Below are 223,324 nucleotides of genomic sequence, written 5' to 3' on the forward strand. Positions count from 1 at the left end.
TCACCGACGGGACCGGTTCGACGTGGGTGTCCGGGCGCGACGAGGAGACGGCCTGGATCCAGGTCGACCTCGGCGCGGAGACGGTGGTCGACGAGGTCGTGGCCGACTGGAGCGCGGACTTCGCGCACGTCTACCGCGTCCAGGTGTCCGACGACGGCGAGGAGTTCCGGACCGTGGCGACCGCTGGCGCGCTCGGCGGCGGACCGATCCGCACGCGGTTCGAGGAGACCTCGGGCCGGTACGTGCGGCTCGCACTGGACGAGCGCGCCTCGCAGCGGGGAGCCTACGGGCTCAGGGCCTTCGAGGTCAGGGACGTGACCCCTGTGGACCTGGAGTCGCGGATCGTGGCGACCGTGTTCCCGAGCGACGACGTGGTCGTGGCCGACCTCGACGTCACCGACTTCGGCGCCGACCCCACGGGCGCGGCCGATTCGACCGCCGCGATCCAGGAGGCCCTGGCCACCTGCCGCGACGCGGGCGGCGGCACCGTGTGGGCCCCGGCCGGGACCTACCGGGTGAGCGACACCCTCGAGGTGTTCGCGTACTGCACGCTCCGCGGCGACCACCGCGACCTCGACGAGCAGCCGCTCGGCGACCCGGACGCCCCCGAAGGGCTCGGGACCGTCCTGGAGGCGCACCTGCCCTCCGGCGAGGACGGCCCGGCGCTGCTGCGCGTCGGCGGATCGGCCGGCGTCGTCGGCCTGACCGCGTACTACCCGGAGCAGGACGCCGCCGACCCGGTGCCGTACGGGTGGACCGTCGAGATCCCCGGCCTCGCGTGGATCGGCAACGAGAACTACATGCTCGGCACGGTCGAGGACGTCACGCTTCTCAACTCCTACCGCGGCATCGGGATCTCCACAACCCGCAACGACCGGGGCGAGGGCCCCGGGGCGCAGGGCCACGAACTCGCGAACGTGCGCAACGTGTCCGGCACCGTCCTGTTCGAGGGCGCGGCCGGGTTCAACGGCGCCGATGTGGGCGTGTGGGAGGACGTGCGCTTCGACAACGGCTACTGGGCCGGGGCGGGCGAGGCGTACGGCGCGCCCGACCGCGAGGTCCTGGACGCGTGGACCCGCGCGCACGGCACCGGGTTCGTGCTCGCCGACCTCGAATGGGACCAGTTCACGGGGCTGCACGCCGCCGACTACGCGGTGGGCATCAAGGCGGTCAAGGGCCCGCGGGCGTCGTTCACCGGCGTCTTCGTGGACGCCGAGATCGTCGACACCGACATCGCGGTCCTCGTGGAGGACTCCGACGCGCGCTGGGGCTCCTCGTTCGCGTCGAGCGTCCTCGAAGGCTCCGAGGCGGCGGTGCGGAACGCCTCCAACGGGTACGTCAACCTCACCGACACCGAAGTGGACGGTGCGGTCGAGGGCACCGTGCGCGTGCTCGAAGGCCCGGACGAGGTGCCGGCGCTGACCGACACGCGGATCGCGCCGCGGCCCGCCGGGCTCCTCTTCGACGTCACCGCCTCGCCGTACGACGTGCCGCGCACGCCGAAGGAGTTCTCGGACTTCGACGCGACCGCCGGCATCCAAGCGGCGCTCGACGACGCGGGCGAGGCCGGCGGCGGGGTCGTGTACCTGCCCGCGGGCTGGTACACCGTGCGCGGGCACCTCTCGGTCCCCGCGGGCGTGGAGCTGCGCGGCGCCTCGGCGGTGCCGAACCGGACGTCGCTGGTGGAGTCCTCGGGCACGGTCCTCGTCGCTTACGAAGGGCGCCAGGACGACACCGGCGAGGAGTCGGTGGAGGCGGCGCTCGACGCCCCCGCCGTCGTGACGCTCGCGGGCGAGGACGCGGGCGTGCGGGGCCTGCGGGTCCTGTTCCCGGAGAACAACCCCGCCGAAGGGGCTGTGCCGTACCCGTTCGCGGTCCGGGGCGACGCCCCGGGCGTGTACGTGGTGAACGTCGGCCTCGACAACGCGTGGAACGCCGTCGACCTCACCGAGGACGCGGACGGGTTCCTGGTGCGCCGGGTGCTCGGCATCTTCCTCTCCGAGGGCGTGCGCGTCGGCGCGGCGTCGGACGGGGTCGTGGACGGCGTGCTGTCCAACGGCAACGTCATGACCCGCAACGCGTACGGGCTGCCGGGCTGGGTCGAGGAGTCGAACCTCTTCGCGCAGGTCATCGACGGCGTCAGCCGCCAGCGCGAAGTGCTCGTGCGGGCGGTCGGGTCGCAGGACCTGGAGGTGCGCAACACGTTCGCCTACGGCTCGCACGACGGGATCGTGGCGGGCGACGGCGCGACGGTGACGGCGTTCAACCTCGGCACCGACAACCTCGGGCCGGGCGGGTACACCGTGGACGCCGATGAGGACAGCGCGGTCACCGTCGTCAACCTCATGCGCTACAACGGGACCACCAGCCGGGGCCCGGTCGTCATCGTCAACCCGATGGCGATCAACATGGCGACGGCGGCGCTGACCGCGGCACCCGAGGGCGACGGGACCGTCCGGATCGACGGGAACGAGGTCGCGCCGGGGCGCTACGAGACCGGGAGCGCCGTCACCGCGGTCGCCGAGGCGGCCCCGGGCGCGCGGTTCACCGAGTGGCGCAACGGTTCCGGTGAGGCGGTCTCGACCGACGCCGCGTACGCGTTCGCGCTCGGAGGGGACACGGCGCTGGTCGCGGTGTTCGCGCCCGCGCCCGAGACGCTGCTGGAGGCGGTGGCGGTGACCCGCTGCTCGGGCCGGAAGGCCCACCTCGTGGTCCAGCTCTACAACGCCGGGGACGAGCCGCTGTCGGTGCGGGCGTCGACGCCGTTCGGGCAGCGCCGGTTCGGCGAGGTCGATCCCGGTGACAGCGCGCGCCGGCAGATCCCGACGCGCCTGGCGCGGGTCGCGGCGGGCGAGGTCGAGCTGACGGTGACCGGCGCCGACGGCGCGACCGGGGTGGTGACCGTGCACTACGACGCGGTGAACTGCCGCTGACCTTCCTCGTGCGCGGCCGGGCCCCGGTCCGGCCGCGCACGGGGGACCGATCCCCTTCGCACGACCGATCCCCTTGGCAACACAGTGCGCCGCACGGCCTGCGGGCCGTGCCGGCCGCACCCGACGAGAGGACCTCAACGATGAGCATTTCCCGACGTTCCTTCCTCGGCCTCACCGCGGCCGCCGCCGCGGCGGCCACCGTGCTCCCGGGCGCGACGGCCGCGGCGGCGAGCCCGCCCGGCGACGTGGTCGGCAAGGTCACGGCCGGCTACCAGGGCTGGTTCGCGTGCCGCGGGGACGGCGCGCCGATCGACCTGTGGTGGCACTGGGCCCGCCAGGCCGACCGCGCGCCGTCGATCACCAACTCGGCCATCAAGTCCTGGCCCGACCACCGCGAATACGCGCGGACCTACGGCACCGACTTCCCGCCGCTGGGGGACGGGCGCCTCGCGCACCTGTTCTCCTCCCACGACCGGCAGACCGTCGACGTCCACATGGGATGGATGAAGCAGCACGGCATCCACACCGCCGCGCTCCAGCGGTTCAACCCGTTCGGGGCCGAGGGACCGACCCGGGACGCGATCACGGGCCACGTGCGCGCCGCCGCGGAGCAGGCCGGGACGAAGTTCTACATCATGTACGACGTGAGCGACTGGCTCCAGATGCGGCAGCAGATCACGCAGGACTGGACCGCGAAGATGAAGGCCCACACCGCTTCCGGCGCGTACGCGCGCCAAAACGGGAAGCCGGTGGTGGGCATCTGGGGCTTCGGGTTCAACGACGCGCAGCGGCCGTTCAGCCCGCAGGAGTGCCAGGAGGTCGTGGACTGGTTCAAGGGCCAGGGCTGCTACGTCATGGGCGGCGTGCCCACCTGGTGGCGCGACGGCGTGGACGACTCGCGGCCGGGCTTCGCCGGGGTCTACCGGTCCTTCGACATGATCTCGCCGTGGCTGGTCGGGCGCATCGGCACCGCCGCGCAGGCCGACGACTTCCACAACCGCGCCACGGTCCCCGACCTCGCGGAGTGCACGCGGCTGGGGATCGACTACCAGCCGTGCACGCTGCCCGGCGACCTCCAGCTGGGGCAGCGGGTGCACGGCGACTTCATGTGGCGCCAGTTCTACAACCACGCCCGCGCAGGCGTGACCAGCACGTACATCTCGATGTTCGACGAGTACAACGAGGGGAACCAGATCGCCAAGACCGCCGAGTCGGCGGCGCACGTGCCCACCGGATCGGGCATTCGCGCACTCGACGAGGACGGCGTGGCCTGCTCCTCGGACTACTACCTGCGGCTGACGAACGACGGCGGCCGGATGCTCCGCGGCGAGCGCCCGGTGACCTCGGTGCGTCCGACGCCGACGCGCTGACCAGGCGGGCCGCGCCGCGCCCGCGGTGCGGCCCGCTCACCGGGGCGTCCCGCGCCGGGCCCGATTGGGACGCCGAGCGGAGGGAACCCTCCCCGCTGGAACCCGGCGCCGGGACGGTCCGGCGCGGAGCGGAGGAGGGGACACGATGACGAGCACACCGAGCGATCCGGGCACCGGGCGGCCCCCGGTGGTCGACCGGGCGACGTGGGAGGCGGCCCGGGAGGCGCTGCTGGTGCGGGAGAAGGCCCACACGCACGAGGGGGACGCCATCGCCGCGGCGCGGCGGGCGCTGCCGATGGTCGAGTGCGACGCGGGCGCCGAGGTGGTCGGACCCGAAGGGCCCGTGCCGTTCCTGAGCCTGTTCCAGGGCCGCGACGAGCTCATCGTCTACAAGCACATGTGGGCCGACGGCGCGGCGCACCGGGACCAGTGCGACGGGTGCACCAACGTCGCGTGGAACCACCCGGACTCCGTGTACCTCAACGCGCGCGGCGTCTCCTACGCCGTGGTCACCACGGGCGAGTGGGACGAGGTGGCCGCGTTCCGGGCGTTCATGGGCTACACCGAGCCGTGGTACTCGGTGCGGGGCCTGGAGGAGCCGATCGGCGGCGAGATGTCGACCCACTCGGTCTTCCTGCGCGACGGCGACCGGGCGTTCCTCACCTACAGCACCACGGGGCGCGGCAACGAGTACGCGAACGCCAACTTCGGCCTCCTCGACCTCACGCCGTACGGGCGCGGCGAGCAGTGGGAGGACAAGCCCGCGGGCTGGCCCGAGGGACGGGAGTCGTTCTGGTACTGGCGCACCGACGCTGCCGGGAAGCCGTCCACCGGGGCCGACAGCCGCCCGACGCCGCAGTGGAAGCGGCCCGGGGTGAGCGAGTAGGGACCCGGCCGAACCGGTCGAAAAATATTTGAGACTTCAAGTAATTGCGTCCGGATCGCCCGTCTTGTAGCGTGATGTGCACGGGCCTCAGCGGGCGACCGGCACCGCCCTGACGGGGAGGCCGGTTCGGTGCCGCGACACGGAGGTCCCTCGTGATGAGATCGGTCTCGCGCTTCCTCAAGTACACGCTCGCCGCGGCGGCGGGCCTCGCACTGAGCCTGGCGCTCAGCACCTCCGCCGCACCGGCCGCGCCCGCGGCACCCGGCCACGCCCCGCCCCCGGCCGCGGCGACCTGGGACCTCGGCGGCGGCGAGCAGCGGCTCTGCATCCCCGCCGGTGAGCCCTGGACCAGCTACTTCGTCGGCTTCATCGCCGGCTCCTGGAGCACGCCGCTCACCGCGGAGGTCGACGGGTTCCCCGCGGGCACCGAGACCAGCATGACCACGACCGTGCCGCCGGGCGACAACGGCGACAGCTACATCGGGACGGTGTGGATCGGGGTCAGACTGCCCCCGCTGGCCTTCGGCGAGTACCCGGCCGAGCTCACGGTCACCGACGGCACCTCGACGCAGACCATGCGGATCCTGATCAAGGCGCAGGAGGCGTGGGGCTGCTGATCCCTGGAGCCCGAAGGCCGCGGCGGCAGGCTCAGCCGACCCACAGGAGCAGCACGGCGAGGCTCGCGGCGGCGCCCGCGAAGCAGGCCGCCGCGGCCTTCGGACTCGGACCGGCGGTGCCCGAGGTGCGCCCGCTCAGCATCGACTGGAGCTGCTCGCGCAGTTCGTCGTTGAACGCCAGGCCGGCGGCGAGGATGAGCACCGCGGGCAGCGCGTAGACCAGGGTGTAGCCGACGAGGACGAGCACCGCGGCCGGTGCCGCCGCGTCGGCGTTGAGGAGCCGTTCGACCGCCAGGACCATCGGGAACGCGTTGGGCAGGTCGCCGATCGTCGCGAGCACGCCGAACGGCAGTGCGCTCCAGGCGTTCACCCACTGCGGCAGCGTGTAGCCCCTGCGTTCGCGGGGCCGGAGCCGGCGCACGCCCATGACGGCCAGTGCGACCGCGAGGGCGGCGAACAGCCCGCGGCGCAGCCACAGCGCGAACCCGTCGAGGGCCGACTCCGCGAAGGACAGTCCGAAGTAGAACATCAGGGCGAAGGCCAGGAACGACACGGCCGCACCGAGCATGAACGCCCAGCCGGTCGGCGCGGGGCGCTTGGCGCCCAGCAGGATCACGATGACGATCCAGATCGTCGCGGCGTTGACCGAGTCGAGCAGCGCCAGGCCCGTCAGACCCCACAGCAGTCCGCCCGTCACGAGGCGTCGAGGGCCGCGACGGCGCCGGGGTCGCCGGCGACCTCGACGCGCGCGGCTTCGCGGCGGCCGCTGAGGTAGAGCAGCAGCTCGACCGGGGGCCCGGTGAGGACAGCGCCGCCATCGGCGCCGAAGCGGCGCGTCGGCCCGCCGGGGACGCGCAGTTCGAGGCCGTGGGGCCGGATCTTGCGGGCGGCCTGCCAGCCGGAGAGGCGGACCGTCCTCCAGGCGAGCGCGTCGAGGTCGGGGCGGCCGGTACGGGGCTCCATGCCGTTCGCGCGGCGCACGTCCTCGTGGTGGATCAGGAACTCGGCGCCGTTCAGGAGGGTCCGGAGCCCGGGGATCCGCCACGGCACGGCCGGGGCCCCGGCGCGCAGGCGGCCGATGAGGGCGGGCAGGCCCTTGGCCTTCTCCCCCGCCAGCCGCTCGTCGTCCCAGCGCGAGAAGTGCTCGCGCAGGACGAGGTGCGCGGCGAGGTCGAGGGTCGTCCAGCCCTCGCACAGCGTCGGCGCGTCCGGCCCGGTCTCGGCGAGCAGCCCGCACAGCTCCAGGCGCTCGCGCTCGTCGACCGGCAGTTCCCTGGCGCCCATACGCTGTTCCTCTCCGAAGCCGTCCGCCGGACTCTACTCCCACGGCGTTCCGGACGCGAAGCGATCACCGGAGGCATCGCGCCGTGCCGATGTGCGGCGACCGGCGGGCACCGGACGCGCGGATGCGGGACCATAGGACGCGCGGCGGCATCATCGGACACCGCCGCCCGACCCTGACGGACCTCTCTTGAAGCGAACTCTGCCCTTGAAGCGAACGCTGCGCACCGCACTCGCGGTCCTCGCCGTCCTGGCCGTCGTCGCCGTCCTCGGCGCCCTGGCATGGTGGCGGCTGGCCCCGCTCGCCGACGCGCCGACCGGCACCTTCACCGCCCCCGAGGCGTACCCGCCCGCCGCGCCCGCGCCGGTGCTGTCCGCGGCCGGCGCCGACGCGCCCGTGCCGGACCTCCAGGCGGTGCTGGCCGCGGCGCTGGCCGACGAGCGGTTCGACGGCACCACCACGGCCTCGTTCGTCGACCTGGCCACCGGCGACGTGCTGTTCGAGCAGGGCGGCGCGACCCCGCTCGCCCCGGCCTCATCGATGAAGGTGGTCACCGCGGTCGCGGCCCTGGAGCACCTGGGCCCCGCGTACCGCATCCCGACGACGGTGGTCGCGGGCCCGACCGAGGACAGCGTCGTGCTCGTGGCCGGCGGCGACGTGACGCTGACGGTGGACGGCGAGGGCTACTACGACCCGCAGGCGCGCGGCGCGAGCCTGCGGGAGCTGGCGGACCTGGTGCTCGCCTCGCGCGGCGGGGTCGCGCCGGCCACGGTCTACCTGGACACCAGCGTCTTCGGCGACGACGAGAAGGCCGACGGCGTGCCGAACGGGGACCTCGTGGCGATGACCGCGCCGATGGCGCCGATCATGCTCGACGGCGGCCGCATCGACAACACCGTCAAGTACTCCGGGCGACACCCCGACCCGGCCATGGTGGCCGCCGAGGCGTTCGCCGGCCTGGTCGGCGCGGGCGCGGTGGCCGAGGGCACCGCCGAGGCGGGCGCGGCGGAACTGGGCGTGGTGTACTCCGCTCCCGTTGCGGCCCTGGTCGACTCGTTCGTGCTCACCTCCGACAACCTGCTCACCGACGCGGTGGCGCTCCAGACCGCGCTGCGGGTCGAGGGCGCGATGACGTGGGCGGCCATGGCGACGGTGCACCTCGCGACCCTCGAAGGGCTCGGCGTCGACAACACCGGGCTGGTGTTCCACGACGGCTCGGGCCTGTCACCGACCGACCGCATGACCGCGCAGGCGTTCACGCAGCTCCTGGTCGCCGCGGCGGGCTCGGCGTCCTCGGCGCTGTTCCAGTCCCTGCCGGTGGCCGGGTACTCGGGGACGCTCACCGACCGGTTCGAGGACGCCGACGACGCGTGGGGCACGGTCCGCGCGAAGACCGGCACGCTCACCGGCGTCAGCTCGCTGACCGGGACGCTGACCACGGTCGAGGGCAGGCAGCTCGTCTTCTCGATCATGAGCAACGGCCACACCGTCGGCACGGACCGCCTGGAGGAGGCCCTGGACGCCACCGCGACGGCCGTGGCCGCCTGCGGCTGCTGACCGCCGGGCTCAGACGTCCGTTCGACGACCTCGACGTGTCATCCGGTGCGCCGCAGGGCGACCGCCGCGGTGAGGCCGCCGATGCCGGCGCCCACGACGACCGCGCGCCGGGAGTTGGAGCTGACCATGGTCCGATCCTTCCGTTAGATACCCTCACTCATGTTAGAGCATGTAACGAACACTAGATGGTCTATCATCATCGGGTCGAGGGTGGGAGGCAGTGATGGAGCGGACGGGCAGCGACCGGCGGCGACGCCAGCACGAGGCGACGCGGGACGAGATCCGCCGGACCGCGCGGGCCCTCCTCATCGAGGCCGGGCCGCAGGCGATGAGCGTCAGCGCCGTCGCGCGCCGCATGGGGCTGAGCGGCCCGGCGATCTACCGGTACTACGCCGGGCACGACGAGCTGGTCGGCGCCGTGATCGCCGAGCTGTTCGCCGAGCTGGGCGCCGCGATCGAGCAGGCCCGCGACGACGGCCCCGCGTCACCCGCGGAACGGCTGCCCGCCATGGCGAGGGGCCTGCGCGCGTGGGCGACCAGCCGCCCCGTCGAGTTCCGGCTGCTGTTCGCCGCGCCGATCGCCGAGGCCAACCGCGCCCCCGAGTCCGAGCGGCAGCGCGCCGGCGAGCACTTCGACGAGCTCTTCCTGCGCGAGGCCGAGGCGCTGTGGGCCGAGCGGCCCTTCCCCGTGCCCGACCTGCGCGAGGCCGACCCCGGCCTGCGCGCGCAGGTGCTCGCGTACACCGAGCGGAAGGGCACCTCGCTGCCGCCCGCGGCCGTGCAGGTGTTCCTGACCTGCTGGACGCGGCTGTACGGCCTGCTCGTGATGGAGGCGCTGGACCAGCTCGCCTTCGCGTACACCGACCCCGAACCGGTCTACGAGGCGTGCATCGCGGAGGTCGCCGCCCTGCTCGGCATCGCGGCTGGCGCTGCACCGGCGGGAGATGTCGGCCGCCGCTCCTAGGATGACGGCATGACGGTTCTCATCACACCGAAGCGGTTCCACGAGGCCGAGGGCGTCGACGACTGGCGGGTCCTGTGGTCGGTGGCGTTCGCGCTCTACCGCACCGGCGACTTCGCCACCGGCGTGCGCCTGGTCGCCGAGATCGGCCGCCTCGCCGAGGAGGCCGGGCACCACCCCGACGTCAACCTCCGCGGCGCGGTGGTGGAGGTCCGCCTGGTCACCAGGGAGCACTGGTCCCTGACCGAGGCGGACCTGCTCCTGGCCCAGCGGATCTCCGCGACCGCGAAGGGACTCGGCGTCGCGGCCGATCCGGGTGCGACCCGCACCTGGGAGTTCGCGCTCGACGCCCTCGACGTCGACCGGGTCCGGGCGTTCTGGTGCGCCGTGCTCGGCTACGAGATGGTCGGCGACTCCGACATCGCCGACCCGGACGGGTTGTACCCGCCGGTCTTCGTGCAGCAGATGGACGTCATGCGGACCGGGCGCAACCGCATCCACATCGACGTCGGCGTGCCGCACGAGCAGGCCGAGGCGCGGGTCGCGGCGGCGCTCGCCGCGGGCGGCACGCTCGTGTCGGACCGCAACGCCCCCATGCACTGGACGCTCGCCGACCCCGAGGGCAACGAGGTCGACCTGGCCACCTGGGTCGGACGCGACTGAGGTCCTAGCCGCGGACGCCGGGGACGATGCCGGTCCGCCCCTGCCATGCGCCGTGCTCCGAGAGCGGGCGGAACCGCATGGTGGTGAACTCGTGGTGGAAGTCGCGGCGCTCGCGCTCGGCCATCGCCTCGTGGTGGACGTGCGCGTCGGCGCCCCGGCCGAAGACCATGCCGGTCATCGCGCGGGAGCTGGTCCAGACCGAGAACGTGGCGACCGTGCGGACCGGCCGCATCGCCGCCAGCGCGAGCGTCGTCTCCGGGTGGTCCCGGACCTGGCGCTCGACCGGCCTGCCCCAGTGGAGGAACCGCGGCAGCTCCGGCAGGCGCATGCGCGCGAGGGTCACCGCCACGACGGGCTCGGCGGGGTCGGTGCGGCCGGTCTCGGCCGGGAGGTGGTCGAGTTCGCGCACGCTCCCCCAGCGGCGCAGGAACGCCAGGCGCACATGCCAGCCGGCGGCGAGGGTGCGGCCGAACCGGTCCTCGGCGAGGAACGCCTCCAGTGCCGCCTCGTCCTCCCACTCGGCGAACACGGCGAGCCGCCGCAGCAGCATCCGGCGCGGCGACACCACGGGCGCGCCGAGCTCCATCCCGGCCAGCACCTCCATGTGCCGCAGCCCCGGCGCCGCGGGCGGGCGCCGCAGCGCGCCGACCGCCTGGGGCAGCGGCGGCCGGGCGAGGTGGAAGGAGTGGATGCTCATGTCTGCGATCCAACCCGAGAACGCCGCGAACCGCCAGCGGCCGGGGCGGCGGTCCGGTCGCTCGCGGCCTCTTCCACGGGCGGTTCGGGGCGGCCGGGAGGATCGATCACGAATCGAGAAGCGCGGTTCAGCAGGGAAAACTAGGCTCGGATCCAACAGAGGACGATGCTGAAGGAGCCCGTGATGACCGCCAAGAAGACCACCGTGAAGAGCACCGCCGCCAAGAGCGGCAGCGTCGGTTTCTCCGAGGACGAGCGCTCGGCGATGAAGGAGCACGCCGCGGAGCTGAAGACGGAGCAGCGGCGCGGGAAGCGGGCGACCAAGGCCGACGGCGAGGCCGACGTGCTCGCCAAGATCGCCGAGATGGAGGGGAACGACCGCGTCCTCGCCGAGGCGCTGCACAAGATCGTCACCGAGCACGCGCCGGGCCTGACCCCGAAGACCTGGTACGGGATGCCCGCGTACGCCCGGAACGGCAAGGTCGTGTGCTTCTTCCAGAGCGCGCAGAAGTTCAAGGCCCGCTACGCGACCCTCGGTTTCAACGACGAGGCGGCCCTCGACGACGGCGACCTCTGGCCGACCGCGTTCGCGCTGACCGAGATGACCTCCGCGGTGGAGGAGAAGATCGCGGCGCTGGTGGCGAAGGCCGCGGGTTAGCCGCCTCCCGCACGTACCGACGCCGAACGGCCCCGCCTGATGCGGGGCCGTTCGGCGTCGTCCGTGGGCCCGCCCGCGCGGTCCCGACGCTCCGGACCCCCGCGGGCGGTCCTGGCCGGATCCCGCCGGTGGGCCGCCGGTGTCCCGCCTTGTCCGGGGGCACGGGCGCGGTGAGACTTGCCGGGACCATCAGCCCAGGCAGAAGGACTCCACATGACCGCAATCGATCGCCGCCGGTTCCACAAGACGCTCCTCGCCGTCCCGGCCGCCGCGCTGCTCGGCACCGGGCTCGGCTCGCTCGCACCCGCCGCGGCCTCGGCGGCCCCCGCCGACTGGAACGCGCACCTGCTGGCGGGCATGGCGAACGGCGGCCTGATGCACCGGACGCGGCTCGGGAGCGGCACCTGGGACCCGAGCTGGAGCGGGCTCGACACCGACGGCACGCTGTACTACGTCGCCGCCTCGGGCGTGTCCACGGACCTCCATGTGGTCGCCTCGATCAACGGCCAGGCGCCGCGGCACCGCTTCCGCAGCGCCGCCGACGGCACGTGGACGCCGTTCGAGACGATCCCCTCGACCGGGGGCACGACCGGCCTCGCCCAGGTCGCGGCGACCTCGCTCGACGGGCGGCTCCACGTCTTCACCGCCGCGAACGGGGCCGTGCGCCACACCTCGCGGGGCGCCGACGGCACCTGGGACGCCGCGTGGGTGCGGCTGCGCACGTTCGCGAGCGTCACGCACCTGGCCGCCACCCGGGTGGGGTCCACCCTGCACGTGGCCGCGGTGGTCGACGGCGCGATCTTCCTGAACATCCGCGCGGCGGACGGGACCTGGGGCTCGTGGGCCAACGTCGAGACCGGCGCCGGGCAGATCGGCGACGTCAGCCGGGTCGCGCTGGCGGGGACCGGGGCGCAGCTCCAGGTCGTCGCCCGGTCCGCCGGTTACGCGCTTTACCACGCGATCCGCAAGGGGGACGGCACCTGGCAGAAGTTCGCCAAGCCGTCCGCGCTGAGCGGCCTCCAGCCCATCGCGATCAGCGCCGCCAACGTGGGCGGGGAGATGCAGCTCGGGATGATCGACCTGACCGACGCCGGGCAGGTCGTCAAGCACACGATCCGCCGCACCGACGGCACCTGGCAGAAGGTCGGCACGGTCTCGTCCGCCGGGATGTCGGCGCAGCCGGGCGAGCTGGCGCTGGCCGGGACGCCGATCGCGTAGAGGACCGGACCGGGGCCCGCGGCGTGCGCCGCGGGCCCCGGTGCCGTCTCAGTGAGCGTCCGCCGCGCGGGCGCGGGGCGGGGTCAGGAGCCCGGCGACGACCGCGCCGACCGCGGCGGCGACCGCCGCCACCGCGAATCCGTCGGTGAACCCGTCGAGGGTGTCGCCGACGATGCTCGCGGCCGCGACGCTGGAGACGACCGCGGCGCCGATCGAGGCGCCGAACTCGTGGAAGGTGCTCACGATCCCCGAGGCGACGCCCGCCTCGTGCGGGGCGACCTGGCCGAGCGCGGTGGCGGAGGCGACCACGAACAGCGCCCCCGTTCCGGCCCCGGCGACGGCCACGCCCGCGGTCACCGCGGCCGGGTGCGTCCACAGTGCCGGGACGGTGAGCCCGGCGGCGGCCACGAGCAGGCCGGTGACGGCGAGCGGCCGGCCGCCGGTCTTGGCGAGGAGCCTCCCTGTGGCGTTGGCGCCCAGCATGGTCGCGACCGCGACCGGCAGGAACAGCAGGCCGGTGCGCAGGGCCCCGTACTCCAGCGTGTGCTGGAAGTAGAAGGTGCCCAAGAAGAACCCGGCGATCATGAGCGCCGTCGCCATGAGGATCAGGAACGTGCCGGTCGCCACCGGGCGGCGCACCAGCAGCGCGAGGTCCATGAGCGGGGACTTCGCGGTCCGCTGCCACAGGGCGAACAGGCCGTAGCCGACCAGCGCGGCGAGCACGAGCCCGCCTGTCGCGGCCGTGAACCAGCCGCGGTCGCCCGCGCCGATGAGCGCGTAGATGAGCACCGCCGAAGAGGCGGTGACCAGCAGGGCGCCGAGCACGTCGAGGCGGGCGCGGGCGGCGGCCGGGACCGGGCGCGGGAGCATGACCGCGAGCGCGACGGCGAGGACGGCGCCGATCGGGACGTTGATGTAGAACACCCAGGACCAGCCGGGTCCGGCGGTGAGCAGGCCGCCCAGGAGCAGGCCGAGGGCCGCGCCCCCGCCGCCGAGCGCGGACCACACGCCGAGGGCCTTGTGGCGTTCGGGGCCGTCGAAGAGGGTGACGACCAGCGACAGGGCCGCCGGCGACATGAGCGCGGCGCCGACGCCCTGGGCGATGCGCCCGCCCAGGAGCATCCCGGTGGAGTCGGCGAGGCCGGTCGCGAGCGACGCGGCGGTGAACAGGAGCAGGCCCGCCAGGACGACGCGCTTGGCGCCGGCGAGGTCGGCGATCCGGCCGCCGAGGAGCATGAGCCCGCCGAAGGCCAGGGTGTACGCGCTCACCGCCCAGGTGAGCGCTTCGCGGCTGAGGCCGAGTTCGGTGTCGATGTGCGGCAGCGCGATCGCCACGACGGTGACGTCCACGATGAGCATGAGCTGGGCCGCGCCGAGGAGTCCGAGCAGGCGCCAGCGCTGGGGGTGCGGCGGGTTGGGCGCCGCGGGGGTCGCGTGGGTTTCCTGGTTGGTCATGACCACCCTCCGGTGATAAGTCGTATGTTGGAGTACGAGTTATAACCGAGAGCTTAACTCGTATATTCCCGTACGAGATAAACTGGGGGCATGGTTTCGCAGACCCGACCGCGCCGGCGCGCCGACGCCGAGCGCAGCATCGCCCGCATCGTCGCCGCCGCACGCGCGCGCCTGACCGAGGACCCCGACGCCACCATCGACGCGATCGCCGCCGAGGCCGGCGTCGGGCGCATGACCCTCTACGGGCACTTCAAGACCCGCGCCGACCTCGTGGAGGCCGCGCTGTCGGCGGCGCTGGAGGCGGGCGAGGCGGTCCTCGCGGGCGTCGACCTGGAGGGCGATCCGCAGGAGGCGCTGGACCGGCTGCTGGCGTCGAGCTGGTCGCTGGTCGCCGAGTCCGCGGCGCTCCTCGAAGCGGCCCAAGGGGTCCTGCCGTCCGGGCGGCTGCGCGAACTCCACGCCGACCCGGCCAAGCGCGTCGAGGACCTGCTGCGCCGCGGCCAGCGCGAGGGCGTCTTCCGCACCGACCTGCCGCTCCCGTGGCTGGTGAGCGTCATCCAGTACGTCCTGCACGGCGCCGCCGAGCAGCTGCGGGCCGGGAACCTCACCGAGGCGAACGTCGCCGAGACCGCGGTCGCCACCGTGAACGCGGTCCTGCGCCCGCCCGCCTAGACGCTGCGGCGGCCCGGTTCCAGGGCTTTCCAACCGCGCCTTCCGGCGGGCGCGGGTTCGCGGGAGTATCGCGGCACCTTGCGAACCACGAGAGGAGGCAGCCGTGCGCGACCGCGAATACCGCCGGGAAGACGACTGGCAGTAAGCACACCGAGGATGCCCGGCTCTCGAACACGTGGCACCCGAGGCCGGAGCCGGGACCCGCGCCGGGTCCCGGCTCCGGCCGTCCCCGCGTGCGGCGCCCCGCGGTGTCCCCGGTGCGCAGATCCAACGGATTCCAACCGGCCCTTCCGATTCGGGCCCGGTGCGGGTGCAATGGCCCTCGTCCGCGGCGTTCCGTCCGCGGTGAACCGGAGGAGCCGCATGTCCGAGCGGACGGCAAGATTCCGCGACGTGGTCGCCATCGGCGAGTTCAGGGTCCTGTGGCTCGCCCAGGTCCAGTCCCGCATGGGCGACCAGTTCGCGCGGGTCGCGCTCGCCCTGCTGGTGTTCGCGCGCACCGACTCGGCCGCGATCACCGCGCTCGTGTACGCGATGACGCTCATCCCGCCGCTCATCACGGCGCCGCTCCTGGCCGGGATCGCCGACCGGTACCCGCGCCGCACCGTCATGGTCGCCACCGAGGTCATCAGGGCCGCGCTCAGCGCCCTCATGATCATCCCGACGCTGCCGCTGCCGGTCCTCGCGGTCCTGGTCCTGCTCGTCACCTGCCCGCACCCGCTGTTCTCCGCGGCCCGCACCGCGACCACCCCGCGGGTCCTGCCCGGGCCGCTGTTCCCGGTGGGGCAGGGGATCATGAGCGCCTCCGACGGCATCGCGCAGATCCTCGGCTTCACGCTCGGCGGGGCGCTCGTCGCCGCCACCGGCAGTCCGCACCTCGCGATCGCCGTCAACACGCTGACCTTCACGCTCTCCGCGATCGTGCTCCGGGTCGGCCTGCGGCCGCACCTGCCGGACGCGGCCTCGGCCGGCACCGGTTCCAGGAGCGGCTTCGCGCTCGCGGGCATCCGGTACGTCACCGCCGACCGGCGCCTCCTCGGCCTGGCCGGGATGACCTGGCTGTTCGGGTGCTTCGTCGTCCCCGAGGCCCTGGCCGTGCCCTACGCGGCGCAGATCGGCGCCGGGAACGCGGCCGTCGGCTGGCTCATGGCCGCCGACGTCGTCGGCGCCGCGGTCGGGATGATCCTCGTCGCGCGCCTCGGCCCGACCCTGCGCCGCAACCTCACGATCCCGCTCGCCGCGGCCACGGGCGTGCCGCTCGTGCTCACCCTCGCCGGGCCGGGCCTGCCGGTGACCCTCGTGCTCTGGACGCTCTCGGGACTCTTCGGGTCCTACATGGTCCTCGCCCAGGTCGCGTTCACCGAGCGCATCCCGGACGGCATGCGCGCCAGAGCGATCGGCTTCGCCGCCGCGGGGCTCCAGACCGCGCAGGGCCTCGGCATGGCCCTCGCCGGGCTCCTCGCCGAGGCCGTCACCCCCTCGGTCGCGATCGCCCTGTCCGGCGCCGTCGGATCGGTCGCCGCCGTCGCCGTCGGCCTCCACGCGCGCCTCGGCCGCGCCCCTGAACCACCACCGGCGGACGCGTCTGAGGCCCTGCCTCGAGACGCGGCCGCCGCCGGCACGAGCACCGGAAGGAGGGAACGACATGCGCGATCGCGAGTACCGGGGTAACAAGGACTGGCGCCAGGCTCCGTCCGAATGGTAAAATCCCGGCCCGCCGCGGCCCGGTGGCCGCGGCGGCTTCACCACGGAGGCACCCATGGCTTCACCGGCGTCCCCGCCGCCGCTCACCGAGCGGCTGGCCGCGCTCCTGACCGACCACATGGCCCGCACCGGCGAGGCCGCCGCCGACACCGCGCGCCGCCTCGGCGTCGCCGAGGAGGTCGTACGGCGCTGGATCGCCCAGGCCGGCGGCGACCCCGACGCCGCCGAGTTCGCGCACCTCGACACCGCCGCGAAGCTCGGCGCCTGGCTGCGCGCCCGCATCGCCGACACCGGGCGCACCGTCCGCGACCTCGCGGACGCCACCGAGTCCGTCAGCACCTCCACGGTCTACAACTGGCTCAAAGGCGACCACCTGCCCCCGCCGCCGGTCGGCGACGAACCCGACCGCTTCGACCTGTTCCTCAGCCACCCCGCCCTCGACCTCGACCTGCGCCAGCGGGTCCGCCTCGACGAGGTCCGGCGCCGCCTCACCGGGACCTCCCTGCGCCCCGCCGCCGACCCGGGCGCCGACTGGCCCGCCCGCGCCCTGCCCGCCGGGAACCGCACCTTCACCGGCCGCACCGAGGAGCGGCGGCGCCTCGACCGCCTCCTCGCCCGGCACGCCCGCGGCGACACCGCGGTCGTCGCCGCCCTCACCGGCATGGGCGGCACCGGGAAGACCGCCCTCGCCGTGCACTGGGCGCGGACGCGGGAGGTCCGCGCGACCTTCACCGACGGGTGCCTCTACCTCGACCTGAACGGGTACGCCGAGACCCCGCCGCTCAGCGTGGACACCGCGCTGCGCAAGCTCCTCCAGCAGTTCGGCGCCGACCCCGCGACGCTCCCCGCCGACACCGACGCGCTCGCCGCCCGCTACCGGGAGACCGTCGCCGGGCGCCGCCTCCTGCTCGTGCTCGACAACGCCCACGCCGAACCGCAGGTGCGCCCGCTCCTGCCCGCCGGACCCGGATGCCTCACCCTCGTCACCAGCCGCAACCGGCTCCAGGGGCTCGACGTCACCGGCGGCCCCGTCACCCACGTGCCGCTCGACGTCCTCACCACCCGCGAGTCGGGCTCCCTGCTGCGCAAGCTCATCGGAGCCCTCATCGCCAAGTCGACCGCCGACGCCGACATCGACGCCCTCGCCGACGCCTGCGGGCACCTGCCGCTCGCGCTCCAGATCGCCGCGGCCAACTACCTCACCCGCGCCCGCCCCGAGCAGGTCTCCCTCCGCGAGTACGCCGCGGCGCTCACCGACCGGCGCATGGACGCGCTCGCGGTGGGCCCCACCGATCCCGCCCTCGCCGTGACGGCCGTCCTCGACGCCTCCTACCGGCACCTCTCGGCGGGCGCCCGCCGCACCTACCGGCTCCTCGGGCTCCACCCCGGACCCGACTGGACCACCGCGGCCGCCGCGTCCCTCACCGCCCGGGACCGGGACGCGACGGCCGCGCTCCTGGCCGAACTCGCCGAGGCGAACCTGGTGTCCGAGCACGAGGGGCGGTGGTCCTTCCACGACCTCGTCCGCGACCACGCCGCGCTCACCGCCCGCCGCGCCGACGCCGACGGGGTGCGCGCCGAGGCCGTCGCACGGCTCCTCGACCACTACCTCCACAGCGCGTTCGCCGCCGACCGGGCGCTCGCGCCCGCCCGCGACCCGATCGTCCTCGCGCCCGCGGCCGAGGGGACCGCGCCCGAGCGGCCCGGCACCTCCCAGGAGGCGGTGGCGTGGTTCGGCGCCGAGCAGCGGGTGCTCCACCACGTGTGCGCACGCGCCGATGCCGACGGGCACGACGCCCGCACCTGGGCCCTGGCGTGGAGCCTGTCGAACCTCCTCGACCACAGCGGCGCGTGGACCGAGATGGCCGCGGTGTGGCACAGCGGGCTCGCGGCGGCCCGCAGGCTCGGCGACGACGCGGGCACCGCGATCGCGCTGCGCACCCTCGCCTACTCCCACTTGCAGCTCGAACAGCACGACACCGCCCAGCGCCACCTGGAGCAGGCCCTCGCCGTCTTCGAACGCCTCGGCGACCACACCGGGCTCGCGCACACCTGCATCATGCTCAGCCACGTCAGCGAGAGCCAGCGGCTCCCCGAGACGAGCCTCGACCTGCTCCGGCACGCCCTGGAGCACTACCGGGCCGCGGGCAGCCTCGACGGCGAGGCGCGCGCCCTCAGCGGCATCGGCTGGACCCTCGTCCTCCTCGGCCGCTACGAGGAGGCGATCCCCGACTGCGAACGGGCCCTCGCCCTGCACCTCCAGTGCGGCAACCGGTCCGGCAGCGCCGGCCCGCTCGACAGCCTCGGCTACCTCCACCACCGGCTCGGGCACTACGACGCGGCCGTCGACTACCTGGGCCGGGCCCTCGCCGTCCACCGCGAGCACGCCAACCTCCGCCCCCAGGCCACCGTCCTCGTCCACCTCGGCGAGGCCCACGAGGCGGCCGGCCGGCCCGGGGCCGCCCGGGACGCCTGGACGCGGGCGCTCCAGATCTACGACGACCTGGACCACCCCGAGGCCGGGCGCGTGCGGGACCGGCTCGCCGCGTTGCCGCAAGACGGCGCCGCAGGCCCGGCGCCCGGCCTACCCTCGGAGTGAACCCGGCCCGCGGAGCGTTCCAACCGATTCCAACGGCGCCTTTCCACGGCGGCGCGGAGCGGGTGCAATGGCGGGGTTCACAGGAGCACTTGGAGGTGCAGTTATGGAGACGTCCGCTTATCTGGACGGCGTGGTCGGGCAGACCCGCGAGTTCGCCGACCTGGTCGACGGGAAGGACGCGGCGGCGCCCGTGCCGACCTGTCCGAAGTGGAACCTGTTCGACCTGGTCGACCACGTCGGCTCGGTGCAGCGCATGGTGACGATGCTCGTCGACGACCGGATGTCGGAACCGAGCGACGCGTTCGCCCGCTACGTCCCGGCCCCGTCCGACTCGACGCTGTGGCGCGACTGGCTCAACGAGGGCGCGGCCGAGGCGCAGCGGGCCTTCAGGTCCGTCAGCGACGACACCCCCGTGTGGGACCCCTCCGGCGCCGCCGCGGGCGTGCCGTTCTGGTCGCGCCGCCTCTTCGGCGAGATCTGCGTCCACGGCGCGGACGGCGCCGCGGCGCTCGGCACCGACTACCGGCTGCGGCCCGACTACGCGGCCGAGGCGATCGAGGACTGGCTGGACACCTTGACGTCCGAGGGCTACTGGGAGAACCGGCCGGACTTCGCCGACGGCATGCGCGGCGACGGCCAGACCCTGCACTTCCACGCGGACGACGCGGACGGGGAGTGGCTGGCCCGCCGCGAGCAGGACCGGGTCGCGCTGGAGCGCACGCACGGCGAGGCCGACCTCACGATGAGCGGCCCGGCCTCCGACCTGCTCCTCGTCATCAGCCGGCGCCGCCCGCTCGCGGCCGCCCCGTCACTGGAGATCGCAGGGGACCGGGCGCTGCTCGACCGCTGGATCGAGCACATGGACTGGGTCACCGACTGACCGCGGCGATGATCCTTCCCCCTCCCCCGCAGCGCGAACGGAACCTGTGGCTGATCGGCGGCGCGGTGGTCGCGTCGCTCGCGGTCGCGATGACCGCGACGCTGCTGGTCCTCGCCGAACTGCGCGGCACCGGGGGCGGCGCGGACCTCGCGGACGCGGGCTGCCACGACTTCGACCTCGCCGCGTACGAGCGGCTGTTCGGGACCGGTCCCGATGACGGCGGCCCCGGCAGCGGCGGCGACCTCGCGTGCGACTGGAGCCACGACGGCGCGATCGGCGGCGGCGTCGTGGTCGACTCATGGACCGATGCCGATGCGGCGGAGGCGTACTGGAGCGAGGAGCGGTCCTGGTGGGCGGCCAACGCCGACGGGGGCGCGACCGAGGTGGCGGGCTTCGGCGACGCCGCGTTCCACTTCGTGCAGGGCGCCGCCGACGAGCCGCAGAAGCGCCAGCTCATGGTCCTCGACGGCGGCGCCACCGTCTCGGTGTTCTGCTGGATCGATCCGAGCGCGCAGTCCACTGCGGACGCCGACGCCTACCTGGAGGATCTGGCGGCCCAGGCGGCCGCGCTCATCGGCTAGGGCACGGCCCCGTCGGATGCGGAATCCTCTGTGGACTCCCGCTTCCGGCGGGGCCGCTCGGCCCTGAGCACGATCGCCACGGCGAGCAGTACGACGGCCCCGCCCGCGACGATGGGCACCGTCACGGCCTCGCTCAGTACCAGCCAGCCCAGGAAGACCGCGACCACCGGGTTGACGTAGGCGTACGTGGCCACCAGCGACACGGGCGCGGAGTGGAGCAGCCAGACGTACGCGGAGAAGGCGACGACCGAGCCGAAGATCACCAGGTAGGCCCACGCGATCCAAGACGCGGCCGAGTACGACGCCGGGGCGATCCGCTCCCCCGCGCACAGCCCCGCGGCGATGAGGGCCGCGCCGCCGATGAGCATCTCGTACACCGTGGTGACGAACGGGTCGCGCGGCAGCCGCAGGCGCGGCTGGGACCAGGACCCGAACGCCCAGGAGACGGAGGAGAACGCGACCAGCGCCACCGTCCAGAAGGGGAAGTCGCCGCTCACGCCGTTGAAGGCGAGCAGCGCGGCGAGGCCCGCGAACCCGACGACCGCGCCGAGGACGGCCGACCGCACGGGCCGCTCCCCCGACACGCGCCGGTAGAGCAGCACCCACAGCGGGACGGCCGCGACGAGCAGCGCCGTCAGACCCGAAGGGGCGCCGCCACTCTCGGCGACGGTGACCATGCCCTGCCCCAGGACCGGCAGCAGCAGCGCGAGGAGCGCGCAGGAGCGCAGTTCGGCGAGGCCGATCCGCAGCCGCCGCCGGCCGCCGCGCAGGGCCAGGACGAGCCCGAGCAGGAGCCCCGCGACCAGGAACCGGCCGCCCGCGGCGGCGAGCGGCGGCATGTCGGCGACCATGACCCCGATGCCGAGGTAGGTCGAGCCCCACACGAGGTAGACGGTGCCGAGCGCGAGCCCGACGAGGAGCAGCCGCGGGGGCCGCTCGGCGCGCGCCGCCCCGGGGAGCGCGGGCGCGCCGCCGTCCAGGTCGGTAACCACCGTTGTCCCCCAGTGCGACCGGGGCGTGCTGCTGGACTCATGCCCACGACGCTAGCCCGCGGATCGCGCGGCGCAAAGCGGTATTCCGCGGGGGCGCCGCGCGGTGCGCCCCGGGGCGCGGGTGTCGGACCCGGCGGGCAGGATGCCCGTATGCGACCACAGGATGCACCCTTCCGTCCCCACTGGTGGGCCACCGGCATGTCGGAGCTCGGCGTGGAGGCACGGCCCGACGTCGGCACGTACGGCCGGTACGAGTTCGCGGACCTGCCGCCGGTCCCCTTCGCGCTGGACGGCGACCTCTCGTGGCTCGAACCCCTTCCCTCCCAGGAGGAGTGGCCGATCACGGGCAACGCCGCCGCCGAGTTCGGCGCGCTGCAGGCCGCGTGCGGGCGCACCGGCACGCCGCTCCCGGCGGCGTTCGCGAAGTTCATGGCCGACGAAGCGCTGCAAGGGAAGGTGCGGTCGAGCACCGGGTGCTTCATCGACCTCGACCGGGCCCCGGTCCGGGTCGAGGGCGGCGGGCGCTTCGTGCGGTTCCTCGCCGACCAGCAGGGCTGCCTGTTCTGGTACCTCTACGTCACCGAGGACGGCGCCGACCACGCCGTGGTCTGCTCGCCCGAGTACTTCGACTCGGAGGAGCACGACGTGGCCAGGGACCTCGGCGAGGTCAGCTTCAGCGCCGAGTCGTTCGAGGCGTTCCTGTGCCGGTACTGGCTGGAGAACGAGATCTGGTTCGCCTCGGTCGGCGACGGCGAGATGCCCGACGTCGGGGCCGAGTACCTGGAGCGGTACCGGGAGCCCGACGGCGCTTGAGGTTCAGGCCGGGAGCGGTCCGCCGGTCTCCAGGAGCGTCTGCAGGCTCGACAGGAGCGCGGGCCGGCTCCGTCCGCGGCTCACTCCGCCGCGCCCGCCCCGTCCTCGGACCACTGGCGGTCCAGGTCCGCGAACGCCTCCTCGGACAGGTCGAACGTGCTCAGCAGGAGCATCGGCGTCCCGGCGGTGCCCGGACCCGGGAGGCCGGTGACGACCAGCAGGCCCTCGCCCCACGCGTCGACCGTGACGCCGAGCTGGTGCGCGGAGCGGAACCAGACCTCCCCGGCGAGGTCGCGGCCTTCGGCGGACGCGGTGTAGCGGGAGCCGGGCGCGAGTTCGGCGACCGCCTTGAGCCCCAGGCGGTCGAGCACGTCGGCGCGGTCGTGGCCGGTGAAGAGGAGCGTGCGGCGCCGCGCGCCGGACGCGCGCTCGACGGCGAACCGGAGCTGGTGCAGGAACGTGGTCCAGCCCTCGGTGATCTCGTCGTAGTACACGTCCCAGGCCGGGTCGCCCGACAAGGGCGCGCGGGTGAGGACGACCCGGGCGCCGTCGCCGTCCGCCTCGACGGCGAAGCGGTCGCCGCCGTTGGCGGTCAGCGTGCGCTTCTCGGCGTCCTCCTCGATGTCGCCGAAGTAGATCGAGTCGATCTCGGCGTCGAGTTCGGGCGCGTCCCAGCCGTGCCACTGGCGGACGCGGGTCCGGTCGCGCAGCGCGCGCCACACCTCGTCGGCGGGCGCCGCCACGGTGACCTGGATCTGCGGCGTCGGGTCGTCATGCATCGGGTGACTCCTGTTCGGTCGGAACGGTTGCAGGGGCGGGATGGCCGCCGGCGACCACCCGGTACGGGCGGCCGCCGGGGGTGTCGAACTCGTCCGCGGCCTCGCGCAGGGCCGCGGCGAGCCGGTCGGTGAACCGGTGCACGTCGGCGGCGCTCGCGAAGCGCAGGTCGGCCTCGATCGTGAACGTGAGCAGGCGCTTCCCCTGCTCGTCGGCCTTGGCCTGCATGCGGGCGACGTCGCGCACGGTGGCGGCGGCGGTCCCGACGAGGTGGTCGGCCGCGAAGCGGTCCTGGAGGTGCGCGATGGGATCGGTGCCGTCGTCCGCGGGGCGCAGCAGCGTCGGGTCGACGATGAACGCGCCCGGGATGGCGCGCAGGACGCGCTCGGTGAAGCCGCGGCGGCGGCGCTCCTCGACCAGCTCCACGAGCCCGGCCGCCTCCATGGCCCGCAGGTGGTAGTTCACGCGCTGGCGCGGCAGGTCGAGCGCGGCGGCGAGCTGGGTGGCCGACGCGGGTTCCCTCAGGCGGTGCAGCAGGTCGCGGCGCATGGGGGTCAGCGCGGCGAGGACCCGGTCGGGGTCGTCGACGAACGTGATGGCGCTGCTCATGGCCACAGTATGCATTTGACAGTTTCATTTGTCAAATGGGGCGCGACCGCTCGCGGAGTCGAGTGGAAACGCTCGGCGAGCGGTCGCCCGAGCGCGGTCGCGCACGGGCGTCAGGAGGCGCCGGCGGACAGGTCCCGGCGGAGTTCTTCGAGCGTCGACTTCAGGAGGCGGGAGACGTGCATCTGCGAGAGGCCGACCTCCTCGCCGATCTGGGCCTGGGTCTTCTCCCCGAAGAAGCGCAGCGCCAGGATGCGCTGCTCGCGCTCGGGGAGCCGGCGCAGGAGCGGGACCAGGGCCTCGTGGTCGTCGACCAGGCGCAGGGCCAGGTCCTCGTCGCCGATGGACTCGGCCAGCGTGCCGCGGGAGTCGGCGCGGACCGGCTCGTCCAGGGAGACCGACCGGTACGCCTGCCGGGCCTGCTGCCCCTCGCCCACTTCGGCTTCGGAGACGCCCAGGTGCTCGGCGAGCTCGGGATCGGTGGGCGGTCGCCCGAGCGAGTGCGAGAGCTCGGCGCTCGCGTTGTTGATGGCGATGCGCAGCTCCTGGAGGCGCCGCGGGACGCGCATGGGCCACGAGGTGTCGCGGAAGTGGCGCCGCACCTCGCCCATCACGGTGGGGACGGCGAACGCCAGGAAGTCCTTTCCCAGCGACGGGTCGAAGCGGTCGATCGCGTGGATGAGGCCCACGGACGCGACCTGGATCAGGTCGTCCTTCGCGATCCCCTTGCCGGCGTAGCGGAACGCGATGTGCTCGGCCAGGGGGAGGTGCCCGCAGATGAGCTCCTCGCGGAGCGTCCGACGCTGCGGGTCGTCGTCGTCGAGGGCGGCCATCCGCTCGAACAGGGGACGGAACTGCCGGTAGTCGTCGCGGCCGCGGGTGGATCTCTTCAGATTCGGGTCGTGCTCGGGTGCCATGGTGGGCCACCGCCTTGCGGTCTTCTGGTGCGTCAGACCCGCAGCGGGGCGGGTCTCGGATCGACCAGGCGGACCCGGGCTGCGACCGGCACGGCCCCTGCGATGGGAAGAGCCCCGGGCGGTTTGAGGACCGCCGTACCCGGCATCGGCGTGGAGGGCCCGAACCGTATTCGCTTCTGCTCTGGACCGGACCCCTCAAGGGACGGTCCGCACAGCGCACGAGCGGCTCCATCGATGTTCCGAGCCTAGCCCGAATCGGGAGCACTGTCGCCAAGGTGACCATTAGGGATTTTTCTAAACCCCCGTAACGTGCCGTTCTCGGACGGCCCGGCCCCCGCGGAGGGGACCTGGGGCGGTGCGGCCGTCAGCCCGGGGTCCTGCCGGTGGCGAGCGCGATCCGGTTCCAGGTGTCGGCGGCCAGGACCACCCCGATGAGCTGCGCGAGCGCGACGTCGTCGAAGCGGTCGGCGGCGCGGCGGTAGACCTCGTCGGGGACGCGACCGCCGGCCCGCGAAGTCGACGCGGGGCGGCGGTGTCGGTCATGGGGCTAGCCTAGGGGCGAGGCGACCCATCGAAGGAGTGCGTTTCCATGTCGGATTCCCGGGTCAATTCCGCGATCCGCGCCGAGGGCGACGCCCCGCGGTCGGGTACGGACCTGCTGCTCGCGCTCGCGCCCGAGGGGCCGCGGCGCGCGGCCGTGGCGGCGGCCCTGCGGGAGGCGGTGCGCAGCGGGCGGCTCGCGCCCGGGACGCTGCTGCCGCCGTACCGGACGCTCGCCGCGGACCTGGGGGTCGCGCGCAACACCGTCGCCGACGCGTACGCGGAGCTGGTGGCCGAGGGCTGGCTGACGGCCCGGCAGGGCTCGGGGACGCGGGTCGCCGAACGGGCGGCGGCGAAGCCGAGGCGCGTCCCCAAGAAGTCCCCGGCCGGAGCGGGCGTGGTCCACGACCTGCGCCAGGGGCAGCCCGACGCGACCTCGTTCCCGCGCGCGGCCTGGGCGAGCGCGGTCCGCCGCGCGCTCAACGCGGCGCCGCACGACGCGTTCGGCCCGCCCGACCCGCACGGGCGCCCCGAGCTGCGCCGGGCCCTCGCCGAGTACCTGGCGCGCGTGCGCGGGGTGGCGGCCTCGCCGGACCAGATCGTCGTCTGCGCCGGGTTCGCCCACGGGCTGCGGCTGCTGTTCGGCGGCGGCGTCCTGCCGGGCCCGCTCGCGGTCGAGCCGTACAGCCTGCCGTTCCACCGCGGGCTCCTCGCCGGCGCCGGCGTCCGCACGGTCCCGATCGGGCTCGACTCCGAGGGGGCGAGGACCGATCAGCTCGCGTCCCTTCCGGAGACGACCTCCCGGCACGGGGCACGGGCGGTGCTCCTCACCCCGGCCCACCAGTTCCCCACGGGCGGGCCGCTCCACGCCGAGCGCCGCGCCGCCGCCGTCGACTGGGCGCGGGGCCGCGGCGGCGTGGTGGTCGAGGACGACTACGACGGCGAGTTCCGATACGACCGCGAGCCGATCGGCGCCGTGCAGGGCCTCGACCCCGACCACGTTGTCTACATCGGGTCGGTGAGCAAGAGCCTGTCCCCCGCGGTCCGCCTGGGCTGGATGGTCCTCCCGCCGCACCTGGTCGACGCCGTCCTGGCCGCGAAGGGCCTGCGCGAGGCGTGGACCGGGGTCACCGACCAGCTCGCGCTCGCGGCGTTCATCGAGTCGGGGCACTACGACCGGCACGTGCGCCGCATGCGCCAGCGCTACCGGGAGCGCCGGAACCTCCTCGTCGCGGCGCTGGCCGAGCACGCGCCGCACGTGGAGGCGACGGGCGTCGCGGCGGGGCTGCACGCGGTGCTGCGCCTGCCCGAGGGCACGGAAGCGTCGACGGTGCAGGCGGCCGGGCGGCTGGGGGTGGCCCTCGACGGGCTCGCGGCGTTCCGCCACCCCGGGAGCCCTGAGCCGCAACGGGACGGGCTGGTCGTCGGCTACGCGGCGCCGCCCGAGCACCGGTACCGTCCGGCGGTCGAGGCCCTGTGCCGGGCGCTGCCGCCGCGGTAGCGGTCAGCGCTCGGTGAGCGCCTGGGTCCAGACGGGGCTCGCGAAGTAGTGGTTGTCGTACTGCTGCGAGCTGTCGCGGATGTCCTGGACCGTGGCCTCGCCGCGGTGGACGCGCTCCAGGAGGCGGTAGTAGTCGAAGCGGTGCAGGCCCGGGGTGAAGACGACGAGCATCTCGGCCTCGGTGCCGGGGGCCGGTGCGAAGGCGTGCGGGACGGTCGGCGGCACGGTGAGGAAGTCGCCCTTGCCGAGCCGCACGATCTCCTCGCCCACGAGGATGCGCATCTCGCCGTCGAGGACCAGGAACATCTCGGTGGCCTTGGTGTGGAAGTGCGCGGGGGCGCCCGGGGAGCCCTTGCTGAAGGTGGCCTTGTTGGCGGTGAGGGCGCCGCCGGTGGCGCCCGCGTCGGCGAGGAGGGTGATGAGGCTCGTGGGGCCGTCCTGGAGCGTCTCGGCGTCCGCGGCGCGGACGAGGACGGGGGCGGGCTGGTTCGCGGTGGTGCTCATTGCTGCTCCAAGTGGTGTCGCCTGGGGCTTCACCAGGCGTTTCCGGTTGACCTCGACGAATCTACCGCCGCGAAAGACCCGTCATCTGGTTCATTCGACGGCCTGCAGCATGGGTCAATTCGCGACCGGTGCCGGTGCCGGGGCGTGCGCCCGGGAGGCGATCGCGCGGGTGGCGAGGGTCGAGGCGAGGAGCAGGGCGCCGAGGGCGGGCCAGGCCCAGTAGGGGTGGGCGAGGACCGTGACGGCGAGGAGGGCCGGCCCGGCGGCGTGGGCGAGGGAGTCGCCGAGGGCGAAGGCCGCCTGGTACTCGCCTTGGGCGTCGTCGGGCGCGAGTTCGAAACTGAGGCAGAAGTCGGAGGCGGCGTGGAACATCTCGGCGGCCGAGTGGATCACGGTCCACAGCAGCAGGATGCCCACGGCCGCAAGAGGTCCGGCGGCGGCCGAGGCGGTGAGGACGAGGCAGCCGAGGGCGAGGAGGACCCCGGCGGTGCGGGCGGCGTCGCCCGCCTCGGGGACGGAGCGGACGCGGGCGCCGACGCGCACCTGGAGGCCGATCACGATGAGCGTGTTGACGATGAGGACCAGTGACGCCGTCCACAGGGGAGCTTCGGTCTGGGCGACCCAGAGCGGGATGGCGAAGGCGAGCACGTGGTACTGGAGCGAGGTGACGCCGGTGGTGGCCGTGATGAGCAGGTAGGTGCGGTCGCGCAGGACCCGGCGGCCGGCGCGTTCGGGCGCGGGTCCGGGTGCGGTGCCCGGCAGGGGGACCGAGGCCATGAGGAGGGCGGCGGTCGCGAGGAGGAGCGCGGTGGCGGCGATCATGGCCCGGTACGCGGCCGGGGTGTCGACCAGGAGCACCACGCCCGCGGCGAGGGAGCCCATGCTGATGCCGGTGTTCCCGGCGGCGCGCATGTAGGAGCGGATGAGGACGCGGTCGGTGCCGCCGCCGAGGCCCAGGCCGTGGACGACGAGGCCGGTGACGCCCTGGAGCGCCTTGTCGGCGACCAGGTAGACGGCCATCACCGCGAGGTACGCCGCGAAGCCGTCGACGAACGCGAACGCGAGCATCGCGGCGGCGGCGACGCCGAGCACGGCCATGTAGGAGGGCTTGCCGCCCAGGCGGTCGGCGGCGCGGCCGGTGGGGATCATGAGGAGCATCGCCACCGCGGCCCCGGCGGTGATGCCCAGGCCGACCTGGGCCGCACCGAGGTCGAGGACGCGCGTGAAGTAGAGGGCGCCCGCGACCATGAACAGGCCCGCCCCGGCGGATTTGCAGAGAGTGGCGATCGCGAAGCGCCGCACCGGTCCCGCGGGCGGGACGAGTTCGGCGAGCCAGGCCCGCGCGGCCGCGGCGGGGTCAGCCATCGCCGTCCGTCTCGATCACGATGGCCGCCAGTGCGTCGCGCGCGCACCGGTCGGCGGCCTCGGGGTCCTCGGCCGCGGCGACGACGTACCCGACTCGGTCCAGTGAGGACGTGACGGGACAGACCCGGGAGCCGAGGGCCAGGTCGACGCGGACCTCCTGTACGCCCGGCAGGTACCGGGCGGTCTCGACGCCGCTGATGCGGCGCACCGTCCCCGGCGCGGGGTCGAGGTAGCGGATGACGGCGGTGCGGGTCGGCGGGGGCGGGTCGGCGGCGACCGGGAGGCCGGTGCGGGCGCGCACGGCGGCGTCGAGGAGGTCGTGGCCGGTGCTGATCTGGACGAGGTCGGTGATGTGGTCGCCGCCGTGGCGGGTGTGGGTCTCGATGATCCGGGGGCCCTCGGCGGTGAGGATGACCTCGGTGTGGGTGAGGCCGTGCTCGACGCCGACGAGGGCGAGGAGGTCGTTCACGCAGTCGGTGATCGCGGCGCGCTCGGCGTCGCCGAGCACGGCGGGGAAGCGGTGGCCCATCTCGACGGGGCCGTCCGGGTGGAGGAACTTCTCGGTGACGCCCACGACGGTGTGCTTGCCGTGCACGGCGATGCCCTCGACGGAGAACTCGGGGCCGTCGAGGAAGCGCTCGGCGAGGAGCGGGAAGGGCGGCAGGTCGGGACGGTCGGCGGGCGCGTGGCGGCGGCGGAGGCGGACCACGCCGATGCTGCCGCCGCCCGCGATCGGCTTGACGATGACCGCGTCGCCGTGGCGGGCCTGGAAGGCGTCGATGTCGTCCCAGTCGCGGACGGTGCCGTGGACGACGGCGAACCGGGGGTCGCCGTCCAGGAGCCGCCGCATGAGGCTCTTGTCTACTGTGGTCTTGACAGTGTCGGTGCTGTTGTCCTCCAGTCCGAGGCGGGCGTTGATCTCGGCGACCGGGAGCAGTCCGGGCTCGGTGTAGGAGAGGACCCGCAGGCCACCGGGGTCGCCGGAGAAGGCGCCGAGGATCGCGCAGGTGCGGTCGAGGTCGGCGTAGTCGCCGACGACGACGTGGTCGGCCGCCGCGACGACCTCGGGCGTGAGCAGTTCGGGCCGTTCGAAGACCACCGTGCGGCAGCCGAGGGCGCGGGCGCGCTCGACCAGGTTGAGCTTGCCGCCCAGGAGCGCGACCGTGGGAGGCCCGGCCGGTCGCGGGACGGCGGGCGCGGGGGTCTTGGGGCGCACGAGGTCGGCGTAGCGGTCCATGAGGAGCGCCGTCGTCTCGCCGACCGCGAACGCGGTGCCGTCGATGGACCGCACGGGCTGGACCTCGTACGCGGTGCCGGTGAGGAACGCCTCGTCAGCGAACGCGATCTCGTCGGGCGCGATGCGCCGCTCGACCACCGCGATCCCCTCGCGCGCGGCGAGTTCGATGACGGCGGCGCGGGTGATGCCCGCGAGCATCGTCCCCGGCTCGGGGGTGTGGAGCTCGTCCCCGAAGCGCAGGAACACGTTCGCGCCCGTCGCGTCGGCGACGTCGCCGCGCCAGTCGAGGAGGAGTGCGTCGTCGCACCCGCGCGCCTCGGCTTCGCCGCGGGCGAGCGTCCCGGCGCTGTACAGGGCGCTGCTCTTGGCGGTCACGGGGAACGCCGAGGGGTGCGGCCGGCGCCAGGAGGCCACGGTGAGCGCGATGCCGCGGCGCTTGGCGTCGCCGTCGAACACCGCGGGCCACTCCCACGGCGCGATCGCCGCGTGGACGGTGTTGCCCGCGCCCGAGACGCTGATCTGACCGCTGCCGCGCCAGACCACCGGGCGCACGTAGCCGTCGCCGATCCCGTTGGCGGCCAGCACTTCGACGGTGGCGGCGTCGATCTCGGCGTCGCTGAACGGGAGGGTCATGCCCATCGCGGCCGCGGAGGCGCGGAGCCGTTCGGTGTGGGCGCGGAGGCGGAAGACCGTGCCGCCGTAGGCGCGCTCGCCCTCGAACACCGCGCCGCCGTAGTGGAGGCCGTGGCTGAGCACGTGGAGGCGGGCCGAGCGCCACGGGACGAGCCGCCCGTCCAGCCAGATCAGGCCGTCGCGGTCCGCGAAGCTCACCGGTCCTCCCGCGCGTACGAGATCCGGACCATGCCGGGCAGCTGCTCGTGGAACGCCATGGCGTCCTTGACCTCCGCGTGCCGCGAGAGCACGAACGCCGGGTAGCCCGAGAAGTCCGGGTACGGGCGCACCCGGTCGCCGGGGTGGAGCATCTGCACCACGTGGTCGACATCGGGGTGGGCGGCGACCGCGTCGAGCCCGTCGATGGCGGTGATCACGCCCTGCCCGCCGCACGGGACGATGTAGTTCCCCGCCGCGCCGCGCGGCGTGATCGGCCCGAGGTGGCTGTGCGGCACCGCGCCCACGGCGGTGCGGAGCGCGTCGGCCACGAGGTCCACGCCCGCGGTGGCCCGCGTCAGGTAGGAGGAGACGCCCGAGCCGCCGATGCGCGCGCCGGTCTCCAGCACGTACGGGCGCCCGTCCACCAGCCGCAGCTCCGTGTGGCTCGGCCCGTCGGTCACCCCGATCGCCGCCAGCGCGGCCGTGACCTCGCGTTCGATCGCCGCGACGGTGTCGGCCGGGAGGTCGGCGGGCGCCTGGTAGCAGCCCTCCTCGAAGTACGGGCCCTGCGGCTCGCCCTTGTAGCCGATGGTGCAGATCCGGGTCTCGCCCCGGTGGCCCATGGCCTCGACGGCGTACTCGGGGCCGGTCAGGAACTCCTCGACCACCACCGCCTCGATGCCGCCGAGCTGGCGGCGGGTGAGGTCCCAGGCCGCGACGACCGCCAGCTCCAAGTGCGCCGGATCGTCCACCTTAGAGACCGCGATGCTGGAGAACCCGTTCGCGGGCTTGACGACCACGGGGAACCGGAGGTCGAGCGCCGCACTCCACTGGCGCGGGGAGGCGACGGTGGTGAACCGGGGCGAGTGCAGGCCCGCCGCCGCCCAGGCCCGCCGCATGGCCCCCTTGTCGCGCACGGTCCGGGCCACCTCCACGGGCAGGCCCGGCAGGCCCAGGGCCGCGGCGGCGCGGGCGGTGAACGGCACGGCCGCCTCGAAGAACGTCGCGATCCCCTGGAACGGCCGGCGCGCGAAGGCCCGGCGCAGGCGCCCGATCGCGACCTCCGGGTCGTCCAGGTCGAGGTCAAGGACGTCGACCACCGGCGCGGGCAGGTCCGTCAGGTCCTCGCCGGGGCGCGGGACGATGACGAGGTCGAAGCCCGCTTCGGCGGCGCTGTCGAACACCCACGGCATGCCCAGGCGCGGGTGGACCAGGACGACGCGCGGCCGGGCCGGGGTCACCACGCGCCGATCCCGAAGCGCAGCGGCGGCAGTGCCGCCAGCGCGGGCTGCGCGCGCAGGAGCACGCGCTGGTCGCCGGTGAACCGGTACCGGTCCTTCCCTTCGCCTTCGGCGAGGTGGCGGCGCACGAGGGCCTTGGCTCGGACCCGGTACTCCTCCTCAGTGGAGACTTCCTGCTCCAGTGCCTCGATCACGGCGACGTAGTCGCGCAGTGCGGCGATGGCGGCGGCGCGGTCGAGGCGCAGGAGGCCGTCGGCGCCCCCGGTGATCGCGCCGGCCTCGCGGAACCACGAGTAGAGGAACACGCCGGTGCCGGAGTCGAAGAGCCGCACGGCGTCCGGTTCGAGCGGGTACCGGAAGATCCGCTCCAGCAGGATCATGTCGATCACCGCCTCTGCGTGGGCGATGTCCTCGTCGGCGCACGCGACGACGGTCTTGGCGTCCACTTTGATCTCTTCGAGGACGCCGACGAACCAGTTCATCTTCAAGGAGATGTGCTCGTCGAACGGCCAGGGCCCCTGGTAGTGCGCGGAGTCGTGGAGGTAGCCCCAGACCGAGCGGGCCTGGTAGCAGTCGTAGGGGCTCATGCCGCTGGACGCGCGCGGGATCGAGTCCGGCTCCAGGACGGCCTCGGCGCCGGGGAGCGCGTAGGTCTCGTGGATGCGGCGGAACTTGCTGAACAGGAACATCGCGTACGGCTGCACCGGGGGCTTGGCGGGCGCGGCCACGTTCTCGGGGAAGAACACCAGGCAGTTGCCCTCGGTGATCCCCGCGCTCCCGGAGAGGACCCGCACGCACTGGCTGTTGTTCTTGGGGTGCGGGTGGTCGCGCTGGAGCTCGGGGAAGCAGTCGGGCTCCTCGCGGCGGCCGTACCAGGCTTCGAGGCGCTGGCCCACGTCGACGCCGTTGGTGTTGCGCAGGGGCGCGACGAAGAGGAAGTCGGCGCCGTCGTCTGGCGCGGCGAGGGCGTCGCGGGTGCGGGTGAAGTCGGGGACGGCGGCGAGGCCGGCGGCGAGCCAGTCGCGCACGTCGGCGTCGAGGGCGGCGGCCTGGGCGTCGAAGCCGTGCTCGGTGTACCAGGCGGCGGCGAGGTCGCGGATGCCGGTGAGGGCCTTCTCGTCCGCGGGGCCGGGATCGGTGACGGCGCCGTCGGCCTGCTGGCGCAGGCGGAACCGGTCGACGTCGGCGATGAGCGCCGCGTGGAGCCGGTGCGCCCGCCGGAGCTGCTCGCTCTCGGCGTCGGGGGTGATCGGCATGGGGTTCCTTAAGGGGCGCTGAGCAGGTGGACGGTGAAGATCATCGGGACCGGGCCGAAGTCGGTGACGACGCGGAGCCGGTGCCGCTCGGCGGCGACGATGGTGGTCACGCAGCCGTCGACCAGGCCGTTCGCGCAGTCGATGGCGGCCTGGGCGTTGCTGGTGACGAGGGTGCGGTCGCGGTCGGCGACGAGCTGCGCGGGCGCGGGGTGGGTGGCGACGGTGCGCGGCTGGCCGGCGCCGCGGGCGGCCAGGACCATGTTGTGGGTCGGCATGAGGAAGCTGTCGACCATGCGCAGGCGGTGGAGATTGCTGAAGACGAGGGTGTGGAGCTCGGGGTAGACGGCGCAGGCGACGATCGCCTGGGTGCCGTCGACCACAGGGTCGACCATGGCGTCCTCAATGGAGGCGTGGAGGACGACGTCGACGTCCGGTCCGGAGCGCTCGGCGTAGTCGCGGGCGGCGGCTTCGAGATTGGTGCCCGCGGGGCCGAGGGTGTGCAGACGGCGCAGGCGAAGGCGCCAGTCGGGGAGGTTCACGCAGCGGGTCCTTCTGGGGAGAGGTGGTGTTGCCGGCGTGCATGCATGGCGCGGAGGGGCCGGGGCTCGCCGTTGAGCACCGGAGAAGGGCCCGCGGCGCGTGCGCTGCGGGTTCAGGTGGTGGCGGCCGCGGCGGGGGTTTCGTCGCCGGGGCCGGCGGCGCTCCGCGCCCGGGGTGGGAGGGCGGGGTCGCGCCGGTGCGCCCGCGGTACGGGGCGCCGACCGAGAGTGATGCTACTCAACCGCTTCCACTATCGATAGTGCTGTCCCAAATAGAGAGATACGCGCGGCTCGCTGCGTTCGCACCGACAATTCACTGAATGTGCATTGTGATCACGAGATGGGCTTTTGTGGCCGGAGGGTCGATTGCGCATCGCGGTGGGATTGCACGGCACGCTCCGCACCGACCGGCGGCGACATGCGCGTCTCCCACTTCACCGGCCTGCACGGCATTCAGGTCCTCATCGGAACCGGTCACACCAGTTGCGGCAGGACCCGCTCCCCGAACACGTCGATGAAGCGCTCCTGGTCGGTGCCGACCTGGTGCACGTAGGCGCGGGAGAAGCCGAGGTCGGCGTACGACGCCAGCGCGGCGGCGTGGCGGCCGAGGTCGGCGGAGACGATGACGCCCGGTTCGAGGGCCCCGGCCGGGACGTGGGCGCATGCCGCGTCGAACTGCTCGGGCAGCTCCAGCTCCTGGTTCAGCCCGGCGGGCAGGGCGACGAACCGCCACTGGTCGAGCGCCTGGTTGCGGGCGCGGTCCTCGTCGGCGTCCCAGGAGACGTGGACCTGGAGGTGCAGCGGCTTGCCCTCGCCGCCGCCCTCGCGGAAGGCGTCGACCACCTTGCGGAGCTGCTCCTCCGGGGCGTTGACGGTGATGAGCCCGTCGGCCCAGGCGGCCACCTCGCGGGCGGTGCCGGGCGTGAGCGCGGCGGCGAACAGGGGCGGCGGCGTGGACGGGCGGGTGTAGAGCCGGGCGGCGCGGACGGTGACGCGGCCGTCGTGGTCGACGGTCTCGCCGTCGAGGAGGCGGCGGATGACGTCGGCGCTCTCGGCAAGGCGCGCATTGCGTTCGGGCTTGCGGGGCCACAGGGCGCCGGTGACGTGCTCGTTCAGGGCCTGGCCGCTGCCGAGGCAGGGTGTGAACCGCCCGGGATAGAGTTCGTCCACTGTGGCGATCGCCTGGGCGGTGATCGCGGGGTGGTACCGGTTCCCGGGCGCGGTGACGATGCCGAAGGGAACGGTCGTGGCGGCCATGGCGGCGCCGAGCCAGGTCCAGGCGAACCCGGACTCGTCCTGGCCGGTGCTCCAGGGCGCGAAGTGGTCCGAAGAGAGCACGGCCGCGAAGCCGGCGGCCTCGGCGGCGGAGGCGGCCGCGACGAGGCGCGAGGGCGGGAACTGCTCGTGCGAGGCGTGGTATCCGATCTCCACTGAGGACTCCTGTTCAGATCGTCTGGGGGCCGGCCGCAGTGCGGCCGGGTGGCCGCGGGCGGTGCGTTCGCGGGCCGTTCGCTCGCAGGCCGAATGCGTGAAGGCTGCTGCGTTGCAGGTCGATCCTTTAAGGACCGGTCATCTGATGGCCGATCACTTGAAAACGTTGGCCCGGGGCCGCAGCCACCGGTAGCCGTGGCCGGCGAGCCTGAAGACCGGCGGGTCGTCCTCGTCCGGCGGGTACTCGCCGTCGGTGAGGACGTCGACGAGGTCGGCCGCGTCGTCGTCGGGGATGCGGACCTCCACGTCGTCGCCGGAGAGGTTGACGAGGGTGACGACGTCGCCGTCCTCCTCGTCGGAGTGCCGGAGCGCGACCACCGAGGGGGCGCCGGTGTCGAGGACCCGGTGGGTGCCGAAGCCGATCTCGGTGAGGCCCAAGCGGGTCCGGACCAGGTCGCCGACGCGGGAGAGGAGTCCGTCGGGGCTGCGGTGCTGGTCGTAGACGTTGACCTCCTCGTAGCCGAACGGCCCGTCCTTGACGGGTTCGGCCACCAGCTTGTCCTTCGGTGCGGAGGAGAACCCGCCGTTCTCCTCGGAGGTCCACTGCATGGGGATGCGCACGCTCAGGCGCTCGCGGCGCGACAGGTCGTCGCCCATGCCGATCTCGTCGCCGTACTGGAGCACGGGCGTGCCGGGCAGGGAGAGCAGGAGCGCGTGGGCGGCGGCGAGGCGGCGGGGGTCGCCGCCGAGCATCGGGGCGATGCGGCGGCGGATGCCGCGGTCGTAGGCGCGCATGTCCTCGTCGGGTGCGAAGAGCGACATGACCTCGTCGCGCTCGGACTCGCTGAGGCGTTCGAGGTCGAGTTCGTCGTGGTTGCGCAGCCAGTTCGCGAACTGGCTGCGGCGCGGCGGCTGCGGAAGCTCGCCGAGGGCCCGGTGGACCGGCTCGGCCTCGCCGCGCGCCAGCGCGAGGAACACGTGGTTGTTGAGCCAGAAGTTGAGGAGCATGGTCAGGCCCTCGCCGTCGAGGAAGTAGTCGTCGTACTCCTCCAGCGGGACGTCGACCTCGCCGACCAGGACGGCCTCGGGGTGGCGCAGGGCCGTGAACTCGCGCATCTCGCGCAGGAGGTCGGTACCGGCCTGGAACTCCGCGGCGTCGGCGGCGCCGTGGACCATGTAGGGGACGGCGTCGACCCGGAACCCGGAGACGCCGAGGCGGAGCCAGAACGCCATGACGCGCCGGATCTCCGCGCGCACTTCGGGGTTGGCGAGGTTGAGGTCGGGCTCGTGGGCGTAGAAGACGTGGCGGTAGTACTGCCCGGCCTCCTCGTCCCAGGTCCAGATGGAGTCCTCGACGGTGGGGAAGACGGGCTTCAGGCCGTCGTCGCGCGGCTCGTCGGACCAGATGTAGTAGTCGCGGTAGGGCGAGTCGGGGTCGGACCTGGCCTTCTGGAACCACGGGTGGCGGTCGGAGGTGTGCTGGACGACGAGGTCGAAGAGGACGCGGATGCCGGACTCCTCGGCCTCCTCCAGCAGCTCGACGACGTCGGGCAGGGTACCGAGGCGCGGGTCGACCGAGAGGTGGTCGGTGAGGTCGTAGCCGCCGTCCTTGAACGGGGAGGGGTAGAACGGCAGGAGCCACACGCAGGTGGCGCCGAGGCCGCGCAGGTGGTCGAGCCGCTTGGTGATGCCGCGGATGTCGCCCCACCCGTCTCCGTCGGAGTCGCGGAACATGGCCGGGTCCATGGCGTAGATGACGGCGTTGCGGTACCAGAGCGGCTGCATGGCCCTCCCTTTGCGGGTCGTCCGAAGTAGTCCCGGTGGGTGCCCGTGGGGCCGGGGCGCGAAACGCGGGCGGGGCACGGTGGGCGGAACGCGGTCCGGGTTGGGGCCGCCGCGGGACGCGGTCCGGGGTGGGGGCGCCGCGGAACGCGGGGCGCCCGACCCGTCTCCAGGGCGGGCCGGGCGCATGTCCGGTCGCGGGCGGGGTATCCCCGGGGCCGAACGAGGGAGGAACCATGTCCGAGATCTCAGGCGCCTTCGGCGCCGAAGGCGTGCAGCCGCCGACGCCCGGACCGGGCGATCCGGTCCCGAAGCCGCCGGACCCGCTCCAGCCGGTGCCGGGCGATCCGGGCGGGCCGGACCCCACCGACCCCGACCCCACCGAGCCCGACCCGAACGACCCGAACCCGGGTCCGCCGGGTCCGCCGGACCCGAACGACCCGGTCCGGCCCCTGCCGGACGAACCGACCCCGCCGCAGCCCTGGTAGCGGCAGCGCATGAGCAGTGCAGGCCGGGCCCGGGAGCCGAGGCTCCCGGGCCCGGCCGTTTCCGAAGCCGGCACCGGGCGGGAACGCGTTGCGGCAGTATGGGAACCGGCACCCGTGCGAAAGGCGGAGGCGGAGGCGGAGGCGGTCGCGAGCTACCCGCGCGTGTAGTAAGCGGCACCCCCGAGGCCGATAGTGCCTCGCGGGAGCTGAAGGGGAGCTGAAGCGAAGTCGGGAGTTACCCACGCGTGTAGTACGCAGCGCCCCCGAGGCCGATAGTGCCTGGCGGGAGCTGAAGGAGAGCTGAAGGGGCTGGTCGCGGCGGCGGTCTGGTCGGAGTGCGAGATCGGTCGCGGCGGCGGTCGGATTGGTGGGGGCGGTCGGATGGCGGTTGAGAGCGTCGATGCGGTGGTCATCGGGGCGGGGCCGAACGGGCTCGTGGCGGCGAACCTGCTCGCGCAGGAGGGTTGGGACGTGCTCGTCCTCGAAGCCGCGAGCGAGCCCGGCGGGGCCGTGCGCACCGCCGAGATCGCCGCGCCCGGGTTCCGGTCGGACCGGTGCAGCGCGTTCTACCCGCTCGGCGCCGCCTCCCCCGTCATCCGCGGCCTGGGGCTCGAAGCGCACGGGCTGCGCTGGCGCCGCGCCCCCGACGTGCTCGCGCACCTCCTGCCCGGCGGCCGGGCGGCGGTCCTGTCGCAGGACCTCGACCGCACCGCCGCCTCCCTCGACGCCTTCGCCGCGGGCGACGGCGACGCCTGGCGCGCCGAGTTCGCGACCTGGCGGCGCCTGCGCGAACCGCTCCTGGAGGCCCTGCTGCGGCCCTTCCCGCCCGTGCGCGCCGGGGCGCGGCTCGTGGGCGCGCTCGGTCCCGGCGACGCCCTGCGCTTCGTGCGCACCGCCGCGATGAGCGCCCGCCGCCTCACGGATGAGCGCTTCACCGGCGAAGGCGCCCGCGTCCTGCTCTCGGGGAACGCCGCGCACAGCGGCCTCGGCCCCGACGAGTCCGCCAGCGCCCTCTTCGGGTGGCTGCTGTCGATGATCGGCCAGGACACCGGGTTCCCCGTGCCCGAAGGCGGCGCCGCGAGCCTCACCACGGCGCTCGTCGCCCGCCTCGCGTCGCACGGCGGGCGCCTCCACTGCGACCGGCCCGCGGCGGCAGTCCTGCACGCGCGCGGCGTCGCCGTCGGCGTCCGGGACGGCGGGGGCGGACTGATCCGGGCCCGGCGGGCGGTGCTCGCCGACGTGAGTGCGCCGCACCTGTACCGCGACCTGGTCGGCACCGAGCACCTGCCGGCGCGCTTCGCGGCCGACCTCGACGCGTTCGAGTGGGACCCGGCGACGCTCAAGGTGGACTGGGCGCTCAGCGGCCCGGTGCCGTGGCGGGCCGAGGGCGCCGCCGGGGCCGGGACGGTACATCTCGGGGCGGACCTCGCGGGACTGTCCGCGCACGGCGCCGACCTCGCGGCCGGGCGCGATCCCGAGAAGTACTTTCTGCTGGCGGGCCAGATGACCACGACGGACCCGACGCGGTCCCCGGCCGGCACCGAGACGCTGTGGGCGTACACGCGGCTGCCGCGCGGGCTCGACTGGAGCCGGGACGCGCTCATGCGTCGCGTCGACGTGGTCGAGCGGACGATCGAGGAGCACGCGCCCGGGTTCGGCGACCTGGTGGTGGGCCGCGCGGTCTCGGGCCCGCCCGAGCTCGAGGCGCTCGACCGCAACCTGGCCGAGGGCGCTATCAACGGGGGCACGGCCGCGATCCACCAGCAGCTCGTCTTCCGCCCGGCGGTCGGGCTCGGCCGCGCCGACACCGTCCTGGACCGGCTCTACCTGGCCGGGGCCTCGGCGCATCCGGGCGGGGCCGTGCACGGGGCGCCGGGCGCGAACGCGGCCCGCGCGGCCCTCGCACGGAACGGGATGGCCGGGGCTTGGTACCGTGCGGCGGTCGACCGGCTCCACCATTGGCTGTACGACGAGACCGGAAGCGGTGCAACGTGAACGATGCAGAAGATCGCGAAGTGGCGGGGCGTGGTCCGGAGCGGGGCGTGACCGTGCGGGTCGCGGCCCCGGTGGAGGACGTGTTCGCCGTCCTGGCCGACGGCTGGGGCTACGCGTCCTGGGTGGTGGGCGCCTCGCGCATCCGCAAGGCCGACGAGGACTGGCCCGCCGTGGGCGCGCGCATCCACCACAGCCTCGGCCCGTGGCCGCTGCTCATCCAGGACGTCACGACCGTGGTCGCGGCCGATCCGCCGCGACGGCTGGTCCTGGACGCGCGCATGTGGCCGCTGGGGTCGGCGCGCGTCCGCTTCGACCTGGTCGCGGCCGGGGACCGCACCGACATCACGATGCGCGAGGTCGCCACGGGCGGGCCGCTCGCGCTCCTGCCGGTCGCGGCCCAGTGCAGGCTGATCGCGCCGCGCAACCGCGAGTCCCTGGACCGGCTCGCGCACCTCGCGGGCCACCGCGACGAGCGGCCCGCCGGGTAGGGGTCGGGCGCTCTCCTCGTCTTCGAGGCCGACGGCGCGGCGCAGTTCCTCGCGGGTCTCGTCGCGGTCGTGCGAGCCGTCCCGCCGCGAACATGCCGCCGCCCGGAGGCCGGCCGCCCGAGAAGCCGGGCGGCCGGCGGGTGCGGTTCAGGCGGGCGGGCCGAACCAGCGGGCGAGGTGCGCGTCGAGGCCGCGCTGGTCGTCGCCGGTCCAGGCGACGTGACCGTCCGGGCGCAGCAGCAGGGCGGGGACGTCGAGGGCCGCGGCGGGATCGGCGAGGAGGTCGACCCGGTCGGACCAGGCGCCGGTGCCGAGGCGTCCGGTGCGGTCGAGGAGGAAGCCGCGGCCCCGGTGGAGGCGGTCGTAGAGGCGGCCGCCGCCCGCGCCGAGGTCGGGGAGGCGGCGCCCGAGCAGGTCCGGACCGTCGCCGAGGTCGTACCTGATGTCGATCGCGGTGATCCGCTCGATGAGGCGGCGGTTCACCTCCTCGATGTCCATGAGCTCGGTGAGCAGGCGCCGCACAGCCTGCGGGCCGGGCTCGGGCGCCGCCAGCGCGGTCTGGGCGCGCGTGTTGTCGAGGACCCGTGCGGCGACCGGGCGGCGCTCGGTCTCGTACGTGTCGAGGAGCGCGTCGGGCGCGTGCCCGCGGACCTGCGCGGCGAGTTTCCAGCCCAGGTTGACCGCGTCCTGGACGCCGAGGTTGAGGCCCTGGCCCCCGGCCGGCGGGTGGATGTGGGCGGCGTCCCCGGCGAGCAGGACCCGGCCGACCCGGTAGTCCTCGGCGAGGCGGGTGGCGTCGCCGAAGCGGGAGAGCCAGCGCGGGGAGTGCGCGCCGAAGTCGGTGCCGGCGACGACGCGCAGGCGCCGCTTGAAGTCGTCCAGTGTGGGTGGTTTCGCGCGTTCGGCGGTCCCGGCGGCGGGGACGACGACGCGGTAGGTCCCGGTGCCGACGGGCCCGAACGCGAAGGACCGGTGCGTGCGCTGGACCTCGGCGGCCCGGGCGGCGATCTCCTCGGGCGGCAGGTCGGACCGCAGCTCCCCCATGAGGGTGTCGTGCCGCGAGGGCTCGCCGGGGAAGGCGACGCCGAGCCGCTTGCGGACGGTGCTGCGGGCGCCGTCGCATCCGGCGAGGTAGCGGGCGCGGAGCCGTTCGCCGTCCGCGAGGTCGACGGTGACGCCGTCCTCGTCCTGGGCGAGGTCGGCGACGGCGGCGCCGCGGCGGATCTCGGCGCCGAGCCGGGCCGCGTGGGCTTCGAGGTGGGCGACGATCACGGGCTGCGGGAGGCCGAGGAGGTAGGCGTGGGAGGAGTCGACCTCGGGCGCGGGGGCCGGGATGCCCGCGAAGAACCCGGCGGCCGGGCGGCGCCGCCCTTGCGCGAGGAGGGGGTCGAGGAGGCCGCGCATGGCGAGGATCTCCAGGCTGCGGATGTGGAGGCCGACGATGCGGGCGAGCGACACGGGTTCGGTCTCGCGTTCGACGACGAGTACGCGGACGTCGTGGAGGCGCAGTTCGGCGGCGAGCATCGCGCCGGCCGGGCCGCAGCCGGCGATGATGACGTCGTGGGTGTCCATCGGTGGTGCCTTTCGGGAGTGCCTGTTCCGGCGCTCCCGGCGACGCCTAGACCGTCCGCCCGGCCGTGACGCGGAGGGGAGCACCCATCGGTTCGCGGTTCATGGGTCTCACCTCCTCGGACGTGTCACGGTCCCGTGCACGGTACAAGGGCGGGCCGCGGTCCGTCCACCCGGTTTCCGGGGCGAGGACGGATCTGTGACCGGGTCTGGTGCAGTGGGGCGGTCATCGCGCGGCCCCGCCGCGTCCGCACTTCGCCCCGGAGACGCCATGCAGCCCTTGTCCCCCGCCGATCCCGACCGCATCGGCCCGTTCCGGGTCCTCGCCGAACTGGGGCGGGGCGCGATGGGGCGGGTGCTGCTCGGGGCGGGCGCCGACGGGCGCCTGGTCGCGGTCAAGACGATCCGGGAGTGGCTGCTCGGGGACGAGGAGTTCCGGGCCCGGTTCCGCGAGGAGGTGCGCAAGTCGCGGCAGGTGTCGGGGGCGTACACGGCGGCGGTGGTCGACGCCGGGCCCGACGCGCCGGTGCCGTGGCTCGCCTCGGAGTTCCTGCGCGGCCCGACCCTGGAGGTCGCGGTCAGGGACGCCGGGCCGCTGCCGGAGGCGGCGGTCGTCCGGCTCGCGGCGGGGTTGGCCGCGGCGCTCGCGTCGGTCCACGCGGCCGGGGTGATCCACCGGGACCTGAAGCCGGGCAACGTGATCCTGGAGGCGAGCGGGCCGCGCGTGATCGACTTCGGGATCGCCCGCGCGGCCGAGGGCTCCGACCTGACCCGTACGGGCGCGCTCATCGGCACGCCGGGGTTCATGTCGCCCGAGCAGACCCGCTCGCTGCCGCTGACGGCCGCCTCGGACGTGTTCTCTCTGGGGTCGGTGCTGGTGCTGGCCGCCACGGGGGCCGGGCCGTTCGCGGGCGCCTCGACGCTGGACACGATGAACAACGTGGTGCGTGCGGAGCCGGACCTGTCGGGGGTGCCCAAGCGCGTGCGGGCGATCGCGGAGCGGTGCCTGGCCCTCGAACCGGCGGACCGGCCGACGCCGGCGGCCCTGTCGGCGCTCATCAGGCCGGTCCCGCCGACCTCCCGGCCGTGGCCGGACGCGGTGGCGGCCCTGGCCGCCGCGCAGGAGCGCGAGATCGCGCACCACCTGGGCGACCTGGGCGAGGACCCCACGCGGATCGACTTCGGTCCGACGATGGTCACGGACCCGAACCGGCCCACGTGGGTCCGGGAGGCGAAGGCCGGAACGGCGGAGCCGCCGCACTCCAGCCCGCCGCCCTCCTCTCCACCGCATGTCAGCGCACCGTATTCCGCTCCGCCGCTTGCGACTCCGCGCCATTCCACCGCGCCCCATGTCACCGTGCCCCATGTCACCGCGCCGCCTTTCACTGCGCCCCATGTCACCGCGCCGCCTCCGACCCCGCCGCCAGTCCCGCCCGCGGCGGCCGGGGCGACCCCGGCCCGCCTGGGTGCCGGGGCCGCCGCGCTGCTGGTCTGCGCGGCGGTCGCGGGCATCGCCTGGTACGTGAACCGCGAGGACGACGCCGACGGCCTCCTCGACCAGCGGGACCGGTACGTGGAGCAGTGCCGCGACGACGGGTACGGCGAGGACGAGTGCGAGGAGTCCTGGCCGAACGACCCGTCCTCCACCTGGACCGGGACGCTCTACTCCGAGGACGACGACGGTTTCGAGCCCGAATGGACGGAGGAGACCACCGACGACGACCAGCCGACCTCGTACGACGTCTACGTGGAGGACTGCCAGGACGACGGCCACACGCGATCCGAGTGCGAGACCTCCTGGATCAACGACTCCTCCTACACCTGGACCGGCGAGCTGTTCGACTCCGAACCGTCCGAGAAGGAGGTCTACATCGAGGAGTGCACCGCGGACGGCTACTCCACCGAGGACTGCGAGTCGTCCTGGTACTCGGACCCCTCCTACACGTGGACGGGAGAAATCTTCTAGCCTCCGAGGGACCCCTTCTCGACCGTTACGTCCGGAAAGGACCCCCATGCCGCAGTACCGCGTCAATGCCACCACTTCCGCCCCGTTGTTCACCGTCTGGGCCCTGCTCGCCGACGGCCGCTCGTGGCCCCGCTGGGCCTCGGGGCTCGATGAACTCGTCGAGCACCGGTCGAGCGGCCTCGGCCCGGACGGCCGCGACGGCGTCGGCGCCGTCCGGGCCTTCCGCTCGGGCCGCGCCGTCACCGGCGAGCGGCTCACCGAGCTGGTCCCGCAGCAGCGCATGGCCTACGAGGACGCCTTCAACCTCGCCATGAAGGACTACCGCGCCGTCGTCGAACTCGAGTCCACCCCCGAGGGCGGCACCCGCATCGACTGGCACGGCACCTGGAACGCCAAGCCCGGGATCGGCTGGCTCACGCCGCTGTTCCTGCCCCGCATCATGCAGCGCATGGCGGACGACCTCGCCGCCCACGCCGCGCGGGCGGGCGGCGCGTGAAGTCCGGGCGAAGCCCCGCGCGGACCGGCGCGCGACTCGGATACTGGTAGGCGCCATGGGAGCACGGAGAAAGGACGCCGACGTGGAGATCGCCATCACCGGGGCCACCGGACAACTGGGGTCGCGCGTGGCCCGGATGCTCGCCGAGCGCGGCGTGCCGCAGCGGCTGGTCGTGCGCGACCCCTCGCGCGCGCCGCAGCTGCCGGGGGCGGAGGTCGCGGTCGCGTCCTTCGAGGACGAGGCGGCGCTGCGCGAGGCGCTGTCGGGGGTGCGGACCCTGTTCATGGTGTCCGCGCACGAGAGCGAGGACCGGATGCCCGAGCACCGCGGGGCCGTGCGCGCCGCGGTCGCGGCCGGGGTCGAGCGGGTCGTGTACACCTCGTTCATGGGCGCGTCCCCGCTGGCGACGTTCACGTTCGCGCGCGAGCACTCGCTCACCGAGCAGCTCATCGCCGCGTCGGGGCTGCGGCTCACCGCGCTGCGCAACTCGCTGTACGCGGACATGCTGCCGCTGTTCGTGCAGGACGGCGTCATCCGCGGCCCGGCCGGGGACGGGCGGGTCGCCTGGGTGGCGCGCCGCGACGTGGCCCGCCTCGCCGTGGAGGCCCTGCTCGACGCCCGGCACGCCGACCGGATCTGGGACGTGTCCGGGCCCGAACCGCTCGACCTGCACGAGTCGGCCCGGATCCTCGCCCGCGTCACCGGCCGCGAGGTCCGCTACGAGCCCGAGACCGACGAGGAGGCCGCCGCCTCCCGCGCCGGGGCCGAGCCGTGGCAGATCGCCGGCTGGGCCGGGTCCTACAAGGCCGTCGCCACCGGCGAGACCTCGGTGACCAGCCACACCATCGAGCACGTGACCGGCACGGCCCCTTGGGGTCTGGAGGAGTTCCTGCGCGGCGAGCCGGAGTCCTGGCGCCACCTCGCGCCCTGAACCGCGCCCGCGACGGGCCCGGCCGGGTGTTCCGGCCGGGCCCGGTCCGCTTCAGCAGCAGCGCGCACCGGGGTGCGCGTCGCCGCGGTCGGTGCGCCGCCGCTCGAACTCGCGCCTCGGCAGGGCCGGGACGCCGGGATGGGCGAGCCGGTGCCGTTCGAGATAGCGGTCGTAGGCGGTCTCGCCGGTGAGCTCCCGCAGGTACCACCGGACGAGACCGAGGAGGCGGCGCACGGTCACCGCCCGTCGCCCGGCGCGTCGGCCCCGTCCGAGGGCGTGCCGGAGGCGGGCCCGGCCGCGGCGCCTACGAGGAGCTTCGACTCCACATAGGGCGCCTCGGTCGAGGGCAGCGGTTCGGGCGACCGCACCGCGCGCCAGCAGATCACGGCCGCGTTCAGGATGATGATGACGACCAGCAGCGCGAAGAACGCTGCGAGCACGCCGTCCACGGTGGAGTTCACGACCACGGTCCGCATCTGGTCAAGGTCCTTGGCCGGGGCCAGCACCTCCCCCGCGTCCAGGGCGTCGGCGTACCGCTCGCGCTGGGCGAAGAACCCGATCCGCGGGTCCTCGGAGAACACCTTCTGCCAGCTCGCGGTGAGCGTCACGAGCGCCGTCCAGGCGAGCGGCACCGCCGTCACCCACGCCCATTTCAGCCGCCCGCTCTTGACGAGCACGGTGGTGGCGACGGTGAGCGCGATGGCCGCCAGGAGCTGGTTCGCGATGCCGAACAGGGGGAAGAGCTGGTTGATGCCGCCGAGCGGGTCGTTCACGCCCGCGTAGAGGAAGTAGCCCCACGCGCCCACCACGACCGCGCTGGTGGCCCAGATGCCGGGCTTCCAGCCGACGCGGCCGAGCGGCTTCCAGACGTTCCCGAGCGTGTCCTGGAGCATGAAGCGGCCCACGCGGGTGCCGGCGTCCACGGTGGTGAGGATGAACAGCGCCTCGAACATGATCGCGAAGTGGTACCAGAACGCCTTGAGCCCCTCGCCGCCGAAGACCGAGGACAGGATCTCCGACATGCCGACCGCGAGCGTCGGTGCGCCGCCGGTGCGGGCGACCAGGCTCTCCTCGCCGACCGCGTCGGCCGCGGCCTGGAGGTCCTGCGGGGAGATGGTGAACCCGAGGTTCGCCACCGCCGTCGAGGCGGACTCCACCGTGGTGCCGAGGACGCCCGCGGGGGCGTTCATCGCGTAGTACAGGCCCGGGTCGAGGATGCACGCGGCGATGAGGGCCATGATGGCGACGAACGACTCCATGAGCATGGCGCCGTAGCCGATCATCCGGACCTGCGACTCCTTCTGGATCATCTTCGGCGTGGTGCCGGAGGCGATGAGCGCGTGGAAGCCCGAGAGCGCGCCGCACGCGATCGTGATGAACACGAACGGAAACAGCGAGCCCGAGAAGACCGGGCCGAGCCCGTTCGTCGCGAAGTCGGTGACGGCCTCGGTCTGGAGGGTCGGGGCCACGATGAGCACCCCGACGGCGAGGAGCCCGATGGTGCCGATCTTCATGAACGTGGACAGGTAGTCGCGGGGCGCCAGGAGCATCCACACCGGCAGCACCGCGGCCACGAACCCGTAGACCACCAGGCAGAACACGAGGGCCTGCGGGCTGAGGGTGAACGCGTCGGCCCAGGACGACGCCTGGACCCAGCCGCCGGCGACGATCGCGAGGATGAGCAGCGCGACGCCGATGAGGCTCGTCTCCAGCACCCTGCCCGGCCGCAGCGTGCGGAGGTAGAAGCCCATGAGCAGCGCGATCGGGATGGTCATCGCGATCGAGAACGTGCCCCACGGGGAGGCGGCCAGCGCGTTGACGACGACGAGCGCGAGCACCGCGAGGAGGATGATCATGATCGAGAAGACGCCGATGAGGGCGGCGGCGCCGCCGATCGGGCCGATCTCGTCGCGGGCGAGCTGCCCGAGGCTCTTGCCGTTGCGGCGCATGGAGATGAAGAGGACGACCATGTCCTGGACGGCCCCGGCGAAGATGACGCCGAGGATGATCCACATGGTGCCGGGCAGGTAGCCCATCTGGGCGGCCAGGACGGGGCCGACCAGGGGGCCGGCGCCGGCGATGGCGGCGAAGTGGTGGCCGAGGAGGACCCGGCGGTCGGTGGGCTGGTAGTCCACGCCGTCGTCGAGGCGTTCGGCGGGCGTGGCGCGGGTGTCGTCGACGCGCAGGACCTTGCGGGCGATGAAGCGGGCGTAGAAGCGGTAGCCGATGGCGTAGGAGCCGAGGGCCGCGACGACGAGCCAGAACGCGGAGATCTCCTCGCCGCGGACCAGGGCGATCATGCCCCAGGCGACGGCTCCGGCGATCGAGACCGCCGTCCATATGAGGATCGATCTCCAGTTCGGCCTGGCTCGGGTGGGGCTTTCGGGGGTGGTCATGTCGTCCTCCGAGTCTCGGTCGCGGGGACCGGAAGGGTAGGGGGCAGCGGCCGCGACGGATCGCCGAATCCGTCATGGTCGTAGATGTCTCGATGTCTTATGTCAGTGTTCGCAGGTGGAGTCGCGCTGGTGGAAGTCGGGCTGGTGGAGTCGCGCCGGGTGCCGCCCGACGCCTGTCTTGGTTTACCAGTATTTCGTACGAATTTCCAGTCCCGCACGGTTTCGGGCTTCCGGCGGGGCTTTCAGGGGGTACGTGCGGGGCGGGGGCGCGCGGCGGCGCCCGGGGGCCGGCGGGTGTGCGCCGGTCCCCGGGCGCCGCCGGCCGGTCAGCGGTACCAGCCGTAGAAGCAGTTGGTGGGCCCGTTGTCGTAGTAGGCGTAGACGGTGCGCCAGGTGTTGTACGGCGAGTTGCCGGCGTTGATGTTGTTCATGCCGGGCCGGGCGCAGAAGTGGTCGTCGTCGCCGAAGACGTGCTCGACGGTGAGCATGACGTTGGTGGTGCCGCAGTGGTTGTAGTCCTGGGTGCCGTCGCCCTGCCAGCCGCAGGGCGCGGCCTGGGCCGGGGCGGCGAGCGCCAGGGTCCCGGCGGCGGCGAGCGCGCCGGCCGCGAGCAGCCGGGCGGCGGTCCTGATCGTCCTCATCGGATATCGCTCCTCAGTGGTCGTAGATGAACAGTGGTCGGTGTTGCACAGTGGTCGGTGATGATCAGTGGTCGGTGATGAACGCAGGCAGGTTAACATCGGTCATTTCAGACATATCGCCGAACGGCGGGACACTGCGATTGGCCGGGGCGCCCTATGGTGAAGGTCCGCCCACTCGAAGGAGCCCGCCCATGGGTCCGTTCATCGCCGCCGTCGTCGTCCTCATGCTGATCGTCGGCCTCGTCTTCCTCCTCGGCCGCGGCGGCGGCGCGAAGCGCCGCACCGGCTCGGCCGCGTACTCCGGCGATTCCGCCTCCTACTACGGCGGTTCGTCCGACAGCGGCGGCTGGGGAAGCGGCAGCGACTGCGACCCGAGCGATTCGGGCGGCGGCGGGGGCGATTCCGGTGGTGGCGGGGGCTGTGACTAGCCCTCGCGGCCTTCACCGCGAGTGACCGCGACGGCGCGCAACGCGCTGGCACGATCCGGGGATGCCCGAATTGCGCGCGGGTCTTAGTGTTCTCTTCGACAGCACCGAACACTTCTCTACGACTCGAGGTTGGAGCACGATGAGCGAATACGACGCCCCCGCGGCCGACGACACCTTCGCCGCCGACGACTACGAGGCCGACGCGACCGACACCTACGGCGCGGACGACTCGGCCAGCTACACCGAGGACACCTACACCGACGACGACGTGTACTCGGCGGTCGCCGACACCGACGTCGACGGCGACGGCGTCAACGAGTCGGTGTCCTACGACTACGACGGCGACGGCTTCTCCGAGACCGTCGAGTCGGACCTGAACGCCGACGGCTGGATCGACCAGGTCGTCACCGACGCCGACGGCGACGGGATCGCCGAGGAGGCCATCCTCGACACCGACGGGGACACCTACCTCGACACGATCCTCACCGACGCCAACGAGGACGGCATCGCCGACACCGTCGAGGCGGACACCGACGGCGACGGCTTCATCGACGAGGTGTCCGTGGACACCAACTTCGACGGCGTCATCGACGACACGCAGACGTACTAGCCGCGGCGACGCGGTGCGCCGACCCTCCGGCCCGCCGCGTCGTCCACCCGCCCCAGGGCGACGCAGGAGAGGCCCGCACCGACCGGTGCGGGCCTCCTGTCGTTCCCGGCGGCACCCCGTTCATTTGACAGCATGTTGTCAACATGGTAGTGTACTGTCATACCCGAACGAAGGAGCAGGACATGGTCCAGCGAGTGCACACGGCGGTCTACGACACCCTCGCCGACTGGGAGGTCGGGCACGCGACCGCGCACATCAACAACGGCGAGTGGCAGATCGAACCCGGAAGGTACGAAGTGGTCACCGTCGGGGCGAGCCTCGCGCCCGTGACCACCATGGGCGGCATGCGGATCACGCCCGACATCGCGCTCGGCGACCTCTCCCCCGCCGACAGCGCGATGCTCATCCTCCCCGGCGCCGGCACCTGGCTCACCGGCGACAACGCGCCGTTCGCCAAGGCGGCCAGGGCGTTCCTCGACGCGGGCGTGCCCGTCGCGGCCATCTGCGGGGCCACCGGCGGCCTCGCCGCCGAAGGGCTCCTCGACGACCGCCGCCACACCAGCAACGCCCGCGAGTTCACCGAGGCGTTCGGCTCCAAGGGCGGCGACCTCTACACCGACGCCCCGGCCGTCACCGACCGCGGGCTCATCACCGCCTCCGGGACGGCCCCGGTCGCGTTCGCCCGCGAGGTGTTCGCCGCGCTCGGGCTGTACACGCCCGAAGTCCTCGAATCCTGGTTCAAGCTCTACGGACTCGGCGACCCCGCCGGGTACTTCGAGCTCGCCGGCGCCGGCGCGTGAGCGGCCGGCAGGAGCTGCTGTCGGGCATGGCGCTCACCGTCTTCAAGCTCAACGGCCGCTTCCTCGACGTCGCCGACGCGCTCGCGACCCCGGTGGGGCTGACGGCCGCGCACTGGCAGGTCCTCGGCGCGGTCCTGGAGGCGCCGCTCTCGGTGGCCGGCATCGCCCGCGAGATGGGCATCACCCGCCAGAGCGTGCAGCGCATCGCGGACCTGCTGGCCGCCAAGGGGATGGCGGAGTACCGGCCCAACCCCGCGCACCGCCGCGCGAAGCTGGTGGCACCCACGCCCCAGGGCCTCGACGCGGTGCGCCGCATCGACCCCGCGCACGCCGCCTACGCCGACCGGCTCTGCGACGCGCTCGGCGACGACCGTGCGGGCGAGGTCCTGGCCGCACTGCGCGACCTCTCGGCCGCGCTCGACGCCATCGAGGCCGAGGACGCCCGGGACGGTTAGCAGGAGGCGGTCAGGGTGGTCTGGGCCTTGCGCACGGCCTGGCGGATCTCGGCGGCGAGGCCGTGGCGCCCGTCCTCGCCGAAGAGGTCCGTGCGCATGAAGGTGAGGCCCCGGACCCGCCCGAACCGGTCCACTGTGGCCCGGCACAGCCGGTCGGCCGAGTACGCCTCGATCCGGTAGGAGTCGCCGCCGCCGCGGCCCGAGCCGATCTCGGGGAACGAGTCGTGGCGGCCGATCTCCTTGGCGCGCGCCCACCGCTGCTTCTCGGCCGACACCCACGCCCGGATCACCGCGTTCGCGATCGCTTTGCCGCCGATGCGCTCCACGCCCCGGTGCAGCTCGATCCCCCGCAGCGTCCCGTCGAGCCGGATCGTCAGCGACGCGGCGTACATCGCGTCGGACCCGGTGAACTCCAGGCCCTCGTCGTGGTCGCCCCCGCCCCCCGAGGACACCAGCCGGCGCGACGCCGACGCCACGATCCGCTCCGCGCGCGAGCGGAACCCCGGGTGCAGCTTCGCGATCTCGCGGATCACGAGGTGCTGCGCGGTCAGGAACTGGCGCGGGTGCATCCCGCCCCCGCGCCCGCCCTCGCCGCGCAGGACCCGGCTCACGCCGCCCGCGTACTGCGGGTGGCGGGCCGCCACGGTGTCGATGAAGTCGAACACCTCGTCGTCGGAGGGCTCCTTGCCGAAGTGGTGCTTGAAGGCGAGGTCGTACACGCGGCTCACCGTGTCGCAGTAAGCGAGTCGCTCGTGCTCGTGGAGTTCGCGGTAGGCGGTGCGGGCGTCGCGGGCACCGGTCTGGATGTACGAGGCGAGCGCCTCCGGTCCAGGCGCGGGTCGGGGCATCGGGGTCCTTGTTCGTGAAAGCGGGCGGTGCGGCGGCCGCGGACGGGAGGAATGCGCCGAGTGTACGAAACCGCGCCCACGCCCGGACGCCGCCGTCATCAACCGATCGGCTATTCCGCGGTACGGAGGTCGGTGCGCCGGAAGCGGCCCGCGGGTCGATGCCGCCAGGCCCGCTCTCGATGAGGCTTGAGGCATGGCAATCATCGAAGTCACCGGCCTCCGCAAGTCCTACGGCGGACGCACCGTCCTCGACGGGATCTCCCTCGGTGTCGAGGCGGGCGAGGTGTTCGGCATCCTCGGCCCCAACGGCGCTGGCAAGACCACCACCGTCGAATGCGTCGAGGGCCTGCGCCGCCCCGACGCCGGCACCGTCAGCGTCCTCGGACTCGACCCCCACCGCGACACCCGCGCCGTCCGCGAGGCCATCGGCGTCCAGCTCCAGCAGACCCAGCTCCCCGACAACCTCAAGGTGTGGGAGGCCCTCGACCTCTACGCCTCCTTCTACTCCCGGCCCCGGGACTGGCGCGCCCTCATGGAGGAGTGGGGCCTCGCCGAACTGCGCAACGCCAGGTTCGGCAAGCTCTCCGGCGGCCAGAAGCAGCGCCTGTTCATCGCGCTCGCCCTCGTCGGGAACCCGCAGGTCGCGTTCCTCGACGAGCTCACCACCGGCCTCGACCCGCAGGCGCGGCGCTCCACCTGGGAGCTCGTCAAGCGCGTCCGCGACAGCGGCGTCACCACGGTCCTGGTGAGCCACTACATGGACGAGGTCGAGGAGCTGTGCGACCGGGTCGCCGTCATCGACCGCGGCACCGTGGTCGCCCTCGACACCCCCGCCGGGCTCGTCGACCGGAACGCCGGACCGCAGCGGATGCGGTTCACACTCCCCCGCGGCGCCGCCGACCCCGCCGCGATCGTCGCCGCCGTCCCCGGCGTCACCGGCGTCACCACCGAACCCGGACGCGACGGCGACCGCGTCACCGTGACCGGCACCGGCGACTTCGCCACCGCCGTCACCGGCGCCCTCGCCCGCAACCACGTCCTCGTCACCGACCTGCGCATCGACCAGCGCTCCCTCGAAGACGCCTTCATCGCCCTCACCGGCCGCCCCCTCGACCGCTAACCACCCCAAAGGAACCAGTGCCATGACCGCCTTCGCGAAACTCGCCGCCGTCGAGACCAAGCTCCTCGTGCGCGAACCCGGCTCCCTCGTCAGCGTCCTCATCCCCCTGTTCTTCCTCGTCGTCTTCGGCGCCTCCGCCGACGCGACGGACACGGTCCTGCTGCCCATGGGCATGGCCATCGCCGTCGCCCTCATCGGCCTCTACCTGCTGCCCACCACCCTCGCCTCCTACCGCGAGCGCGGCATCCTGCGCCGCATGTCGACCACGCCGGTGCGGCCCGGGAACCTCCTCACCGTGCAGATGATCCTCCAGCTGGTCCTCCTCGCGGCCGCGACCGCGCTCCAGCTCGCCGTCGCCGGCGGCGTGCTCGGCCTGTCGCTGCCGGCCGGGTTCGCCCCCGTCGCCCTCGTCTTCGCCCTCGGCACCGCCGCGATGTTCGCCATCGGCCTGCTCATCGCCGCCCTCGCCCCGACCGGCCGGGCCGCCAACGGGATCGGCGTCCTGCTCTACTTCCCCATGGCCTACCTCGCCGGACTGATCCAGCCCGCGCGCCAGATGCCTGCTAGCCTGGCGCGGATCGGCGAGTACACCCCGCTCGGCGCGTTCCGCACCGCTCTCGGCCAGGCGTGGACGGGCCAGGCCCCCGAGCCCCTGCCCCTCGTCCTGCTCGCCGCCTACACCGTGCTCATCAGCGCCGTCGCGGCGCGCGCCTTCCGCTGGGAGTAGCCATGACGGACACCGGACGCCTCGACCGCTGGGAACGGCGGCTCGAGGCGCAGGTGCGCCTGGCCCCGTACGTGCTGCTGGTCCTCGCGACGGCCCTGTACTGGTTCGCCGAGGCCGCCGGCCCGGGCGAGCGGGCCGCCGTCCTCGGCCTCGCCGCCGCCGCGGCGGCCTGGGTGCGGTTCGCCGCCGGGCGCCTCCCCGGCGGGGTCTACATCGCCGTCCTGGTCGCGCTCATCGCCGCGCTCGGGACCGCCGCGGTCTGGTTCACCGCGTTCTTCGGGTTCACCGGGTTCCTCCACTCGTGGCGGTTCCTCAAGGGCCGCTGGCGGTTCGCGGGTGTCGCGGCCACGGCCGCGGTCAGCGTGCCGAGCTACCTCGGGATGCCGGGCAGCGCGGTGGAGGTCCTGGTGTGCCTGCTGTTCACCGCCGCGATCACCGCGCTGGTCGGCCTGTTCAGCTTCGTCGGCGACGTGACCACCGAGCGCAGCGCCGAGCGCAAGCGCACCGTCGACCGGCTCGAAGCCGCGCTCGCCGAGAACGCCGGGCTCCACGCGCAACTGCTCGTCCAGGCCCGCGAGGCCGGGATCATGGACGAGCGCCAGCGCATCGCCGCGGAGATCCACGACACGCTCGCGCAGGGGTTCACCGGGGTCATCGCGCAGCTCGAAGCGGTGAAGGACCCCGCGGACTGGGCCGAGCGGTCGGGCAAGGCGATGCGGCTGGCCCGCGAGGGCCTGGCCGAGGCGCGGCGGACCGTCCACGCGGTGGTACCCGCGCAGCTGGAGGCCGCGGGCCTGCACGAGGCCCTGGAGGCGGTCGCCGAGGCGTGGGCGCAGCTGCACGGCGTCCCGGTCGAGTGCGCGGCCACCGGCGCGGTGCGCCCGCTGCACCCCGAGGTCGAGGCGGTGCTGCTGCGGGTGGCGCAGGAGTCGCTGGCGAACGCCGCGAAGTACGCCGGGGCCGCGCGGGTCGCGGTGACGCTGTCCTACATCGACGAGGTGGTGGCGCTCGACGTGCTCGACGACGGCGCCGGGTTCGACCCCGCGCGGGTCGCCGAGGCCGGCGGGTTCGGCCTCACCTCGATGCGCCGCCGGGTCGAGCGCCTGGGCGGCGAGTTCGTGATCGAATCGGCCCCGGGCGAGGGGACGGCCGTCTCGGCGACCCTGCCCGCCCTCTCCCGCGAAGGGACCCCCGCATGAGCGGCACCATCCGACTCCTCATCGCCGACGACCACCCGATCGTCCGCGACGGCTTCCGGGGCGTGTTCGCCTCCGAACCCGGCTTCGCGGTGCTCGGCGAGGCCGGGAACGGCGCCGAGGCGGTGGCGATGGCGAAGGCCCTGGGGCCGGACGTGGTCCTGATGGACCTGCGGATGCCGGTCATGGGCGGGGTCGAGGCGATCCGGGAGCTGGCGCGGGCGGGGGTGCCCGCGCGGGTGCTGGTGCTGACGACGTACGACACCGAGGGCGACGTGCGCCCGGCGATCGAGGCGGGGGCGACGGGCTACCTGCTCAAGGACACCGGCCGCGAGGACCTGGTGCGGGCGGTGCGGGCCGCGGCGCGCGGCGAGGCGGTGCTGGCCCCGGCGGTGGCGACGCGGCTGATGAGCCAGGTGCGGACCCCGCAGGAGGCGTTGAGCGACAGGGAGGTCGAGATCCTGAAGCTGGTGGCGGACGGGGCCACGAACCGGGAGGCGGCCAAGCGGCTGTTCCTGAGCGAGGCGACGGTGAAGACCCACCTGCTGCACATCTACGCGAAGCTCGGCGTGAACGACCGGGCCGCCGCGGTGGCGGCGGGGTTCCGGCGGGGCATCCTCAGTGTTGAAGGACGCTGAGCCGAAACGCGTCGAGCCGAGGGGTTGAGCGCCGGCCGGTTCAGCGTGCGGTGAGTGCGGCTGCCACGGCGTCGGTGAGTTCGGCGGCGAGGCGCCCGTCCGGGTCCAGGTCGGGGTCGAAGACGGTGAGCTCGAAGCCGACGCAGCGCTCGGAGGCGAGGAGCGGGGCGAGGAGGTCGCCGAGTTCGGCGTAGGAGAGGCCGCCGGGGTTCGGGGAGTCGACGGCGGGCATGACGGCCGCGTCGAGCACGTCGGCGTCCATGTGGACCCAGAAGCCGTCGAGGTCCGGGCGCTCCAGGCGGTCGAGGGCCGCGGCGGCGGTCGCGGTCGCACCGGCGGCGCGCAGGCGCGCGAGCGGGTGCACGTCGGCGCCGAGGGATTCGAGCTCGGCGGTGTACTCGTCGTCGTCGCGGATGCCGAGGACCACGGCGTCCCCGATCCCGAGGTAGGGCCGCAGGCCGTCGAGGTCGGTGGCGAGCGACTGGCCGTACCCGGTCGCCAGCGCCAGGTCCTCGCCCGCGGCGGCGCCGACGCCCGGGGAGTTCTCGGGGTGGCGGAAGTCGGAGTGGCCGTCGAGGAACGCGATGCCGTAGCGGCCGCGGCGGCGCAGGGCGAGGGCGGCGCCGAGGACGATGGAGCAGTCGCCGCCGAGGACCACGGGGAACCGGTCGGCGTCGAGGAGCGCGCCGACCCGGTCGGCGAGGCGGGCGGTGTAGGCGGCGATGGCGTCGGCGTTGAAGAGGCCGTCGCCGAGCTTCCAGTCGCCGCGGTCGTAGCGCGGCGGGACGGCGCATCCGGCGTCCTCGGCGCCGATGCGGGCGAGGAGGCCCTGGTCGCGGACGGCGCCGGCGAGCTTGTAGCAGCCGGGGACGAGGCCGGGTCCGGGCGGGCGGAGGCCGAGGTTGGAGGGGGCGTCGAGGACGGCGAGGCTGCGCATGCGGAGGACGGTACACCCCCGCGCCCGGCCGTCGGGCCGGGCGCGGGGGGCCGGGGGTCAGGCCAGTGCGGCGGTGAGGCTCGCGTCGCCGGGCGCGTCGAGGGTGAACTCGGCGCGGCGGCCGTCGCAGGTGACGCGGTAGTCGCCGAGGAAGCCGTTGAAGCGCAGGCGCCCTTCGGCGTCGGTGGCGAGGGTGGTGGGCGGGGTGCCCCATTCGGTGTTGACGAGGTGGTGGAGGCGGTCGTAGGAGGGCTTGGGGGTGCCGTCGGCGCGGACGAGCCCGCCGGGGGCGCCCAGCCACATGCCGGCGTCGTTCATGCCCCAGTAGGTGGCGGCCTCGACGGCGGGGTGGGCGAGCAGGGTCCGGTAGTGGCGTTCGATCTCGTCGGCCTGGCGCGCTTCGCCTTCGGGGGTCGAGGGCCAGGAGTCGACCTGGTAGTCGTTGAGGTCGACGATCTCGGGCGGCATGATCTCGCCGGACAGGAGCGTGGTCTCGGTGAAGTGGATCGGGAGGCCGTAGCGGGAGAAGCGGTCGAGGATCGCCTCGGTCTTCTCCTCGCCCCAGTAGCCCTGGTGCATGTGGCTCTGGAGGCCGAGCGCGTCGATCTTGATGCCGGCTTCGAGGACGCCTTCGATGAGGCATTCGTAGGCGGCGGACATGTCGAAGTCGTTGAGCAGCAGGGTGGCGTTCGGGTTGGCCTCGCGGGCGGCGTCGAAGACGAGGCGCACCATGGGGATGCGGCCGATGTCGCGGCACAGGCGGGTGATGCCGTTGTCGTACTTGTCGAAGATCGGCATGATGACGACCTCGTTGATGACGTCCCACATGTCGATGACCCCGGCGAAGTCCTGGGACTCGCGGCGGATGCGGTCGACCTGGGCGCGCGCGATCTCCTCGTTGTCGAGGTCGAGGAGCCAGTCGGCGGTGACGGTGTGCCAGGCGAGCGGGTGGCCCTTGACGGGGTGGCCGCGGTCGGCGAACCAGCGGGCGGCCTTGAGGGTGCGCTCGGTGTCGGGCTTCCCGCGCTCGTGCTCGAAGCGGCCCCAGTAGAACGGGAGGGTCGCGAAGTTGAAGACGCCCTCCCAGAGGTCGGCGTTGCGGGCGGCGGCCGCGGGGTCGGCGGCGGTGCCGTTGGCGTGGTCGATGAGGTCGAAACCGATGCAGCCGAAGAGGAAGCGGTGCCGCGTCTGCTCCAGGACGACCTCGCGTCCGGCGACGGGCTCGCCGTCGAGGGTGAGGTCGACGACGGCGTCGGCGGTGCGGTGCCGCTGGATCCGGCCGGAAGTTTCAGTCATATCGGGTCTACTTTCCATGGAAGTTCCATGGACATTCCAGCAGCCGGATGCGCTCAGGTCAAGAGCGGCGGCGGGAGAGATCGCGTGACAGGTGGGACCGGACGAGACCGTGCCTGGAGAGGCGCCGCAGGTCGGCGGGGTTGTCGTACATGAGCTGCACGTGGAAGTAGTTGACGTGCTCCAGGGCCGCGAAGAGCGCGAACCCGAGGCCGGGGAAGGACCCCGCGCCGGGGTCGGCGACCGCGGACCAGCCGGTGAAGAGCACCGCTGCGGCGAGCACGACGGGATTGGCGCGCAGCGCGAACGCGAACAGCGGCGTCCACGGCAGGTCGGCCGCGCCGGTGTCGATCTGGCGGCGCTTCGCCGTCCAGTAGGCCGCGCCTTCGAGCAGGAGCAGCGCGAACGCCGCGAACCCGGCGAGGTTCGCCGGGTTCGCGGGCAGTCCGAGCAGGCCGAACCAGATGAACGCCTGGAGGGGGATGTTGAGCAGTTCGAGCGAGGCGAGCGACCGCAGCCGCGCCCTCACCCGTTCACGATGTCGGGGAGGCACCCCGACACCATGCCGCATCGCTACCAGGCGTACGCCTCGGGGGCCGCGCCGCCGGGGCCGGGGAACAGCTCGTCGAGCCGCTTCAGGTCGTCCTCGGTGAGGTCGACGTCGAGCGCGGCGACGGCGTCCTCCAGCTGGGACACGACGCGGGGGCCGATGATCGGGCCGGTGACGCCGGGCTGGCGCAGGACCCACGCGAGGCCCAGGACCGCCGGGGCGATGCCCTTCTCGGCCGCCAGCGCCTCGTAGCCCTCCAGGGCCGGCCGGTGCTCCTCGATGCGCTCGGCCATCTGGGGGCTCGCGCGGCGGCCGGTCTCGGCCGCCTTGCCGAGGACGCCGCCGAGGAGCCCGCCCGCGAGCGGGGACCAGGGGATGACGCCGAGGCCGTACTGCTGCGAGGCCGGGACGACCTCGAGTTCGATGTTGCGGTTGACGAGGCTGTAGATGGACTGCTCGGAGACGAGGCCGTAGCTGCCGCGCTTGGCGGCCTGCTCGTTCGCCCGCGCGATCATCCAGCCCGCGAAGTTCGACGAGCCGGAGTAGACCACTTTCCCTTGGGCCACCAGGACGTCGACGGCCTCCCAGATCTCCTCCCACGGGACGGTGCGGTCGACGTGGTGGAACTGGTAGAGGTCGATGCGGTCGGTCTGGAGCCGCCGCAGGGACGCCTCGACCTGCGCGCGGATGCTGTAGGCGGACAGGCCGCGGTCGTTGGTGCGGTCGCTCATCGCGCCGTAGACCTTGGTGGCGAGGACGACCTGGTCGCGCGCCTCGGGGCGGGCGGCGAACCAGCGGCCGATGATCTCCTCGGTCCAGCCCTTGCGGTCGCGGCCGTAGACGTTGGCGGTGTCGAAGAAGTTGACGCCGAGTTCGAGCGCGCGGTCCATGATCCGGTGCGCGTCCGCTTCCTCGGTCTCGGGACCGAAGTTCATGGTGCCGAGGACGATGCGCGAGACCTTGACGCCCGCGCGGCCCAGCTGGGTGTATTCCATGGCTCCTCCAATGATCGGTCCCATCCTAGACGCGAGGAAAACCCTTTCTCAAGCCTGCCGCCCGGCTAGGAGTCGAGGAAGGCGCGGACCTCGTCGTGGTAGCCGGGCGGTGCGAGCAGGAACGAGTCGTGGCCGTGGGGCGAGGCGATCTCGGTGTGGCGCACCGCGATCCCGCGGGCGGCGAGCGCGTCGCGCAGACGCAGCGAGTGGGCGGTGGAGAAGCGCCAGTCCGAGTCGAAGGACAGCAGCCGGAAGCGGGTGGCGGTCGGCGGGGCCGCGGTGCCGGGGCCGAAGGGGTCGAAGTAGTCCATGGCGCGGGTCAGGTACAGGTAGGAGAGGGCGTCGAAGCGCTCCAGGAACCGGTCGCCCTGGTGCTGGAGGTAGTGCTCGACCTCGAAGTCGGGGCCGAGGCGCTGGTCGGTGCCGGAGGTGCGGCGGTCGCGGCCGAACTTCGCGGTGAGGGAACGGTCGGAGACGTAGGTGACGTGGGCGAGCATGCGGGCGGTCTTGAGGCCGTGCGCGGGGGTGGTGCCGTGCTCGGCGTAGCGGCCGCCGTGGAAGTCGGGGTCGGCGAGGATCGCGTGGCGGGCGACGCTGGAGAGCGCGATGTTCTCGGGGGTGAGGCGCATCGAGGCGGCGACGAGCAGGGCACGGTCGATGCGGTCGGGTTCGTCCAGGACCCATTGCAGCACCTGCATGCCGCCGAGGGAGCCGCCGATCGCGGCGTGCAGGCGCGGGACACCGAGGCGGTCGAGGAGGCGGCGGTGGACGGCGGCCAGGTCGGCGATGTGGAGGAGCGGGAAGCGCGGGCCCCAGGCGCGGCCGGCGCCGGGTTCGGGCGAGGAGGGCCCGGTGGTGCCCTTGCAGCCGCCGAGGAGGTTGGGGCACACGACGAAGTGCCGGTCGGTGTCGACGGCCTTGCCGGGGCCGATGAGGTTGTCCCACCAGCCCGTGCGGCCGTCCTCGGCGCTGCGGCCGGCGGCGTGGGCGTCGCCGGTGAGGGCGTGGGCGATGAAGACGGCGTTGTCGCGGCGCGCGTTGAGGCGGCCGTAGGTCTCGTAGGCGACCTCGACGTGGTCGAGGCGCCCGCCGCCGGCCAGGAGGAGCGGGTCGCCGGGGTCGGCGACGGCGATGCGGCGGGTCGTCGTGGCGGACAGGTCCGTTGCGGGCGTGTCGGAAGCGGCTCGAGTCGGGTTCCGGGACGGGAATGGCGTTCCACATTCTGGGTTTCGCAATTGCGTCGGCCGATCTGTGCGTCAGACTGAAGCAGATAGTCTACTACTCCGACAGGATATGTAGTCGATGCGTTGATGCCGATGCTCGGTGGGAGGGCGGGGCCTGTGGCCGATCGCGAATACGGGTTCCGCACGCGCGCGGTGCACGCGGGCAACATCCCCGACGCGGTGAGCGGGTCCCGCGCGCTGCCGATCTACCAGACCGCCTCGTTCGTCTTCGACGACACCGCCGACGCCGCGGCCCGGTTCGCGCTCCAGAAGTACGGGAACATCTACTCCCGCGTCGCCAACCCCACGGTCGCGAGCTTCGAGGAGCGGGTCGCGAGCCTCGAAGGCGGCCTCGGCGCCGTGGCCACCGCCAGCGGCCTCTCGGCCGAGTTCATCACCTTCGCCTCCCTCGCCGGAGCCGGGGACCACATCGTCGCCAGCGCGCAGCTCTACGGCGGCACCGTCACCCAGCTCGACACCACGCTGCGCCGCTTCGGGATCGAGACGACGTTCGTGAACTCCGGCGACCCGGAGGCGTACGCCGCGGCGATCACCGACCGCACGAAGCTCGTGTTCGCCGAGACCGTCGCGAACCCCTCCGGGGAGATCGCCGACCTCGAAGGGCTCGCCGACGCCGCGCACGCCGAGGGCGTGCCGCTCGTGGTCGACTCGACCATCCCCACCCCGTACCTCAACCGCCCCTTCGAATGGGGCGCCGACATCGTGGTCCACTCGGCCACGAAGTTCCTCGGCGGCCACGGCACCACCCTCGGCGGCGTGGTCGTGGAGTCGGGCCGCTTCGACTGGCGCAACCCGCGGTTCCCGCTGTTCGACGAGCCCGTCCCCCACTACGGCGGGCTCACCTGGAACGGGAACTTCGGCGAGTTCGCGTTCCTCACCCGGCTGCGGACCGAGCAGCTGCGCAGCATCGGCCCGACCCTCTCGCCCCAGTCCGCGTGGCTCCTCGCCCAGGGGGTCGAGACGCTGCCGCTGCGGATGCGGCAGCACGTCGACAACGCCAGGACCGTCGCCGAATGGCTCGACGCCGACCCGCGCATCGAGTACGTCAACTGGGCCGGGCTCCCCGGCCACCCCCACCACGAGCGCGCCGCCAAGTACCTGCCCGCCGGGCCCGGCAGCGTCTTCAGCTTCGGGGTCGCCGGCGGCCGCGAGGCCGGGCGGCGGTTCATCGAGGCGCTCGACCTCGCCAGCCACCTCGCCAACATCGGCGACGCCAAGACCCTCGTGATCCACCCCGCCTCGACCACCCACTCCCAGCTCAGCGAGCAGCGGCTCGCCGAGGCCGGGGTGGAGCCGGGGCTGGTGCGCATCAGCGTGGGCATCGAGGACGCCGACGACGTCCTCTACGACATCGACCAGGCGCTCGCCGCCGCGGTCAAGGAGGCGTGATGCCCGAATTCGTGGAGGCCCGACTCGCCAACGGCCTCACCTGCGCCCTGCCCGCCGCCTCGCCGCTCGCCCGGCGGCTGCGCAGTGACCGGACCTGGCCGGGCCCCGGCGCGAAGGAGCGCCTCGGCATCCTGCGCCGCGCCCGCTCGGTGGCCGTGGTCGGCTTCTCCCCCGACCCGTCCCGCGCGAGCTACTTCGTCGGCACCTACCTGGTGCAGTCCACCGACTACACCGTCCACTTCGTCAACCCCAGGGCCGCAGGGCAGACCGTGCTCGGCCTGCCCGTGCACGCCTCGCTCGCCGACCTGCCCGAGACCCCCGACGTGGTGGACGTCTTCCGCAGGGCCGAGAGCCTGCCGGGCATCGTCGACGAGGTCGCGCCCCTGCGGACCGCGAACGGCGACCCGCCGGTGCTGTGGGCGCAGCTCGGCGTCTGGAACGAGGCGGCCGCCCGCGGCGCCGAGGCCCGCGGCCTCACCGTGGTCATGGACCGCTGCCTGAAGATCGAGCACGCCCGCTTCCACGGCGGGCTGCACCTGCTGGGCTTCGACACCGGGCAGATCACCGCCCGCAAGTCGATCCGCTGAAACCGAACCGCCTGAGGAGGCAACGCATGACCGACACCGCACCCGCCGTCGACAACGGCGTCAACGTGGACGCCCTGTTCGGGGCCCGCACCGCGCTCGCCGGCGCGCCCGAGCTCGCGAAGTTCGAGTGGCGCTCCACCGTGGAGTGGGTCAAGGGCACCCACAGCCTCACCGAGGTCGAGACCTTCTACGGCCTCGGCGGCGAGCAGGCGCACACGAAGAAGTTCACGTTCGACGCCGACCACCCGCCGCAGTTCGCCGCCGAGGACCACGGGATCACCCCCGCCGAGTACGTCCTGGTCGCACTCGGGAGCTGCCTGACCGCGGGCATCGCCGCGGTCGCCCAGGCGCGGCAGGTGAAGCTCAACTCCGTCCGCGCCACCGTGAAGGCGGACTTCGACCTCCACGGCATCCTCGGCGCCGACCCGGAGGTGCGCAACGGGTTCTCGAACATCACCGTGGACTACGCGATCGACGCCGACGCCTCCGACGCGGACATCGCGGCGATCGTCGCGCAGTCGCAGAAGCGCTCGGCGGTGTACGACGCGCTCACCAACCCGACCAACGTCGACGTGAACGTCACCCGCGCGTCCTGATGCCCGACACGACCGCCGTCGTCGTCGGCGCCGGGCACAGCGGGCTCGCCGTCAGCCGCCGCCTGGCCGAACGCTCGATCGACCACGTGGTCCTCGAGCGCGGCCAGGTGGCGCACTCGTGGCGCACCCAGCGGTGGGACTCGCTGCGGCTGCTCACGCCGAACTGGATGACGCGCCTGCCCGGGCACCGCTACGACGGGCCCGACCCCGACGGGTACCTGACCGCGGCCGAGACCGCGCGGTTCATCGGCGACTACGCCGCGGCCTCCGGCGCGCCGGTCCGCACCGGGACCGCCGTCACGGGGGTCCGGGCGCGGGAGCACGGGTTCACCGTGGCGACCTCGCAGGGCCAGTGGCGGGCGCGCGCGGTGGTGCTCGCCGCCGGGCTCACCGCATCGCCGCTCCCGGACCTCGCCGCGGCGCTGCCGCCGGGGGTCGCCTCGCTCGCGGCCCTGGACTACCGGAACCCCGCGCAGCTGCCCGAGGGCGGGGTGCTCGTCGTCGGCGGGGCGGCCAGCGGCGTGCAGATCGCCGAGGAGCTGCACCGCTCCGGGCGGCCGGTCACGCTGTCGACGGGCGAGCACGTGCGCGTGCCCCGCCGCTACCGGGACCGGGACGTCATGTGGTGGCTCGACGCGGCCGGGGTCCTCGACCAGGGCCTCGCCGAGATCGACGACGTCGTGCGGGCGCGCAACCTCGCCTCGTTCCAGCTCGCCGGCGGCGAGCGCACCGTCGACTTCAACGCCCTCCAGGCCCAGGGGGTGCGCCTGGTCGGGAAGCTCGGCGCGGTCCGGGACGGCGCGGCGCTGTTCTCGGGATCCCTGCGGAACCTCGCGGCGATGGCCGACCTCAAGCTCGCGCGGCTCCTCGACTCGTTCGACGACTTCGCGGGCGGGCGCGGCGAGCGGCCCGAGCCGACCGCGGTGCCCGAGCGGCCGCTGCTGCGCCTGGACCTGGCCGGCGGCGAGATCCGGACGGTCCTGTGGGCCACCGGGATCAAGCCCGACTTCTCGTGGCTGGAACTGCCGGTGTTCGACCACCGCGGGCGGCTGCGCCACCACGGCGGCGTCGCCGACTGGCCGGGCCTGTACGTCACCGGACTGCCGGTGCTGCGGCGGCGCCGGTCCACGTTCATCGACGGCGCGGCGGCCGACGCGGCGGCGATCGCGGCGCACCTGGAGGCCCACCTCGCGGGCCCGTCCGGATCCGCGAGACCGGTCCGCGGGCGCGGCGCTGCCGTAGACTGAGGCGGCCCGCAGGCGCGTCGAGAGGAGTCCCGGTGGCATCCGAGGTCGTTGTGGTGCATGCGAACGAGACGCCGCCGCCGTGGTGGGACGCCGCGGTGTTCCTCGCCGGGCCGCTCCCGCGCTCGGCCGACGTCCCGTCCTGGAACCCCGAGGCCGTCGCGCACCTGCGCGAGCGGTGGACGCGCGGGGGGCGCCTGGTGGTGTTCACGCCGGAGCTGCGCGCGGGCGTCCTCGCCGACTACACCGGGCAGATCGAGTGGGAGCACCGCGGGCTCCACGACGCCGACGTGGTCCTGTTCTGGGTCCCGCGGGACCTGGAGTCCATGCCCGCGTTCACCACCAACATCGAGTTCGGCACCTGGTACGACTCCGGGAAAGTGGTCTTCGGGGCGCCCGCGGCGGCGCCGAAGAACGAGTACCTGCTGCACCTGGCGGCCTCGCGCGGCGTGCCGGTCGCCGCGCACCTCGGCGACGCCGCGGACGCGGCCCTGGCGATGATCGGGGACGGGTCGCGGCGCGAGGGCGGCGAGCGGTCGGTGCCGCTCCTGGTGTGGCGCACCGAGAGCTTCCAGACCTGGTACCGCGCGCAGCGGGCCGCCGGGAACGTCCTCGAAGGCGCCCGTCTGGAGTGGACGTTCCGCGTCGGGGAGCACCGCGAGGCCGTCATGTACTGGGCGGCGCACGTCCAGGTCCGCGTCGCCGCCGAGGACCGCGTCAAGGCCAACGAGGTGGTGATCTCGCGGCCCGACACCGCGCAGGTGCTCCTGTACCGGCCCGGGCCCTCGCTCGACGAGACGACGGTGGTCCTGGTCCGCGAGTTCCGCTCCCCCGCTTCGACTCCGGACGGGTTCGTGCACGAGCTCCCCGGCGGCTCCAGCCGCGAGCAGCCCGACCCGGCGGTCCAGGCCCTCGAAGAGGTCCACGAGGAGACCGGCCTCAAGCTCGGCGCGGACCGCCTGCGGCCCATCGGGACCCGCCAGGTCGCCGCCACCATGTCGGCCCACCGCGCGCACGTGTTCGCCGCCGAGGTCACCGAGGACGAGCTGGCGTGGCTGCGCGAGCAGCGCCGTGTGGCGCACGGCGAGAACGACGGCGAGCGCACCTGGGTCGAGGTCGCGACCTACGGCGAGCTGCGCGGGCGCGGCCTCACCGACTGGGCGACCCTGGGCATGATCGCCCAGGCCCTCGGTCAGTCGCAGACTGCCGGGTCGGTTCCGCTGTAGGAGTAGGTGATCGTGATGCGGGCGCCCAGCGGGAGCCCGTCGCGGGGCTCGGGGTCCTGCGCGATGACCTCGCAGTCGTCGTAGTAGGGGCCGAACAGGCCCTCCTGGTCGCCCTCGCGCACGACCTCGGTGAAGCCCGCGCCGGCCAGGGCGTCCTCGGCCTGGTTCGCGGTCATGCCGGTGACCGCCGGGACGGTGCCGGTGGTCGCGCTCTCCTCGGTCGCCTCGCTCTCGGGGGCGCTCGGCTCCTCCTCGGACGTCTGCTCCTCCGAGGCCACGGTCTGCGGCGAGCCGGGGGCCTCCTGGCCGCCGACGCCGGTGCCGCCCTCCTCGTCCTCGGGGGTGCCGGACTCGGCCGCGCTGGTGCCGGAGGGCTCCGGGGACTTCGAGACACTCGCCTCGGGCTGCTCGTCGGCGCCGAGCTGGTTGCCGAACACGGCCCCGGCGGCGACCAGCGGCAGCAGCACGGCCGCGAGGACGCCGAGCCGGCGCGCGGTCCTGCGCCGCGGGCGGCCGTCGGCCTCCACGACCGGGGCGTTCGCGAGCGCGACGATGCGGGCGCCGTCGGCCGCGGCGGCCTCGGGGTTCGCCGGCAGCACCGGGTCGAGGCCGGTGCGCTCGGCCAGGAGGGCGGCGAGCAGCGGGGTCCGGCTGGCGCCGCCGACGAGGATGATCCCGGTGACGGGGGCGTCGGCCTGGCCGATGGCCTCCACGACGAGGTCGGCGCTCTGGCCGAGGAGCCCGCCGATGCAGGACTCGACCTCGTCGCGGGTCAGGTGCAGGTCGCGCTCGCCGATGGGGAGCTGCACGCCCGCCCGGTGGCGCTTGGAGATGAGCTCGCGGGCGGCCCGGATCTCGTCCAGGAGCGCGGTGCGCACGGCCTCCTCGTCGGCGTTCGCGGGCGCGTCGACCTTGTCCCAGAACTCGGGGTCGGTGTCGCGGTAGCGGCCCGAGAGGTACGCGAAGAGGAGCTGGTCGAACTCGCGGCCGCCGACCTCCCCGGTGGAGACGGCGCCGCGGTGGCGGAAGTCCTCCTCGCCGCGGACCACCACGGAGGCGTCGAAGGACCGCGCCCCGAGGTCGACCACGACCAGCCCGGCGCCGGGGTCGAGCTCGCGCCCGAGGCCCTTGACATAGCAGATCGCGGCGGCCTCGGGCGCGGCCATGGTCTCGACCTCGCCGAGCCCGGCCTCACCGGCGAGGTAGACGAGCTCCTGGCGCCGGGCCGCGCCCCAGGAGGCGGGGACGGCGAACCCGACCGGGGCCGCGCCGCCGGTCTCGTCCCGGGCGTCGCGGACCCGTCCGAGGACGGCCTCCAGCGTCGATTCGCCGTCGAGCCGGCGGATGTCGGTGTCCTCGTCGCCGCGACGAATCGACAGCGTGACGGTCGAGCTCCCGAGCTCGACGCCGATCGCGGTCGCTAGCGGGGTCTGCTGCATGATCCGAGTCTAGGAACATCGATGGACCGGCTTTGATCTACCTTGCACCTAATCCCCTTTACCTGCATCGATATCCGAAGAGGTCGCTTTGCGTCCGGCGCCTGTCACGGAGGGTCGAACGTCCTCTGTGGATGGTCAGGCCGCCTGCGGCGCGTCCTGGAGGGGGACGGGGGCCGGGCGGTCGCAGGTGCTCTCGACCGTGACCTCGGTGCCGCGGGCGGCGGCGTCGAGGAGGGCCGTCATGGTCTCCAGGACGTGGTAGGCGAGGTCGCCGCTGGCGCGGAACGGTTCGCCCGCTGGAGTGGCGGCGAGGTCGGCGAGGCCGTAGCCGCGGCCCGCGTCCCGGTAGCCCGCGCTGGGCTCCAGCACCGCCCACTCCCCGCCGAGCGGGTGCACCCGCACCTCGCCGTCGAAGCCGTTGGGGTCGGGGACGATGAGGGACCCGGAGTGCCCGTGGACCTCGATGTTCGAGGCCCGCGTGGCGACCGCGTCGAAGCTCATGACGAGGGTCGAGAGCGCGCCGGACTCGTGGCGCAGGACGCCGGTGACGTGGGTGTCGATGGTGACCGGGACGCGCTCGCCCGCACGGGGACCGGAGCCGATGACGCGAGTGTCGCGGGTGCGCGCGGCGGCGCCGACGACCGAGGCGACCGGGCCGAGGAGCGTCACCAGAGCGGTGACGTAGTACGGGCCCATGTCGAGCAGAGGCCCGCCGCCGGGCGCGTAGTAGAAGTCCGGGTTCGGGTGCCAGCGCTCGTGCCCGGGGGTGAGCATCGTGGCGGTGGCGGCCACGGGGGTGCCGATGAGGCCGTCGTCCACGGCCTTGCGGGCGGTCTGGATCCCGGTGCCCAGCACGGTGTCCGGGGCGCAGCCGACGCGGACGCCGGCCGCGCGGGCGGCCTCCAGGACCGGCAGCGCCTCGGCGGGGGTGTTCGCCAGGGGCTTCTCGCCGTAGACGTGCTTGCCGTTGGCGATGGCCTTGAGGGCGACCTCGGCGTGCGCGGCGGGGATGGTGAGGTTGAGGACGAGGTCCACGTCGGGGTCGGCGATGAGTTCGTCCACGCCGAGGGCCCGCACGCCGTGGGCCTCGGCGACGGCCTTCGCGCGGTCGGTGTCGAGGTCGGCGACGGCCGTGAGTTCCACGGCCTCAAGGCGATCGAAGGTGCTCAGGTACTGGCCGGAGATCGCCCCGGTCCCGACGATGCCGATCTTCAGCGGCTGGCCCACAGGATGCCCCTCTCGATGATGGTGCGGACGTTGGCGTCGGCGAGGACGCCGGTGTCGTGGCCGGGGGTGGCCACGAAGATCCGGCCGGCGCCCCACAGGCGGGTCCAGACGGCCGGGCAGGTGACGGGGCGGTGCCAGGGGTGGTAGGCGGTCACGGGGATCGTGGTGGTCGCCAGGACGTCGTTGTACTCGTCGGAGAGGACCCAGTACTGCTCGGTGTGCAGGTCGAAGTCCGCGATGCCCTGGACGATCGGGTGGTCGGCCTGCTCGGGCACGATGTTGACGGTGTAGTGGGTGAAGCAGTCGGCGGCCTCGCCCTTGAGCTCCTCGCGCGGGGCCCGGGTGGGGTGGGTCGCGAACTGGCCGCCGATGAACTGGAGGTAGTCGGAGCTGTTGCGGTAGGAGTCGGCGATGCCGCCGTGCCAGCCGGCCATGCCGGTGCCGTTCTCGACCGCGGCGATGAGCCCCTTGAGCTCCTCGCGCTCGATGGTGTTCATGGTGTTGGTCTGGACGACGAGGTCCACGGTCGCCATGTAGCCGGCGTCCGCGTAGACCGCGGTGGCGTCCTCCACGCGGACGTCGTAGCCGTGCTCGTTCAGGAAGGGCAGGAACGAGTCGGTGGCCTCGACGGGCTGGTGCCCGTCCCATCCGCCGCGCACGACCAGCGCGCGCTTGTTGTCCGTGGTCGACATGAAGTTCAGCTCCAATAGTTGCGCAACTTCGGCGCCGGTCGGCGCTTCGAAGATCATTATGACAAGAGTTTCACGCTAAATCCAGCCCTCGGCCCACCGCTGGAGTTGCGCAAGTTTTCGCGTTCTCGGTATGCTCTCGGCATGGAGCAGCGGCGGACGACCCTGGCGGATGTGGCGGCGGCGGCCGGGACGACGGTGCCGACCGCCTCGAAGGTCCTGAGTGGACGTTCGGACGTGTCGGCCGCGACGCGCGCCAAGGTGATGCGGGCCGTGGCCGACCTCGGGTACCGGGGGCGCTCGGGCCGGGGCGCCGTGCCCCGCACCGACCGGCCCTCGCTGGTGGACCTCGTCCTCAGCGGCGTCGAGGGCACCTGGGCGAACCGGGCCCTCATGGGCGTCGAGCGAGCCGCCACGGCGGCCGGGGTGGACCTCGTGGTCTCGGTGGCGCGCAGGGACGGCGACTGGCTCACGCGCCTGCTGGAGCGCAACCTCCGCGGCGCGGTGCTCGCGCTCGTCGACGTCACGGCCGAGCAGCTGGCGACCCTCGCCGCCGCGGAGGTCCCGGTCGTCCTGCTCGACCCCGTGACGCAGCCGCCGAGCACCGTCGCGAGCGTGGGCGCGGCGAACTGGGCCGGGGGCCGGGCCGCCGCCGAGCACCTCATCGGGCTCGGGCACGAGCGCCTGGCCGTCCTCGGCGCCGACCGCCGGGCCCTGTACACGCAGGCCCGCATCGACGGGTTCCGTTCGGCCGCGGCGCAGCCGGGGCACGCGGTCGAGGTCGAGGTGCGGTTCATCGAGTGGACCGAGACCGGCGCGGCCGAGGCCGCCGCCGCGGTCCTGGGAGCCGCCGGGCGCCCGACGGGGGTCTTCGCGTGCACCGACAACATCGCGGCGGGCGTGTACGACGCCGCGGAGTCGCTGGGGCTGCGCATCCCCGAGGACGTCAGCGTCGTCGGCTTCGACGATCTGCCCGAAGTGCAGTGGCTGCGACCGGCCCTCACCACCGTGCACCAGCCGATAAGCGAGATGGGCGAGGCCGCCATGCGGATGCTGCTGCGCATCATGGCCGACCCGCCCGCCCTCGCGCCGCGCGAGGAGCTGGCGACGCAGCTCGTCGTCCGCGGCTCCGCCGGGCGGCGGTGAGCCCCGCGCGGCCGGCCGCCGCGCGGGGCCCGTGCGGTCACTGCCAGGAGTTCCCTGACCCGGTCACGGTGAACGTGGCCGCCGAGTCGTTCGCGTACTGGACCTCGCCGGGCAGGAGGTTCACCACCTCGTTGCCGTCGAACTCCCCCGTCCCGGTGACGTTCGAGCGGATGTAGACGCCCTGCTCGGCGGGGTGGTCCACGGTGTTCCCGCTCATGACGACGTGGTTGCGCCACAGATCGATGAAGATCCCCGCGCGCAGCGAGTCCTTGACGGTGTTGTTGGTGAAGACGACGTTGGTGTACTCGTCGGCGAAGTAGGACTCCGCGTTCGGGGAGGTGATGCGCACCCCGTGGCGAACGGAGTTCCAGCCGCCGCCTCCGATGAGGACGTTCCCGTCCACGACCGCCGATTCGAGCGGGAACCCGGTGACGCCGTAGATCCCGATGTCGATGGCGCTGTTGGAGGACACCGAGTCCACGAGGTTGTCGCGGAACTCGATGTCGCGCCCGCCGGCGATGCGCAGCCCGTTGGCCCAGTACGGGGCCACGGAGGTGTTGCGGCGCACCGTGACGCGCTCGATCTGCGCGCTCTGGCCGCTGGCCCCGGCGTCGGAGTAGACGGCGAACCCGTCGTCGCCGGCGCCGCGCTGGTAGTTGTGCTCCACGAGCATGTCGTGGCCGAGCTTGTCGGGGTTGGGGACGTTGGAGTTGTTGACGTTGAAGCCGTCGCCGTAGGAGTCCGAGGAGCGGCAGTGGCGCACCGTGCCGCCGGTCCCCGACAGCCAGTTGGCGTCGCAGTGGCGGGTCCACACGCGCTCGATGGTCCAGCCGCCGGCGCCCTGGGCCTCGATGGAGTAGTCGGCGGCCCCGGCCCGGTTCTCGCCGCGGTACACGGCGTTCGAGTCGATCTGGAGGTCGCTCAGGCGGGTGCCGGAGCCGACGGTGATCTTGGTGCGGTAGGTGTTCGAGGACGGCAGCGGCGGGCGGCGGTAGACCGTGGTGTGCCACATGCCCGCGCCCTGGACGGTGGCGCCGGTGAGGTCGAGCGGGACGCCCGCGAGGCTGTGCGTGAGGTACTTCCCGGCCGGGAGCCACACGGTCCGGCCCTGCGCGCGGCCGGCGTTCACGGCGTTCTGGATCGCGGTCGTGGAGTCGGTCTGGAAGGTCGGGTCGGCGCCGTAGTCGATCACGCTGATGGAGTTCGCGGGCCGCGCGAGCGGGGCGGGCGCGGCCTCGAAGTCGACGCAGTCGATCGCGTACCAGGCCGCGGTGTTCGCCGCGTCCTTCTTGAGCGTGATCGTGCTGCCGGGCGCGATGGCGGCGCCGGTGACCTTGAACGGGAAGTCGTTGTAGAACCGGTGCGGCGCACCGCCGCCGTGCGGGTCCTTGGGATTGGTGGTGCCGCCCCGGTACAGGTAGGTCTGCGCGGAGCTGAGCGTGAGCGCCTGCCGGAACGCGCCGTTGACGTACAGGTTGAGCGTGGCCTGGACACCGCCGCCGTTCGGGGCGTCGGGGAGGGCGGCGCGGACGACGAGGGTGTTGGCGCGGATGCCGGTGGTGTTGCGCAGGGTCACCGAGTCCCCGGTGGCCTTGAGCTCCACGAGGGCGTAGCCGGTGGCCTCCAGTTCGAGGGTGGCGACCGAGCCGACGGGCGAGCCGTGGACGAAGCGGCGCACGGCCGCGCCGCCGCCGAGCGTCCCGTTCTGGGCCCCGAGGGTGGCCCACGGGACGTCCGCTCCGGCGGTCGCGGAGGCGGTCTGGGCGGCGGCGGGCGCGCCGAGCGCGGCGACCGCAGCGGCGCCGGCGGCGCCCCCGAGGAGCGCGCGGCGGGTGAGCGGATTGGCGGATGCCATTCGAGATCTCCTTTGATCGTGGCAGGGGGTATCGCGCGCAGGGCCGTAGGGGCCCTGCGGCCGTGGGACGTGCCGGGAATCGTCTGAAATGGATGGTGTGGTAGCGGTGGGTGCCGGGTCAGAAGAGTTCGCCGTAGCCCATCGCGACGAGGTTGAGGTAGGAGGTGGTCAGGCATTCGAGCGCGGTGCGCCCGTAGCACTCGTCCTGCTCGACCAGGAGGTGGTCGGCGCCGATCGCGATGGCGGTCTCGATGATCGAGGGGAAGTCGAGGTTGCCCTCGCCGACCTCCGCGAACTGCACGACGGCGCCCATGGCCTCCTGCCACGGGCCGCTGTCGCCCGCGTCGAGGGCGGTGTAGACCTCGTCGGGCAGGTTCGCGATCCGGTAGTCCTTGAGGTGGACCATGGCGACCCGGCCCGCGTATTTGCGGAGCGTGCGCACGGGGTCGAGGCCGCCGCGCTGGACCCAGTGCGCGTCGATCTCCAGGCCCACCGAGGGCGAGCGCTCGGCGATGACGTCGAGCAGGTACCGGCCCTCGTACTTGGCGAAGTCGACGTGGTGGTTGTGGTAGTGCAGGCGGATGCCGTGGTCGGCCAGGCGGACCGCGACCTCCTCGCACTCGTCGGCGAAGGCCGCCACCGTCGCCGGGTCGCGCATGGCCGCGGCCGGGAGCATCCCGATGCGGATCATGTCCGCGCCCAGGGCCTTCGCGTCGGCGATGAACTTGTCGAAGGCGTTCAGCAGGGACTCGTCCCCGGTGAGGCCGCCCGAGATGGACGCGAACTCGAAGCCGAGCTCGTCGCGCACGCGCACGAGTTCGGCGACGTTCGCCTCGGTCATCGGCACGGCCGAGACCTCGGCGGTGCGGTAGCCGATGTCGTGGACCGCGCGGAACGTGTCGTAGACGCCGCGGGAGGCGATCTCCTCGCGGAGGGTGAAGCACTGGACGCCGATCCTGGTCATGCTCGCTCCTCGGTGCTGCTCTCAGGTCATGCTGCTCGTCGGTCTTGCTGCGGAAAAGTCTTGCCGCTCAGGCGTTCGTGGTGCAGGTCAGTTCGAACTCAGCCGTCAGGGACGCGCCCGGGGCCAGGGTGAGCGGGCCCAGCGGCCCGCCGTCGGACTCGTAGGGGCGGCAGGCCGGCTCCAGCCCGATCGTGTCGGCCAGGCCCCACCAGGGGAACCCGGTCGTGGCGCGGTGCTCCTGCCACACGAACAGGTAGGGGAAGACCTCCGGGTCCCAGGTGAGGACCGCGGCGGTGCCCTTGTCCGCGTTGGCGATCACCACGGAGCCGCGGCCCTTCGCGCGGACCTCCTGGAACGCGCTGTGCGGCTCCCCCGCGGCCGGGAAGTGCGCGTCGACCCGGTCGCCACCGATGTCCACTGTGGTGCCCGGACCGATGAGCGCGGGCCCGAAGGCCGGGTGCTCGACCCACGTGAACGCCGCCTCGCGCCCGGAGTGGTTGGCCACGGTCTGGCGCACCAGGACCCCGGTGCCGGTGGCGCGCACCCGGCGGCGCACGGTGAGCGGCGCGGTGCGCAGCACGGCCTCGAGTTCGCACGAGTCCCCGTCCGCACCGGTCACCCGCCAGCGCCGCCAGGCGGCCTCGCCGTGGAACGGGTGCGCGACCCGGTCGAGGGTGCGCGCGTCGCCCGCGTGGGGCACGAGCGTGTGCCAGCCCCCCGCGTAGCGCCGGTGCCATTCCTCGTTGGAGCCGGTGAACTGGTAGGTCCCGCTCCAGTCCTCGGCCCCCCACGGCGTGGTCAGGAGGAATTCGGTCCCCGTGGGCGCGTGCGCGACCGAGGCGATGCGCGCTCCCAGCGGGTCGACGTCCACGGTGTACTCGCCGGCGGCGAGGCGGATCGGGCTCACAGGCCGTACCGCCGCGTGCGGCGCACCGAGGGCGCGAAGGAGGCGTGGAAGATCGTGGACGCGGCGCCGATGGCCCCGGCCTCGACCTTGACCAGGGAGCGCTCGACGGCGACGTGCCGGGCGTGCCGTGCGGTGGGCATCGTGTTGACGGCCTTGTCGATGGCGTCCAGGGTGATCGCCTCGACCTCCGGTTCGAAAGCGGGGCCGCCGACCACGAGGAGCGGCAGGTCGAGCAGGTCGATGAGGGCCACCGCGCCGAGCGCGATGACGTCGGCGATCTGTCGGGCCGCGGCGGTGGCCGCGGGGTTCCCGGCGCCGACCTCGGCGCACATCTCCTGGTAGGTGCGGGCCGGGCCGTCGTAGCCGAGTTCGCGGGCGATCTCGGGCAGGGCCGCGGTCGGGTTGCACTCGCGCACGAGCTGCGGACGCCCGTCCGGGTCGATGCGCCCGGCCCGGACGGCGCAGAGCTGCCCGAACTCGCCGGCGTTGGCGCTGGCGCCGCGGTAGGTCTCGCCGTTGAGGACGAGGCCGGAGCCGATGCCGGTGCCGTAGTAGACGTACACGAAGTCGCTGGCGCGCTCGGTGCGCCCGACCCAGCGCTCGCCCACGGCCGCGGCGGCGCCGTCCTTCTCCAGGACCACGGGGCAGTCGAGGCGCTCGGCGAGCATGGCGCGCAGCGGGACGTTCCGCCACTCCTTGGACAGCGGCAGGTCGAGCAGCTCCCCGTCGGTGGTGATGGGCCCGGGGGCCGCGACGCCGACGCCGAGGAACGTGGACCGGTCGATCCCCGCGGCGGCCACGGCGTCCTCGGCGGACCCGGCGACGAGTTCGACCAGCGCCTCGGGCGAGGTGCCGTGCTCGACCGGGACGGTGCGCTTCTCCAGGGGGGTGCCGTCGAGGTCGGTGAGGACCACGGTGACGAGCTCGGGGTCGACGAGGACGCCGACGGCGTGGGCGGCCTCGGCGCGCAGCCGCACCGGGGTGCGGGGCTTGCCGAGGCGTTCGGCGCGCTCGGAGGCGTTCTCCACCAGCAGGCCGCGTTCGAGGAGGATGCGGAGGATGCGCGAGACCGACTGCTGGGTGAGGCCGGTCCGCTCGGCGATCTCGACGCGGGAGATGGCCCCGGCCTGGCGGATCGTCTCGATGATGGTGGCCTCGTTGAAGGACCCGAGGTCGGACTGGTTGGCGCCGGGCCGCTCCCCCTGCGGGGGGATCGGCGCGCGGCGGGTCGGGGTGTTCGGGTCGGTCACGGGGCCTCCAGCGCTCCGTCGGGTCTGCGGACGCCGGCGGCCCAGGCGTCGTGCCCGGACAGCTCGGCGGGGTAGCGGGCGGCGGCGGCCTCGTCGATGTCGATGCCCCAGCCGGGGGCCTCGTTCGGGCGGAGCCAGCCGTTCTCGATGCGGAGGGTCCCGGGGAAGACCTCGTGGACGGCGTCGCCGTAGACGTGGCCCTCCTGGATGCCGAAGGCCGCGGAGGTGACGTCGAGGGCGACGTTGGCGGCGGCGCCGATCGGCGAGGTGTCGCCGGGGCCGTGCCAGGCGGTGCGCACGCCGCAGAGCTCGGCGAGGTCGGCGATCTTGCGGGCCGGGCTGAGGCCGCCGATGTCGGAGACGTGGCAGCGGATGAGGTCGACCCCGCCGCCCTGCACGAGGCGCGCGGCGTCCTGGAGGGAGGTCGTGAGTTCGCCGACGGCGAGCGGGACGGGGCTGGCGGCGCGCACTTCGGGGAGGCGGTCCCAGTGCTCGGGGGCGAGGACGTCTTCGAGGAAGAACAGGCGGTAGGGCTCCAGCGCCCGCGCGAGCCAGACGGCCTCCTTCGGGGTCAGTCTGGAGTGGACGTCGTGGAGGAGTTCCACGTTGTCGGGCAAGCGGTTCCGGGCGGCTTCGAAGAGGGCGGGGGTGCGGCGCAGGTAGTCGCGGGCGCTCCAGCCGTTGCGGTAGGGGGCGTCCGGGTACTCGGTGGGGACGGCCGGGGCGCCGTACCCGCCGCCGCCGGGGGTCGACATCTGGAGCCGGATGTGCCGCTGGCCGCGCTCGACGAGGCGCTGCGCGTCCTCGATCACCTCGTCGATCGTGCGCCCGGCGGCGTGGAGGTAGGTGTCGGCCGCGGCTCTCACCTTGCCCCCGAGGAGTTCGTGGACGGGCATGCCGGCGCGCTTGCCCGCGATGTCCCACAGCGCCTGGTCGATCCCGGAGATCGCGTTGTTGGTGACCGGGCCGCCGCGCCAGTAGCCGGTGAAGCCCGCGAGGCGGGTGAGGTCGCCGATGTCGCCGGGGTAGCGGCCGACGAGGAGCCGGGCGAGGTGCTCGTTCACGAAGGCGACCACGGCCTTCCACCGCTGCGTGAACGTGGCGCAGCCGAGGCCGTAGAGGCCGGGGACGTTCGTGTCGACGCGCACGACGACGAGCGCGGTGCCGTCCGGGGCGGTCGCGATGGCGCGGACCGAGGTGATCCGCACGTCCTCGCGGCTGGGCCACGGGTTCGCGAACGTTTCAATCGTCATGGGTCGCTGCTCCTTGCTGGGTCTCCATTATGGCGGGGGCCGCTCGTCAGAGGTCGAGCGTCGGGATGGGGAGGTCGCGGTGCGCCTCGAACCCGATGAGCTCCCGGGCGGGGGTGAGGTCGATCGGGACCTCGCGGCCGACGAAGCGCCGCAGCCGCGGCACGCCGGGCGCGAACTTGTCGAGCAGGTCCTCGGTGCGGTAGGGCGCGACAGTGGTGTTGGCGGCCAGGAAGAACGCGTGCGCGCCGGTGGTGCCCGCGGTGAGCGCCAGGACGATCGAGCGGGCCGCGTCCTCGGTGTGCAGGTACGACCACGCCTCCCGCAGGCCCGCCTTGGGGTCCTGTTCGAGCTGCTTGGACTGGGCGAGCAGGGCGTGCTCGTCGTGGACGTGCGGGAACCGCAGCGTCACCACGTCGATCCCCCACTGCCGCCACGCCATCCGGGCGGTGCCCTCCCCGTGGTGCTTCGACAGCGAGTACCAGTCGGCGATGTCGACGGGGATGTCGGTGTCGAGCGGGAAGTACGCCGGGACCACCTCGTGCCGGTTCATCGGCAGCCCGTAGGCGTTGATCGAGCCGGCGACGACGGCCCGGCCGATCCCGGCCGCGCCCGCCTGGGCGAGCACGTTGAAGGTGGAGACGACGTTCGTGGTGTACACGTCGAACGGCGGCGCGATGTCGCGGTGGGCGAGCGCGGCGAGGTGCACGACGAAGTCGGCCCCGTCGAGCGCGTTCGCCACGTCCTCCTGGGACCTGGTGTCGCCCACCAGGACCCGTTCGGCCTCCAGGCCCGGGTGCTCCCCGATCGAGAGCGTCGTGACCGCGGCCCCGGCCGCGCGCAGGTGCGCGACCGCGACCGGGCCGATGCGCCCCGAGGCGCCCGTGACGAGCACGCGGGCTCCGTTGAGGGGGGTCATCCCTTCACACCTCCAGCGGTGCCGACCCCGCGGAGGAACTGCTTCTGGAAGATCGCGAAGAGCACCACGGGGATGATGATGGACAGGAACACGGCGGCCATCTGGACCGCCAGCGGCGAGTTGCCCGTCGCCAGCCGGGGCAGCATGACCGAGACCGGCTGGAGGTCGGGGTTCGACAGGACCAGCATGGGCCACAGGAACTCCTTCCACGAGCCGACGATCGACAGCAGCACGATGACGCCGAGGATCGGGCGCGACAGCGGCAGCACCACCATGGTGAGGATGCGCATGGGGCCGGCCCCGTCGATCGTGGCGGCCTCCATGTACTCGCGCGGGATCGAGTCGAAGAACCGCTTGAGGACGACCACGTTGAAGGCGCTGGCGCCGGCGGGCAGCCACACGGCCCAGAACGTGTCCTGGAGGCTGATGTTGAGCAGCGGCAGGTCGAGGATCGTCAGGTACAGCGGCACGAAGGAGACGACGCCGGGCAGGAACAGGGTCGCGAGGATCGCGCCCGACAGCCACGGGCCCCACTTCGGGCGCAGGACGCTGAGCAGGAACGCGGCGGCGACGGAGACGATGAGCGTCGACAGGGTCGAGCCGACCGCGAGGATCACGGTGTTGCCCAGGGACCGCCCGATCTGCGCGCCGTTCCAGGCGAGGGCGAGGTTGCCCCAGTCGTTGGGGCTGAACCAGATGCCCATCGGGTCCGAGACGATGTCGTTGCTGGGGGACACGGACGCCTTGGCGGCCCACAGGAGCGGGCCGAGGCCGGAGACGATGAGGACGACGAGCAGGACGGCCTGCACGACGCCGAACCAGGTCCGCACGAGCGGGCGGCGGCGGTCGGAGACGGAGACGACCCCGCGGTCCTTGAGTTCGGTCATGCCGTGCTCCATCGCTTGGTCACGAAGTAGTAGACGACCGACAGGAGTCCGAGGAAGGCCGCGAGCAGGACGCTGAGGGCGGTCGCGGCTCCGAAGTCGCCGTTGACGAACGCGTAGTTGTAGATCTTCAGCAGGATCGTCTGCGTGGCGTTGTTGGGGCCGCCGCCGGTGAACAGGAACGGCTCGGTGAAGATCTGGAAGGTCCCGATGAGCTGGAGGAGCATCATCACGAAGATGACGTTCCGCAGCTGCGGGAGGGTGATGTGCCAGACGCGGCGCCAGATCCCGGCGCCGTCGATCTCGGCGGCCTCGTACAGCTCGGTGCGCACCGTCGACAGCGCCGCGATGTAGATGATCGCGGTCGATCCGGCCCCGGCCCAGGTGGCGTACAGGACGATCGAGGGCATCGCGGAGTTCTCGGCGTTGAGCCACGGGAAGGGGCCCAGGCCGACCCAGCCGAGCGCGGTGTTGAACATGCCGGTGGCGTCGGGGTCGTAGAAGAACTTCCACAGCAGGATCGCCGCGACGGGCGGGACGATCGCCGGGAGGTACGCCAGCGCGTTGTAGAGGGTGTCGTACTTGCGCAGCTCGTTGATGAGCACGGCGAGGACGATCGGGATCGGGAAGCCGAACACGAGGGCGAGCACGGCGAAGTACGCGGTGTTCAGCGACGCCTGGACGAGCCCGGGGTCGGACAGGACGTACGTGAAGTTGCCCCAGCCGACCCATTCGGCGGGCTGGATGAGGTTGGTCTTCTGGAAGCTCAGGACGAGCCCCTGGATCACCGGTCCCCAGCTGAAGTACACGTACACGAGGACGACCGGGACGGCGAAGAGCACGGCGTGCAGTCCGCCGCCGCGGGCCCAGCGGACGGGGTTGAACGGCTTGCGGCGCCGCCTGGCGGGTGCGGCGGCCGCCGCTTCGAGGGTCTTGGTCATATGGTCTCCGTTCCGAGGGACCGGCCGGGCCTGGTGCGGGCCCGGCCGGTCGGCTCGGTGTCCTTTACCGGGCGGCCTGCTCGATGATGCCGTTGAGAATCTCGCTCGCGTCGGCGACGGCCTGCGCGATGTCGGCGTTCTCGTCGGTGAGGATCTGCTGCACCACCGGGTCGAGCGCGGCGTACGTCTGCTGGGTGCCCGCGGGGGGCTCGGCGATGAGTTCGAGCGTGGAGGACGTGTAGCTCGCGAACTGCTCCAGCGGCACGTTGATGTGCGGCTCGATCCAGCCGAGGTAGCGGTCGTAGATCTCCTGGGAGACCGGCGGGAGGCCGGGCAGGCCGACCGGGTTGCCCTCGGCCGCGTTGGATTCGGCGTCGGCGAGGGCCGCGGCCTCGTCGTAGAACTTGTCGAACTCGTAGAACTTGATCCACTTGGCGGCGGCCAGGAGCTGGTTCGGGGTGGCCTTGGCGTCGAACAACTTCAGGGTGCCGCCGGTGAGCGTGCCGTTGTTCCCCGAGCCGCCCTGGGGCAGCTGGCCGATCCCGAAGTGGGCGGGGTCGAAGTCGTAGTCGCGCACGAGGGTGTTGTACGCGTCGGGGGCCTGGAGGACCATGCCGATGGTGCCGCCGGCGAACGCCTGGCGCACGCCTTCCTGGTCGTAGAGGAACTCGCGGCCCATGGTGTCGTCGACCCAGCGCATGTCGTGCAGGAGCTGGAGCGCGGCGATGGTCTCCTCGCCCATGACGGACTCGGTGCCGGCGTCGTCCTGGATGCGGCCGCCGTTGGAGTAGGTCATGGTGGTGAGCATCCACCCGCCGGTGTTGTTGGTGGTCATCTGGGCGTACGGGGTGACGCCGGGGACGGCCGCCTTGATCTGCTGGGCGAAGGAGCGGACCTCGTCCCAGGTGGCGGGCGGGGTGTCGGGGTCGAGGCCCGCCTGCTCGAAGATGTTGCGGTTGTAGGCGATGCCGACCGAGAACAGGCCGGTGGGGATGGTGTAGACGTTGCCGTCGTCGTCCTTGACGTTGTCGAGGGCGAGGGGGTTGAGCTCGTCGAGGAGTTCGAGCTCTTCGAGGTAGGGCGTCATGTCCGGCAGCTGGCCGTTCTCGATGAGCTCGTAGCTGTAGGTCAGGGAGACGCCCATGACCGTGGGGAGGGTGCCTCCGGCGAGTTTCGCCTGGAAGGTCTGGGCCTCCCACACCTCGGCGGTGGGTTCGAGCGTGATGTTGCCGTTGGCGGCCTCGAACTCGTCGACGCGCTCGTTGAACGCGGCCAGTTCCTCGGGCTTGTCCTCGGTCGGCTGGTCGCCGACGGAGATGGTGACGTCGGCCGAGGGGTCGAGGTCGTCGGTCGCGCCGCCGCTCGCACCGGGGTCGCTGCACGCCGCGGTTCCGGCGAGGGCGGCGACGGCGCCGGTGGAGCCTGCCGCGAGCACGTGTCGTCGTGACAGTTTCATCATTGAAACTCCTGTGGGGTGATGGCCCGTGATCCGTTCGGGCCGGTCATCGTGGTGCCAATAAAGTAAATCCATTAGTGTTAGTAAGTCAAGCCGGTACGGCACGTTAATTTCGCACGACCATCGCGCTACGTTTCCCCCGTACGCCGAAACCCAAGGAGGCCAACGAAATGAGCACTCCCGCCCCCGCACCCCTGCGCCTGGCCGTCGTCGGCTGCGGCGTCATCGGACGGCTCCACGCCGAGGTCGCGGCCCACTCCCCCGACCTGGAGGTCGTCGCCCTGATCGACCCCTACGCGCCCGCCGCCGAGGCGGTCGCCGCCCGGCTCGCCGAACTCGGGCGGCCCGAGCCGCGCGTCTTCGGGGACCTCGCAACCGCGCTCGCAGCGGGTGCGATCGAGGAAGGTGCGGTCGACGTCGTCGCCGTGTGCACCCTGAGCGGCACCCACGCCGCCCTCGCCCGCGAAGCCCTCGAAGCCGGCGTCCACGTCGTCGTCGAGAAGCCCCTCGACGTGGCCATGGGCCCGGCCCGGGCCCTGCGCGAGGCCGCCGCCGCGCGCCCCGGGCAGGTCGTCGCCGTCATCTCCCAGCACCGCCACGACCCCGCGTCCCTCGCGGTCCACAACGCGCTCAAGGCCGGCCGCTTCGGGACCGTGACCTCCGCGGTCGCCAACATCGACTGGTTCCGCACCCAGGCGTACTACGACTCCGCCGACTGGCGCGGCACGTGGGCGCTCGACGGCGGCGGCGCCCTCATGAACCAGGGCGTGCACACCCTCGACCTGCTGCTGTGGTTCCTCGGCGAGCCCGTCGAGGTCACCGCGCACACCGCGCGGCTCGGCCACGAGCGCATCGAGGTCGAGGACGTCGCCGTCGCGATCCTGCGCTTCGCGAACGGCGCGCTCGCCACGCTCCACGCCACGACCACGGCGTACCCGGACCTCGGTGTGCGCCTTCAGGTCCACGGCACCGACGGCTCCGCGGTGATCGCCGCCGACGAACTGGTGCACTTCCACGCCCGCGACGCCGAGGGCACCGGGTGGGAGTCCGACCAGGTCGCGCGCGAACTGCGCGAGGCCGCCGTCCAGGGCCCCGAGGGCGCGTACGCCAACCCCCACCTGACGCAGTGGACCGACATCGCCGCGGCCGTGCGCGAGGGCCGCGACCCGTGGGTGACCCTCGACGACGGGCTGCTCGCGCTCGCCACGGTCCGCGCGGTCTACCTCTCGGCGACGCTGGGCAGGCCGGTCCGCATCGCCGACGTGCTCGACGGCGTCCACGACGACCAGGAGACGCGCACCGGGAGCACCGACTCCGGAGCGTGAGGGCCCCGAACGCCGGCGCGGGCGCCGCGGATGGGCGAGACTGCTCCCATGCTTCTCGTCGTTCAGATCTTCGCGGCGCTCGCCGGGCTCGTCCACGTCTACATCTGGGTCATGGAGACCCTGCGCTTCGGCGATCCGAAGATCCACAAGGGGGTCTTCAAGACCGAGACGGCCGACGTGCCCGCCGTCAGGCCGTGGGCCGCGAACCAGGGCTGGTACAACCTGTTCCTCGCGGTCGGGGCGCTGCTGGGCACCGCGCTGGTGCGCGCCGAGCCCGCGGTGGGCTGGACGCTCATCGTGACCGCGTGCGGCTCGATGGTCCTCGCGGCGCTCGTGCTCGTCGCCACCGACCGCTCGATGCTCGCCTCGGCCGCCAAGCAGGGGCTCCTCCCGCTCCTCGCACTCGTGTCCGCGCTGGGGCAGACCTTGTAGGCTGGCGGCGCCCGTACAAGTGAATTCCCTCGAAGATGGAGTCCCCATGGCCTACCCGCCCGCCCCGCCCCAGATCCTCAAGGTCAGGTACAAGCTCTGGTTCCCGGTGCTGTGCACCGTGGTCGGAGGCGTCCTGGCCCTCGTGGGCCTGCTCAACCTCATGGTCGGCAACTTCACCGTGGGCATCGTGACCGGACCGGTGCTCCTGCTCGTCGGCGTCCCGTCCTTCGTGAACCCGTACCTCTCGTACGAGCCCGCGACCGGCGGCCTCTACATGCACTCCCCGCTCGGCTACCGGGCCGCGACCTACGGCGCGCCCAAGGGCGAGCGCCTGTGGTTCGACGGCACGAACCTGCTGCGGATCAAGGCCGACGGCACGCAGAAGCGCGTGAACGTCAAGCTCTCCCGGCCCGAGGAGATCGCCCCGGTGCTCCAGGCCGTCACTGCCGCGCAGCAGCAGGCGCGGTAGGCCGATGGACGACCGGCGGCTGGTCAAGGTCTCGAAGTACCTCTCCCGGCACCTGCGGCACGACCCGCAGCGGCTGGGCATCGAGCTGGACGAGCACGGCTGGGTCGACGTCGACGTGCTGCTCGCGGCCCTGGAGCGGCAGCGGTTCCACCTGACGCGCGAGGAGCTCGACGAGGTCGTCGCGCGCAATGACAAGCGGCGGTACGCGATCCGCGACGGCCGCATCCGCGCCAACCAGGGCCACACGGTCGACGTCGACCTCGGCCTGGAACCGGTCGACCCGCCCGCGGAGCTGTTCCACGGCACGGCCGAGGGGTACGTCGCGGCGATCCGCGAGGAGGGCCTGAAGGCGATGGCCCGCCACGACGTGCACCTCTCCCCCGACTACGCGACCGCGGTCCGCGTCGGCTCCCGCCGCGGCCGGCCCGTGGTCCTCATTGTCGACGCGGCCCGCATGGCCGCCGAGGGCCACGAGTTCTACCGGTCCGAGAACGGCGTCTGGCTCACCGGGTCGGTCCCGGCCTGGGCCATCGCGTTCCCCGACTGAGCCCTATGAAGGGCGTACGACGCGCGAGGGGCCGCCGTCCAACAGGACGGCGGCCCCTCGCGCGCTCCGGCTAGACCGCGACGGGAACCGGTTCGGCTCCGGCCGCTGCGCCCTTGCGGGCCTTGATGACCGCGACGGCGACGATGAGGGCGGCGGCGACCATGGCCGCGGCGATCGTGTAGCCGAGGCGGTAGCCCGCGGTCAGGGCTTCGGCTTCGGCGGCGCCGCCGTCGAGGAGCCCGGCGGTGCGGGAGGAGACCGCGGTGCTGATGACCGCGAGGCCGACCGCGCCGCCCACCTGCTGGGCGGTGTTGAACAGGCCGGAGGTGACCCCGGCGTCCTCGGGCTTGGAGTCGGCCATGCCGAGGGTCATGAGGGCGGGCATGGTCAGGCCGAATCCGAGCGGGGCGGTGATCATGCCGGGCAGCACGTCCACGAGGTAGGTGCCGTCGGGGCGCATCTGGGCGAAGAGGACGAACCCGAGGACCATCACCGCGAGGCCGGCGATGGCGAGCTTGCGGGGCGCGACCCGGGTGAGGAGCTGCGGCGCGACCCACAGCGAGACCGAGGCGATGACCAGCGGCGCGGGCAGGAAGGCGAGGCCGGCGTGGAGCGGCTGGAAGCCGAGGACCTGCTGGAGGTAGAGCACCGTGAAGTACATGAACCCGAACGCGGCGCCGACCATGAGGGCCTGGGCGATGTTGGCCCCGGCCACGCTGCGGGAGAACATGATCCGCAGCGGCACGAGCGGGGTGGCGGCCTTGGCCTGGCGGACGAAGAACCCGGCGAGGAGCAGGGCGGCGACGGCGCCGAAGCCGATGGTGCGCGGCGAGTCCCAGCCCTGGTGCTCGACCTCGATGAGGGTGTAGACGGCGAGCATGACGCCGGCGGTGACGAGGACCGCGCCGAGGATGTCGGCCCCGGCCCTGAGGCCGATGCCGCGGTCGTTCGCCAGCAGGCGCCAGGCGAGGAGGCCCACGACCAGGCCGAGCGGGACGTTGATGAAGAAGATCGACTCCCAGCCGACGGACTCGGTGAGGACGCCGCCCACGACCGAGCCGAGGGCGCCCCCGCCCGCGGAGGCGAACCCGAAGGCGCCGATGCCCTTCGCCTGCTGCGCGGGCTCGGGCAGGAGCATCACGACCATGCCGAGGAGCCCGGCGGAGGCGATCGCGCCGCCGATGCCCTGGACGAAGCGGCCGGCGAGGAGCAGGCCCTGCGTGTCGGCGAAGCCGATGGCCGCAGAGGAGAGCGTGAACAGGGCCAGGCCGGCGATGAACACCCATTTGCGGCTGAGGAGGTCGCCGAGGCGTCCGGCGAGGAGGAGCAGGCCGCCGAAGGGGATCACGTAGGCGTTGACGGTCCAGACCAGGTTCGACTGGGAGAAGCCCAGGTCGTCGCGGATGGCCGGGAGGGCGATGGTGACGATGTTCTGGTCCAGGATGATCATGACCTGCGCGGCGAGCAGGACCAGGACGGTGAGCCAGCGGCGGCTGAGACTCGCTTCGTGCGGGGCGGACATGACGGGTGCTCCTTCGACTCATGGGGAACTCTTTGTTCCTGGAGCAATCATGTGTTCCAATGGAGCGGTCCGGAAGAAGGCACTTTGATGTACCGGGGGATACACGGATGTTCCTCTCCAGGCCATCCCCCTCGTACACCGCGATGTGAAGTGGAGCACATGCCATGAACGACGAGTGCGACGACGTCCCGATGTCCGACGTGCAGGTCGAGGCGTGCCCGATCGTGCAGATCATCGACCGGGTCGCGGGCAAGTGGTCGGTCTCGATCCTGGTCGCGGCGATCCGGCAGCCGGTCCGCTACACCGAGCTGGAGCGGAGCATCCCCGGCATCAGCCGCCGCATGCTCACGCTGACCCTGCGGAACCTGGAGCGCGACGGCCTCCTGACGCGCACGGTCTACCCGACCGTCCCGCCGAAGGTCGAGTACAGCGCCACCGAGTCGGCCCGCGAGCTGTACGGGCACCTCACCGGGCTCCTGGAGTGGGCCGAGCGCCACCGCCCCGACATCATCGAGGCGCGCGAGCGCTACGACGCCCTGGTGGCCGCCGCCTAGCTCAGGCGCGCAGCCACACCCGCAGCGGTCCGACCGGCGCGAACCCGTGCCGTTCGGCCGCCGCGAGGCCGTCCCCGTGCTCGTAGCCGACGACCGGGACGCCCGGGTACAGATCGTGGGCGGCGGCCAGCGCCGCCGGCCATCCGTCCCCTCGCGCCGCGAAGACGTTCGAGACCCCGACGACCGGTCCGGTCCGGGTCAGCACCGCGCCCGCGCTCCCGGCCGGCTCCCCCGCGATCAGGTGGACGCCGGGCAGGTCGAGCAGTGCGGGCCGGAAGACCTCGGCGTTCCCCTCGCCGCCGTCCCAGGCGCGGGCCCACTCGCGCAGCGCCTCCGGGTCGGCGACCTCGCGCCAGGCCGCATCCGCGGGACCGGCCGGGCGGTGGATCCACCGGGCCTCGAACAGCACCTCGAATCCGAAGGGCCGCAGGTCGAGGTCGGCGAAGCTGTCCTTGACCGAGGCGCCCGCGCCGGAGTCGATGCGGGCCAGGACGGACGCCGCGTCGGCGCCGGGGGCGAGGGTCACGGCGTCCGGGTAGTAGACCGGGGTCCGGACCGGGGAGGTCCAGGCGTCCGCCGCGAAACCGCCCGGCGTGCCGTGGGCCCGGCACATCGCGTCGCACCAGGCGGCGTTGTCATGGGCGGCGGCCGAGGTCCGTGTGGTGTCCACGATCGTGGATCGTAGCGGCGCCGGAGTGCGCACCGCCGTGCCGAGACGCGGATATGGTTCCGGTCATGGATGAACCCCGCCCCGGAGCCCTGCACCACGTCGAGCTGTGGGTGCCCGACCTCGACCGGGCCGTCGCCTCGTTCGGCTGGCTGCTGGAGTCCTTGGGCTACACCGTGTTCCAGGAGTGGGAGGCGGGCCGGAGCTGGCGGCTCGGGCCCACGTACCTGGTGGTCGAGCAGTCGCCCGCGATGGCGGGCGGGCGGCACGAGCGGCGCGCGCCGGGCCTGAACCACCTGGCGTTCCACGTGCGCGACGACCGCGAGGTGGAGCGGCTGGCGGCCGAGGGCGCCGCGCACGGGTGGTCGCTCATGTTCGGCGACCGCCACCCGTTCGCGGGCGGCGCGGCGCACTACGCGGCGTACCTGGAGAACGAGGACGGCTTCGAGGTGGAGCTGGTGGCCGCCGCGGTCGGCGCCGCGCCGGCCGACCGCTAGGCTATTACGGTCGTCATAACCGGAGGAGGATTCCGTTGCAGCAGGTTGGAGCGCCGCGCGAGCGGATCGTCGCCGGTGCGGCGGAGATGATCAGCCGGCGCGGGCTGAACGCCACGAGCATCCGCGAGCTGTCGCGGCACGCGGAGGCGCCCCTCGGTTCGACGTACCACTACTTCCCGGGCGGCAAGGGCCAGTTGGCGACCGAGGCGGTGCGGTTCGCGGGCGAGAGCGTCGCGCGCAGCCTCCGCAAGGAGCTTCGGGTCGGCCCGCGCGAGGGCGTGGCCGCGTTCCTGGCGCTGTGGCGCGACATCGTGACCGGCACCGGGTTCCGGGCCGGCTGCCCGGTCCTGGCGGTGGCGGTCGAGGAGCCCCCGCCCGGCGACGTGCCCGAAGCGGTCCTCGCGGCGGCCGAGGTGTTCGCGGACTGGGAGCACCTGCTCGCGGAGTCCCTTGCGGCCCATGGCGCCGACGAGGTCCAGGCCGCGCAGATCGCGACGCTCATCGTCGCCTCCGTCGAGGGCACCGTCGCGATGTGCCGGGCCCAGCGCGACACCGGCCCGCTCGACCGCGTCGCCGCGCAGCTCGACGCGATCATCGCCGCCGTCCTGCGCTAGCGGCCCAGCAGGTCGCCGCAGAACGACCGGATCGCGCGGTTCACGACCTGCGGCGCCTCCCAGGGCATGAAGTGGCCCGCGCCCTTGACCCAGAACGGGCCGACCGCCTCGGGGAAGGCGATGGCGCACTTGGCCTCCACGTGCTCGGTCAGGGTCACCTGGTCGGCGCCGACCAGCACGAGCGCCCGCTGCGCCACCGGCCGGTCGATCATCTCCGGCGCGGACAGCTCCCTGGTCCCGGCGACCACCTCGTAGTCGGCGAAGGAGGCGCGCAGGCGCTCGGCGTCCGCGTACGGCTCGGTCAGGAAGTCGAGGTCGTCCTGGTCGAACGCGTCGGGCGGGCACCACATGCGGTGCCCGAAGAACTCGGCGATGTAGCGGCGGCGCCGCTCGGGCGTGGCGAGCTCGGCCACGAGCTCGTCGGCGTGGAAGCCCTGGCGCCGCTGGTAGTCGTAGACCGCGGGCTTGGGCGTGCCGGCCGGGATGCCCGCGGCGCGGAACGCCTCCTCCAGGTCGGGCATCGAGTCGTCGAGGACCACTAGGCGCTCGACCCGGTCGGGGTGGCGGTTGGCCATGTCGATGGCGACCATCGCGCCCAGGTCGTGGCCGGCGACGACCGCGCGGTCCCACCCGAGCGCGTCGAACAGGCCCGTCAGGTCGGTGTTGAACGCGTTGAAGTCGTAGAACCCGTCGGGCGCGAAGTCGGAGTCGCCGTAGCCGCGCAGGTCCGGGGCGGCCACGTCGAACCCGGCCGCGGCCAGCGCGGGGAGGTTGTGCGACCAGATCCGGCTCGTGCACGGGAAGCCGTGGATCAGCAGGAGCGGCACCCCGCCTTCGCCGCGGCGGCGCACCGCGAGCCGGTGGCCCGGGGCGACTTCGGTCAGGACGGGGGCGGTGAGGTCAGCGGGAACGGCCATGCCCCAGGTGTACACGACCGCCCCAGGCGCCTCACCGGCGCATGTCGGTCCCGCTGAGCAGGCGCCCGGCCAGGCTCGGCGGGAGGGCGCGCCCGAAGGCCGCGACCAGCTTGTACTGCCAGCCGGGGACGCTGAGCGCCTTGCCTTTGCGCCAGTCGCGCAGGGCCGCGGCGGCGACCCGGTCGGGGTCGAGCCACAGGAAGCCGGGGATCGTCGCCATGTCCATGCCGGCGCTGCCGTGGAACCCCGTGCGGGTGAAGCCGGGGCACAGGGCGGTGACCGTGACGCCGTGCGGGCGTGCGGCCCTCGCCGTGGCCTGGCTGAAGTTGATGACCCACGCCTTGGTGGCCGAATAGGTCGAGCTGGGGAAGAACCCGAGGAGCGACGCGGTGTTGAGGACGCCGCCGCTGCCGCGGGCGAGCATGGGCGGCAGGGCGGCGTGGGTCAGGCGGAGCACGGTCTCCATGTGCAGGCGGGCCATGGCGATCTCGGCCGCGATCGGGGTGTCGAGGAACCGCGTCGGGTGCCCGAACCCGGCGTTGTTCACCAGCAGGTCGAGGCCGTCGCGGCACCGCGCTTCGACGCGGGCGAGGTCGTCTTCGGCGGCGAGGTCGGCGGTGAGGCGCTCGGTGCCGGCGGGGAAGGGGGCGGCCTCCAGCCGTTCGCCGTCGCGGTCCACGAGCACGAGCCGGTGGCCCGTGTCGGCGAGCCTCCTGGCAAGGGCCGCACCGATACCGGAGGCGGCGCCGGTGACGAGCGCGGTCGGGGCGGTCATGCGCCGATGCTAGGCGGCGTACCGGTCGGCGACCGCGGCGGCCCGGGCGTGCAGGGCCGCACGCAGGGACGGCGGGGCCAGCGCCTCAGCGTCCGCTTCGAGCCGCCATAGCGCCCACTCGGCGTGCCGGGCGTCCTGGTAGGTGAGTTCGAGGCGCGGCCAGCCGTCCGGGCCGGGCGCCTCGGCGCGCACGGCCAGCGCGGTGTCCAGCAGCTCCTCGCGCCGGTCCGGATGCACCCGCACCTGCACCGTGAGCGAGGTGGCGGAGAGGAACCGCGCCGAGCGCTCCCGCCAGATCCGGTCGAGGTCCACCCGGTCCGGCCGCTCGGCCGGTGCCGCCAGCGCCTCGGCGGCGAGGACGCGCGAGAGCCGGTAGGTGCGGTCCGCGCCGGACCGCGTGGCGAGCAGGTACCCCTTGTCCCGCACGGTGACCAGGCCGATCGGGTCGACGGTGCGCCACTGCGGCTCCTGTCCGGCCGCCGCGTAGTGGAGGCGGAGCTTGCGCCCGGCGAGCACGGCGCCCCGGACCTCGCCGAGGATCTCGGCCGTGGTCTCGGCGGCCTGGCGCCGCGACAGCAGGTCGGTCTCGGGTTCGACCAGGAACCGCTGCGCCGCATCGCTGACGGTGGCCGCGTGGCTCGCGGGGAGCGCGTCGACCACCTTCCGCATGGCCGAGGCGAGCGCGGTCCCGAGGCCGAACACCTGCTCGCCGCGCTGCGATCCGGCCGTCAGGAGCGCCAGCGCCTCGTCGTGGTTCAGGCCCGTGAGCTCGGTCCGGAACCCGGGCAGGAGCGCGAAGCCGCCGCCGCGGCCGCGTTCGGCGTAGACCGGGACGCCCGCGGCCGACAGCGCCTCGATGTCGCGGAGCACGGTGCGGGTGGAGACCTCCAGCTCGCGGGCCAGGGTCTCCGCGTTCAACCGGCCGCGCTGGCGCAGCAGGAGGACCAGGGAGACGAGCCTGTCTGCGCGCATGCCGGAAATCTAGCAGGAAATCACGACAGAGGATGTCGTGTTTCATTGGCAGGCTCGGTTTCAAGAAGCCGACCGACGAATGGAAGCAAGATGGAACGCACCGCGATCAACCCGGTCACCTGGTCCACCGAGCTGGGGTTCAACCAGGGTGAACTCGTCTCAGGGCACACCCGGACCCTGTACTGCTCGGGCCAGACCGCGATGAGCGACGAGGGCAAGCCCGAGCACGAGGGCGACATGGCGGGCCAGCTCGCGCTGAGCCTCGCCAACGTGGAGGCCGTGCTCGCCGAAGCCGGGATGAGCCTTGAGCACCTGGTCCGCCTGAACGTCTACACCACCGATGTGGACCTGCTCTTCCAGCACTACGGCGTCCTGGCCGCCAGGCTCGGCGCCGCCCAGGCGGCCCCGGCCACCACGATGCTCGGCGTCACCCGCCTCGCGGTCCCGGGCCAGGTGGTCGAACTGGAGGCCACCGCGGTCGCCTGACCGCCGCCGCCCGCGGGCGGGTCCGCGCGGACCCGCCCGCGGGCGTCACGCTTGCTCGGCGCTGTCGTCGTTCGCAGGGCCGTTCGGGGTGGACTCGTTCGGGGCGGACTCGCTTTCGACCTCTCCGGCCTCTTCGGCCTCCTCGGCCAGGACGCGGGCGTAGGCGTCGGGGTGGTTGTCGCGCAGGAACTCGCGGTGGGGGCGGGCCTCGTCAGGTTCGCCGACGCGCTTCCAGTAGGCGATGCCCGCCATGTGGGGGCCGTAGCCGTCGGGGTCGAGTTCGAGAGCGCGCTCGTAGTGGAAGCGCATCGCCTTGTCCGAGATGCCGTCCGCGCCCCACCACGCGAGCATCAGATGGAAACTCGGCTGGTCCGGGTAGTAGGCGACGGCCTCGCGCAGCACGGCCGCGCACTCCTCGAAGCGCTCCTCGCGGCGGAGCAGGCCCGCGTGCACGAGGAGGCCGCAGCCGTCGGTCGGGTCGCCCTCCCGGAAGGACTCGATCAGGCGGAACGCCTCCTCGGTCCGGCCGCTGAACCCGTACGCGAACGCGAGGATCTCGGGGCCGACCGAGTCCGGGCCGTAGCGCTCGATCACGGCGTCGACGAACCGGAGGGCCTCGCTGTTGTCGTCGGAGTCGCTGTCCATCAGGAGCGCGAGGACCCGCTCCTCCAGCATCCGGCGGATCATCCGGGGCTCGGCCCGGGCCACGGCTCGCATGATCGAGCTGCTGCGCTTGCGGGGCGCGCGTCGTTTCGGCATCGGTGACCGCCTTCCGCCCGGGGCGCCGGGCGGCCTCAGTCTACTTGCGCTCCATGACGGAACGCGAACGACCGGTCACGGATTGACGAGACCGGCGGCCCTGGAGCGGGCCCGCGCGTGCTCCTCCGGGGTGGTGTTCGGATCGGCCTCGCGGTAGCGCAGGGCGGTCGCGACGGCCGCGGCCGGGAGGTCCCGGGCGAGGAGGTCGCGCAGCGGCGCGAGGTCGACCGGGAAGGCCGCCGCGTCGAGTTCGGCGATGATCGTCCAGCTCACCGCCCGGTCGATCGCGGGATCGCCCGCGGCGGCGTTGGTCCAGTCGATCGCGAACGGCCCTTCAGCGGTGAGGAGGACGTTCTGGGCGTGCAGGTCGAGGTGGAGGATCGCGCTCGGAGCGCCGAGGTCGATGCCGCGCGCCTCGGTCGGGAGCCAGTCCGGCACCGGGATCGCGGCCAGCGCCGCCAGGAGGTCGTCCTGGATCCGGGCGGCCTGCGCCGATGTGGTCTCGCCGGCCGCCATCGCGGCGGCGAGGGTCGGGCCCGCGAGGCGCTGCATGACCATGTCGCCGCCCTCGGCCTCGTGGACCTCGGGCAGCGGGTAGCCGTGCCCGCGCAGGTAGGTCATGAGCCGCGCCTCGGCCGCCACGTCCCAGGCGCAGCGGCGCAGAACCCTCGCGTCGTCGAGCGCGTAGACCTGCGAGGCCCGGCCCGCCGCGAGGAGTTCCATCAGGCGATCTCGGCGAGCAGCGCCCGGTGGAGGTCGGGGTTGCACGCGAGGATCGAGGTGGCGCTGGTGTCGTAGTCGACGCCGTCGATGTCGGTGACCAGGGCCCCGGCCTCGCGGGCGATGACCACGCCGGCGGCGACGTCCCACGGGTTGATGTAGGAGTGGTAGGCGGCGTCCACGCGCCCCGCGGCCGTCCAGCACATGTCCAGGGCGGCCGTGCCGAGCATCCGCACCCGCTGGATCTTCGGAACGAGGCGGCGCAGCAGCTCCAGGCGCTGGGCGTTGCGCCGGTCGGACTCGGGGGTGACGCCGAAGTCCCCGAACGCCACCACCGCGTCGTTCAATGCGGCGGGCCCGCGCAGCGCGAGCGGGTGCTTGTTCAGGGCCGCGCCGTGGCCGAGGGCCGCGGTGAAGCGCTCCTCGCCGACCGGGGCCTCCACGACGCCGACCACGGGCATCCCGTTGCGGGTCAAGGCGAGCGAGACGGCGTACAGGGGCGAGCCGTGGGCGAAGTTGACGGTGCCGTCGATCGGGTCGAGCACCCACTCGTAGTGGGACTCGGTGTTCCCGGTGCGGCCGCGCTCCTCCCCCAGCAGCGGGATCTCGGGGGTCTCGGCGGCGAGGAATCCGCGCACCGCGTCCTCGACCGCGTAGTCGAGGTCCGTGGCGTAGTCCCGGTCGCCCTTGCCGCTGATGGAGCGTTCGCCTCCGAGGCCGGTCCGGATGACCTCGGCGGCGGTCGCGACCGCCTGCTCGGCCGTGCCCAGGAAGTCCAGCAGCTCGCTCATTATTCGATTCCTCGATTCGTCCAACCCACCCGACGTGCCACATCCTAGACGTGCAAGACCAAGCGGCACTTGGACTCCCAGTGCGATTTATCCGACAATCGCGGCGAATCACGGGCCGATGCGCCCGCAAAGCGGTGTGCACCGGCCCAAACCGCTCAGACGACGGGAAGCCACACGCGCATCGCGGCGGGCCCCCGCGTGGCGCGGAGCCGGAACGGGACCAGCGGGACCGCCGCGGGCTTGCCCTCCTCTTCGAGGTGCGCGGGCCCGTAGGCCCAGGCGTCGCCGCGGTCGCGGACCTGGGCGGCGACATGGACGCGGCCGTCGCGGAGCACCGGCGGGACGGCACGGCCGGGGCGTGCGGACCGTCCAGTGCCGGGTGGTCGTGCGCGGCTCCACCGCACCCCAAGCGTAGGTTCGCGCCCGGCGCCGGGCCGCGGGGAGTAACTTCTGCGGACGTGACCGAACAGATGACCTCCGACCGCCACGCGACCTGGCTCGAACTGTTCTTCGACCTCGTCGTCGTCGCGGCCGTCGCCCAGCTGACGCACCTGCTGGTCCATCCCGACGGGTTGCGGATCGCGGCGTTCTTCGTGCTGTACACCGCGATCTGGCTGGTCTGGACCTCGTTCACCGTGTACGCGAACGTCGCCTCCGAGCGGACCCGCACCCGCACGATGCTGCTGGGCATGATCGGCCTCGCGGCCATGGCCGCCGCCGTCCCCGAGGCGACCGGCGCGCATTCGGCGGTGTTCGCCGCGGCCTACCTGTACACCAGCGGCGTCGCCTCGCAGGGGCTCACGCGCTCGGGCCGGCTGGTCATGAGCTGGTCTGCGGCGCAGCGGAACGCGGGGCTGCTGCCGTGGGTCGTGGCGTTCTGGGTCGACGACCCGCGGTGGAAGCTCGCGCTGTGGGCGCTGGGCGTGGCGATGACGCTCGCCTCGGCCATGGCGGCCCCCGCCGACCCGGCCCGGATGGAGGAGTTCCAGGAGCGGTTCCGCGAGCGCGCCGAACGCAGCCGCAGGCCGATGCCCGCCTTCGAGATGCGCGACGTCCAGGGCTCGCACCTGGGCGAGCGGCTGGGCCTGTTCGTCATGATCGTCCTCGGCGAGGCCGTCCTCCAGCTCGTCACCGCGATCGGCGAGGTGGAGTGGGGCTGGAGCCAGGTCGGCATCGGCCTCGCCGGATTCGGGCTCCTCATCGGACTGTGGTGGCTGAACTTCCGGTTCGGCTTCGACGAGGAGAACCAGACCCCGCCGCGGTTCCTACTCCCCGCGCACCTGGTCGTGGCCGTCTCGATCACCCTCATCGCGTTCGGCCTCGGCACCGCCGCCGAGCACGCCACCGACCCGCTCCCCGACCTCCACCGCTGGCTCCTGTGCGCCGCCCTGGCCCTGTGCCTGGGACTCTGCGCCCTCGCTAACCGCGCCTGGCGGGCCTTCGCGATCCTCGCCGTCCCACTCGGCCTAGCGGCCTTCGGCTCCTACCTCTCGGCGGTCCTCACGGTCGTGGCCCTCGCCGCCGCCGTGGCCGCCTTCGTCACCTACTTCAACCGCCGCCCGGCGCCGCACAGCGCCTAGGGCTCCTGCTCGGCCCACGCCTCCAGCAGGGCCTCGGCCTGGTCGAGGACGCCGTCGAACCCGGCCTGGAGCTCGGGGTCGTCGGCGACGATCTTGCGGATGAGCGGGTAGCGCAGGACGGTCTGGTCCTCGACGGGGATCTCGTCGAGCAGGTGGTCCTCGCCGGCGAAGCCGCGCAGGACGACCTCCACGGCCAGGGGCTTGGGGGGCGGGTCGGCGTCGCGGAAGTCCTCGCGCATCTCGTTGGCGAACGCGCGGAACGCCTCGTGGGTGGCGTCCTCGGCGAACCGGTGCTCGATGCAGACGCTCATGACGGCGATGGCGAACGCGAACAGCCGCTCGTGCGCGGCCTCGTCCAGGTCGTCGTGGATCCGGCGGGCGGTCGCGCCGTCGCCGAACGCGACGGCGCGGATGGCGTCGCGGAAGATGGCGGGTTCGTTCATGTGGCCCTCCGTTTCCAGTGTCGTGTGACCCGGGCTACCCCGTCAAGGGCGGCCACCGACAGGATCGCGACCGCGGCGACGGCCTCCCCGGTGGTCGGCGGCGTGTCGTCGCCGTGTCGTTCGAGGCCCATGGCGAGGCTCGTGTTCGCCGTGTCCTTGAACTGGGCGTGCACGTCGGCACCGCCGCGGATGAGCTTGCGGGTCACCTGTTGGAGCTTCGGGAGCCCGTCGTCGCCGCTCGTGTCGAGCTCGGCGGGCGGGGCGGCGGGCATGCCCAGCCGCTCGCGGAGCCGGGCGACGCGGGGCCGGTACTCCAGGGCGACCAGCAGCGACACCTCCACGTCCTGGTGCCGCCCGAGCAGGACCCGGCCGCCGTCTGGGTGCGTCCGGAGCACGAGACCGCCTGCGGCGCTGTAGGACCCGGTCATGGCGCCCTTGATGACGAGCAGTGCGTCCTCGAGGTGCCCGACGGTGAGCCAGCGCGAGTTCTGCGCCGCGCCGAGGAGGTCGGCGACGGCGGCGAGCCGCCCGGTGGCCCGCTCGGCGCCGACGCCGGCGACCGCGGCGCGGAGGTCCCGGGCGAGGTCGCGGCTGCCGAGGAGGACCGACTCCAGCGACTCGGCCTCGCGCTTGTCCGCGGCGATGCGGTCGGCGAGTTCGGAGAGGCGGCTCATCCGCTACGCCTGCTTCGCCGCCACGGCCGCGTTGACGGCCTCTTCGAGCTGGAGGGCGGTGGCCCGGTTCTGGGACGCGGACTGCTCCAGGCGGTCCTTGACGGACATGACCGCGTTGGCGACGCCTTCGGCGCCGAGCGCGGTCACCGCCCCCAGTAAGTCCTCGGCCCGCTGCCGCGTGTCCTCGATGCGGGCGGTGAGGTCGTCGGTGGCGTCCTTGTTGGCGGTGATGCTGGCGATGAGGTCGTCGAGGGAGGCCATGCGCGTACTCCATGGAACGGGGTGGTGCCGGGGGTGGTCCCGGTCGGTCCAGTTTGGCATATTCGGGCGGTGATCAGGGTTTTCACCCGCAAATGCCGTGAACGGTGGGCCGCCGGTACTAGAAAGTGGCTCCAGTTGGGAGAGTGACGCCGGGGCGTCGAGCGGGGTTTGCCCCTCGTTTGGCGATTATTTTCATATTGGGGTCTATGCATGTAACTCGTTTTCATGGGATCTTGGACGCGACCGTGCACCGAACTCCCCCGGAGGCCAGGACCCATCGTGCGAACGACCCCGTGGATCGCCGCCGCCGCACTCGCGGCCGCGCTCGCGATCGCTCCGCCTGCGAATGCCCAGGAGGACGCCCCCGCCGCCGTGCCCGTCGCCGCGGACTCGGCGGTGATCGCCCCCGGCATCACCCTCGACTCCTTCGACCGCTGGGAGGACCAGGGCTGGATCCGCGGCGACGCGGCCACCGTGGACCTCGCCGCGGGCGCGAGCCCCCGGTACCTCTCCCCCGGGACCGTCGCCGCCTCCGAACCCGTGCGCGGGCAGCTCGAATCCCTCCGCGACACCGGAGATGACGCGGTGCTCGCGTTCAACGCGGACTTCTTCGACATCAACGACACCGGCGGCGCCGAGGGCGCCGCGATCTCGGGCGGCGAGCTCGTCAAGTCCGCGGCCACCGGGTCGTCCAACGCGATCGCGTTCGACGCCGACGGGCGCGCCTCGATCGAGTCGATCGGGTTCGACGGCACCGCGACCACTCCCTCGGGGGCCCTGGACCTCCACGGCCTCAACACGACCGCGCTCCCCGCGGGCGGGATCGGCGTGTACGACGCGAACTGGGGCACCGCGAGCCGCGCCCGCGTCGCCGACGGCGCCCCGGCCACCGAGGTCACGGTCGCCGACGGCGTCGTCACCGCCGTGACCGATGCGCCCCAAGGGGGTCCGATCGCCGAGGGCACCGTGAGCCTCGTCGGCCGCGACGCCGGCGGGCAGGCCCTCGCCGCCCTCGCCGTCGGCGACCGGGTCGCCCTCGAGTACGGCGCCGTCACCGGCGGCGACATGCCCGAGACCGCCGTCTCGGGGCGCCAGATCCTCCTCGCCGACGGCGCGGTCGTCGACCAGACCGACCAGTCCCGCCACCCGCGCACCGCCGTCGGCGTCGCCGAGGACGGCCGCACCCTGTACGTGCTCACCGTGGACGGCCGCCAGGCCGCCAGCGGCGGGTACACCCTCGAAGAGACCGCCGAGCAGCTCCTCGCCATGGGCGCCCACACCGCCCTCAACCTCGACGGCGGCGGCTCCTCCACCCTCATCGCCCGCGCCCCCGGCACCGACGACCTCGTCACCGTCAACGCCCCCTCGGACGGCGCCGAGCGCGCGGTCGGCAACGCCCTCGCGTTCACCGTCCCCGCCGGCGACGGCGACCCCGCGGGGTTCGCGATCGCGCCCCGGGCCCCCTTCTCCCCCGGCGCGATCGAAGGCGCCGACTACGACCGCGTCTTCCCCGGCCTCACCCGGCCGCTCGCGGTCGCCGCCTACGACGACGCGTACGGGCCCGCCGACGCCGACCCGCGCTGGAAGACCTCCCCGAGCCGCCTCGGCCGGGTCGACGGCGACGGCGTCTTCCACGCCGGCGACCGCTCCGGCACCGTCGAGGTGACGGCCAAGGACGGCAGTGCCAAGGGCACCACCGAGCTCACCGTCCTCGGCGAACTCGCCGCCCTCGAACCCACCCAGCGGCTCCTCTCGCTCCCCGAGGCCGGGGCCGCGGCCGCGTTCCGCCTCGTCGGCGCCGACGCCGCCGGGTTCACCGCCCCGATCGACCCCGCCGACGCGACCCTTGAGTACGACGAGGACCTGCTCACCGTCACCGGCGACGGCCTCGGCGGCTTCACCGTCACCGCGAAGGCCGGCGGCTCCGGCACCGTCGAACTCACCGCGGGTGGGATCACCACCGCGCTCGCCGTGACCGTCGGCCTCGAAGCGGCCACCGTCGCCGACTTCGCGGACGCCGCGCAGTGGGTCTTCTCCACCGCCCGCGCCACCGGCTCGATGGCGCCCGCCCCCGGCCACGACGGCAGCGCCGGGCTCCAGATGACCTACGACTTCGCGCAGTCCACCGCCACCCGCGCCGCCTACGCCCGCACCCCCGCCAACATCCCCGTCGCCGGCCAGCCGCAGCGCTTCAGCCTGTGGGTCGACGCCGAGGGCGACGGCGAATGGCCCTCGCTGCAGCTCAAGGACGCCAACGGCACCGACGTGGTCCTGCGCGGCGCCTACCTCACCGCGCCCGGCTGGCAGCAGGTCGAGTTCGACGTCCCCGCAGGGGTCGCCTACCCCGTCTCGGTCAACCGCTTCTACGTCGCCGAGACCCGCGCCACCGCCCAGTACCAGGGCTCGGTGACCATCAGCGACCTGACCGCCTACACCGCGCCCGACGTCGCGATCCCCACCGCCGCGGCGACTGCCGACCCCATGGTCGCCGGGGACCTCGACGGCGCCGACTGGACCTTCGCCGTCATGTCCGACGCCCAGTTCACCGCCGAGAACCCCGACAGCGCCATCGTCGCCTCCGCCCGCCGCACCCTGCGCGAGATCGCCGCCTCCGACGCCGACCTCCTCATCGTCAACGGCGACCTCGTGGACGAGTGCGAGGCCGACGACCTCGCCCTGGCCGAACGGGTCCTGGACGAGGAGATCGGCGACGCCCTCGACTGGGTGTACGTCCCCGGCAACCACGAGGCCATGGGCTGCACCGTGGACGAGTGGTCCGCGGTCTTCGGCCCCGCGCAGCAGGTCTTCGACCGCAATGGCACCCGCTTCATCACCCTCGACACCTCCGGCCTCACGATCGGCAAGGGCGGCTGGGATCAGATCCTCATGCTCCGCAACGCACTCGACGAGGCCGCCGCCGACCCGGACGTCGACAGTGTCGCCGTCGTCGCCCACGTCCCGCCCAACGACAAGAGCCCCCAGGCCGCCAGCCAGCTCGGCGACCGCCTCGAAGCCGAAGTGGTCGAGGAATGGCTCACCGGCTTCGAGACCGGCAGCGGCAAGGAGGCCGTCTACATCGGCGCCCACGCGGGCTACTTCGACGCCGACCGCGTCGACGGCGTCTCGTACTGGGTCAACGGCAACTCCGGGAAGGCCCCCTCCACCACCCCCGAGGACGGCGGCTTCATCGGCTGGACCGAGTTCGGGATCGGCGCCACCGGCGAGGAATGGCTCGCCGCGCAGGTCCGGCCCCAGATCGACGCGCTCACCGTGGACGCCCCCGACCTCCGCCCCGGAGGCACAGTCACCGTGAGTGCCGAACTGACGCAGGGGAACACGGCGATCCCCGTCGTCTACCCCATGGGCGTCGCGTGGAGCGGCACCGACGTCCACATCGGCGAGCGGGCCCCCGGGCTCCTCGACTGGCTCCGCTACGACGCCTGGTTCAACCCCGCCACCGGCGAGCTCTGCGCCTGGCGCACCGGCACCGTGACCCTGACCGCCCACGTCAACGGCACCGCGGCCACCGACACGGCGACGATCCGCCGCTAGCGCCGCTCAGCGCCTCGGCGTAGCCGCGGATACGCGGCCGCGCCGAGGCGCACGGCTCACCGCCGCAAGCAGTGTGGACGCATGACACGCACACTGCTCCTCAGAAGCCTGACCGTGGCGGCGGCCGGTCTGCTCGCACTGACCGCGACCGCCGCCCCCGCCCGCGCCGACGACCCCGGCCTCGTCCAGACGGGCGCGGGGCTCCTGCGCGGCACCGTCACCGACGAGTCCCGCACCTTCAAGGGCATCCCCTACGCCGCGCCGCCCGTGGACGACCTGCGCTGGCGCGCACCCGAACCCGCCCCGGCCTGGGACGGCGTCCGCGACGCCATCGCCTCCGGCAGCCCCTGCGCGCAGCCGAGCGGGAACCCGCAGGCGCCCGTGGCCGGCGGCGAGGACTGCCTCTTCCTCGACGTCCACGTCCCCAGGGACGCAACCGGACCACTGCCGGTGCTGGTGTTCCTGCACGGCGGCGGCCTCGACACCGGCTCGGGCGCGACCTACGACCCGGCCCCGATCACCGCCCGCGGCGACGCGGTCGTGGTGACCCCGAACTACCGCCTCGGCGCGCTCGGCTGGCTCGCCCACCCCGCGCTCGACGACCCGGCCGCGGGGAACTTCGGCCTCGCCGACCAGCAGGCCGCGCTCGCCTGGGTGCGCGAGGAGATCGGCGCGTTCGGCGGCGACCCCGGCAACGTGACCCTGTGGGGCCAGTCCGCGGGCGGGCGCAGCACCTGCGCGCAGCTCGCCGCGCCCGGCGCGGCGGGCCTGTTCGACAAGGCGATCGTGCAGAGCGCGCCGTGCGGCAACGCACTGCTCACCGTGGACGAGGCCGAGCGGCGCGGCGCCGCGCACGCGGAGACGCTGGGCTGCAACGGTTCCAATGTCGAAGCGTGCCTGCGGGACGCCGACCTGGCCGACCTGGTCGCGCTCGGCACCGGCGGGCCGGTGACCGTGGCACGCCGGGCCGCGGACCTGCCGTGGTCGCCCGTGGCCGGGACCGAGGCGGTGCCGCTGCAACCGCTCACGGCCATGCGCCGCGGCCTCGCCGCCGACGTCCCGCTCCTCATGGGCGGCACCAGCGACGAGATGCGCTCGATGGTCTACCGCGCCTACGACCGGTTCGGCACGCCCGTCACGGCGGCCGCGTACCCGCAGATCGTGGCGGACATGTTCGGGGCCCGCACGGCCGGCGCGATCCTCGCGAAGTACCCCGCCGCCGACCACGTGTCGCCGAGCATCGCGCTCGCGACCCTGCTCACCGACTACGGGGGCCAGCTCGGCACCTGCTCGCAGCTCCCCGCGCTCGACGCGGCGGCCCGCTACTCGCGGGTGTACGCCTACGAGTTCGCCGAGCCCGCGCCGCCGGTGGGCGGGTTCCCGATGGGCGCCAACCACAGTGCGGACCTCGGGTACTTCTTCGCGACGCCGTGGGGCGCGCCGCCGCAGGGGGCGCAGGCCGAGCTGTCGGCGGCCATGATCGACCACTGGACCGCGTTCGCCGCCGACGGCGACCCCGGCTGGCCGCGCTACCGGGACCACCGCGGCTACGAGCTGTCGGTGGCGGACCCGGGCATGACCGACCTGGCGGCGGGCCACCACTGCGGTTTCTGGAACCGCGTGGCCTGAACCGGGTCGACTAGCGGACCGTTCCCCTCGCCGAGTGCCTAGTCCCGTTCGGGCACATGGCAGTCGGCGAGGTGGTCGTCGACCATCCCGACCGCCTGCATCATGGCATAAGCCGTGGTCGGGCCGACGAAACGGAAGCCGCGCTTCTTCAGCGCCTTCGACAGGGCCGTGGACTCGGGGGTGACGGCCGCGATGTCGGCGAGGCGCTTCGGGCGCTCACGCCGCTCGGGCGCGAAGGACCACACCAGGTCCGAGAGGCCGCCGTCGGACGCGAGTTCGGCGGCTGCCTTCGCGTTCGCGATGGTCGCCGCGATCTTCAGGCGGTTGCGCACGATCCCGGCGTCCTCCATGAGCCGCCGCGCGTCGGCGTCGGTGTACGCGGCGACCTTCGCGATGCGGAAGCCGTCGAAGGCCGCGCGGAAGGACTCGCGCTTGCGCAGGATGATGAGCCACGACAGGCCCGACTGGAACGCCTCCAGGGTCACCCGCTCGAACAGCTCGTCGTCCCCGCGCACCGGGCGGCCCCACTCGCTATCGTGGTAGTCCCGGTAGATCTCCGGGTCGACACCCCAGGGGCACCGCGCCAGGCCGTCCTCGGCCGACGTCACCGCGTCACTCATCGCATCCCTTCCGACGGTCGCGAGCCTACGCGCCGGGTCCGACATCCCCGCCGCGCCGCTCTCGGCCCGGCCGTGGAATGTCGGTGGCTTATTGCAAGATAGTTGCAATAGAGTGTGCGGTACCCCGCTTCGAAGGAGCCCCCCATGACCACCAGCCCCACCGGCCACACCCTTTCCGACCTCACCATGACCTGGGGCCGCGGCCGCGCCCACTCGCGGATCACCGCGCAGCCCGAGCCGATCGAGGGCGGCTACCGCGTCGCGGTCGGCCCGCCCAGCACCGAGGTCCGCGAGGTCTTCCACACCTACACCCCCGAGGGCCTCGCCGCGACCGTCGCGCGCCTCGACACCCCCGGCAACCAGGTCATGATCGCCGGGCCGAACGAGCTCCTGGAATCGTTGATCCCCGCGTCCTGGACGATGGACCAGGGCGGCCACCTCATGTCCGTCGTGTTCACGCCCGCCGGCTACGCGATCCCCGAGGGGTACCGGCTCATCGTCGAGACCGACGGGCCGCTGACGGTGGCCCGGATCTTCCACGCCAACGGCGACCTCGCCGCCTCGGCCCGCCTGGGCCGCGACGCCGACTTCGGGGTGTTCGACAAGGTCATCACCGCCCCCGCCCACCAGCGCCGCGGCCTCGGCTCGACCGCGATGCGCGCGCTCACGTGGCACGCGTGCGCGCTCGGCATGCGCTACGGGCTCCTCGTCGCCAGCGACGAGGGCCGCGCCCTGTACGAGCACCTGGGCTGGACGTTCCTCTCGGACTTCCCGGGCGCGCGCAGCAAGCAGGACTGAGACCGCTAAATCGCTTGCCGCTCATGCGTCCCGCTGCGAGAGTGGCCGCATGAGCAGCGAATCCGACGGCACCGCGACCGAGGGCGCCGGCTGGCGCGAGGCGAACCGGGCCATGTGGGACGAGCGCGTCCCGATCCACGCCGCGAGCGACTTCTACGACCAGGACGGCTTCCGCGCCGGCGGCGGCGACGTCAACGCGTTCGAGGCCGCGGAGGTCGGCGACGTCACCGGCAAGCGCCTCGTGCACCTCCAGTGCCACATGGGCCAGGACACGCTCTCGTGGGCGCGCCGCGGCGCGGCCGAGGTCGTGGGCCTGGACTTCTCCGCGCCGGCCGTGGAGGTCGCGCGCGGCCTCGCGGCCGACCTCGGGCTCGCCGACCGGGCCTCGTTCGTGGCCGCGGACGTCTACGACGCGCGGGAGGCCCTGGGCGGGCGCGTGTTCGACGTCGTCTACACCGGGCTCGGCGCCCTCGTGTGGCTGCCCGACATCGAGCGGTGGGCCGAGGTCGCCGCGTCCCTGGTCGCTCCCGGCGGGTTCCTGTACCTGGCCGAGTTCCACCCGATCGCGAACGTGCTGGACTGGGACACCGGGACGCGCTTCGAGCGCGACTACCTCACCCGCGAGGCCCTGGTCCTCGACGAGCCGGGCTCGTACGTCGACTTCGCGGCGAAGACCGAGAGCAACCTGAGCTACGAGTGGGTGCACTCGGTCGGCACCGTGGTCTCGGCGCTCGCCGCGAACGGCCTGCGGATCGAGTTCCTGCACGAGTTCGACTGGACCCTGTTCCAGAACTTCGGCTCCCTGGAGCAGGCCGAAGGCCGCTTCCGCCAGCCGGAGGGGACCGCGAAGGCGCCGCTCATGTACTCGGTGAAGGCGAGCCGGGCGTGACCCCCGCGCGGGACGTTCCGATTCTTCTCTGATCCCGCTTGCAGCCGTTCGACGGGCTTGCGCCCGAAGAATTGCGGCTCCACGAGGTGAGAGGGGTGGGCAGTGACCACCGAGCGAGACGTGACGCCGACATACGAGGGCCGGGCGTACGCCCGGCCCGAGGAGGAGCTGGTCGACCAGGGCCTCCGGTTCGACATCGGGACCTTGCTGAGCCGCCGCGGCGTGCTCGTCGCGGGCGCCGGGGCCGCGGCCCTGGGCCTCGCGGCGTGCTCGGACTCGGGCGGCAGCGCGGATTCGGATTCGGGGACGGCGGCCTCCGCGGAGGACCTGGCCGAGATCCCCGAGGAGACCGCCGGGCCGTACCCGGGGGACGGTTCCAACGGCCCCGACGTGCTGGAGCAGAGCGGCGTGGTCCGCAGCGACATCCGCGCGAGCTTCGGCGACAGCACCACCGCGGCCGAGGGCGTCGGGCTCGACATCGAGCTGACGCTGTACGACATGGCGAACGACAACGCCCGCTACGCGGGCGCGGCGGTCTACCTGTGGCACTGCAACCGGGACGGCGAGTACTCGATGTACTCCGAGGCGATAGCGAACGAGAACTACCTGCGCGGCGTCCAGGTCGCCGACGCGGACGGCACGGTGCGGTTCACGAGCGTCTTCCCGGGCTGCTACGACGGCCGCTGGCCGCACCTCCACTTCGAGGTCTACCCGGACGCCGACTCGATCACCGACAGCGCCAACGCGATCGCGACCTCGCAGATCGCGCTCCCGCAGGACGCCTGCGACGCGGTGTACGCCGAGGAGGGCTACGAGCAGTCGGTCGAGAACCTCGCCAACGTCTCGCTGGAGACGGACGGGATCTTCAGCGACGACGGCGGGGCCTCGCAGCTCCCGTCGGTCAGCGGCGACGTCACCGCGGGGTACGCGATCGCGCTGCCGGTCGGGGTCGACACCGGCACCGAGGCCGGCGGCGGTGCCGCGGGCGGCGGCATGCCCGAAGGCGGCGGGCCCGGCGGGACGCCGCCGGGCGGCGGGGAGTCGACCGGCTGAGCACGCGGCGGGGCCCACGACCGGTGGTCGGCCGCGGGCCCCGCCGCATTCAGATCGGGACCGGGTTCAGATCAGGCCAGTGCTCAGATCAGGACGACGAGCCCGGATTCGCCGAAGAGCGTGGCGGCGAGGGCGCCGCGGTTGCCGGACTTCATGGGGAGCTTCGCGCCGACGGCCTCGATGTGGGGCTCGACGCGCTCGGGGTGCGGGTGGACCGCTTCGAGGCCCACGAGCGGGACGACCGGCAGGCCCGCTGACGGGTGCGGGGCGGTCCCCCAGTCGATGAGGAACGGGACGGGGCCGCGGTGGCGCCCTTCGCGGTCGAGGGTGAGCTTCCAGGAGAGCGTGCCGCCGTCGGGGGTCCGGCGGGACATCTCCCACGGCTCGCCGGGGTCGTACCCGCCTTCGCGGGCGGTGGCGACGGCGTCGTCGATGCCCTCGACCCGCACGGACCAGGTGACGAGCCGGGCCTCGGTGAGGGTGTCGATGCCGAAGGGGCGCCAGCGGTCGGGGGCGGGCTGCTCCGGGTCGGGGCCGATGATCTCGAGGTAGGCGCCCTCGCCGATGCCGAGCAGGAAGTTCCTGGTGCCCAGGCCCTGGTGGACGCCGCCGGGGACGGGTTGCGTCCCGGTCAGGCGCGCGACCTCCTTGACCGTGACGGCCAGGTCGGGCGTGGCGAGGACGAGGTGGTCGAGTGAGGACATGAGCCGGAGTCTAGTCAGGAAGGCCCACAGGCGTAAGCGCCGTCCTGAAACCGAACCGGCGGCTCAGGCGCGGCCGGGGTCGGAAAGGGCCCGAACGACCTCGTCGCCCGTTTCGGCGGCGAAGCGCTCCAGGACCGCCTCGGCCTCGGCGCGGCCGGGCTCGTAGCCGACGGCGCACCCGTCGCGGGTGAAGGCCGCGTCGGACGCGGGCGGCTCGGTGTCGCGGCGCATGACGTCGCCGATGCCGTTCTCGAGCAGCCCGAACGCGTGCTCGGCGGCCGAGAAGGCCATGGAGGCGACCTCGTAGATCGGGCGGCCCTCGAGGATGAGGTGGACGTTGGCCTCGACGAGGACGTACTGGGTGTGCAGCAGCTGCGAGGAGACCAGCCGCGAGGTGAGCTTGGGGTGGCCCTCCTCCATGAGCACGTCGGCGAGCAGGGCGCCGGAGCGGCGGCGGTAGTCCATGGCGCTGACCATGAGCGCGGGCGTGACCGAGATGAGGCGCTGGACCTGGAGGAACAGCGGCTTGTCGCTCAGACCGGTCTGCGGGGCGCGGTGCTCCAGCAGGTGCAGGTAGCGGTCGCGCAGGGCCGCGTGCGGGGTCTTGCCGCGGGCGCGCTCGCGCACGACCCGGGCCGGGTCCTCGATGTGGTGCTTCATGCCCCCGATGACGAGGTCTTCCTTCGCGGGGAAGTAGTTGAACACGGTGGCCTTCGACACCTCCGCGGCGGCGGCGATCTCGGCGACGGACACGTTCTCGTACCCGCGCTCCTCGAACATCTGGAGCGCGGTCGACTTCAACCGCCCCCACATGGCGTTCTTCTTGCGCTCGCGCAGGCCGCTCCGTTGTTCCACCCCGCCACCCTACCAGACGAAACTCGACCCGGCCAAAAAATAATCCCGGAAAAACTTTGTACCCGGTCAAAATCGAATGCTACGCTCGGCGGCATGACAGGAAACCGACCCGCCGACACCCCCCGCAAGGCGGCGCCGCCAGAAGGCGAGGAGGGCGCCCCGGAGGCATCGATCCTCCGCCTCCTCGCCGACTACCTGCGCCCCCACCGCAAACCGCTGCTGCTGGCCGTCCTCTTCCAACTGGTCCAGACCCTCGCCTCCCTCTACGTCCCCACCCTGAACGCCGACCTCATCAACAACGGCGTCGCGGCCGGCGACTCCGCCTACGTCCTGCGCCACGGCGCGTTCATGCTCGCCGTCACCGTCGTCCAGCTCGCCGCCGCCGCCTTCGGCGTCTACTTCGGCGCCCGCGCCGCCATGGGCCTCGGCCGCGACCTCCGCGCCGACCTCTTCGCCCAGGTCCAGCGCTTCTCCGCCGCCGAGATGGACCGCTTCGGCGCCCCCTCGCTCATCACCCGCACCACCAACGACGTCACCCAGGTCGTCACCATGCTCGTCATGGGCCTCACCCTGTTCATGACCGCCCCGATCACCGCGATCGGCGGCCTCGCCCTCGCCCTGACGCTCGACGTCCCCATGACCGGCGTGCTCCTCGCCGCGATCCCGATCATGGCCGTCATCATCTACTTCATCGTCACCGCGATGATCCCCGCCGGACGCGCCATGCAGCGCTCCATCGACGGCATCAACCAGGTCATGCGCGAGCACATCACCGGCATCCGCGTCATCCGCGCCTTCGTCCGCGACGACCACGAGGCCCGGCGCTTCGACGCGGCCAACACCCGGCTCACCGACGCCTCCCTGCGCGTCGGCCGCGTCCAGGCGTTCTTCGGCGCCACCGCGATGGCCAGCGGCAACGTCACCTCGATCGCCATCGTCTGGATCGGCGCCGCGCGCATCGCCGACGGCACCATGCAGATCGGCGACCTCATCGCCTTCCTCACCTACGCCGGGCTCATCCTCGGCTCGGTCATGATGTCCATGGGCGTCTTCATGATGGCCCCCCGCGCCAAGGTCGCCGCCGGCCGCATCCGCGAGGTCCTCGACACCGAGCCGACCATCCGCGACGCCGCCGACGCCGTCCGCGAACTCCCCGGCCGCGGCGAACTCGACGTCGAGGACGTCGTCTTCCGCTACGAAGGCGCCGAAGAGGCCGTCCTCCGCGGCGTCGACCTCATCGCCCGCCCCGGCCAGACCACCGCCGTCATCGGCTCCACCGGCTCCGGCAAGACCACGCTCCTCAACCTCATTCCCCGCCTGTTCGACGTCGGCGGCGGCACCGTCCGCATCGACGGCGTCGACGTCCGCGACATGGACCGGGCCCTCATCGCCCGCACCGTCGGCCTCGTCCCCCAGCGCGCCTACCTGTTCTCCGGCACCATCGCCTCGAACCTGCGCTACGGCAACCCCGACGCCGACGACGAGGCCCTGTGGCGGGCACTCACCACCGCGCAGGCCGCGGACTTCGTCCGCGACATGCCCGACGGCCTCGACACCGTCATCGGCCAGGGCGGCACCACCGTCTCCGGCGGCCAGCGCCAGCGCCTCGCCATCGCCCGCACCCTCGTCGCCGACCCGCGGATCTACCTGTTCGACGACTCGTTCTCCGCACTCGACACCGCCACCGACGCCGCCCTGCGCGCCGCGCTCGCCACCGACATCGCCGGGGCCGCGCAAGTGATCGTGGCCCAGCGGGTCTCGACCATCCGCGACGCCGACCGCATCGTCGTCCTGGAGGCCGGACGGGTCGTCGGCACCGGCACCCACGAGGAGCTGCTGGAGACCAACCCCGTGTACGCCGAGATCGTCAACTCCCAACTCACGCTGCAGGAGGCGCTGTGACCATGCGCGGACCCGGCATGGGCGCCGGACCGGCCCTGAAGAAGGCCGACGACTTCCGCGGCACCACCCGCCGCATCATCGCCCTCATGCGCCGCGACAGGCTGCGCCTCGCCTCCGTGATCGGCTTCGGCCTGCTCATGGTCGCCGGGATGCTCGCCGTCCCCACGGTCCTCGGCCGCGCCACCGACCACGTCATCGCCGGGGCCGCCGCGGGCGACCTCGACTTCGCGGGGCTCGCGCGCATCCTCGGCCTCGCGCTCGCGATCGCCGCGGCGACCTTCGGCATCACCGTCTCGAACGGGCGGACGATCGCGAAGCTCGCGCAGCACATGGCGTACGAGCTGCGCGAGGAGGCCGACCGGAAGGTCGGGGCCCTCCCGCTGTCCTACTTCGACTCCCGCCCGCGCGGCGAGGTGCTGTCGCGGGTCACCAACGACATCGACAACCTGACGCAGACCGTCGGGCAGGTGACCCAGCGCGTGGTCCAGGGGCTGCTGTTCCTCATCGGCGTCCCGATCATGATGCTCACCATCTCCCCGCTGCTCACGCTCATCGTGGTCCTCACCCTGCCGCTCACGGTGCTGGCGACGCGCGTCATCGGCAGGCGGAGCCGGCCGCGGTTCGTGCAGCAGTGGGCGACCACCGGGAAGCTCAACGGCCACGTCGAGGAGATGATCACCGGGCACCAGCTCGTGACCCTGTTCGGCCGCCGGGCCGAGGGCGCGGCGGTCTTCAAGCGCCACAACGAGGAGCTGTACGAGACCACGGTCCGGGCCCAGTGGGTCTCGGCGCTCCTGGGGCCCGCGATGGCGTTCCTGGGACTGGTCACGTACGTGCTCGTCGCCGTGGTCGGCGGCCTCCAGGTGGCGGCCGGGGCGCTGAGCTTCGGGCAGATCCAGGCGTTCATCCAGTACACGAACCAGTTCTCGAACCCGCTGAACATGCTCGCGGCGATGTTCGGCCAGATCCAGTCCGCGGTCGCCTCGGGCGAGCGCGTGTTCGAGCTCCTCGACGCCGAGGAGCAGTCGCCCGAGCCGGTCGCGGCCGAGGGCGAGCTGGCGGCCGTCGAGGGCCGGGTGGCGTTCGAGGACGTGTCGTTCCGGTACCTGGAGGCCGAACCGCTCATCGAGCACCTGTGGCTGGAGGCCGAACCGGGCCAGACGGTCGCGATCGTCGGCCCCACCGGGGCGGGCAAGACCACGCTGGTCAACCTGCTCATGCGCTTCTACGACCTCGACGCGGGCCGGATCACCGTCGACGGCGTCGACGTGTCCACGGTGGAGCGCGAGCGGCTGCGGCGGCGGATCGGCATGGTCCTCCAGGACACGTGGCTGTTCGCGGGCACGATCGCGGAGAACATCGCCTACGGCAGGCCCGAGGCGACCCGCGAGGAGATCGAGGCCGCGGCCCTCGCGGCGCACGCCGACCACTTCATCCGCACGCTTCCCGACGGCTACGACACGGTCGTGGGCTCCGACGAGGGCGGCCTGAGCGCGGGCGAGCGCCAGCTCGTGACGATCGCGCGGGCGTTCCTCATCGACCCGTCGATCCTCATCCTCGACGAGGCCACCAGCTCGGTCGACACCCGCACCGAGATGCTGGTCCAGCAGGGGATGGTCGCGCTGCGGCAGGGCCGCACGAGCTTCGTGATCGCGCACCGGCTCTCCACGATCCGCGACGCCGACGTGATCGTGGTGATGGAGCACGGGTCCGTGGTCGAGCAGGGCCCGCACGAGAAGCTGCTGGCCTCGGGCGGCGCGTACGCGCGGCTCTACGAGGCCCAGTTCGCCCAGCCCGCGGTCGAGGAGGAGGAAGCGGCCGCGCGCGCCTGACGTACCACCAGGTTCGGAGCGAGGAACTAGGAGACCGGGCCCCGAATGAAACGGCGGCGCCCCGGGTGGTCCACCCGGGGCGCCGCCGCTCGTCCGGTCGGCGGTGCGCATTGCGGGAACCGGCCGCGCCGCGGCGGCCCGGAGTCCTACGGTGGTGCCATGCGACTCACCAAGTTCGGCCACTCCTGCGTCAGGCTCGACACCGGTCAGGGGCTGATCGTCATCGACCCGGGCGCGTACTCCGACCCGGCGGCCCTCGACGGGGCCGACGCCCTGTTCATCACCCATGAGCACGCCGACCACTGCGACCCGGACGGCGTCCGGCGCCTGCGCGAGGCCCGGCCCGACGTGCCGGTCTACGGACCCGCCTCCCTCGCCGGGGTACTCGGCGGGCTCTCGTTCACCGCCGTCAGCGCCGGTGACGCGATCCCGGTGGCGGGCACCGAGGTCAAGGTCTTCGGCGAGCACCACGCGGTCATCCACCCCGACATCCCGATCGTGGAGAACCTCGCCTACCTGGTCGACGGCGTCTACCACCCCGGCGACTCGCTCACCGTCCCCGACATGCCCGTGCGGACCCTGCTCGCGCCGGTCGCCGCGCCCTGGCTCAAGCTCTCGGAGGCGATCGACTTCGCCCGGGACATCGGCGCCCCCGCCGTCCACCCCATCCACGACGCCGTCCTGAGCGACATCGGCAAAGGGCTCCCCGACCGCCTCTTCCCGCTCCTGGTCGGCGATTCCTACCGCCGCATCCCCGACGGCGAGACCATCACCGTCTGACCGTGCCGCCCGCCCGTCGCCGGCGCCCTGCCCGCGGCGGAGCCGGTGCCGATGACCGCGCGAAGGCGGTCAGAAGGTGAAGGTCCCCGCGGCGGCGCTCACGGCGACGGCCGCGGCCGAGCCCGCTGCCGCCAGCGCGATGACGGCCCAGTCGGCGGGGCGCATGTGCTGGCGGCGGGCGTGGGTGCGGGGCAGGCCGGTGTCGAAGCCGCGGGCGTCCATGGCGGCGGCGAGGCGTCCGGCGCGGCGGATGGCGCCGACGAGGAGCGCGAACATGGTGGAGGCGAAGAGCCTGGTGCGCCGCACGGGGTTCCAGCCGCCTTCGAGGCCGCGGGCGCGGCGGGCGGTGGTGATCTGGGCCCATTCGGCGGCGAGGAGCGGGAGGAGCCGCAGGGCCGCGAGCGAGCCGATGGTGAACCGCGGCGGGGCCTTGAGCTGCTGGGTGAGGGCGTCGGCGAGGTCGGTCGGGTCGGTGGTGGCGAAGGCGAGGACGCCGGCGGTGGCGGCGACGCAGACGCGCAGGCCGATCGCGGTCCCGGCGAGGAGCGCCCCGGAGGAGACCTCGATCGGGCCGAACTCGACGAGGGTCCGGCCGGTCTGCTCGGCCGCGAAGACGGCGTTGACGGCCACGACCGCGGCGGCCGCGAGCCACAGCCAGCGCAGGCGCCGGGCGAGGGGCCTGATCCGGATGCCGGTGAACGGCAGCACGGCGAGCATGGCGGCGAGCAGGAGCAGCGGCGTGAGCCAGTCGGCGGCGACGAGCGCCACGGTGGTCACGAGCACCACCGCGGCGAGCTTCGCGACGGGGTTGGCGCGGGCGATCGGCGCGTCGGGCCCGCACACGGGCACGATGGTCAGCACGGGGCGGCCCCCTCGTCCACGCGTCCGTCCTTCAGCGCGAGTTCCCTGGCGCCCAATGCATGTGCGAAGTCGCGGTCGTGGGTGACGGCGAGGAGGGCGGTGCCTTCGGCGCGGATGTCGGCGGTGAGGTCGACGAGTTCGCCCCAGGTGCGGCGGTCCTGGCCGAAGGTGGGCTCGTCGAGCAGGAGCACGCCTGGGGCGGCGGCGAGGGCGCTCGCGACGGAGAGGCGGCGGGCCTCGCCGCCGGAGAGCGTGTGCGGGTTCGCTTCGGCGAGGTGGGCGAGGCGGAGGCGGTCGAGGAGTTCGGCGACGCGGGCGTCGGTGCGGGCCCGCTCCCAGCCGGCCTGCTCGGGGCCGAAGGCGAGTTCGACGCGGACGGTGGCGGTGACGAACTGGTGCTCGGGGTCCTGGAAGACCGAGCCGACCCGGGTGGCGAGGCGCCGCGCGGGCAGGCGGTGCAGGGGGCGGCGCTCCCCCGGGACGGTGGCGGTCCCGGCGTCGGGTGCCGCGAGGCCGCCCGCGAGGAGCGCGAGCGTGGACTTGCCGGACCCGTTGGGGCCGGTGACGGCGAGCAGTTCCCCTTGGCGCAGCGAGAAGGAGACGCCGTCGAGAGCGCGTTCGGCACTCCCGGGGTAGGCGAGCGCGAGGCCGTCGCCGCGCAGCGCGGTGTCGCCGGGGGCGGGTGCGGGGCGGTGCGGGAGGGGCGCGCCGGGGACCCAGACGCCTTGGGCGGCAAGCGATTCGCCGTGTTCGGCGAGGACGCGTCCGGCGGGGCCGTCGGCGGTGACGGCGCCGCCGGGGCCGAGGGCGATGACCCGGTCGACCAGGTCGAGGATGTCGGCGACCCGGTGCTCGACGACGATGAGGGTGGCGTCGGTGTCGGTGAGCGCGGTCCGGAGCGCGTCGCGGACGTCTTGGGCGCCTTGGGGGTCGAGATTGGCGGTGGGTTCGTCGAGGAGGATCAGCTCGGGGCGGCGGGCGAGGACGCCGGCGAGCGCGAGGCGCTGCTGCTCGCCGCCGGAGAGGGCGTGGGTGTCCCGGTCGGGTCCGTAGGGGAAGCCGACTGCGTCGAGGGCGCCGCGGACGCGGGGCCAGATCTCGGGGGCGGGAACGGCCTGGTTCTCGAGTCCGAAGGCGACGTCGTCGCCGGCGCGGGCCATGACCAGCTGCGTCTCGGGGTCCTGGAAGAGGATGCCGACGCGGCCGCGCTGCTCGGCGGCGGGCTTGCCGTCGAGGAGGACGTCGCCGTCCTGGTCGCCGGCGTCCTCGGTGAGGAGCCCGGCGAGCGCGGCGAGCAGGGTGGACTTGCCCGACCCGGAGGGGCCGAGCAGGAGCACCCGCTCGCCGGGCTCGACGCGGAGGTCGACTCCCGTGACGGCCTGGGCGCGGCGTCCGGCGTGGCGCCAGGCGTAGCCGCGGAACTCGACCGGGATCACGTCAGATCCGGGCCCGTTCGCGGCCGGCGGGGAAGCGGTCGAGGACGCCGGTGGGGAGCATGGCGGTGACGAGGGCCTTGGATCCGAGGCCGGCGACGATCGCGCCGGAGAGGGCGGCGAAGGCGATGTAGGGGACCTTGAAGGACCACAGGGCGAGGTCGGGGTACCAGACGACGACGTCGAAGAGGGTGGCGGCGATGCAGGCGAGGGCGCCGGCGGCGACGGCGACGGGGGTGCCGAAGCGGCGGTAGCGTCCCGCGGCGAAGGCGATCTCGCCGCCGAGGCCCTGGAGGAGGCCCTGGTAGATCACCAGGACGCCCCACACGGATCCGAGGAGGGCGGAGACGGTGGCGGCGAGGGCTTCGGTGAGGAGGCCGGCGCCGATGCGGCGGACGATGAGCGGGGCGAGGACGGCGGGGATGAGCCAGACGCCGTACAGGATGCCCTTGAGCGGGGGCAGGAACGCGAGGACGGGGTCGAGCCCGGCCCAGACGAAGTTCCAGGCCCAGAAGACGACGCCGAAGGCGACGGCGAGGACGGCGCAGGTGAGGATGTCGACGGTGCGCCAGCGGCCGGGCGCGGCGAGGGTGCTGTCGGTAGGCATGGGCGTTGCCTTTCAGGAATACGCGAACACGGTGCGACAGCGGCACACGACGACTTCCTCCGCCGGTATTACCCGGATCAGGTGTGAGGGTCTGCGGTCGGTTCCGCACTCTCAGCCAATCGGCTCCCCTGTCTGGTTCGACGTTAACACCAAGTGCGCCCTCGGTAGCGGGGCGCGGGCGGCCGAGTGATCCGCGGGGCCGGACCGGGGCCGCGGAGCGGCCCGGCCAAGGGCCGCCGCAACCGCCGGGGAGGGCCCGTCGGGCGCGGCGGTTAGGCTCGCGGACATGACGACTGAGCAGGATTGGGACCTGGTGAAGCGGGTCGTGGAGGCGCTGCCGGACGGCACCTGGACCTCGTACGGCGACCTGGCCGAGCTCATCGGCACGGGCCCGCGCCAGGTGGGGGCGTACATGCGCGACGGCGACGTGACCCGCGCCTACCGGGTGCTGACGGCGGGCGGCACGGTCTCGGAGGGCTTCCGGTGGGCCGACGGCTCCTCGGGCAGGGACGTGCCCGACCTCCTCCGCGAGGACGGCGTCACGGTGAGCACCTCCGGCCGCGCCGACAAGACCCAGCGCATGTCGGTCTACGACCTGAAACTCCTCGCCGCCGAACTGGACGGTGAGACACTGAACGACACAGAAGACCGGGAATAACCCGCTAAATCATGATATTTCCGGCCTAAGGGACCCCTGGCGTAAAAGTACACCAAGGGTCCGACATCGCCCGGAACGCGAGCGCCGCTCGCCAGCGGCTCCCCGCCGCCGGCGACGCCCGTCAGTGCAGATCCGCGTCCGGATCGGTCAGCCGCCACGAGGTGAACTCGACGGTGAGGCCCGCTCGCGAAGGCGCGCAGCAGTACGGGCCGGCGGTCACGGCCGCGTCCGGGTCGAGGGGCGCGAGGCGCACCAGGCGCCACGGCTCCTCCTCCCCCGCGCGGGCGCGGATCACGACGGCGTCGTTGAAGCGGGTGGCGCGCATCGTCACCTCCTTGCCGGCCCACTCGGGGACCGGCGCGGTCGACCAGTCCGAGCGGCCGTCGGTGACGACCGCGCCGAGCTGGAGCGCGCCGTCGGCGAACTCGACCCCGGTCTTGATCCAGTGCTCGGCGTCGATGCGGACCATGAGCCCCGCCTGGTCGAACTGCGCGCCGTAGTCGGCGATGAACGACACCTCCACCGCCTGCTCGCGGCTCCACGCCTCCAGGAGGGCGTGCTCGTTGTCGTGGACGAACCCGTAGGCGGTGTGCCGCCAGGCGTCGCTGCCCTCGGCCGCGGTCACCCGCAGCCGTCCGCCGGCCTCCTCGGCCGCCACCGGCAGCGCCGTCCAGGCGCCGGACTTCCATGGGACTTCGATCGATGCGTCGGTGTGCATCGCTCCGAGCCTAGCGGCGCCGCCGCTGTCACACCAGTGCTGTACAACGGTCCCCATGGGGGAAACCACCGAAACGCTGAGAAACGAAGCCGAAGCGCTGCTGCGCGCCCTCGCGGGCGAGCACGCGAGACTGCGCGACGACCAGTGGCGGGCCATCGAGGCGCTCTGCACCGGCGGGCAGGAGGAGGCGGGGCGGCGCGTCCTGCTGGTGCAGCGCACCGGGTTCGGGAAGTCCGCCGTCTACTTCACCTCCACCGCGCTGCTGCGCCGCCGCGGCGCCGGCCCCACCGTCATCGTCTCGCCGCTCCTGGCGCTCATGCGCAACCAGATCGAGGCCGCCGAGCGCGCCGGCATCCGCGCCCGCACCATCAACTCGGCCAACCCCGAGGACTGGGACGCCACCGCCGAGGCCATCGCCGAGGACGCCGTCGACGTGCTCCTCATCAGCCCCGAGCGCCTGAACAACCCCGCGTTCCGCGACCACCAGCTCCCGAAGCTCGCCGCCGGCTGCGGCATGCTCGTCGTCGACGAGGCCCACTGCATCTCCGACTGGGGCCACGACTTCCGGCCCGACTACCGGCGCATCGCGACGTTCATCGACGACCTCCCCGAGCGCGTCCCGGTGCTGGCCACCACCGCCACCGCGAACGCCCGCGTCTCCGACGACATCGCCGAGCAGCTCGACCGCCCCGGCACTCCCACCCTCGTCCTGCGCGGCACCCTCGACCGCGAGTCGCTGCACCTCTCGGTGGCCGATCTCCCCGACAACGCGCACCGCCTCGCCTGGCTCGACGAGGCCCTGCCGCGCTTCGCGGGCTCGGGCATCGTCTACACGCTCACCGTGGCCGCCGCCGAGGAGGTCAGCGACTACCTCGGGAGCCGCGGCCACGCCGTCGCCTCCTACACCGGCCGCACCGACAACGCCGAGCGCCTCGCCCGCGAGGACGACCTCCTCAACGACCGCATCAAGGCCCTCGTCGCCACCAGCGCGCTCGGCATGGGCTTCGACAAGCCCGACCTCGGGTTCGTCGTCCACTTGGGAGCGCCGTCGTCGCCGGTGGCGTACTACCAGCAGATCGGCCGCGCCGGGCGCGCGCGCGACCGCGCCGAGGTGGTGCTCCTGCCGGGCGCCGAGGACCGCGCCATCTGGGACTACTTCGGGTCGCTGTCGTTCCCGGCCGAGGACGCGGTGCGGCGCACGCTCGACGTGCTCGGCGCCGAGGGCCGGGCCCTGTCGACCGCGGCGCTGGAGACGCGGGTCGACCTGCGGCGCACCAGGCTCGAGATGATGCTCAAGGTCCTCGACGTGGACGGCGCGGTCCGCCGCGTCAAGGGCGGCTGGGAGGCCACGGGCGAGCCGTGGACCTACGACGCCGAGCGGTACGCGAAGGTCGCCGCCGCGAGGCGCCACGAGCAGCAGCGGATGCTCGCGTACGAGTCCACGAAGGACTGCCGACTGGAGTTCCTGCGCACCGAGCTCGACGACGCCGAGGCGGCGCCGTGCGGGCGCTGCGACAACTGCACGGGCACGCGCGCCGAGTCGAAGGTGTCCTCCGAGGCGGCCGAGGGCGCGGCGGCGGCACTCTCGAAGCCCGGCGTCACTGTGGAGCCGAAGCGCATGTGGCCCACGGGCATGCAGGCGATGGGCGTCGACCTCAAGGGCAAGATCGCACCCGGGCTCGGGGCCGAGCCGGGCCGGGCACTGGCGCGCCTGTCGGACATCGGCTGGGGCGGGCCGCTGCGCGCGCTCCTGTCGGACGGCGCCGACCGCGACGTGCCCGACGACGTGTTCGGCGCCGTGGTCAAGGTCCTCGCCGCGTGGGACTGGGCGGAGCGGCCCTCGGTGGTGGTCTCGACCGGGTCGCTCTCACGCCCGCGCCTGGTGAACGGGTTCGCCGAGCGCATCGCCGCGCTCGGCCGCATGGAGTACCTGGGCGCGCTGGGCCGGACTCCGAGCGCGGTCTCCGGTGCGCACCGGGCGAACAGCGCGCAGCGGCTGCACCAGGTCCTCGACGCGTTCACCGTGGACTTCCCGGTGCCGGCGGCGAGCGTGCTGCTCGTGGACGACGTGCGCGACAGCGGCTGGACGGCCACGGTCGCCGCCATGCGCCTGCGCGAGGCCGGGGCGGCGGCGGTGCACCCGCTGGCGCTCGCCCTCCAGGCGTGACCGCATCCGCTTGCAGCCGTACCAGAACTGACGGAGGACGGGCCCGGGCGCGACGACAGCGCCCGGGCCCGCTCTGGTGGAGGAGTGCGGTCGAGGTCCCCGCGGCGGCCCTAGCGGGTGTGCACCGGCCCCCGCGGACGCTATGCGAGCCGCCGGGGGTCGGTGAACGCTTCTAGAGGGCGGCGAGCAGGGCCGGGTAGTAGCCGGCGGCGTGCCCGGCGGCGTTCGGGTGGTACGGGACGTCGAGCAGCGTGAAGCCGTGCAGCCAGGGGCTGCGCGAGCAGATCTCGTGGCCGGTGAACTCGTCGCGCACGTCCACATAGGTGAACCCGTGCTCCTCGGCGGCGGCCTCGATGACCGCGGAGAGGAGGTCGGCGCCCTGGTTCATGCGGACCTGCTCGGCGATGCTGATGGTGCCCAGGGCGTCGCAGGTGTTGCGGGCGGCGAACAGGCGCGGGTAGCCGGTCACGTAGACCTCGGCGTCGGGCGCGCGCTCGGCGATCTCGGCGTAGACGGCGTCGAGCTTGGCGGGCAGCTCCTGGGTGGCCTGCCGCTCGGACTCCTCGATCACGGGGGTGCAGTTCCGGAACGGGGTGATGCAGGCGATCACCGCGTCGGTCCAGCCGATGTCGTTGCCGCCGATGCCGATCGTGACGAGGTCGGTCCCGGCGTCGAGGGCCTGGACCTGGTTCGCGAGGACGTCGCCGGTGGTCGCGCCGCCGCAGGCGACGAAGGTGAGCTCGGCGCCGAGGTCGGCGGCGAGGAGCGCGGGGTGGGCCTTGTTCGAGCGCTGGCACGCGGCGTCGGTGTAGGGCCCGGCGCCCGAGCCGGAGGAGTAGGAGTCGCCGAGGGCGACGTAGTCGGTCTGCTGGGCCTGGGCGGCGGCTGGGACGAGGAGGAGCATGGCGAGCGCGGCGACGGCGATCGTCGCTGATCGTCGGAGTCGGTCCATGGCGGGATCCTTCGCGTTCGGGGGGAAAGAACTTGCCACACATTGTGAACTCGCCGGTAACTTGAGGGGAACCCCAGGACGGTAACAAATCGGGAAATTTACACATCTCATTCTGAGGGTGGTGCCGGCGGGCAGGGTGGCGCCCGGCGGGACGGAAGGTCCGCCCCGCCGGGCGCGGTCGGCCGGCGCCGCTCAGGCGGTCCGGCCGGGCGGCAACGTCGACTGGCGTCATCGACTGGCGCCGCCGAGCGGCACTATCGAACGACCGAACGAGCGGCCCGAGTGCGCGGCCGGGTCAGACGGCTCGGGCGACGGCCGGGTAGTAGCCGTTGGCGTGGCCGAGGGCGTTCGGGTGGAAGGACTCGGCGGTCGGGTAGCGCAGGCCGTGGAGGTAGGGGACCTCGTCGCAGACGGCGTGCCCGGCGAACGCGTCGCGCACGTCCACATAGGTGAAGTCGTGGGCCGCGGCGGCGTCGGCCAGGACTTCGGCGAGCACGTCGGCGCCCTGGTTCATGCGGACCTGCTCGGCGACGGTGGGCTGGTGCAGTGCGCCGCAGGTGCTCCGCTCGTTGAACAGGCGCGGGTAGCCGATGACGAGGACCTCGGCGTTCGGGGCGCGGTCGGCGACGGCGCCGTAGACGCCGTCGAGGAGGCCCGGCAGCTCCTCGCGGATCAGGGTCTCGGAGTAGGCGATCTCGTCGGTGCAGTCGACGAGCGGGGTGAGGCAGGCGGCGACGGCCTCGGTCCAGCCGATGTCGTTGCCGCCGATGGTGAGCGTGACGAGGTCGGTGCTCTCGTGGAGGGCGCCGAGCTGCTCGGCGAGGAGGTCGGCGCTGGTCGCGCCGGAGCAGGCGGCGAAGGCGAGGTCGGCGCCGAGCCCGTTGGCGAGGAGCCGGGGGTAGGCGAGGTCGGAGCGCAGGCACTGCTCGTCGGTGTAGTTCCCGGCACCGGTGCCGGAGGAGTACGAGTCGCCGAGCGCCGCGTACTCGACGGGCCAGGACGACGCCTCGGCGGCGGCGGGTGTGAGGATGAGGACGGCTGACGCGGCCAGCGCCGCGGCCGCGAGGCGCACAGGGTTCATTCGGGCTCCGTTCCGAGTCGGTTCGAGGTGGAACTTTATTGCCCGTTCTCCGCGGTCCGTCTCGAAACCCCTGTTTTACGGATGGATCACGCTATAACGCGATATTTCCCCCCTAAGGGACCCCTGGACGCGAGTGTATCGCGGGGGTACGACACTGCCTTTTCCCGGCGATAACGCGAGGCTGGCTCGCGACGCGGCCAGCGAACCCGAGGCGGGGCGAAAGCGCGCGGGCGGCGCGGACCGGGTTCCCGCACGGCCGCGAACCGGCGTCCCGCCGGGCCGGGAACCGCGGTTCCCCCAGGGCCGCGAACCGGGTCCTCGCCCGGCCCTGCGGGCCTAGGCTGGGCCCATGGGCGAATCGACGGCGCGGCGGCGGGACGGCATGTCCGACCAGGCCCTCATCGAGGGCACCGGCGCGGACTGGAGGACGTGGCTGGCGCTGCTCGACGAGCGGGGCGCGGCGGACCTCGACCACGCCGCCATCGCGAGGCTGCTGGTGGGCGAGTTCGAGATCGACGGGTGGTGGGCGCAGTCGATCACCGTCGGGTACGAGCAGGAGCGCGGCCTGCGCGAGCCGGGGCAGCGCCCCGACGGCACGTTCAGCGCCAGCGCCTCCAAGACCGTGGCCGCCCCGATAGGGGCGGCCTTCGAGCACCTGGCCGACCCCGAGCGGCAGGCCGCGTGGGCCGGGGGCCTGGAGCTGTCGCAGCGGAGCGCGTCGCCGCCGAAGTCGGTGCGGTTCGACGCGGGCGACGGCAGCCAGGTGTACGCGAACCTGACCGCCAAGGGCGACAGGACGATCGTCGGGATCGAGATCGCGAAGCTCGCTTCGGCCGAGGCCGCCGCGGCGGCCAAGGCCGCGTGGAAGGAGCGGCTGGGCCGCTTCGCGGAGGGCCTGGGCTAGGGCCCGCGGGCCGGACGACGGCCGGTCCGATCCGCGGACCCCTAGGGCCCTGTCAGGATTTGGCGGTCGGGGCGACCTCTTCGGCGGGTGCGGCGGGCGGGGCGGCCTTCTTGCCGGCGCGGCCGCCGGAGCGCGAGATCGCGACGCCCACGAGGGCGAGCGCGCCGCCGGCGAGGGTGAGCCAGGTGGGGATCTCGCCGAGCATCGCCCAGGAGAGGACCACGACGATCGCGGGGACGACGTACGTGGTGGCGCCCATCTTCCCGGCGGTCGTGTAGCGCAGCGCGTAGCCCCAGGTGAGGAACGCGAGCGCGGTCGGGAACAGGCCGAGGTAGAGCACGTGGAGGGTGGCCGAGACCGGGGCGTCGCCGAGCTGGGCGAAGAGCTGCGGGGCGAACGGCAGGCACAGGACGGCGGCGATGGCGTTGCCGAAGGCGGTGAACTGGAGCGAGGAGCAGTGCTGGAGCGTGGGCTTCTGCACGACGACGCTGATGGCGTAGGTGATCGCGGAGACCAGGCACAGGAGGACGCCGAGGACGGAGGCGGCGCTGTCGCGGGACATGGAGAGGGAGACGACGGCGACGCCGGCGAAGGCGACGGTGATCCCGAGGAAGAGCCGGGGAGGGAAGCCCTCTTTGAGGATCCAGCCGCCGAGGAGGGCGATGAGGATGGGTCCGATGTTGACGATGAGGGCGGCGGTGCCGGCGTCGACGAGCTGCTCGCCCCAGTTGAGGGCGACCATGTAGACGCCGAACCAGAGGACGCCGGCGGTGGCGATGCCGGGCCAGGCGCGGCGGCCGGGGAGTCCTTCGCGGCGGATCGCCCAGACGGCGAGGAGGACGACGGCGGCGACGCCGGCGCGGCCGAGGGTGAGGGGGCCGGGGTCGAGGTGCCTGCCGGCGTCGCGGATGGAGACGAAGGCCGAGGCCCAGCAGAAGACGGTGACGCCGACGGCGAGTGCCGCGCGGGTGTTGAATCGCTCGCTCAAGGCGGTGGCTCCTCAGGGACGGGCGCCTCGGGTCGCGAGGCGGGGCGCAGGTGGGCGGGGGCGCGGGCGTGGACGGCGCCGCGCTCAACCTAGCACCGCGCTCGCGCGGGCGTTATCGGTCAAGTGACTGGGCGGGACGGGGCGGCGGGCGGGCGCGGTGCGAGGCGGCCGGTGGAGCGCGGGAGCCGGTGGGGCGGGTGGGACCCGGGTCGCGGGGGCCGGGGCGGGGCGCCCTAGGATAGATACCGGTATCTACCCGGGTGGTCCGCAGTGCCGTCGGCGCCGGACCCGGCCGGGTGCGCCCGGCCGGTCCGTGACGCACAATGGTCGGGCCCCTCCCGTCGCACCGGTGCGAGGCGGCCGCGCCCGCGCGGCGGCCCGACGGGAATGATCGCCTACTGGAGAGGTATCTCATGAGCCGGACCGACTTCACCTATGTGGAAAGCGTTAGCCCTGGGAGCGGGCGGCGCGGACCCCGGGCGGCCCTCGACTCCGACGCCGCCGCGCTCGCCCTCGACGGCGACTGGCGCTTCCGGCTGGGCGCGGGGCTCCACGACACCACCGCCGGGTTCGAGGACCCGGCCTTCGACGCGGACGGGTGGGACCTCCTCGCCGTCCCGTCGATGTGGCAGATGCACGACCTCGACGGCGCGGCCCCGTACGGGAGACCCGCGTACACCAACGTCGTCTACCCGTTCCCGGTCGACCCGCCGCGGGTCCCCGACGCGAACCCCACCGGCGAGTACCGCCGCGCCTTCACCCTCCCCGCCGACTGGCCCGCGACCGGCCGGACCGTGCTGCGCTTCGAGGGCGTCGACTCCGCGTTCGCGGTGTGGGTCAACGGGACCCTCCTCGGCGACGGCAAGGGCTCGCGCCTGCCCACCGAGTTCGACGCCACCGGCGCCGTGCGGCCCGGGGAGAACACCGTCGCCGTCCGCGTCCACCAGTGGTCCGCCGGGTCCTACCTCGAGGACCAGGACATGTGGTGGCTGTCGGGGATCTTCCGGCCCGTCTCGCTCGTCCACCGCCCCGAAGGCGGGATCGAGGACGTGTTCGCGCACGCCTCCTACGACCACCGCACCGGCCTGGGCACCCTGCGCGTCGAAGCCCCCGAGGGCGCCCGCGTCACCGTCCCCGAACTCGGCATCGACATCGCCGCCGGGGAGACCGCCGCCGTCCGCGTCGAGCCGTGGACCGCCGAGACCCCGCGCCTGTACGAGGCCGCCGTCGCCACCGCGGCCGAGCGCGTCGCCCTGCGGATCGGCTTCCGGACCGTGGAGGTCGACGGCGGCCTCCTCAAGGTCAACGGCCGCCGCATCCTCCTGCGCGGCGTCAACCGCCACGAGTGGGACCCCGACCACGGCCGGACCCTCTCGGTCGAGACGATGCGCCGCGACCTCGAGGTCATGAAGCGCCACAACGTCAACGCCGTCCGCACCAGCCACTACCCGCCCGACCGCCGCTTCCTCGACCTGTGCGACGAGATCGGCGTGTGGGTCGTCGACGAGTGCGACCTGGAGACCCACGGCTTCGTCCTCCACGAGTGGCGGAGCAACCCCTCCGACGAGCCCGCGTGGCGCGAGGCGTACCTCGACCGCATGGCCCGCATGGTGGAGCGCGACAAGAACCACGCCTCGGTGATCATGTGGTCCCTCGGGAACGAGTCCCACACCGGGCAGAACCTCGCCGCCATGTCCGCGTGGGTCAAGGAGCGCGACCCCGGCCGCCCCGTCCACTACGAGGGCGACTGGGACTGCGGGTACGTCGACGTCTACTCCCGCATGTACGCCGACCACGCCGAGACCGACCGCATCGGGCACCGGACCGAGCAGTCCACGAAGGACCCCGCGCTCGACGCGCACCGCCGGGGCATCCCGTTCGTGCTCTGCGAGTACGCGCACGCCATGGGCAACGGCCCCGGCGGCCTGAGCGAGTACCAGCGCCTGTTCGAGCAGCACGAGCGCTGCCAGGGCGGGTTCGTGTGGGAGTGGATCGACCACGGCGTGCGCCGCCGCACCGAAGACGGGCGCGAGTGGTTCGCGTACGGCGGCGACTTCGGCGAACCGCTCCACGACGGCAACTTCGTGGTCGACGGCCTCGTCTTCCCCGACCGCGAGCCCTCCCCCGGCCTGGTCGAGTTCAAGAAGGTCGTCGAGCCCGTCCGCATCACCGTCGACCCCGGCCCGCGCCGGATCACCGTCGAGAACCTCCGCGACTTCGCCGGCACCGGCGACCTCGCGTTCGAATGGGCCGTCGAGGACGACGGCGAGACCGAGCGCACCGGCCGCCTCGACCTCCCCGCGCTCGACCCCGGGAACGCCGCGATCGTGCAGTTCCCCTCCCCCGTCGCCGACCTCGGCGAACCGCGCGGCGAGCGGTGGCTCACCGTCCGCGCCGTCCTCGCGAAGGACGAGCCGTGGGCCGGGGCCGGGCACGAGATCGCCTGGGGCCAGGCGCGACTCGCCGCCGCCCCCGCGCCCGCGCCCGCCGGGGGCGCCCCCGCCGAGGCCGCCGGGAGCGGCTACCGGCTCGGCGACGCCGCGTTCGACGCCCTCGGGCGCCTCACCGCGATCGGCGGCCTGGAAATCGACGGGCCCCGCCTCGACCTGTGGCGGGCCCCCACCGACAACGACCTCCGCTCGTGGCACGCGCCGCTCGCCGACGCGTGGCGCGACCGCGCCGCGGGGCTCGACCGCCTCGAGCACAAGGTCCTCGGCATCGAGGCGGACGCCGGCGGGCTCACCGTCGCCACCCGGGTCGCCGCCGCCGGCGCCGAGGCCGGCATGGGCGCCGTCTACCGGTGGACCCGCGACGGGGACCGCCTGTGGCTCACCGTCGAGGTCGACCCCGAGGGCGCGTGGGACCTCCCGCTGCCGCGCCTGGGCGTGCGCGCCGCGCTCCCCAAGGAGCTCGACGAGGTGACCTGGTTCGGCGGCGGGCCCGGCGAGGCGTACGCCGACACGCGCGCCGCCGCCCGCGTCGGCCGGTTCCGGTCCACTGTCGCCGGACTCCAGACCCCGTACGTGTTCCCGCAGGAGAACGGCTCGCGCATCGACGTGCGCTGGGCGGTCCTCTCCGGCGGGGGCCGCCGCCTCACCGTCCTGGGCGCCCCGCACTTCGCGCTCACGGTGCGGCCGTGGACGAGCGAGGACCTGGAGGCCGCGAAGCACCGCACCGACCTGGTCGAACGCGACCGGCTCCACGTCAACCTCGACGCGGGCCTCCACGGCATGGGCTCGGCCGCGTGCGGCCCCGGCGTGCTCCCCGAGCACCGCCTCCTGCCGCGCGCGACCGCGTTCACCCTCGGCTTCGCGACGGGCGCATGAGGACGTTGTGACGAGCGGGTGCGGCGGGTTCGCGCGCAACGGGTGTCCACGGTGTGAACTACCCTGAGTGCGGACCCGTCGCATCCCAACCGGTGAGAGAAGGACCCCAGTGCCCAAGAAGAACGCCGAGACCGCGGGCAAGCGCCCCACCATCCGGGACGTGGCCGCCCGCGCCGGCGTGTCGGTGCCGACGGTCTCGCGGGTCCTCGCCGGGAACTACCCCGTGGCGCCCGCGACCAGGTCGAAGGTCCTGCGCGCCATGCGCGACCTCGACTACGTCGTGAACGCCCACGCCCGCGCGCTCGCGGGCGCCACCACCAAGACCGTCGCGTTCGTCGTCGACGACGTCACCGGGCCCTTCTACGCGTACATCGCGCGCGGCGTCGAGCAGCAGGCCGCGTCCGAGGGGCGGCTGTGCCTGCTGTGCACCACGCACGGCGACCCCGAGCGGGAGCTGGCCGTCGTGGAGCTCATGCGCGAGCAGCACGCCGAGGCGGTCATCGTCGTCGGCGGCGCCTGGGACGACGAGCACTACCGCGAGCGCATGCGGTACTTCGCGACCGCGCTCGACCGGTCCGGCTCGCGCCTGGTCCTGTGCGGGCGCCCCTCCCCCGGCGACGACGTCCCGGCCACGGTCGTCCACTACGACAACGAGGGCGGCGCGTACGCGATGGCCTCGCACCTGCTCTCGGCCGGGCACCGCCGCATCTCCTACATGGGCTTCGGCGAGGGCCTGACCACCACCGACGAGCGCATCCGCGGCTTCAAGCGGGCCCACGCCGACCACGGCGTCGAAGTCGACGAGGCGCTCATCCTCCCCGGTAGCTTCACCAAGTCCAGCGGGCACGAGCTGACCAAGAAGCTCCTCGCCGAGCGCGACGACGTCACCGCGGTCTTCGCCGCCACCGACATGGTCGCCGCCGGGGTCCTCAAGGCCCTGCGCGAAGCGGGCGTGCGCGTCCCCGAGGACATGTCCGTGGTCGGCTTCGACGACATCCCCCTCGCCTCGGACCTGACGCCCGCGCTGACCACGGTGCACGTGCCGCACGAGCAGCTGGGCCGCGAGGCCGTCCGCCTCGCCCTCCACAGGGGACCGGAGGTGGACGACCGCGTCGTCCTCGGCACCCACATCGTGGTCCGCGAGACCGTCGCGCCCCCGCGGCGGAGGTAGCCGCGCGGGCCGCTGGGCGGCGGCGCTGCGCCGCGCACGCCGAAGGCCGGGACGCCCCGCGCCCCGGCCCGTGCGGCGAAACGGCTAGCGGTTCTCGTCCCGGTCGCCGGTCAGACGCTCCTTGGCGTCGTGGAGCTTGTCCCCCGCGTCGTCCTGGACGTCGTGGAACTTCTCCTTCGCCTTGCCCTTGACCTGATCGGCGCGGCCCTCGTTGGCGAGACTCTCGTTGTCGGTGGCGTCGCCGAACTTCTCCTTGGCGCGCCCCTTCAGCTGCTCGGCCTTGTCCTTCGCCTGGTCGAATGCACCCATTGCTGGCTCCTCCTTCGGTGGGTTCGACCCGGGGGTACCCCCGCAGGGCCCGATCACACACATGAACGGTTCCACCGCTGTCATTCCATGCTCGTGAACTGGGAATACACCGTCCACAGCGTCCCGTGTCCGATGGCGCCCGCCGGAGGACCCGGTCGGATTCCCGATGGCGCCCGCCGCCCCCGCTTGGCACAATCCCCACGTGGACATTCGAGAAGTACGCCCGGCCGAGTACACGGCCCTCGGCGACCTGACCGTCGACTCGTACCTCCGGGGCGGGTTCCTCATCGGCGGCCTCCAGGACGGCTACACGCCCCGGCTGCGCGACGTCGCCGAACGGGCCGCCAGCGCGACGGTGCTCGTCGCGGTGGAAGGCGAGGGCGACCGCCTGCTCGGCGGGGTCACGATCGCGTTCCAGGGGAGCCCGCTCATGGAGCTGGGCGGGGACGGGGACGCCGAGATCCGGATGCTCGCGGTCGCGCCCGAGGCGGCCGGGAAGGGAGCGGGGTCGGCGCTGGCGGCGGCGTGCGTGGAGCGGGCGCGCGCGGAGGCGGGGACGAAGCGGATCGTGCTGTGCTCGCAGCGGGAGATGACGACGGCGCACCGGATCTACCGGCGGCTCGGGTTCGAGCGGGAGCCGTCGCTGGACTGGGAGCCGCTGCCGGGCGTGCCGCTGTGGGCGTTCTCCTTGGCGCTCTAGGCGTTAGAGGAAGGCGCCGTAGATGCGCTCGTAGTCGGCGAGGGCGTGGTCGACCTCGGCGGGGCCGAGGCCGTAGCGGGCGAGGTCGTAGTGGTGCCCGGTGGGGCGGGTGGCGAGGGCGGTGGTGAGGGCGTCCTGCTCGGTGCGGCCCCAGGGGACGTCGAGGCGGGCGAAGAGTTCGGGGAGCCGGTCGGTCTGGCCGGTGAGGTGGCGGTAGGGGACGTCGAGGACGGTGTAGGCGGGGAGGCGGGCGCGTTCGGCGCGGGCGCGGTCGGTGCCGGTGGCGAGGAGGCCGAGCCAGAGGCGGCCGATGTCGTGGGGGTGCTGCTCGGTGGTGTTGAGGGCCATGGCGGTCTCGGTCATGGAGCACAGCGAGGCGAGTGCGGTGGCGGGGTCGCGGTGGGTCCACACGATGCGGGCGTCGGGGAAGGTCTTCATGAGGGCGCCGAGGTTCCACAGGTGGGCGGGGGCGCGCAGGACCCAGCGGCGGCGGGGGCGGCCGCGCTGGAGGACCTGGAGGGTCTGCTTGAGGTAGCGGTAGTCGGGGGCGTAGTCGCGGTCGAGCATCCACTGGACGTAGCCGGGCGGGTGGACGCGGACGAGGTGGCCGATGCCGTGCGGGAGGACCCAGACGCAGGAGTCGGGGCGGTCGGGGTGCATGTCGTAGAGGTCGCCGAAGGTGGGGACGGCGCGGCGCTGGACGTCGACGACGCGTTCGGTGCGGCGGCGGGCGTCGGTGTCGGGGACGTCGGGGAAGTCGGGGTGCATGAGTTCGTGGAGGAGGGGGGCGCGCAGGCCCTGGGAGGCGGCGAGGAGGCGCTGGAGGACGGCGGTGCCGGTGCGGGGGAGGCCGGTGACGATGACGGGGCGGTCGATGCGCTCGTCGGCGGTGTCGGGGTCGAGGGCGTGGAGTTTGCGGATGCGCAGGCGGTTCTCGATGCGGTCGGTGACCTCTTGGGAGGCGGTGAGCCAGCCGAGGGGGGTGAGGTCGGGGACGGCGGCGTAGGCGTGGAGGAGGACGCGCATGTCCTCGATGAAGTCGTCGTCGCCGTGGGCGGTGGAGTCGGTGCGGGTCTCGGCTTCGCGGACGGCGCGTTCGATGTGGCGGTCGACCTTCTTGCGCCGGCCCGCGATGGCGGGGGTGAGGACCGTGTTGACGGCCCTGAGCCAGGGGGCGACGCGCTCCATCGTTTTGGACTCCTTTGTGCCGCTTACGGATCGAGGTGAGCCTACCGCCGGGTAGGCGGCGGGCTCACCTCGGATCCCTGCATGTGCAGATTGCTACTGCGTTTCGGGTTCGAGCGGGATCGCGGTGGCGAGCTGGGGCGCGAGTTCGGCCACGAAGCGGGCCGTGAGGTGGTTCGCGTCCCGGTAGACGAGCAGGTCGCCGACGATGACCGGGCAGGTGCCGCCGTCGGTGTCGCAGATCCAGGGGATCGGGTCGACGACGGTGGCGCCGGCCTCGTCGACGGCGGCCATGGTCGCCTCGCGGCGCTCGGGGTCCACCACGGAGTCGGCGAGCTCGTTGACGCACTCGGTGGCGTCGCGCGGGTTGGTGGTCAGGCACTCGGGGACGTTGACGCGCACGTCGGGCGAGTCGGCGAGGTAGTAGACGTCGGCGCCGGTCTCCTGGAGGCGCTCGACGGACGCGACCCACCCGTCGACCCACGCCTGCTGGGGATCGTCGGCGATGACGTCCTTCTTGTCCCAGGCCGCGGCGACCACGATGTCCGGCTCGACCTGGTCGAGGAGGTCGTAGACGCCGTCCTTCCACTGCGGGCACTCGGTGTACTCGCGCTCCAGGATCGGGTCGTAGGTGTCGACGGCGGGCACCGAGCAGTTCGCCTTGGCCTGCACCAGGAGCCGCCATCCCGAGGCTTCGGCGAGCTGGTTGAGCGCGGGGAACCACTGGGCGGCGTGGGAGTCGCCGAGCAGGACCACGGTCTTCTCGCCGTCGGGGTCGCCGTACCAGCAGTCCGGGTTGACCTCGGGGTCGTCGCGGTCGACCTGGCAGCCGTCGTCGTACAGCGCCGGGGTGTCCAGTGTGGCGTCCTCCAGGGAGGGCGTCAGGTTCGCGGGGACGGTCTCGATGTCGGAGGAGGCGCCCAGCAGCTCCCACACGGTCGAGTCGTTCCCGGTGACCTCGGCGGCCTCCTCGGTGGAGGCGGTCGGCATCGGCTGGAGCGAGGCCACGATCGACAGCGCCAGCGCGGTCGAGATGAGGCCGCCGCCGAGCGCGAGCGCCCGCGAGGGCACCGTGACGAGCGAGCGGCGGGTGCGGATCGGGTTCTCCACGAGGTGGAAGGTGGCGACCGAGAGGACGAACGCGGCGGCCATGAGCACGAGGTAGTCGCGCAGGACCGGCTGCTTCACGCCCATGATCTCGGGGCCGATCATGACCAGGGGCCAGTGCCACAGGTACAGGCCGTAGGAGATCTTGCCGAGGTACTGGGCGGGGGCGAGGCCCAGGAGCATGGTGGCGCCGAAGCGGTGCCGGGCGCATCCGGCGGCGATGACGAGGGCGGTGCCGCCGACGGGGAGGGCCGCGGCCCAGCCGGGGAAGGAGGTGCGCTCGTCGATGAGGAACACGGAGGCGACCACGAGGCCCAGGCCGGTCCACGAGAGCGGTGCGGCGGCCCAGGCCGGGAGGCGGCGCAGGCGCGAGGCGGCGACGGCCACGCCGGCACCGGCGGCGAGTTCCCATGCGCGCGTGTGGATGCCGAAGTAGGACCAGACCGGGTCGGGGTCGGACCGGGTGATGCTCCAGTAGAGGGAGGCGGCGCCGATGGCGGTGAGGACCACGGCGATCGCGGCGGTGCGGCGGCGGCGAAGGTGCCCGGCGGGGGCGAAGCGGCCGCCCCAGATGCGGGCGGCGAGCGCGGCCATGCCGAGCATGAGCAGCGGCCAGACGATGTAGAACTGCTCCTCGACCGCGAGCGACCAGAAGTGCTGCAGCGGTGAGGGGACGGCCTCGGCGTTGAGGTAGTCGGTGCCCTCGCTGGCGAGGCGGAGGTTGACGACGTTGAGCGCGGCGGCCGCGGCGTCGGTGGCGATGCCGGGCAGGCGGGTGCGCGGGAGCCAGAACCAGGCGGCGGCGAGGGTCGCGGCGAGCACGAGCGCGGCGGCCGGGAGGAGGCGCACGGCGCGGCGGGCGTAGAACCCGGCGATGGAGACGCGGCCGGTGCGGTCGATCTCGCGCAGCAGCAGCGAGGTGATGAGGAAGCCGGAGATGACGAAGAAGACGTCGACCCCGACGAAGCCGCCCTCGGAGTAGTAGAACCCGATGTGGGACGCGATGACGGCGAGGACCGCGAAGGCCCGCAGGCCCTCGATGTCCGGCCTCCAGTGGCTGGGGCGCGCACTGGGGTCCTTCGTCGTCGCGGCCGGGTCGCCGGCCGGTTCTCGTATGGGGGCGCCGCCGGTCGGCGTCGCCGTTGGTGCCGCGTTGGTCAGACGCATGTATGAGGTCTCCGCTGTCGTTACCGGGCAGGGACTCGCCAGCCGGGCGGGGCTGGCCTGTGATGGGGGGTCGGTATCGGGGACGAACGCCGACCATAGCACTGGGTCCATACCCGGACCGACCCCCTCGAAACCGGTGAAATCAGTCTCAAGAGGGTCGGTCACGGCGTGTGAGGGCCGCCCGGGACGGCGCTCCGCCTAGGGTACGCCCGGCGCCTCGGGAGTCTGCCGGAGCAGTCCCTCCTGCGTGGCCGAGGCGATGTGCAGCCCGTCGGCGTCGAAGAAGCGGCCCTGCGCCAGGCCGCGGCCGTCGGCGGCGGTCGGCGAGGCCGAGTCGTACAGGATCCAGTCGTCGAAGCGGAACGGGCGGTGGAACCACAGGGCGTGGTCCAGGCTCGTGCCGAGGTACCCGCCGGGGCCCCAGACCGCGCCGTGGCGCGACAGGACCGAGTCCAGCAGCGTCAGGTCAGAGGCGTACGTGAGGACGCACACGTGGATGAGCGGGTCGTCGGGGAGGACCCCGTCGGCCTTCATCCACACCCGCTGGTGCTCCAGGGCCGGGCGCTCGCCCGAAGCCGAGAAGCCGGAGCCGCCGATGTACCGGACGTCGATCGGGCGGGGCTTGCGCGCCCAGATGCCGAGGCGGTCCGGGTGCGTCTTGAGCTGCTCGCTCAGGGGCGGGATCTCTCCGGGCCCGGGGACGTCCAGGGGCGCGTGGTCGGCGTGCTCCAGGCCCTGCTCGCCGGTGTGGAAGGAGGCGGACATGAAGAAGATCGTCTGGCCGTTCTGGAGCGCGACCGTGCGGCGCACCGAGAAGGAGCGGCCGTCGCGGATGTCCTCCACCTGGTAGATGATCGGCTTCGTCGAGTCGCCGGGGCGCACGAAGTAGCCGTGCAGCGAGTGGACGTGCCGGTCGGCCGGGACGGTCCGCCCGGCCGCGACCAGGGCCTGCCCGGCGACCTGGCCGCCGAAGACGCGCTGGAGGCCGCCCTCGGTGCGGGGGCCGCGGAACAGGCCGGTGTCGATGCGCTCCAGGTCGAGGACGCCGAGGAGCGAGTCCACGGCGTCCTGGCCCACGAGGACGTCGGCCATCTAGGAGCCGATCTGGTGGACCCGGACCGTGTTGGTCGAGCCCGGCGTGCCCGCCGGGGTGCCCGCCACGATGACGACGAGGTCGCCGGGGGCGGCCAGGTGGTGCTCCTGGAGGGTCTTGTCGACCAGGGAGAACATCGCGTCGGTGTGGTCGACGTGCTCGACGAGGTACGAGTCGGTGCCCCACGAGAGCGCCATCTGGTTGCGGACCGACTCGATCGGCGTGAGGCCGTAGATCGGGCGGTTCGGCTTCAGGCGGGCGAGGCGCTTGACGGTGTCGCCGGTCTGGGTGAACGCCACGAGGGCCTTCGCGCCGATCGCGTCGGCGATGTCGGCCGCCGCGTGGGTGACCGCGCCGGACTTGGTGCGCGGGTCGTGGAGCAGCTCGCGCAGGCCGATGGGGCCGCACTCGGTGGTCTCCACGATCTTCGCCATGGTCCGGACGGTGCCGATCGGGTACTTGCCGACCGAGGTCTCGCCCGAGAGCATCACGGCGTCGGTGCCGTCGAGGACGGCGTTGGCGACGTCGGAGACCTCGGCGCGGGTCGGGCGGGCGTTCTCGATCATCGAGTCGAGCATCTGGGTCGCGACGATGACCGGCTTCGCGTTCTCGCGGCAGAGGCGCACGATCTCCTTCTGCACGATCGGGACCTCGTCGAGGGGCATCTCGACGCCCAGGTCGCCGCGGGCGACCATGACGCCGTCGAACGCCAGGACGATCTCCTCGAGGCGCGCGACGGCCTCGGGCTTCTCGACCTTCGCGATGATCGGGCGGCGCACGCCGACCTCGTCCATGACCTTGTGGCCCAAGCGGACGTCGTCGGGGGTGCGCACGAACGACATCGCGATGAGGTCCACGCCGAGGTTCAGGGCGAACTTCATGTCCGAGATGTCCTTCTCGGACAGCGCCGGGACGGAGATCGCCACGTTCGGCAGGGACAGGCCCTTGTTGTTCGAGACCGGGCCGCCCTCCACGACCAGGCACTCGACGTCGGTGTCGTCGGCGCCGAGCACTTCGAGCGCCAGCTTGCCGTCGTCCACCAGGAGGCGGTCGCCCTTGGAGACCTCGGCCGGCAGCTTCTTGTAGGTGCACGACACGCGGTCGTGGGTGCCGTCGACGTCGTCGGAGGTGATCTTGACGCGGTCGCCCGCGTTCCACTGCTCCGAGCCGTTGGCGAACGTGCCGAGGCGGATCTTGGGGCCCTGCATGTCGGCGAGGATCGCGACGGGCTTCCCGGCGGCCGCGGCGGCCTCGCGCACCATCTGGTACACGGCCTCGTGGTCGGACTGGGCGCCGTGGGAGAAGTTCATGCGGGCGACGTTCATCCCCGCGTCGATCAGGCCGGCCATGCGCTCGGGCGTGGCGGTCGCAGGCCCGATGGTGCAGACGATTTTTGCTCTACGAGTCACCCTGCGATGTTATATCGGACGCTCACTCGCACTCAGGGGGTCACCGCAGTTGAGAGCCGGAAATCACCGTTCGGGAATTGCGGAAAAGCGTAGGCGGAATTGAGCGCAGTGCGTTCGGGGCGGGCGGGCCCTGACATATTTACTGCGCTCAATTCCGCCTATTGCACGTTATGCGGCGAGCGGTTGTGCGGAGGCCGCGACGGGCGCGGGGAGCGCCGTCTGGCCGCCGAGGTAGCGGTGCGCCGCGGCGGCCGCGGCGCGGCCCTCCGCGATCGCCCACACGATGAGCGAGGCGCCCCGGTGGGCGTCCCCGGCCACGAACACGCCCGGCGCGTCCGTCTGCCAGTCCTCGCCGCAGTCGATCACGTTGCGCCGGGTGCGCTCGATCCCGAGCTGGCGCAGCAGCGGCTGGTCCTCGGTCCCGGCGAAGCCGATCGCCAGGAGCACCAGGTCCGCGGGGACGATCCGCTCGGTGCCGGGCACCGGCACCACGTCGCGGCGGCCCTGGGACTTGTCCACGGTGACCTCGGAGAGGCGCATCTGGCGCACGTGCCCGAGCTCGTCGCCGACGAACTCGGCGGCCGCGGAGCCGTAGTCGCGCTCCCCGCCCTCCTCGTGCGCCGGGTAGTTGCGGACGATGACCGGCCAGGTCGGCCACGGGTCCTTCGCGGCGTCGCGGTCGGCGGGCGGCATCGGGTACAGGTCGAGCTGGCGGACCGAGGCCGCGCCCTGCCGGTGGGCCACGCCCAGGCAGTCCGCGCCGGTGTCGCCGCCGCCGATGATGACCACGTGCTTGCCCTTGGCGTCGATCGGCGCGAACGGGGCCTTGCCCGCCGCGACCTGGTTCGCGCCCACCAGGTGCTCCATCGCCTGGTGGATGCCCGCGAGCTCCCGCCCGGCCTGGTCGGTCTCGCGGCCCTCCAGGGCGCCCACGGCCAGCACGACCGCGTCGTGGCGCTCGCGCAGGTCCGCCGCGGTGATGTCGACGCCCACGTTCACGTCGCACAGGAACTCGACGCCCTCGGCCTCCATCTGGGCCACGCGGCGGTCGATGTGGTGCTTCTCCAGCTTGAAGTCGGGGATGCCGTAGCGCAGCAGCCCGCCGGGGGCGTCGTCGCGCTCGTACACCGTCACCGAGTGGCCCGCGCGGGCGAGCTGCTGGGCCGCGGCCATGCCGGCCGGGCCCGAGCCCACCACGGCCACCGACTTGCCGGTGGCGAACGCGGCCGGGCGCGGCTCGACGTTGCCGTCGTCGAAGGCCCGGTCGATGATCTCGACCTCGATGTTCTTGATGGTCACCGGGTCGTCGCCGATCCCGAGGACGCACGCGGCCTCGCACGGCGCCGGGCACAGCCGCCCGGTGAACTCCGGGAAGTTGTTCGTCGCGTGCAGCTGCTCGATCGCCGCGCCCCACCGGTCGGTGCGGGCCAGGTCGTTCCACTCGGGGATGCGGTTCCCCAGGGGGCAGCCGTTGTGGCAGAACGGGATCCCGCAGTCCATGCAGCGCGAGGACTGGGCCTTCACGAGCTCGGCGGACGTGCGGGTGTACACCTCGCGGTTGTCGAGGATGCGCACCGGGATCGGGCGCTTCTTGGGGACCTCGCGCTGGTGCTCGAGGAATCCGCTCGGGTCAGGCATTGGCGGCCTCCGTCTGGGCTTGCTGGAGGGCGAGGACGGCCTTGTACTCGCGCGGGATGACCTTGGTGAAGCCGCTGGCGGCCTTGGGCCAGTTGCCCAGCAGCTCCGCGGCGACCTCCGAGCCGGTGGCCCGGCCGTGACGCAGCAGCAGCGAGTGGACCAGGTCGATGTCGGAGGCCGACAGCGGGTCCAGGTCCGCGAGCGCGGTGTTCGTGCGCGACTCGTCCAGGCGCCACACGTAGGCGGCGCCGCCGGACATGCCGGCCGCGAAGTTGCGGCCCGTGGGGCCCAGGACGAGCACGGTGCCGCCGGTCATGTACTCGCAGCCGTGGTCGCCCACGCCCTCGACGACCGCGACGGCGCCGGAGTTGCGGACGGCGAAGCGCTCGCCGACCTTCCCGCGGATGTACGCCTCGCCGGAGGTCGCCCCGTACAGGAGCGTGTTCCCGGCGATGACGTTGTCCTCGGCCTTGAACGGGGCCCCGGCGTCGGGCGCGAGCACGAGGCGCCCGCCCGAGAGGCCCTTGCCGACGTAGTCGTTGGCGTCGCCGACGAGCTTGAACGTCGCGCCCCGGGTGAGGAACGCGCCGAACGACTGCCCGGCGGTGCCGCGGAACGTCACCTTGACCGAGTCGTCGGGGAGCCCTTCGCGGTGGGCGCGGGAGACGGCCGCGCCCACGAGCGCCCCGACGGAGCGGTCGGTGTTGCGGATCTCCAGCTCGGCCTCGACCCGCTCGCCGCGCTCGACCGCGGGGCGGACGAGGTCGACCAGGCGCGCGCCGAGGGTGTCGGCGACGCCGTGGTCCTGGACGGTGGCCTGCACGCGGGGGCCCGCGACCGGGGAGGCGATGACGTTCGACAGGTCCACGCGGGCGGCCTTGCGGCCCGGCGCGGGGACCTGCTTGAGGCGCTCGACGTTGCCGATGGCCTCGTCGAGGGTGCGGTAGCCGAGCTCGGCGAGGAGTTCGCGGACCTCCTCGGCGATGTAGCGGAAGAAGTTCTCCACGAACTCCGGCTCGCCGGTGTAGCGCTGGCGCAGGACCGGGTCCTGGGTGGCGACGCCGACGGGGCAGGTGTCGAGGTGGCACACGCGCATCATGACGCAGCCGGCGACGACGAGCGGGGCCGTGGCGAAGCCGAAGCCCTCGGCGCCCAGGAGCGCGGCGACGACGACGTCGCGGCCGGTCTTCATGGCGCCGTCCACTTCGAGGCGGACGCGGTCGCGCAGGCCGTTGCGGACGAGGGTCTGTTGGGCCTCGGCGAGCCCGATCTCCCACGGGGTGCCCGCGTGCTTGATCGAGTTGGCCGGGGAGGCGCCGGTGCCGCCGTCGTAGCCGGAGATGAGGATCGTGTCGGCCTTGGCCTTGGAGACGCCCGCGGCGACGGTGCCGACGCCGACCTCGGACACGAGCTTCACGTGGACCTCGGCGTCGCCGCCGCCGGCGTGCTTGAGGTCGTGGATGAGCTGCGCGAGGTCCTCGATCGAGTAGATGTCGTGGTGCGGGGGCGGGCTGATGAGGCCCACGCCCGGGGTCGCGTTGCGGGTCTTGGCGATCCACGGGTGGACCTTGTTGCCGGGCAGTTGGCCGCCCTCGCCGGGCTTGGCGCCCTGCGCCATCTTGATCTGGATGGCGTCGGCGGTGGCCAGGTACTCCGAGGTGACGCCGAAGCGGCCGGAGGCGACCTGCTTGATCGCCGAGCGGCGCTCGGGGTCGTAGAGGCGGTCGACGTCCTCGCCGCCCTCGCCGGAGTTGGAGCGGCCGCCGAGGCGGTTCATCGCGATCGCGAGGGTCTCGTGGGACTCCGAGGAGAGCGCGCCGTAGGACATCGCGCCGGTGTGGAACCGCTTGACGATGGCCTCGACGGGCTCGACCTCGTCGAGCGGGACGGCCTCGCGGGCCGGGTTCGCGGTGGCGCTGTCGAAGCCGAGCATGCCGCGCAGCAGCCCGGAGTCGGCGGCGATCGCGTCGACCTTGCCGGTGTAGCGCTTGAAGACCTCGTACTGGCCCGAGCGGGTGGCGTGCTGGAGCAGGAACACCGTCTCGGGGTTGAACAGGTGCACCTCGCCCTCGCGGCGCCACTGGTAGTCGCCGCCCGGGGGCAGCGGCTCGCTGGCCTCGACGGGGCGCTCGTAGGCGGCGCGGTGGCGCTGGGCGACCTCTTTGGCGAGGGTCTGGAGGCCGATGCCGCCGATGGAGGAGTCGGTGCCGGTGAAGTACCGGTCGACGAAGTCGGCGTCGAGGCCGACGGCCTCGAAGATCTGCGCGCCGGTGTAGGAGGCGATCGTGGAGATGCCGATCTTCGACATGACCTTGAGGACGCCCTTGCACAGCGCGTTGATGTAGTTCTCGACCGCCTGGGCCGGTTCGAGGTCGACGACGCCCTCGGCGCACAGCTCCTCGACGGAGTCGAACGCCAGGTACGGGTTGATCGCGGCGGCGCCGTAGCCGAGGAGGACCGCGGCGTGGTGGACCTCGCGGCAGTCGCCGGTCTCGACCAGGAGCGCGACCTTCGTGCGGGTCTGCTCGCGCACGAGGTGCTGGTGCACGGCGGCGGTGAGCAGGAGCGACGGGATCGGCGCGAGGTCGGCGGTGGAGTCGCGGTCGGAGAGGACGAGGATGCGCACGCCGTCCTCGATGGCCTCGGAGACGTGGCGGCAGATCTCGACCAGGCGGTCCTTCAGGCCGCGCGAGCCGTGGCGGGCCTTGTAGAGCCCGGAGACGCGCACGGCCTGGAAGCCGGGCATGTCGCCGTCCTCGTCGATGTGGAGGATCTTCGCGAGCTCCTCGTTCGACAGGATCGGGCGGGCGAGCTCGATCTGGCGGCACGAGTGCGGGCCGGGTTCGAGGAGGTTCCCCTCGGGGCCGACGGTGGTGCCCAGCGCGGTGACGAGCTTCTCGCGGATGGCGTCCAGCGGCGGGTTGGTGACCTGCGCGAACAGCTGCGTGAAGTAGTCGAACAGGAGCTTCGGGCGCTTGGAGAGCCCGGCGATGGGCGTGTCCGAGCCCATGGAGACCAGGGGCTCCTCGCCCTTGGCGGCCATCGGGGCGAGGAACATGCGCAGCTCCTCGTCGGAGTACCCGAAGGTGAGCTGGCGGCGGCGCACGGCCTCGGGGTCGTAGGTGCGGGGCTTGCGCTCGGGCAGCTCTTCGAGGCGGATGAGCCCGGCGTGGAGCCAGTCCCCATAGGGGTGCTCCTTCGCGAGCGCGTCCTTGACCTCCTCGTCGTCGACGATGCGGCCGGCCTCGGTGTCGACCAGGAACATGCGGCCCGGCTCCAGGCGGCCCTTCTGGGCGACCTTGGCGGGGTCGATGTCGACGACGCCGGACTCGGAGGCGAGGACGACGAGGTCGTCGGTGGTGCGCCACCAGCGGGCGGGGCGCAGGCCGTTGCGGTCGAGGACCGCGCCGATCTGGGCGCCGTCGGTGAAGCAGACCGCGGCCGGTCCGTCCCAGGGCTCCATGATCGAGGCGTGGTAGCGGTAGAAGTCGCGGCGCTTGGGGTCCATGGTGGCGTTGTGCTCCCACGCCTCCGGGACCATCATGAGCATCGCGTGGGGCAGGCTGCGCCCGCCCAGGTGCAGCAGCTCGACGACCTCGTCGAAGTTGAGGGAGTCGGAGCCGCCGGGGGTGTTGATCGGGAACAGGCGGCGCAGGCGGCCGGGCAGGGCCGCGGTCGCGAGTTCGGCCTGGCGGGCGGTCATCCAGTTGCGGTTGCCGCGGATCGTGTTGATCTCGCCGTTGTGGGCGACCATCCGGAACGGGTGGGCGAGCGGCCACGACGGGAACGTGTTGGTGGAGAACCGCGAGTGGACCAGCGCGATGGCGGAGGTCAGGCGCTCGTCGGCGAGCTCGGGGTAGAACTGCGGCACCTGCGCGGGCGTGAGCATGCCCTTGTAGACGACGGTGCGGCCCGAGAGGCTGACGATCGCGGCGCCGCCGAGGTGGCGCTCGCGCATCTCGCGCTCGGCCTGCTTGCGGACGCAGAATGCGAGCCGGTCGAGCTCGATCCCGGAGGCGAGGGCGTCCTCGGCGGCGAGGAAGACCTGGGAGACGCGGGGCTTGGAGGCGAGCGCGGCGGCGCCGAGCCCGGACGGGTCGGTGGGCACGTCGCGCCAGCCGAGGACGCGGCAGCCTTCGGCGATCGCGTACTTCTCGACGATGGCGCGGGCGCGCAGGGTCTCGTCGTCGCCCTCGGGGGTGAAGACGAGGCCGGCGGCGTAGTGGCCGGCGGCGGGGAGGGGGAAGTCGACGGCGTCGCGGTAGAAGGCGTCCGGGATCTGCAGCATGATGCCCGCGCCGTCGCCCGAGTCGGGGTCGGGGGCGGTGGCGCCGCGGTGCTCCATGCGCACGAGGGCGGAGAGGCCGCGCTCGATGACGTCGTGGGCGGCCCGGCCTTGCATGTCCGCGACGAAGGCGACGCCGCAGGCGTCGTGTTCCCAGGCGGGGCGGTAAAGACCGGGTTCGGTGTGCAGGGCAGAAACCAACCGTGGCCTCCTTCGTCGTCGAGCGCTCGCAGCAGGCGTGGGGTGCTGGAGCACAGCGGTGTGTCATACGGGACGACGTCGGCCCGAGAGAATGCAAAGTGTCAGGCGAGTGTAATCCATCGCTCATCTGACGGACACCATCGTCCTACGATCCGAGCAGGTCGGGCCGTTTTTCTGAACGAGCGCTCAGAAGGCGCGCAACCGGCCTGTAATGGCGGTGTAACAACCGGATGAAGGGCGGCCGGGCCGTGCGGGGCGGTGGACGCGGGTGGTTAGAGTGATCCCATATCGCACGGTGCCCATCCCGTGCAAGCACCCCTCGCCAAGAATACGTTCGCAAGGAGCAATTCACCAATGACCTATCCCCCGCCCCCTGGCTACGGACAGCAGCCGCAGCAGCCGGGCTACCCGCAGCAGCAGCCGGGCGGGTACGCCCCTCAGCCGCAGCAGCCCGGTTACGGGCAGCCCTCGCAGCCGCCCGGCTACGGCCAGCAGCCCGGCTACCCGCCGCCCCCCGGAACCCCGGGCGGCCCCTACGGCGCCCCGCCGCCGATGCCCCCTTCGGGCGGCGGAGGCGGAGGCGGCGGCCTCGTCTGGAAGATCGTCCCGGCGATCCTGGTGGTCCTCGGCCTCGGCATCTGGTTCGTCATCCGCCTGGTGGCGAACGACGGCGACGCCGGCAACGCGCTCGACGACATCACCGACTCCGACACCTCGGCGTCGGTCGCCGAGGGCGACTGCCTGATCGAGGACCTGACCTCGACCACCACGTCCACCGACACGGACCCGACCGCCGGCCTCACCGCCGAGTGCGACGCCGCCGAGTCCTACTGGACCGTGAACAAGGTCGTCGACGACCCCGACCTGCGCGCCGACTCGCTCGGTGAGCTCGAGGACTACGTCGGCGTCGAGACCGAGTGCGGCGCCGTGGCGCTGCGCGGCGCGTTCGGCGAGGTCTGGCAGTCGTACTTCTACGTGTACGACTGGGACGGCGGCAAGGTCGACTACCTGCTGTGCCTGACGGCGATCGAGAAGGAGAACGCCAACGGCGCCCTCCCGGTCACGCCGACCACCGGCGACTGCACCGACGGCGACGGCCTGAAGATCGACTGCTCCGCCGCGGGCGCGCTCTACATCGTCGAGGAGACCGAGGCGTACGACCCGCCGGTCGAGGAGGCGTCGTGGGACTACACCACCGCCCTCGGCGGGTGCCCGAACTCCGGTTACTACGCGACGTCCCTCATGGGCGGCGACGGGCTCATCTGGGGCGCGTACTGCTCCAGTGACAACGCCTAACGCGCCATAGCGACACGAGGGCCGCTCCCGCTTCGCGGGGGCGGCCCTCTGCTTGTAGAAACGCATGTGGAAGCGCTTGTGGAAGGGACCCTCGCGAACACGCCATATGATGGTGGGGATCCGCCCCGAGCACGGCCACCCGACGGAGAGCCGCCATGACCTACCCGCCCCCGAACCCCTACGACCCCTCGCAGCAGCAGCCGGGCTACGGCCAGCCCTCGGCGCCCCAGCACTACACGACCGACGCCGACCCGTACTCGCGCCCCGACACGTACGGGCCCGGCACCGGCTACGGCAACCCGCCCCTGAACGTGCAGCCCGGCTCCGCCCCGCCCGGCGTGCCGTACTCCCCCGGCGCGCCAGGCTACGTGCCCGGCCAGCCGCCGATGCAGCCGACCGGCGCGTTCCAGCCGCCCCCGCCGCCCGGCGGGGCGTTCCAGCCCGGCCAGGCCGCGCCCCCGCCGCCGCGCAGCGGCGGCAACACGCCCCTCATCGTCACGCTCATCGCCGTGGTCCTGGTGGTGGCGATCGGCGGCACGGCCCTCGCGCTGAACCTGGGCGGGGACGACGAGGACGACCCGGTCGCGCAGGAGACCTCCGAGTCCGCCGCGGAGCAGACGAGCGAGGCGGCCGAGGAGACCAGCGCGGCCGAGCCGACCGAGGAGGCGACCACCGAGGCCGAGTCCGCGTACCGCGTCCCGGTCGAGGGCGAGTGCATCGAGAACGTGACGACCGGGTTCTACGTCGTCGACTGCGAGTCGGCCGACGCGTACTGGTACGTCGTGCACATCGCGCAGAGCCCCGCCGACTCCGACCCGAGCGACCCGTTCCACGCCGTGGCCGCCGCCGACGCGTGCGACGGCTACGAGTGGACGCAGTACTACTACACCGACACCGCGATCGCGGCCAGCCGCGACTGGGATCCGGAGATCGACTCGATCACGGCGATCTACTGCGTACGCGAGGTGGAGTAGCGCCGGCTCAAGCGGAGCGGAGTGAGGCAGGGTCGCGGAACGCGGCCCTGCTTTCGTGAGCGCAGGTTGTGAGACGCACGGTCACGGGGCGCACGTCGTGAAGCGCACGGTCGTCGAGTAGACCGTCGTGAAGCGCACGCCCCCAAGGAAGGCGCCGCCGCGCGGCGTGCGGGCTAGGATCGGCCCATGACCCTCACGGCCCTCGACGTCGACCGCTTCGAGGCCGCCCGGCCCCGCCTGGCGGCCATCGCCTACCGGATGCTCGGCTCCGCCGGGGAGGCCGAGGACGCGGTGCAGGAGGCGTTCCTGCGCTGGCAGGGCGCCGACGTCGAGCGCATCGAGGTCCCCGAGGCGTGGCTGACGAAGGTGCTCACGAACCTGTGCCTGAACCAGCTCACGTCGGCGCGGGCCAGGCGTGAGACGTACGTCGGCGAGTGGCTGCCCGAGCCGCTGCTCGGCGGCGACCCGATGCTGGGCCCGGCCGACACCGCCGAGCAGCGCGAGTCGGTGTCGTACGCGGTGCTGACGCTCATGGAGCGCCTGACCCCGAACGAGCGCGCCGTGTACGTGCTGCGCGAGGCGTTCGACTACCCGCACAAGGAGATCGCCGAGATCCTCGACATCTCCGCGGCGTCGAGCCAGCAGACCTACCACCGGGCCAAGCGGCACGTCGCCGAAGGGCGCGCCCGCACCGAGATCGACGAGGCCGCGGCCCGCCGGATCGTCGAGGAGTTCCTGGCGGCGGCCACCGGCGGGTCCGTGGGGCCGCTCCTGGAGCTGCTCACCGACGACGCCGTCGCGCAGGGCGACGGCGGCGGGAAGGTCCCGGCCAAGGCCACGCCGTACGCGGGCGCGAAGGCGGTCGCGAAGTTCCTGTGGGGCCTGTTCCGGCCCGCGGTGGGCAAGCGGAAGATCCTCGGCGGCTCCCCCGAGGTGTTCGCGTGGACGGCCAACGGCGCGCCCGCGGCGATCGCGGTCCTCGACGGGCGCGTCGTCGGCGTCATGTGCCTGGAGGTCGGCGCGGACGGCATCATCGCGTTCCGCAGCCAGGTCAACCCCGACAAGCTCGCCCGCGCGACGGCCCTGTGGGCCGCGCTCGACCACGGGGAGCCCCTGGTCGAGCAGGCGTTCTAGCCGAGCGTGACATCATGTGACGTGCTTCATAGCTGATTCCCGTCAGGGATCGATGCCCTATCCGGTTCAGGTGGCGAACCCGAACCAGACAGGAGCGAGACCATGGAGCACCGCATCATCGTCCTCGGAGCCGGCTACACCGGCGCCTTCGCCGCCGGCCGCCTCGCGAAGCGGCTGCGCCCCGAGGACGTCAGCATCACCCTCGTCAACGCCGAGCCCGACTTCGTCGAGCGCGTCCGCATGCACCAGGTCGCGGCCGGCCAGGACCTCAAGCCCCGGCCCTTCGCCGAGATGTTCGCAGGCACCGGGGTCGAACTCAAGCTCGCGAAGGTCACCGCCGTCGACGCCGACGCCAAGACCGTCGCGCTCACCGGGGCCGGCGGCGCCGAGACCCTGGCGTACGACACGCTCGTGTACGCCCTGGGCAGCGGCTGGACCGACCACGGCGTCCCCGGCGCCGCCGAGCACGCCTACGAGATCGCGAGCCGCCCCGGTGCGCTGAAACTGCGGGAGCGCCTGGCCCGCCTGGACGCCGGCCAGACGGTGACCGTGGTGGGCGGCGGGCTCACCGGGGTCGAGGCGGCCACCGAGTTCGCCGAGGCCCGGCCCGACCTGAAGGTCGCACTCGTCGCCCGCGGCGGCCTCGGCGACTGGGTCTCGCCCAAGGCGCAGGCGCACCTGCGGAAGGTCTTCGCGAAGCTCGGCATCCGGGTCCACGAGCACGCCGACGTGGCCGAGGTCCGCCCCGACGCGGTCGTCACCGCCGACGGCACCGCCATCGACAGCGCGGCGACCGTGTGGACCACGGGCTTCGCCGTCCACCCGATCGCGGCGGCCACGACCATGGAGACCACCGGGCGCGGCCAGATCGTGGTCGACCGGGACATGGCCTCGGTGTCGCACCCGGACGTGTTCGCCGTGGGCGACGCGGGCTACGCGATGGGCGACTCGGGTTCGCCGCTGCGCATGTCGTGCGCCTCGGGCATCCCGATGGCCCAGAACGCCGCCGAGGCGATCGTCGCCCGCCTCACCGGGACCAGGCCGGGCCGGGCGCCGCTGGGGTACTTCAACCAGTGCATCAGCCTGGGCCGCAAGGAGGGCCTGATCCAGTACGTCCACGGCGACGACCGCGCCCGTTCGGGTTCGCTGCGCGGGCCCCTCGCCGCCCGCTACAAGGAGCTCATCTGCAAGGGCGCGGCCTGGGGCGTCGCCAACCCGACCTACGGGATGCCGGTGCGGCGCCGCCGCATTGCGAAGGCCGCCCGGCCAGAAGGCAGCGCCGTCAGGGCCCTGGCCTGACCCCACCGGGCCGGGGCGGCCTTCCGCCCGGGCCCTTCTCACCTCGAATTTTCTACGGCAGCAAGGGAACAGTCATGAGCAAGGTCTGGTTCGTCACCGGTTCGTCCCGCGGTCTCGGCCGCGAGTTCGTCGAGGCGGCCCTGGGCCGCGGCGACCGCGTCGCCGCCACCGCCCGCAGCACCGAGAGCCTCGCCGTCCTGGCGGAGCGGTACGGCGAGGCGGTCCTGCCGCTCGCCATGGACGTCACCGACCGGGCCGCGGTCGCCGCGGCCGTCGAGAAGGCGGTGGGGCATTTCGGGCGGATCGACGTGGTCGTCAACAACGCCGGGTACGCCCAGGTCGGGGCGGTCGAGGAGCTGTCCGAGCGGGAGCTGCGCGCCCAGATGGAGACGAACCTGTTCGGCGCCGTCTGGGTGGTCCAGGCGGTCCTCCCCCACCTGCGGGCGCAGGGAAGCGGGCACATCTTCCAGCTCTCGTCGGCCGCGGGCCTCATCGCGATGCCGCTGGGCGGGGCCTACCACGCGTCCAAGTGGGCGCTGGAGGGCCTGAACGAGGCCCTGGCCGCGGAGGTGGCCGCCTTCGGCGTCAAGGTGACCATCATCGAGCCCGGCGGCTACGCCACCCGCCAGGGCAAGAACCCCGACCCCCTCGACAACGGGTTCACCGCCGAGCGCAACCCCGTCTACGACCCGCTCCGCACCCGCCTGGGCGCCATGACCGGCAAGCAACCCGCAGGCGACCCGGCCGCCGCCGCCCGGGTCCTCCTCGAACTCGCCGACGCCGACACCGCCCCCGTGCGCATCCTCTTCGGCACCGGCTTCTACCCGATGGTCCAGCAGGCGTACGCCAACCGCCTCCAGACCTGGGAGGACTGGCAGGACCTGTCCGCCAAGGCGATGGGCGCGGCCGCCTGACCCGAACACCCCGAAGGCGGGCGCCCCTCCGGGCGCCCGCCTTCGTGTGGTCTATTCGGCGGTGATGCGGGGGTGGAGGTCTTCGGCCGGGGGGTTCCAGGTGTCGACGTCGACGGTGACCTGGTCGCCCGAGCGGATGTCCTTGATCTGGGTGCCCTCGTCGTTGACGAAGAGGACAAAGGGGATGCCGCGCTTGTCGGCGAACTTGATCTGCTTGCCGAACTTCGCGGCCGAGGGCGAGACCTGGGTCGGGACGCCGCGCCGGCGCAGGCGCTGGGCCAGCGCGTTCGCGTCGGGGCGCTCGTCCTCGTTCGCGACGGCCACGAGGACGCACGTGGGCACCTCGCGGGTCGCGTCGAGCCTCCCGGCCTGGAGGAGCGGCACCAGGAGGCGCGAGACGCCGATCGACAGGCCCACACCGGGGTACGTGTGCTTGCCGTCGGAGGCGAGTTTGTCGTAGCGGCCGCCGGAGCAGATCGAGCCCAGGTGCTCCTGGCCCTCGATGAAGACCTCGTAGACCGTGCCGGTGTAGTAGTCGAGGCCGCGCGCGATCTTCATGTCGGCCACGGCGAACCCCGGGGCCTCCTTCGCGACGGCGTCGACGACGGCGGCCAGTTCGGTCAGGCCCTCGTCGAGGAGCGGGTCCGTCACGCCGAGCGCGCGGATCTGCTCGACGAAGGACGTGTCCTCGGTGCGGATCGCGGCGAGCTTGAGGCACGCCTCGGCCTGCTCGGGGGTCGCGTCGACCCCGTCGATGAGGAGCTTCGCGGTGGCGTCGGGCCCGATCTTGTCGAGCTTGTCGACGATCCGCAGCGCCTCCTCGGTGTCGCGGATGCCCAGGCCCTGGTAGAAGCCCTGCGAGAGCTTGCGGTTGTTCACGTGCATGCGGACCTTCGGCACCGGCAGGCCGCGGAGGGCGTCGGCGACGACGAGCGCGACCTCGACCTCGTAGTGCGCCGGGAGCTCGCCGAGGTCGACGATGTCGATGTCGGCCTGCCAGAACTCGCGGTAGCGGCCGCCCTGGGGGCGCTCGCCGCGCCAGACCGGCTGGATCTGGTAGCGGCGGAACGGGAAGTTGAGCTTCCCGGCGTTCTCCAGGACGTACCGCGCGAACGGCACGGTCAGGTCGAAGTGCAGGCCCAGCTCGGCGTCGGAGGCGTCGCGCTCGTCGGCCTGGAGGCGGCGCAGCACGTACACCTCCTTGGAGGTCTCGCCCTTGCGCAGGAGCTGGTCCATGGGCTCGACGGCGCGTGTCTGGAGGTTCGCGAAGCCGTGGAGCTCGAAGGCGCGGCGGAGGTGGTCGACGACCTGCTGCTCGACGATCCGCTGCCGGGGCAGCAGTTCGGGGAAGCCCGAGAGCGGCTGGGGTCGTGACATGGGTGTCTCCTCAGAAAGTGGAACGGACGTCGAGAAGGGGGCGGGGCGCCTAATGGGCGTCCGCGGCCCGCTTCAGGTACGGGTTGCGGGCGCGCTCGGCCGCGATCGTGGTGGCCGGGCCGTGCCCGGGGAGGACGACGATGCCGTCGTCCAGCGGCAGGACCTTCGTCCGCAGGGTCCGCATCATGGCGGCGTCGGAGCCGCCGGGCAGGTCGGTGCGGCCGATGGCGCCGCGGAAGAGCACGTCGCCGGTGAGCGTGTACGCGGCCTCGTCGCCCGCGGTGTGGAACATCGCGGACCCGGCGGTGTGCCCGGGGGCGTGGTCGACGGTGAAGCGCATCCCGGCGAGCTCGACGATGCCGCCGTCGGCGAGGACCTGCACGTCGTCGGGCTCGGTCCAGTCGAGGCCGGTGCCCACGAGCGACATCATGCCCGCGCTGAAGCCCTGGGCGGGGTCGGCGAGCAGGTGGGCGTCGTCGGCGTGGATGTACGCGGGGACGTCGTTCGCGCCGCACACCGGGGTCACCGAGAACGTGTGGTCCAGGTGCCCGTGGGTGAGGACGACGGCGACGGGCTTGAGGCCGCGCTCCCCGAGCAGGGCGTCCAGTCGCGGGGCGATGCCGATGCCCGGGTCCACGACCACGCACTCGGCGCCGGGACCGGGCGACAGCACGTAGCAGTTCGTGCCGAACGCATCCGCCACCAGCGTCTCGATGAGCACCCGCTCTCCCTCCCTCGCGGGGTCAGGATACACCGGGCATCCTGCGGTGACGCGCCTGACTTGACCCGGTTAGACTGCGGAACTCGTAACCCCCAACACAAGCGAACGTCATGAGGAGTCCAGGTGCCCGCGAAGTCCAAGCACATGGAGCAGCGCAAGCAGCGCATCGCGACCGCGAAGAAGAACGCGCGACTCGCGGGCAAGCTGCGCCGGCGCCGCCAGCTCCAGGCGCTGGGCGGGCTCCTCGCCGTCGCCGCCGTGCTGACCCTGGCCTACCTTTGGCAGGACGGGTTCTTCAAGGACGAGGAGCCGGTCGAGGACGTCCCGACCTCCGAGGTCACCGAGTCCGTCGACCCGCTCGCGACCGACCCGGCGGCCACTGACGCCGCGACCGACGGCGCGACCGAGAGCCCCGCGGCCGAAGAGACCCCCACCGAGACCGAGACCGAGTAACACACCCCCAACCGCGCGAAGGAGATCCGACGGTGGCGTCGAAACAGGCACAGCGACTGGCGGCCCGCCAGCAGTTGCAGCAGCGCATGGCCGTCAAGGCCGAGGAGGAGCGCCGCAAGCGCACCGTCGCGTGGAGCATCGGGGGCGTCGCGGCCCTCGTGGTCCTCGGACTCGCGGCCTTCTTCGCGTTCCAGATCTTCGGTGGCGACGACTCCGGCACCGCCACCGACCCCGACGTGCAGCAGCTCGTCGACGACGCCGCGGCCGCCTCGACCCGCTGCGACGGGATCGAGCCCAGCGGCGAGGGCGCCACCGGCACCGCGGCCGAGGGCCTCACCGACGGCCGCCCCGTCCAGGACGTCTACCTCGAGTGCCTCCAGATGAGCACCCCGGACGCCGCCGACACCGCCTCCTGCATGTTCACCTCCATGGACGGCACCAGCCCCGTCCCGCTCGCCGTGCAGCCCGCGGCCGGCACCCAGGAGATGACCATCGTGACCAACCTCGGCGTCATCACCGCGAAGATCGAGACCGCCGAGGCCCCGTGCACCGCCGGGTCCTACACATTCCTCGCGCAGGACGGCTACTTCGACGGCCAGCAGTGCCACCGCCTGACCACCGACGGCATCTGGGTCCTCCAGTGCGGCGACCCCGACGCGCGCGCCGCGATCGAGGCCGGCACGCCCGAGATGGCCGGCGCGGGCTCCCCCGGCTACCAGTACGGCGAGGAGAACACCCCGGTCGAGGCCGAGGCGAACTACCCCGCCGGGACCATCGCGATGGCCAACGCCGGCGCCGGCACCACCGGCAGCCAGTTCTTCATCGTCTACGAGGACACCACGCTCCCCGCCGACTACACGATCCTCGGCACCATCACCTCCGGCCTGGACATCGTCGAGCAGGTCGCCGCCGCGGGCGTCATGTGATCCAGTCGCGGGCGCGGACCGGGCAGCGCTGGCGGCCCGGCCCGCGCCGCGCGGCTAGGATTAATGCGTGTCGCGGCCTTGTTGAGGCTGTGCGAGGGCAGGCCGCGCCGCGGCCGCGAGAAGGCCAGGCCGCACCGCGGCCGTGAACAGGCAGTGCCGTGGGAGAACGAGGAGGCGTGCGTGGTGACCGAGCGAGCCGCATCCGGCAGACCCGCTGACGCCGCGCCCACGTCGGGCGGGCCCACCGGGCCCCCGACCGGGCGCCGCATGCGGGCCCGGCTGGCGCGCTTCAACGCGCCCTGGCAGTCCTCGACCCTCCCTGAGGTCCTGGAACCCCTCGTCGCGGCCCACCGGGCCGCGCACCCCCGCGCCGACGTCCGGCTGCTCCAGCAGGCGTACACGCGCGCCGAGCAGCTGCACAACGGGCAGTTCCGCAAGTCCGGCGACCCGTACATCACGCACCCGCTCGCCGTCGCCTCCATCCTCGCCGAACTCGGCATGGACACGAACACGCTCGTGGCCGCGCTCCTCCACGACACCGTCGAGGACACCGACTACCAGCTCGACGAACTCGGCGACGAGTTCGGCGGCGAGGTCGCGCTCCTGGTCGACGGCGTCACCAAGCTCGACAAGGTCAAGCTCGGCGACGCCGCCAAGGCCGAGACGATCCGCAAGATGGTCGTCGCCATGGCGAAGGACCCGCGCGTCCTCGTCATCAAGCTCGCCGACCGGCTCCACAACATGCGCACGCTCACGTTCCTGCCGCCCGAGAAGCAGGAGCAGAAGGCCCGCGAGACGCTCGAGATCCTCGCGCCGCTGGCCCACCGGCTCGGCATGAACACCATCAAGTGGGAGCTGGAGGACCTGTCCTTCGCCACCCTCTACAAGAAGCGCTACGCCGAGATCGCCCGCCTGGTCTCCGAGCACTCCCCGCAGCGCGAGATGCTCCTCCAGCAGGTCGTGGCCCAGGTCAAGGACCACCTCAAGGGCTCGCGCATCAAGGCCGAGGTCTCCGGGCGGCCGAAGCACCTGTACTCGATCTACCAGAAGATGATCGTCCGCGGCCGCGACTTCAACGACATCTACGACCTCGTCGGCCTGCGCATCCTCGTCGAGGACGAGCGGGACTGCTACGCGGCCCTCGGGGTGATCCACGCGAACTGGCAGCCGGTGCCGGGGCGCTTCAAGGACTACATCGCGATGCCCAAGTTCAACATGTACCAGTCGCTGCACACCACCGTGATCGGCCCGAACGGCAAGCCCGTCGAGATGCAGATCCGCACCTGGGCCATGCACCGCACCGCCGAGTACGGCATCGCCGCGCACTGGAAGTACAAGGAGACCAAGAACTCCACCGTCGCCGGCCCGCCCGCGCACATCGACGACATGGCGTGGCTGCGCCAGCTCCTCGACTGGCAGCGCGAGGCCGCCGACCCCTCCGAGTTCCTCGACGCGCTCCGCTTCGACCTCGCCTCCTCCGAGGCGTACGTGTTCACGCCCAAGGGCGACGTCATCGCACTGCCCGCCGGGTCCACCCCCGTGGACTTCGCGTACGCCGTGCACACCGAGGTCGGCAACCGCTGCATCGGCGCCCAGGTCAACGGCAAGATCGTGCCCCTGGAGTCGACGCTCTCCAACGGCGACGTGGTCGAGGTCTTCACCTCGAACTCCGAGAACGCCACCCCCAGCGAGGACTGGCTCGCGTTCGTCAAGAGCCCCCGCGCCCGCACCAAGATCAAGCAGCACTTCAAGCGCGAACGGCGCGAAGAGGCCATCGAACTGGGCAAGGACGAGCTCACGCGCGCCATGCGCAAGCGCCGCCTGCCGCTCCAGCGGATGCTCACCCACGACAACCTCACCTCACTCGCCAAGGACCTCAACCTCAAGGACGTCGAGGCCCTGTACGCGGCCCTCGGCGAGCACCACATCACCGCCTCCGCGGTCGTGCAGAAGCTCCTCGAGGTCCAGGGCGGGGCCGAGGGCGCCGCCGAGGACATGGCCGAGGCCACCGCCCCGACCCAGCCCGCCCGCATCGTCCCCGAGGCCCACGGCGACATCCACGCCGCCGTCACCGTCGCCGGCATGGAAGAGGGCGAGATGCCGGTGCGCCTCGCGCACTGCTGCAACCCGATCCCCGGCGACTCCATCATCGGCTTCGCCACCAGGTACCACGTGATCTCGGTGCACCGCAGGGACTGCGAGAACGCCGAGGAGCGCATCGAGCTCCAGCCCGACCGGGTCCTGGAGGTGCACTGGTCCCATGAGGACGACCAGGCGACGTTCGTGGCGACGGTGCAGGTCGAGGCCCTCGACCGGCACCGGCTGCTCGCCGACGTCACCCAGGTCCTCTCAGGAGAGCGCGTCTCGATCCTGTCGGCCACCGTGACCACCACCCGGGACCGGGTCGCTCTGTCGCGCTTCACGTTCGAGATGGCGAACCCCGAGCACCTGGACCACATCATCAAGGTCATCCGCAAGGTCGACGGCGTCTACGACGCCTACCGGCTCACCGGCGCAGAACGCACCTGAGCCGCGCTCGCCCGACCGGGATATGGTGTGCCGGTCCGAGACCAGCGCACACCAGAGAGCCAGACCATGCCCGAGCTGTCCCAATTCGCAGACGACGAGCGCGCCCTGATCGTGAACACGCCCGGAGTGGTGCTGAAGGGGGCCGTCGTCTCCGACGGCTCGACGAACGCCCTGGTGTTCCTCAAGGAGGTCACCGCGGGCGCGAAGGTCTTCAAGCAGGCGCAGAAGCACGAGAACGCGTTCGTCAAGTCGGTGGCGCTGGCGCTCAAGCAGCGCGGCCTCGAGCACGACGCGGACCTCCCCGTGGACGACGCCGCGATGACCGAGGCCCTGAAGCTCGCCGGCGAGGTCGCCGACCTCCTGCACCGCAAGGCCGACCCCGCCGACGCCGATGCGTACACCGCCTGGCTGCTCCACCTCGCCACCGAGGTCGCGAAGGCCGTCAAGACCCGCGAGGGCGGCCTCTTCAGCCGCAAGGTCGCCGTCACCGAGAACGAGCGCATGTTCCTCGACGACCTCGAGCGCGCGCTCCAGCGCTGAGTGACATGCGAAAGGCCCGCGCTCCTGGGGGGTGCGGGCCTTCGGCGTGCCACCCGGTCCCCCGTCGCCGCACCGGTCACCAGTCGATCGTGTAGCCGTGCTGCCAGGCGGAGCGTTCGGGGGTGGCGAAGCGGGACATGAAGAAGGGCATGAGGGCGTCGCGGAAGCGGGCGGCGAGGGGGCCGGCGGCCTTGGACTGGTTGGTGCGGGCGGCTTCGGCGATGACGCGTTCGACGCGGGCGCGGCGGCCCCGCTCGTAGGCGGTGAACGCCTCGGCGATCGGGAGGTCGCGCAGGGACCGGGCGAGTTCGACCGCGGATTCGGCGGCGAGGCTCGCGCCCTGGCCCGAGGAGGGCGAGGTCGCGTGGGCGGCGTCGCCGACGAGGGCGATGCGGCCGCGGCTCCAGACGGGCACGTGCGGGAGGTCTTCGAGCGGCAACGCGGGGATGAAGGCCTCGGGCGTCACGTGGTCGAGGATCCGCAGCATGGGCCCGGTGTCGTCGGCGAAGGCGGTGCGCAGGCGGGCGATCCACTGCTCGTAGGTGGTCGCGCGGAGGTCGTCGCGGTCGAGGCGCTTGTAAGGCAGGTTCGCGAACCAGCCGGTGCGCGTGCCGTCGCCGATGTGGCCGAAGAAGGCGCGGCGGCCGAAGACCATGTGGAAGGCGCCGCCGGTGTCGGGGACCGCGGGGCCTTCGGTGCTGCGCCTTTCGATGAACCCGCCGAGGCCGATGAGGCCGGTGTAGCGGGGCTCGGGCGCGGCGGGGTCGATGAGGCGGCGGACCGCGGAGCGGATGCCGTCGCAGCCGATGAGCACGTCGGCCTCGGCGGTGGTGTGGTCGTCGAACTGGGCGATGACGCTGCGGCCGGTGTCGACGGCGCCCTCGAAGCGCTTGCCGTGGACCACGGGGACGCCTTCGGCCTCGGCGCGGGCCTGGAGGATCTCGGCGATGCGGCCCCGTGAGACCGTGGTGACGGCCGGGAGGGCCGGGTCGGACTCGACGGTGCCCAGGACCTTGCCCGAGCCGGAGTGGATGACCATGCGCGGCGTGGGGATGCCCTCGGCGGCCACGTCGACGTCGGCGCCGACCAGGCGCAGGGCGTTCAGGCCGTTCGCGGCGAGCGTGAGCGGCCCGCCCCGGGAGCCGGTGCCGGGCCGGTACGCCTCGAAGACCTGCGCGTCGATGCCGGCCTTGCGCAGGGCGAGGGCGGCGACCGGGCCGGCCACGCCGCCGCCGATGACCAGGGCGGTCCGGGCCTTGCTGAGCAGTGGGTTCGTCATGGTCGCGACGGTATGGCGCAACCGGCCCCTCCCGCGTCACCCTCCGGTAGCGTTCTGGATTCGACCGGGGATGTACGGGGAAACCTCTTCGGAGCCCCTGATCCGCTCATATAGTGAAGCCGAATCACGTAGGGAGGGGTTCACGTGGACAAGTTCAACGAGTTCAAGGACAAGGCCGGCGACATGGCCGACGACGCCAAGGACAAGGCCGAGGACCTGTACAACAAGGCCAAGGAATCGCCGATGGGCGACAAGCTGGACGACGTGTCGGACCAGGTCAAGGAGAAGGCCCAGGGCCTGCTCGGCAAGTTCAAGGGCGACAAGGGCGCGCAGTAGCGCACCGGTCCGGAAGTCCGGGCTCCCGTTGAGCCGGCCAGCTGCGAACGGCGGGCGGACCGAAAGGTCCGCCCGCCGTTCCGTGCGTGTTGAATCCCTTTTAGCGCCGCTTGCGCTTCTTGGCGCCGCTCGGGCGGTTCTGCGGCGACCGGGACGGGCCGGAGCGGGCCGAGCTGCCGGACTTGACCGGCTCCTCCAGCAGCTCCAGCGGGATGTCGTCGGTCTTGGCCAGCTCCAGGCGGTCGTCGTCCTCGTCGCCGTCCGCGTTCTTGCGGGCCGGCTTCTCGGGCTTCTCCCCCGCCGCGCGGGCGGTGGCGACCTTCTTGTTGTGGCGCTGGAAGGCGGCGCTGCGCTCGGCCAGGTCGACCACCCACGGGGCGGCCAGGAAGATCGAGGAGTACGCGCCGACGATCATGCCGACGAACAGCACGAGCGCCAGGTCCTTCAGGGTGCCGACGCCCAGGGCGCCCACGCCGACGAACAGCAGCGCCGCCACCGGCAGCACGCCGATGATGGAAGTGTTGATCGAGCGCATGAGCGTCTGGTTGACCGCGTCGTTGACGGCCTCGGCGAAGGTCTGGTTGCGCGACTTGAGCAGCTGCGCGGTGTTCTCCTGGACCTTGTCGAAGACGACGACGGTGTCGTAGATCGAGTACCCGAGGATCGTCAGCAGGCCGACGATCGTGGAGGGCGTGATCTCGAAGCCGACGAGCGAGTAGATGCCGACGGTGATGACGATGTCGTGCGCGAGCGCGCCCAGGGAGGCGATCGCCATGCGCCGCTCGTACCTGATCCAGATGAAGGCCGAGACCAGCACCAGGAACACGATGAGGGCGATGAGGGCCTGCTTGGACACGGCCGCGCCCCAGGTCGCGGAGACCTCGGAGACGGAGATCGAGTCGGCCCCGATGCCCGCCGCCTCGGCCATGGCGTCGCGGACGGCCGTGGACTGGTCGCCTTCGAGCTCGCCGACGCGGATGATGTAGGACCGGCCGTCGCCGGAGCCGGCGACCTGGCCGGTGCCGACCTCGGCGCCCGCCTCCTCGGCGGCGTTCTCGACGTCCTCCAGGGACGCGGAGGTGTCGGCCGCGGGGACGGCGTACTGGACGCCGCCGGCGAAGTCGATGCCGAGGACGAAGCCCTTGAAGATCATGACGACCACGAGGGCGGCGATGACGATCCCGGAGGCGAGGTAGAACCGCTTGCGGTTGGCGATGAACTGGAAGTTCGTCTCGCCGCGGTAGAGCTGGCTGAGGAGGTTCGGCCGCTTCTCGGTCTGCTTGGTGCTCATCGGTCCTTAGCCTTTCGCGGCCGCGTCGCCGGCGACGGGGGCGGTCTTGGTGTGCAGGCCGGACATGGCCCGGCTGTTGAGGACCCTCCCGCGCGAGAGCCATTCGGCGATCGGGTGGGTGAACAGGAAGACGATCATGACGTCGACGATCGTGGAGATGCCGAGCGAGAAGGCGAACGCGCGGACCGGGCCGATGGCCAGGATGTACAGGACGACCGCGGAGATCATCGAGATGGCGTTCGCGGACAGGATCGTCCGCCGGGCGCGCACCCAGGCGCGGGGGATGGCGGAGCGGGCCGAGCGGCCCCCGGCCATCTCCTCCTTGATGCGTTCGAAGTACACGATGAACGAGTCGGCGGTGATGCCGATCGAGACCACGAAGCCCGCGACGCCGGCGAGGGTCAGCGTGAGGCCGACCTGGGAGCCCAGGAGCGCGATCGCCGGGTAGAGCACGGCGGTGGCGACGATGAGCGAGCCGAGGACCACGAAGCCCATGAGGCGGTAGTAGAGCATCGAGTACAGGAACACCAGGATGAGGCCGAGGAGCATCGCGTACATGCCCGCTTCGAGCTGGTCGACGCCGAGGGTGGCGGTGACCTCGTTGACGGTCTCGACCACGAACGTGGTCGGCAGCGAGCCGAAGTTGAGCTGGTCGGCGAGCTGGTTGGCGTCGTCGGCGGTGAAGTCGCCGGAGATCTGCGTCGAGTTCGTCGACGCCTCCTGGATCGTGGGGGCGCTGACGACCTCGTTGTCGAGGACGATCGCGACCTGCGAGCCGGTGTTCTCGGCGGTGAGGGCGCCCCAGTTCTCGGCCCCGGAGGAGGAGAACTGGACGTTGACGACGAACATGTTCGGGTTGGCCTGGTCGGTGCCGACGTCGGCCTGCGTGACGTCCGAGCCGAGCACGGTGGCCGGCTGGAGCAGGTACTTGTAGGAGACGGTCAGCGAGGGGTCGTCGGGCGAGTAGGGCTCGGGGGCCGAGCACGCCACGACCTCGATGTCGGCCTGCTGGACGGCGCCGGGCGGCCGGTTGTCGAGCTGGTCGCAAGTGATCTGCGGGACGAAGAACTGGACGTTCGCCGGGAGGAGCGAGACCTCTTCGGGGCTGAGCTCGCCGAAGGGCTCCAGGAGCGCCATGGTGGCCTCGTCGGCGGGGGCCGCGGTGAGGGCCTGGGCGGTCGCAGCGGCGTCGGCGCCGACCTTCGCCCACACGTCGTCGAGCGTGGCGGCCTCGTCCTCGGTGGTCGGGGCCTGGCCCGAACCGGACGCGTCCTCGCTCGTGGTCTCCTCGGTGGGGGTCTCGGAGCCCTCGGCGGTGGGGCTCTCGGAGCCCTCCTCGGTGGGCGTCTCGGACGCGGCGTCGGTCGGTTCCTCGGTGGGGGTCTCCTCGGCCAGGGCCTCTTCGAGCGCGGAGGTGTCCATCGTCGAGTTGGTGACGATGCGGAACCGCAGTTCGGCGGGGGCGCCGACGTCGCGCAGGGCCTCTTCGTCGATGTCGTCGCCGGCCACGTTCACGACGATGTTCTCATTGCCCTCGACGTAGACCTCGGGCTCGGAGACGCCGGTCGAGTTGACGCGGTTCTCGATGATCTGGCGGGCCTGCTCCATGGTCTCGGCCGAGGGCGGCTCGTCGCTGCCCTGCTGGTAGGCCGTGAGGGTCATGGACAGGCCGCCCTGCAGGTCGAGCCCGAGCTTCGGCGTGGGGAACTTCCACCCGGAACCCGCCAGCGCGGACACCCACAGGACCGCGAGCACCGCGAGCAGCGCCACGAAGTAGGGGGCGACTGCCAGGCGCTTGCGCTGGATCTTCTTCCGTGGGCGGTCAGCGCCCGTTACTGAAGCCAATGGTTCGGTCTCTTCCTCAGAACTCGGACAGGGGCGGGCGCAGTGCGACCGCGCAGACGGTAGCGGGCGCCGACCCGCCGCGGGGGCGGGCCGGAGGGAGTGGGCTCGCACACGTACCCTCGGCGGGGCTCATTCTAGGACGGGTGCCGCAAAGGGCGTGCAGGGCCTAGTACTCCTTGCGGTCCGACTTCCCGGTGTGCTTGTCGCCGTCGGTCTTGTCCTCGCCGTTGGCGAGCTTCTCGAGGTCCTCGTCGGTGAGGGTCGCGTCGGCTTCGGTGACGGTCTCCTCGACGGCCTCGGGCTCGGTCTCGGCGGGGGTGACGACCTTGGCGACGGCCTGGCGGGCGAAGACGAGGAAGGTGTCGTCGCTGGCCTCGATGGTGATGGTCTCGTCGTCGGAGTCGACGACGGTGCCGTAGAGGCCGCCGATGGTCATGACGCGGGCACCGGGCTGGACGTTGCTCTGCATGTCCTGCTGCTCGCGCTGCCGCTTCTTCTGCGGGCGAATCATCACGAAGTACATGAGGGCGATGAAGCCGACGATCATGATGATGAACATGAGGTTGGAGCCGCTGGCGCTGTCCTGCGCGAGGACGTCTGCGGATGCGAGCACGGTGGTGCCTTTCGTCGTGGTGGTCACGGTCTGGGAGGGTGACGTGCGCGGAGTCTATCCAATACGTGGTGACGCCCCGTCCCCACGCCCACCCTACGCGTCGCCGCTGCGGAAGAGTCCTTCGGCGCTCGGCGGGCGCAGGCCCAGGTGGTGCCAGGCGGCGTCGGTGGCGACGCGGCCGCGGGGGGTGCGGGCGAGGAGGCCGGCGCGCACGAGGAAGGGCTCGCAGACCTCTTCGACGGTGTCGGGCTGCTCGCCGACGGCGACGGCGAGGGTCTTGGGGCCGACGGGGCCGCCGTTGAAGGTCTTGACGAGGGCGGTGAGGACGGCGCGGTCGAGGCGGTCGAGGCCGAGGGCGTCGACGTCGTAGAGGTGCAGGGCCTCGACGGCGACGGCTTCGGTGATGGTGCCGCCGGCGCGGACCTGCGCGAAGTCGCGGACGCGGCGCAGGAGGCGGTTGGCGATGCGGGGCGTGCCGCGGGAGCGCCCGGCGATCTGGACGGCGCCGTCGTCGGTGATGCCGACGTTGAGGATGGCGGCGGAGCGGTGGACGATGGCCTCGAGTTCGCCTTCGGAGTAGAACTCGAGCTGGCCGAGGAAGCCGAAGCGGTCGCGCAGGGGGCCGGTGAGGAGTCCGGCGCGGGTGGTGGCGCCGACGAGGGTGAACGGTTCGAGTTCGAGGGGGATGGCGGTGGCGCCGGGGCCTTTGCCGACGACGACGTCGACCCGGTAGTCCTCCATGGCGGTGTAGAGGAGTTCTTCGGCGGGGCGGGCCATGCGGTGGATCTCGTCGATGAAGAGGACTTCGTTGGCTTCGAGGCCGGTGAGGATGGCGGCGAGGTCGCCGGAGCGCTCCAGGGCGGGGCCGGAGGTCTGGCGGAGGCTGACGCCGAGTTCGGCGGCGATGATCATGGAGAGGGTGGTCTTGCCGAGGCCGGGCGGGCCGGACAGGAGGATGTGGTCGGGCGGGGTGCCGCGGTGGCGGGCGCCTTCGAGGATGAGGCCGATCTGCTCGCGGACGCGGCCCTGGCCAATGATCTCGTCGAGTTTGCCGGGGCGGATGCCGGCCTCGGCCTTGCGTTCGAGTTCGGTGGCCTCGGCGGCGGTGAGGGCGCGGTCCCAGTCCTCGGAGCTGACGCCGTACTCGGCGGTGGTGTCCTCGTCCATGGGCTACCGCTTCCCCAGGAGCCGGATGGCCTGCTTGAGGAGGGTGGGGACGTCCTGGCCGTCGGCGCCTTCGGCGTCGAGCTTCTCGATGGCGGTCTCCGCTTCCTTGGCGGTCCAGCCGAGGGCCTGGAGGCCCTGGCTGACCTGTGTGCGCCAGCCGCCGGGGCGGCCGCCGGTCTGCTTGGGGACGCCGTGGAGGTCGACGGGGCCGATCTTGTCGGCGAGGTCGAGGACGATGCGCTCGGCGCTCTTCTTGCCGACGCCGGGGATGCGCGAGAGCGTGGTGGTGTCGGCGGTGGCGATGGCGTGGCGGATGACGTCGGGGCGCAGGGCCTCGATGGCGTCGCGGGCGATGCGGGGGCCGATCTTCTGGGCGCCTTGGAGGAGTTCGAAGAGGTCGCGTTCTTCGGCGGTGTTGAAGCCGTGCAGGGTGATCGAGTCCTCGCGGACGATCGTGGAGATGGCGAGGACGGCCTGCGAGCCGACCTTGAGGTTGGCGAGGGTGTGGGCGCCGGCGTGGACGGCGTAGCCGACGCCGTTGACGTCGACCACGGCGTAGGCCTCGCCGACGGCGGCGACGGTTCCGGTGAGCTGGGCGATCATCGGGTGCGCTCCTTCGCTGCGGCGACCGCCGCGGCCTGTGCGGCGGCGGCCTGGGCGATGCGGGCCTTGACGCCGCCTCTCCACAAGTGGCAGACGGCGATGGCGAGCGCGTCGGCGGCGTCGGCGGGTTTGGGGGCCTCCTTGAGGCGGAGGATGCGGGTGACCATGGCGGTGACCTGGTGCTTGTCGGCGGTGCCGTTGCCGCACACCGCGTTCTTGACCTCGGAGGGCGTGTAGGTGGCGGTGGGGAGGCCGAGTCGGGCGCCGGCGAGGAGGGCGATGCCGGACGCCTGGGCGGTGCCGATGACGCTGGCGACGTTGTGCTGGCTGAAGACGCGCTCGACGGCGACGGCCTCGGGCCGGTGCGCTTCGAGGAGGGCGCGGAGGCCGTCGTCGAGGGCGAGGAGCCGGTCGGCAAGGGGCGCTTCGGGGTCGGTGCGGACGACGTCGACGGCGATCATGGTGCCGGGCGCTCCGGGGCGTCCTTCGACGACCCCGACGCCGCAGCGGGTCAGGCCCGGGTCGATCCCCATGACGCGCACGCGCTCCTCCTGTCGCTCGGTTGTCGCGTCAGCTTATCCGGCCGGTCCGACGTTCGGTGGCATGCGGCGCGGGGAGGTGCCGCGGCCCGACAGGCGCGGGTCGGGAATCGGACTGGTGGCCTTCCCCATAAACACCTTGCCGGTCGGCAGGTCACATGATTTCGTTGTAGTCGGCAGTTCGCACCGGACCCGCCCCCCATCGGCGCAACGAGGCGACCCGTGATCGACCTGCCTTCCTCCGCTCCGCGAACCACCTGTTGGGAACACCTGTGTCTGCCGCTGCCTTCATGCCGCCCGCCGTCGCCGACGGCCACTCGCGACGCTTCATAGCCACGATGGTGTTCGTCCTCGGCGCGCTCTCCGCGACCGCGCCGATCGCGATCGACCTCTACCTCCCCGCCTTCCCCGCGATGGCCGACGCGCTCGGCACCCCCGAGAGCCGCATCCAGCTGACGCTGACGGCCATGATGATCGGCATGGGGCTGGGGCAGGCGGTCGTCGGGCCGCTCTCCGACCGCTTCGGGCGCCGCAAGCCGCTGCTCATCGGCATGTCGGTGTTCACGCTGGTGTCGCTGCTGTGCGCGGTGGCGACCAGCGCCGACCTGCTCATCGCCCTGCGCTTCGTGCAGGGCCTGTCCGGCGCGGCCGGCGTCGTGGTGGCCCGCGCGGTCATCCGCGACCACTTCGCCGGGGACGACATGACCCGCTTCACGGCCAAGATGATGTTCGTCACGATGCTCGCGCCGATGCTCGGCCCGATCGTCGGGGCGCAGCTCATCCGCTTCGGCCCGTGGCCGCTCATCTTCTACTTCATGGCGTTCCTGTCGGCGCTGTCGACGTTCCTGGTGTGGAAGTTCCTGCCCGAGAGCCTGCCCGCGGAGGAGCGGCGGGCGATGACCGGCCGCGAGTTCGGATCGGCGCTGGTGACGCTGGTGCGCGACGCGCACTTCATCGCGCCGACGATCGCGGTGCTCATGAACTTCTCGATGCTGTTCACCTACGTGTCGACGTTCAGCTTCATCTCCCAGAACGAGCTGGGCGCCTCGGCCGGGTTCTTCTCGCTGCTGTTCGCGATCGGGACGCTGGCGCTGCTGGCGGGCAACCAGGCGAACATGCTCGCGATCAACCGGACCAGGTCGAGCAGCCGCATGATCGTCGGCATGGCGATCTCGCTGGCGGGCGTCGTGTTCCTGGCGGCCGTGCAGCTCATGGGGGTCGCGAACCTGTGGACGGTGCCGATCGGCATCGCCGTGATGATGCTCGGCTGCGGTGTCGTGTTCCCCAACGCCGGTGCGGCCGCGATGTCCTCGCAGCCGCCGCAGATCGCGGGCACGGCCTCGGCGTTCATGGGCGCCACCCAGATGGCCGCGGGCGGCGTCATGCCGGCCCTGGCGACGATCGGCGGCGTGACGCTCGCGAACATGACCTTGGGAATCGGGGTGTACGCGGTCGCGACGGCGGCCGCGGTCGCGTGGACGATCGTGGTCTACCGCCGCGACCCGGTCCCCGGGATCGAGTAGACGGCAGGCGAAAGGGGCCCGGAGCGAATGCTCCGGGCCCCTTCTCGTTCGCTAGTCCTCGTCGAGTTTCGCCAGGACCTCGTCCGAGATGTCGGCGTTCGTCCAGACGTTCTGGACCTCGTCGGAGTCCTCCAGCGCGTCCACGACGCGGATCACCTTGCGGGCGCCCTCGACGTCGACCTCGATGTTGGTGGACGCCTGGAACCCGGCCTCGGCCGAGTCGTAGTCGATCCCGGCCTCCTGGAGGGCGGTGCGGACCGCGACCAGGTCGGTGGGCTCGCACAGGATCTCGAAGCCGTCCTCGCCGAGGCCGTTGACCTCGTCGGCGCCGGCTTCGAGGACCGCCATGAGGAGGTCGTCCTCGGTCAGGCCGTCGGCGGCCGGGACCATGATGACGCCGCGGCGCGAGAACATGTAGCCGACCGAGCCGGCCTCGCCGAGGGAGCCGCCGTTGCGCGTGAGCGCCACGCGCACCTCGGCCGCGGCGCGGTTGCGATTGTCGGTCAGGCACTCGATGAGGACCGCGACGCCGCCGGGCGCGTAGCCCTCGTACATGAGGGTCTCGTAGTCGACGCCGGCGCCGTCGAGCCCGCCGCCGCGCTTGACGGCGCGGTCGATGTTGTCATTGGGGACCGAGCTCTTCTTGGCCTTCTGGATCGCGTCGTAGAGCGTGGGGTTGCCCCCGGGGTCGGCGCCGCCGGTCCGCGCCGCGACCTCGATGTTCTTGATCAGCTTCGCGAAGATCTTGCCCCGCTTGGCGTCGATCGCGGCCTTCTTGTGCTTGGTCGTCGCCCACTTGGAGTGACCACTCATCCCGGCGTTCCTCGTTCCTCTTGCTCGTCCGGTCCGGCGCTCAGCCTCGGACCATGTCCACGAAGTACTGGTGCACCCGCGCGTCGGGGGTCACCTCCGGGTGGAAGGAGGTGGCCAGGCAGGCGCCCGCACGTACCGCGACGATCCTACCGCCCGGCGACCCGGGCCCCTCGTCACCGCTGTCGGCCGCGCCCGCGACCGTGGCCAGCACCTCGACCCCGTCGCCGACCCGCTCGACCCACGGCGCGCGGATGAACACCGCCCGGAACGGGCCCCCGTCGACGCCCGCGATCGCGATCTCGGTCTCGAACGAGTCGACCTGCCGTCCGAAGGCGTTGCGGCGCACCGTCATCGGAATGGCGCCGAAGGACCGCTGGTCGGGGCGCCCGTCGAGGACCTCGTCGGCGAGCATGATCATGCCCGCGCAGGACCCGAACACCGGGAGCCCGGCGTCGAGGCGCTTGCGGACGGGCTCGAACATGTCGAAGATGTCGAGGAGCTTGCTCATGGTGGTGGACTCCCCGCCGGGGATCACCAGGCCCTCGACCGCGTCGAGCTCGGCGGCGCGGCGCACGGGCACGGCCTCGGCGCCGGCGGCCTCCAGGGCGCGCATGTGGTCGACCACGTCCCCTTGCAGGGCGAGCACGCCGATCCGGGGCATGGTCATGAGAGAACTCCAATCCTGGGCGGCAGCGGGCGCCTCAAGGGTAGTCGCGCCGGACCCCGGCGCCTACCTGGAAGATCGGCACTGTGACCGAAACCGGCCTGATCACGGGCGGTGGGTGACGATCCGTTAAAGTCACCGATCGAAACAACGACGCACCCCTCGACGCCCGGGAGTATGCAATGGCCAAGACCTCGAAGCGCAACCCGATGCCCCGCTCGGTGCGGGCCGCGCGCAACACCATGTGGCTGGAGGCGGCCCTCGCCCTCGTCACCGGCGGCCTGATCGTGCTGCTCCACCGCACCGCGAAGGAGTTCGTGCCGCCCGCGGCGGAGCACGACGTCTACCGCGGTGCCGTCGGCCTGGGCGCGCTCGCGGTGTTCCTGCTGCTCTCGACCCTGCTCATGCGGTTCCAGTGGCGGATCCTGTGGATCCTGAACCTGCTGGTCCAGGCGGCGGCGCTGGTGGGGCTGGGCTGGCTGCTGTTCACCGGCGGGCTCTACTGGGCGCTCTGCATCGGCCTCGCCGTCGTCCCGATTACGATTCTGGGAACGCTTACCGAGCGCTTCGCCCGCCGCTGGTTCAACCACTAGGGCGCCGATCCCCGTCTGAGAGGCACGCAGATGCTCCCCCAACCGAACTTCGGCCGCGACCGCGATCCAGGCAAGGGCGCGCCCGAGCCAGGGGGGGACGACCCGAACGCCAAGCCCCGGAAGGTCCTGCGCCTCCAGATCGCCCTGTGGGTCCAGGTCGTCAGCGCCGTGGTGGCCGGGAACATCCTCGCGTTCTACGCGTTCTCGCTGCGCTCGGCCACGCTCGCGGAGCTGACCGACATCTACGAGGGCGCCGACATCGAGGACCCGGCCGAGACCGCGAGCCAGGCCCACGACCTGTACCAGAGCACGAACTTCCTCGCCTCGAACCTCGCCATCGCGGGCTTCGCGCTGGTGGCAGCGATCATCGCGGCGATGTGCGCGATCCGATTCAAGACCCGCCAGAAGTCGGTCCGCTGGTGGGCCGTCGGCGCCACCGCGATCCTGTTCATCGTCGGCATGTTCATGTCGACCGTGTTCGGCCTCTACGTGGCCCCCTGGGTGTTCGCCTCGGTGCTGGCCCTGTGGTGGCTGTTCTCCTCCGACATCCGCTACTGGATGGACGGCGGCGCGGCCCCGGAGAAGCCGGAGCCGCGCGCGAAGCGGGACGCGGTTGAGAAAGGCACGGTCGAGAAAGACTCGGTCGAGAAAGGCGCGGACGAGGACTAGTCCTTCGCGTCGTCCCCGCCGCCGTGCTCGGCGATGTAGTCGATGAAGGCGGCCCGCGCGAGCGGTTCGGCGGCGCCCCACTCCCCCTTGGTCCCCTCGTGCCAGATGCTGAGCAGGTCGTCGATGGCGACCCCGATCTCGGACACGTCAGGGTCGATGTCCTCGGCTTCGAGGGCGGTCGGGGTGTGCCGGAACAGGTCGATGAAGAACCGCCAGTCGTGGCGCTCGCGTGCGAGCGCGAAGGCGCGCTTCTGGAGTTCGGGAGTCGTGTACCGGTCGAGATCGGTTGCGTTCATGGCCCAAGCGTAGGCGTGTCGGAACCGGATCGGAGCCCGACCGGTTCTTAGGATCTGGCCATGCGCAAACTCGCGGTCGGCGCCCTCGGCGCCGCAGCCTTCGCGGTGATGACTCCCGCACCCGCCCATGCCGAACCGATCCCCGTCGACCCGGGCATCGGGAGCGGCGTCGGGACCGGGTTCCTGTACCTGGAGGTCGACCGGGAGGAGGGCGCCACCGAGCGCGCCGTGCTCTCGTGCCCCGGCGGCCAGGGCCACGCGCGCGGCGAGGAGGCGTGCATCCAGCTCACCGCCGCGGGCGGTGACATCGGCGGCCTCGAAGCGGCGGACGGGATCTGCACCAAGGAGTACGACCCGGTGACCCTCAAGGGCTTCGGGGTGTGGGAGGGCGAGTTCGTGTACTTCGAGGACGAGTTCGCCAACCACTGCACCGGGACCCTCGCGACCGGCGGGACCGTGTTCGACATCGCCGAGGACTGACGGCAGGGGGAAGGGCCCGGGGGATCCGCCCGGGCCCTTCCGCGTGCGTGCTACCAGCCGCGCTTGGCGAGCTTCTGCTCCTCGGGGAGCGTGTCGACGTTGATGCCGACCATGGCCTCGCCCAGGCCGCGGGAGACCTCGGCGATGATCTTCGGGTCGTCGTGGAAGGCGGTGGCCTTGACGATGGCGGCGGCGCGCTTGGCCGGGTCGCCGGACTTGAAGATGCCCGAGCCGACGAAGACGCCCTCGGCGCCGAGCTGCATCATCATGGCCGCGTCGGCGGGGGTGGCGATGCCGCCGGCGGTGAAGAGCACGACCGGGAGCTTCCCGAGCTTCGCGACCTCGGCGACGAGCTCGTACGGCGCGCGCAGCTCCTTGGCGGCGGCGAACAGCTCGGCCTCGTCGAGGACCTTGAGGCGGCCGATGTCCTGGCGGATCTGGCGCATGTGCCGGGTCGCCTCGACGACGTTGCCGGTGCCGGCCTCGCCCTTGGAGCGGATCATCGCCGCGCCCTCGGCGATGCGGCGCAGGGCCTCGCCCAGGTTGGTCGCGCCGCACACGAACGGGACGTTGTACTTCCACTTGTCGATGTGGTTGGCCTCGTCGGCGGGGGTGAGGACCTCCGACTCGTCGACGTAGTCGACGCCGAGGGACTCCAGGACCGCGGCCTCGGTGAAGTGGCCGATGCGGGCCTTCGCCATGACCGGGATCGAGACGGCCTCGATGATGCCGTCGATCATGTCCGGGTCGGACATGCGGGAGACGCCGCCCTCCGCGCGGATGTCCGCGGGGACGCGCTCGAGCGCCATGACCGCGACGGCCCCGGCGTCCTCGGCGATCCTGGCCTGCTCGGGGGTGACGACGTCCATGATGACGCCGCCTTTCAGCATGTCGGCCATACCGCGCTTGACGCGGGCGGTCCCGACCTCGGCCTCGGTCTTCTGGGTCTCTGACACGGTCACCGGCTCCATCTGGGTACGTCGCGGCTCTAGGGGTGCTGACCTGGCCGATTCTACGCCGCGACGGACCTCACAGGCCCGTTGATACAAACCGGCCGGGGGTGAGCGGTCACTGCACGGGGTCGTCGATGTCCCAGTACTCCGGGCGCGGCAGGCGGTGGCGCAGCCGCAGCAGGACCGCGACCCGCAGCGACCGGGAGGCGACGGCGTCGCGCACGAAGTCGGTGTGGATCTGGCGGGCCAGCGCGACCCGGCGGTTGGCCGATTCGAGGTCGTCGGTCCACAGCGGGTTGCGGGAGAGTTCGCGCAGGGCGTGGGTGAGGTCGTTCTCGGCGTACTCGCGCAGTTCGCGCTGACGCTGGGTGGAGGCGGGGACGGCGACCACGGAGAGGGCGAGGGCGACGACCTCTTCGAAGCCGGGGTTGCCGACGAACTTGAGGACGGTCTCGGCGCGGTCGTCGAGTTTGGCGATGAGGGCGGTCTCGGCGGCGCGGGCGCGGCGGTGGAGTCGTTCGACCCGCGCGGCCGTCCAGGTCGCGTAGGCGCCCGCGACGGCCGCGATCGCCACGATCACCGCCAGCCACCACATCGGGATCATCGTACGGGCATACGGGCGGGGCCGGGTTTCCGGCCGCGCCCGCTCAGCGGCGTTCGGCGCCGGCCTCGATGGCGGCCCGGTAGACCTCCAGGAGGCGGGCGGCGACCTCGGGCCAGTCGTAGCGCCTGACCCATTCGTTGGCGCGTTCGGTGTAGGCGGTGCGCCGTTCCGGTTCGTCGAGGAGGCGTCCGGCGCGGGCGGCGAGGTCGGCGGCGTCGCCCATGGTGAACAGCTCCCCCGCGCGGCCGTCGTCGAGGACGGAGCGGAACGCCTCGATGTCGCTGGCGAGGACGCAGGTGCCGGCGGCCATGGCCTCGGTGAGGATCATGCCGAAGGACTCGCCGCCGGTGTTGGGGGCGACGTAGAGGTCGACGCCGGCGAGCATGGAGGCCTTCTCCTCGTCGGAGACGGCGCCGAGGAAGCGGATGCGGGAGGCGGTGTCGGGGTCGAGGCCGGCGGTGGCGGCCTCGGGGTCGCCGCGGCCGACGACGAGGAGGTGGAGGTCGGGGCGGTCGGCGGCGAGGCGGGCGAAGGCGTCGCGGAGGATGGGGAACCCTTTACGGGGTTCGGTGAAGCGGCCCATGAAGCCGATGGTGGGGCCGTCGGGCTTGTCGGCGAGGGGGGCGGCCTTGCGGTAGAAGGCGACGGGGACGCCGTTGGGGATCTCGACGGCGCCGCCGCCGAGGTGCTCGACCTGGACCTTGCGGGCGTAGGCGCTGACGGCGATGCGGGCGGAGAGGTTCTCGAGGACGAGCTGGGCCATGTGCTTGCCGGCGGCGAGCATGCGGGAGCGGGTCATGGCGGTGTGGAAGGTGGCGACGACGGGGCAGCGGGCGTTGAGGACGGCGAGGCACGACAGGCTCGGGGTGAGCGGTTCGTGGACGTGGATGACGTCGAAGCCGCCTTCGTTGCACCACTTGCGGACGCGTGCGGCGGAGAGGGGGCCGAAGGCGAGGCGGGCGATGGAGCCGTTGTAGGGGACGGCGACGGCCTTGCCGCCGGAGACGACGAAGTCGGGCAGGCCCTCGGTCTCGGTGGCGGGGGCGAGGACGGAGACGTCGTGGCCGGCGTCGATGAGGGTCTCGGCGAGGTCGCGGATGTGGAACTGGACGCCGCCGGGGACGTCGAAGGAGTAGGGGGAGACGATCCCGATGCGCAGGTCGCCCATCAGGACTCCGGTGCGAAGTCGGCGGTCCAGAACCGCTGGAGCATGTGCCAGTCGGCGGGGTGGGCGCGGATGCCCTCCTCGAACGCGTCGGCGACGCGCTGGGTGGTGGAGGCGAGGCGTTCGCGGAGGGTCCCGGTGCCGGTGTCGACGGGTCCGGAGATGCGGCAGACGGCGCGGTCGTCCTCGTAGTGGATGGCGGCGGTGAAGAGGTCGACGCGGTTGCGGATCGCGAGGAGGGCGGGGCCGGAGGGGAAGGTGGCGGCCTCGCCGAAGAACTTCACTTCGGTGCCGGTGCGGCCGAGGTCGCGGTCGGCGACGAGCGCGGCCACATGCCCGGCGTTCAGTGCTTCGCCAAGGGCCGCTTGGGGATTGCGGTCGCCTCCGGAGGTGGGGATGATGTGCATGCCGAGGGCTTCGCGGTACTCCAGGAACCGCCGGTAGACCCCTTCGGGCTTGAGACGCTCGGCGACCGTGGTCACCGGGTCGCCGGCGATGCGCGAGACCCAGGCGCCGGCGAGGTCCCAGTTGCCGCAGTGGGGCAGGGCGACGACGGAGCCCAGGCCCTGGCGGGAGCGCGCGTGGACGGGGTCCCAGCCCTGCATCTCGAAGCGGCGCCGCAGGTGCGCGTCGTCCATGGAGGGGAGGCGGAACGCCTCGATCCAGTAGCGGGCGTAGGAGCGCATGGCCTGGCGGACCAGGGCCTCGTCGGGTTCGCCGCCGACGACGCGGGCGAGGTTGCGGCGGAGCTGGCGCACGCCGCGGCCGTTCCTGCGGGCGGCCCGGTCGGCGAAGCGCCTGCTGAGGGCGTACGCGGTGGACTCGGGGAGGAGCCGCACGCCGCGCCAGGCCGCCAGGTAGGCGAGCTCGGTCAGGCGCTCAGGCATCGACGTGCTCCTCGCGGGCGATCACCGCGCGGGCCTGCGCGAACCGCTGCCCGACGGTGATGGTCGAGAGGACGGCGAGCAGGCCGAGGCCGGATTCGAGCGCGTAGGGGACGCCGAGGACTTCGACCAGGACCGTCAGGCCCGCGATGATGAGGCGTTCGGGGCGTTCGGCGATGCCGACGTCGACGCGGGCGCCGAGGCTCCCGGCGGCGGCCTTGACGTAGGACACGAGCTGCCCGGCGACGAGCGCGGTCAGGGCGAGCGCGGCGCCGAGGTGGCGGTCCTCGGTGAGGAGGAAGTAGGCGAGGCCGGCGAAGATCGCGCCGTCGGCGAGGCGGTCGCAGGTGGAGTCGAGGAGGGCGCCGAAGCGGCTGGTGGTGCCCTTGACGCGGGCGATGGCGCCGTCGAGCATGTCGGTGAGGACGGACAGCGCGACGACGATGAGCCCGGCGAGCAGGTGGCCCTGCGAGAGCAGCAGGGCGGAGGCGGCGACCACGAGGGCGGTCCCGGTGACGGTGACGGCGTTGGCGGACACGCCGACGCGGATGAGGAGCCTCGCGGCGGCGTCGACGTAGCGGCGTACGCCCGCTCGGCCGGAGGTACGAAGGAACTTCGCCATGGTCTCCTGGTTTCTCGGCAGCGCCCAAGTGGGTGTTCGGGCGAGGTGGGTGCGGCGCCCGCGCCGGCCGGCCGGCGCGGGTCCATGTCCCTGACTCTAATGGTGCAGGGGCGGTCACACCCGCTCCCATGCGGCCGCGAGTTGGTCGCGGGTGTCCGCGAGGTACTGCGGGAGGGTCTTGGTGCGGCCGATGATCGGCATGAAGTTCGCGTCCCCGCCCCAGCGCGGGACGACGTGCTGGTGGAGGTGCCCGGCGATGCCGGCGCCCGCGACCTGGCCCTGGTTCATGCCGATGTTGAACCCGTGGGCGCCGAGCGCGGAGCGCAGGACGGCCATGGCCCGCTGGGTGAGCAGGCCCATCTCCAGGATCTCGTCGGTATCGAGGTCGGTGTAGTCGGGGACGTGGCGGAAGGGGACGACCATGAGGTGCCCGGAGTTGTAGGGGTACTTGTTGAGGACCACGAACATGGCCTGGCCGCGGGCGACGATGTTCCCTTCGCGGTCGTCGAGCTTGGGGATCTCGCAGAACGGGCAGCCCTCGATGTCGGCGTCGTCGCCGGTGGGCTTGCCCTCCCCCTGGACGTAGGCCATGCGGTGCGGCGTCCACAGCCGCTGGTACCCGTCGGGGACCCCGACGCCCTCGTCTTCGCGCTCTTCCACGGGACGATCCTAGGCCACGCGGACGGGAACCGGTAACGCGACGAAATCCCCCGGGTACCGTCGCTCGGTTAAGCTCCGGACGTGACGTTGCCCCAGCTGTACCTCGTCGTGCTCATCGGCTGCGTCACCGTGCTCGTCTCCATCGCCGCGATCCGGGCGACGCACCGGCTGGGGCTGCCGGCGCTGCTGGTGTTCCTGGCGGCCGGGATGGTCCTCGGCGCCGACGGGGTCGGCGTGGTGTTCAAGGACTTCGAGCTGGCGCAGGTGCTGGGGACGTTCGCGCTGGCGCTCATCCTCATCGAGGGCGGGCTGTCGACGCGGTGGCGGGCGATCTCGGGGCAGCTGGCGCCCGCGTCGATGCTCGCGACGGTCGGCGTCGGAGTCTCGGTGACGGTGACGGCGCTGGGGGCGCACTACCTGCTCGGGTTCGCGTGGCAGACGTCGCTGGTCATCGGCGCGGTGGTGGCGTCGACGGACGCGGCGGCGGTGTTCTCGGAGCTGCGCGGGGTGGGGCTTCCCAAGCGGCTCAGCGGGACCCTGGAGGCGGAGTCGGGGTGCAACGACGCGCCCGCGGTGATCCTGGTGATCGCGTTCTCGGCGGCCGAGGGCCTGCCGAGCACGTGGGAGCTGGTCGGGCTGCTGGTGTGGGAGCTGGCGGCGGGGTCGGTGATCGGCCTGGCGGTGGGCGCGGGCGGGGCGTGGCTGCTGCGGCGGCTCGCGCTGCCGGTGTCGGGCCTGTACCCGATGGCGGTGTTCAGCCTCGGCATGGCGGCGTTCGCGGCGGCGGGGTCGCTGCACGCGTCGGGGTTCATCGCGGCGTACCTGGCGGCGCTGGTGCTGGGGAACTCGCACCTGCCGCACCGGGCGGCGACGCAGTCGTTCGCGAGCGGGCTCGGCTGGGTGGCGCAGCTCGGCATGTTCGTCATGCTCGGGCTGCTGGCGTCCCCGGACAACCTCGTGCACATGCTCGTGCCGGCGCTCATCCTCGGCGCGGTGCTGACGCTGGTGGCGCGGCCGGTGTCGGTGTGGGTGAGCCTGATCCCGTTCCGGTTCTCCGCCAAGGAGAAGACGCTCTTGTCGTGGGCGGGCCTGCGGGGGGCGGTGCCGATCGTCCTGGCGACCATCCCGCGCTCGGAGCACCTGCCGGGCTCGCAGTCGCTGTGGGACCTGGTGTTCATCCTCGTGGTGGTGTTCACGCTGCTCCAGGGGCCGACGCTGCCGTGGGTGGCGAAGCGGCTGGGGCTGGCGCGCGCCGGGGCGGTGCAGGAGGTCGACATCGAGACGGCCCCCTTGGACGCCGTCGACGGCGAGGTCCTGACGATCACCGTCCCGAAGGGGTCGGGGCTCGCGGGCATCCGCATCTTCGAGCTGCGGCTCCCCGAGGGGAGCGCCATCGCGGGCGTGGTGCGCGGCGACCGCCTGTTCGTGCCCGCCAAGGCCGATCGGCTGCGCTCGGGCGACCAGCTCATCGTGGTGACGACCCCGAAGCTGCGCGAGGCGACCGAGCAGCGCCTCACCGCGCTCGCGCGGGCCGGGCGCCTGGCGCGCTGGCTCGGCGAGACCGGCCGCGACTGAGCGCCTTGCACGGGAGGGTGAACGCGGGCCCCGCGACGTGCACCGCCGCGCCATAATGTGGGTTCACGGCCGTTCCCATCCCTCGTGGAGGCACGTGTGCCGGTACTCCCCCCGCCCGAACCCGACCGCCCCACCCGCGCCCAGGCCGCCTTCGGCGAGTGCCTGCGGCTGACGCGCGGCCAGCCGCGCCTCGCCGCGCTCCACGACGCGCTCGCCGCCGCCCGCGAACGGCTCGGCCAGCCGCTGCGCGTGGCCATCGCGGGCCAGGCCAGCCGCGGCAAGTCCACCTTGGTCAACGCCATGATCGACCGCGACGAGGTGGCGGTGGGGCGCGGCGAGACCACGTCGGTGGTGACCGAGCTGTCGTACGCGCCCGCGCCCGCGGTCACCGTCAGGTACGAGGACGGCGCCGCCGTGCGCGGGCGCCCCGAGGACCTGCACCGGCTGACGGTCCGCGACCGCGGCGGCGCGCACCCCGCGCCGGGCGTGGCCCGCGTCGAGTACGGCGTGCCCTCGGAGTTCCTGAAGTCGTTCCGGCTCCTGGACACGCCCGGGCTCGCGAGCGTGTACGAGGAGGACGGCACCGCCACCGAGGACGCCCTCGGGCTGCGGTCCCACCGCGACAGCGAGTCGGCTCTGCTCGCCGCCGACGCGCTCGTGTTCCTCATCGACAGCGAGGTCCACGAGGAGGACTTCGCGCTGGTCGAGCGGTTCGCCGAGAAGACCCCCGGGAAGGTGACGCCGGTCTTCGCGATCGGGGTGTACGCCAAGTGCGACATGCACTGGCGCCCCGGGCTCCCCGAGGCCGACCCGCTGGAGCAGATGCGGCAGGTCTCGGGCAGCCGCCACGCGGTGCCGCAGCTCTCGCGGTACTTCTTCGACATGGTCGCGGTCGCGGCCGTCGCGGCGCACGGCGCGGCCCGGCTCACCCCGGAGTCCGTGGCGGGCCTGCGGGCCCTCGCGAAGGCCGACCCGGTCGAGCTCGCGGGGCGGCTGCGCTCGGGCCGCAGGTTCGTCGACGGCGCCGACTTCGCCCCGGAGGTGCCCGCCGCGGTGCGCCTGGACCTGTACGAGTCGCTGCAGCCGTGGGGCCTGTACCGGGCCTGCCGGTTCCTCGCCGCGCACCCGGAGGCCGGCGCGGCGGCGCTGCGGGCGCACCTGCGCGAGATCAGCGGCGTCGACGGGCTCAACGCGAAACTCGCCCGGCACTTCGGGAACCGGGCCGCGTTCATCAAGCTCCACTCGGGACTGCACCGGGTACGCCGGGCCGTGGCCGCCGCGAAATCGGGCGCCGAGCGGGCCGAGCTCGCGATCCTGGAACTGGTCGAGCGCAAGCTCAACGAGCTGGAGTTCGAGGACTCCAGCCTCGACGAGCTGAACGCCCTGGCCGCGTTCTACGCCGGGGACCTCGGGTTCACCGAGGCCGAGCGCGAGGAGATCCTGCGCGTCACCGGCGAGTACGGCACCCGGTGCGAGCAGCGGCTGGGCCGCGGCGCCGACACGCCGCTGCCGGAACTGGAGCGGCTCGCGGTCGAACGCGGCGACTACTGGTCGCGCCAGTGCGAGGGCGCGTCGCTGCCGGGCCGCGCCCGCCACGTCGCGCGGATCATCCGCAACAGCTACTGGCGCATCCTCCACCGCATCAGGCAGGCGCAATCGCTGCTGGACATCAAGGAGTGACGATGATGAGGGACCTCCTGCGGCTGCGCGGCGGACGGCGCGCGCGGCGGCGCCGCCGCCTGACCGCGCAGCTCGCGTACCGGATCGCGCAGCTCTACGGCGTGGGCGGGGACAGGTCGGGGCTGTCGGACCGGGACGTGGACGAGGTCGCCGAACTGGAGTTCGCACTCGCGGTCCTCGATTCGCTGCCGCCCGTCGCGGCGCCCGAGGCGCCCGCGGCGGTACCCGAGGAGCGGCCGCCCGCGATCGTGCTGTCGCTGGTGAGGACCTACGACTGGCTGGAGGTGGCCGCCGGGCAGGAGGGAGGGCCGTCGCGGGAGGTCGAGCGGATGCGCCGCGACGTCGCCGAGCTGCTGGCCCAGGCCGGGGCGGGCCTGGTCACCGAGGACGGGCCGGTCCGCACCCCCCAGCACGAGGTCATCACCACCACGCCCACCGGCGACCCGGCCCTGGTCCACCACGTGGCCCGGACCCTGCGGCCCGGGGTGCGCTGGAACGGCCTGCTCGTGCGGCCCCAGCAGGTCGTCGCCTACGTCGAGGAGGCCCGGTGAGCGTCTACGGCTCGGTCGCGGCCCTGCGCCGCGAGATCCTCGACCTGTACGAGGAGGTCGCCCGCGTCGCGGGCGCCGACCTCGCCGACGCCTCCGCGATCCGCCTGCGCGAGAGCCGGTCCCGCCTCGCCTCCGACGTGTACACCGTGACCGTCTGCGGTGAGTACAGCCGCGGCAAGTCGAGCCTCGTCAACGCCCTCATCGGCCGCCCCGACCTGCTGCCCGTGGGCATCCGCGCGACCACCTCCGCGATCGCGACGGTCCGCTGGGGCGCCGAGGCGAAGGCCGCGGTCCGCATCGAGGAGGAGGACGGGCGCCCCGTCGAGCAGCCCGTCCCGTTCGCCGCCCTCGCCAGGTACGGCTCGCAGCACGGGAACCCGCGCAACCGCGAGCGCGTGCGGTCCCTCGACGTCGCCGTCCCGTCCCCGCTGCTGCGCCGCGGCCTGGTCCTGGTCGACACGCCCGGGATCGGGACGCTCTACCCCGAGCACACCGCGATCACCAACGCGCTGCTGCCGCGCACCGACGGAATCCTGTTCGTGTGCAACGTGATCGACCCCCTGTCGAAACCGGAGCTGGAGTTCCTGCGGCGCGCCGAGCGGTCCTGCCCGACCGTGCTGGTGGCGGCGACGAAGGCCGACCGGATCTACGACGCCGCGGGCGCCGTCGCCGACATCGCCGAGCGGATCGGCGGCGCGCTCGACCTCCCCGAGGGGCAGGTCCGGGTCGTCGCGGTCTCGGCGGTCGAGCGCGAGGCCGAGCTCGCCGAGGGCCGCGAGGACGGCGGGTCGGGCTTCGCCGAACTCGAACGGGAGCTGTGGAACGGCCTGGCCGCGACCTGCATCGCGCCGCGGATCGAACGCGCGCTCGGGGAGATCACCGCGGTCGTACGCGAGTCGTCGGCGCCGGTGGTGAACGAGTTCGCGGGGATGGGGCCGGGCACCGACCTCGGCGAGACGCTGGCGCACATCGCGAGGGAGCGGGCCCGCGCCGCCGAGCTGCGCGGACCCGACGCGTCCTGGCGGGCCGACCTCGGCCGGCGCGTCGCCGAGATCGAGCGGGAGCTGCGCGTCGACCTCGACCGGCGCTGCCAGGACGCGAAGCGGGACTTCAAGGCCCAGGCCGAGAACCCCGCGGGCGGGTCCGACGCGCGGCAGCTCCTCGGGCAGGTGTGCACTGAGATCGGGGCGATCGTCGACGAGGTCGAGGCCGCGATGATCGAGCGGACCAGCCGCGCCGCCGCCGAGATCGCCGAGCGGATCGCGGTGCCGCTCATGGTGAGCGGGGCCGGGCATGAGCGGTACCTGCCCGCGATCGCCGTCCCCGGGGACGTGCTCGGCCGCAAGCGCAACCTCGGGTGGCTGCGCACCGGGTTCGAGTCCTCGATGGCCGCGGGGGCGTTCGGGGCCACCATCGGGGCGCTGGTGACCTCGCTGTTCGCGCCGGGGGCCGGGTCGGTGATCGGCGGCGTCGTCGGCGGCCTGCTGTTCAACATCATCGGGTTCGTCAGCGGCGCGACCGAGCAGATCCAGGAGGACCGCGGCGAGCGGCGCACGCTCCAGGTCAAGCGCATGGTCCGGTACGTGGTGCCGGCGCTGGACCGGGAGATCCTGGAGATCGGCCGCCGCTTCGACGCCGCGGTGAAGCAGCAGCGCGCGCACCTGGAGGACCGCGTGGAGTCCGAGGTGGAGCGGTCGCTGGTGAGCCTGGAGGCGTCGGTGCGGCGGCTCGAGGCGTCCTCCGACCGCGACGCCAGGGACCTCGAACGGCACCTCGCGGACCTGCGCCGCCGCACCGAGGAGTACCGGCTCCTCGGCGACCGCCTGACCGCCCTCCACGACCGCCTGACCCGGCTCTGACCCGCCCCAGACAGGAGCGACCCCGCCCATGGACATCGGCTACGGCATCGACTTCGGCACCTCGACCTCGGCGATCATCGTCGTCGACGCCGAGGGCAACGTCACCCGGATCTCCGATCCGGAGTCGGCGCAGTCCTCCTACACGTTCCCCTCGTGCGCTCTCATGACCGAGGACGGGCGCCTGGTCGTGGGGACCACGGCCGAGCGCCTGGGCCGGCTGCGCCTGAGCGCCTTCCGGTCCCAGTTCAAGCGCGAGTTCCGCTCCACGGTGCCCGCGCAGCTCGGCGACCGGACCGTGCGCACCGACGAGCTGGTGACGGCCCTCCTCGCGCACCTGCGCAAGTGCGCCCTCGACCGCATCCCCGGCCCGGCCAAGCGGGTCGTCATCACCGTCCCGGCCTCCTGGGACGAGGTGCAGCGCAACCGGATGCGGGACGCCGCCGAGGCGGCCGGGTTCGACCCCGCGACCGTGGTGCTGCTGCCCGAGCCCGTCGCGGCCCTGCGGTACGCGTTCGACAAGGACCTCATCCTCGGGGAGCGGTACGCGCTGGTGTACGACCTCGGCGGCGGCACCTTCGACTGCGCGCTCGCGCACGGGAGCACCGGGGAGGGCTACACGGTCGTGGGCCAGCCGGGCGGGCGCCCGGACGTGGGCGGGGTCGACTTCACGACCGCGCTGATGCAGATGGTCGCGCTGGAGCGCGACCCGCCGCAGCGGGCGTGGCTCCAGGCCGACCCGGACGACGACGACGGCACCCGCCGGTTCCTCAACTTCCGCGACGAGTGCGAGAGCGCCAAGCGGGCGCTGTCGGTGGTGGCGTCCACGACCCTGCACCTGCCCGCGGGCGACCCGGTCGAGGTCGACCAGGAGACCCTGGACGGCGCGATCGGCCCGATGCTGGACGACACGATCGCCGCGTGCGAGGAGCTGCTGCGCTCGGCGGACCTCACGTGGGACGACGTCGGCCAGGTGGTGCCCGTCGGCGGCAGCACCCGCCTCAAGCTCATCGCGAAGCTCCTCCAGGACCACTCCGACCGGATCGTCAAGGTCGCCGAACCCGAGCTCGCGGTGGCGCTGGGCGCCGCGCTGCACGCCAAGGACCTGTTGAACGAGGCCGGGACGGCGGTGGAGGAGCCGGCCGCCGAGCCGGACGCGGACGAGGCGACCGCGACGCACGCGACCGTGCCGCTCTCCACAGCGGCGCTGCCGACCGCGGCCGAGGCGCCGCCCTTCGAGGACCACCTGGGCGACTTCGACTTCGGTCGGCGCCGGCACGCGCGCGCTCCCCGGAACCACTGGGACACCGGGAAGATCTCGTGGGCCATGCTCGGCAGCGTGGCGGCCCTCGGCGGGTTCGTGCAGGCGGGCCTGTGGGTCTACCACGGCTTCGCGGGATGGCTCGACGCGCATTCGTGGCCGTGGGTGCCCGGCGGCTGGGTCGCGGGGGTCACCGGCACGCTCTGCCTGCTCGCGGGCCTGTACCTCGTGGTCGTGACCTATGTGTACGTCGTCGAGGAGCGCCCGCGCGACCACGTGTGCCCGTGGCTCACGGTCGCCTACCTGGCGGTGGGCGGCGCGGTGGTCTGGGGCCGCCTCGACGGGTGGGGCGACGCCGCGATCCCCATCGCACTGCTGCTGAATCTCGCGGTGATCGCCTACATCGTGGCGGTGGAGCACGTCTCGAACAGCATGTACCGCATCGGCGACCAGTTCGGCGACACGTTCATCCTGCTCATCACCGCGGGCGGGGTCGCGCTGTTCACGTGGTGGTCGGCGCTCGCGTACGGGCGGCTCGCGGCGTGGACGGAGCCGCGGGTCTGGGACTTCCTGTCGACCGGCTGGATCGGCGGGGTCGTCGGGACGCTCGCGGCGGTGGCGGCCGTCTTCGTCGTCCTCTGGGGCCTGGTCTTCCTCGACGACGTGGTCTCGCTCCGTGGGGTCCAGATGTTCAGCTCGGTGCTGTGCCTCGCGCTGGCCGCGGCGGCGGTCATCGTGGGCTACAACGTGTCCGGGCCGGCCGGCCTGGCGACCGCGTTCGGTCTGGCGAACGCCGCGGCGGCGGCGTTCCTGGCGGCGTCCACGGACTGAGCGGGGCGCCGCCGAGCGATCGGCGGCGCCCCGTCCTCGCTTATTCGGCGGCCGAGGGGCCGACGTTCACGCGCGAGGCGATGACCTCGGCGACGTGGGCGATCGCCTCGTCGGCGGGGACGCCGTTGCGCTGGGAGCCGTCGCGGTAGCGGAAGGACACGGTCCCGGCGTTCTGGTCGTCGTCGCCGGCGATGACCATGAACGGGATCTTCTGGAGCTGCGCGTTGCGGACCTTCTTCTGCATGCGGTCGTCCGAGTGGTCGACCTCCGCGCGGATCCCTTCGGCGCGCAGGCGGCCGAAGAACGCCTCCAGGTAGTCGGCGTTCTCGTCGCGGACCGGGATGCCCACGGCCTGGACCGGCGCGAGCCAGGCCGGGAACGCGCCCGCGTAGTGCTCGGTGAGCACGCCGAAGAAGCGCTCGATCGAACCGAAGAGGGCGCGGTGGATCATGACCGGCTGCTTGCGGGTGCCGTCGGCCGCCGAGTACTCCAGGCCGAAGCGCGCGGGCTGGTTGAAGTCGAGCTGGATGGTCGACATCTGCCAGGTGCGGCCGATCGCGTCCTTGGCCTGGACGGAGATCTTGGGGCCGTAGAAGGCCGCGCCGCCCGGGTCGGGGACCAGGTCGAGGCCCGAGGCCTCGGCGACCTCGCGGAGGGTCGCGGTGGCGGTCTCCCACTGCTCGTCGTCGCCGATGAACTTGTCGGAGTCGCCCTTGGTCGACAGCTCCAGGTAGAAGTCGTCGAGGCCGTAGTCGCGCAGGAGCTGGAGCACGAACTCCAGGAGGCTCTTGATCTCGCCGGGCGCCTGCTCCTGGGTGCAGTAGATGTGCGCGTCGTCCTGGGTCATGCCGCGGACGCGGGTGAGGCCGTGGACGACGCCGGACTTCTCGTAGCGGTACACCGACCCGAACTCCGACAGGCGCAGCGGCAGCTCCCGGTAGGAGCGCCCCCGCGACTGGAAGATCAGGTTGTGCATCGGGCAGTTCATGGCCTTGAGGTAGTAGTTCGCGCCCTCGAACTCCATGGGCGGGAACATGCCGTCGCTGTAGTGCGGCAGGTGGCCCGAGGTGTGGAACAGGGCCTCTTTGGAGATGTGCGGGGTGTTGACGAGCTCGTACCCGGCCTGCTTCTGGCGTTCGCGCAGGTAGGACTCCATCTCGTACCGGATGATGCCGCCCTTGGGGTGGAACACCGCGAGGCCGGAGCCGAGCTGGTCGGGGAACGAGAACAGGTCGAGCTGCTGCCCGAGCTTGCGGTGGTCGCGCTTCTCGGCCTCGGCGAGGCGCGCGAGGTAGTCCTTCTGCTCCTGGACGGTGGGCCACGCGGTGCCGTAGATGCGCTGGAGCTGCGGGTTCTTCTCCGAGCCCATCCAGTACGCGGCGGCCGAGCGCATGAGCTTGACCGCGCCGATGAGCTTGGTGGAGGGCAGGTGCGGGCCGCGGCAGAGGTCGGACCAGACCTTCTCGCCGGTGCGGTCGCGGTTGTCGTAGGCGGTGAGCTCGCCGCCGCCGACCTCCATGACCTCGTCGGCGTCGGTGCCCTCGCCCTTGGTCTCGATGAGTTCGAGCTTGTAGGGCTCGTTCGCGAGTTCGGCGCGGGCCTCGTCGAGGGACGCGTACTTGCGGCGGTGGAAGGTCTGCCCCTGCTTGATGATCTGGAGCATGCGCTTCTCGACGGCCTTGAGGTCGTCGGGGTTGAACGGCTCGGCGACGTCGAAGTCGTAGTAGAACCCGTCGGTGATCGGCGGGCCGATGCCGAGCTTGGCCTCCTTGAGCTCCTGGACGGCCTGGGCCATGACGTGCGCGGCCGAGTGGCGCAGCACGTTGAGCCCGTCGGGACTGTTCAGCGGGACGGGCTCGACCTTCTGGTCGGCGTCGGGGGCCCACGAGAGGTCCCGCAGCTGTCCCTCGGCGTCGCGGAGGACGACGATCGCGTGCGGTCCCGCGACGGGGAGGCCGGCCTCGGCGACCGCGTCGGCACCGGTAGTGCCAGCCGTCACCCAGAGGGGTTCGACGACGCCTGGACTCTGATTCGGTGCTGCGGAAGCCACGGTTCTCCTCATGGAATGGGCCGGTCGAGCGGCCGGCGCTTGACGTTCGGGTCCATGGTAGTCGTCGGCCGGGGAGCCGATCGAGCCCATTACCGGCGGGTGAGGCGTGTCAGGAAGTACTCGCGGGCAGGACTCGGCCCCGGTCCCGGCACCGGGGTCTACGGTCGGTCCATGACCCGGAGCGGAAGTGGGAGGTGGGTGCGAATGAGCGACGAGTGCTGCAACTGCTGCAACGACGACGCGTGCGAGTGCGCGGGAGCGGACTGCTGCCACGGCTGCTGCGAGAAGTAGAGCAATAAGGCCCTGAGCTGCGAAAACATCCTCTGCCCAGTAGGATCGCGCTGGCGCTTTGCTCTTCAAGCGCGATCCTACTGGGCCAAAGATGCTGGCAGATCCGGACTATTTCGCGGTGAGGACGATCTTGCCGAAGTGGCCGCCGGCGCCCATGAGGCGGTGGGCTTCGGCGGCGTCGCCGAGGGGGAGGCGGGTGGTGACGACGGGCTTGATGTCGCCGGTGTCGAGGGCGGGCCAGACGCGTTCGAAGACCTCGGCGAGGATCTGGCGGCGCTGCTCCAGGGGGCGGGCGCGGAGCGTGGTGCCGGTGATCGTGGCGCGCTTGGCGAGGAGGCCGCCGAGGTGGATCTGGGCGGCGTTCCCCTGCTGGAGGCCGATGATGGCGAGGCGGCCGTCCTGGGCGAGGGCCTTGAGGTTGGGCTCGAAGTAGGCCGCGCCGATGACGTCGAGGATCGCGTCGGCGCCGCCGGCCTCCTGCGCGAGGGCGGCGAAGTCCTCGCTGCGGTAGTCCACGACCCGGTCGGCGCCGAGGGCTTCGAGCCGCTTGGCGAACTCGCCGCGGGCGGTGGTCCAGGTCTCGGCGCCGGCGAGCTGGCGCGCGAACTGCACGGCGAAGCTGCCGACCCCGCCGGAGCCGCCGTGCACGAGGACGCGGCGCTTGCGGGACGCGTCCTCGCCGAGGAGGTAGCCGAGGTTGGAGTAGACGGTGGCGGCGGCCTCGGGCAGGCCGGCGGCGTCGACGAGGTCGACGTGCTCGGGGACGGGCAGCACGAGCCCGGCGTCCACGGTGGCGAACTGGGCGTAGCCGCCGCCGGGGAGGAGGGCGCAGACCTCGGCGCCGAGGAGGGTGGCGTTGTCGGCGCTGCCGACGTCGACGATGGTTCCGGAGACCTCCAGGCCGGGCCAGGCGGGCGCGCCCTGCGGGGGCGGGTAGTGGCCGGAGACCTGGAGGAGGTCGGCGCGGTTGACGCCGGCGGCGGCGACCTCGATGAGGACCTCATCGGGGCCGGGCGCGGGTTCGGGCACCTGGGCGGCGGTGAGGCTCCCGCCGGACACGGTCATGGCAAGCATTCCCGCATAGTATGACTGCGCCTGGAGCCCAAAGCGACATACCCGTCAGTAAGTCATATCAGGACCCCGGAGAACAGTGGATTCCCTTGTGCCGCAACGTGTTACGGGTTCTCGCTGGAGTGTCCCGGGAAGAGGTGCGCGGCGGGGTCGATCGCGACGGCGGCGTTGTTGACGGCCGTGGCGGCCTCGCCGAAGCCGGTGGCGATGAGCTTGACCTTGCCGGGGTACGACGCGATGTCGCCCGCGGCGTAGGTGCGCGGGAGGCTCGCGGCCATGGTCGAGTCGACCGCGATCGTGCGGTGGTCGAGGTCCAGGCCCCACTCCCCCAGCGGGCCGAGGTCGGCGGTGAACCCGAGGGCGGCCACGACGGCGTCGGCGGGCAGCTCCCGCGGGCCCTCGTCCTTCACTTCGAGCGCGACGCCGTCGACGAACGCGGTGCCGTGGATGGCGGTGACCTGCGCGTTCACGATGATCGGGACCCCGAGGGCGCGCACGCGCTCGATGGTGGCGGCGTGGGCGCGGAACCGCTCGCGGCGGTGGACGATCACGGTGCTGCGGGCGACCCCGTGGAGCGCGAGGGCCCAGTCGAAGGCGGAGTCGCCGCCGCCGACGATGACCACGTCCTGCCCGGCGTGGGCGGCGAGTTCGGGGACGAAGTAGACGATCCCGGCCCCGCGGAACCCGTCGGCCGCGGGGAGCGGGCGGGGCGAGAAGCTGCCGAGGCCGCCGGTCACGAGCAGCGCTTTCGCGGCCACGGTGACGTCGCCGGAGAGGCCGATGACGGGCAGGCCGTCAGCGTGCTCGAGCTTCTGGGCCTGGTGGCCGAGGAGGTAGACCGGCGCGAAGGGCGCGGCCTGGCGCAGGAGGTTCGCGACGAGGTCGCGGCCCTTGATCGCGGGGAACCCGGCGACGTCGTAGATCTGCTTCTCGGGGTACATGGCGGTGATCTGGCCGCCGGCCTCGGGAAGGGTGTCGATGACGGCGGTGCGCAGGCCGCGGAAGCCGGCGTAGTAGGCGGCGAAGAGGCCCGTCGGGCCCGCGCCGACGATCGCGAGGTCCACTGTGATGAGAGGCAAGGGCGGTCACCGGCTTCGTGGTAGTGGCAGTCCGTGGCGGTTCCCACGATCGTAGCGGTGGCGGGGCCCCGGCGGGGCCGCGCGAAGTCGCCCGCGCGGCCCCGTGGGGATCAGAGCCCCCGGAAGGGCCCGGTGACCTCGTAGGTGATGCCGCCGCTGCTGGAGCCGCTGGTCCCGCGCTGCGACGAGAAGTAGAGGCGGTTCCCGGCGGGGTTGAAGGCGGGGCCGGTGATCTCGGAGCCGCTCTGGCCGGTGATGCGCAGGAACGGGGCCACGACGTCGTCGGGGGTGATGATGCAGATCTCCATGTTGCCGCCGTCCTCGGCCACGAACAGGTCGCCGCTGCCGGAGGCGCCGGTGATGTTGTCGACCCCGGTGAGCGGGGCGCCGGAGACGTTGTCGTCGTAGACGGTGGCGAGGGTGTTGGCGTCGGCGTCGTAGGCCCAGACCTTGTTGTCGCCCTTGGTGGTGAAGAAGCAGATGCCGTCGGTGTAGTAGCAGCCCTCGCCGCCGTTGAAGCGCTTGGTGTTCGCCACCTGGTTGCGGGTGGCGGTCGGCGAGCCGTCCGGGTCGGGCACGGTGGCCCACGCGAGCGCCGAGCCGGTCTGGGTGAGGACCTGGAGGGTCCCGGTGGCGAGGTTCCCCCAGGTGGCGGGGCGGAAGCGGTAGAAGGCGCCGTCGCTGACGTCCTCGGTCAGGTACACGACGCCGTGGTCGGCGTCGGCCGCGGCGGCCTCGTGCTTGAAGCGGCCCATGGCGTCGCGGCGGACCGCGGCGTCGTCGCCGAAGGGGTCGGTCTCGTAGACGTAGCCGCGGTCGACCTCCTCGCAGGACAGCCACGTGTGCCAGGGTGTGGCCCCGCCGGCGCAGTTAGTGCGGGTGCCGCTGAGGGTGCGGTAGGCGTCGACGACGTTCCCGGAGGCGTCGAAGCGCAGGGCGCCGACCCCGCCGCCGGAGGAGACCTCGGAGTTGGAGACGTAGATCCAGCCGTTCCCGTCGGCGAAGCACGCGCCGCCGTCGGGGGCGCTGTGCCAGGTGTAGGAGGTGCCGGGCACGGTCTGGGAGGAGCGGGCCACGATCCGGGAGGTGAACCCGGCGGGGAGCTGGAGCCCGCGCGCGTCGGCGGCCTGGAGGGCGCCGTACGGGCTGGTTCCGGGGAGCGCGGGGTAGGCGAAGGAGGGTCGGGTCATGGTGAAGCCGAGGGCGACCGATCCGGCGCCGGCGACCGCGGCTCGCATGACGTTCCGTCGTTGCATGGTTGGCAGTCCTTTGGGGGAGGATGGAGCGCAGCGGAAGCGCTGCCGCAGGCCAGCGTAGGGAATTCGCGACTTTTGCGAGTAGACGTCACGAAACGTTCCGGTGACGGGCCGCGGACCGTTCACTGAACGGTCGGGGTCGGTCCGGGCACGAACTAGACTCGTGCCCGTGAAGACAGCGCTGATCACCGGCATCACCGGCCAGGACGGCTCGTACCTGGCCGAACTGCTGCTCGCGAAGGGCTACACGGTGCACGGGGTGGTGCGGCACGCGTCGTCGCTGATCGCGAACACCTCGCGGCTCGACGCGGTGTACCAGGACCCGCACGAGTCGGGGCGGCGGCTGTTCCTCCACAAGGGCGACGTCACCGACGCGGGGCTCCTGGTGAACCTCATCCGCGACATCGTCCCGGACGAGATCTACAACCTGGCCGCGCAGTCGCACGTGCGGGTGAGCTTCGACCTGCCCGACTACACCGCGAACGTGACCGCGCTCGGCGCGATCCGGCTCCTGGAGGCGGTGCGCGCCAGCCGGATCGACGCGAAGATCTACCAGGCGTCGACCTCGGAGATGTTCGGGACCACGGCCCCGCCGCAGGACGAGGGCGCGCCGTTCCACCCGCGCAGCCCCTACGGGGTCGCGAAGCTGTACGCGCACTGGGCGACGGTGAACTACCGGGAGTCGTACGGGATGTTCGCGGTCAACGGGATCGCGTTCAACCACGAGAGCCCGCGGCGCGGGGAGACGTTCGTGACCCGCAAGGTCACGCGGGCCGTGGCCCGGATCGCGGCGGGCCTGGAGAAGAAGGTCTACCTGGGGAACCTCGACGCGGTCCGCGACTGGGGGTACGCGCCCGAGTACACCGAGGCGATGTGGCTCATGCTCCAGCACCGCGAGCCGGTGGACTACGTCGTGGCCACCGGGCGGGCGGCCACGGTGCGGGAGTTCGCCGAGGCCGCGTTCGCGCACGCCGGCCTCGACTGGCGCGACCACGTGGAGCACGACGACCGGTACGAGCGCCCCGCGGAGGTCCCCGAGCTGGTCGGGAACGCCGCGAAGATCGAGCGCGAGATCGGCTGGAAGGCCCGCGTCCACTGGGACGAGCTGGCCCGGATCATGGTCGACGCCGACCGCAAGGCCCTGCGGGAGGGCCCGTAGCGCGGCTACCATCGCGGGCATGACAGATCTCAGGGAACCGGTGACGCTCAACGACGGCACGGTCATGCCCCGCATCGGCTACGGGACCTACAAGGTCGGCGACGACGAGGCGCAGGAGGCCGTCGAGGCGGCGCTGGCGACCGGGTACCGGCTCATCGACACCGCCGAGATGTACGGCAACGAGGTCGGGGTCGGCCGCGCCGTGAACGGCTCGGGCGTCCCGCGCGAGGAGGTGTTCCTGACCACGAAGGCGTGGAACGACCACCACGGCGCCGACGCGGTCCGCGCGGCCCTGGAGGCGTCGCTGGAGCGCCTGGGCACCGACTACCTCGACCTGTACCTGATCCACTGGCCCTCCCCGAAGCAGGGCCTGTACGTCGAGACCTTCGCGGCGCTGCTCAAGGCCCGCGAGGAGGGGCTGATCCGCTCGGCGGGCGTCTCGAACTTCCTGCCCGAGCACCTCGAGGAGGTCCACGAGGGCACCGGGGCGTGGCCGTCGGTGAACCAGGTCGAGCTGCACCCGTACTTCAACCAGCCGGAGCTGCGCGCCTGGCAGGCCGAGCGCGGCATCGCGACCGAGTCGTGGGGGCCGCTGGGCCAGCGCACCGGCTCGGTCCTGTCCGAGGACGCCGTCACCGCGGCGGCCGCGGCCCACGGGAAGAGCCCGGGGCAGGTGGTCATCCGCTGGCACCTCCAGAACGGGTGCATCGTGATCCCCAAGTCCTCCAAGGCGAGCCGCATCGCCGAGAACTTCGACGTGTTCGACTTCGCGCTGACCGAGGACGAGATGGAGGCGATCGACGCCCTCGAGACGGGCGAGCGCCAGGGAATCGACCCGGGCGGCAGCGAGCGCTGACGTGAGCGGAAGGGCGGCCGGAATGCTCCGGCCGCCCTTCGGCGTCTCGCCGGTGCCTCCGCGGCGCCGCTAGTCGATCGGGACGCCTTCGGCGAGGCGCTTGAGTTCGGCCACGTGGCCGGCGAAGGCGGCGCGCCCGGCGTCGGTGAGGGCGGCCCAGGTGCGGGTGCGGCCTTCGAGGGCCGACTTGCGGACCGTCAGGTACCCGGCGTCCTCCAGGGCCTTGAGCTGCTTGCTGAGGACGGAGTCGCTGACGCCGAGCCCGTCGCGCAGGGCCGCGAACTCGACCTCGGTCGTGACTTTCCATCGCGTCAAGTCCGGACTTTCCGAGGGGGAAAACCCGGACTTTCCGGGGCGGCAAAGCCTGGGCAATCGCTCGCCGGGTGAGTAGTTTTGCCCGCATGAGCGAACTGAGCACGTCCATCACACTGACCGGCGGTGCCGTGATCCCGCGCTTCGGCTTCGGCACCTTCAAGATCGAGGACGGCGACTCCCAGGCGGCGGTCGAGACCGCGCTGGAGACCGGCTACCGCCTCCTCGACACCGCGACCGGCTACGGCAACGAGGAGGGCGTCGGCCGCGCGCTCGCCGCCTCCGGCCTCGACCGCGGCGACGTGTTCCTGACCAGCAAGGTCTGGGACCACGGCTACGACGACGTCCGCAAGGGCCTGGAGGACTCCCTCGCGCGCCTGGGCACCGACTACCTCGACCTGTACCTGCTGCACTGGCCGCGCCCGGCCGTCGGCAAGTACGTCGAGTCGTGGCAGGCGCTGGTCGACGCCCGCGCCGAAGGGCTCATCCGCGCCGCCGGGGTCTCGAACTTCACGATCGAGCACCTCGACCGCATCGAGACCGAGACCGGCGCGGCGGCCGAGCTCAACCAGGTCGAGCTGCACCCGTACTTCAGCCAGCCCGAGCTGCGCGCCTACCACGCCGAGCACCTCATCGCGACCGAGTCGTGGGGCCCGCTGGCGCTGCGCGGCGGCGGCCTCTTCGACGAGCCGGCCGTCAAGGCCGCCGCCGAGGCGCACGACCGCACGCCCGCGCAGGTGGCGCTGCGCTGGAACCTCCAGCGCGGCAACGTCGTCATCCCGAAGTCCGTCACCCCCGACCGCATCCGCGAGAACTGGGCGACCCTCGACTTCAGCCTCACCGACGCCGAACTCGACGCGATCGACGCCCTCGACACGGGCGTGCGCCAGGGCGGCGACCCCGCGGTGGTCGGGAACTAGCACCCGCTAGGAGCGGGTCCGGCGGGTCGCCGTGCGGAGGCGCGCGACACGCCCTAACACGTGAGGCCCCGGGGGCGGCGCCCCCGGGGCCCTTGCGCTTCCGGATCTCACACACCACAATCGAGGCGTGGACGATCCGCTGCTGGTACTGCTGCACAGCCCCCTGACCGGAGTCCGGGCCTGGGAGCCGACCGCCGAGGCCCTCCGGTCCCTCGGCCACGTCGTCGCCCTCCCCGACCTCGCCCCCGCGTTCGCGCACGAGGGCCCCTACCACCCGGCCGTCGCCGCCGAGACCGCCGCCGCGCTCGTCGAGTACGCCGCGCACGAGTCGGCGGTCCTCGTCGCCCACAGCGGCGCCGGGGAACTGGTCCCGGCGATCGCCGAGGCGGTCCCGCGCGCCTCCGCAGCCGTCTTCGTCGACGCGCTCCTCCCCCACCCCGGCCACGCCTGGTTCGCCACGGCCACGGCCGAACTCGGGGACCACCTGCGCCAGGTCGCCGTCGACGGCGTGCTCCCGAAGTGGAGCGACTGGTTCCCGCCCGAGGCGATCGAGGGTCTGCTCCCCGACGACGAGGAGCGCGAGATCTTCATCGCGGGCCTGCCGCGTATCCCCTTGGCCTACTTCGAGGAGATCGCGCCCGAGGCCCCGAACTGGCCGCCCGGCCCATGCGCGTACCTGCGCCTGAGCGAGGCGTACAACGGCGAGGCCGCCAAGGCCGTCGAGCTGGGATGGCCGGTCACCGAGCTCCCGACCGACCACCTCGCCATCGTCACCCAGCCCGAGAAGACCGCCCGGATCCTGAGCGCCCTGATCCGCGAGATCGCCTGAGCGGCAACCACTCCCGTCAGAACCGGAACACCAGCTCGGCGGCCTCCGGGTTTCCGACCGCCGCGGACACGGTCAGGACGACCGCGGCGTTCGCGAGCGCGCGGAGTGGGCGGATTCGTGTCATGAAGGGCTCCAAGGGGTGCGGCGGGACCGGAGCGGGGGCGCTCCGGTCCCCGGTGTTTAGAAGCGGGCGAGCCAGTCGGTGGGCTCGGGGTCCTCGACGAAGGCCCACGGCTCGCCGGTCTCCACCGATTCCGCATGACCGAACGGCGTGAAGACGATGGGGATCTCGGCGGCGTCGCCGGGCACCGAGAAGATCGCCGCGACCTGCACGGAGCCGGTGCCGGTCGCGGCCTCCTCCCACGCGATCGGCCCCGCCCCGTCGACGGTGACGGCCGTCTCCGGGTCGAGGACCCAGGCGACCTCGGTGTACGTGTGGCACCAGTTGAACGCCACGGTCATGAAGACCTGGCCCTCCTCGGCCCAGCCGCGCCCGTCGAGCCAGGCGTTGCGGGTCGCGCCGGCCCACGGGGTGGGGCAGGTCAGGAACCAGGAGTCGGTGCCGTCGGTGACCTCGAAGTCGACGTAGTTGAACCCGCTCAGGCTGGCCGACTCCGCGGCGACGCCGTTGTAGTAGGCGGCCACGGGGTCGTGGCGCTCACCGGTGCGCAGGTCGAGGCCCTGGGCGCGGCCGTCGTCCTCGACCCACAGCACCGCGTCCTCGCCTTCGGGGGCGGCGACCGCCAGGAACGAGCCGGGGGCCGGCAGGGCGTCGAGGTCGGTCCGCTCGTCGCCGACCTGGATCCAGGCGGCGGTCTCGCCGTCCTCGAACTCGGCCTTGTAGATGGGGCTGTGGGCGATCTGGTTGACCAGGAACTCCACGCCGTTCGCGGCCTTGGGGAGGTCGGCCAGCGCGTCGGCGCGGGCGGCGACGTCTTCGGGGATCTCGGCGCCCTGGTAGTGGCAGAGGATCGACAGGGCGAAGTGCGGTCCCTTGAGGTCGGCGCCGTCGTCGATGAGCCAGGCGTCGTCGCTGCTGGCGCACCAGGGGTCGGTGCCGCCGTCGCCGGTCACGAGGGTGTTCGCCTCGGTCCGCTCGCCGAAGAGGGAGCAGCCCGAGACCGCCGGGGCGAGGGCGATGAGGAGGGTGAGGGGAATGATGAACTTGTCATGTGTTCGGGGCACGGCGCGACTGTATGGGAACACGCTCGGTCATGACTCAGTAGACGGTCACGTTCCGCGATCACCCGATACCGTGGCGAACCGCCCAGAGGGCGGCCTGGGTACGGTCGGCGGCGCCGATGCGGCGCAGGAGGTTGGTGACGTGGGTCTTGACGGTCTTCTCCGAGACGCCGAGGGCGCGGGCGATCTGGCGGTTGGTCTGGCCCTTCGCGATGAGGCCGAGGACCTGGCTCTCGCGCGGTGTGAGCGTGGGCGCGGCGGGGCCGGTGGTGCCGTTCATCAGGCCGCGCATGGCGACCGGGGCGAGCAGCATCTGTCCGGAGTGGACGGTGCGGATGGCGCTGGCGAGGGCGTCGGGGTCGATGTCCTTGTACACGAAGCCGGCCGCGCCCGCGTTGATCGCGGAGGGGACGCGCTCGGCGTCGGTGGCCGAGGTGAGAACGAGGACGCGGGGCCGGTCGCGGGCGTCGCCGAGGCGGTCGAGGACGCCCTGGCCGTCGAGGCCGGGCATCTTGAGGTCGAGGAGGACCACGTCAGGGTCGTGGGCATCGATGGCCTTCAGGGCCTCTTCGCCGTCGCCGGCCTCGCCGACCACGGCGAAGTCGGGTTCGAGTTCGAGGTAGCCGCGCAGGCCGCGGCGGACCACGGGGTGGTCGTCCACGAGGAGGAGGCGGATCGGGTCAGTCACGGCCGTCCCTTTCGGTGTCGGTGTCGGGGCCGTCGTCCTCAGTGCCGTCGTCCTCGGCAGCGTCGTCCGGAGCGCTGCCGTACTGCGCACTGTCGTACTGCGCGCTGTCGTATTCGGCGCAGTCCAGGAGCAGGGTCACGACGGTGCCCTCGCCCGGGGCGGTGGTGAGGGCGAGGTCGCCGCCGAGGGCGTTGGCGCGCTCGCGCATCGAGAGGAGCCCGAGGCCGCGGGTGGCGGCCTCGTCGGCGTCGAAGCCGCGGCCGTCGTCGGCGACGGTGATGCGCTCGGACTCGATCGTGAGCGACACGTTGCGGGCCTTGGCGTGGCGGAACGCGTTGCCCAGGGCCTCCTGGACGAGTCGGAGCACTTCGACCTCGCCGTCCCGCGAGAGGTCCACGGGCGAGCGGAGTTCGAAGTGGACGTTGGTGTCGTGCAGCCGGTCCAGGAGCGTCACGTGCCGCCGCAGGGTCTCGACCAGGCCGTGGACGTCGAGGTCGGCGGGGCGCAGTTCCACGATGACGCCGCGCAGTTCGGCGATGGCCTCGGCGGCGAGCTGCTCGACCTCGTCGAGCCGACCGCGCGCGGCGGCGGGGTCGTCGGGCAGGAGCTTGGCGGCCGCGCGGGCGGAGAGCCGCAGGGAGAAGAGGCGCTGCATGACCGCGTCGTGGAGTTCGCGCGCGAGCCGGTTACGTTCCTCTACAACGGTGAGTTCGCGGCTGCGCTCGTAGAGGCGCGCATTGGTGATCGCGATGGCCGCGTGCGAGGCGAGGAGTTCGATGAGTTCGGTGTCGGCCCCGGTGAAGCCGGGCCGGCCGAGGTCGTTGGTGAGGACCACGATGCCGAGGGTCTGGTCGCCGTCGCGGATCGGGACGCCCAAGAGCGCGGTCATCGCGGGGTGGGCCTTGGGCCACCAGCGGAAGCGCGGGTCGCGGCGGAGGTCGTCGAGGCGGATCGGCTCGGTCTCGGTGAGGATCGCGGCGAGCATCCCGTGCTGGCGCGGCAGCGGGCCGATCTTCAGCCGCTGCTCCTCGCCGATGCCGTCGGTGATGAACTCGGCGAAGCCGCCCTCGTCGTCGGGGATGCCGATCGCGGCGTAGTCGGCGCCGACCAGGCGCCGGGCGGAGGAGACGATGACCTCCAGGACCTGGTGCACCGACAGGTGCCTGGTGATCGCGCCGACGGCCGCCGACACCTCGTGCAGCAGCTTCGCGGGCTCCGAGAAGGGCCCGGTGGAGGCGGAGCCGGGTGGAGTGGGCGCCGTCGGCGAGGGCCCGGTCGAGGATTCGCGCGAAGCGGGCCCGCCCGGAGCGGGCTCGGCGGCGTGGGAGGCGGTCACGGCACGAATCTAGCCCACGCGGCGCCCGCCGGGCCTCGGTCGCAGGTCTTAGGACCACCGGACCGGGACCGACCGCGACCTCGGTCCGATGTGCGCACCGCGCGGCGGTCATAGCGTCACTGGCATGACTACCGAAGCAACCCGCACCGCCGTCGTCACCGGGGCGTCCGCCGGGCTCGGGGAAGCCCTCGCCGAGCGGCTCGCCGCCGGCGGCTGGAACCTGGTCCTCACCGCCCGCGGCGAGGAGCGCCTGGCGAAGACCGCCGCGCGGCTCGGCGCCGCGTACCTGGCCGGGGACATCGCCTACGACGCCGCCCACCGCGAGCGCCTGATCGCCCTCGCCGGAGGGAAGGTCGACCTGCTCGTCAACAACGCCTCGACGCTGGGTGAACTGCCGCTGCCGACGCTCGCCGAAGCCGACCTGGAGGCGTGGCCGGAGGTGTTCGAGACGAACATGCGCGCCCCGATCCACCTCGTGCAGCTCGCGCTCCCGTCGCTGCGCGAGCGCGGCGGCGCGGTCGTGAACATCTCCTCCGACGCGGCCACCGGCCCGTACGCGACCTGGGGGCCCTACGGGGCGTCGAAGGCCGCGCTCGACCAGCTCTCGAACGTGCTCGCCGCGGAGGAGCCGGCGGTGCGGGTGTGGGCCGTCGACCCCGGCGAGATGCGCACGAAGATGCTCGCCGACGCGGTGGGCGAGGCCGACGCGGCGGAGGCCGGCGATCCCGCGGACGCGGCGGCCGCCATCGTCCGGCTCGTCGAGGCGCGGCCCGAGTCCGGCCGCTACGAGGCCAAGGCGTTCGCCGAGGGCCGCTCCGAGAAGGGAACGAGGGAATGAGCACCACCTTGACCGAGCCGTTCGCGTTCGCGCTCGACGCCGCGCTGGAGGCGCGGCGCCCCGCCGAGGTCCGCGGCACCGGCCGCTCTGACGTGCGAATGCTGGTGACCGACAAGGCCACCGGCGCCATCACCCACCAGCACTTCGAGGACCTGCCGGCGCTGGTGCGCCCCGGGGACCTCCTGGTCGTCAACAACTCCGGGACCCTCCCGGCCGCGGTCCTCACCAGGCAGGGACTGCGCGTGCACTTCTCGTCCGTGCGGCCCGACGGGTCGTGGCTGGTCGAGCTGCGCGACCGCGACAAGCCCTACCTCGGGGACGTCATCGGCCGGACCCTCGACCTGCCCGGCGGCGTCCACCTGTACCTGGAGCGGCGCTTCGGCAAGCGGCTGTGGGTGACCCGGCCGCCGGTCAAGTCGGTCGCGGACTACCTCGTCCGCTACGGCCGGCCCATCCGCTACACGTACGTCGACCAGCAGTGGCCGCTCAGCGCCTACCAGACCGCGTTCGCGACGGTCCCCGGTTCCGCCGAGATGCCCAGTGCCGCAAGGCCGTTCACGCCCGAGATCGTGACGCGCCTGGTGTCGGCCGGGGTGGGGATCGCGCCGGTCACGCTGCACACGGGGGTCGCGTCGCTGGAGAGCGACGAGGACCCGTACCCCGAGTGGTTCGAGGTCGGCGAGTACACCGCGCGGGCCGTCGAGTCCGCGAAGGCCGCGGGCGGGCGCGTCATCGCCGTCGGGACCACCGCGGTCCGGGCGCTGGAGACCGCCGCCGAGGGCGGCCGGGTCGCGGCGGCCTCGGGGCATACCGAGCGGATCGTGTCCACCGCCGACCCGGTGACCGTGGTCGACGGCCTGCTCACCGGCTTCCACGAACCGCGCTCGACCCACCTGTCGATGCTGGAGGCGATCTGCGAGACCGAGCTGCTGCGCGAGTCCTACGCGGCCGCGATCGAGGCCCGGTACCTGTGGCACGAGTTCGGCGACGTGCACCTCATCGCGTGAGGTCCGCGGACCGCGCCACGGTGACCTGGGCGTTAGCATCGGGTGTGACGGCCCGTCCGGGCCGTCGCACCGCCCAGGAGGCCCCGCGATGAGCGATCTGTTCGACCTGCCGGACGGCCCCGAGGGGCCGCGCGAGCGCGGCCGCATGTCACTGCCCGACTCGCCGATCGTCGCGGGCATCACCGCGGGAATCACCATGGCCCTCGCGGTGGTCCTCTTCATCACGGCGATGCCCGGCGAGAACCGGGTGCTGGTCTACCAGGGCGAGCGGGTGAACGCCGGGGACCTGTGCGAGGCGGTCGGCACCGGCGGCGAGACCGTCGTCCGCGCCTGCGCCGAGCTGGGCACGTGGGAGAGCTACCCGACCGGCTGGAGCCTGCCGCCGCTGCTCGTCGCGCTGGTCCTCGCCGGTGCGGCCGGGTACGTCGCGTACCACATCCCCAAGCAGGTCAGGACCCGCAAGAAGCAGGTGCAGGACGCACTCGACAACCTCACCGGCGAGGACTTCAAGCGCCTCTAGTCGACGTAGATGTCCGGCTGGAAGTCGGTCGTGCCCGGCACCACCGCGTACGCGTCGAGGTCGGTGACCCCTTCGTCCGCGAGCAGGTCCTCGACCATGACCGCGTTGCCGGTGTAGGCGTTCGGGTCCTTCGCGAGGACCGCCAGCGCGGCGTCGGCGACGATCTCGGGCTTGCGGGAGCGGTCGAGCATCGGCTGCCCGCCGAGGGCGAACTCGACGGCGGCGGTGGCGATGGTGGTCTTGGGCCACAGGCAGTTCGCGGCGACGCCGGGCTCGGTCTCGGAGGCGCCGAGCGTCATGATCGTCATGCCGTACTTGGTGGCCGTGTAGGGGCCGCCGGAGAACCAGCGCGCGTCGGTGTTCAGCGGCGGGCTGATGGTGAGCAGGTGGGCGTGGCCGGATTCGCGCAGGTGCGGGAGGGCGGCGCTGATGGTCGCGAAGGTGCCGCGCAGGTTGACGCCGGCGATGAGGTCGAACTTCTTGAGCGGGAGTTCGCCGATGCCGGTGAGGTCGAGCGCGGAGGCGTTGTTGACGCAGGCGTCGAGTCCGCCGAACGCGGCGGCGGCGCGGTCCACGGCTTCGGCGACGGATTCGGCGTCGCGCAGGTCGCCGACGATCGGGAGGGCCTCGCCGCCGGCGGCCTCGATCGCCTTGGCGGTCTCGTAGAGGGTGCCGGGGAGTTTGGGGTGCGGTTCGCCGGTCTTGGCGAACAGTGCGACCTTGGCCCCGGCCGCGCCGAGCGCGACGGCGATGGCCGCGCCGATGCCCCGGCTGGCGCCGGTGACGAACGCGGCGCGCCCCTTGAGGGGGTGGTCCTCGACCAGGTCGGCCCTGACGGCGTGCTCCATTGCTCTGCCTCCATCGGTTCGGTGTCCCCTGATATTACTGGAAAGTAACTTCAGGGGGAAGCAGGGCGCGCCCGACACTCCGGATTCGCGCGTCCGCACCCGCGGCGACCCGCGCCTCCGGCGGTCCCGGGCGGTTCCTGAACGTCCGCTGGGAGGGGGTGCGGAAACCGCCTGGAATGGGACCTGAACCATGTCCGTGCCGGAAACGGTGGCATACGCTGGGCAACCGGAAGACGACTCGCACGAGTACCTAGGAGCGGTGGATGACTTCGACCAGCGGGCCAGCCGGTGCCGTACCGCCTGCGGTGCCGCTCCGGGGCGACGGGTCCCCGGCGCGTCTCCTGGTCGTCGACGACGAGGAGAGCCTGGCAGACCTGCTGGTCGAAGCCCTCTCGTTCCAGGGGTACACCGTGACCGCGGCGCGCTCGGGCACCGAGGCGCTGTCCGCCGTCGAGTCCGCCCGCCCCGACCTGGTGATCCTCGACGTGAACATGCCGGGCCTCGACGGCTTCGGCGTGGCCGACCGCCTCCGCGCGGCCGGCGACGCGACCCCGATCATCTTCCTGACCGCCCGCACCGCGCCCGACGACCTGCGCGACGGGTTCGGCTCCGGCGGCGACGACTACCTGATGAAGCCGTTCCGCCTGGAGGAGCTGTCGCTGCGCGTCTCGGCGGTGCTGCGCCGCACCATCGGCCGCGAGGCCGCCCCGGGCCAGCAGCCGGCCGACACCGTCGCGGTCGCCGACCTCATCCTCGACCTCGCCGCGCACCAGGTGACGCGCGACGGCACCACGGTCGACCTGTCCCCCACCGAGTTCCGGCTCCTGCGGTACCTGGCGGCCAACGCCGGGCGCGTGGTGTCGAAGTCGGAGCTGCTGAAGCAGGTGTGGGGCTACGACTTCGAGACCGAGTCGAGCCTGGCCGAGACGTACGTGTTCTACCTGCGCCGCAAGCTCGACAAGCTCGGCCCCCGCCTCATCCACACCGTCCGCGGGGTCGGCTACATGCTGCGCCCGCCGCAGGAGTAGCCGTGGCCATCAGGACCAAGATCGCCGCGGCCATGGCGGTCCTGCTCATCATCGCCGTGGCGGTGATCGGGTTCGTGACGGTCAGGACCGTCTCGAACCACCTGACGCGCCAGGTCGACGAGAGCCTCCACGAGTTCATCCAGCAGGGCCTGCGCTCCGCCCCCAGCGGGAACCCCGCCGAGCAGCTGGGCTACAGCGAGTTCGCGCTCATGTTCTTCGACGAGTCCGGGAGCGTCGTCGGGTCCCAGCAGGCGGGGTACTACAAGGACCCGTACGCGCTCCCCGACCTCGACGCCCCGCCGGAGACGAACGAGTACTTCTCCGTCGACAGCGCCGACGGCACCGTGGCCTACCGCGCCGTCGCGATCGCCGTCACCGGACAGGTCGGCGGCCGGACCGGCGACTTCACGATGGTCGTGGCGACCTCGATGAACGAGGTCGAGGCGACCGGCTCCACCCTGACCAGGACCGTGCTCATCACCGGGTTCGTCGTGGCCGCGCTCGGCATCCTCGCCGCGTGGATCATCACCCGGCGCGGCCTGCGCGTGGTCGACCACATGGTGGCCGACGCCGAGACCGTGGCCTCCGGGCGGCTCGACCACCGCCTCACCGCGGCCGACCCGCGCACCGAGATGGGCCGGCTCTCCTTGGCGCTCAACCGGATGGTGTCGCGCCTGACCGACGCGATCGCGCAGCGGGACCGCCAGCACGAGCGGCTGCGCCAGTTCGTGGCCGACGCCGGGCACGAGCTGCGGACGCCGCTCACCGCCATCGGCGGCTACGTGCAGCTGTACCAGAACGGCGCGGCGGCCGAGGGCGAGAAGCTCGACCGCGCGATGGACCGCATCGGGTCCGAGAACGCGCGGCTCGCGAAGCTCGTCGACGACCTCATGGTCCTCTCCCGCCTCGACGAGGAGGTCGGCGGCGACCGCGAGCTGGTCGAACTCGCCCAGCTCGCGCAGGACGCCGTGGACGACGCCGAGGTCGCCGACCCGACCCACCCCGTGAACCTGGCCGCCGCGGACCCGGTCACGGTGGTGGCCAACGAGGGCCAGCTCCGGCAGGTCCTCGTCAACCTGCTCACCAACGCCCGCGTGCACACCCCCGTGGGGACCGCGATCGACGTCTCGGTGGCCGCCGACGACGGCTGGGCCGTCCTGCGCGTGGCCGACCACGGGCCGGGCATCCCGGCCGAGCACCGCCGAAAGGTCTTCGACCGGTTCTACCGGGCCGACCCGTCCCGCTCGCGCGCCACCGGCGGCTCCGGCCTCGGACTGTCCATCGTGTCCTCGATCGTCGCCTCCCACGGCGGCCGGATCGACCTCGACAGCGAGGAGGGCCGGGGCACCGCCGTCGAAGTGCGCCTGCCGATCGCGCGCCTGGAATAGGACCGGGATCCAGGAGCGTCCGCGCGCGGCGGCATGGGTCTAGGCTGGGACCGCGGCCTCCCTCCGGCCGCTCCGTCCCCTGTGAACACCACCCTCCCGAGCGCACCGCCCCTCGAATGAACGGAGCCCCCTCATGGCCGCTGCACGCGTGCTCGTCTCCGGCGCCGGCATCGCCGGCACCACCCTCGCCTTCTGGCTGGCCGCCAAGGGCTTCGAACCCGTCGTGGTCGAACGCGCCCCCGCGCTGCGCCCCGGCGGCTACAAGATCGACGTGCGCGGCGCGGCCCTCCCGGTCGTCGAGCGCATGGGCGTCATGGCCGCCGTCCGCGAGGCCCGCACCGACATGCAGGAGGCGTTCATCGTGGACGCCAAGGGCCGCACGGCCGCCGCGATGGACGCCGACGCCTTCGGCGGGCGCGTCCACGGCGACGCCGAGATCCACCGCGGCGCGCTCGCGGGGCTGATCCACGGCCTCACCGCCGACACCGTCGAATACCGCTTCGGCGACTCCATCGCCACCCTGGAGCAGGACGAGGACGGCGTCGACGTCGTCTTCGAGAGCGGCCGCAGCGAGCGGTTCGACCTCGTCGCCGGCGCCGACGGCCTCCACTCCCGCACCCGCCGCGCCGCCTTCGGCCCCGAGGACGACTCCATCGTGGACCTCGGCTACGGGGTCGCCTCCTGCACCGTCCCCAACACGCTCGGCCTCGACCGCTGCGAGATGACCTACGTCGGCACCGGGCGCACCGCCCTCGTCTACAACACCGCCGGCAGCAGCGACGCCACCGCGCTGTTCCTCTGGGCCGCAGCAGGACTCGGCGATGAGCGCCGCGACCGCGAGGGCAAGGTGCGGGTCCTGCGCGACGCCTACGCCGGCGAGGGCTGGAAGGTCCCCGAACTCCTCGACGCCGCCGGCGACGCCGAGGACCTGTACCTCGACCCGCTCGCACAGGTCCGCATCGACCGCTGGTCCCAGGGCCGCGTCGTCCTCCTCGGCGACGCCGCCCACGCCGCCTCGGCCGCCTCCGGCCAGGGCACCAGCCTCGCCCTCGTCGGCGCCTACGTCCTCGCCGGGGAACTCGGCCGGGGCGGCGGCCACGCGCGCGCCTTCGCGGCGTACGAGGAGCGGATGCGGCCCTTCGCCGAGACCAACCAGGCCCTCGCCCTTCGGAACGTCAAGAGCATGGTCATGCGCAGCGACGCCCAGGTGCGCCTGGGGATCGGGTTCCTCAAGCTCGCCTCCCGCCTCCCCGGCAAGGACCGGCTCATGGCGCCCGTCGTCAAGGCCGTGCACCGCGCCGCGACCGCGATCGAGCTGCCCGACTACGAAGCGTGACACGAGGGGCCGGGTCGTGCAGGCGTGCTAACGTCAGCCACCGTGACCCGACTCCTCCCCCGCTGGTTCGTCGAACACGTCAACCCCGTCGCCGACGAGGACGACCTCCCGGTCTCCACCCTGGAGCTGTTCTTCGACCTCATCTTCGTCTTCACCGTCGCCCAGTTCACCGCGGTCATCGCCTACGACCCGCTCATCGGCCTGATCCAGTCGGTGCTCATGTTCGGGTTCCTGTGGTGGATGTACGCCGGCTACTCGTGGCTCACCAACGTCATCCCGCCCGAGCGGCCCGCCCGCCGCATCCTCCTGCTGTGCGCCATGGCCGGCTGGCTCGTCGTCGCCCTCACCGTGCCCGCCGCCTTCGCGAGCGGCAGCGTCTGGATCGCCGTCGGCATGCTCGTGGTCGTCCTCGTCCACGGCCTCATGTACCTCCAGGCCGCCCGCTCCTTCGGCCCCGTCTTCATCGCCAACCTCGCCGCGGTCGCCGCCGTCTTCGCCGCCGAGCTCGGCCCCGAAGGCGCCTGGCGCTACTCGCTGTGGGCCCTCGCCGCCGTCATCGTCTGGTCGGTCCCCTTCTGGCACGGCCAGCGCGGCCTCAACCTCCACCCCGCGCACATCACCGAGCGCCACGGCCTCGTCGTGATCGTCGCCCTCGGCGAGTCGGTCGTCGCCATCGGCATCGGCGCCCGGGACCTGCCGGTGGACGCCGACCTGCTCCTGGCGGCCGTCCTCGGCCTCGCGATCGGCGCCTGCATGTGGTGGTCGCTGTTCGTGCGCGACCTCCCGGCCACCGAGCACCGGCTCACCGCGACCACCGACGCCGTCAAGCGGGTCCGGAAGGTCCTCGCCGGGCTCTCCTACGCGTTCATCCCGGTACTCCTGGGCATCCTCGTCTTCGCCGCGGGCCTCAAGCACGCCGTCGGACACGCCTTGTCGCCCTTGGACGTCGAGTCCACGTGGCTCCTGTCGGGCGGCGTGGCGGCGTTCCTCGTCGGCACGGCCGGGCTGCGCCTGGCGATGCCGCTGCCGCGCCCCTGGGAGCGCGTGGCCCTGGCCGCGGTCGTGCTCGCGCTCGCGCCGATCGGCCTGGTCAACACCGCGCTCCAGCTCGGCGCGATCACCGCGGTCCTGGTGGCGGCGCTCGCGTGGGAGGGCCGCGCCGCCGCGGCGCCCGCTACACGAGGTTCCTCGCCCGTGCGCTCGGGATGACCAGCGGCGTCCCCGACTCCGGGTCGTCGATGATCCGGCACGGCAGGTCGAAGACCTCCCGCACGGTCTCGGCCGTGACGATGTCGGCCGGGGCGCCCTCGGCGACCACCGCGCCGCCGCGCATCGCGATGAGGTGCGTGGCGTAGCGGGCGGCCTGGTTGAGGTCGTGGAGGACCGCCACGAGGGTGCGGCCCTCGCGGTGGAGCTTGGCGCACAGCTCGAGGACCTCGATCTGGTGCGTGATGTCGAGGTACGTGGTGGGCTCGTCCAACAGGAGCAGCGGGGTCTGCTGGGCGAGGACCATGGCGATCCACACGCGCTGGCGCTGGCCGCCGGAGAGCTCGTCGACGCCGCGGGAGGCGAGGTCGGCGATGTCGGTGGCCTCCATGGCCTCGCCGGTCACGCGCTCGTCCTCGGCGGACCACTGGCGCAGGATCCCCTGGTGGGGGTAGCGGCCGCGGGCGACGAGGTCGGCGACGGTGATGCCGTCGGGTGCGGTCGGCGACTGCGGGAGCAGGCCGAGGCGGCGGGCGACGGCGCGCGTGGGCTGGTGGTGGATGTCCTTGCCGTCGAGGAGGACGGTCCCGTGGGAGGGCTTGAGCATGCGCGCCAGGGCCTTGAGGAGGGTGGACTTGCCGCAGGCGTTGGGGCCCATGATGACCGTGAACTCCCCTTCGGGGATGTCGACGGTGAGGTCAGCGCTGATGACGTTCCGGCCGTAGCCGAGCGTGGCCTCGCGGGCGGCGAGCGGGCTTGCGGTCACGACATGACCCCCTTCTTGCGGTGGGCGATGAGCAGCCAGATGAGGTAGGCGCCGCCGACGACGCCGGTGACGACGCCGGTGGGGAGCTGGCGGTCGCCGACGCCGGCGACGGCGATCATGTCGGCGGCGGTCACGATGAGGGCGCCGACGACGGCCGAGACCGTGAAGCTCCGGGAGGAGCCGGTCAGGCGGGCGGAGATGTGGGGCGCGGCGAGGGCGACGAACGCGAGCGGGCCCGCGACGGCGACGGCCCCGGCGGTGAGGATCGAGGCGGTGACGAGCGCGGTCACGCGGGTGGCGCCGACGTGGACGCCGAGGCCGGTGGCGGCGGCCTCGCCGAGGCGCAGGGAGTCGAGGCCGCGCGAGAGGAGCGCGATGACGAGGACTCCGGCGGCGAGGACGGTCCCGACGGCGGCGGCCTGCGTGAAGTCGCGGCCGGAGAGGTCGCCGGTGAACCAGTAGACGGCCCGGAACGCGTCGACGATCGTAGTGCGGGTGAGCAGGTACCCGTTGACCCCCGCGAGGATCGCCGAGACGCCGATGCCGACGAGGACGAGCCGGTAGCCGGAGGGGTCGCCGCCGCGGGTGAGGGCCCAGATGAGGAGGCCGGTGGCGAGCGAGCCGGCCGCGGCGAGCACGGCCGTGGTCTGGAGGGAGGCGCCGGTGACGATGATGGCGATGAGCGCGCCGGTGGTGGCGCCCTGGGTGAGGCCGAGGAGGTCGGGGCTGCCGAGGGGGTTGCGGGTGAGGGTCTGGAAGAGGGCGCCGGCGAGGCCCATGCACGCGCCGACGGCGAGGCCGGTCGCCAGGCGCGGCAGGCGCAGCGTCCACAGGATGAACTCGTCGCCCTTGGTGCCCTGGCCGATGAGGGCGTACCAGACGCGTTCGAGGCCCAGCGAGGTCGAGCCGGTCGCGGCCGACCACATGGCGAGCGCGACGAGGGCGGCGAGGGAGCCGAGGACCGCCGCGAGCACGCGGTGGCGCAGGCGGATCGAATACCCGCCCAAGCGGATCACTGTCACAGCCTGGCGACCTTCCTGCGGCTGACGAGGGAGATGAAGAAGGGGCCGCCGACGACGGCGCAGACGATGCCGACCTGGACCTCGCCGGGGCGGGCGACGACGCGGCCGATGACGTCGGTGAGGACGAGGAACGCGGCGCCGGTGAGCATCGAGTACGGCAGGACCCAGTTCTGGTCGGGTCCGGTGAAGGCGCGCACGACGTGCGGGACGACGAGGCCGACGAACACGATCGGGCCGCACACGGCGGTGGCGGTCCCGGCGAGGACGGTGATCGCGGCGATCCCGGCGACGCGCAGGACGCGCGGGTCGACGCCGAGGCCGGTGGCGGTCGCGTCGCCGAGCGCGAGGGCGTTGAGCGGGCGCGCGAGGAGGATGCCGACGGCGCTGGCGAACCCGATGAGGGTGACCACGGGGACGACGGGCGCGGTGTGGGCGTTGACGAGCGAGCCGACCGACCAGAACCGCATGGTCTCCAGGGAGGCGGCGTCCATGAGCTGGATCGCGGAGACATACGCGAACCCGGCGGCGGTGACGGCCGCGCCGGCGAGCGCGAGGCGGGCGGGGGTCGCAGCGGCGGCGCCCGCGATGAGGTACGTGGCGACGGTGGCGGCCGCGGCGCCCGCGAAGGCGAACCCGATGGTCTGGGTGAAGCCGGTGAAGCCGAGGAAGTAGGCGCCGGTGACGACCGCGGCGGCGGCGCCGGTGTTGACGCCGAGGAGGCCGGGGTCGGCGAGGGGGTTGCGGGTCATGGCCTGCATGAGGGCCCCGGCCAGGCCGAGGGCGGCGCCGGCGGCGAGGCCGATGGCGGTGCGGGGGAGGCGCAGCTCGGTGACGACGGGGTAGGTGTCTGCGGCGGGGTCGGTGAGGCCGGCCCAGACCTCGCCGAGGTCCATGGCGCGGGCCCCGACGGCGATGCTGAGGACGGTGAGCACGGCGATGGCCGCGAGGAGGACGATCAGTCCGGTGACGCGGCGGCCGCCCCGCCTGCGGGGCGCCGTTCCCCTTGCGTCCCCTGGGGAGGCGCCGTCCGCGGCGGGCGGCGGGGCCAGGTCGGGGGCGCGGTGCGCGGTTGACAAGTGCGGTCTCCGAAGGGATAGTCCGGTTTTGTTTAGGCTAACCTAACCATCGCCCGCCCCGCCATGACCGATCACCCCCGAAGGAGTTCCACGTGCCACTCCGCGCGTATCCCGCCCTCTCCCGCCGCAGCCTGCTCGCGGCAACCGGCGGCCTCGGCGCCGCCTCCGTCCTGGCCGCCTGCGGCGGCGCCGCGGACGAGGACCCCGAGGGGGCGGGCGCCGACGGCGGCCCGTTCTCGTTCCTCGACGAGCGCGACCAGGAGGACGTCGAGCTGGAGCACGTGCCGACGAAGGTCGTGGCGTTCACCGGCCTGGCCGCGGCGCTGTACGACTACGGCGTGGAGGTCGCGGCGGTGTTCGGGCCGACGACCCTCTCCGACGGGCGGCCGGACCTCCAGGCCGGGCGGATGCCCGTGGAGGACCTGACGGTCCTGGGCAACGCCTGGGGCGAGTTCGACGTCGAGAAGTACGCCGAGCTGGGACCCGAGCTCATCGTGTCGCACTACTACGAGGGCTTCGACCTGTGGTTCGTGCCCGAGGACCGCTTGGAGGAGGTCGAGTCGCTGGCGCCGGGCGTCGGCATCGAGGTCTCGCTGCCGACGATCGACCAGATCATCGATCGCCATGCGGCCCTTGCCGAAGCACTCGGCGCGGACTTGACCTCGGAGGAGAACGTCACCGCAGTCGAGCGGTTCGGGGCGGCGGCCGCGGCGATCCCCGACGCGTTCTTCGAGGTCCAGCAGGCGACCGGTCACGAGTACAAGGCGATGGCGGTCGGCGCCTGGCCCGACGGGCTGTACATCGCCAACCCGCCCACGTTCAACATCCTCGCCAAGAGCGTCGAGCTGGGCGCCGACTTCGTGGTGCCCGACAACCCCGACCAGAACGGGTACTGGGAGCTCCTGTCGTGGGAGAACGTCGACAAGTACGCGGCCGACGTGATCTTCCTGGACCTGCGCACCGGCAACCTCTCCCCCGAGCAGCTCGTCGCCGACTACCCGACCTGGGCGGCGCTGCCCGCCGTGCAGGCCGGGCAGGTGTACGGCTGGAACGGCGAGCCGGTGTACTCGCACGTCGGCGGGGCCGTCGAGCTGGAGCGGATCGCGGAAGGGCTCGCCGCCGGGCGGCCGCTCGCCTCGCTCGACTGAGCGGTCGGGCGGCCAGGGGGCCGAGTGGCTGACGCCACGTGAGCACCCCAGGTCAAGTGGCCGGAATGCGATTAGGTTAGCCTAACCTCGGTTCGGACGGGTTGGTCCCGCACACCGGCCGCACGTCCCGGACCCGCAGTCCGGCCCCCGCCCCCGACGAAGGAGAAACAGCACATGGCTTTCGATGCCGACAAGGCCACGCTCGGCCGCCGCGGCCTGCTCGCGGGCGGCGGCGCCCTCGGACTCGCGGGCGCCCTCGCCGCCTGCGGGAACGGCGACGAGTCCGGCGCCGAGTCCGAGAACGAGTCGACCGGCCCCTGGGAGTTCACCGACGACCAGCCCGTCACCTCCGAGCTCGACAGCACCCCCACCAAGCTCGTGGCCTACACCGGCATGGCCGCCGCGCTCTACGACTTCGGCGTCGAGGTCCCGGCCGTCTTCGGCCCCACCACGAACGAGGACGGCTCCCCCACCGGCCAGGCCGGCGACCTCCCCGTCGCCGACCTCGAGGTCTTCGGGAACACCTACGGCGAGTTCGACGTCGAGGCGTACGCCTCGTGGGGCCCCGAGGTCCTGCTGACCCACTTCTACTTCGACCCGGCGACCCTCTGGTACATCCCCGAGGAATCCAAAGAGGACATCACCGGCCTCGCCGAGGTCGTCGCCCTCAGCGCCGACGACGGCGCCAACACCCAGGACCAGATCATCGCCCGCCACGCCGAGCTGGCCGAGAGCCTGGGCGCCGACCTGGAGTCGGACCAGAACACCGCGAACAAGGAGGCGTACGACGCCGCCGTCGCGGCCCTCACCGCGGCCGCCGCCGCGAACCCCGTCACCGTCCTCGCCTGCTCCGCGGCCGCCGAGATCTTCTACGCCTCGAACCCGGCCACCGGCAACGACATGCGCTTCTTCACCGAGCTGGGCGTGAACTTCGTCGTCCCCGACAACCTCGACGAGGCCACCGGGTCCTACTTCGAGAACCTCTCGTGGGAGAACGCCGACAAGTACCCCGCCGACATCCTCTTCCTCGACGCGCGCGTCCAGGCCCTCCAGCCCGACGCGCTCACCGAGTTCCCCACCTGGAACGCCCTCCCGGCCGTCCAGGAGGGCCAGATCGTGGCGTGGGAGGCCGAGCCGATGTACTCCTACGGCCTCGCCGCCAAGTCGATCCAGGCGCTGGCCGACGCCATCACGAACGCGAAGAAGCTGGTCTAAGGCAGGCCGGTTCCTCCTCCACCACAACTGAATGCAGAGTGCGAAGGGGCGGGGGCCGCGTGGCCCCCGCCCCTTCACGTCACGCTGGAATCACTTGATGTCGAACACCACGACCGACGGGTCGTGGTCGGAGACCCCGTAGCGCCCGTACGCGGGCTCCTCGCCGAAGTCCCACGCGTCGGCCGGGTAGTCCGCGTTGATGTGCGCGGTCGCGGCGGACTCGATCTCGCGCAGCAGGCGCGGGGAGGCCCACATCTGGTCGAGCGTCTGCGTCTGCCCCATGTACGTGTAGGAGTAGGCCGCCTGCGGGTGGTCCTCCACCATCACGTCGTAGAGCGGGCACAGGCCCGAGTCCTCGTACAGGCCCGCGAGCTGGTCGGACGGGCCGGTCCAGTCACCGGCGATGACCTGGCCCTCGGCGAACGGGTCGTCGGGGCGCGGGAAGACGTTCAGGTCGCCGCCGGCGAGGATCTTCGCCTTCCGGTCGTCGTCGAGGATCGCCGCGCTGATCGCCGCCAGGTAGTTCGCCTGCTCGGTGCGGTGCAGCACGCGGGTGTTCGGGCTCGACGAGAAGTGGTTGTTGATGAGGTAGATCTCGCCGGTGCTGCGGCCGTGCTTGTCCTTGAGGTAGAACTTCGCGGCCTGCGCGGCCCGGCTGTAGACGTCGAAGCCGTTGCAGGCGTAGACGCCCGAGTTCGTGCAGCGGTCGACGACCTCCTGCGGCAGCGCCGCGTTGAGGGCCTTCGGGTTCTGCACGTCGGCGTTGATCTCGTCGCCCTCGGTCGGGTAGTCGATCTCCGGCGAGTCCCCGAAGACGGGGTCGCGCGGCTTCACGTGCGCGAGCCCGGCGAGCTCGGGCCGGTACAGGAAGCCGGTCATGATGCCGCGCGTGTCGGCGGAGTCGAGGTCGCCAGCGGCCTTGTAGGTCGGGCCGCCGGACTCGGCGATGACGAGCGCGAGCTCCTGGATGGAGTCGGGGGCGCCGTCGCCGCCGGTGTTCGCGTCGCCGGTGTTCACCAGGTCGCACACGAGGCGGTCCTGGCCGAGGTCGGAGCGCTTGGTCCACTCGGGGTTGACCGAGCAGACGTCCTGGGCCTCGCCCTCCTGGGTCATGAGGATCGCCGGGCTGTGGAGGTCCTCGATGATCTGCGCGGCCTGGCGCACCAGCTGCGCCTCGTACTCGTCGTAGGTGCCCGGCACGTAGTCGAACGGCGGGCTGACGTTCCCCTCGGGGTCCTCGGGGTCGGTGCAGCCGGCGTTCCCGGCGAAGTCGCAGCCCGAGTTCGGGTTGTCGCGGGTGTCGTACAGGTTCTCGATGTTGTACGACGCCACCGACGCCTCGCCCCGGCCCGCGGCCTCGACCGGCTCGTTCTCCGCCGGCTCCAGGCCCCCTGCGAGGACCAGGTCCTCGCTGACCTCGACCGCGTACTTCGCGAACGACAGGTAGACGCCGCCGGTGGCGGCCTCGGTGATGACGTCGTAGGTCTTGGCAGGGGCGATGATCGTGTCGGTGGTGCCCTCGGTGGCGCGCAGCCCCAGGTCGCCGATGACGAAGAGATAGCCGTTGCCGTCGTCGAACGCGCCCTCGACCGTGTCGAGCGGGTGCGCGTCGCGGTAGGAGCGGGCGGCGTAGCCGTCCTGCTGCGCCGCTTCGGCGTCGCCGCGCATCGCCCAGACCTCGCCGCCCGAGGAGAACACGTCGCGCCCGGCGGTGACCACGGAGTCGGCCGGGACGGTCATCTGCATGCCGAGGTGGCGGCGCATGTACTCGGTGCTGGCCTTCGCGTTGTCCGGCGGGTCGATCTCGACCGGCCCGACCTCGGCGAGCGGGTCCAGGCCGGTGTCGACCAGGTCGTACACGTACGCCGAGCCGCCGGAGAACTGGATGTTCCCGAAGTAGGAGCCGACCACGCCGCGCAGGACGATCTCGTCGCCCACGTTCACGGTCCAGTTGGCGCCCAGCTCCTCGCGCGCGGGCGAGCCGGCGAGCGTGCGGAGGGTCGCGAACTGGTTGTTGAAGACGAAGATCCCGTCCGAGGAGTTCGGGTCGCCGTCCGTGGCGTCCGCCTTCTCCTGGAGGAAGAAGCCCTTGGCCCCCGAGGGGTCGAGGGTCTCCTGGGTGACCACGCCCTGGACGAACACGGTCTGGCCCGCGAGCGGGGACGCGAAGTCCGTGTCGCCGTCCTCGATGGAGCCCTGGACCGCACCGATGTGGACGATGTCGGTCTGGGCCTGCGCCTGGGACGCGAAGAGGAGCCCGGAGGCGCCGATGACGACCGCGCCCGCGGCCGCCGCCGCGAGACGGGCTCTGGGGAACTGCACGGGGAGGCTCCAATGCTGTGGGCCGCCGCGGCGCGGGCGCCGGCGGCGGGAGGACGGGGCGGTACTCACTCAACCGCACCACCGGGGACCTGCGCAAGACCTCCAGGTGAATTCCTCGTATCATCCCATGTCTCGATTCGGCCACGGGACCGGACACAAGGGAGGCGGGGCCCGCGCGGGCCCCGCCTCCGCTCCTCATCTCATCGCCATCAGGGCGTGTGGTAGTCCGGCACCTCGACGTCGCCGAAGTCCATGTCCGAGCCCAGGTAGAAGCTCGTGTACTGCGGCTGGTTGTAGGTGGTCTGCTGGTTCGCGACGCCGACCCGGTACTGCGGGTCGTGCATCAGGGTGAACAGCTTGTGATCGGTGACCTCGGTCGAGGTGAAGACCCGGATCGCGCTGGAGTCGGCGGTGCGCACCAGCAGCTCCTCGCGCCAGTCGCCGAGCACGTCGGCCACCAGGCCCGGGTTCCCCTTGGTGTAGTTGTTGGTCAGGGTCCCGGCGGCGTCGAGGACGACGCCGTCCTGGTAGTCGCGGATCGTCGTCTCCTCGATCGTGGCGGCGTCCGCGCCGTGGACGAGCTGGGTCGTCAGGTCGGCGTCCCAGCGGATGCTCATGTTCGTGCCCGGCGCGGCCGACTCGATCGGCTCGCCCGCGGCCGTGAACAGGCCCTCGGGGTTCCCGGCCTGGTCCGGCGGCAGGCCCGCCCAGGCTTCGAGGCCGGGGATCGACGGGTCGATGTCGCCGACCATCCCGCGCCCGGTGTCGCGGCCGGTGTAGCCGCCCCACAGGACCTCGCCGGTCTCGGCGTCGCGCATCGCGTAGCCGTAGGGCGCCCAGACGCCGCCCTCGAAGACCGAGAAGATCTCCAGCCCTTCGCGGTCGGGGTCGAAGTCGCCCACGTGCAGCGCGTCGCCGTGTCCGAGCTTGGCGAGGGCGCCGGGGTTGCCCGAGCCCTCCGGCATGATGTCGTACGAGGAGTACAGCAGCGAGCCGTCGTCGTCGAGCGTCGCGGCGCCGTAGACGATCTCCTGCCTCCCGTCCCCGTCCACGTCCGCGACCTGGAGCGAGTGATCGCCCTGGGTCGTCAGCGTGCCCCACTCCGGGTCCGGTCCCTCGACGCCGTGCGGGCCCGAGTTGAACGGGTTCGGCATCGGGGCGTGGCCGGAGTCGGCCTGCCAGCGCTGCTCGAGGTGCCTGCCGTCCCAGTCGATCGCGGTGATCGTGGTGCGGGTGTAGTAGCCGCGGGCGAAGATCGCCGACGGGTGCTCGCCGTCGAGGTAGGCCACGCCGGAGAGGAAGCGGTCGACCCGGTTGCCCGGCTCGATGCGGGCCATGGCGTAGTCGCCCCACAGGAGGCCGTCGTCGCCGCGCTCGACCGGGAAGTCGATCGTGTCCATCTCCAGGCCCGTGCGGCCGTTGAAGACCGTGAGGTACTCGGGGCCGTCAACGATGAAGCCCTGGAAGAGGCGGAGCTGGTTGCGGGCCGAGCGCGAGGGCGCGTAGACGTCGATGAAGTAGTCGGCGAGGGTCTCGGCGTCGGCCTGCGAGAGCGGGTAGGCGAAGTCGAACTGGGCGTCGGCGCCCAGGGCCGCCTCGATCGTGGCGGGCCAGTCGCCGTTGACGACCTCGGGGTGCTCGTCCCAGCCCCGGAACATCGCCACGAGGTGGTCGTAGTAGTCGTCGGCGGAGAGGCGGTAGTCGTCCTGGTGCGTGACGCCGGCGCGGCGGTCGTCGCGCGGGAGGGTGATGTACTCCTCCTTGTCCTTGACGAACGAGGTGGTCTTGGTGCCGGGGGCGGTCTTCATCATGACCTCGGCCTTGCCGTCGCCGTCGAAGTCGTAGACGTCGAACTGGGTGTAGTGCGCCCCGGCGCGGATGTTGACGCCCATGTCGATGCGCCAGAGGAGCTCGCCCTCCTGGGTGTAGGCGTCGAGGTAGACGGGGCCGGTGTAGCCGACCTGGGAGACGTCCTTGGAGTTCGAGGGGTCCCACTTGACGACGTACTCGTAGTCGCCGTCGCCGTCGAGGTCGCCGGGGCTGATGTCGTTGGCCTTGTAGGTGTAGCCCTCGCCGACCGGGGTGACCCCGTCGGCGGGCTTCTGGAGGGGGATGTCGAGGTAGCCCTCGGACCAGGGGGTGACGGTGTCCGAGACCTCGTCGGGGCCGCGCTTGACGGCGACGACCTTGTACTCGGCGTCGCCGTCGCCGGCGGTGTCGAGGAAGTTGGTGGAGTCGGTGACGGTGCCGATCCTCTTCCCGTCCCGGTAGACCTTGAACGTCGCTCCCGTCAGACCTGAATCGTTATAACCGGTGACCTCGTCGGCCAGCAGGCGCCAGCTGAGGAACACGCCGTCGCCGGTCACGGCGGCGACGAGGCCGCGGTCGAGGTCTTCGAGCTGGATGTCGTCGTGGCGGCCGTGGTCGCCGTGGCCCTGCGCGGAGGCCGTGATCCCGGCGCCGGCCAGCACACCGACCAGCGACACCGCCACAGCCCTGCGAAATCTTCTAGGGGAATGCACCGAAGGGGCTCCTCGTCTGCGGGGCCCGGCGGCGAGGGGGCGCACCAGAACCCCAATTGAAACGATTTAACGCATCGAAAACTATCAACATTGGCAAGCCCTGTCAAGATCCCGCCCCCGTGTGACCGAGGCAATCCCCAACCCCCCGACACCGCCCAGCGGGAGGCGTTCCGGTACAGTTGTGCCTCGTCACGCTCGATTAGCTCAGCGGGAGAGCACTCGCTTCACACGCGAGGGGTCACTGGTTCGATCCCAGTATCGAGCACCGAAGCGAAAGCCCCGGCCACCACGGCCGGGGCTTTCGCGTGAGCGCCGAATCCAGAGCCGAACGCCGTCCGTGGCGCCCCCCGGGAACTCACCCAACGATGCAGGGCCTCGCCGTGGACGGGCAGAGCCGTTGTGGGACGGGGCCATTTCGAGCGGTTCGTACAATTTACCATTGCTCCGGTAGAGAAGTACTCGCGCCAGTGGAAGCTTGTATACGAATAGTGCACAAACCCTCTCGATGCGAGATGAAGCCTTAGATCGTTCGGGTGAATTTTGCTGCCATAGCCCGACATGGATCGAAACCGACTTTTGATTACCAACCTTTCAGACCTGCGTTCGAATACCCCTCGGGAGTAGGTCAGGCAACCTGCGGAAATGGAGGTGCTACAGGTGGCGACGGACGCAGGCGAGCTCCCCTCCCGCAATTCCGAGGAGTGCTAACATCTATCCTCAGTCGCTCGAACATGCACGCCCCGTGCAATTCGAGTCATCCCTTTACTTTGCAACAATAAGGACATTCTGGTGCTTAAGAAGACCCTTATCGCCGTCGGCATCGTCATCGCCACCCTCGCTGCCACCGCGACCCCGGCCTCCGCCACGGAGTACTCGTCGGCGCTCAAGATCCGCGGCATCCAGTACAACGCTCCCGGCACCGACGACAACCGCTGCAAGGGAGGGAACACCTCCGAGGAGTACGTGACCATCAAGAACTACTCCAAGACCGCGACGGTCAACCTCAAGGGCTACCTGGTGAAGGACGCCGCCGGCAACAGCTTCAAGTTCACCGCCGACCACTACCTCCAGCCCGGCGACTACATCCGGCTCCGCGGCGGCAACGGCACCGACTCGGACAAGAACAACGTCGTCTACCGCGACAACTGCAACTTCATCTGGAACAACACCGGCGACACCGTCTACCTCTACAAGCCCTCGGGCGCCGGCGCGGACTCCCACTCCTACAAGCCCTCGCGCGACGACGCCGACGGCAACGGCTACGTCACCTTCCACTAAACGCTGCAGCGCGCAGGAGCACTGCATCCGGGCTGCCACCGCGCCCTGCGCGAATGAGGTATCGGCGACCGGATCGCGAGGCGTCGAGTCGAGTGCCCGATCCGGCTCGGTTGCGACCACTGGGTCGTCGAGCGGACCATCGCAATGCCGGGCGGCCAACGCCGCCCGGCATTGCGAGTCCCCGCTGGAGTACGCGACGGCTGCACCGGCTTCGGCCAGGCCGCACACGACACCGGCTGAGACGCGCTCCTAGTGGCTTGCGAGGCTGGTGAGTTCGGCGAGGCGGCGGTGGGAGTCGAACAGGGCCTTGCGGTCGTATGAGGTGGTGCCGATGAGGAGCTCGTCCGCACCGGTCGCTTCGACCAGGCCCGCCAGACGGGGGGCGACCTCGTCGGCGGTGCCGTAGACCGCGCCCGCGAGCGCCTGTTCGAGATGCATGGACTCGCGGCGGGTCTTCGCGGCCGCCCGGATCTCGGCCGGGGGCCGCAGCGGCCCGAACTCGCCTCTGGTGCGCGACAGCGCGGTGGACCAGTACTCGGGGAGCAGCAGGTCCTCGGCCGCTTCGCGGGTCGCGGCGACGGCGACCGTCTGCGCCACGACGACGTACGGCTCGGATCGCCACGCGGAGGGCCGGAAACCGAGCCGGTAGTCGTCGATCTTGGCGCGTGTGGCCGCGGGCTCTTTCGAAGCGGCGATGACCAGGCCGACGCCGTGCTTGGCGGCGAACTCGCCGCCCGATCCCACCGCCAGGACGAAGGGTTCGGGGCGCAGCCCTTCGCCGGGCCGCGCGTGCACGCCCGGGTGGAATCGCTGCTCGCCGGTGAAATAGCCGAGGAGTTCGGTCAGGAGGTCGTCGAAGTCGTCGCCTTCGTCCAGGTCGTGGCCCAGTGCCGCGCGGACGGCCGGGACGAACCCGAGGGTGCGGCCCAGGCCCATGTCGATGCGACCCTCGAACAGGGACTCCAGGACCCCGAACTGCTCGGCGACCACCAGCGGCCGGTGGTTGGGCAGCATCACGCCGCCGGTGCCCACCCGAATGCGATCGGTCGCCGCCGCGACCGCGGCTGCGAGCACGGTGGGCGCCGAACCGGCGATGCCGGGGACACTGTGGTGCTCGGCCACCCAGTAGCGGTGGAAGCCCAGTTCCTCGGCCTGCTTGGCATGGCTCACCACCTCCCGCAGGGTCTCAGCGGCCGTCTCGCCCTCGGCGATGACGGCGCGATCGAGCAGTGAGAGCCGAACGGGTCGCGGAGTCCTCATATGCCGCGCAACGCCCGCGGGGCCGCGGATGTTTCGCGCTCGACGCCGATCGTGCCCGGTCTCACCGAGCTGTCACGCCCGGCCACCACCGCCCAGGCTTCTCAGGGGTCTTTCCGGGATCGCCGAGTCGTCTCTAGACTCGTGCAGGTGGTCGTAGTCCTCTTCTGCCCGTTGGGCATCATCTTGCTCGTGTGCATCGGCCTGATGTGGGCGAAGTCCACGGCCGAGCACCGGCCCGCTCCCGCCGGCTTGGGGTACGCGGCCCTCGCCTTCATGTGTTTGGTCGCCGCCGCGATCGTATGGGGTGTCGGTGGAGTCGCCCTCATCCAGCCTGAGGTCGACCTGGAGTGCTCGGCCCGCGGCGCGGGCGAGTTCGTCGGCTATGAGAGCAGCGAGCTGCCGCTCAGGGGTGAACTGGTCTGCGCCGAAGGGACCTTCCAAATGGTGCCGCCCTGGGTCAACCCGGTCCTGTTCACCCTGCTCGCGGGCGTGCCGGCGCTCTTGGCCACCGCCGTTCTGGTCTGGAGACGCCGACGGTCCACCGGTTCACTTTCGCGGAATTGAGAGCACGCCGGGCGGGGCGGTGTGAGTCCTTGGAACGTCGGAGCTGCGGATCCGGGCACCGGCCCTGGGCTGTCGTGAGCCTGATCCGCTCCGGTACGGACAGACCTGGCTGGAACTTCGGATGCCGGTCTCAGGTCAGGGTCGGGGGTTGGATCGGGAGGGGTTGGGCGCCTTCGGGGCTGAGGCCGTCCAGGATGACGGCGAGGTAGCGGCGCCAGAGGTCGGGGACGGCGTCGGGGACGTAGCCGGCGACGTAGTTCGGGGCGCACATCAGGAGGAAGACGTCGGTGCCGGTGATGTCGGCGCGGATCGCGCCGTGGTCGCGGGCGCGGGCGACGACGGCGTCGATGGTCGCCATCATGCGGTCGCGGGCTGCGGCGACCTCGGGCATCGACTCGGTGGCCGCGGCGAGGAACGACAGGTCGCGTTCCTGGCGCTGCGCGGCTGCGGCCGTGAGGAACTCGCGGACCGCGGCGGCGGGGTCGCCGGAGGCGAGCAGGCGCTCGCCGAGGTGGTGCAGGGCGTCCATGCGGTCGGTGAGGATCGCGGCGACCAGGTCGTCCTTGGTGGCGAAGTGGCGGAACACGGTCCCCTTGCCGACCCCGGCGCGCCGGGCGATGTCGGCGACCGAGGCGTCCAGGCCGTGTTCGGCGAACTCGTCGGCGGCCGCGGCGAGCAGGAGCCGGCGGTTGCGCACGGCGTCGGCGCGGGGCGGTCGGGTCGCGGTCATGGGGGCGAGTCTAGCAAGTTGACCGCGCGGTCCGGTTAGTGTTAGCGTCCCATCTGAAAAGTGACCGCACGGTCCGTTTAATGGAGGACGCATCATGAAGGCAGTCGTCGCACTCGACTACGGCCCGCCCGAGACCTACGCGGTCGCCGACATCCCGGTTCCCAGGCCCGGCCCCGGCCAGATCCAGGTGCGCATCGACGCGGCCTCGATCAACCCCGGTGACGTCAAGATCCCCGGCGGCGAGTTCCGCGATGCGTTCCCGCTGGAGTTCCCACATGTCATCGGGAACGACTTCGCCGGCACCGTCAGTGAAGTCGGGCCCGGCGTGGAGGGCTACCGGGTCGGGGACGAGGTGTTCGGCCAGGCCGTGCCGCGGGCCCTGAAGGCGCTGGCCGGGTCCGCGCGGGCCTCGCTGGGGACCGGGGCGCTGGCCGAGTACGCGGTCTTCGAGGCCGACACGCCCTTCATCGCCCACCGGCCCGAGAGTCTGGAGGTCGAAGCCGCCGCGGCGCTGCCGACGGTCGGGTTGACCGCCCGCGCGCTCATCGCCGCGGCCGAGGTCCCGGCGGGGGCGAGGGTGCTCGTCGTCGGCGCGACCGGCGGTGTCGGCACGACGCTGCTGCCGCTGCTGGCGAAGCACGCCAGGGTGATCGCGACCGCGACCGCGGAGGACGCCGACCTCGTCCGCGGCCTGGGCGCCGCCGAGGTCATCGGGTACGACCCGGTCGGGTATCCGCAGGACGTGGACGTCGCGTGCAACCTGGTGCTGCCCGGCGACGGCCTCAAAGGCATGAGTGCGGCGCTGCGTCCCGGCGGGCGCCTCGTCTCGATCACCTTCCCTGTCACGCAACCGGAATGGCTCGGCCGAGACGACGTCGCCCTGCGGTTCGTGCTTGACATGGACGGGCGCTACGGCGGCATGCGGGAGGTCGCCGAGGCGGCCGTGCGCGGGGAGCTCGGTGCCGTCGTCGGCCGCCGGTACGCGTTCGAGGACGGGCCGCGGGCGGTCGTCGACTTCGCCCGGCGCCACACCTCCGGGAAGCTCGTGGTCCGGGTCGACGGCCGGTCGTGAGCCGATCGGGCTCGGCTTCGGGGCGGTCGGGTCAGGCCGCGCCGCCGTTGACGTAGAGGACCTGGCCGTTGACCCAGCGGGCGGGTCCGGCGAGGAAGGCGACGGCCTCGGTGATGTCCTCGGGCGTTCCCAAGCGCTGCATGGGGTTCGCGTCGGCGATCTGGTCGACCAGCGCCTGCGGTTTGCCGTCGAGGAACAGCGGGGTCGCGGTGGGCCCGGGGGCGACGGCGTTGACGGTGATGTCGCGGCCGCGCAGCTCGCGGGCGAGGATGAGCGTGATCGCCTCGACCGCGCCCTTGGAGGCGGCGTAGGCGCTGTACCCGGGGATCTGGAGGCGGGTCACGGAGGTGGAGAAGTTGATGATCGCGCCGCCGTCGCGGATGCGGCGGGCCGCGAGCTGGTCGACCACGAACGTGCCGCGCACGTTGGTGCGCTGGATCCGGTCGAAGGTGTCGAGGTCGAGTTCGGTGAGCGGGGCCAGCGGCATGATGCCGGCGGTGTGGACGAGGACGTCGAGGCCGCCGAACTCGCGCTCGGCGGTGTCGAACAGCTCGGTCATGGCGGTCTCGTCGGCGACGTCGCCGCCCGCGGCGAGGGCGCGGCCCCCGGCGGCCTCGATGGCCGCGACGGTCTCCTCGGCGCGGGCGCGGTTGCCGGCGTAGTGGACGAGGACGGCGAAGCCGTCGCGGGCGAGGCGTTCGGCGGCGGCGCGGCCGATGCCGCCGGAGCCCCCGGTGACGACGGCGACGCGGGCGGCCTGGTCGGTGGGCTGGTTCATGGTTCGATCCTCCGCTAAGATATGTACTACAAGTACATTATCGAGTACGCGATAAATGTACAAGTAGTCCAGAAAAGAGTTCACCGTGAGTGATGCCACACCCAATCGTCGCGGTCGGGGCCGCCGTCCCGCAGCCGAAGTGCGCGCAGGCGTGCTCGACGCCGCCGGGCGCCTGCTCCTGGACGAGGGGATGGCGGCCTTGACGTTCCAGCGGGTCGCCGACGAGTCCGGGGCCAGCAAGATGACCCTGTACAAGTGGTGGCCCTCCCCCGGCGCGCTCGCCGCCGAGGCGTACTTCGCGCAGAGCGCGCCGGTCCTGTCGTTCCACGACACCGGCGACCTGCGCGCCGACCTGACCGCCCAGCTCGAGTCGTTCGTCCGCTGGCTCACCGAGGAGGGGGCGGCCAAGCCCGTGGCCGAACTCGTCGGCACCGCCCAGACCGACCCCGACCTCGCCCGCGCCTGGTCGGAGAACTACGCCCTCCCGCGCCGAGAACTGGCCCGCGAGCGCCTGCGCATCGCGCGCGCCGCGGGCCAGCTCCGCGAGGACGCCGACCTGGACGTGATCGTGGACCAGCTCTGGGGCGCCTGCTACCACCGCCTGCTCGTGCTCAAGGTCCCCTTCGACGCCTCGATCGTCCCGGCCCTGGTCGACCAGGCCCTCCACGGCGCCGCGCCCCGGCCGTGACGGGTGGTCACTCGGCGAGGCGGAAGGCGGGGAGGGCGATCCGGTCGGCGTCGACGGTGAAGGCGGACCGGGGCTGCTCGATGCCGAAGCCGAAGAGCATGAGGAGGGCGGCTTCGGCGAAGGTCAAGGGGTGGAACGGGAGCGGGTAGTCGGGGTCGTGGTGGTGGCGGCCGTCCCAGAACGGGTTCTCGAAGGGGTAGCGGTCGCCCACGTCCTCGATGATGCCGGCGTCGGGGGCGAGGCTGACCGAGCGGCGGAGGGCGCCGGACTCCCAGACCGCGAAGGCGCCGAAGTCGACCGCGCTGTGCATGAAGGCGCCGTGCGCGCCGCCGGTGGGCGAGACCGCCCGGATCCAGTCGCCGATCCCGCTGGGGCGGTCGGGGCACAGTTCGCGGTATCCGATGAGCGTGAAGGACTTCCAGGCGGCGACGCAGATGACGCCCGCTTCGGGCCAGACGCCGCCTTCGGCGAGGACGCGGGTGCCGTCGCGCTCGACCGGGCCGCCGAGGACGACGCCCGCGAGTTCGGCGGAGCGCTCGGGGTCGGGGTCGAAGCCCGCTCGCAGGGCGTCGGCGGGGAGCCCGTCGCCGAGGAACACCAGTCCTGCCTTCGCGCCCATCGCGACTCCTTCCGTCCCGGCGACCCTAGCGCCGCGCCCTGACAGCGGCGGCGCCGGTCGTTGCGGCGGGCTCGGGGCTGTCGTATCCTGCGCGGATCGGATCCGAGGGAGTGGTGCCATGCTGACGCAGGTCGCCGACGGCGTGCTCGTGCACGAGAGCGCATGCATCCAAAGCAATGCCGTTGTGGTGCAGGGCGAGAGCGGGGTGCTGCTCATCGATCCGGGGATCACGGCGGCCGAGATGGCCGGGATCGCGGCGGACCTGCGCGAGCGCGGGCTGACCGTGGCGGCGGGGTTCGCGACGCACCCGGACTGGGACCACGCGCTGTGGCACCCGGACTTCGGCGACGCCCCCCGGTACGGCACGGACCTGTGCGCGGCGACGCTCGATGCGCTGCTGGCGCAGGCGGACTGGCGGGAGCAGATGGCCGCGGGCCTGCCGCCGGAGTTCGCCGAGGACATTCCGCTGGAGGGGTTCGGGCGCCTCACCGGGCTTCCCGCCGGGACCGCGCAGGTCCCCTGGGACGGGCCCCGCGTGCGGATCGTCGAGCACCGGGCGCACGCCCCGGGCCACGCCGCGCTGCTGGTCGAGGGGCGCGGGGTGCTCGCCGCGGGCGACATGCTCTCGGACATCCTGCCGCCGTTCCTGGACCTGGAGGCCGCGGACCCGGTCGGGGACTACCTCGCGGCGCTGGCGCTGCTGGAGGACGTGGCGGACGAGGTCGTGCGGGTCGTGCCCGGCCACGGGTCGGTGTGCGGCGGGGACGAAATGCGGGCGCGGATCGCGCTCGATCGGGCGTACGCCGCCTCGCTGCGGGACGGCACGGAGCACGACGACCCGCGGATCGGGCCGGGCGGGCCGCTGGACTGGATGACCGACGTGCACGGGTGGCAGCAGGAGGCGCTCGCCGAGAAGGCGCGCGGGGCGCGGTAGCGGGTTCGATTCGGGCGTTCGGCGCATTCGCGCGCCCGCGCGTGCGAGGCTCCTTCGGTACCGCGGACCGAGGGGGCGGGGATGGGCGAGGCCGACCTGACGGCGCCGAGCGGCGCCGAGGACCTGTACCGCCGCACTGAGGGCGGCGACCCGCCGCTGGTGCTGCTGCTCGGGGCCACCGGGTACATCGGCGGGCGGCTGCTGCCGCGGCTCCTCAACGCGGGCTACCGGGTCCGCGTGCTCACCAGGCGGCCCGAGCGGGCGCGGGACTTCGCGGCCTCCGGGGCGGTCGAGGTGGTGACCGGCGACGCGACCGACCCGGGCGCGGTGCGCCGGGCGATGCGGGACGTCGCGTACGCGTACCACCTGGTGCACTCGATGACCGGCGAGCGGGACTTCCGGCGCCTCGACCGCCTGATCGCGCGGAACGTCGCGCGCGCGGCGGCCGACGCGGGCGTGCGGCGCCTGGTGTACCTCGGCGGGCTCTCGCCGCGCACCGGGCAATTGTCGGCGCACCTGGCGTCGCGGCGCGAGGTCGGCGAGATCCTGCTCCGGTCGGGGGTGCCGGTGCTGGTGCTCCAGGCCGGAGTGGTGATCGGGTCGGGGTCGGCGTCGTTCGAGATGGTCCGGCACCTGACCGAGGTGCTGCCGGTGATGCCCGCGCCCCGCTGGGTGCGCAACCGCATCCAGCCGATCGCGATCCGCGACGTGCTCCACTACCTGCTGCGGGCGCTGCGCCTGGGTCCGGAGGTCAACGGCGCCTACGACATCGGCGGTCCGGACGTGCTGCGCTACGACCAGATGATGAACGGGTACGCGCGCCTCGCGGGACTGCCGCGGCGCCGGATCTGGGCGCTGCCGGTGCTCACCCCGCGCCTGGCCTCGCACTGGGTCGGGCTCGTGACACCGGTGCCCGGGAGCCTCGCGCGGCCCCTTGTGGAGTCGCTGCAGCACGACTGCGTCATGCGCGACCACCGGATCGACGCCGTCATCGCCCCGCCGCCGGGCGGTCTGAGCACGTACAAGAAGTCGCTGCGCCTCGCGCTCGGGCGGATCGAGGTCGACCGGGTCGAGACGAGCTGGGCCGACGCCACGGTGGCGCGGGCCCCGAGCGACCCGCTGCCGAGCGACCCCGACTGGGCCGGGCGGGCCGTGTACACCGATGTGCGCGTGGTGGAGACGAGCGCGAGCCCTGAGGCCCTGTGGCGGGTCGTCTCCGGGATCGGCGGCGAGAACGGCTGGTACTCCACGCCGGTGCTGTGGGCGCTGCGCGGCTGGGGCGACCGCGTCTTCGGCGGCGTGGGGCTGCGGCGCGGCCGGCGCAGCCGCACGGAGGTGCGGGTCGGCGACGCGATCGACTTCTGGCGCGTCGAGGCGTACGAGCCGCAGCGGCTGCTGCGGCTGCGCGCCGAGATGCGGCTCCCGGGCCTCGCCTGGCTGGACCTGTCGTGCGAGGAAGCGCCGCGCACCCGCTACCGCCAGCGCGCGGTCTTCTTCCCGCGCGGGCTCTCCGGGCGCCTGTACTGGTTCGCGGTGCTGCCGTTCCACGGCCTGGTGTTCTCCGGGATGGCCCGGCGGATCGTGGCGATCGCCGAGAGCGAGGACGCGGGCCGTCCATTCGCGAACTGAGACGGGTCCGGGGCCTGCGGGTTTGCGCTGGAGTGCACTCCAGGTCGTAGCGTCGCCGGTATGAGACGAACACTCGGTCAGAGCGGTATCGACGTCAGCGGGATCGGCATGGGCTGCTGGGCGATCGGCGGACCCTTCCACAACGACAACGGCCCGAGCGGGTGGGGCGAGGTCGACGACGAGGAGTCGACCCGCACGATCCACCGGGCCCTGGAACTCGGCGTCGACTTCTTCGACACCGCCGACGTCTACGGCGCCGGCCACAGCGAACGCGTCCTCGGCCGGGCCCTCGCCGGGCGCCGCGACCAGGTCGCCATCGCCACCAAGTGGGGCTGGAACTTCGACGAGGCGACCAAGTACGCCGTCGGCGGGAACGACACCGCCGCGTACGTGCGCCAGGCGGTCGCGGCCTCGCTCGACCGGCTCGGCACCGACTACATCGACCTGTACCAGCTCCACATCGGCGACCTCGCGGCCGACCGGGCCGCGGCGCTGCTGGAGCCCCTGGAAGCGCTGGTGGAGGAGGGGAAAATCCGGGCATACGGTTGGAGCACCGACCTGCCCGACCGCGCCGAGTCGTGGGCGCGGGACGGCGCGCACTTCGCGGCGGTCCAGCACGACTGCTCGGTGCTGCACGGGTCGCCGGAGATGCTGGAGGTGTGCGAGCGGCACGGCCTCGCCTCGGTCGACCGCGGTCCGCTCGCGATGGGGCTGCTGACCGGGAAGTACACGGCCGCGACGCAGGTCGGGCCGGGCGACGTGCGGGGGTCCGGAGTGGAGTGGATGACCCTGTTCGGCAAGGACGGCAGGCCGTCGGCCGCGCACCTGGCGCGGCTGGAGTCGGTGCGCGAGGTGCTGACGTCGGAGGGCCGCACGCTCGCGCAGGGCGCGCTCGCGTGGCTGTGGGCGGTCAGCGACAGGACGGTCCCGATCCCGGGGTGCCGGACGGTCGCGCAGGTCGAGGACAACGCCGGGGCGCTCGACAAGGGACCGCTCACGGCCGCGCAGGTCGCCGAGATCGCGGCGCTGCTGGGGCCCTGACATTCGGGGCATCGGGCCGCTGACCTGCGCTGTTCGGGTGCACCCCACGGTGAAAGGTAAGGTCAGCGCTACCGACATGGGTCCGGTTTCTGTTTAGTGTCGGCTTGTACAGACTTGCCGGGATCGAACAGAAGCAGGGCCCATGACACCCCCGACCGCCCCCCTCCGGCCGCCCGCGGCCGCCGCCCGAAAGCCGGCCACGGTCCGGATCGCCGCCAGGAGCGCGGCCAACCCGTGGAAGGCCATCATCGCCTGGACCGTGTTCGTGGCCGTGTGCTTCGGCGCCGGCACCGCGGCCGGCACGAACCAGACCGCGTTCTCCGACTACTGGATCGGCGAGGCCGGTGAGGCCGAGGGCCTGGCCGTCGCCGGCGGCGTCGAGGCGCCCGCCGTCGAGTACGTCCTCATCACCTCGCCCGCGGCGCCGCTCGATGCGGCCGCCGCCGAAGCGGCCGCGGCCGACCTGACGGCGCGGATGAGCGCGCTCGACGAGGTCGCCGAGGTATCCGCGCCCGTCACCGCCGACGACGGCGACGCCGTCCTGGTCTCGGTGACGATGTCGATGCCCGCCCACGAGGCGGGCGACCGCCTCGACCCGCTCCTGGCGGCCACCGAGGCCGTCCAGGCCGGGCATCCGGACGTGGAGGTCGCCGAGACCGGCCGCAAGTCGATCGCGAACGAGCTCGACGAGCAGCTGGGCGCCGAACTCGCCGGGGTCGAGCGGTTCACGCTGCCGATCACGCTCGCGATCCTGTTCCTGGTGTTCGGGTCGCTGCTCTTGGCGGGCGTGCCGCTCGCGCTCGCGGTCAGCTCGATCCTCGCGGCCCTCGGCGTCTACGCCCTGGCCTCGCACTTCTTCCCCGACGCGGGCGGTGCGGTCACAAGCGTCCTGGCGATGATCGGCATGGCCGTGGGCGTGGACTACTCGCTGTTCTACCTCAAGCGCGTGCGCGAAGAGCAGGAGCGCCTGGGCGGGGCGGGCGGCCTCGCCGCCGCGGTGGAGCTCGCCGCCGCGACCGCCGGGCGGACCATCGTCACCTCCGGGATCGCCGTCATCGTCTCGCTCGCCGGGCTGTACCTGGTCGACGACGTCATCTTCTCCTCGATCGCGACCGCGTGCATCATCGTCGTCGCCATCGCCATGGTCAGTTCGCTGACCGTGCTCCCCGCGCTGCTGGCGAAGGTGGGCCGCCGCATCGGCGGCGGCAGGCTCATGCGGCGCAGGGAGAACCGGGAGCCGCACCGGGTGTGGGGCGCGCTGCTGCGCCCCGCGCTGCGCCATCCCGGGGCCACCGCCGCGATCGGGCTCGCCGTCATCGTGGGCCTCGCCGCGCCCGCGCTCGCGATGACCACGAGCGTCGAGGGCAAGGAGACGTTCCCGAAGTCGCTGCCGACGATCGCGGCCTACGACGCGCTCACCGCCGCGTTCCCGGACACCGGGGTCGCGCACACCGTGGTCGCGCGGGTGGACCCCGCCGACGCGGACGCCCTCGCCGCGGCCGTGGCGCAGCTGGAGGCCGCGACGCAGGAGAGCGAGCTGTTCGCGGCGACGGACGGGCCGCGCCTGCGGGTCGGCGAGGACGGCGCGTCGGTCGCGATCGACCTGCCCGTCCCGTACCCGACGAGCGACCCGCGGGCCGCCGAGTCGCTGGAGCTGCTGCGCGGCGAGCTGGTCCCGGACACGGTCGGGCGGATCGACGGCGCCGAGTACGCCGTCTCCGGCGAGCCCGCCTACGCGGAGGACTACTCGGCGCACCAGTCGGTGCGGCTGTTCCTCGTCGTCGGGTTCGTGCTGGCGTCGGCGCTGGTCATCATGCTGCTGGCGTTCCGATCGCTCGTCGTCGCGGTGCTGAGCATGGTCCTCAACCTCCTGTCGACGCTCGCCGCCTGGGGCGCGCTGGTCCTGGTGTTCCAGGGCACCTGGGCCGAGCCGCTCCTCGACTTCGACTCCCCCGGGTTCATCGGCACGCGCACCCCGCTCATGGTCTTCGCGATCCTCTTCGGACTGTCGCTCGACTACCAGCTGTTCGTGCTCAGCCGCATCAAGGAGGCCGCCCAGCGCGGCCTGGAGCCGCGCGAGGCGATCCGCGAGGGCCTGCTGTCGTCGGCGAGTGTCGTCACCAGCGCGGCCGTCATCATGATGTCGGTGTTCGTGGCGTTCGTGTTCATCGACCGCATCGAGATGAAGCAGCTCGGGTTCGCCCTGGCGCTCGGGGTGCTCCTAGACGCCGTGGTCGTGCGGGTCATGGTGCTGCCGGCGCTCATGGCGACGGTCGCCAGGGCCGGGCGGTGGCCGGCGCGCTGGGCGCCGACCGGGGCTCACCAGAGGTCGGAGGGCCAGGCGCTCAGGACCGGGGCGTCGTAGTCGCCGGTGGTGGTGACCAGCTCCCCCGGGGTGAAGGAGGCGGCCGCCCCGGGGAGGGCGGCCCCTGCCCCGGAGGCGAGGTCGTAGGCGTAGAGGTCGTACGAGGTCCAGCCCCACATTCCCGCGTCGCTGTAGAGCCACAGGGTGTTCCCGACGGCGGTGGCGCGGTCGCCGCTGCCGAAGTCGGCGCTCGCTCGCCAGCGCTCGGTGCCGTCGGGGTCGTAGAGGGCGAGGTTTTCGGCGCCGGCGTCCCAGCCGACGACGGCGAGGGCGCCGGAGGCCGGGTCGAGGGCCACCGCCTGGCCTTCGCCGGGGGCTTCGCGGACGGCGGTGCCGGTGGCGGCGTCGTCGCGGACCTGGACACCTGCTTCTGAACCAGCGCTGAACACCGACCGGCCGCGCGGATCGCCCCGCGCGGCCGGTCGATGCGGCAGTGCCGTCGATGCGTCAGGCGCTGGCGGCGTCCTGGACCTCGCCGATCAGCTCCTCGATGATGTCCTCCAGGAAGAGGACGCCCGTGGTCGCGCCCGCGGGCCCGGTGACCCGGGCGACGTGGGCGTTCTGGGCGCGGATCTGCGCGAGCGCGTCTTCGAGCTCGGCCCCGGCCTCGACCACCGGGAGGTCGCGGACGCGGTCCGCGGGGATCGGGGCGTCGAGGTCGGTCAGGTCGAGCACGTCCTTGAGGTGCAGGTACGCGTGCGGCGCCGCGCCGTTGCGGATGACGTAGCGGGAGTACCCGCTCGCCGAGACCGCCTCCTGCACCTGCCGCGGCGTCGGATCGGCCGGCAGCAGGACCAGGTCCCGCAGCGGCACCTCCACGTCGGCGACGGTCTTCTCGGTGAACTCGAACGCCGCGGTGAGCGTGCCCGAGTCGTCCACGAGGGTGCCCTCGCGCTGGGACTCCTCGACGATCGTGGCGACCTCGTCGATCGTGTAGGCGCTCTGGGCCTCGTCCTTCGGTTCGATCCGGAAGAGCCGCAGGATGCCGTTCGCGATCGCGTTCAGCGCCCAGATCAGGGGCCGCACGGCCCGCGACACGAGCACCAGCGGCGGCGCCAGGATGAGCGCCGCGCGGTCGGGCACGGAGAACGCGATGTTCTTCGGGATCATCTCGCCGAAGACCACGTGCAGGAACGTCACCAGCAGCAGCGCCACCGCGAACGCGATCCCCGTGACGGCGGCCGGGGTGAGCCCGGTCCAGCCCAGCGGGTACTCGAGCAGGTGGTGGATGGCCGGTTCGGAGACGTTCAGGATCACCAGCGAGCACACGGTGATGCCGAGCTGGCTGGTGGCCAGCATGAGCGTCGCGTGCTCCATGGCCCACAGCGTGGTCTTGGCCGCGCGGCTGCCGGCGGCGGCGCGCGGTTCGATCTGGGAGCGGCGCGCCGAGATGACGGCGAACTCCGCGCCCACGAAGAAGGCGTTGGCGACCAGGAGGACCACCAGCCAGACCAGTCCGGGAAGGTACTCGCTCATCGTTCGCTCTCCTGCTCGAAGGTCTCCAGGATGCGCTCGCGGGTGCCGCCGAACGCGGGGTCGGTCGCCTTGTCGTCGGGCAGGTAGCGGAACCGGTCGATGCGCGAGCCCGTCAGGCGGTCCACGCGCAGGAGGCCGCGGTCGAGGCGGATCTCCTCCCCCAGGGCGGGGATGCGCTCGAGGCGGTCGAGGACGTAGCCCGCGACGGTCTCGTAGTCCTCGCCCTCGGGGATGCGCACGCCCGCGCGCTCCCACAGCTCGTCGGGGCGCAGCGCCCCGGAGAGCACGATCGAGTCGGGGTGCTTGACGACCAGGCTCTGGCGCCGGTCGTGCTCGTCGTGGACCTCGCCGAGGAGTTCTTCCACGAGGTCTTCGAGCGTGACGATCCCGGCGGTGCCGCCGTACTCGTCGACGACCACGGCGATCTGGAAGCCGCGCCCGCGCAGCCGGCCCAGGAGCGACCCGACGCCCGCGGTCTCGGGGACCTTGAGCGGCGCCGACATGACCTCGGTGACGGGCACCGCGCCGCGGCGGTCGGCCGCGACGGCGTAGGCGGTCTTGACGTGGGCGACGCCGATGACGTCGTCCACGTCCTCGCCGAGGACCGGGAACCGGGAGTGCCCGGTCCGGGCGGCCTCGGCGACCACGTCGGCCGCGGTCGCGGTGCGCTCCAAGGTGACCGCGTTGACGCGCGGGGTCATGACCTCGCCCGCGGTGTGGTTGGAGAACGTGAGGGTGCGGTGGAGCATCGTGGCCTCGTCGCGGTCCAGCGCGCCCTCGGTCGCCGAGCGGCGGATGAGGAAGCTCAGCTCCTCGGCGCTGCGGGCGCCGGAGAGCTCCTCCTTGGGCTCGATGCCCATGGCGCGGATGGTGCGGTTCGCGGTGCCGTTGAACAGCGCGATGACCGGCTTGAAGACGTACGTGAAGCCGATCTGGAACGGGACCACGAGCTTCGCGGTGGCGAGCGGGACCGCCAGCGCGAAGTTCTTGGGCGCGAGTTCGCCGAGGATCATCGAGAACAGGGTCGCGACGACGATGGAGACGACCGCTCCGATGGCGCCGACCGCGGAGTCGGCGACGCCGACGCCCAGGAGCGGTTCGCGCAGGAGCGAGCTGATGGCCGGTTCGAAGGTGTAGCCGGCCAGGAGGGTGGTGAGGGTGATGCCCAACTGGGCGCCCGAGAGGTGCGTGGAGGTGACTTTCAGCGCCTTGATGGTCGGGCCGAGGCCCTTCTCGCCGCGCTCTTGCCTGCGCTCCAGTTCGGGCCGGTCCAGGTTGACCAGCGCGAACTCGGAGGCGACGAACAGTCCGGTACCGATGGTCAGTACGACACCCGCGAGGATGCCCCAGACTTCCGTGCTCAACGCTCACCTCGCTGCGACATCGCCGGGACCGGCAGTGGCCGCCCCGAGGTGAGCCAGGGTTTATGACTGGGTGAATCGTCCATGCCGACGAGGATAGCGGTGGCCGGCCGGTGTGTGCAGGGTGTCGGCGCCCGAATCACATTCCGTGCCGGTCCGGTGCGTCAGAGCCCGGTCTTGCCTTGGGGTCCGGGGCCCGAGAGCGGCCCGGTGGCGGGCGTGTCGGGGTCGGCGGCGCGGGTCTCGCGGATGCGGCGCAGGGTCCAGCCGATGTGGCGCTCGATCGCGGCGGCGGCGGCCTCGGGGTCGCCCTTGGCGAGGACGTCGCGCAGTTCGGCGTGCTCGCTCCAGGCGGAGGCGCGGAAGTGGTCGCGGTCGAGGCGGGCGTTGAGGAACATGGAGACCTGGCTGCGCAGGAGGCTCCAGGTGCGCCGGAGGCGGGCGTGGTCGGCGCCGGCGTAGACGAGGTCGTGGAACTCCAGGTCGAGGGCCACGTGGTCGTCGCCTTCGGCGAGGGCCTTCATGCGGGCGATGACGTCGTCCATCCGCGCGAGGGCGGCGTCGTCGATGCGGGCGGCGCAGCGCTCCATGGCGAGGCGTTCGATGGCCAGGCGCAGGGAGTAGACCTCTTCGATGTCGTCGAAGGTGAGGGTGATGACGCGGGCGCCGCGGTGGCGCTGGGACTCGATGAGGCCGTCGCGTTCGAGGATGGAGATGGCCTCGCGGACGGGGCCGCGGCTGACGGCCATGGACTCGGCGAGCTCGGCCTCCTTGAGGCGTTCGCCGGGGGCGAGGACGCCGCGCGTGATCATCTCGCGCAGCCGGTCGGCGACGAGTGTGGACAGCGCGGGCGGCATCGCGGGCGCGGCCGTGAGATCCGACGTCGCCAAGTCCGTCCCCTTTCCGTGGTGCCGGACCGCGGTGCGATCCGGGGATCAAGTGTATGACGCTGGGCCGGTGGCCCTTCAGGCCCCGAGGACCCGGTCGAGGTAGGCGTTGCGGAACTTGCCGGAGGGGTCGTTGTGTGCGGCGAGTTCGGCGAAGTCGCGGCCGCGGGGGAAGCGGGCGAGGCGGTCGGCGAAGGCGGGTCCGGCGAGCTTGCCCCAGTGGGGGCGGGCGTCGTGGCGGTCGAGGACGCGTTCGACGGCGGCGAGGGCGGCGCGGACGGCGGGCATGTCGGGTTTCCAGGTGAAGTGGACGCCCGCGGTGGGGCGGTGGTGGGCGCCGCTGAGCCAGAGGCCGTCGGCGGCCATGGTGCGGATCTCGGAGACCAGGAGCGCGGGGTTGACGGCGTCGGCTTCGCGGCGCAGTTCGCGCAG

General features: G+C 72.8%; 207 protein-coding genes, 1 tRNA gene and 1 riboswitch (2 of these 209 cut by a window edge). Of the genes, 100 read left to right on the plus strand and 108 right to left on the minus strand.

Annotated elements, in window-relative coordinates; all coding sequences use genetic code 11:
• From BLS99_RS01105 to BLS99_RS01120, 4 genes are all read left to right on the plus strand, one after another.
• On the plus strand, window positions 1–2,933 hold the 3' portion of the coding sequence (locus BLS99_RS01105; protein WP_143034645.1) for a glycosyl hydrolase family 28-related protein. Its footprint begins 1,291 nt before the window's first position; only the last 2,933 of its 4,224 coding nucleotides appear in the window; the start codon falls outside the window, past its left edge; the stop codon is at window positions 2,931–2,933.
• A gap of 140 nt (window positions 2,934–3,073) precedes the next feature.
• On the plus strand, window positions 3,074–4,303 hold the full coding sequence (locus BLS99_RS01110; RefSeq protein ID WP_091042068.1) for a glycoside hydrolase family 99 protein: 1,230 nt from the start codon (window positions 3,074–3,076) through the stop codon (window positions 4,301–4,303).
• Window positions 4,304–4,448: 145 nt separating this feature from the next.
• On the plus strand, window positions 4,449–5,189 hold the full coding sequence (locus BLS99_RS01115) for a DUF899 family protein (RefSeq protein ID WP_091042073.1): 741 nt from the start codon (window positions 4,449–4,451) through the stop codon (window positions 5,187–5,189).
• Between the two features lie 155 nt (window positions 5,190–5,344).
• A complete protein-coding gene (locus BLS99_RS01120; RefSeq protein WP_091042077.1) occupies window positions 5,345–5,806 on the plus strand; it encodes a DUF5980 family protein in 462 nt (153 codons plus the stop codon).
• A gap of 31 nt (window positions 5,807–5,837) precedes the next feature.
• Here BLS99_RS01120 and BLS99_RS01125 read toward each other — a convergent pair whose 3' ends face one another.
• Together BLS99_RS01125 and BLS99_RS01130 are read right to left on the minus strand one after the other, a co-directional pair.
• Window positions 5,838–6,503, minus strand: coding sequence for a GAP family protein (locus BLS99_RS01125; protein WP_091042080.1), 666 nt, complete (start codon window positions 6,501–6,503; stop codon window positions 5,838–5,840).
• Window positions 6,500–7,090: a maleylpyruvate isomerase family mycothiol-dependent enzyme gene (locus BLS99_RS01130; protein WP_091042083.1), complete on the minus strand. Its 591-nt coding sequence runs from the start codon at window positions 7,088–7,090 to the stop codon at window positions 6,500–6,502. Before BLS99_RS01130 ends, BLS99_RS01125 begins: the two co-directional genes overlap by 4 nt.
• Before the next feature lie 205 nt (window positions 7,091–7,295).
• Here BLS99_RS01130 and dacB point away from each other — a divergent pair, with 205 nt between their 5' ends.
• The 3 genes from dacB to BLS99_RS01145 all read left to right on the plus strand — a co-directional run bounded on the left by dacB (window position 7,296) and on the right by BLS99_RS01145 (window position 10,269).
• Window positions 7,296–8,645, plus strand: a complete 1,350-nt coding sequence (dacB, locus tag BLS99_RS01135; protein ID WP_143034647.1) for a D-alanyl-D-alanine carboxypeptidase/D-alanyl-D-alanine endopeptidase — start codon at window positions 7,296–7,298, stop codon at window positions 8,643–8,645.
• A gap of 223 nt (window positions 8,646–8,868) precedes the next feature.
• On the plus strand, window positions 8,869–9,609 hold the full coding sequence (locus BLS99_RS01140) for a TetR/AcrR family transcriptional regulator (protein WP_091042089.1): 741 nt from the start codon (window positions 8,869–8,871) through the stop codon (window positions 9,607–9,609).
• Window positions 9,610–9,618: 9 nt separating this feature from the next.
• Entirely contained in the window at window positions 9,619–10,269 is a 651-nt protein-coding gene (locus tag BLS99_RS01145; RefSeq protein WP_091042091.1) for a VOC family protein, read from the plus strand.
• Between the two features lie 4 nt (window positions 10,270–10,273).
• On the opposite strand, the gene BLS99_RS01150 is transcribed toward BLS99_RS01145, so the two are convergent.
• A complete protein-coding gene (locus tag BLS99_RS01150; RefSeq protein WP_091042095.1) occupies window positions 10,274–10,966 on the minus strand; it encodes a hypothetical protein in 693 nt (230 codons plus the stop codon).
• 183 nt (window positions 10,967–11,149) lie between these two features.
• Here BLS99_RS01150 and BLS99_RS01155 point away from each other — a divergent pair, with 183 nt between their 5' ends.
• Together BLS99_RS01155 and BLS99_RS01160 are read left to right on the plus strand one after the other, a co-directional pair.
• Window positions 11,150–11,623: an iron chaperone gene (locus BLS99_RS01155; RefSeq protein ID WP_091042098.1), complete on the plus strand. Its 474-nt coding sequence runs from the start codon at window positions 11,150–11,152 to the stop codon at window positions 11,621–11,623.
• Between the two features lie 213 nt (window positions 11,624–11,836).
• The gene (locus BLS99_RS01160; RefSeq protein ID WP_091042101.1) at window positions 11,837–12,841 is read left to right on the plus strand and encodes a PLL family lectin; all 1,005 of its coding nucleotides are present in this window, start codon (window positions 11,837–11,839) and stop codon (window positions 12,839–12,841) included.
• A gap of 48 nt (window positions 12,842–12,889) precedes the next feature.
• Here BLS99_RS01160 and BLS99_RS01165 read toward each other — a convergent pair whose 3' ends face one another.
• Window positions 12,890–14,296, minus strand: a complete 1,407-nt coding sequence (locus tag BLS99_RS01165) for an MFS transporter (protein ID WP_091042106.1) — start codon at window positions 14,294–14,296, stop codon at window positions 12,890–12,892.
• A gap of 90 nt (window positions 14,297–14,386) precedes the next feature.
• Between BLS99_RS01165 and BLS99_RS01170 the strand changes: the two genes are divergently transcribed.
• The 5 genes from BLS99_RS01170 (at window position 14,387) to BLS99_RS01190 (ending at window position 20,732) form a co-directional block, all read left to right on the plus strand.
• Window positions 14,387–14,968, plus strand: coding sequence for a TetR/AcrR family transcriptional regulator (locus BLS99_RS01170; protein ID WP_091042109.1), 582 nt, complete (start codon window positions 14,387–14,389; stop codon window positions 14,966–14,968).
• Window positions 14,969–15,331: 363 nt separating this feature from the next.
• Window positions 15,332–16,639, plus strand: a complete 1,308-nt coding sequence (locus tag BLS99_RS01175; protein WP_176953156.1) for an MFS transporter — start codon at window positions 15,332–15,334, stop codon at window positions 16,637–16,639.
• A gap of 88 nt (window positions 16,640–16,727) precedes the next feature.
• Window positions 16,728–19,271 carry a tetratricopeptide repeat protein gene (locus BLS99_RS01180; protein WP_091042115.1) on the plus strand — a complete coding sequence of 848 codons (2,544 nt, stop codon included), beginning with the start codon at window positions 16,728–16,730 and terminating at the stop codon, window positions 19,269–19,271.
• A gap of 103 nt (window positions 19,272–19,374) precedes the next feature.
• Window positions 19,375–20,151, plus strand: a complete 777-nt coding sequence (locus BLS99_RS01185) for a maleylpyruvate isomerase family mycothiol-dependent enzyme (protein ID WP_176953157.1) — start codon at window positions 19,375–19,377, stop codon at window positions 20,149–20,151.
• An 8-nt stretch (window positions 20,152–20,159) separates the two neighbouring features.
• Window positions 20,160–20,732, plus strand: coding sequence for a hypothetical protein (locus BLS99_RS01190; RefSeq protein WP_091042122.1), 573 nt, complete (start codon window positions 20,160–20,162; stop codon window positions 20,730–20,732).
• On the opposite strand, the gene BLS99_RS01195 is transcribed toward BLS99_RS01190, so the two are convergent.
• Window positions 20,729–21,724 carry an EamA family transporter gene (locus BLS99_RS01195; RefSeq protein WP_245712121.1) on the minus strand — a complete coding sequence of 332 codons (996 nt, stop codon included), beginning with the start codon at window positions 21,722–21,724 and terminating at the stop codon, window positions 20,729–20,731. The genes BLS99_RS01190 and BLS99_RS01195 overlap by 4 nt on opposite strands.
• A gap of 150 nt (window positions 21,725–21,874) precedes the next feature.
• On the opposite strand from BLS99_RS01195, the gene BLS99_RS01200 reads away from it, so the two are divergent.
• The gene (locus BLS99_RS01200; protein ID WP_143034648.1) at window positions 21,875–22,537 is read left to right on the plus strand and encodes a hypothetical protein; all 663 of its coding nucleotides are present in this window, start codon (window positions 21,875–21,877) and stop codon (window positions 22,535–22,537) included.
• Between the two features lie 80 nt (window positions 22,538–22,617).
• Here the strand turns inward: BLS99_RS01200 and BLS99_RS01205 are convergent, their stop codons facing one another.
• The 3 genes from BLS99_RS01205 to BLS99_RS01215 all read right to left on the minus strand — a co-directional run bounded on the left by BLS99_RS01205 (window position 22,618) and on the right by BLS99_RS01215 (window position 24,837).
• Window positions 22,618–23,316, minus strand: a complete 699-nt coding sequence (locus BLS99_RS01205) for an SRPBCC family protein (protein WP_091042128.1) — start codon at window positions 23,314–23,316, stop codon at window positions 22,618–22,620.
• On the minus strand, window positions 23,309–23,923 hold the full coding sequence (locus BLS99_RS01210) for an ArsR/SmtB family transcription factor (protein WP_091042130.1): 615 nt from the start codon (window positions 23,921–23,923) through the stop codon (window positions 23,309–23,311). Before BLS99_RS01210 ends, BLS99_RS01205 begins: the two co-directional genes overlap by 8 nt.
• 110 nt (window positions 23,924–24,033) lie before the next feature.
• Complete coding sequence (locus tag BLS99_RS01215; protein WP_091042135.1) at window positions 24,034–24,837, minus strand: SigB/SigF/SigG family RNA polymerase sigma factor; 804 nt, start codon at window positions 24,835–24,837, stop codon at window positions 24,034–24,036.
• A gap of 589 nt (window positions 24,838–25,426) precedes the next feature.
• On the opposite strand from BLS99_RS01215, the gene pdxR reads away from it, so the two are divergent.
• A complete protein-coding gene (gene pdxR, locus BLS99_RS01220) occupies window positions 25,427–26,878 on the plus strand; it encodes a MocR-like pyridoxine biosynthesis transcription factor PdxR (protein ID WP_091042140.1) in 1,452 nt (483 codons plus the stop codon).
• A 3-nt stretch (window positions 26,879–26,881) separates the two neighbouring features.
• On the opposite strand, the gene BLS99_RS01225 is transcribed toward pdxR, so the two are convergent.
• From BLS99_RS01225 to BLS99_RS01260, 8 genes are all read right to left on the minus strand, one after another.
• Entirely contained in the window at window positions 26,882–27,382 is a 501-nt protein-coding gene (locus BLS99_RS01225; RefSeq protein ID WP_091042144.1) for a cupin domain-containing protein, read from the minus strand.
• Between the two features lie 114 nt (window positions 27,383–27,496).
• A complete protein-coding gene (locus BLS99_RS01230; protein ID WP_091042147.1) occupies window positions 27,497–28,747 on the minus strand; it encodes an MFS transporter in 1,251 nt (416 codons plus the stop codon).
• Window positions 28,740–30,815 carry a branched-chain amino acid transaminase gene (locus tag BLS99_RS01235; protein ID WP_091042151.1) on the minus strand — a complete coding sequence of 692 codons (2,076 nt, stop codon included), beginning with the start codon at window positions 30,813–30,815 and terminating at the stop codon, window positions 28,740–28,742. The genes BLS99_RS01230 and BLS99_RS01235 overlap by 8 nt, the downstream gene beginning before the upstream one ends.
• The gene (locus BLS99_RS01240) at window positions 30,812–32,059 is read right to left on the minus strand and encodes an ATP-grasp domain-containing protein (protein ID WP_091042155.1); all 1,248 of its coding nucleotides are present in this window, start codon (window positions 32,057–32,059) and stop codon (window positions 30,812–30,814) included. Before BLS99_RS01240 ends, BLS99_RS01235 begins: the two co-directional genes overlap by 4 nt.
• Window positions 32,053–33,312 (minus strand): DUF6421 family protein, encoded by a 1,260-nt coding sequence (locus tag BLS99_RS01245; protein ID WP_091042158.1) that lies wholly within the window; start codon window positions 33,310–33,312, stop codon window positions 32,053–32,055. Before BLS99_RS01245 ends, BLS99_RS01240 begins: the two co-directional genes overlap by 7 nt.
• A gap of 8 nt (window positions 33,313–33,320) precedes the next feature.
• On the minus strand, window positions 33,321–33,851 hold the full coding sequence (locus tag BLS99_RS01250; protein WP_091042162.1) for a type 2 periplasmic-binding domain-containing protein: 531 nt from the start codon (window positions 33,849–33,851) through the stop codon (window positions 33,321–33,323).
• 474 nt (window positions 33,852–34,325) lie between these two features.
• The gene (locus BLS99_RS01255) at window positions 34,326–35,282 is read right to left on the minus strand and encodes a TIGR03885 family FMN-dependent LLM class oxidoreductase (RefSeq protein ID WP_091042167.1); all 957 of its coding nucleotides are present in this window, start codon (window positions 35,280–35,282) and stop codon (window positions 34,326–34,328) included.
• A 153-nt stretch (window positions 35,283–35,435) separates the two neighbouring features.
• The gene (locus BLS99_RS01260) at window positions 35,436–37,067 is read right to left on the minus strand and encodes an alpha-amylase family protein (RefSeq protein WP_091042170.1); all 1,632 of its coding nucleotides are present in this window, start codon (window positions 37,065–37,067) and stop codon (window positions 35,436–35,438) included.
• Between the two features lie 233 nt (window positions 37,068–37,300).
• Here BLS99_RS01260 and BLS99_RS01265 point away from each other — a divergent pair, with 233 nt between their 5' ends.
• The 3 genes from BLS99_RS01265 (at window position 37,301) to BLS99_RS01275 (ending at window position 40,035) form a co-directional block, all read left to right on the plus strand.
• On the plus strand, window positions 37,301–37,552 hold the full coding sequence (locus BLS99_RS01265) for a hypothetical protein (RefSeq protein WP_091042172.1): 252 nt from the start codon (window positions 37,301–37,303) through the stop codon (window positions 37,550–37,552).
• A gap of 381 nt (window positions 37,553–37,933) precedes the next feature.
• Window positions 37,934–39,547 carry a phytoene desaturase family protein gene (locus tag BLS99_RS01270; RefSeq protein WP_091042174.1) on the plus strand — a complete coding sequence of 538 codons (1,614 nt, stop codon included), beginning with the start codon at window positions 37,934–37,936 and terminating at the stop codon, window positions 39,545–39,547.
• 47 nt (window positions 39,548–39,594) lie between these two features.
• Window positions 39,595–40,035, plus strand: coding sequence for an SRPBCC family protein (locus BLS99_RS01275; protein ID WP_091042178.1), 441 nt, complete (start codon window positions 39,595–39,597; stop codon window positions 40,033–40,035).
• 147 nt (window positions 40,036–40,182) lie between these two features.
• On the opposite strand, the gene BLS99_RS01280 is transcribed toward BLS99_RS01275, so the two are convergent.
• A complete protein-coding gene (locus BLS99_RS01280) occupies window positions 40,183–41,607 on the minus strand; it encodes an FAD-dependent monooxygenase (RefSeq protein WP_091042182.1) in 1,425 nt (474 codons plus the stop codon).
• Between the two features lie 268 nt (window positions 41,608–41,875).
• Here BLS99_RS01280 and BLS99_RS25505 point away from each other — a divergent pair, with 268 nt between their 5' ends.
• From BLS99_RS25505 to BLS99_RS01295, 3 genes are read left to right on the plus strand one after another with little or no spacing between them, the layout of a single operon-like run.
• Complete coding sequence (locus BLS99_RS25505; protein WP_143034649.1) at window positions 41,876–43,570, plus strand: serine/threonine-protein kinase; 1,695 nt, start codon at window positions 41,876–41,878, stop codon at window positions 43,568–43,570.
• 46 nt (window positions 43,571–43,616) lie between these two features.
• The gene (locus tag BLS99_RS01290) at window positions 43,617–44,066 is read left to right on the plus strand and encodes an SRPBCC family protein (RefSeq protein WP_091042185.1); all 450 of its coding nucleotides are present in this window, start codon (window positions 43,617–43,619) and stop codon (window positions 44,064–44,066) included.
• Between the two features lie 55 nt (window positions 44,067–44,121).
• Window positions 44,122–44,997, plus strand: coding sequence for an SDR family oxidoreductase (locus BLS99_RS01295; protein ID WP_091042189.1), 876 nt, complete (start codon window positions 44,122–44,124; stop codon window positions 44,995–44,997).
• Window positions 44,998–45,048: 51 nt separating this feature from the next.
• Here the strand turns inward: BLS99_RS01295 and BLS99_RS01300 are convergent, their stop codons facing one another.
• From BLS99_RS01300 to BLS99_RS01310, 3 genes are all read right to left on the minus strand, one after another.
• Entirely contained in the window at window positions 45,049–45,237 is a 189-nt protein-coding gene (locus BLS99_RS01300) for a YbdD/YjiX family protein (RefSeq protein WP_091042192.1), read from the minus strand.
• Complete coding sequence (locus tag BLS99_RS01305) at window positions 45,234–47,393, minus strand: carbon starvation CstA family protein (protein ID WP_091042196.1); 2,160 nt, start codon at window positions 47,391–47,393, stop codon at window positions 45,234–45,236. The genes BLS99_RS01300 and BLS99_RS01305 overlap by 4 nt, the downstream gene beginning before the upstream one ends.
• A 326-nt stretch (window positions 47,394–47,719) precedes the next feature.
• The gene (locus BLS99_RS01310) at window positions 47,720–48,034 is read right to left on the minus strand and encodes a DUF6355 family natural product biosynthesis protein (RefSeq protein ID WP_091042199.1); all 315 of its coding nucleotides are present in this window, start codon (window positions 48,032–48,034) and stop codon (window positions 47,720–47,722) included.
• 191 nt (window positions 48,035–48,225) lie between these two features.
• On the opposite strand from BLS99_RS01310, the gene BLS99_RS01315 reads away from it, so the two are divergent.
• The 4 genes from BLS99_RS01315 to BLS99_RS01330 all read left to right on the plus strand — a co-directional run bounded on the left by BLS99_RS01315 (window position 48,226) and on the right by BLS99_RS01330 (window position 50,327).
• Window positions 48,226–48,462: a hypothetical protein gene (locus tag BLS99_RS01315; protein WP_091042201.1), complete on the plus strand. Its 237-nt coding sequence runs from the start codon at window positions 48,226–48,228 to the stop codon at window positions 48,460–48,462.
• A 139-nt stretch (window positions 48,463–48,601) separates the two neighbouring features.
• Complete coding sequence (locus BLS99_RS01320) at window positions 48,602–49,072, plus strand: hypothetical protein (protein ID WP_091042205.1); 471 nt, start codon at window positions 48,602–48,604, stop codon at window positions 49,070–49,072.
• A 182-nt stretch (window positions 49,073–49,254) separates the two neighbouring features.
• A complete protein-coding gene (locus BLS99_RS01325; RefSeq protein ID WP_091042207.1) occupies window positions 49,255–49,872 on the plus strand; it encodes a type 1 glutamine amidotransferase family protein in 618 nt (205 codons plus the stop codon).
• A 26-nt stretch (window positions 49,873–49,898) separates the two neighbouring features.
• Window positions 49,899–50,327 (plus strand): MarR family transcriptional regulator, encoded by a 429-nt coding sequence (locus BLS99_RS01330; protein ID WP_091044686.1) that lies wholly within the window; start codon window positions 49,899–49,901, stop codon window positions 50,325–50,327.
• Here BLS99_RS01330 and BLS99_RS01335 read toward each other — a convergent pair.
• The gene (locus BLS99_RS01335) at window positions 50,324–51,175 is read right to left on the minus strand and encodes a hypothetical protein (RefSeq protein ID WP_091042211.1); all 852 of its coding nucleotides are present in this window, start codon (window positions 51,173–51,175) and stop codon (window positions 50,324–50,326) included. The two genes, BLS99_RS01330 and BLS99_RS01335, sit on opposite strands and share 4 nt — an antisense overlap.
• A 193-nt stretch (window positions 51,176–51,368) precedes the next feature.
• Between BLS99_RS01335 and BLS99_RS01340 the strand changes: the two genes are divergently transcribed.
• Genes BLS99_RS01340 through BLS99_RS01355 form a run of 4 tightly spaced genes read left to right on the plus strand, consistent with a single transcriptional unit; the run spans window position 51,369 to window position 54,856 of the window.
• Window positions 51,369–52,295, plus strand: coding sequence for an ABC transporter ATP-binding protein (locus BLS99_RS01340; protein WP_091042214.1), 927 nt, complete (start codon window positions 51,369–51,371; stop codon window positions 52,293–52,295).
• Window positions 52,296–52,317: 22 nt separating this feature from the next.
• Window positions 52,318–53,022 carry an ABC transporter permease gene (locus tag BLS99_RS01345; RefSeq protein WP_091042218.1) on the plus strand — a complete coding sequence of 235 codons (705 nt, stop codon included), beginning with the start codon at window positions 52,318–52,320 and terminating at the stop codon, window positions 53,020–53,022.
• A gap of 2 nt (window positions 53,023–53,024) precedes the next feature.
• Window positions 53,025–54,221: a sensor histidine kinase gene (locus tag BLS99_RS01350; protein ID WP_091042221.1), complete on the plus strand. Its 1,197-nt coding sequence runs from the start codon at window positions 53,025–53,027 to the stop codon at window positions 54,219–54,221.
• On the plus strand, window positions 54,218–54,856 hold the full coding sequence (locus BLS99_RS01355) for a response regulator (protein WP_091042225.1): 639 nt from the start codon (window positions 54,218–54,220) through the stop codon (window positions 54,854–54,856). Before BLS99_RS01350 ends, BLS99_RS01355 begins: the two co-directional genes overlap by 4 nt.
• A gap of 40 nt (window positions 54,857–54,896) precedes the next feature.
• Here BLS99_RS01355 and BLS99_RS01360 read toward each other — a convergent pair whose 3' ends face one another.
• From BLS99_RS01360 to metX, 5 genes are all read right to left on the minus strand, one after another.
• Window positions 54,897–55,793 (minus strand): arginase family protein, encoded by an 897-nt coding sequence (locus tag BLS99_RS01360; protein ID WP_091042229.1) that lies wholly within the window; start codon window positions 55,791–55,793, stop codon window positions 54,897–54,899.
• Window positions 55,794–55,850: 57 nt separating this feature from the next.
• On the minus strand, window positions 55,851–57,089 hold the full coding sequence (locus BLS99_RS01365; protein WP_091042233.1) for an endo-1,4-beta-xylanase: 1,239 nt from the start codon (window positions 57,087–57,089) through the stop codon (window positions 55,851–55,853).
• A 58-nt stretch (window positions 57,090–57,147) separates the two neighbouring features.
• The gene (locus BLS99_RS01370; protein WP_218126146.1) at window positions 57,148–57,615 is read right to left on the minus strand and encodes a hypothetical protein; all 468 of its coding nucleotides are present in this window, start codon (window positions 57,613–57,615) and stop codon (window positions 57,148–57,150) included.
• A 44-nt stretch (window positions 57,616–57,659) separates the two neighbouring features.
• Window positions 57,660–58,631, minus strand: coding sequence for an aldo/keto reductase (locus BLS99_RS01375; RefSeq protein WP_091042236.1), 972 nt, complete (start codon window positions 58,629–58,631; stop codon window positions 57,660–57,662).
• Window positions 58,632–58,696: 65 nt separating this feature from the next.
• Complete coding sequence (gene metX / locus BLS99_RS01380) at window positions 58,697–59,866, minus strand: homoserine O-acetyltransferase MetX (protein ID WP_218126148.1); 1,170 nt, start codon at window positions 59,864–59,866, stop codon at window positions 58,697–58,699.
• A gap of 105 nt (window positions 59,867–59,971) precedes the next feature.
• Between metX and BLS99_RS01385 the strand changes: the two genes are divergently transcribed.
• Genes BLS99_RS01385 through BLS99_RS25965 form a run of 5 tightly spaced genes read left to right on the plus strand, consistent with a single transcriptional unit; the run spans window position 59,972 to window position 64,917 of the window.
• Complete coding sequence (locus tag BLS99_RS01385; protein ID WP_091042240.1) at window positions 59,972–61,264, plus strand: O-acetylhomoserine aminocarboxypropyltransferase/cysteine synthase family protein; 1,293 nt, start codon at window positions 59,972–59,974, stop codon at window positions 61,262–61,264.
• The gene (locus tag BLS99_RS01390) at window positions 61,264–61,851 is read left to right on the plus strand and encodes a CoA-binding protein (RefSeq protein WP_091042245.1); all 588 of its coding nucleotides are present in this window, start codon (window positions 61,264–61,266) and stop codon (window positions 61,849–61,851) included. The genes BLS99_RS01385 and BLS99_RS01390 overlap by 1 nt, the downstream gene beginning before the upstream one ends.
• 26 nt (window positions 61,852–61,877) lie before the next feature.
• Window positions 61,878–62,447, plus strand: a complete 570-nt coding sequence (locus BLS99_RS01395; protein WP_091042248.1) for an OsmC family protein — start codon at window positions 61,878–61,880, stop codon at window positions 62,445–62,447.
• On the plus strand, window positions 62,447–63,694 hold the full coding sequence (locus BLS99_RS01400; protein WP_091042251.1) for an FAD-dependent oxidoreductase: 1,248 nt from the start codon (window positions 62,447–62,449) through the stop codon (window positions 63,692–63,694). Before BLS99_RS01395 ends, BLS99_RS01400 begins: the two co-directional genes overlap by 1 nt.
• A gap of 32 nt (window positions 63,695–63,726) precedes the next feature.
• Window positions 63,727–64,917 carry a nucleoside 2-deoxyribosyltransferase domain-containing protein gene (locus tag BLS99_RS25965; RefSeq protein ID WP_218126150.1) on the plus strand — a complete coding sequence of 397 codons (1,191 nt, stop codon included), beginning with the start codon at window positions 63,727–63,729 and terminating at the stop codon, window positions 64,915–64,917.
• On the opposite strand, the gene BLS99_RS01410 is transcribed toward BLS99_RS25965, so the two are convergent.
• The 3 genes from BLS99_RS01410 to BLS99_RS25975 all read right to left on the minus strand — a co-directional run bounded on the left by BLS99_RS01410 (window position 64,884) and on the right by BLS99_RS25975 (window position 68,275).
• Window positions 64,884–66,356 (minus strand): Hsp70 family protein, encoded by a 1,473-nt coding sequence (locus BLS99_RS01410; protein WP_091042255.1) that lies wholly within the window; start codon window positions 66,354–66,356, stop codon window positions 64,884–64,886. The two genes, BLS99_RS25965 and BLS99_RS01410, sit on opposite strands and share 34 nt — an antisense overlap.
• 135 nt (window positions 66,357–66,491) lie before the next feature.
• Entirely contained in the window at window positions 66,492–67,583 is a 1,092-nt protein-coding gene (locus BLS99_RS25970; protein WP_176953158.1) for a Gfo/Idh/MocA family protein, read from the minus strand.
• On the minus strand, window positions 67,568–68,275 hold the full coding sequence (locus tag BLS99_RS25975) for a ThuA domain-containing protein (protein ID WP_176953159.1): 708 nt from the start codon (window positions 68,273–68,275) through the stop codon (window positions 67,568–67,570). The genes BLS99_RS25970 and BLS99_RS25975 overlap by 16 nt, the downstream gene beginning before the upstream one ends.
• A gap of 141 nt (window positions 68,276–68,416) precedes the next feature.
• On the opposite strand from BLS99_RS25975, the gene BLS99_RS01420 reads away from it, so the two are divergent.
• On the plus strand, window positions 68,417–69,418 hold the full coding sequence (locus BLS99_RS01420) for a LacI family DNA-binding transcriptional regulator (protein WP_218126151.1): 1,002 nt from the start codon (window positions 68,417–68,419) through the stop codon (window positions 69,416–69,418).
• A gap of 37 nt (window positions 69,419–69,455) precedes the next feature.
• On the opposite strand, the gene BLS99_RS01425 is transcribed toward BLS99_RS01420, so the two are convergent.
• From BLS99_RS01425 to BLS99_RS01465, 9 genes are all read right to left on the minus strand, one after another.
• Window positions 69,456–71,273, minus strand: coding sequence for a glycosyl hydrolase family 28-related protein (locus tag BLS99_RS01425; RefSeq protein ID WP_091042262.1), 1,818 nt, complete (start codon window positions 71,271–71,273; stop codon window positions 69,456–69,458).
• A gap of 118 nt (window positions 71,274–71,391) precedes the next feature.
• Window positions 71,392–72,237, minus strand: coding sequence for a sugar phosphate isomerase/epimerase family protein (locus BLS99_RS01430; protein WP_091042265.1), 846 nt, complete (start codon window positions 72,235–72,237; stop codon window positions 71,392–71,394).
• Between the two features lie 67 nt (window positions 72,238–72,304).
• A complete protein-coding gene (locus tag BLS99_RS01435; protein ID WP_091042269.1) occupies window positions 72,305–73,144 on the minus strand; it encodes an aldose epimerase family protein in 840 nt (279 codons plus the stop codon).
• Window positions 73,141–74,394, minus strand: a complete 1,254-nt coding sequence (locus tag BLS99_RS01440; protein ID WP_176953160.1) for an ROK family transcriptional regulator — start codon at window positions 74,392–74,394, stop codon at window positions 73,141–73,143. The genes BLS99_RS01435 and BLS99_RS01440 overlap by 4 nt, the downstream gene beginning before the upstream one ends.
• A complete protein-coding gene (locus BLS99_RS01445; RefSeq protein ID WP_091042272.1) occupies window positions 74,391–75,647 on the minus strand; it encodes an enolase C-terminal domain-like protein in 1,257 nt (418 codons plus the stop codon). Before BLS99_RS01445 ends, BLS99_RS01440 begins: the two co-directional genes overlap by 4 nt.
• A 46-nt stretch (window positions 75,648–75,693) precedes the next feature.
• Complete coding sequence (locus BLS99_RS01450; RefSeq protein ID WP_091042276.1) at window positions 75,694–76,563, minus strand: NAD-dependent epimerase/dehydratase family protein; 870 nt, start codon at window positions 76,561–76,563, stop codon at window positions 75,694–75,696.
• Window positions 76,560–77,450 (minus strand): carbohydrate ABC transporter permease, encoded by an 891-nt coding sequence (locus tag BLS99_RS01455; RefSeq protein ID WP_091042282.1) that lies wholly within the window; start codon window positions 77,448–77,450, stop codon window positions 76,560–76,562. Before BLS99_RS01455 ends, BLS99_RS01450 begins: the two co-directional genes overlap by 4 nt.
• Entirely contained in the window at window positions 77,447–78,388 is a 942-nt protein-coding gene (locus tag BLS99_RS01460) for a carbohydrate ABC transporter permease (protein ID WP_091042285.1), read from the minus strand. Before BLS99_RS01460 ends, BLS99_RS01455 begins: the two co-directional genes overlap by 4 nt.
• Before the next feature lie 64 nt (window positions 78,389–78,452).
• Window positions 78,453–79,847: an extracellular solute-binding protein gene (locus BLS99_RS01465; RefSeq protein WP_091042289.1), complete on the minus strand. Its 1,395-nt coding sequence runs from the start codon at window positions 79,845–79,847 to the stop codon at window positions 78,453–78,455.
• Between the two features lie 167 nt (window positions 79,848–80,014).
• On the opposite strand from BLS99_RS01465, the gene BLS99_RS01470 reads away from it, so the two are divergent.
• The 4 genes from BLS99_RS01470 to BLS99_RS01485 are packed head-to-tail and all read left to right on the plus strand — an operon-like array spanning window position 80,015 to window position 82,617.
• Window positions 80,015–81,169, plus strand: a complete 1,155-nt coding sequence (locus tag BLS99_RS01470; protein ID WP_091042293.1) for a Gfo/Idh/MocA family protein — start codon at window positions 80,015–80,017, stop codon at window positions 81,167–81,169.
• A gap of 48 nt (window positions 81,170–81,217) precedes the next feature.
• A complete protein-coding gene (locus tag BLS99_RS01475) occupies window positions 81,218–81,601 on the plus strand; it encodes a DUF1304 domain-containing protein (RefSeq protein ID WP_091042297.1) in 384 nt (127 codons plus the stop codon).
• A gap of 46 nt (window positions 81,602–81,647) precedes the next feature.
• Entirely contained in the window at window positions 81,648–82,070 is a 423-nt protein-coding gene (locus BLS99_RS01480) for a hypothetical protein (RefSeq protein WP_091042302.1), read from the plus strand.
• Between the two features lie 4 nt (window positions 82,071–82,074).
• The gene (locus BLS99_RS01485; protein WP_091042305.1) at window positions 82,075–82,617 is read left to right on the plus strand and encodes an RNA 2'-phosphotransferase; all 543 of its coding nucleotides are present in this window, start codon (window positions 82,075–82,077) and stop codon (window positions 82,615–82,617) included.
• Between the two features lie 70 nt (window positions 82,618–82,687).
• On the opposite strand, the gene BLS99_RS01490 is transcribed toward BLS99_RS01485, so the two are convergent.
• The gene (locus tag BLS99_RS01490) at window positions 82,688–84,139 is read right to left on the minus strand and encodes an MFS transporter (RefSeq protein ID WP_218126153.1); all 1,452 of its coding nucleotides are present in this window, start codon (window positions 84,137–84,139) and stop codon (window positions 82,688–82,690) included.
• Between the two features lie 164 nt (window positions 84,140–84,303).
• Here BLS99_RS01490 and BLS99_RS01495 point away from each other — a divergent pair, with 164 nt between their 5' ends.
• The gene (locus BLS99_RS01495; protein WP_091042307.1) at window positions 84,304–84,693 is read left to right on the plus strand and encodes a winged helix-turn-helix transcriptional regulator; all 390 of its coding nucleotides are present in this window, start codon (window positions 84,304–84,306) and stop codon (window positions 84,691–84,693) included.
• A 1-nt stretch (window position 84,694) separates the two neighbouring features.
• Here BLS99_RS01495 and BLS99_RS01500 read toward each other — a convergent pair whose 3' ends face one another.
• Window positions 84,695–85,306, minus strand: coding sequence for a hypothetical protein (locus BLS99_RS01500; RefSeq protein WP_342761247.1), 612 nt, complete (start codon window positions 85,304–85,306; stop codon window positions 84,695–84,697).
• Window positions 85,307–85,428: 122 nt separating this feature from the next.
• Between BLS99_RS01500 and BLS99_RS01505 the strand changes: the two genes are divergently transcribed.
• A complete protein-coding gene (locus BLS99_RS01505; RefSeq protein ID WP_091042310.1) occupies window positions 85,429–85,857 on the plus strand; it encodes a VOC family protein in 429 nt (142 codons plus the stop codon).
• Window positions 85,858–85,892: 35 nt separating this feature from the next.
• Window positions 85,893–86,471 (plus strand): TetR/AcrR family transcriptional regulator, encoded by a 579-nt coding sequence (locus tag BLS99_RS01510; RefSeq protein WP_091042313.1) that lies wholly within the window; start codon window positions 85,893–85,895, stop codon window positions 86,469–86,471.
• Here BLS99_RS01510 and BLS99_RS01515 read toward each other — a convergent pair.
• From BLS99_RS01515 to BLS99_RS01525, 3 genes are read right to left on the minus strand one after another with little or no spacing between them, the layout of a single operon-like run.
• Window positions 86,468–87,388 carry an alpha/beta fold hydrolase gene (locus BLS99_RS01515; protein ID WP_143034650.1) on the minus strand — a complete coding sequence of 307 codons (921 nt, stop codon included), beginning with the start codon at window positions 87,386–87,388 and terminating at the stop codon, window positions 86,468–86,470. The two genes, BLS99_RS01510 and BLS99_RS01515, sit on opposite strands and share 4 nt — an antisense overlap.
• Window positions 87,389–87,419: 31 nt before the next feature.
• Window positions 87,420–88,163 carry an SDR family NAD(P)-dependent oxidoreductase gene (locus tag BLS99_RS01520; protein WP_091042323.1) on the minus strand — a complete coding sequence of 248 codons (744 nt, stop codon included), beginning with the start codon at window positions 88,161–88,163 and terminating at the stop codon, window positions 87,420–87,422.
• 9 nt (window positions 88,164–88,172) lie between these two features.
• On the minus strand, window positions 88,173–89,135 hold the full coding sequence (locus tag BLS99_RS01525; RefSeq protein WP_091042326.1) for a helix-turn-helix transcriptional regulator: 963 nt from the start codon (window positions 89,133–89,135) through the stop codon (window positions 88,173–88,175).
• A gap of 90 nt (window positions 89,136–89,225) precedes the next feature.
• On the opposite strand from BLS99_RS01525, the gene BLS99_RS01530 reads away from it, so the two are divergent.
• Window positions 89,226–89,621: a RidA family protein gene (locus BLS99_RS01530; protein ID WP_091042328.1), complete on the plus strand. Its 396-nt coding sequence runs from the start codon at window positions 89,226–89,228 to the stop codon at window positions 89,619–89,621.
• 45 nt (window positions 89,622–89,666) lie between these two features.
• On the opposite strand, the gene BLS99_RS01535 is transcribed toward BLS99_RS01530, so the two are convergent.
• The 4 genes from BLS99_RS01535 to BLS99_RS25510 all read right to left on the minus strand — a co-directional run bounded on the left by BLS99_RS01535 (window position 89,667) and on the right by BLS99_RS25510 (window position 92,226).
• A complete protein-coding gene (locus BLS99_RS01535; RefSeq protein ID WP_143034651.1) occupies window positions 89,667–90,380 on the minus strand; it encodes a tetratricopeptide repeat protein in 714 nt (237 codons plus the stop codon).
• A 75-nt stretch (window positions 90,381–90,455) separates the two neighbouring features.
• The gene (locus tag BLS99_RS01540; RefSeq protein WP_091042335.1) at window positions 90,456–91,103 is read right to left on the minus strand and encodes a phosphotransferase; all 648 of its coding nucleotides are present in this window, start codon (window positions 91,101–91,103) and stop codon (window positions 90,456–90,458) included.
• Window positions 91,103–91,891 (minus strand): inositol monophosphatase family protein, encoded by a 789-nt coding sequence (locus tag BLS99_RS01545; RefSeq protein ID WP_091042340.1) that lies wholly within the window; start codon window positions 91,889–91,891, stop codon window positions 91,103–91,105. Before BLS99_RS01545 ends, BLS99_RS01540 begins: the two co-directional genes overlap by 1 nt.
• Before the next feature lie 155 nt (window positions 91,892–92,046).
• The gene (locus BLS99_RS25510; protein WP_143034652.1) at window positions 92,047–92,226 is read right to left on the minus strand and encodes a hypothetical protein; all 180 of its coding nucleotides are present in this window, start codon (window positions 92,224–92,226) and stop codon (window positions 92,047–92,049) included.
• 123 nt (window positions 92,227–92,349) lie between these two features.
• Between BLS99_RS25510 and BLS99_RS01550 the strand changes: the two genes are divergently transcribed.
• Complete coding sequence (locus tag BLS99_RS01550; RefSeq protein ID WP_176953161.1) at window positions 92,350–93,471, plus strand: low temperature requirement protein A; 1,122 nt, start codon at window positions 92,350–92,352, stop codon at window positions 93,469–93,471.
• Here BLS99_RS01550 and BLS99_RS01555 read toward each other — a convergent pair.
• The 3 genes from BLS99_RS01555 to BLS99_RS01565 are packed head-to-tail and all read right to left on the minus strand — an operon-like array spanning window position 93,468 to window position 94,849.
• Window positions 93,468–93,914: a hypothetical protein gene (locus BLS99_RS01555; RefSeq protein ID WP_091042348.1), complete on the minus strand. Its 447-nt coding sequence runs from the start codon at window positions 93,912–93,914 to the stop codon at window positions 93,468–93,470. The genes BLS99_RS01550 and BLS99_RS01555 overlap by 4 nt on opposite strands.
• A complete protein-coding gene (locus BLS99_RS01560; RefSeq protein WP_091042353.1) occupies window positions 93,911–94,588 on the minus strand; it encodes a hypothetical protein in 678 nt (225 codons plus the stop codon). Before BLS99_RS01560 ends, BLS99_RS01555 begins: the two co-directional genes overlap by 4 nt.
• A gap of 3 nt (window positions 94,589–94,591) precedes the next feature.
• Window positions 94,592–94,849 (minus strand): hypothetical protein, encoded by a 258-nt coding sequence (locus tag BLS99_RS01565; protein WP_091042357.1) that lies wholly within the window; start codon window positions 94,847–94,849, stop codon window positions 94,592–94,594.
• A gap of 279 nt (window positions 94,850–95,128) precedes the next feature.
• On the opposite strand from BLS99_RS01565, the gene BLS99_RS01570 reads away from it, so the two are divergent.
• Complete coding sequence (locus tag BLS99_RS01570; protein WP_218126155.1) at window positions 95,129–98,401, plus strand: phosphodiester glycosidase family protein; 3,273 nt, start codon at window positions 95,129–95,131, stop codon at window positions 98,399–98,401.
• A gap of 81 nt (window positions 98,402–98,482) precedes the next feature.
• Window positions 98,483–100,030: a carboxylesterase/lipase family protein gene (locus tag BLS99_RS01575; RefSeq protein WP_091042366.1), complete on the plus strand. Its 1,548-nt coding sequence runs from the start codon at window positions 98,483–98,485 to the stop codon at window positions 100,028–100,030.
• A gap of 38 nt (window positions 100,031–100,068) precedes the next feature.
• Here the strand turns inward: BLS99_RS01575 and BLS99_RS01580 are convergent, their stop codons facing one another.
• Window positions 100,069–100,650, minus strand: a complete 582-nt coding sequence (locus tag BLS99_RS01580) for a DNA-3-methyladenine glycosylase I (protein ID WP_091042368.1) — start codon at window positions 100,648–100,650, stop codon at window positions 100,069–100,071.
• Window positions 100,651–100,794: 144 nt separating this feature from the next.
• Between BLS99_RS01580 and BLS99_RS01585 the strand changes: the two genes are divergently transcribed.
• The 3 genes from BLS99_RS01585 to BLS99_RS27265 all read left to right on the plus strand — a co-directional run bounded on the left by BLS99_RS01585 (window position 100,795) and on the right by BLS99_RS27265 (window position 103,390).
• Window positions 100,795–101,448 (plus strand): GNAT family N-acetyltransferase, encoded by a 654-nt coding sequence (locus tag BLS99_RS01585; RefSeq protein ID WP_091042371.1) that lies wholly within the window; start codon window positions 100,795–100,797, stop codon window positions 101,446–101,448.
• A 49-nt stretch (window positions 101,449–101,497) separates the two neighbouring features.
• Window positions 101,498–102,337: a class I SAM-dependent methyltransferase gene (locus BLS99_RS01590; protein ID WP_091042375.1), complete on the plus strand. Its 840-nt coding sequence runs from the start codon at window positions 101,498–101,500 to the stop codon at window positions 102,335–102,337.
• 102 nt (window positions 102,338–102,439) lie between these two features.
• On the plus strand, window positions 102,440–103,390 hold the full coding sequence (locus BLS99_RS27265; protein ID WP_091042379.1) for an intradiol ring-cleavage dioxygenase: 951 nt from the start codon (window positions 102,440–102,442) through the stop codon (window positions 103,388–103,390).
• An 83-nt stretch (window positions 103,391–103,473) separates the two neighbouring features.
• On the opposite strand, the gene BLS99_RS01600 is transcribed toward BLS99_RS27265, so the two are convergent.
• On the minus strand, window positions 103,474–104,094 hold the full coding sequence (locus tag BLS99_RS01600; RefSeq protein ID WP_091042383.1) for a VOC family protein: 621 nt from the start codon (window positions 104,092–104,094) through the stop codon (window positions 103,474–103,476).
• A gap of 63 nt (window positions 104,095–104,157) precedes the next feature.
• Window positions 104,158–104,949: a TetR/AcrR family transcriptional regulator gene (locus BLS99_RS01605; RefSeq protein WP_091042386.1), complete on the minus strand. Its 792-nt coding sequence runs from the start codon at window positions 104,947–104,949 to the stop codon at window positions 104,158–104,160.
• Window positions 104,950–105,042: 93 nt separating this feature from the next.
• Between BLS99_RS01605 and BLS99_RS01610 the strand changes: the two genes are divergently transcribed.
• The 3 genes from BLS99_RS01610 to BLS99_RS01620 all read left to right on the plus strand — a co-directional run bounded on the left by BLS99_RS01610 (window position 105,043) and on the right by BLS99_RS01620 (window position 109,463).
• On the plus strand, window positions 105,043–106,851 hold the full coding sequence (locus BLS99_RS01610) for an ABC transporter ATP-binding protein (RefSeq protein ID WP_091042390.1): 1,809 nt from the start codon (window positions 105,043–105,045) through the stop codon (window positions 106,849–106,851).
• A gap of 2 nt (window positions 106,852–106,853) precedes the next feature.
• Window positions 106,854–108,683, plus strand: coding sequence for an ABC transporter ATP-binding protein (locus BLS99_RS01615; protein ID WP_245712159.1), 1,830 nt, complete (start codon window positions 106,854–106,856; stop codon window positions 108,681–108,683).
• 159 nt (window positions 108,684–108,842) lie between these two features.
• Window positions 108,843–109,463, plus strand: a complete 621-nt coding sequence (locus tag BLS99_RS01620) for an MBL fold metallo-hydrolase (RefSeq protein WP_091042393.1) — start codon at window positions 108,843–108,845, stop codon at window positions 109,461–109,463.
• 69 nt (window positions 109,464–109,532) lie between these two features.
• Here BLS99_RS01620 and BLS99_RS01625 read toward each other — a convergent pair whose 3' ends face one another.
• From BLS99_RS01625 to BLS99_RS01635, 3 genes are read right to left on the minus strand one after another with little or no spacing between them, the layout of a single operon-like run.
• Window positions 109,533–110,324 carry an energy-coupling factor transporter transmembrane component T family protein gene (locus BLS99_RS01625; RefSeq protein ID WP_091042396.1) on the minus strand — a complete coding sequence of 264 codons (792 nt, stop codon included), beginning with the start codon at window positions 110,322–110,324 and terminating at the stop codon, window positions 109,533–109,535.
• Window positions 110,318–111,760 (minus strand): ABC transporter ATP-binding protein, encoded by a 1,443-nt coding sequence (locus tag BLS99_RS01630; RefSeq protein ID WP_091042400.1) that lies wholly within the window; start codon window positions 111,758–111,760, stop codon window positions 110,318–110,320. The genes BLS99_RS01625 and BLS99_RS01630 overlap by 7 nt, the downstream gene beginning before the upstream one ends.
• A 1-nt stretch (window position 111,761) precedes the next feature.
• Window positions 111,762–112,364, minus strand: a complete 603-nt coding sequence (locus tag BLS99_RS01635; protein ID WP_091042403.1) for an ECF transporter S component — start codon at window positions 112,362–112,364, stop codon at window positions 111,762–111,764.
• Between the two features lie 37 nt (window positions 112,365–112,401).
• Window positions 112,402–112,504: riboswitch (TPP riboswitch) on the minus strand.
• 146 nt (window positions 112,505–112,650) lie between these two features.
• Here BLS99_RS01635 and BLS99_RS01640 point away from each other — a divergent pair.
• A complete protein-coding gene (locus BLS99_RS01640; protein ID WP_091042405.1) occupies window positions 112,651–113,022 on the plus strand; it encodes an MGMT family protein in 372 nt (123 codons plus the stop codon).
• Between the two features lie 121 nt (window positions 113,023–113,143).
• Here the strand turns inward: BLS99_RS01640 and BLS99_RS01645 are convergent, their stop codons facing one another.
• Window positions 113,144–113,740: a DUF1349 domain-containing protein gene (locus BLS99_RS01645; RefSeq protein ID WP_091042409.1), complete on the minus strand. Its 597-nt coding sequence runs from the start codon at window positions 113,738–113,740 to the stop codon at window positions 113,144–113,146.
• 55 nt (window positions 113,741–113,795) lie between these two features.
• Here BLS99_RS01645 and BLS99_RS01650 point away from each other — a divergent pair, with 55 nt between their 5' ends.
• Window positions 113,796–115,907 carry a RecQ family ATP-dependent DNA helicase gene (locus BLS99_RS01650; RefSeq protein ID WP_091042412.1) on the plus strand — a complete coding sequence of 704 codons (2,112 nt, stop codon included), beginning with the start codon at window positions 113,796–113,798 and terminating at the stop codon, window positions 115,905–115,907.
• 172 nt (window positions 115,908–116,079) lie between these two features.
• Here the strand turns inward: BLS99_RS01650 and BLS99_RS01655 are convergent, their stop codons facing one another.
• A complete protein-coding gene (locus tag BLS99_RS01655; RefSeq protein WP_091042417.1) occupies window positions 116,080–116,859 on the minus strand; it encodes an SGNH/GDSL hydrolase family protein in 780 nt (259 codons plus the stop codon).
• A gap of 295 nt (window positions 116,860–117,154) precedes the next feature.
• Entirely contained in the window at window positions 117,155–117,940 is a 786-nt protein-coding gene (locus tag BLS99_RS01660) for an SGNH/GDSL hydrolase family protein (protein ID WP_091042422.1), read from the minus strand.
• 349 nt (window positions 117,941–118,289) lie between these two features.
• Here BLS99_RS01660 and BLS99_RS01665 point away from each other — a divergent pair, with 349 nt between their 5' ends.
• Window positions 118,290–118,844, plus strand: coding sequence for an SRPBCC family protein (locus BLS99_RS01665; protein ID WP_143034653.1), 555 nt, complete (start codon window positions 118,290–118,292; stop codon window positions 118,842–118,844).
• 52 nt (window positions 118,845–118,896) lie between these two features.
• Here BLS99_RS01665 and BLS99_RS01670 read toward each other — a convergent pair whose 3' ends face one another.
• Window positions 118,897–119,832 carry a DMT family transporter gene (locus tag BLS99_RS01670; protein ID WP_091042429.1) on the minus strand — a complete coding sequence of 312 codons (936 nt, stop codon included), beginning with the start codon at window positions 119,830–119,832 and terminating at the stop codon, window positions 118,897–118,899.
• Between the two features lie 413 nt (window positions 119,833–120,245).
• Here BLS99_RS01670 and BLS99_RS01675 point away from each other — a divergent pair, with 413 nt between their 5' ends.
• Both BLS99_RS01675 and BLS99_RS01680 read left to right on the plus strand, forming a co-directional pair.
• Window positions 120,246–123,158 (plus strand): glycoside hydrolase family 2 TIM barrel-domain containing protein, encoded by a 2,913-nt coding sequence (locus BLS99_RS01675; RefSeq protein WP_091042433.1) that lies wholly within the window; start codon window positions 120,246–120,248, stop codon window positions 123,156–123,158.
• A 109-nt stretch (window positions 123,159–123,267) separates the two neighbouring features.
• Window positions 123,268–124,329 (plus strand): LacI family DNA-binding transcriptional regulator, encoded by a 1,062-nt coding sequence (locus BLS99_RS01680; RefSeq protein ID WP_091042438.1) that lies wholly within the window; start codon window positions 123,268–123,270, stop codon window positions 124,327–124,329.
• A gap of 84 nt (window positions 124,330–124,413) precedes the next feature.
• Here the strand turns inward: BLS99_RS01680 and BLS99_RS01685 are convergent, their stop codons facing one another.
• Complete coding sequence (locus BLS99_RS01685; protein ID WP_091042441.1) at window positions 124,414–124,638, minus strand: CsbD family protein; 225 nt, start codon at window positions 124,636–124,638, stop codon at window positions 124,414–124,416.
• 202 nt (window positions 124,639–124,840) lie between these two features.
• Here BLS99_RS01685 and BLS99_RS01690 point away from each other — a divergent pair, with 202 nt between their 5' ends.
• A complete protein-coding gene (locus BLS99_RS01690) occupies window positions 124,841–125,338 on the plus strand; it encodes a GNAT family N-acetyltransferase (RefSeq protein WP_218126156.1) in 498 nt (165 codons plus the stop codon).
• Window positions 125,339–125,341: 3 nt separating this feature from the next.
• Here the strand turns inward: BLS99_RS01690 and BLS99_RS01695 are convergent, their stop codons facing one another.
• The 6 genes from BLS99_RS01695 to gltB all read right to left on the minus strand — a co-directional run bounded on the left by BLS99_RS01695 (window position 125,342) and on the right by gltB (window position 137,423).
• Window positions 125,342–126,526 (minus strand): sulfotransferase family protein, encoded by a 1,185-nt coding sequence (locus BLS99_RS01695; protein WP_091042450.1) that lies wholly within the window; start codon window positions 126,524–126,526, stop codon window positions 125,342–125,344.
• A 93-nt stretch (window positions 126,527–126,619) separates the two neighbouring features.
• Window positions 126,620–128,797, minus strand: a complete 2,178-nt coding sequence (locus BLS99_RS01700) for an acyltransferase family protein (RefSeq protein WP_176953162.1) — start codon at window positions 128,795–128,797, stop codon at window positions 126,620–126,622.
• A gap of 198 nt (window positions 128,798–128,995) precedes the next feature.
• The gene (locus BLS99_RS01705) at window positions 128,996–129,889 is read right to left on the minus strand and encodes an acyl-CoA thioesterase (protein WP_091042457.1); all 894 of its coding nucleotides are present in this window, start codon (window positions 129,887–129,889) and stop codon (window positions 128,996–128,998) included.
• Window positions 129,890–131,299, minus strand: a complete 1,410-nt coding sequence (gene pyk, locus BLS99_RS01710; RefSeq protein WP_091042461.1) for a pyruvate kinase — start codon at window positions 131,297–131,299, stop codon at window positions 129,890–129,892.
• Between the two features lie 168 nt (window positions 131,300–131,467).
• Window positions 131,468–132,937: a glutamate synthase subunit beta gene (locus BLS99_RS01715; protein ID WP_091042464.1), complete on the minus strand. Its 1,470-nt coding sequence runs from the start codon at window positions 132,935–132,937 to the stop codon at window positions 131,468–131,470.
• Window positions 132,930–137,423 (minus strand): glutamate synthase large subunit, encoded by a 4,494-nt coding sequence (gene gltB / locus BLS99_RS01720; protein WP_091042467.1) that lies wholly within the window; start codon window positions 137,421–137,423, stop codon window positions 132,930–132,932. The genes BLS99_RS01715 and gltB overlap by 8 nt, the downstream gene beginning before the upstream one ends.
• A gap of 354 nt (window positions 137,424–137,777) precedes the next feature.
• Here gltB and BLS99_RS01725 point away from each other — a divergent pair, with 354 nt between their 5' ends.
• From BLS99_RS01725 to BLS99_RS01745, 5 genes are all read left to right on the plus strand, one after another.
• Complete coding sequence (locus BLS99_RS01725) at window positions 137,778–138,719, plus strand: hypothetical protein (RefSeq protein ID WP_091042471.1); 942 nt, start codon at window positions 137,778–137,780, stop codon at window positions 138,717–138,719.
• A gap of 155 nt (window positions 138,720–138,874) precedes the next feature.
• Window positions 138,875–139,693: a hypothetical protein gene (locus BLS99_RS01730; protein WP_091042475.1), complete on the plus strand. Its 819-nt coding sequence runs from the start codon at window positions 138,875–138,877 to the stop codon at window positions 139,691–139,693.
• 186 nt (window positions 139,694–139,879) lie between these two features.
• Window positions 139,880–140,827 (plus strand): RNA polymerase sigma-70 factor, encoded by a 948-nt coding sequence (locus tag BLS99_RS01735; protein WP_091042481.1) that lies wholly within the window; start codon window positions 139,880–139,882, stop codon window positions 140,825–140,827.
• A 102-nt stretch (window positions 140,828–140,929) separates the two neighbouring features.
• Entirely contained in the window at window positions 140,930–142,126 is a 1,197-nt protein-coding gene (locus BLS99_RS01740) for an NAD(P)/FAD-dependent oxidoreductase (RefSeq protein ID WP_091042484.1), read from the plus strand.
• A 74-nt stretch (window positions 142,127–142,200) separates the two neighbouring features.
• A complete protein-coding gene (locus BLS99_RS01745) occupies window positions 142,201–143,040 on the plus strand; it encodes an SDR family NAD(P)-dependent oxidoreductase (RefSeq protein ID WP_091042487.1) in 840 nt (279 codons plus the stop codon).
• Window positions 143,041–143,091: 51 nt separating this feature from the next.
• Here BLS99_RS01745 and hisS read toward each other — a convergent pair whose 3' ends face one another.
• Together hisS and BLS99_RS01755 are read right to left on the minus strand one after the other, a co-directional pair.
• The gene (gene hisS / locus BLS99_RS01750; protein ID WP_091042491.1) at window positions 143,092–144,417 is read right to left on the minus strand and encodes a histidine--tRNA ligase; all 1,326 of its coding nucleotides are present in this window, start codon (window positions 144,415–144,417) and stop codon (window positions 143,092–143,094) included.
• Window positions 144,418–144,466: 49 nt separating this feature from the next.
• Complete coding sequence (locus tag BLS99_RS01755; protein WP_091042494.1) at window positions 144,467–145,138, minus strand: MBL fold metallo-hydrolase; 672 nt, start codon at window positions 145,136–145,138, stop codon at window positions 144,467–144,469.
• Between the two features lie 123 nt (window positions 145,139–145,261).
• Between BLS99_RS01755 and BLS99_RS01760 the strand changes: the two genes are divergently transcribed.
• The 4 genes from BLS99_RS01760 to BLS99_RS01775 all read left to right on the plus strand — a co-directional run bounded on the left by BLS99_RS01760 (window position 145,262) and on the right by BLS99_RS01775 (window position 149,586).
• The gene (locus tag BLS99_RS01760; protein WP_091042496.1) at window positions 145,262–145,591 is read left to right on the plus strand and encodes a hypothetical protein; all 330 of its coding nucleotides are present in this window, start codon (window positions 145,262–145,264) and stop codon (window positions 145,589–145,591) included.
• A 32-nt stretch (window positions 145,592–145,623) separates the two neighbouring features.
• On the plus strand, window positions 145,624–146,517 hold the full coding sequence (locus BLS99_RS26730) for a peptidylprolyl isomerase (protein ID WP_143034654.1): 894 nt from the start codon (window positions 145,624–145,626) through the stop codon (window positions 146,515–146,517).
• A gap of 63 nt (window positions 146,518–146,580) precedes the next feature.
• On the plus strand, window positions 146,581–149,046 hold the full coding sequence (locus BLS99_RS01770) for a RelA/SpoT family protein (protein ID WP_091042501.1): 2,466 nt from the start codon (window positions 146,581–146,583) through the stop codon (window positions 149,044–149,046).
• Window positions 149,047–149,112: 66 nt separating this feature from the next.
• On the plus strand, window positions 149,113–149,586 hold the full coding sequence (locus BLS99_RS01775) for a hypothetical protein (protein WP_091042504.1): 474 nt from the start codon (window positions 149,113–149,115) through the stop codon (window positions 149,584–149,586).
• A 76-nt stretch (window positions 149,587–149,662) separates the two neighbouring features.
• Here the strand turns inward: BLS99_RS01775 and BLS99_RS01780 are convergent, their stop codons facing one another.
• Window positions 149,663–150,865: an FAD-dependent monooxygenase gene (locus BLS99_RS01780; protein ID WP_091042508.1), complete on the minus strand. Its 1,203-nt coding sequence runs from the start codon at window positions 150,863–150,865 to the stop codon at window positions 149,663–149,665.
• 144 nt (window positions 150,866–151,009) lie between these two features.
• Between BLS99_RS01780 and BLS99_RS01785 the strand changes: the two genes are divergently transcribed.
• A complete protein-coding gene (locus BLS99_RS01785) occupies window positions 151,010–151,201 on the plus strand; it encodes a YtxH domain-containing protein (RefSeq protein ID WP_091042511.1) in 192 nt (63 codons plus the stop codon).
• A 100-nt stretch (window positions 151,202–151,301) separates the two neighbouring features.
• Here the strand turns inward: BLS99_RS01785 and secF are convergent, their stop codons facing one another.
• From secF to ruvC, 6 genes are all read right to left on the minus strand, one after another.
• Window positions 151,302–152,492, minus strand: coding sequence for a protein translocase subunit SecF (gene secF, locus BLS99_RS01790; protein ID WP_091042514.1), 1,191 nt, complete (start codon window positions 152,490–152,492; stop codon window positions 151,302–151,304).
• Between the two features lie 6 nt (window positions 152,493–152,498).
• Complete coding sequence (gene secD, locus BLS99_RS01795; RefSeq protein ID WP_143034655.1) at window positions 152,499–154,337, minus strand: protein translocase subunit SecD; 1,839 nt, start codon at window positions 154,335–154,337, stop codon at window positions 152,499–152,501.
• 166 nt (window positions 154,338–154,503) lie between these two features.
• Complete coding sequence (gene yajC / locus BLS99_RS01800) at window positions 154,504–154,977, minus strand: preprotein translocase subunit YajC (protein WP_218126157.1); 474 nt, start codon at window positions 154,975–154,977, stop codon at window positions 154,504–154,506.
• Window positions 154,978–155,043: 66 nt separating this feature from the next.
• Complete coding sequence (gene ruvB / locus BLS99_RS01805; protein WP_091042521.1) at window positions 155,044–156,117, minus strand: Holliday junction branch migration DNA helicase RuvB; 1,074 nt, start codon at window positions 156,115–156,117, stop codon at window positions 155,044–155,046.
• A 3-nt stretch (window positions 156,118–156,120) separates the two neighbouring features.
• Window positions 156,121–156,720 carry a Holliday junction branch migration protein RuvA gene (gene ruvA, locus BLS99_RS01810; protein WP_091042522.1) on the minus strand — a complete coding sequence of 200 codons (600 nt, stop codon included), beginning with the start codon at window positions 156,718–156,720 and terminating at the stop codon, window positions 156,121–156,123.
• A complete protein-coding gene (gene ruvC / locus BLS99_RS01815) occupies window positions 156,717–157,262 on the minus strand; it encodes a crossover junction endodeoxyribonuclease RuvC (protein WP_176953163.1) in 546 nt (181 codons plus the stop codon). The genes ruvA and ruvC overlap by 4 nt, the downstream gene beginning before the upstream one ends.
• Before the next feature lie 269 nt (window positions 157,263–157,531).
• Here ruvC and BLS99_RS01820 point away from each other — a divergent pair, with 269 nt between their 5' ends.
• A complete protein-coding gene (locus BLS99_RS01820) occupies window positions 157,532–158,782 on the plus strand; it encodes a multidrug effflux MFS transporter (RefSeq protein WP_143034656.1) in 1,251 nt (416 codons plus the stop codon).
• A gap of 51 nt (window positions 158,783–158,833) precedes the next feature.
• On the opposite strand, the gene BLS99_RS01825 is transcribed toward BLS99_RS01820, so the two are convergent.
• Entirely contained in the window at window positions 158,834–159,595 is a 762-nt protein-coding gene (locus BLS99_RS01825; RefSeq protein WP_091042526.1) for a YebC/PmpR family DNA-binding transcriptional regulator, read from the minus strand.
• A gap of 40 nt (window positions 159,596–159,635) precedes the next feature.
• Window positions 159,636–160,262 (minus strand): pyridoxal 5'-phosphate synthase glutaminase subunit PdxT, encoded by a 627-nt coding sequence (gene pdxT, locus BLS99_RS01830; protein ID WP_091042529.1) that lies wholly within the window; start codon window positions 160,260–160,262, stop codon window positions 159,636–159,638.
• A gap of 179 nt (window positions 160,263–160,441) precedes the next feature.
• On the opposite strand from pdxT, the gene BLS99_RS01835 reads away from it, so the two are divergent.
• Together BLS99_RS01835 and BLS99_RS01840 are read left to right on the plus strand one after the other, a co-directional pair.
• Complete coding sequence (locus BLS99_RS01835; protein WP_091042533.1) at window positions 160,442–160,852, plus strand: hypothetical protein; 411 nt, start codon at window positions 160,442–160,444, stop codon at window positions 160,850–160,852.
• A gap of 30 nt (window positions 160,853–160,882) precedes the next feature.
• On the plus strand, window positions 160,883–161,521 hold the full coding sequence (locus BLS99_RS01840; protein WP_091042539.1) for a hypothetical protein: 639 nt from the start codon (window positions 160,883–160,885) through the stop codon (window positions 161,519–161,521).
• On the opposite strand, the gene BLS99_RS01845 is transcribed toward BLS99_RS01840, so the two are convergent.
• Window positions 161,518–161,817, minus strand: a complete 300-nt coding sequence (locus tag BLS99_RS01845) for a hypothetical protein (protein WP_091042541.1) — start codon at window positions 161,815–161,817, stop codon at window positions 161,518–161,520. The two genes, BLS99_RS01840 and BLS99_RS01845, sit on opposite strands and share 4 nt — an antisense overlap.
• Window positions 161,818–161,877: 60 nt before the next feature.
• Between BLS99_RS01845 and BLS99_RS01850 the strand changes: the two genes are divergently transcribed.
• Window positions 161,878–162,297 (plus strand): SSI family serine proteinase inhibitor, encoded by a 420-nt coding sequence (locus tag BLS99_RS01850; RefSeq protein WP_091042544.1) that lies wholly within the window; start codon window positions 161,878–161,880, stop codon window positions 162,295–162,297.
• A 50-nt stretch (window positions 162,298–162,347) separates the two neighbouring features.
• Here BLS99_RS01850 and pdxS read toward each other — a convergent pair whose 3' ends face one another.
• The 6 genes from pdxS to BLS99_RS01880 form a co-directional block, all read right to left on the minus strand.
• Entirely contained in the window at window positions 162,348–163,268 is a 921-nt protein-coding gene (pdxS, locus tag BLS99_RS01855; protein ID WP_091042548.1) for a pyridoxal 5'-phosphate synthase lyase subunit PdxS, read from the minus strand.
• A 97-nt stretch (window positions 163,269–163,365) separates the two neighbouring features.
• On the minus strand, window positions 163,366–163,854 hold the full coding sequence (locus BLS99_RS01860) for a hypothetical protein (RefSeq protein WP_091042552.1): 489 nt from the start codon (window positions 163,852–163,854) through the stop codon (window positions 163,366–163,368).
• A gap of 43 nt (window positions 163,855–163,897) precedes the next feature.
• Window positions 163,898–165,013, minus strand: a complete 1,116-nt coding sequence (locus BLS99_RS01865) for a glycosyltransferase (RefSeq protein ID WP_091044716.1) — start codon at window positions 165,011–165,013, stop codon at window positions 163,898–163,900.
• Window positions 165,014–165,021: 8 nt separating this feature from the next.
• Window positions 165,022–165,906: a phosphatidylinositol mannoside acyltransferase gene (locus tag BLS99_RS01870; RefSeq protein ID WP_091042555.1), complete on the minus strand. Its 885-nt coding sequence runs from the start codon at window positions 165,904–165,906 to the stop codon at window positions 165,022–165,024.
• Window positions 165,899–166,525: a phosphatidylinositol phosphate synthase gene (gene pgsA, locus BLS99_RS01875; protein ID WP_091042559.1), complete on the minus strand. Its 627-nt coding sequence runs from the start codon at window positions 166,523–166,525 to the stop codon at window positions 165,899–165,901. Before pgsA ends, BLS99_RS01870 begins: the two co-directional genes overlap by 8 nt.
• Before the next feature lie 114 nt (window positions 166,526–166,639).
• Window positions 166,640–167,185 (minus strand): HIT family protein, encoded by a 546-nt coding sequence (locus BLS99_RS01880; protein WP_245712124.1) that lies wholly within the window; start codon window positions 167,183–167,185, stop codon window positions 166,640–166,642.
• A gap of 81 nt (window positions 167,186–167,266) precedes the next feature.
• On the opposite strand from BLS99_RS01880, the gene BLS99_RS01885 reads away from it, so the two are divergent.
• The 5 genes from BLS99_RS01885 (at window position 167,267) to BLS99_RS01905 (ending at window position 174,939) form a co-directional block, all read left to right on the plus strand.
• Window positions 167,267–168,760: a potassium/proton antiporter gene (locus BLS99_RS01885; RefSeq protein WP_091042563.1), complete on the plus strand. Its 1,494-nt coding sequence runs from the start codon at window positions 167,267–167,269 to the stop codon at window positions 168,758–168,760.
• A gap of 96 nt (window positions 168,761–168,856) precedes the next feature.
• Entirely contained in the window at window positions 168,857–170,440 is a 1,584-nt protein-coding gene (locus tag BLS99_RS01890; RefSeq protein WP_176953164.1) for a dynamin family protein, read from the plus strand.
• A 2-nt stretch (window positions 170,441–170,442) separates the two neighbouring features.
• Window positions 170,443–170,991, plus strand: a complete 549-nt coding sequence (locus BLS99_RS01895; RefSeq protein WP_091042571.1) for a hypothetical protein — start codon at window positions 170,443–170,445, stop codon at window positions 170,989–170,991.
• Complete coding sequence (locus BLS99_RS01900; RefSeq protein WP_091042577.1) at window positions 170,988–172,850, plus strand: dynamin family protein; 1,863 nt, start codon at window positions 170,988–170,990, stop codon at window positions 172,848–172,850. Before BLS99_RS01895 ends, BLS99_RS01900 begins: the two co-directional genes overlap by 4 nt.
• A gap of 28 nt (window positions 172,851–172,878) precedes the next feature.
• Window positions 172,879–174,939: an Hsp70 family protein gene (locus tag BLS99_RS01905; RefSeq protein ID WP_091042582.1), complete on the plus strand. Its 2,061-nt coding sequence runs from the start codon at window positions 172,879–172,881 to the stop codon at window positions 174,937–174,939.
• A gap of 40 nt (window positions 174,940–174,979) precedes the next feature.
• Here the strand turns inward: BLS99_RS01905 and thrS are convergent, their stop codons facing one another.
• From thrS to BLS99_RS01925, 4 genes are all read right to left on the minus strand, one after another.
• On the minus strand, window positions 174,980–177,001 hold the full coding sequence (thrS, locus tag BLS99_RS01910; protein ID WP_091042584.1) for a threonine--tRNA ligase: 2,022 nt from the start codon (window positions 176,999–177,001) through the stop codon (window positions 174,980–174,982).
• Window positions 177,002–177,388: 387 nt separating this feature from the next.
• Window positions 177,389–178,354 carry an NAD(P)H-quinone oxidoreductase gene (locus tag BLS99_RS01915; protein ID WP_091042586.1) on the minus strand — a complete coding sequence of 322 codons (966 nt, stop codon included), beginning with the start codon at window positions 178,352–178,354 and terminating at the stop codon, window positions 177,389–177,391.
• Between the two features lie 101 nt (window positions 178,355–178,455).
• Window positions 178,456–179,430 (minus strand): NAD(P)/FAD-dependent oxidoreductase, encoded by a 975-nt coding sequence (locus tag BLS99_RS01920; protein WP_091042589.1) that lies wholly within the window; start codon window positions 179,428–179,430, stop codon window positions 178,456–178,458.
• Between the two features lie 110 nt (window positions 179,431–179,540).
• Window positions 179,541–180,686 carry an alkaline phosphatase PhoX gene (locus BLS99_RS01925; RefSeq protein WP_091042592.1) on the minus strand — a complete coding sequence of 382 codons (1,146 nt, stop codon included), beginning with the start codon at window positions 180,684–180,686 and terminating at the stop codon, window positions 179,541–179,543.
• A gap of 169 nt (window positions 180,687–180,855) precedes the next feature.
• On the opposite strand from BLS99_RS01925, the gene gmd reads away from it, so the two are divergent.
• Together gmd and BLS99_RS01935 are read left to right on the plus strand one after the other, a co-directional pair.
• Window positions 180,856–181,845: a GDP-mannose 4,6-dehydratase gene (gene gmd, locus BLS99_RS01930; protein WP_091044723.1), complete on the plus strand. Its 990-nt coding sequence runs from the start codon at window positions 180,856–180,858 to the stop codon at window positions 181,843–181,845.
• A 19-nt stretch (window positions 181,846–181,864) separates the two neighbouring features.
• Window positions 181,865–182,701, plus strand: coding sequence for an aldo/keto reductase (locus tag BLS99_RS01935; protein WP_091042595.1), 837 nt, complete (start codon window positions 181,865–181,867; stop codon window positions 182,699–182,701).
• 69 nt (window positions 182,702–182,770) lie between these two features.
• Here the strand turns inward: BLS99_RS01935 and BLS99_RS01940 are convergent, their stop codons facing one another.
• Window positions 182,771–183,016 (minus strand): transcriptional regulator, encoded by a 246-nt coding sequence (locus BLS99_RS01940; protein WP_091042598.1) that lies wholly within the window; start codon window positions 183,014–183,016, stop codon window positions 182,771–182,773.
• An 86-nt stretch (window positions 183,017–183,102) separates the two neighbouring features.
• On the opposite strand from BLS99_RS01940, the gene BLS99_RS01945 reads away from it, so the two are divergent.
• Together BLS99_RS01945 and BLS99_RS01950 are read left to right on the plus strand one after the other, a co-directional pair.
• Window positions 183,103–183,933, plus strand: a complete 831-nt coding sequence (locus tag BLS99_RS01945; protein ID WP_091042602.1) for an aldo/keto reductase — start codon at window positions 183,103–183,105, stop codon at window positions 183,931–183,933.
• Window positions 183,934–184,060: 127 nt separating this feature from the next.
• A complete protein-coding gene (locus BLS99_RS01950) occupies window positions 184,061–184,762 on the plus strand; it encodes a hypothetical protein (RefSeq protein WP_218126159.1) in 702 nt (233 codons plus the stop codon).
• Window positions 184,763–184,942: 180 nt separating this feature from the next.
• Here the strand turns inward: BLS99_RS01950 and BLS99_RS01955 are convergent, their stop codons facing one another.
• The 3 genes from BLS99_RS01955 to BLS99_RS01965 are packed head-to-tail and all read right to left on the minus strand — an operon-like array spanning window position 184,943 to window position 187,836.
• Window positions 184,943–185,947, minus strand: a complete 1,005-nt coding sequence (locus BLS99_RS01955) for a hypothetical protein (RefSeq protein ID WP_091042607.1) — start codon at window positions 185,945–185,947, stop codon at window positions 184,943–184,945.
• A gap of 58 nt (window positions 185,948–186,005) precedes the next feature.
• The gene (locus BLS99_RS01960; RefSeq protein WP_091042611.1) at window positions 186,006–186,632 is read right to left on the minus strand and encodes a response regulator; all 627 of its coding nucleotides are present in this window, start codon (window positions 186,630–186,632) and stop codon (window positions 186,006–186,008) included.
• A complete protein-coding gene (locus tag BLS99_RS01965; RefSeq protein WP_218126274.1) occupies window positions 186,625–187,836 on the minus strand; it encodes a GAF domain-containing sensor histidine kinase in 1,212 nt (403 codons plus the stop codon). The genes BLS99_RS01960 and BLS99_RS01965 overlap by 8 nt, the downstream gene beginning before the upstream one ends.
• A 256-nt stretch (window positions 187,837–188,092) precedes the next feature.
• On the opposite strand from BLS99_RS01965, the gene BLS99_RS01970 reads away from it, so the two are divergent.
• The 3 genes from BLS99_RS01970 (at window position 188,093) to BLS99_RS01980 (ending at window position 190,333) form a co-directional block, all read left to right on the plus strand.
• Window positions 188,093–188,806, plus strand: a complete 714-nt coding sequence (locus BLS99_RS01970) for an SDR family oxidoreductase (RefSeq protein ID WP_091042615.1) — start codon at window positions 188,093–188,095, stop codon at window positions 188,804–188,806.
• Window positions 188,803–189,813 carry an S-adenosylmethionine:tRNA ribosyltransferase-isomerase gene (locus tag BLS99_RS01975; RefSeq protein ID WP_091042618.1) on the plus strand — a complete coding sequence of 337 codons (1,011 nt, stop codon included), beginning with the start codon at window positions 188,803–188,805 and terminating at the stop codon, window positions 189,811–189,813. Before BLS99_RS01970 ends, BLS99_RS01975 begins: the two co-directional genes overlap by 4 nt.
• An 88-nt stretch (window positions 189,814–189,901) precedes the next feature.
• A complete protein-coding gene (locus BLS99_RS01980; protein WP_091042622.1) occupies window positions 189,902–190,333 on the plus strand; it encodes a hypothetical protein in 432 nt (143 codons plus the stop codon).
• Here BLS99_RS01980 and BLS99_RS01985 read toward each other — a convergent pair.
• Window positions 190,330–191,181: an SDR family oxidoreductase gene (locus tag BLS99_RS01985; RefSeq protein WP_091042625.1), complete on the minus strand. Its 852-nt coding sequence runs from the start codon at window positions 191,179–191,181 to the stop codon at window positions 190,330–190,332. The genes BLS99_RS01980 and BLS99_RS01985 overlap by 4 nt on opposite strands.
• Window positions 191,182–191,444: 263 nt before the next feature.
• On the opposite strand from BLS99_RS01985, the gene BLS99_RS01990 reads away from it, so the two are divergent.
• From BLS99_RS01990 to BLS99_RS02005, 4 genes are all read left to right on the plus strand, one after another.
• Window positions 191,445–192,209 (plus strand): response regulator transcription factor, encoded by a 765-nt coding sequence (locus tag BLS99_RS01990; protein ID WP_091042629.1) that lies wholly within the window; start codon window positions 191,445–191,447, stop codon window positions 192,207–192,209.
• Window positions 192,210–192,211: 2 nt separating this feature from the next.
• Window positions 192,212–193,597, plus strand: a complete 1,386-nt coding sequence (locus BLS99_RS01995) for a sensor histidine kinase (RefSeq protein WP_091042633.1) — start codon at window positions 192,212–192,214, stop codon at window positions 193,595–193,597.
• Between the two features lie 133 nt (window positions 193,598–193,730).
• A complete protein-coding gene (locus BLS99_RS02000) occupies window positions 193,731–194,933 on the plus strand; it encodes an FAD-dependent monooxygenase (RefSeq protein WP_091042636.1) in 1,203 nt (400 codons plus the stop codon).
• A gap of 42 nt (window positions 194,934–194,975) precedes the next feature.
• Window positions 194,976–196,142 carry a low temperature requirement protein A gene (locus BLS99_RS02005; RefSeq protein WP_176953166.1) on the plus strand — a complete coding sequence of 389 codons (1,167 nt, stop codon included), beginning with the start codon at window positions 194,976–194,978 and terminating at the stop codon, window positions 196,140–196,142.
• Here the strand turns inward: BLS99_RS02005 and BLS99_RS02010 are convergent.
• The 3 genes from BLS99_RS02010 to BLS99_RS02020 are packed head-to-tail and all read right to left on the minus strand — an operon-like array spanning window position 196,108 to window position 198,820.
• A complete protein-coding gene (locus tag BLS99_RS02010) occupies window positions 196,108–196,905 on the minus strand; it encodes an ABC transporter ATP-binding protein (RefSeq protein WP_218126160.1) in 798 nt (265 codons plus the stop codon). The genes BLS99_RS02005 and BLS99_RS02010 overlap by 35 nt on opposite strands.
• Window positions 196,902–197,921 carry a FecCD family ABC transporter permease gene (locus tag BLS99_RS02015; protein ID WP_342761245.1) on the minus strand — a complete coding sequence of 340 codons (1,020 nt, stop codon included), beginning with the start codon at window positions 197,919–197,921 and terminating at the stop codon, window positions 196,902–196,904. The genes BLS99_RS02010 and BLS99_RS02015 overlap by 4 nt, the downstream gene beginning before the upstream one ends.
• Before the next feature lie 2 nt (window positions 197,922–197,923).
• Window positions 197,924–198,820 (minus strand): FecCD family ABC transporter permease, encoded by an 897-nt coding sequence (locus tag BLS99_RS02020; RefSeq protein ID WP_218126275.1) that lies wholly within the window; start codon window positions 198,818–198,820, stop codon window positions 197,924–197,926.
• Window positions 198,821–199,095: 275 nt separating this feature from the next.
• Between BLS99_RS02020 and BLS99_RS02025 the strand changes: the two genes are divergently transcribed.
• Both BLS99_RS02025 and BLS99_RS02030 read left to right on the plus strand, forming a co-directional pair.
• Window positions 199,096–200,151: an ABC transporter substrate-binding protein gene (locus BLS99_RS02025; RefSeq protein ID WP_091042647.1), complete on the plus strand. Its 1,056-nt coding sequence runs from the start codon at window positions 199,096–199,098 to the stop codon at window positions 200,149–200,151.
• Between the two features lie 174 nt (window positions 200,152–200,325).
• Window positions 200,326–201,366 carry an ABC transporter substrate-binding protein gene (locus tag BLS99_RS02030; RefSeq protein ID WP_091042650.1) on the plus strand — a complete coding sequence of 347 codons (1,041 nt, stop codon included), beginning with the start codon at window positions 200,326–200,328 and terminating at the stop codon, window positions 201,364–201,366.
• 90 nt (window positions 201,367–201,456) lie between these two features.
• Here BLS99_RS02030 and BLS99_RS02035 read toward each other — a convergent pair whose 3' ends face one another.
• Both BLS99_RS02035 and BLS99_RS02040 read right to left on the minus strand, forming a co-directional pair.
• Window positions 201,457–203,688, minus strand: a complete 2,232-nt coding sequence (locus BLS99_RS02035; RefSeq protein WP_091042653.1) for a hypothetical protein — start codon at window positions 203,686–203,688, stop codon at window positions 201,457–201,459.
• Between the two features lie 209 nt (window positions 203,689–203,897).
• Window positions 203,898–206,174 (minus strand): rhamnogalacturonan lyase, encoded by a 2,277-nt coding sequence (locus BLS99_RS02040; protein ID WP_218126164.1) that lies wholly within the window; start codon window positions 206,172–206,174, stop codon window positions 203,898–203,900.
• Between the two features lie 229 nt (window positions 206,175–206,403).
• Between BLS99_RS02040 and BLS99_RS02045 the strand changes: the two genes are divergently transcribed.
• Window positions 206,404–206,475, plus strand: a tRNA-Val gene (locus tag BLS99_RS02045).
• A 524-nt stretch (window positions 206,476–206,999) separates the two neighbouring features.
• Complete coding sequence (locus BLS99_RS02050; protein ID WP_218126165.1) at window positions 207,000–207,488, plus strand: lamin tail domain-containing protein; 489 nt, start codon at window positions 207,000–207,002, stop codon at window positions 207,486–207,488.
• 249 nt (window positions 207,489–207,737) lie between these two features.
• Here the strand turns inward: BLS99_RS02050 and BLS99_RS02055 are convergent, their stop codons facing one another.
• Window positions 207,738–208,748 carry an MsnO8 family LLM class oxidoreductase gene (locus BLS99_RS02055; RefSeq protein ID WP_091042664.1) on the minus strand — a complete coding sequence of 337 codons (1,011 nt, stop codon included), beginning with the start codon at window positions 208,746–208,748 and terminating at the stop codon, window positions 207,738–207,740.
• Between BLS99_RS02055 and BLS99_RS02060 the strand changes: the two genes are divergently transcribed.
• Window positions 208,749–209,312, plus strand: coding sequence for a hypothetical protein (locus BLS99_RS02060; RefSeq protein WP_091042667.1), 564 nt, complete (start codon window positions 208,749–208,751; stop codon window positions 209,310–209,312).
• Window positions 209,313–209,442: 130 nt separating this feature from the next.
• Here BLS99_RS02060 and BLS99_RS02065 read toward each other — a convergent pair whose 3' ends face one another.
• On the minus strand, window positions 209,443–210,042 hold the full coding sequence (locus tag BLS99_RS02065; RefSeq protein ID WP_091042672.1) for a TetR/AcrR family transcriptional regulator: 600 nt from the start codon (window positions 210,040–210,042) through the stop codon (window positions 209,443–209,445).
• A gap of 94 nt (window positions 210,043–210,136) precedes the next feature.
• Here BLS99_RS02065 and BLS99_RS02070 point away from each other — a divergent pair, with 94 nt between their 5' ends.
• The gene (locus BLS99_RS02070; protein WP_091042675.1) at window positions 210,137–211,114 is read left to right on the plus strand and encodes an NADP-dependent oxidoreductase; all 978 of its coding nucleotides are present in this window, start codon (window positions 210,137–210,139) and stop codon (window positions 211,112–211,114) included.
• A 31-nt stretch (window positions 211,115–211,145) separates the two neighbouring features.
• On the opposite strand, the gene BLS99_RS02075 is transcribed toward BLS99_RS02070, so the two are convergent.
• On the minus strand, window positions 211,146–211,892 hold the full coding sequence (locus tag BLS99_RS02075) for an SDR family oxidoreductase (protein ID WP_091042682.1): 747 nt from the start codon (window positions 211,890–211,892) through the stop codon (window positions 211,146–211,148).
• Window positions 211,893–212,031: 139 nt separating this feature from the next.
• Between BLS99_RS02075 and BLS99_RS02080 the strand changes: the two genes are divergently transcribed.
• Window positions 212,032–212,580 (plus strand): TetR/AcrR family transcriptional regulator, encoded by a 549-nt coding sequence (locus BLS99_RS02080; RefSeq protein WP_218126166.1) that lies wholly within the window; start codon window positions 212,032–212,034, stop codon window positions 212,578–212,580.
• A gap of 7 nt (window positions 212,581–212,587) precedes the next feature.
• On the opposite strand, the gene BLS99_RS02085 is transcribed toward BLS99_RS02080, so the two are convergent.
• Entirely contained in the window at window positions 212,588–213,199 is a 612-nt protein-coding gene (locus tag BLS99_RS02085) for a DUF6928 family protein (protein ID WP_091042691.1), read from the minus strand.
• Window positions 213,200–213,317: 118 nt separating this feature from the next.
• On the opposite strand from BLS99_RS02085, the gene BLS99_RS02090 reads away from it, so the two are divergent.
• The 4 genes from BLS99_RS02090 (at window position 213,318) to BLS99_RS02105 (ending at window position 219,168) form a co-directional block, all read left to right on the plus strand.
• A complete protein-coding gene (locus BLS99_RS02090) occupies window positions 213,318–214,133 on the plus strand; it encodes an MBL fold metallo-hydrolase (RefSeq protein WP_091042694.1) in 816 nt (271 codons plus the stop codon).
• A gap of 81 nt (window positions 214,134–214,214) precedes the next feature.
• A complete protein-coding gene (locus BLS99_RS02095) occupies window positions 214,215–215,762 on the plus strand; it encodes an SDR family oxidoreductase (protein WP_091042697.1) in 1,548 nt (515 codons plus the stop codon).
• Window positions 215,763–215,822: 60 nt separating this feature from the next.
• The gene (locus tag BLS99_RS02100; protein ID WP_091042701.1) at window positions 215,823–216,803 is read left to right on the plus strand and encodes an aldo/keto reductase; all 981 of its coding nucleotides are present in this window, start codon (window positions 215,823–215,825) and stop codon (window positions 216,801–216,803) included.
• Window positions 216,804–216,945: 142 nt separating this feature from the next.
• The gene (locus tag BLS99_RS02105) at window positions 216,946–219,168 is read left to right on the plus strand and encodes an MMPL family transporter (protein ID WP_091042707.1); all 2,223 of its coding nucleotides are present in this window, start codon (window positions 216,946–216,948) and stop codon (window positions 219,166–219,168) included.
• Here BLS99_RS02105 and BLS99_RS02110 read toward each other — a convergent pair.
• The 5 genes from BLS99_RS02110 to BLS99_RS02130 all read right to left on the minus strand — a co-directional run.
• Window positions 219,123–219,557, minus strand: a complete 435-nt coding sequence (locus BLS99_RS02110) for a hypothetical protein (protein ID WP_091042710.1) — start codon at window positions 219,555–219,557, stop codon at window positions 219,123–219,125. The genes BLS99_RS02105 and BLS99_RS02110 overlap by 46 nt on opposite strands.
• Window positions 219,558–219,615: 58 nt before the next feature.
• Window positions 219,616–220,644, minus strand: coding sequence for a hemolysin family protein (locus BLS99_RS02115; RefSeq protein WP_091042713.1), 1,029 nt, complete (start codon window positions 220,642–220,644; stop codon window positions 219,616–219,618).
• Window positions 220,641–222,008 (minus strand): hemolysin family protein, encoded by a 1,368-nt coding sequence (locus tag BLS99_RS02120; protein WP_091042716.1) that lies wholly within the window; start codon window positions 222,006–222,008, stop codon window positions 220,641–220,643. Before BLS99_RS02120 ends, BLS99_RS02115 begins: the two co-directional genes overlap by 4 nt.
• 161 nt (window positions 222,009–222,169) lie before the next feature.
• Window positions 222,170–222,895, minus strand: a complete 726-nt coding sequence (locus tag BLS99_RS02125; RefSeq protein ID WP_218126168.1) for a GntR family transcriptional regulator — start codon at window positions 222,893–222,895, stop codon at window positions 222,170–222,172.
• 75 nt (window positions 222,896–222,970) lie between these two features.
• On the minus strand, window positions 222,971–223,324 hold the final stretch of the coding sequence (locus BLS99_RS02130) for an FAD-binding protein (RefSeq protein WP_091042721.1). Its footprint extends 891 nt past the window's final position; only the last 354 of its 1,245 coding nucleotides appear in the window; the start codon falls outside the window, past its right edge; its stop codon occupies window positions 222,971–222,973.

Source organism: Glycomyces sambucus (assembly GCF_900102815.1).
GTDB lineage: Bacteria > Actinomycetota > Actinomycetes > Mycobacteriales > Micromonosporaceae > Glycomyces > Glycomyces sambucus.

What these genes read in the sequence shown, in the direction of transcription:
- BLS99_RS01420 (WP_218126151.1), top strand. Translation starts at nt 68,417, where the DNA reads ATGGAGCAGCGGCGGACGACCCTGGCGGATGTGGCGGCGGCGGCCGGG.
- BLS99_RS01705 (WP_091042457.1), bottom strand. Translation starts at nt 129,889, where the DNA reads ATGGCCGACGTCCTCGTGGGCCAGGACGCCGTGGACTCGCTCCTCGGC.
- BLS99_RS01695 (WP_091042450.1), bottom strand. Translation starts at nt 126,526, where the DNA reads ATGGAGCGCGTCGCCCCCTGGCTCAGGGCCGTCAACACGGTCCTCACC.
- BLS99_RS02060 (WP_091042667.1), top strand. Translation starts at nt 208,749, where the DNA reads ATGCCGCGCAACGCCCGCGGGGCCGCGGATGTTTCGCGCTCGACGCCG.
- BLS99_RS01870 (WP_091042555.1), bottom strand. Translation starts at nt 165,906, where the DNA reads ATGCCTGAGCGCCTGACCGAGCTCGCCTACCTGGCGGCCTGGCGCGGC.
- BLS99_RS01345 (WP_091042218.1), top strand. Translation starts at nt 52,318, where the DNA reads ATGACCGCCTTCGCGAAACTCGCCGCCGTCGAGACCAAGCTCCTCGTG.
- BLS99_RS01535 (WP_143034651.1), bottom strand. Translation starts at nt 90,380, where the DNA reads ATGCCGAAACGACGCGCGCCCCGCAAGCGCAGCAGCTCGATCATGCGA.
- ruvB (WP_091042521.1), bottom strand. Translation starts at nt 156,117, where the DNA reads ATGGACGAGGACACCACCGCCGAGTACGGCGTCAGCTCCGAGGACTGG.
- BLS99_RS01735 (WP_091042481.1), top strand. Translation starts at nt 139,880, where the DNA reads ATGACCCTCACGGCCCTCGACGTCGACCGCTTCGAGGCCGCCCGGCCC.
- BLS99_RS01215 (WP_091042135.1), bottom strand. Translation starts at nt 24,837, where the DNA reads ATGGCACCCGAGCACGACCCGAATCTGAAGAGATCCACCCGCGGCCGC.
- BLS99_RS01980 (WP_091042622.1), top strand. Translation starts at nt 189,902, where the DNA reads ATGAGCGATCTGTTCGACCTGCCGGACGGCCCCGAGGGGCCGCGCGAG.
- BLS99_RS01155 (WP_091042098.1), top strand. Translation starts at nt 11,150, where the DNA reads ATGACCGCCAAGAAGACCACCGTGAAGAGCACCGCCGCCAAGAGCGGC.
- BLS99_RS01270 (WP_091042174.1), top strand. Translation starts at nt 37,934, where the DNA reads ATGGCGGTTGAGAGCGTCGATGCGGTGGTCATCGGGGCGGGGCCGAAC.
- secF (WP_091042514.1), bottom strand. Translation starts at nt 152,492, where the DNA reads ATGAGCACCAAGCAGACCGAGAAGCGGCCGAACCTCCTCAGCCAGCTC.
- BLS99_RS01325 (WP_091042207.1), top strand. Translation starts at nt 49,255, where the DNA reads ATGGTCCAGCGAGTGCACACGGCGGTCTACGACACCCTCGCCGACTGG.
- BLS99_RS01770 (WP_091042501.1), top strand. Translation starts at nt 146,581, where the DNA reads ATGCGTGTCGCGGCCTTGTTGAGGCTGTGCGAGGGCAGGCCGCGCCGC.
- BLS99_RS01260 (WP_091042170.1), bottom strand. Translation starts at nt 37,067, where the DNA reads ATGCAGCCGCTCTGGTACCGCAACGCCGTCATCTACGCCATGGACCCG.
- BLS99_RS01970 (WP_091042615.1), top strand. Translation starts at nt 188,093, where the DNA reads ATGACTACCGAAGCAACCCGCACCGCCGTCGTCACCGGGGCGTCCGCC.
- pdxT (WP_091042529.1), bottom strand. Translation starts at nt 160,262, where the DNA reads ATGACCATGCCCCGGATCGGCGTGCTCGCCCTGCAAGGGGACGTGGTC.
- BLS99_RS01935 (WP_091042595.1), top strand. Translation starts at nt 181,865, where the DNA reads ATGACAGATCTCAGGGAACCGGTGACGCTCAACGACGGCACGGTCATG.
- BLS99_RS01400 (WP_091042251.1), top strand. Translation starts at nt 62,447, where the DNA reads ATGCCCGACACGACCGCCGTCGTCGTCGGCGCCGGGCACAGCGGGCTC.
- BLS99_RS01590 (WP_091042375.1), top strand. Translation starts at nt 101,498, where the DNA reads ATGAGCAGCGAATCCGACGGCACCGCGACCGAGGGCGCCGGCTGGCGC.
- BLS99_RS01425 (WP_091042262.1), bottom strand. Translation starts at nt 71,273, where the DNA reads ATGGCATCCGCCAATCCGCTCACCCGCCGCGCGCTCCTCGGGGGCGCC.
- ruvA (WP_091042522.1), bottom strand. Translation starts at nt 156,720, where the DNA reads ATGATCGCCCAGCTCACCGGAACCGTCGCCGCCGTCGGCGAGGCCTAC.
- BLS99_RS01455 (WP_091042282.1), bottom strand. Translation starts at nt 77,450, where the DNA reads ATGACCGAACTCAAGGACCGCGGGGTCGTCTCCGTCTCCGACCGCCGC.
- BLS99_RS01845 (WP_091042541.1), bottom strand. Translation starts at nt 161,817, where the DNA reads ATGAACGCAACCGATCTCGACCGGTACACGACTCCCGAACTCCAGAAG.
- BLS99_RS02000 (WP_091042636.1), top strand. Translation starts at nt 193,731, where the DNA reads ATGGCCGCTGCACGCGTGCTCGTCTCCGGCGCCGGCATCGCCGGCACC.
- BLS99_RS01675 (WP_091042433.1), top strand. Translation starts at nt 120,246, where the DNA reads ATGAGCCGGACCGACTTCACCTATGTGGAAAGCGTTAGCCCTGGGAGC.
- BLS99_RS01460 (WP_091042285.1), bottom strand. Translation starts at nt 78,388, where the DNA reads ATGACCAAGACCCTCGAAGCGGCGGCCGCCGCACCCGCCAGGCGGCGC.
- BLS99_RS01130 (WP_091042083.1), bottom strand. Translation starts at nt 7,090, where the DNA reads ATGGGCGCCAGGGAACTGCCGGTCGACGAGCGCGAGCGCCTGGAGCTG.
- BLS99_RS02070 (WP_091042675.1), top strand. Translation starts at nt 210,137, where the DNA reads ATGAAGGCAGTCGTCGCACTCGACTACGGCCCGCCCGAGACCTACGCG.
- BLS99_RS01740 (WP_091042484.1), top strand. Translation starts at nt 140,930, where the DNA reads ATGGAGCACCGCATCATCGTCCTCGGAGCCGGCTACACCGGCGCCTTC.
- BLS99_RS01475 (WP_091042297.1), top strand. Translation starts at nt 81,218, where the DNA reads ATGCTTCTCGTCGTTCAGATCTTCGCGGCGCTCGCCGGGCTCGTCCAC.
- BLS99_RS01665 (WP_143034653.1), top strand. Translation starts at nt 118,290, where the DNA reads ATGGGCGAATCGACGGCGCGGCGGCGGGACGGCATGTCCGACCAGGCC.
- BLS99_RS02055 (WP_091042664.1), bottom strand. Translation starts at nt 208,748, where the DNA reads ATGAGGACTCCGCGACCCGTTCGGCTCTCACTGCTCGATCGCGCCGTC.
- BLS99_RS01860 (WP_091042552.1), bottom strand. Translation starts at nt 163,854, where the DNA reads ATGATCCCGATGTGGTGGCTGGCGGTGATCGTGGCGATCGCGGCCGTC.
- BLS99_RS01895 (WP_091042571.1), top strand. Translation starts at nt 170,443, where the DNA reads ATGATGAGGGACCTCCTGCGGCTGCGCGGCGGACGGCGCGCGCGGCGG.
- BLS99_RS01280 (WP_091042182.1), bottom strand. Translation starts at nt 41,607, where the DNA reads ATGGACACCCACGACGTCATCATCGCCGGCTGCGGCCCGGCCGGCGCG.
- BLS99_RS01320 (WP_091042205.1), top strand. Translation starts at nt 48,602, where the DNA reads ATGAGCGAATACGACGCCCCCGCGGCCGACGACACCTTCGCCGCCGAC.
- BLS99_RS01175 (WP_176953156.1), top strand. Translation starts at nt 15,332, where the DNA reads ATGTCCGAGCGGACGGCAAGATTCCGCGACGTGGTCGCCATCGGCGAG.
- BLS99_RS01715 (WP_091042464.1), bottom strand. Translation starts at nt 132,937, where the DNA reads ATGCCTGACCCGAGCGGATTCCTCGAGCACCAGCGCGAGGTCCCCAAG.
- BLS99_RS01490 (WP_218126153.1), bottom strand. Translation starts at nt 84,139, where the DNA reads ATGTCCGCCCCGCACGAAGCGAGTCTCAGCCGCCGCTGGCTCACCGTC.
- BLS99_RS01990 (WP_091042629.1), top strand. Translation starts at nt 191,445, where the DNA reads ATGACTTCGACCAGCGGGCCAGCCGGTGCCGTACCGCCTGCGGTGCCG.
- BLS99_RS01315 (WP_091042201.1), top strand. Translation starts at nt 48,226, where the DNA reads ATGGGTCCGTTCATCGCCGCCGTCGTCGTCCTCATGCTGATCGTCGGC.
- BLS99_RS02030 (WP_091042650.1), top strand. Translation starts at nt 200,326, where the DNA reads ATGGCTTTCGATGCCGACAAGGCCACGCTCGGCCGCCGCGGCCTGCTC.
- BLS99_RS02020 (WP_218126275.1), bottom strand. Translation starts at nt 198,820, where the DNA reads ATGGACCTCGGCGAGGTCTGGGCCGGCCTCACCGACCCCGCCGCAGAC.
- BLS99_RS01375 (WP_091042236.1), bottom strand. Translation starts at nt 58,631, where the DNA reads ATGGAATACACCCAGCTGGGCCGCGCGGGCGTCAAGGTCTCGCGCATC.
- BLS99_RS01360 (WP_091042229.1), bottom strand. Translation starts at nt 55,793, where the DNA reads ATGCGCAGCCTCGCCGTCCTCGACGCCCCCTCCAACCTCGGCCTCCGC.
- BLS99_RS01615 (WP_245712159.1), top strand. Translation starts at nt 106,854, where the DNA reads ATGCGCGGACCCGGCATGGGCGCCGGACCGGCCCTGAAGAAGGCCGAC.
- BLS99_RS01650 (WP_091042412.1), top strand. Translation starts at nt 113,796, where the DNA reads ATGGGGGAAACCACCGAAACGCTGAGAAACGAAGCCGAAGCGCTGCTG.
- BLS99_RS01465 (WP_091042289.1), bottom strand. Translation starts at nt 79,847, where the DNA reads ATGATGAAACTGTCACGACGACACGTGCTCGCGGCAGGCTCCACCGGC.
- BLS99_RS01365 (WP_091042233.1), bottom strand. Translation starts at nt 57,089, where the DNA reads ATGACTGAAACTTCCGGCCGGATCCAGCGGCACCGCACCGCCGACGCC.
- BLS99_RS01445 (WP_091042272.1), bottom strand. Translation starts at nt 75,647, where the DNA reads ATGACGATTGAAACGTTCGCGAACCCGTGGCCCAGCCGCGAGGACGTG.
- BLS99_RS02085 (WP_091042691.1), bottom strand. Translation starts at nt 213,199, where the DNA reads ATGGGCGCGAAGGCAGGACTGGTGTTCCTCGGCGACGGGCTCCCCGCC.
- BLS99_RS01395 (WP_091042248.1), top strand. Translation starts at nt 61,878, where the DNA reads ATGACCGACACCGCACCCGCCGTCGACAACGGCGTCAACGTGGACGCC.
- BLS99_RS01185 (WP_176953157.1), top strand. Translation starts at nt 19,375, where the DNA reads ATGGAGACGTCCGCTTATCTGGACGGCGTGGTCGGGCAGACCCGCGAG.
- BLS99_RS01565 (WP_091042357.1), bottom strand. Translation starts at nt 94,849, where the DNA reads ATGGCCTCCCTCGACGACCTCATCGCCAGCATCACCGCCAACAAGGAC.
- BLS99_RS01495 (WP_091042307.1), top strand. Translation starts at nt 84,304, where the DNA reads ATGAACGACGAGTGCGACGACGTCCCGATGTCCGACGTGCAGGTCGAG.
- BLS99_RS01355 (WP_091042225.1), top strand. Translation starts at nt 54,218, where the DNA reads ATGAGCGGCACCATCCGACTCCTCATCGCCGACGACCACCCGATCGTC.
- BLS99_RS01295 (WP_091042189.1), top strand. Translation starts at nt 44,122, where the DNA reads ATGGGAGCACGGAGAAAGGACGCCGACGTGGAGATCGCCATCACCGGG.
- BLS99_RS01985 (WP_091042625.1), bottom strand. Translation starts at nt 191,181, where the DNA reads ATGGAGCACGCCGTCAGGGCCGACCTGGTCGAGGACCACCCCCTCAAG.
- BLS99_RS01620 (WP_091042393.1), top strand. Translation starts at nt 108,843, where the DNA reads ATGCGACTCACCAAGTTCGGCCACTCCTGCGTCAGGCTCGACACCGGT.
- BLS99_RS01905 (WP_091042582.1), top strand. Translation starts at nt 172,879, where the DNA reads ATGGACATCGGCTACGGCATCGACTTCGGCACCTCGACCTCGGCGATC.
- BLS99_RS01915 (WP_091042586.1), bottom strand. Translation starts at nt 178,354, where the DNA reads ATGCTTGCCATGACCGTGTCCGGCGGGAGCCTCACCGCCGCCCAGGTG.
- BLS99_RS01515 (WP_143034650.1), bottom strand. Translation starts at nt 87,388, where the DNA reads ATGGCCGTTCCCGCTGACCTCACCGCCCCCGTCCTGACCGAAGTCGCC.
- BLS99_RS01470 (WP_091042293.1), top strand. Translation starts at nt 80,015, where the DNA reads ATGAGCACTCCCGCCCCCGCACCCCTGCGCCTGGCCGTCGTCGGCTGC.
- BLS99_RS01685 (WP_091042441.1), bottom strand. Translation starts at nt 124,638, where the DNA reads ATGGGTGCATTCGACCAGGCGAAGGACAAGGCCGAGCAGCTGAAGGGG.
- BLS99_RS01725 (WP_091042471.1), top strand. Translation starts at nt 137,778, where the DNA reads ATGACCTATCCCCCGCCCCCTGGCTACGGACAGCAGCCGCAGCAGCCG.
- BLS99_RS01540 (WP_091042335.1), bottom strand. Translation starts at nt 91,103, where the DNA reads ATGGAACTCCTCGCGGCGGGCCGGGCCTCGCAGGTCTACGCGCTCGAC.
- BLS99_RS01430 (WP_091042265.1), bottom strand. Translation starts at nt 72,237, where the DNA reads ATGACCAGGATCGGCGTCCAGTGCTTCACCCTCCGCGAGGAGATCGCC.
- BLS99_RS01225 (WP_091042144.1), bottom strand. Translation starts at nt 27,382, where the DNA reads ATGAGCACCACCGCGAACCAGCCCGCCCCCGTCCTCGTCCGCGCCGCG.
- pdxS (WP_091042548.1), bottom strand. Translation starts at nt 163,268, where the DNA reads ATGGAGCCGGTGACCGTGTCAGAGACCCAGAAGACCGAGGCCGAGGTC.
- BLS99_RS01500 (WP_342761247.1), bottom strand. Translation starts at nt 85,306, where the DNA reads ATGTGCCGGGCCCACGGCACGCCGGGCGGTTTCGCGGCGGACGCCTGG.
- BLS99_RS01730 (WP_091042475.1), top strand. Translation starts at nt 138,875, where the DNA reads ATGACCTACCCGCCCCCGAACCCCTACGACCCCTCGCAGCAGCAGCCG.
- thrS (WP_091042584.1), bottom strand. Translation starts at nt 177,001, where the DNA reads ATGAGGAGAACCGTGGCTTCCGCAGCACCGAATCAGAGTCCAGGCGTC.
- BLS99_RS01745 (WP_091042487.1), top strand. Translation starts at nt 142,201, where the DNA reads ATGAGCAAGGTCTGGTTCGTCACCGGTTCGTCCCGCGGTCTCGGCCGC.
- BLS99_RS01655 (WP_091042417.1), bottom strand. Translation starts at nt 116,859, where the DNA reads ATGGACCGACTCCGACGATCAGCGACGATCGCCGTCGCCGCGCTCGCC.
- BLS99_RS25505 (WP_143034649.1), top strand. Translation starts at nt 41,876, where the DNA reads ATGCAGCCCTTGTCCCCCGCCGATCCCGACCGCATCGGCCCGTTCCGG.
- BLS99_RS01945 (WP_091042602.1), top strand. Translation starts at nt 183,103, where the DNA reads ATGAGCGAACTGAGCACGTCCATCACACTGACCGGCGGTGCCGTGATC.
- BLS99_RS01700 (WP_176953162.1), bottom strand. Translation starts at nt 128,797, where the DNA reads ATGCGTCTGACCAACGCGGCACCAACGGCGACGCCGACCGGCGGCGCC.
- BLS99_RS01310 (WP_091042199.1), bottom strand. Translation starts at nt 48,034, where the DNA reads ATGAGGACGATCAGGACCGCCGCCCGGCTGCTCGCGGCCGGCGCGCTC.
- BLS99_RS01580 (WP_091042368.1), bottom strand. Translation starts at nt 100,650, where the DNA reads ATGAGTGACGCGGTGACGTCGGCCGAGGACGGCCTGGCGCGGTGCCCC.
- BLS99_RS01210 (WP_091042130.1), bottom strand. Translation starts at nt 23,923, where the DNA reads ATGAGCAGCGCCATCACGTTCGTCGACGACCCCGACCGGGTCCTCGCC.
- BLS99_RS01775 (WP_091042504.1), top strand. Translation starts at nt 149,113, where the DNA reads ATGCCCGAGCTGTCCCAATTCGCAGACGACGAGCGCGCCCTGATCGTG.
- BLS99_RS02105 (WP_091042707.1), top strand. Translation starts at nt 216,946, where the DNA reads ATGACACCCCCGACCGCCCCCCTCCGGCCGCCCGCGGCCGCCGCCCGA.
- BLS99_RS01165 (WP_091042106.1), bottom strand. Translation starts at nt 14,296, where the DNA reads ATGACCAACCAGGAAACCCACGCGACCCCCGCGGCGCCCAACCCGCCG.
- BLS99_RS01245 (WP_091042158.1), bottom strand. Translation starts at nt 33,312, where the DNA reads ATGCCGATCACCCCCGACGCCGAGAGCGAGCAGCTCCGGCGGGCGCAC.
- BLS99_RS01835 (WP_091042533.1), top strand. Translation starts at nt 160,442, where the DNA reads ATGGCCAAGACCTCGAAGCGCAACCCGATGCCCCGCTCGGTGCGGGCC.
- BLS99_RS01160 (WP_091042101.1), top strand. Translation starts at nt 11,837, where the DNA reads ATGACCGCAATCGATCGCCGCCGGTTCCACAAGACGCTCCTCGCCGTC.
- BLS99_RS01610 (WP_091042390.1), top strand. Translation starts at nt 105,043, where the DNA reads ATGACAGGAAACCGACCCGCCGACACCCCCCGCAAGGCGGCGCCGCCA.
- BLS99_RS01115 (WP_091042073.1), top strand. Translation starts at nt 4,449, where the DNA reads ATGACGAGCACACCGAGCGATCCGGGCACCGGGCGGCCCCCGGTGGTC.
- BLS99_RS01575 (WP_091042366.1), top strand. Translation starts at nt 98,483, where the DNA reads ATGACACGCACACTGCTCCTCAGAAGCCTGACCGTGGCGGCGGCCGGT.
- BLS99_RS01480 (WP_091042302.1), top strand. Translation starts at nt 81,648, where the DNA reads ATGGCCTACCCGCCCGCCCCGCCCCAGATCCTCAAGGTCAGGTACAAG.
- BLS99_RS01825 (WP_091042526.1), bottom strand. Translation starts at nt 159,595, where the DNA reads ATGAGTGGTCACTCCAAGTGGGCGACGACCAAGCACAAGAAGGCCGCG.
- BLS99_RS01305 (WP_091042196.1), bottom strand. Translation starts at nt 47,393, where the DNA reads ATGACCACCCCCGAAAGCCCCACCCGAGCCAGGCCGAACTGGAGATCG.
- BLS99_RS01840 (WP_091042539.1), top strand. Translation starts at nt 160,883, where the DNA reads ATGCTCCCCCAACCGAACTTCGGCCGCGACCGCGATCCAGGCAAGGGC.
- BLS99_RS01110 (WP_091042068.1), top strand. Translation starts at nt 3,074, where the DNA reads ATGAGCATTTCCCGACGTTCCTTCCTCGGCCTCACCGCGGCCGCCGCC.
- BLS99_RS02100 (WP_091042701.1), top strand. Translation starts at nt 215,823, where the DNA reads ATGAGACGAACACTCGGTCAGAGCGGTATCGACGTCAGCGGGATCGGC.
- BLS99_RS01140 (WP_091042089.1), top strand. Translation starts at nt 8,869, where the DNA reads ATGGAGCGGACGGGCAGCGACCGGCGGCGACGCCAGCACGAGGCGACG.
- BLS99_RS02090 (WP_091042694.1), top strand. Translation starts at nt 213,318, where the DNA reads ATGCTGACGCAGGTCGCCGACGGCGTGCTCGTGCACGAGAGCGCATGC.
- BLS99_RS01230 (WP_091042147.1), bottom strand. Translation starts at nt 28,747, where the DNA reads ATGGCTGACCCCGCCGCGGCCGCGCGGGCCTGGCTCGCCGAACTCGTC.
- BLS99_RS01350 (WP_091042221.1), top strand. Translation starts at nt 53,025, where the DNA reads ATGACGGACACCGGACGCCTCGACCGCTGGGAACGGCGGCTCGAGGCG.
- BLS99_RS01390 (WP_091042245.1), top strand. Translation starts at nt 61,264, where the DNA reads ATGCCCGAATTCGTGGAGGCCCGACTCGCCAACGGCCTCACCTGCGCC.
- pgsA (WP_091042559.1), bottom strand. Translation starts at nt 166,525, where the DNA reads ATGGCGAAGTTCCTTCGTACCTCCGGCCGAGCGGGCGTACGCCGCTAC.
- BLS99_RS01330 (WP_091044686.1), top strand. Translation starts at nt 49,899, where the DNA reads ATGGCGCTCACCGTCTTCAAGCTCAACGGCCGCTTCCTCGACGTCGCC.
- BLS99_RS01850 (WP_091042544.1), top strand. Translation starts at nt 161,878, where the DNA reads ATGCGCAAACTCGCGGTCGGCGCCCTCGGCGCCGCAGCCTTCGCGGTG.
- BLS99_RS01560 (WP_091042353.1), bottom strand. Translation starts at nt 94,588, where the DNA reads ATGAGCCGCCTCTCCGAACTCGCCGACCGCATCGCCGCGGACAAGCGC.
- BLS99_RS01485 (WP_091042305.1), top strand. Translation starts at nt 82,075, where the DNA reads ATGGACGACCGGCGGCTGGTCAAGGTCTCGAAGTACCTCTCCCGGCAC.
- pdxR (WP_091042140.1), top strand. Translation starts at nt 25,427, where the DNA reads ATGTCGGATTCCCGGGTCAATTCCGCGATCCGCGCCGAGGGCGACGCC.
- BLS99_RS01635 (WP_091042403.1), bottom strand. Translation starts at nt 112,364, where the DNA reads ATGCCTACCGACAGCACCCTCGCCGCGCCCGGCCGCTGGCGCACCGTC.
- BLS99_RS01205 (WP_091042128.1), bottom strand. Translation starts at nt 23,316, where the DNA reads ATGCATGACGACCCGACGCCGCAGATCCAGGTCACCGTGGCGGCGCCC.
- BLS99_RS02075 (WP_091042682.1), bottom strand. Translation starts at nt 211,892, where the DNA reads ATGAACCAGCCCACCGACCAGGCCGCCCGCGTCGCCGTCGTCACCGGG.
- BLS99_RS01335 (WP_091042211.1), bottom strand. Translation starts at nt 51,175, where the DNA reads ATGCCCCGACCCGCGCCTGGACCGGAGGCGCTCGCCTCGTACATCCAG.
- BLS99_RS01600 (WP_091042383.1), bottom strand. Translation starts at nt 104,094, where the DNA reads ATGTCCTCACTCGACCACCTCGTCCTCGCCACGCCCGACCTGGCCGTC.
- BLS99_RS01660 (WP_091042422.1), bottom strand. Translation starts at nt 117,940, where the DNA reads ATGAACCCTGTGCGCCTCGCGGCCGCGGCGCTGGCCGCGTCAGCCGTC.
- BLS99_RS01290 (WP_091042185.1), top strand. Translation starts at nt 43,617, where the DNA reads ATGCCGCAGTACCGCGTCAATGCCACCACTTCCGCCCCGTTGTTCACC.
- BLS99_RS02095 (WP_091042697.1), top strand. Translation starts at nt 214,215, where the DNA reads ATGGGCGAGGCCGACCTGACGGCGCCGAGCGGCGCCGAGGACCTGTAC.
- BLS99_RS02065 (WP_091042672.1), bottom strand. Translation starts at nt 210,042, where the DNA reads ATGACCGCGACCCGACCGCCCCGCGCCGACGCCGTGCGCAACCGCCGG.
- BLS99_RS01545 (WP_091042340.1), bottom strand. Translation starts at nt 91,891, where the DNA reads ATGAGCGAGCTGCTGGACTTCCTGGGCACGGCCGAGCAGGCGGTCGCG.
- BLS99_RS01645 (WP_091042409.1), bottom strand. Translation starts at nt 113,740, where the DNA reads ATGCACACCGACGCATCGATCGAAGTCCCATGGAAGTCCGGCGCCTGG.
- BLS99_RS02115 (WP_091042713.1), bottom strand. Translation starts at nt 220,644, where the DNA reads ATGAGCGAGTACCTTCCCGGACTGGTCTGGCTGGTGGTCCTCCTGGTC.
- BLS99_RS01200 (WP_143034648.1), top strand. Translation starts at nt 21,875, where the DNA reads ATGCGACCACAGGATGCACCCTTCCGTCCCCACTGGTGGGCCACCGGC.
- BLS99_RS01450 (WP_091042276.1), bottom strand. Translation starts at nt 76,563, where the DNA reads ATGACCCCCCTCAACGGAGCCCGCGTGCTCGTCACGGGCGCCTCGGGG.
- BLS99_RS01120 (WP_091042077.1), top strand. Translation starts at nt 5,345, where the DNA reads ATGAGATCGGTCTCGCGCTTCCTCAAGTACACGCTCGCCGCGGCGGCG.
- BLS99_RS01925 (WP_091042592.1), bottom strand. Translation starts at nt 180,686, where the DNA reads ATGCAACGACGGAACGTCATGCGAGCCGCGGTCGCCGGCGCCGGATCG.
- BLS99_RS01505 (WP_091042310.1), top strand. Translation starts at nt 85,429, where the DNA reads ATGGATGAACCCCGCCCCGGAGCCCTGCACCACGTCGAGCTGTGGGTG.
- BLS99_RS01975 (WP_091042618.1), top strand. Translation starts at nt 188,803, where the DNA reads ATGAGCACCACCTTGACCGAGCCGTTCGCGTTCGCGCTCGACGCCGCG.
- BLS99_RS01170 (WP_091042109.1), top strand. Translation starts at nt 14,387, where the DNA reads ATGGTTTCGCAGACCCGACCGCGCCGGCGCGCCGACGCCGAGCGCAGC.
- BLS99_RS01640 (WP_091042405.1), top strand. Translation starts at nt 112,651, where the DNA reads ATGACGACTGAGCAGGATTGGGACCTGGTGAAGCGGGTCGTGGAGGCG.
- BLS99_RS01340 (WP_091042214.1), top strand. Translation starts at nt 51,369, where the DNA reads ATGGCAATCATCGAAGTCACCGGCCTCCGCAAGTCCTACGGCGGACGC.
- BLS99_RS01585 (WP_091042371.1), top strand. Translation starts at nt 100,795, where the DNA reads ATGACCACCAGCCCCACCGGCCACACCCTTTCCGACCTCACCATGACC.
- BLS99_RS01530 (WP_091042328.1), top strand. Translation starts at nt 89,226, where the DNA reads ATGGAACGCACCGCGATCAACCCGGTCACCTGGTCCACCGAGCTGGGG.
- BLS99_RS01410 (WP_091042255.1), bottom strand. Translation starts at nt 66,356, where the DNA reads ATGCAGCAGACCCCGCTAGCGACCGCGATCGGCGTCGAGCTCGGGAGC.
- BLS99_RS01150 (WP_091042095.1), bottom strand. Translation starts at nt 10,966, where the DNA reads ATGAGCATCCACTCCTTCCACCTCGCCCGGCCGCCGCTGCCCCAGGCG.
- BLS99_RS01555 (WP_091042348.1), bottom strand. Translation starts at nt 93,914, where the DNA reads ATGAACGAACCCGCCATCTTCCGCGACGCCATCCGCGCCGTCGCGTTC.
- BLS99_RS01180 (WP_091042115.1), top strand. Translation starts at nt 16,728, where the DNA reads ATGGCTTCACCGGCGTCCCCGCCGCCGCTCACCGAGCGGCTGGCCGCG.
- BLS99_RS01265 (WP_091042172.1), top strand. Translation starts at nt 37,301, where the DNA reads ATGTCCGAGATCTCAGGCGCCTTCGGCGCCGAAGGCGTGCAGCCGCCG.
- hisS (WP_091042491.1), bottom strand. Translation starts at nt 144,417, where the DNA reads ATGTCACGACCCCAGCCGCTCTCGGGCTTCCCCGAACTGCTGCCCCGG.
- BLS99_RS01190 (WP_091042122.1), top strand. Translation starts at nt 20,160, where the DNA reads ATGATCCTTCCCCCTCCCCCGCAGCGCGAACGGAACCTGTGGCTGATC.
- BLS99_RS01520 (WP_091042323.1), bottom strand. Translation starts at nt 88,163, where the DNA reads ATGACCGCCCCGACCGCGCTCGTCACCGGCGCCGCCTCCGGTATCGGT.
- BLS99_RS25975 (WP_176953159.1), bottom strand. Translation starts at nt 68,275, where the DNA reads ATGTCGACCACGGACAACAAGCGCGCGCTGGTCGTGCGCGGCGGATGG.
- BLS99_RS01780 (WP_091042508.1), bottom strand. Translation starts at nt 150,865, where the DNA reads ATGACGAACCCACTGCTCAGCAAGGCCCGGACCGCCCTGGTCATCGGC.
- BLS99_RS01145 (WP_091042091.1), top strand. Translation starts at nt 9,619, where the DNA reads ATGACGGTTCTCATCACACCGAAGCGGTTCCACGAGGCCGAGGGCGTC.
- BLS99_RS01525 (WP_091042326.1), bottom strand. Translation starts at nt 89,135, where the DNA reads ATGCGCGCAGACAGGCTCGTCTCCCTGGTCCTCCTGCTGCGCCAGCGC.